This window comes from Bradyrhizobium yuanmingense (assembly GCF_025200905.1).
GTDB lineage: Bacteria > Pseudomonadota > Alphaproteobacteria > Rhizobiales > Xanthobacteraceae > Bradyrhizobium > Bradyrhizobium yuanmingense.
In genome coordinates this window covers 5,508,981-5,739,666 of the sequence record NZ_CP104173.1, presented here as the reverse complement: position 1 = coordinate 5,739,666, position 230,686 = coordinate 5,508,981, and the positions used below count along the sequence as shown (strand labels likewise).

The 230,686-nt window shown below is 58.1% G+C and carries 176 protein-coding genes, 1 tRNA gene and 20 pseudogenes (1 of these 197 running past the window's edge); 129 read left to right on the top strand and 68 right to left on the bottom strand.

Features of this window, described 5'->3' with window-relative positions; genetic code table 11:
* Positions 1-2: 2 nt before the first annotated feature.
* Positions 3-205, bottom strand: a pseudogene (locus N2605_RS26685) (transposase); the annotation flags it as partial.
* 597 nt (positions 206-802) lie between these two features.
* On the opposite strand from N2605_RS26685, the gene N2605_RS26680 reads away from it, so the two are divergent.
* From N2605_RS26680 to N2605_RS26670, 3 genes and pseudogenes are all read left to right on the top strand, one after another.
* Complete coding sequence (locus N2605_RS26680; RefSeq protein WP_260343730.1) at positions 803-1,867, top strand: ABC transporter substrate-binding protein; 1,065 nt, start codon at positions 803-805, stop codon at positions 1,865-1,867.
* Between the two features lie 227 nt (positions 1,868-2,094).
* Positions 2,095-2,871, top strand: a complete 777-nt coding sequence (locus tag N2605_RS26675) for an ABC transporter permease (RefSeq protein WP_260343729.1) — start codon at positions 2,095-2,097, stop codon at positions 2,869-2,871.
* 5 nt (positions 2,872-2,876) lie between these two features.
* A pseudogene (locus N2605_RS26670) lies at positions 2,877-3,502 on the top strand (ABC transporter permease).
* A gap of 1,243 nt (positions 3,503-4,745) precedes the next feature.
* On the opposite strand, the gene N2605_RS26665 reads toward N2605_RS26670, so the two are convergent.
* From N2605_RS26665 to N2605_RS26650, 4 genes are all read right to left on the bottom strand, one after another.
* A complete protein-coding gene (locus N2605_RS26665) occupies positions 4,746-5,321 on the bottom strand; it encodes an aspartate/glutamate racemase family protein (protein WP_311735331.1) in 576 nt (191 codons plus the stop codon).
* A 1,401-nt stretch (positions 5,322-6,722) separates the two neighbouring features.
* Positions 6,723-7,442: an SDR family oxidoreductase gene (locus N2605_RS26660; RefSeq protein ID WP_260343726.1), complete on the bottom strand. Its 720-nt coding sequence runs from the start codon at positions 7,440-7,442 to the stop codon at positions 6,723-6,725.
* Between the two features lie 639 nt (positions 7,443-8,081).
* Positions 8,082-9,728, bottom strand: a complete 1,647-nt coding sequence (locus N2605_RS26655; RefSeq protein ID WP_260343725.1) for an MFS transporter — start codon at positions 9,726-9,728, stop codon at positions 8,082-8,084.
* Between the two features lie 438 nt (positions 9,729-10,166).
* Positions 10,167-10,643 (bottom strand): Lrp/AsnC family transcriptional regulator, encoded by a 477-nt coding sequence (locus tag N2605_RS26650; protein WP_260343724.1) that lies wholly within the window; start codon positions 10,641-10,643, stop codon positions 10,167-10,169.
* A 188-nt stretch (positions 10,644-10,831) separates the two neighbouring features.
* Here N2605_RS26650 and N2605_RS26645 point away from each other — a divergent pair, with 188 nt between their 5' ends.
* The 9 genes from N2605_RS26645 (at position 10,832) to tnpC (N2605_RS26605) (ending at position 22,798) form a co-directional block, all read left to right on the top strand.
* Complete coding sequence (locus tag N2605_RS26645; RefSeq protein ID WP_425248867.1) at positions 10,832-12,310, top strand: NAD-dependent succinate-semialdehyde dehydrogenase; 1,479 nt, start codon at positions 10,832-10,834, stop codon at positions 12,308-12,310.
* Between the two features lie 10 nt (positions 12,311-12,320).
* On the top strand, positions 12,321-13,718 hold the full coding sequence (locus tag N2605_RS26640) for an aminotransferase (protein ID WP_260343722.1): 1,398 nt from the start codon (positions 12,321-12,323) through the stop codon (positions 13,716-13,718).
* A 450-nt stretch (positions 13,719-14,168) separates the two neighbouring features.
* The gene (locus tag N2605_RS26635; RefSeq protein WP_260343721.1) at positions 14,169-15,305 is read left to right on the top strand and encodes an ABC transporter substrate-binding protein; all 1,137 of its coding nucleotides are present in this window, start codon (positions 14,169-14,171) and stop codon (positions 15,303-15,305) included.
* A complete protein-coding gene (locus tag N2605_RS26630; RefSeq protein ID WP_260343719.1) occupies positions 15,290-17,044 on the top strand; it encodes an ABC transporter permease subunit in 1,755 nt (584 codons plus the stop codon). Before N2605_RS26635 ends, N2605_RS26630 begins: the two co-directional genes overlap by 16 nt.
* Before the next feature lie 62 nt (positions 17,045-17,106).
* Complete coding sequence (locus N2605_RS26625) at positions 17,107-18,198, top strand: ABC transporter ATP-binding protein (protein WP_260343717.1); 1,092 nt, start codon at positions 17,107-17,109, stop codon at positions 18,196-18,198.
* 162 nt (positions 18,199-18,360) lie between these two features.
* Complete coding sequence (locus N2605_RS26620; protein WP_260343716.1) at positions 18,361-19,908, top strand: acetolactate synthase large subunit; 1,548 nt, start codon at positions 18,361-18,363, stop codon at positions 19,906-19,908.
* A gap of 483 nt (positions 19,909-20,391) precedes the next feature.
* Positions 20,392-20,844 carry an IS66-like element accessory protein TnpA gene (tnpA, locus tag N2605_RS26615; protein ID WP_260343607.1) on the top strand — a complete coding sequence of 151 codons (453 nt, stop codon included), beginning with the start codon at positions 20,392-20,394 and terminating at the stop codon, positions 20,842-20,844.
* Complete coding sequence (gene tnpB, locus N2605_RS26610) at positions 20,841-21,197, top strand: IS66 family insertion sequence element accessory protein TnpB (protein ID WP_063980520.1); 357 nt, start codon at positions 20,841-20,843, stop codon at positions 21,195-21,197. Before tnpA (N2605_RS26615) ends, tnpB (N2605_RS26610) begins: the two co-directional genes overlap by 4 nt.
* A gap of 122 nt (positions 21,198-21,319) precedes the next feature.
* Positions 21,320-22,798 (top strand): IS66 family transposase, encoded by a 1,479-nt coding sequence (gene tnpC / locus N2605_RS26605; RefSeq protein WP_260347495.1) that lies wholly within the window; start codon positions 21,320-21,322, stop codon positions 22,796-22,798.
* Positions 22,799-23,235: 437 nt separating this feature from the next.
* Here tnpC (N2605_RS26605) and N2605_RS26600 read toward each other — a convergent pair whose 3' ends face one another.
* The 3 genes from N2605_RS26600 to N2605_RS26595 form a co-directional block, all read right to left on the bottom strand.
* Positions 23,236-24,675: an aldehyde dehydrogenase family protein gene (locus N2605_RS26600; protein ID WP_260343715.1), complete on the bottom strand. Its 1,440-nt coding sequence runs from the start codon at positions 24,673-24,675 to the stop codon at positions 23,236-23,238.
* A 268-nt stretch (positions 24,676-24,943) separates the two neighbouring features.
* Entirely contained in the window at positions 24,944-25,126 is a 183-nt protein-coding gene (locus N2605_RS36560; protein ID WP_425248817.1) for a hypothetical protein, read from the bottom strand.
* A complete protein-coding gene (locus N2605_RS26595; RefSeq protein ID WP_260343713.1) occupies positions 25,113-25,517 on the bottom strand; it encodes a M14 family metallopeptidase in 405 nt (134 codons plus the stop codon). Before N2605_RS26595 ends, N2605_RS36560 begins: the two co-directional genes overlap by 14 nt.
* Positions 25,518-26,298: 781 nt before the next feature.
* Here N2605_RS26595 and N2605_RS26590 point away from each other — a divergent pair.
* The 6 genes from N2605_RS26590 (at position 26,299) to N2605_RS26565 (ending at position 33,271) form a co-directional block, all read left to right on the top strand.
* Positions 26,299-27,495: an acyl-CoA dehydrogenase family protein gene (locus N2605_RS26590; protein WP_260343712.1), complete on the top strand. Its 1,197-nt coding sequence runs from the start codon at positions 26,299-26,301 to the stop codon at positions 27,493-27,495.
* Between the two features lie 87 nt (positions 27,496-27,582).
* The gene (locus N2605_RS26585) at positions 27,583-28,746 is read left to right on the top strand and encodes an acyl-CoA dehydrogenase family protein (protein ID WP_260343711.1); all 1,164 of its coding nucleotides are present in this window, start codon (positions 27,583-27,585) and stop codon (positions 28,744-28,746) included.
* Positions 28,747-28,807: 61 nt separating this feature from the next.
* A complete protein-coding gene (locus N2605_RS26580; RefSeq protein ID WP_260343710.1) occupies positions 28,808-31,009 on the top strand; it encodes an acetate--CoA ligase family protein in 2,202 nt (733 codons plus the stop codon).
* A gap of 218 nt (positions 31,010-31,227) precedes the next feature.
* Positions 31,228-32,085 carry a MaoC/PaaZ C-terminal domain-containing protein gene (locus N2605_RS26575; RefSeq protein WP_260343708.1) on the top strand — a complete coding sequence of 286 codons (858 nt, stop codon included), beginning with the start codon at positions 31,228-31,230 and terminating at the stop codon, positions 32,083-32,085.
* Between the two features lie 308 nt (positions 32,086-32,393).
* Positions 32,394-33,044, top strand: coding sequence for an SMP-30/gluconolactonase/LRE family protein (locus N2605_RS26570; protein ID WP_260343707.1), 651 nt, complete (start codon positions 32,394-32,396; stop codon positions 33,042-33,044).
* Positions 32,993-33,271: an SMP-30/gluconolactonase/LRE family protein gene (locus N2605_RS26565; RefSeq protein WP_311735330.1), complete on the top strand. Its 279-nt coding sequence runs from the start codon at positions 32,993-32,995 to the stop codon at positions 33,269-33,271. The genes N2605_RS26570 and N2605_RS26565 overlap by 52 nt, the downstream gene beginning before the upstream one ends.
* 518 nt (positions 33,272-33,789) lie before the next feature.
* Here N2605_RS26565 and N2605_RS26560 read toward each other — a convergent pair.
* The 4 genes and pseudogenes from N2605_RS26560 to tnpA (N2605_RS26545) form a co-directional block, all read right to left on the bottom strand.
* Positions 33,790-33,978, bottom strand: a pseudogene (locus tag N2605_RS26560) (transposase domain-containing protein); the annotation flags it as partial.
* Between the two features lie 15 nt (positions 33,979-33,993).
* Positions 33,994-35,472, bottom strand: coding sequence for an IS66 family transposase (gene tnpC, locus N2605_RS26555; RefSeq protein ID WP_260347495.1), 1,479 nt, complete (start codon positions 35,470-35,472; stop codon positions 33,994-33,996).
* Between the two features lie 122 nt (positions 35,473-35,594).
* Positions 35,595-35,950, bottom strand: a pseudogene (gene tnpB, locus N2605_RS26550) (IS66 family insertion sequence element accessory protein TnpB).
* Positions 35,947-36,399 (bottom strand): IS66-like element accessory protein TnpA, encoded by a 453-nt coding sequence (gene tnpA / locus N2605_RS26545; protein WP_260343607.1) that lies wholly within the window; start codon positions 36,397-36,399, stop codon positions 35,947-35,949. Before tnpA (N2605_RS26545) ends, tnpB (N2605_RS26550) begins: the two are co-directional and overlap by 4 nt.
* A 238-nt stretch (positions 36,400-36,637) precedes the next feature.
* Here tnpA (N2605_RS26545) and N2605_RS26540 point away from each other — a divergent pair, with 238 nt between their 5' ends.
* Positions 36,638-37,168, top strand: a complete 531-nt coding sequence (locus tag N2605_RS26540; RefSeq protein ID WP_260343705.1) for a hypothetical protein — start codon at positions 36,638-36,640, stop codon at positions 37,166-37,168.
* Positions 37,169-37,183: 15 nt separating this feature from the next.
* Here N2605_RS26540 and N2605_RS26535 read toward each other — a convergent pair whose 3' ends face one another.
* From N2605_RS26535 to N2605_RS26520, 4 genes and pseudogenes are all read right to left on the bottom strand, one after another.
* A complete protein-coding gene (locus N2605_RS26535) occupies positions 37,184-37,462 on the bottom strand; it encodes a hypothetical protein (protein ID WP_260343704.1) in 279 nt (92 codons plus the stop codon).
* Positions 37,463-37,892: 430 nt separating this feature from the next.
* A complete protein-coding gene (locus N2605_RS26530) occupies positions 37,893-39,026 on the bottom strand; it encodes an MmgE/PrpD family protein (protein ID WP_260343703.1) in 1,134 nt (377 codons plus the stop codon).
* A 311-nt stretch (positions 39,027-39,337) separates the two neighbouring features.
* Complete coding sequence (locus N2605_RS26525; RefSeq protein WP_260343702.1) at positions 39,338-40,477, bottom strand: ABC transporter substrate-binding protein; 1,140 nt, start codon at positions 40,475-40,477, stop codon at positions 39,338-39,340.
* A gap of 253 nt (positions 40,478-40,730) precedes the next feature.
* Positions 40,731-41,179: pseudogene (locus tag N2605_RS26520) on the bottom strand (transposase); the annotation flags it as partial.
* A gap of 331 nt (positions 41,180-41,510) precedes the next feature.
* Between N2605_RS26520 and N2605_RS26515 the strand changes: the two are divergent.
* The 12 genes from N2605_RS26515 (at position 41,511) to N2605_RS26460 (ending at position 52,373) form a co-directional block, all read left to right on the top strand.
* Entirely contained in the window at positions 41,511-42,416 is a 906-nt protein-coding gene (locus tag N2605_RS26515; protein ID WP_260343699.1) for an HpcH/HpaI aldolase/citrate lyase family protein, read from the top strand.
* Between the two features lie 94 nt (positions 42,417-42,510).
* Positions 42,511-43,674 carry a CaiB/BaiF CoA transferase family protein gene (locus tag N2605_RS26510; RefSeq protein ID WP_260343697.1) on the top strand — a complete coding sequence of 388 codons (1,164 nt, stop codon included), beginning with the start codon at positions 42,511-42,513 and terminating at the stop codon, positions 43,672-43,674.
* Positions 43,671-44,561 carry an MBL fold metallo-hydrolase gene (locus tag N2605_RS26505; protein ID WP_260343696.1) on the top strand — a complete coding sequence of 297 codons (891 nt, stop codon included), beginning with the start codon at positions 43,671-43,673 and terminating at the stop codon, positions 44,559-44,561. Before N2605_RS26510 ends, N2605_RS26505 begins: the two co-directional genes overlap by 4 nt.
* 152 nt (positions 44,562-44,713) lie before the next feature.
* Complete coding sequence (locus tag N2605_RS26500; RefSeq protein WP_260343695.1) at positions 44,714-45,457, top strand: SDR family NAD(P)-dependent oxidoreductase; 744 nt, start codon at positions 44,714-44,716, stop codon at positions 45,455-45,457.
* 43 nt (positions 45,458-45,500) lie between these two features.
* Positions 45,501-47,690 (top strand): alpha-ketoacid dehydrogenase subunit alpha/beta, encoded by a 2,190-nt coding sequence (locus N2605_RS26495; protein ID WP_260343694.1) that lies wholly within the window; start codon positions 45,501-45,503, stop codon positions 47,688-47,690.
* A gap of 20 nt (positions 47,691-47,710) precedes the next feature.
* Positions 47,711-48,829: a biotin/lipoyl-containing protein gene (locus tag N2605_RS26490; RefSeq protein WP_260343693.1), complete on the top strand. Its 1,119-nt coding sequence runs from the start codon at positions 47,711-47,713 to the stop codon at positions 48,827-48,829.
* 153 nt (positions 48,830-48,982) lie between these two features.
* On the top strand, positions 48,983-49,729 hold the full coding sequence (locus tag N2605_RS26485) for an SDR family NAD(P)-dependent oxidoreductase (RefSeq protein WP_260343692.1): 747 nt from the start codon (positions 48,983-48,985) through the stop codon (positions 49,727-49,729).
* A 41-nt stretch (positions 49,730-49,770) separates the two neighbouring features.
* Positions 49,771-50,244, top strand: coding sequence for an acyl-CoA thioesterase (locus tag N2605_RS26480; protein WP_260343691.1), 474 nt, complete (start codon positions 49,771-49,773; stop codon positions 50,242-50,244).
* 559 nt (positions 50,245-50,803) lie between these two features.
* The gene (gene tnpB / locus N2605_RS26475) at positions 50,804-51,022 is read left to right on the top strand and encodes an IS66 family insertion sequence element accessory protein TnpB (protein WP_260343690.1); all 219 of its coding nucleotides are present in this window, start codon (positions 50,804-50,806) and stop codon (positions 51,020-51,022) included.
* A 513-nt stretch (positions 51,023-51,535) separates the two neighbouring features.
* Complete coding sequence (locus tag N2605_RS26470) at positions 51,536-51,874, top strand: RNA-dependent RNA polymerase family protein (RefSeq protein WP_260343689.1); 339 nt, start codon at positions 51,536-51,538, stop codon at positions 51,872-51,874.
* A 57-nt stretch (positions 51,875-51,931) separates the two neighbouring features.
* On the top strand, positions 51,932-52,123 hold the full coding sequence (locus N2605_RS26465; protein WP_260343688.1) for a hypothetical protein: 192 nt from the start codon (positions 51,932-51,934) through the stop codon (positions 52,121-52,123).
* Positions 52,124-52,235: 112 nt separating this feature from the next.
* Positions 52,236-52,373, top strand: a complete 138-nt coding sequence (locus tag N2605_RS26460) for an SH2 domain-containing protein (protein WP_425248816.1) — start codon at positions 52,236-52,238, stop codon at positions 52,371-52,373.
* 277 nt (positions 52,374-52,650) lie between these two features.
* On the opposite strand, the gene N2605_RS26455 is transcribed toward N2605_RS26460, so the two are convergent.
* Together N2605_RS26455 and N2605_RS26450 are read right to left on the bottom strand one after the other, a co-directional pair.
* On the bottom strand, positions 52,651-53,619 hold the full coding sequence (locus N2605_RS26455; protein ID WP_260343687.1) for an IS481 family transposase: 969 nt from the start codon (positions 53,617-53,619) through the stop codon (positions 52,651-52,653).
* A gap of 85 nt (positions 53,620-53,704) precedes the next feature.
* Complete coding sequence (locus tag N2605_RS26450; protein WP_341850355.1) at positions 53,705-54,730, bottom strand: acyltransferase family protein; 1,026 nt, start codon at positions 54,728-54,730, stop codon at positions 53,705-53,707.
* On the opposite strand from N2605_RS26450, the gene N2605_RS26445 reads away from it, so the two are divergent.
* From N2605_RS26445 to N2605_RS26420, 5 genes and pseudogenes are all read left to right on the top strand, one after another.
* On the top strand, positions 54,646-55,104 hold the full coding sequence (locus N2605_RS26445; protein WP_311735328.1) for a transposase: 459 nt from the start codon (positions 54,646-54,648) through the stop codon (positions 55,102-55,104). The two genes, N2605_RS26450 and N2605_RS26445, sit on opposite strands and share 85 nt — an antisense overlap.
* A complete protein-coding gene (gene tnpB, locus N2605_RS26440; RefSeq protein WP_260343684.1) occupies positions 55,101-55,454 on the top strand; it encodes an IS66 family insertion sequence element accessory protein TnpB in 354 nt (117 codons plus the stop codon). The genes N2605_RS26445 and tnpB (N2605_RS26440) overlap by 4 nt, the downstream gene beginning before the upstream one ends.
* Positions 55,455-55,523: 69 nt before the next feature.
* Positions 55,524-57,112 (top strand): annotated as a pseudogene (gene tnpC / locus N2605_RS26435) (IS66 family transposase).
* Between the two features lie 2,414 nt (positions 57,113-59,526).
* Positions 59,527-60,507: an acetylxylan esterase gene (locus N2605_RS26425; protein ID WP_260343681.1), complete on the top strand. Its 981-nt coding sequence runs from the start codon at positions 59,527-59,529 to the stop codon at positions 60,505-60,507.
* 3,382 nt (positions 60,508-63,889) lie between these two features.
* Positions 63,890-64,992: pseudogene (locus tag N2605_RS26420) on the top strand (IS3 family transposase).
* Positions 64,993-65,275: 283 nt separating this feature from the next.
* Here N2605_RS26420 and N2605_RS26415 read toward each other — a convergent pair.
* Positions 65,276-65,932, bottom strand: coding sequence for a carboxymuconolactone decarboxylase family protein (locus tag N2605_RS26415; protein WP_260343680.1), 657 nt, complete (start codon positions 65,930-65,932; stop codon positions 65,276-65,278).
* Between the two features lie 373 nt (positions 65,933-66,305).
* Between N2605_RS26415 and N2605_RS26410 the strand changes: the two genes are divergently transcribed.
* The 3 genes and pseudogenes from N2605_RS26410 (at position 66,306) to N2605_RS26400 (ending at position 71,029) form a co-directional block, all read left to right on the top strand.
* A complete protein-coding gene (locus N2605_RS26410; RefSeq protein WP_260343678.1) occupies positions 66,306-67,196 on the top strand; it encodes a transketolase in 891 nt (296 codons plus the stop codon).
* A 163-nt stretch (positions 67,197-67,359) separates the two neighbouring features.
* On the top strand, positions 67,360-68,565 hold the full coding sequence (locus N2605_RS26405; protein WP_260343677.1) for a transketolase family protein: 1,206 nt from the start codon (positions 67,360-67,362) through the stop codon (positions 68,563-68,565).
* A gap of 1,128 nt (positions 68,566-69,693) precedes the next feature.
* Positions 69,694-71,029: pseudogene (locus N2605_RS26400) on the top strand (IS5 family transposase).
* Positions 71,030-71,368: 339 nt separating this feature from the next.
* Here the strand turns inward: N2605_RS26400 and N2605_RS26395 are convergent.
* The gene (locus N2605_RS26395) at positions 71,369-72,244 is read right to left on the bottom strand and encodes an HpcH/HpaI aldolase/citrate lyase family protein (RefSeq protein ID WP_260347497.1); all 876 of its coding nucleotides are present in this window, start codon (positions 72,242-72,244) and stop codon (positions 71,369-71,371) included.
* Positions 72,245-73,250: 1,006 nt separating this feature from the next.
* On the opposite strand from N2605_RS26395, the pseudogene N2605_RS26390 reads away from it, so the two are divergent.
* The 16 genes and pseudogenes from N2605_RS26390 to N2605_RS26315 all read left to right on the top strand — a co-directional run bounded on the left by N2605_RS26390 (position 73,251) and on the right by N2605_RS26315 (position 101,913).
* Positions 73,251-74,592: pseudogene (locus tag N2605_RS26390) on the top strand (IS5 family transposase).
* A 221-nt stretch (positions 74,593-74,813) separates the two neighbouring features.
* Entirely contained in the window at positions 74,814-76,001 is a 1,188-nt protein-coding gene (gene pimC, locus N2605_RS26385) for a pimeloyl-CoA dehydrogenase large subunit (protein WP_260343676.1), read from the top strand.
* Positions 76,002-76,053: 52 nt separating this feature from the next.
* Complete coding sequence (gene pimD, locus N2605_RS26380) at positions 76,054-77,196, top strand: pimeloyl-CoA dehydrogenase small subunit (RefSeq protein ID WP_260343675.1); 1,143 nt, start codon at positions 76,054-76,056, stop codon at positions 77,194-77,196.
* Between the two features lie 1,483 nt (positions 77,197-78,679).
* Positions 78,680-79,960: an MATE family efflux transporter gene (locus tag N2605_RS26375; protein ID WP_311735327.1), complete on the top strand. Its 1,281-nt coding sequence runs from the start codon at positions 78,680-78,682 to the stop codon at positions 79,958-79,960.
* A 306-nt stretch (positions 79,961-80,266) separates the two neighbouring features.
* Positions 80,267-81,400, top strand: coding sequence for a mandelate racemase/muconate lactonizing enzyme family protein (locus N2605_RS26370; RefSeq protein WP_260343673.1), 1,134 nt, complete (start codon positions 80,267-80,269; stop codon positions 81,398-81,400).
* A gap of 941 nt (positions 81,401-82,341) precedes the next feature.
* Complete coding sequence (locus N2605_RS26365) at positions 82,342-83,736, top strand: FAD-binding oxidoreductase (RefSeq protein ID WP_260343672.1); 1,395 nt, start codon at positions 82,342-82,344, stop codon at positions 83,734-83,736.
* A 530-nt stretch (positions 83,737-84,266) separates the two neighbouring features.
* Entirely contained in the window at positions 84,267-85,115 is an 849-nt protein-coding gene (locus N2605_RS26360; protein ID WP_260343671.1) for an acyl-CoA thioesterase, read from the top strand.
* Between the two features lie 752 nt (positions 85,116-85,867).
* Complete coding sequence (locus N2605_RS26355; protein WP_260343670.1) at positions 85,868-88,303, top strand: CaiB/BaiF CoA transferase family protein; 2,436 nt, start codon at positions 85,868-85,870, stop codon at positions 88,301-88,303.
* Positions 88,304-88,752: 449 nt separating this feature from the next.
* Positions 88,753-90,015 (top strand): diaminobutyrate--2-oxoglutarate transaminase, encoded by a 1,263-nt coding sequence (gene ectB, locus N2605_RS26350; RefSeq protein ID WP_260347496.1) that lies wholly within the window; start codon positions 88,753-88,755, stop codon positions 90,013-90,015.
* A gap of 31 nt (positions 90,016-90,046) precedes the next feature.
* Positions 90,047-90,937, top strand: a complete 891-nt coding sequence (locus tag N2605_RS26345; protein WP_260343669.1) for a crotonase/enoyl-CoA hydratase family protein — start codon at positions 90,047-90,049, stop codon at positions 90,935-90,937.
* Between the two features lie 413 nt (positions 90,938-91,350).
* Positions 91,351-92,043, top strand: coding sequence for a hypothetical protein (locus N2605_RS26340; protein ID WP_260343668.1), 693 nt, complete (start codon positions 91,351-91,353; stop codon positions 92,041-92,043).
* 335 nt (positions 92,044-92,378) lie between these two features.
* Positions 92,379-93,707, top strand: coding sequence for an aspartate aminotransferase family protein (locus N2605_RS26335; protein ID WP_260343667.1), 1,329 nt, complete (start codon positions 92,379-92,381; stop codon positions 93,705-93,707).
* Positions 93,708-94,404: 697 nt separating this feature from the next.
* On the top strand, positions 94,405-95,664 hold the full coding sequence (locus N2605_RS26330; protein WP_260343666.1) for an aminotransferase class I/II-fold pyridoxal phosphate-dependent enzyme: 1,260 nt from the start codon (positions 94,405-94,407) through the stop codon (positions 95,662-95,664).
* A 171-nt stretch (positions 95,665-95,835) separates the two neighbouring features.
* A complete protein-coding gene (locus N2605_RS26325) occupies positions 95,836-96,618 on the top strand; it encodes an SDR family NAD(P)-dependent oxidoreductase (protein WP_260343664.1) in 783 nt (260 codons plus the stop codon).
* 790 nt (positions 96,619-97,408) lie between these two features.
* Positions 97,409-99,880, top strand: coding sequence for a CaiB/BaiF CoA transferase family protein (locus N2605_RS26320; RefSeq protein ID WP_260343663.1), 2,472 nt, complete (start codon positions 97,409-97,411; stop codon positions 99,878-99,880).
* A 689-nt stretch (positions 99,881-100,569) separates the two neighbouring features.
* Positions 100,570-101,913, top strand: a complete 1,344-nt coding sequence (locus tag N2605_RS26315) for an LLM class flavin-dependent oxidoreductase (RefSeq protein WP_260343662.1) — start codon at positions 100,570-100,572, stop codon at positions 101,911-101,913.
* Positions 101,914-102,054: 141 nt separating this feature from the next.
* On the opposite strand, the gene N2605_RS26310 is transcribed toward N2605_RS26315, so the two are convergent.
* Entirely contained in the window at positions 102,055-102,363 is a 309-nt protein-coding gene (locus tag N2605_RS26310) for a helix-turn-helix transcriptional regulator (protein ID WP_311735326.1), read from the bottom strand.
* Between the two features lie 638 nt (positions 102,364-103,001).
* Here N2605_RS26310 and N2605_RS26305 point away from each other — a divergent pair.
* The 3 genes from N2605_RS26305 to N2605_RS26300 all read left to right on the top strand — a co-directional run bounded on the left by N2605_RS26305 (position 103,002) and on the right by N2605_RS26300 (position 104,220).
* The gene (locus N2605_RS26305; RefSeq protein WP_260343661.1) at positions 103,002-103,274 is read left to right on the top strand and encodes a DUF2285 domain-containing protein; all 273 of its coding nucleotides are present in this window, start codon (positions 103,002-103,004) and stop codon (positions 103,272-103,274) included.
* 165 nt (positions 103,275-103,439) lie between these two features.
* A complete protein-coding gene (locus N2605_RS36555; protein ID WP_425248815.1) occupies positions 103,440-103,634 on the top strand; it encodes a transcriptional regulator domain-containing protein in 195 nt (64 codons plus the stop codon).
* Between the two features lie 46 nt (positions 103,635-103,680).
* On the top strand, positions 103,681-104,220 hold the full coding sequence (locus N2605_RS26300; protein ID WP_260343660.1) for a DUF2285 domain-containing protein: 540 nt from the start codon (positions 103,681-103,683) through the stop codon (positions 104,218-104,220).
* Positions 104,221-104,438: 218 nt separating this feature from the next.
* On the opposite strand, the gene N2605_RS26295 is transcribed toward N2605_RS26300, so the two are convergent.
* The 6 genes from N2605_RS26295 to N2605_RS26270 all read right to left on the bottom strand — a co-directional run bounded on the left by N2605_RS26295 (position 104,439) and on the right by N2605_RS26270 (position 109,260).
* Positions 104,439-105,347 (bottom strand): LysR family transcriptional regulator, encoded by a 909-nt coding sequence (locus N2605_RS26295; protein WP_260343659.1) that lies wholly within the window; start codon positions 105,345-105,347, stop codon positions 104,439-104,441.
* A 159-nt stretch (positions 105,348-105,506) separates the two neighbouring features.
* Positions 105,507-105,788 (bottom strand): helix-turn-helix domain-containing protein, encoded by a 282-nt coding sequence (locus N2605_RS26290; RefSeq protein WP_260343658.1) that lies wholly within the window; start codon positions 105,786-105,788, stop codon positions 105,507-105,509.
* Positions 105,789-106,606: 818 nt separating this feature from the next.
* The gene (gene tnpC, locus N2605_RS26285) at positions 106,607-108,259 is read right to left on the bottom strand and encodes an IS66 family transposase (protein ID WP_260343657.1); all 1,653 of its coding nucleotides are present in this window, start codon (positions 108,257-108,259) and stop codon (positions 106,607-106,609) included.
* Between the two features lie 45 nt (positions 108,260-108,304).
* Entirely contained in the window at positions 108,305-108,652 is a 348-nt protein-coding gene (tnpB, locus tag N2605_RS26280; protein WP_260343656.1) for an IS66 family insertion sequence element accessory protein TnpB, read from the bottom strand.
* On the bottom strand, positions 108,649-109,047 hold the full coding sequence (tnpA, locus tag N2605_RS26275) for an IS66-like element accessory protein TnpA (protein ID WP_260343655.1): 399 nt from the start codon (positions 109,045-109,047) through the stop codon (positions 108,649-108,651). Before tnpA (N2605_RS26275) ends, tnpB (N2605_RS26280) begins: the two co-directional genes overlap by 4 nt.
* A gap of 63 nt (positions 109,048-109,110) precedes the next feature.
* A complete protein-coding gene (locus N2605_RS26270; RefSeq protein ID WP_260343654.1) occupies positions 109,111-109,260 on the bottom strand; it encodes a hypothetical protein in 150 nt (49 codons plus the stop codon).
* Positions 109,261-110,191: 931 nt separating this feature from the next.
* Here N2605_RS26270 and N2605_RS36400 point away from each other — a divergent pair.
* The 3 genes and pseudogenes from N2605_RS36400 to N2605_RS26260 all read left to right on the top strand — a co-directional run.
* Positions 110,192-110,638 carry a TlpA disulfide reductase family protein gene (locus tag N2605_RS36400; protein WP_311735325.1) on the top strand — a complete coding sequence of 149 codons (447 nt, stop codon included), beginning with the start codon at positions 110,192-110,194 and terminating at the stop codon, positions 110,636-110,638.
* On the top strand, positions 110,623-111,336 hold the full coding sequence (locus tag N2605_RS36395) for a hypothetical protein (RefSeq protein WP_311735324.1): 714 nt from the start codon (positions 110,623-110,625) through the stop codon (positions 111,334-111,336). Before N2605_RS36400 ends, N2605_RS36395 begins: the two co-directional genes overlap by 16 nt.
* A gap of 408 nt (positions 111,337-111,744) precedes the next feature.
* Positions 111,745-112,283, top strand: a pseudogene (locus N2605_RS26260) (ABC transporter ATP-binding protein); the annotation flags it as partial.
* Between the two features lie 492 nt (positions 112,284-112,775).
* Here N2605_RS26260 and N2605_RS26255 read toward each other — a convergent pair.
* Complete coding sequence (locus tag N2605_RS26255) at positions 112,776-113,003, bottom strand: hypothetical protein (protein WP_260343653.1); 228 nt, start codon at positions 113,001-113,003, stop codon at positions 112,776-112,778.
* Between the two features lie 1,637 nt (positions 113,004-114,640).
* Between N2605_RS26255 and N2605_RS26250 the strand changes: the two genes are divergently transcribed.
* From N2605_RS26250 to N2605_RS26230, 5 genes are all read left to right on the top strand, one after another.
* Positions 114,641-114,898: a multiubiquitin domain-containing protein gene (locus N2605_RS26250; RefSeq protein WP_260343652.1), complete on the top strand. Its 258-nt coding sequence runs from the start codon at positions 114,641-114,643 to the stop codon at positions 114,896-114,898.
* Positions 114,898-115,281: an E2/UBC family protein gene (locus N2605_RS26245; RefSeq protein ID WP_260343651.1), complete on the top strand. Its 384-nt coding sequence runs from the start codon at positions 114,898-114,900 to the stop codon at positions 115,279-115,281. Before N2605_RS26250 ends, N2605_RS26245 begins: the two co-directional genes overlap by 1 nt.
* A complete protein-coding gene (locus N2605_RS26240) occupies positions 115,278-116,618 on the top strand; it encodes a ThiF family adenylyltransferase (protein WP_260343650.1) in 1,341 nt (446 codons plus the stop codon). Before N2605_RS26245 ends, N2605_RS26240 begins: the two co-directional genes overlap by 4 nt.
* The gene (locus N2605_RS26235) at positions 116,611-117,516 is read left to right on the top strand and encodes a hypothetical protein (protein ID WP_260343649.1); all 906 of its coding nucleotides are present in this window, start codon (positions 116,611-116,613) and stop codon (positions 117,514-117,516) included. The genes N2605_RS26240 and N2605_RS26235 overlap by 8 nt, the downstream gene beginning before the upstream one ends.
* A gap of 565 nt (positions 117,517-118,081) precedes the next feature.
* Positions 118,082-118,606 (top strand): ubiquitination-like system serine protease family protein, encoded by a 525-nt coding sequence (locus N2605_RS26230; RefSeq protein WP_260343647.1) that lies wholly within the window; start codon positions 118,082-118,084, stop codon positions 118,604-118,606.
* 829 nt (positions 118,607-119,435) lie between these two features.
* Here N2605_RS26230 and N2605_RS26225 read toward each other — a convergent pair.
* Entirely contained in the window at positions 119,436-120,269 is an 834-nt protein-coding gene (locus tag N2605_RS26225; protein WP_260343645.1) for a Crp/Fnr family transcriptional regulator, read from the bottom strand.
* 376 nt (positions 120,270-120,645) lie between these two features.
* A pseudogene (locus N2605_RS26220) lies at positions 120,646-121,122 on the bottom strand (Lrp/AsnC family transcriptional regulator).
* Positions 121,123-122,674: 1,552 nt separating this feature from the next.
* Between N2605_RS26220 and N2605_RS26215 the strand changes: the two are divergent.
* The 5 genes from N2605_RS26215 to N2605_RS26195 all read left to right on the top strand — a co-directional run bounded on the left by N2605_RS26215 (position 122,675) and on the right by N2605_RS26195 (position 128,622).
* The gene (locus N2605_RS26215) at positions 122,675-123,595 is read left to right on the top strand and encodes an MbnB/TglH/ChrH family RiPP precursor modification enzyme (protein ID WP_260343643.1); all 921 of its coding nucleotides are present in this window, start codon (positions 122,675-122,677) and stop codon (positions 123,593-123,595) included.
* Positions 123,596-123,630: 35 nt separating this feature from the next.
* Entirely contained in the window at positions 123,631-124,560 is a 930-nt protein-coding gene (locus tag N2605_RS26210; RefSeq protein ID WP_260343642.1) for a hypothetical protein, read from the top strand.
* Positions 124,547-126,322 carry a class I SAM-dependent methyltransferase gene (locus N2605_RS26205; protein ID WP_260343641.1) on the top strand — a complete coding sequence of 592 codons (1,776 nt, stop codon included), beginning with the start codon at positions 124,547-124,549 and terminating at the stop codon, positions 126,320-126,322. The genes N2605_RS26210 and N2605_RS26205 overlap by 14 nt, the downstream gene beginning before the upstream one ends.
* A gap of 104 nt (positions 126,323-126,426) precedes the next feature.
* Positions 126,427-127,857: a radical SAM protein gene (locus N2605_RS26200; RefSeq protein ID WP_260343640.1), complete on the top strand. Its 1,431-nt coding sequence runs from the start codon at positions 126,427-126,429 to the stop codon at positions 127,855-127,857.
* 24 nt (positions 127,858-127,881) lie between these two features.
* Positions 127,882-128,622, top strand: a complete 741-nt coding sequence (locus N2605_RS26195) for a methyltransferase domain-containing protein (RefSeq protein WP_260343639.1) — start codon at positions 127,882-127,884, stop codon at positions 128,620-128,622.
* Between the two features lie 86 nt (positions 128,623-128,708).
* Here N2605_RS26195 and N2605_RS26190 read toward each other — a convergent pair whose 3' ends face one another.
* The 5 genes from N2605_RS26190 to N2605_RS26170 all read right to left on the bottom strand — a co-directional run bounded on the left by N2605_RS26190 (position 128,709) and on the right by N2605_RS26170 (position 134,198).
* Positions 128,709-128,981 (bottom strand): hypothetical protein, encoded by a 273-nt coding sequence (locus tag N2605_RS26190; RefSeq protein WP_260343638.1) that lies wholly within the window; start codon positions 128,979-128,981, stop codon positions 128,709-128,711.
* A gap of 537 nt (positions 128,982-129,518) precedes the next feature.
* Positions 129,519-130,082: a helix-turn-helix transcriptional regulator gene (locus N2605_RS26185; protein WP_260343636.1), complete on the bottom strand. Its 564-nt coding sequence runs from the start codon at positions 130,080-130,082 to the stop codon at positions 129,519-129,521.
* 1,338 nt (positions 130,083-131,420) lie between these two features.
* Positions 131,421-131,999 carry an anthranilate synthase component II gene (locus N2605_RS26180; protein WP_260343635.1) on the bottom strand — a complete coding sequence of 193 codons (579 nt, stop codon included), beginning with the start codon at positions 131,997-131,999 and terminating at the stop codon, positions 131,421-131,423.
* Positions 131,996-133,387: an aminodeoxychorismate synthase component I gene (pabB, locus tag N2605_RS26175; protein WP_260343634.1), complete on the bottom strand. Its 1,392-nt coding sequence runs from the start codon at positions 133,385-133,387 to the stop codon at positions 131,996-131,998. Before pabB ends, N2605_RS26180 begins: the two co-directional genes overlap by 4 nt.
* A 526-nt stretch (positions 133,388-133,913) precedes the next feature.
* Positions 133,914-134,198 carry a Dabb family protein gene (locus tag N2605_RS26170; RefSeq protein ID WP_260343633.1) on the bottom strand — a complete coding sequence of 95 codons (285 nt, stop codon included), beginning with the start codon at positions 134,196-134,198 and terminating at the stop codon, positions 133,914-133,916.
* Positions 134,199-134,562: 364 nt separating this feature from the next.
* Between N2605_RS26170 and bioB the strand changes: the two genes are divergently transcribed.
* The 20 genes and pseudogenes from bioB (at position 134,563) to N2605_RS26070 (ending at position 158,021) form a co-directional block, all read left to right on the top strand.
* A complete protein-coding gene (gene bioB / locus N2605_RS26165) occupies positions 134,563-135,561 on the top strand; it encodes a biotin synthase BioB (protein WP_260343632.1) in 999 nt (332 codons plus the stop codon).
* Positions 135,562-135,604: 43 nt separating this feature from the next.
* Positions 135,605-135,964: an aspartate 1-decarboxylase gene (gene panD / locus N2605_RS26160; protein WP_260343631.1), complete on the top strand. Its 360-nt coding sequence runs from the start codon at positions 135,605-135,607 to the stop codon at positions 135,962-135,964.
* Between the two features lie 66 nt (positions 135,965-136,030).
* Complete coding sequence (locus tag N2605_RS26155) at positions 136,031-137,185, top strand: 8-amino-7-oxononanoate synthase (protein WP_260343629.1); 1,155 nt, start codon at positions 136,031-136,033, stop codon at positions 137,183-137,185.
* Positions 137,182-137,814 carry a dethiobiotin synthase gene (gene bioD, locus N2605_RS26150; protein ID WP_260343628.1) on the top strand — a complete coding sequence of 211 codons (633 nt, stop codon included), beginning with the start codon at positions 137,182-137,184 and terminating at the stop codon, positions 137,812-137,814. The genes N2605_RS26155 and bioD overlap by 4 nt, the downstream gene beginning before the upstream one ends.
* Positions 137,811-139,074: pseudogene (locus N2605_RS26145) on the top strand (adenosylmethionine--8-amino-7-oxononanoate transaminase). Before bioD ends, N2605_RS26145 begins: the two are co-directional and overlap by 4 nt.
* Positions 139,075-140,627: 1,553 nt before the next feature.
* Positions 140,628-141,328: pseudogene (locus N2605_RS26140) on the top strand (3-methyl-2-oxobutanoate hydroxymethyltransferase).
* A 498-nt stretch (positions 141,329-141,826) separates the two neighbouring features.
* Positions 141,827-142,279 carry an IS66-like element accessory protein TnpA gene (gene tnpA, locus N2605_RS26135; protein WP_260343607.1) on the top strand — a complete coding sequence of 151 codons (453 nt, stop codon included), beginning with the start codon at positions 141,827-141,829 and terminating at the stop codon, positions 142,277-142,279.
* On the top strand, positions 142,276-142,632 hold the full coding sequence (gene tnpB / locus N2605_RS26130) for an IS66 family insertion sequence element accessory protein TnpB (protein WP_063980520.1): 357 nt from the start codon (positions 142,276-142,278) through the stop codon (positions 142,630-142,632). The genes tnpA (N2605_RS26135) and tnpB (N2605_RS26130) overlap by 4 nt, the downstream gene beginning before the upstream one ends.
* A 122-nt stretch (positions 142,633-142,754) precedes the next feature.
* Positions 142,755-144,233, top strand: a complete 1,479-nt coding sequence (gene tnpC, locus N2605_RS26125; RefSeq protein WP_260347495.1) for an IS66 family transposase — start codon at positions 142,755-142,757, stop codon at positions 144,231-144,233.
* A gap of 1,286 nt (positions 144,234-145,519) precedes the next feature.
* A complete protein-coding gene (locus N2605_RS36550) occupies positions 145,520-145,684 on the top strand; it encodes a DUF6894 family protein (RefSeq protein WP_420886333.1) in 165 nt (54 codons plus the stop codon).
* Positions 145,685-145,700: 16 nt separating this feature from the next.
* Positions 145,701-145,871: pseudogene (locus N2605_RS26115) on the top strand (ParB N-terminal domain-containing protein); the annotation flags it as partial.
* A 242-nt stretch (positions 145,872-146,113) separates the two neighbouring features.
* Positions 146,114-147,703 carry an amidophosphoribosyltransferase gene (locus N2605_RS26110; RefSeq protein WP_260343627.1) on the top strand — a complete coding sequence of 530 codons (1,590 nt, stop codon included), beginning with the start codon at positions 146,114-146,116 and terminating at the stop codon, positions 147,701-147,703.
* Positions 147,700-148,380, top strand: coding sequence for an HAD family hydrolase (locus N2605_RS26105; protein ID WP_057030414.1), 681 nt, complete (start codon positions 147,700-147,702; stop codon positions 148,378-148,380). The genes N2605_RS26110 and N2605_RS26105 overlap by 4 nt, the downstream gene beginning before the upstream one ends.
* 3 nt (positions 148,381-148,383) lie before the next feature.
* Positions 148,384-149,349 (top strand): NAD(P)-dependent oxidoreductase, encoded by a 966-nt coding sequence (locus N2605_RS26100; RefSeq protein WP_260343626.1) that lies wholly within the window; start codon positions 148,384-148,386, stop codon positions 149,347-149,349.
* A gap of 468 nt (positions 149,350-149,817) precedes the next feature.
* On the top strand, positions 149,818-150,543 hold the full coding sequence (locus N2605_RS26095; protein WP_260343625.1) for an FkbM family methyltransferase: 726 nt from the start codon (positions 149,818-149,820) through the stop codon (positions 150,541-150,543).
* 1,488 nt (positions 150,544-152,031) lie between these two features.
* A complete protein-coding gene (locus N2605_RS26090) occupies positions 152,032-152,484 on the top strand; it encodes a (2Fe-2S)-binding protein (RefSeq protein ID WP_260343624.1) in 453 nt (150 codons plus the stop codon).
* On the top strand, positions 152,484-154,808 hold the full coding sequence (locus tag N2605_RS26085; RefSeq protein ID WP_260343623.1) for a xanthine dehydrogenase family protein molybdopterin-binding subunit: 2,325 nt from the start codon (positions 152,484-152,486) through the stop codon (positions 154,806-154,808). The genes N2605_RS26090 and N2605_RS26085 overlap by 1 nt, the downstream gene beginning before the upstream one ends.
* 86 nt (positions 154,809-154,894) lie before the next feature.
* Entirely contained in the window at positions 154,895-156,682 is a 1,788-nt protein-coding gene (locus tag N2605_RS26080) for a PQQ-dependent dehydrogenase, methanol/ethanol family (RefSeq protein WP_311735323.1), read from the top strand.
* Positions 156,683-156,753: 71 nt separating this feature from the next.
* Positions 156,754-157,371: a c-type cytochrome gene (locus N2605_RS26075; protein ID WP_260343622.1), complete on the top strand. Its 618-nt coding sequence runs from the start codon at positions 156,754-156,756 to the stop codon at positions 157,369-157,371.
* Positions 157,368-158,021 (top strand): hypothetical protein, encoded by a 654-nt coding sequence (locus N2605_RS26070; protein WP_260343620.1) that lies wholly within the window; start codon positions 157,368-157,370, stop codon positions 158,019-158,021. The genes N2605_RS26075 and N2605_RS26070 overlap by 4 nt, the downstream gene beginning before the upstream one ends.
* Positions 158,022-158,383: 362 nt before the next feature.
* On the opposite strand, the gene N2605_RS26065 is transcribed toward N2605_RS26070, so the two are convergent.
* The 4 genes and pseudogenes from N2605_RS26065 to N2605_RS26050 form a co-directional block, all read right to left on the bottom strand.
* On the bottom strand, positions 158,384-159,391 hold the full coding sequence (locus tag N2605_RS26065) for a LacI family DNA-binding transcriptional regulator (protein WP_260343618.1): 1,008 nt from the start codon (positions 159,389-159,391) through the stop codon (positions 158,384-158,386).
* 81 nt (positions 159,392-159,472) lie between these two features.
* A pseudogene (locus N2605_RS26060) lies at positions 159,473-160,922 on the bottom strand (aldehyde dehydrogenase family protein).
* A 93-nt stretch (positions 160,923-161,015) separates the two neighbouring features.
* Complete coding sequence (locus tag N2605_RS26055) at positions 161,016-161,915, bottom strand: dihydrodipicolinate synthase family protein (RefSeq protein WP_260343616.1); 900 nt, start codon at positions 161,913-161,915, stop codon at positions 161,016-161,018.
* A gap of 225 nt (positions 161,916-162,140) precedes the next feature.
* Positions 162,141-163,283, bottom strand: a complete 1,143-nt coding sequence (locus N2605_RS26050; protein ID WP_260343615.1) for a LacI family DNA-binding transcriptional regulator — start codon at positions 163,281-163,283, stop codon at positions 162,141-162,143.
* Between the two features lie 202 nt (positions 163,284-163,485).
* Here N2605_RS26050 and N2605_RS26045 point away from each other — a divergent pair, with 202 nt between their 5' ends.
* The 11 genes and pseudogenes from N2605_RS26045 (at position 163,486) to N2605_RS36545 (ending at position 173,935) form a co-directional block, all read left to right on the top strand.
* The gene (locus N2605_RS26045) at positions 163,486-165,084 is read left to right on the top strand and encodes an acyl CoA:acetate/3-ketoacid CoA transferase (RefSeq protein ID WP_260343614.1); all 1,599 of its coding nucleotides are present in this window, start codon (positions 163,486-163,488) and stop codon (positions 165,082-165,084) included.
* 12 nt (positions 165,085-165,096) lie between these two features.
* A complete protein-coding gene (locus N2605_RS26040; protein ID WP_260343613.1) occupies positions 165,097-165,861 on the top strand; it encodes an enoyl-CoA hydratase/isomerase family protein in 765 nt (254 codons plus the stop codon).
* 50 nt (positions 165,862-165,911) lie between these two features.
* On the top strand, positions 165,912-166,697 hold the full coding sequence (locus tag N2605_RS26035) for an enoyl-CoA hydratase-related protein (protein ID WP_260343611.1): 786 nt from the start codon (positions 165,912-165,914) through the stop codon (positions 166,695-166,697).
* 120 nt (positions 166,698-166,817) lie between these two features.
* A complete protein-coding gene (locus tag N2605_RS26030) occupies positions 166,818-168,164 on the top strand; it encodes an MFS transporter (RefSeq protein WP_260343610.1) in 1,347 nt (448 codons plus the stop codon).
* A gap of 61 nt (positions 168,165-168,225) precedes the next feature.
* A complete protein-coding gene (locus N2605_RS26025; RefSeq protein WP_260343609.1) occupies positions 168,226-169,377 on the top strand; it encodes a glycoside hydrolase family 88 protein in 1,152 nt (383 codons plus the stop codon).
* A 194-nt stretch (positions 169,378-169,571) separates the two neighbouring features.
* Positions 169,572-169,754: a hypothetical protein gene (locus tag N2605_RS26020; protein ID WP_260343608.1), complete on the top strand. Its 183-nt coding sequence runs from the start codon at positions 169,572-169,574 to the stop codon at positions 169,752-169,754.
* Positions 169,755-170,429: 675 nt separating this feature from the next.
* Positions 170,430-170,921, top strand: coding sequence for an Lrp/AsnC family transcriptional regulator (locus tag N2605_RS26015; protein ID WP_260347493.1), 492 nt, complete (start codon positions 170,430-170,432; stop codon positions 170,919-170,921).
* Between the two features lie 606 nt (positions 170,922-171,527).
* Entirely contained in the window at positions 171,528-171,980 is a 453-nt protein-coding gene (gene tnpA / locus N2605_RS26010; RefSeq protein WP_260343607.1) for an IS66-like element accessory protein TnpA, read from the top strand.
* Positions 171,977-172,333 carry an IS66 family insertion sequence element accessory protein TnpB gene (gene tnpB / locus N2605_RS26005; RefSeq protein ID WP_063980520.1) on the top strand — a complete coding sequence of 119 codons (357 nt, stop codon included), beginning with the start codon at positions 171,977-171,979 and terminating at the stop codon, positions 172,331-172,333. The genes tnpA (N2605_RS26010) and tnpB (N2605_RS26005) overlap by 4 nt, the downstream gene beginning before the upstream one ends.
* Positions 172,334-172,455: 122 nt before the next feature.
* Positions 172,456-173,794 (top strand): annotated as a pseudogene (tnpC, locus tag N2605_RS26000) (IS66 family transposase); the annotation flags it as partial.
* Positions 173,786-173,935 carry a transposase domain-containing protein gene (locus tag N2605_RS36545; RefSeq protein ID WP_425248866.1) on the top strand — a complete coding sequence of 50 codons (150 nt, stop codon included), beginning with the start codon at positions 173,786-173,788 and terminating at the stop codon, positions 173,933-173,935. The pseudogene tnpC (N2605_RS26000) and the gene N2605_RS36545, both read left to right, overlap by 9 nt.
* A gap of 159 nt (positions 173,936-174,094) precedes the next feature.
* Here N2605_RS36545 and N2605_RS25995 read toward each other — a convergent pair whose 3' ends face one another.
* From N2605_RS25995 to N2605_RS25975, 5 genes are all read right to left on the bottom strand, one after another.
* Positions 174,095-174,571 (bottom strand): hypothetical protein, encoded by a 477-nt coding sequence (locus N2605_RS25995; RefSeq protein ID WP_260343605.1) that lies wholly within the window; start codon positions 174,569-174,571, stop codon positions 174,095-174,097.
* 986 nt (positions 174,572-175,557) lie between these two features.
* On the bottom strand, positions 175,558-176,148 hold the full coding sequence (locus tag N2605_RS25990; protein ID WP_260343604.1) for a mobile mystery protein B: 591 nt from the start codon (positions 176,146-176,148) through the stop codon (positions 175,558-175,560).
* Positions 176,145-176,597 carry a mobile mystery protein A gene (locus N2605_RS25985; protein ID WP_260343602.1) on the bottom strand — a complete coding sequence of 151 codons (453 nt, stop codon included), beginning with the start codon at positions 176,595-176,597 and terminating at the stop codon, positions 176,145-176,147. The genes N2605_RS25990 and N2605_RS25985 overlap by 4 nt, the downstream gene beginning before the upstream one ends.
* A complete protein-coding gene (locus N2605_RS25980) occupies positions 176,594-177,121 on the bottom strand; it encodes a hypothetical protein (RefSeq protein ID WP_260343600.1) in 528 nt (175 codons plus the stop codon). The genes N2605_RS25985 and N2605_RS25980 overlap by 4 nt, the downstream gene beginning before the upstream one ends.
* Positions 177,054-177,395 (bottom strand): hypothetical protein, encoded by a 342-nt coding sequence (locus tag N2605_RS25975; protein WP_260343599.1) that lies wholly within the window; start codon positions 177,393-177,395, stop codon positions 177,054-177,056. The genes N2605_RS25980 and N2605_RS25975 overlap by 68 nt, the downstream gene beginning before the upstream one ends.
* On the opposite strand from N2605_RS25975, the pseudogene N2605_RS36540 reads away from it, so the two are divergent.
* Together N2605_RS36540 and N2605_RS25970 are read left to right on the top strand one after the other, a co-directional pair.
* Positions 177,346-177,484, top strand: a pseudogene (locus tag N2605_RS36540) (MFS transporter); the annotation flags it as partial. The gene N2605_RS25975 and the pseudogene N2605_RS36540 overlap by 50 nt on opposite strands.
* 272 nt (positions 177,485-177,756) lie before the next feature.
* Complete coding sequence (locus N2605_RS25970; protein ID WP_260343598.1) at positions 177,757-178,866, top strand: Fic family protein; 1,110 nt, start codon at positions 177,757-177,759, stop codon at positions 178,864-178,866.
* Positions 178,867-179,168: 302 nt separating this feature from the next.
* Here N2605_RS25970 and N2605_RS25965 read toward each other — a convergent pair whose 3' ends face one another.
* Positions 179,169-179,423: a hypothetical protein gene (locus N2605_RS25965; RefSeq protein WP_260343597.1), complete on the bottom strand. Its 255-nt coding sequence runs from the start codon at positions 179,421-179,423 to the stop codon at positions 179,169-179,171.
* A 4-nt stretch (positions 179,424-179,427) separates the two neighbouring features.
* Positions 179,428-179,664 (bottom strand): hypothetical protein, encoded by a 237-nt coding sequence (locus N2605_RS25960; RefSeq protein ID WP_260343596.1) that lies wholly within the window; start codon positions 179,662-179,664, stop codon positions 179,428-179,430.
* 1,891 nt (positions 179,665-181,555) lie between these two features.
* Between N2605_RS25960 and N2605_RS25955 the strand changes: the two genes are divergently transcribed.
* The 6 genes from N2605_RS25955 (at position 181,556) to N2605_RS25930 (ending at position 189,189) form a co-directional block, all read left to right on the top strand.
* On the top strand, positions 181,556-182,836 hold the full coding sequence (locus N2605_RS25955; protein ID WP_260343595.1) for a hypothetical protein: 1,281 nt from the start codon (positions 181,556-181,558) through the stop codon (positions 182,834-182,836).
* Positions 182,837-182,869: 33 nt separating this feature from the next.
* Positions 182,870-184,309 (top strand): hypothetical protein, encoded by a 1,440-nt coding sequence (locus tag N2605_RS25950; protein ID WP_260343593.1) that lies wholly within the window; start codon positions 182,870-182,872, stop codon positions 184,307-184,309.
* Positions 184,310-184,312: 3 nt separating this feature from the next.
* Positions 184,313-185,677 (top strand): CHAT domain-containing protein, encoded by a 1,365-nt coding sequence (locus N2605_RS25945; protein WP_260343591.1) that lies wholly within the window; start codon positions 184,313-184,315, stop codon positions 185,675-185,677.
* Positions 185,674-187,086, top strand: coding sequence for a hypothetical protein (locus N2605_RS25940; RefSeq protein ID WP_260343590.1), 1,413 nt, complete (start codon positions 185,674-185,676; stop codon positions 187,084-187,086). The genes N2605_RS25945 and N2605_RS25940 overlap by 4 nt, the downstream gene beginning before the upstream one ends.
* A 310-nt stretch (positions 187,087-187,396) precedes the next feature.
* Positions 187,397-188,206, top strand: coding sequence for a S1/P1 nuclease (locus tag N2605_RS25935; RefSeq protein ID WP_260343589.1), 810 nt, complete (start codon positions 187,397-187,399; stop codon positions 188,204-188,206).
* 47 nt (positions 188,207-188,253) lie between these two features.
* Positions 188,254-189,189: a hypothetical protein gene (locus N2605_RS25930; protein ID WP_260343588.1), complete on the top strand. Its 936-nt coding sequence runs from the start codon at positions 188,254-188,256 to the stop codon at positions 189,187-189,189.
* Between the two features lie 55 nt (positions 189,190-189,244).
* On the opposite strand, the gene N2605_RS25925 is transcribed toward N2605_RS25930, so the two are convergent.
* From N2605_RS25925 to N2605_RS25915, 3 genes are read right to left on the bottom strand one after another with little or no spacing between them, the layout of a single operon-like run.
* Positions 189,245-190,975 carry a phospholipase D-like domain-containing protein gene (locus tag N2605_RS25925; RefSeq protein ID WP_260343587.1) on the bottom strand — a complete coding sequence of 577 codons (1,731 nt, stop codon included), beginning with the start codon at positions 190,973-190,975 and terminating at the stop codon, positions 189,245-189,247.
* A gap of 21 nt (positions 190,976-190,996) precedes the next feature.
* Entirely contained in the window at positions 190,997-191,602 is a 606-nt protein-coding gene (locus N2605_RS25920) for an HAD family acid phosphatase (protein WP_260343586.1), read from the bottom strand.
* Positions 191,603-192,643: an endonuclease/exonuclease/phosphatase family protein gene (locus N2605_RS25915; protein ID WP_260343585.1), complete on the bottom strand. Its 1,041-nt coding sequence runs from the start codon at positions 192,641-192,643 to the stop codon at positions 191,603-191,605.
* Positions 192,644-192,919: 276 nt separating this feature from the next.
* Between N2605_RS25915 and N2605_RS36535 the strand changes: the two genes are divergently transcribed.
* The gene (locus tag N2605_RS36535) at positions 192,920-193,294 is read left to right on the top strand and encodes a nucleoside 2-deoxyribosyltransferase (protein WP_425248814.1); all 375 of its coding nucleotides are present in this window, start codon (positions 192,920-192,922) and stop codon (positions 193,292-193,294) included.
* A 219-nt stretch (positions 193,295-193,513) separates the two neighbouring features.
* Here N2605_RS36535 and N2605_RS25910 read toward each other — a convergent pair whose 3' ends face one another.
* Positions 193,514-193,771 (bottom strand): hypothetical protein, encoded by a 258-nt coding sequence (locus N2605_RS25910; protein WP_260343584.1) that lies wholly within the window; start codon positions 193,769-193,771, stop codon positions 193,514-193,516.
* A gap of 306 nt (positions 193,772-194,077) precedes the next feature.
* Here N2605_RS25910 and istA point away from each other — a divergent pair.
* Positions 194,078-194,851: pseudogene (gene istA / locus N2605_RS25905) on the top strand (IS21 family transposase); the annotation flags it as partial.
* A 619-nt stretch (positions 194,852-195,470) separates the two neighbouring features.
* Here the strand turns inward: istA and N2605_RS25900 are convergent.
* Entirely contained in the window at positions 195,471-196,073 is a 603-nt protein-coding gene (locus tag N2605_RS25900; RefSeq protein WP_260343583.1) for a hypothetical protein, read from the bottom strand.
* Positions 196,074-196,200: 127 nt separating this feature from the next.
* On the bottom strand, positions 196,201-197,121 hold the full coding sequence (locus N2605_RS25895; protein ID WP_260343582.1) for a helix-turn-helix transcriptional regulator: 921 nt from the start codon (positions 197,119-197,121) through the stop codon (positions 196,201-196,203).
* A gap of 176 nt (positions 197,122-197,297) precedes the next feature.
* Here N2605_RS25895 and N2605_RS25890 point away from each other — a divergent pair, with 176 nt between their 5' ends.
* The 5 genes and pseudogenes from N2605_RS25890 to N2605_RS36390 all read left to right on the top strand — a co-directional run.
* Positions 197,298-197,990, top strand: coding sequence for a DUF2604 domain-containing protein (locus N2605_RS25890; RefSeq protein ID WP_260343581.1), 693 nt, complete (start codon positions 197,298-197,300; stop codon positions 197,988-197,990).
* Positions 197,990-198,580, top strand: a complete 591-nt coding sequence (locus N2605_RS25885; RefSeq protein WP_260343580.1) for a putative metal-binding protein — start codon at positions 197,990-197,992, stop codon at positions 198,578-198,580. Before N2605_RS25890 ends, N2605_RS25885 begins: the two co-directional genes overlap by 1 nt.
* A gap of 8 nt (positions 198,581-198,588) precedes the next feature.
* Positions 198,589-199,089, top strand: a complete 501-nt coding sequence (locus N2605_RS25880) for a Mov34/MPN/PAD-1 family protein (protein ID WP_260343579.1) — start codon at positions 198,589-198,591, stop codon at positions 199,087-199,089.
* Between the two features lie 2 nt (positions 199,090-199,091).
* Positions 199,092-200,636: an E2 ligase fold family C protein gene (locus N2605_RS25875; protein WP_260343578.1), complete on the top strand. Its 1,545-nt coding sequence runs from the start codon at positions 199,092-199,094 to the stop codon at positions 200,634-200,636.
* 529 nt (positions 200,637-201,165) lie between these two features.
* A pseudogene (locus N2605_RS36390) lies at positions 201,166-201,927 on the top strand (AAA domain-containing protein); the annotation flags it as partial.
* A gap of 309 nt (positions 201,928-202,236) precedes the next feature.
* On the opposite strand, the pseudogene N2605_RS25865 reads toward N2605_RS36390, so the two are convergent.
* The 5 genes and pseudogenes from N2605_RS25865 to N2605_RS25845 all read right to left on the bottom strand — a co-directional run.
* Positions 202,237-202,536 (bottom strand): annotated as a pseudogene (locus N2605_RS25865) (integrase core domain-containing protein); the annotation flags it as partial.
* 304 nt (positions 202,537-202,840) lie between these two features.
* Positions 202,841-203,620 (bottom strand): CBASS cGAMP synthase, encoded by a 780-nt coding sequence (locus N2605_RS25860; protein WP_260343577.1) that lies wholly within the window; start codon positions 203,618-203,620, stop codon positions 202,841-202,843.
* Position 203,621: 1 nt separating this feature from the next.
* On the bottom strand, positions 203,622-204,257 hold the full coding sequence (locus tag N2605_RS25855; protein WP_260347492.1) for a CBASS cGAMP-activated phospholipase: 636 nt from the start codon (positions 204,255-204,257) through the stop codon (positions 203,622-203,624).
* Positions 204,193-204,576 (bottom strand): patatin-like phospholipase family protein, encoded by a 384-nt coding sequence (locus N2605_RS25850; protein WP_260343576.1) that lies wholly within the window; start codon positions 204,574-204,576, stop codon positions 204,193-204,195. Before N2605_RS25850 ends, N2605_RS25855 begins: the two co-directional genes overlap by 65 nt.
* Before the next feature lie 79 nt (positions 204,577-204,655).
* Positions 204,656-205,393 (bottom strand): hypothetical protein, encoded by a 738-nt coding sequence (locus N2605_RS25845; RefSeq protein WP_260343575.1) that lies wholly within the window; start codon positions 205,391-205,393, stop codon positions 204,656-204,658.
* Positions 205,394-205,606: 213 nt separating this feature from the next.
* On the opposite strand from N2605_RS25845, the gene N2605_RS25840 reads away from it, so the two are divergent.
* Complete coding sequence (locus tag N2605_RS25840) at positions 205,607-206,041, top strand: antitoxin Xre/MbcA/ParS toxin-binding domain-containing protein (protein WP_260343573.1); 435 nt, start codon at positions 205,607-205,609, stop codon at positions 206,039-206,041.
* Positions 206,038-206,733 (top strand): RES family NAD+ phosphorylase, encoded by a 696-nt coding sequence (locus N2605_RS25835; RefSeq protein ID WP_260343571.1) that lies wholly within the window; start codon positions 206,038-206,040, stop codon positions 206,731-206,733. Before N2605_RS25840 ends, N2605_RS25835 begins: the two co-directional genes overlap by 4 nt.
* A 38-nt stretch (positions 206,734-206,771) precedes the next feature.
* On the opposite strand, the gene N2605_RS25830 is transcribed toward N2605_RS25835, so the two are convergent.
* Together N2605_RS25830 and N2605_RS25825 are read right to left on the bottom strand one after the other, a co-directional pair.
* The gene (locus tag N2605_RS25830) at positions 206,772-206,990 is read right to left on the bottom strand and encodes a hypothetical protein (RefSeq protein ID WP_260343569.1); all 219 of its coding nucleotides are present in this window, start codon (positions 206,988-206,990) and stop codon (positions 206,772-206,774) included.
* Positions 206,991-207,445: 455 nt separating this feature from the next.
* Positions 207,446-207,521 (bottom strand) — tRNA-Ile (locus N2605_RS25825).
* Positions 207,522-207,817: 296 nt separating this feature from the next.
* Between N2605_RS25825 and N2605_RS25820 the strand changes: the two genes are divergently transcribed.
* The 3 genes from N2605_RS25820 to N2605_RS25810 all read left to right on the top strand — a co-directional run bounded on the left by N2605_RS25820 (position 207,818) and on the right by N2605_RS25810 (position 211,674).
* Positions 207,818-209,017, top strand: coding sequence for an IS256 family transposase (locus tag N2605_RS25820; protein WP_260343346.1), 1,200 nt, complete (start codon positions 207,818-207,820; stop codon positions 209,015-209,017).
* 554 nt (positions 209,018-209,571) lie between these two features.
* Positions 209,572-209,790, top strand: coding sequence for a DUF3551 domain-containing protein (locus N2605_RS25815; RefSeq protein ID WP_425248813.1), 219 nt, complete (start codon positions 209,572-209,574; stop codon positions 209,788-209,790).
* 1,275 nt (positions 209,791-211,065) lie between these two features.
* Positions 211,066-211,674, top strand: coding sequence for a hypothetical protein (locus tag N2605_RS25810; RefSeq protein WP_260343568.1), 609 nt, complete (start codon positions 211,066-211,068; stop codon positions 211,672-211,674).
* Here the strand turns inward: N2605_RS25810 and N2605_RS25805 are convergent.
* Positions 211,649-212,848, bottom strand: coding sequence for an IS256 family transposase (locus tag N2605_RS25805; RefSeq protein WP_260343346.1), 1,200 nt, complete (start codon positions 212,846-212,848; stop codon positions 211,649-211,651). The genes N2605_RS25810 and N2605_RS25805 overlap by 26 nt on opposite strands.
* A gap of 158 nt (positions 212,849-213,006) precedes the next feature.
* Here N2605_RS25805 and N2605_RS25800 point away from each other — a divergent pair, with 158 nt between their 5' ends.
* The 5 genes from N2605_RS25800 (at position 213,007) to asnB (ending at position 219,833) form a co-directional block, all read left to right on the top strand.
* Complete coding sequence (locus N2605_RS25800; protein ID WP_260343567.1) at positions 213,007-214,044, top strand: hypothetical protein; 1,038 nt, start codon at positions 213,007-213,009, stop codon at positions 214,042-214,044.
* 430 nt (positions 214,045-214,474) lie between these two features.
* On the top strand, positions 214,475-215,632 hold the full coding sequence (locus N2605_RS25795; RefSeq protein WP_260347491.1) for an MFS transporter: 1,158 nt from the start codon (positions 214,475-214,477) through the stop codon (positions 215,630-215,632).
* A gap of 635 nt (positions 215,633-216,267) precedes the next feature.
* Complete coding sequence (locus N2605_RS25790; RefSeq protein WP_260343566.1) at positions 216,268-216,879, top strand: CDP-alcohol phosphatidyltransferase family protein; 612 nt, start codon at positions 216,268-216,270, stop codon at positions 216,877-216,879.
* 29 nt (positions 216,880-216,908) lie between these two features.
* Entirely contained in the window at positions 216,909-217,694 is a 786-nt protein-coding gene (locus tag N2605_RS25785; protein WP_260343565.1) for a formyl transferase, read from the top strand.
* A gap of 246 nt (positions 217,695-217,940) precedes the next feature.
* The gene (asnB, locus tag N2605_RS25780) at positions 217,941-219,833 is read left to right on the top strand and encodes an asparagine synthase (glutamine-hydrolyzing) (RefSeq protein ID WP_260343564.1); all 1,893 of its coding nucleotides are present in this window, start codon (positions 217,941-217,943) and stop codon (positions 219,831-219,833) included.
* A gap of 412 nt (positions 219,834-220,245) precedes the next feature.
* Here asnB and N2605_RS25775 read toward each other — a convergent pair whose 3' ends face one another.
* From N2605_RS25775 to N2605_RS25750, 6 genes are all read right to left on the bottom strand, one after another.
* Positions 220,246-220,977: a peptidase C39 family protein gene (locus N2605_RS25775; RefSeq protein WP_260343563.1), complete on the bottom strand. Its 732-nt coding sequence runs from the start codon at positions 220,975-220,977 to the stop codon at positions 220,246-220,248.
* 9 nt (positions 220,978-220,986) lie between these two features.
* Positions 220,987-221,766 (bottom strand): ABC transporter permease, encoded by a 780-nt coding sequence (locus N2605_RS25770; RefSeq protein WP_260343562.1) that lies wholly within the window; start codon positions 221,764-221,766, stop codon positions 220,987-220,989.
* Positions 221,767-221,892: 126 nt separating this feature from the next.
* The gene (locus N2605_RS25765; RefSeq protein ID WP_260343561.1) at positions 221,893-222,828 is read right to left on the bottom strand and encodes an ABC transporter permease; all 936 of its coding nucleotides are present in this window, start codon (positions 222,826-222,828) and stop codon (positions 221,893-221,895) included.
* 3 nt (positions 222,829-222,831) lie between these two features.
* A complete protein-coding gene (locus tag N2605_RS25760; protein ID WP_260343559.1) occupies positions 222,832-223,734 on the bottom strand; it encodes an ABC transporter ATP-binding protein in 903 nt (300 codons plus the stop codon).
* Positions 223,735-224,754, bottom strand: coding sequence for an ABC transporter ATP-binding protein (locus N2605_RS25755; RefSeq protein ID WP_260343558.1), 1,020 nt, complete (start codon positions 224,752-224,754; stop codon positions 223,735-223,737).
* Positions 224,755-224,808: 54 nt separating this feature from the next.
* On the bottom strand, positions 224,809-226,254 hold the full coding sequence (locus N2605_RS25750) for an ABC transporter substrate-binding protein (protein ID WP_260343557.1): 1,446 nt from the start codon (positions 226,252-226,254) through the stop codon (positions 224,809-224,811).
* Between the two features lie 359 nt (positions 226,255-226,613).
* Between N2605_RS25750 and N2605_RS25745 the strand changes: the two genes are divergently transcribed.
* Together N2605_RS25745 and phnF are read left to right on the top strand one after the other, a co-directional pair.
* Positions 226,614-228,113, top strand: a complete 1,500-nt coding sequence (locus N2605_RS25745) for an alkaline phosphatase family protein (RefSeq protein ID WP_260343556.1) — start codon at positions 226,614-226,616, stop codon at positions 228,111-228,113.
* Positions 228,114-228,129: 16 nt separating this feature from the next.
* Entirely contained in the window at positions 228,130-228,930 is an 801-nt protein-coding gene (gene phnF / locus N2605_RS25740; protein WP_260343555.1) for a phosphonate metabolism transcriptional regulator PhnF, read from the top strand.
* A 236-nt stretch (positions 228,931-229,166) separates the two neighbouring features.
* Here the strand turns inward: phnF and N2605_RS25735 are convergent, their stop codons facing one another.
* Both N2605_RS25735 and aepX read right to left on the bottom strand, forming a co-directional pair.
* The gene (locus N2605_RS25735; RefSeq protein ID WP_260347490.1) at positions 229,167-229,958 is read right to left on the bottom strand and encodes a phosphocholine cytidylyltransferase family protein; all 792 of its coding nucleotides are present in this window, start codon (positions 229,956-229,958) and stop codon (positions 229,167-229,169) included.
* A 314-nt stretch (positions 229,959-230,272) separates the two neighbouring features.
* Positions 230,273-230,686, bottom strand: partial view of a phosphoenolpyruvate mutase gene (aepX, locus tag N2605_RS25730; protein WP_260347489.1) — the 3' end only. It continues 444 nt past the right edge of the window; 414 of the gene's 858 nt are visible here — the last part of the coding sequence; the start codon falls outside the window, past its right edge — the gene reads right to left on this strand; it ends in the stop codon at positions 230,273-230,275.

The following is a 230,686-nucleotide window of genomic DNA, read 5'->3' as shown; positions in this document are numbered from 1 at the left end:
TAAACGATCGCCGGTCCCGCCATCAAGCGCGTCGGCAGCGGCGGTCGGGGATCATCGGTAAAACCTCGCCGAACCGTTCTTCCAGGAACCTCCAATCCACCGTCCGCCCCAGCGCTGCCAGCGGATGCTTCATGTCGATGATCTGATCAAGCCGAGAGCGGAAAAGATCCTGCTCTACCGATTCGCGCCGCTCCCGTGTCGGCATCCCGCCCTCTCCCAAAAGCAGTCCGAGGCGAGTGAATCACACATCCAGTTTGCAAGGAATCCCGCTCCGTTGGCCCGCCCTCCATCAAACCACATCGTGCGGAGGTCAGAGGCTTCAAATCGGACGAGCCGTCGTACGGGGTCGGTAGTGGGCATCGACCTCATGCTCCGAAAGGATGGTTCGTTTCCCAATATAAATCCCGCGTCTCTCGCAAGTTCGACGCAGAATTTCGACTGCGGGAGGGCCGAAAACAATGAAATTCGTCTCGCGTAGCCCGATAACATTTCGTTGATAGACAAACCTTCTGTCGCGCTCACGGCCGAAAGAGTCAGACACACGATAGGGACGAAATGAACCGTTTGGTCAACTGCAGAGGCATCCTGCCAGCATGTTCGAGCGGTCTCGATCGCGTGTTTGTAATTAAGCTGCCAAATGCGGAAGGCGTGGCGCGGATAGAGGCCGATACGGCGATCACGATCGGTTGGAAAGTAGAGGATTGTCGGGCTCTCGAGCCGTTGTGACAGGCGCCTCCGACCGTACGGGCAGAAGTTGAATCGCCACTTTTATCGTGGGCGGCATAGCCAGGAGAGTAAGACTATGAGAACACATTTAGTTGTCGCCGGCGCTTTCGCCGTGACAGGCTTGGCGGCGAGTGCGCTGACGCCGGTGCAGCCTGCTTTCGCGGGCGAACAGCTGACGATCGTCTCCTGGGGCGGAGCCTATCAGGCGGCCCTGCGAAAGGCCTACTTCGAGCCCTTTACAAAGGCGACCGGAACCAAGCTCACCGAAGACGAGTATAGCGGCGAGATCGCCAAGGTCCGTGCTATGGTCGAGTCCAAGACCGTGAGCTGGGACCTGATGGACGCCTCCGGGCGGGCTGCTTGGCTAATGTGCGAGCAGGGCCTCCTCGAGAGGATCGACTGGAAGAAGGTGGGCCTCGACCGGGCCAAGTTTGGCGACGATGGCAAAATGGATTGCGGGGTACCCATTCAAACCAATTCCACGATCGTTGCCTATGACAAAGACAAACTGCCGAACGGCCCGAAGACCATCACCGACCTCTTTGATACGATGAAATTCCCCGGCAAGCGCGGACTGGTGAAGAGCTTCTCCCCCAATCTCGAATGGGCGCTGATCGCCGACGGCGTGCCGACCAAGGATGTATATAAGGTCCTGAGCACGCCGGATGGGGTCGACCGCGCCTTCAAGAAGCTCGAGACGATCAAGAAAGACGTCATCTGGTGGACGGCTGGCGCCCAGGCGCCACAGCTACTGGCCGACGGCCAGGTCGTCATGACCGCGGCCTATCACGGTCGCATCACTGCTGCCGTCAAAGAGACCGGCAAGCACTACGAGATCGTGTGGGATTCTGCGCAGGCGGGCACGGGCAACTGGACTATTCCCAAGGGCAGTCCGCATCTGGACGTCGCCTACAAGTTCCTCGCCTTCGCCGGCTCACCTCAAGTCCAGGCGGATCTGACGCGCTACATCCCCTACGGTCCCGCCAACAAGGATGCGATGGCCCTTGTCGATCCAGCGGTCCTGCCCGACCTTCCAAATACGCCCGACCGTGAGAGCATTGCTCTGCAACCTGATTATCCTTTCCTCGTTGAACGGTCTGATGAACTGGGCCAGCGCTTTACCGCCTGGCTCGCAAAGTAAGAACAAGATAAGGGCGAGGAGGACTTCCGTCCTCCTCGCCACCTTAAACGAGCGATATGAGAGAGCGAAGAGTGAAGGAGTCGGTGGTGACGACGGCGGTCCAACTCGCCGGCAGTCCTGACAGCGTGCCGTTGCAGGTCAAGCTGCAACGGGTCGAGCGCCGGCACAAGCTGAGGGCCTTCACCCTCGCTGATCGAGATTAGTCCGCTCTGGGGTCAGCGCAACCTTTGGAGCCTGCTCGCGCGCGGCCACTCGGCCTCACGGCGTTCTACTTACTGCGTTCGCTCGATTACCAATATGGCTCTGACGGCCAGATCATCACTTCGCCGCCGGAGAACGCAATTTTTCGCGACGTTTTCCTGCGCACGCTTTGCATTAGCATAGGCGTAACTGTTGCGACCTTGCTGCTAGGTTTCCCGGTGGCATATCTCCTGGCGACATTGCCGGTCAGAACCAGCAATCTGCTGATGATCATGGTCGTGTTGCCGTTCTGGACCTCGGGGCTGGTCCGCACCACGGCTTGGGTCGTGCTGCTGCAGGATCACGGTCTAATCAACGAGATGTTGATGGCCCTCCACATTATATCGCAGCCCGCGGACCTCATCTTCAACCGGGTCGGCACGGTCGTCGCCATGACTTATGTCCAGCTGCCTTTCACGCTGCTGCCGATCTACAGCGTGATGAGGACGATTTCTCCAAACCATGTCCGCGCTGCGCGCTCGCTTGGCGCTGGCCCATTTTACGCGTTCTGGAAGGTCTATTTCCCCCAAACGCTGCCGGGGATAGCTGCGGGCTGCCTACTGACATTCATTCTGTGCCTGGGCTACTACCTCACCCCGGCGCTTGTCGGAGGGCCGGCCGACTCCTTCGTAGCCCACTACACGAACGAGGAGCTCAACTGGGGCATGGCCTCTCCCCTTGGCGCAATCCTGCTCACGGCGACTCTGCTGCTGTATTATGTCTACAGCAAGCTGGTTGGCGCTGATCAGCTTAAGATTGGATGAGGACGATGGCCCCTTTCGCTTATTCCTCTCCGATTGAGAAGGCTTGGCGCTATCTGCACCGGCTGATCTGTGGGGCGGTGCTGTTGTTTCTGATCGCGCCAATCATCGTGATCATCCCGCTGTCCTTCAATTCTGTCTCCTTCTTCACCTATCCAATGCCAGGGCTGTCGCTGCGCTGGTACCAGGAATTCTTCTTAACAGACCGTTGGCGGGGGGCTCTGCACAACTGGATCTTCGTCGCGGTTTTGGTCACGCTCCTGTCAACTGCCCTAGGCACATTAGCCGCGCTCGGGCTCAGTCGCGCAGGACGGTGATGAGCCTTTTGATCTCACCGATCATCATCCCGGCGGTTACTGATCCTGGCTCACACCACGCTGGCCACTCCGTTCGTGGTCATCGCCGTGACCGCCACCCTGACGGGTTTCCATCACTCGCTGATGCGCGCCGCCGCCGGAATCGGCTCCGCGCAGCGAACATTGCCCCTGGTCATGTTTTCCGGCATCGCGAGGAGATCAGTCCGACCATTATTGCCGCCGCGACCGTGCTGATTCTGTTCTCCACGGCATTGCTGACCACGGTCGAACTGCTGCGCCGGCGCTCGCAGCGGCTGCGCGGGATCCGCAGCACATGATGGCACCGTGGTACGCTGTGAGATCCTCACGCCCACTCGGCCTCTAAAAAAGGGCCCAACCCTCATGTTGGCGGCTGTAGGTTGAGAAGCGCTCCGCCAACAAAACCTAATCCAGAACCCGAGCAACGTCGGCTGAATTGAAGGACAGGATGAATTGTGCTCCCACCGGCAATTAATCGGGGTCTCATCACTGAAATTCAACGGTTTGGTTCGTATCTTCCACCGGCTAATTTCGCACCTTCATCGTGGAGACTTTTTGGCGCAGTGCTCTCCTACTGGTTTCGCTCAGCACGCCCTATTCGGACGCTAAGCATGCAGATCCTTGTCAGAGGCGAAAAGAGATCCCGGGCCATCGACTTGCGTTACGACACCGCTGCTGAACAGCTGACGAAGGAATAGCGATGCGGAAATCCTCCGCCCTGCGGCGTCAGATCCATCGATGATTGTCTCGATCGACTCGTCCTGGAGTGCCCGCCTGGGATCAATTCGCACCACTGTCAACGGCCAGACTCATTATCGTTTCCATTCCGGGCTTTGCTTCCAACGATCAACTCCGTTGCGAGTGGCGAGCCTTCGAAGCTGTATGAGCATACTCCAACGTCTCCGCCAATATGGGGTGAACCGGGTGCCGGTGGAATCGATCGGTTCATCTCATCCCTGGCCTGGCGTCCACCGATGTCACGATGTTCGCGGTAGCGGCCGCGGTGCTGGCGCTTCGAGCGCGGGGAGGCAGCGGAATGGGGAGCAAATCCGAGTTGCCCCTCGCGTGGGCGGTTGTGGAGGGGCTTACAACAACTCTGCCGCCATTGACGAGCGGCCCCTCCGGCACAAATTACAACTGAGCACGTGATCGAGCGACGACGCGAAGCGGGCTCACCGATGGACCCTTCGCACCAATCGCATATAGCCCCTCAATTCAGATGACCCAGCTACCGGTGTAACGGACGCGTGTTTATCTCCTCTGTTCGCGCCATAAGCATCACCAAAACGTTGCTTGCAGTACTGACACTATTCGACGAGCGTTGTCGACGGGCTTACAGAACAGACTTCCTAACCGTGCATGCAACCCGACGTCGTCACGCTGCGGGCTTGCCGAAACCTTCCCCGACAAAATCCCCGCGATGGATCGGTATGGCTATTCTCCACGATCTTGAGCGCTTACGGCCACTGCAGTGTCATTCGGTTCGAGATGACCTTTCTCGCTGGCCGGCCACGTCTTGCGGAAGGCCTGCAAGCGCAGCAGTCAGACGACAGATGCAAGTGTCAAGCGGCAGAGGGTCGTGATGTCGTAGATGGGCAGCTTCATCACACGACGCATGGTGGGTGCAACTAACGGAAAAGCCGTGCATTCGAACAGGATTGCAGCAATCGCTGGATGCTCATTTCGAAGCCGCGCGACACACGCGGCGACTTCGCGTTCAATCACGCTGACCTCAGTCTGTGGCGTCGGACGCTTCATTTCGTTTTGCCACATCTCGCCGCCTTCGATGCCGCCAATAACCACCCGCGACCTATCGGCAGGATCAACCCCTAACAGATCCTCGCCTAAATGCGTGGAGTCCGCTGTCAGCACCGCGATCTTCGCAGACCTTGGCAGCTGACGAAGAAGGCTTGGCAGCAGGAGTAGGCTGGAGGTCACAACCGGAACATTAACTGACGCGGCTACCGCGGCTTGGTGCCGAATAGAAAAACCGCAGTTCGCCGTGATGACAATGGCCCCACGCTCGACCAGTTTTCGGGCCGCCGAGATGTAAGCTGGCTCAAGTGCTGGATCGCCTCGAATGACGATCTCCGCCCAAGCTCCCGCGACGGTTTCCAAGGTGACTGGAAAATCGTAGGAAGTCGGGTTCAGAATAGAGTGAGTGCGGGGTGCCCGGGGAGGAGCGCCGGGCGACCCTTGTTCAAGATTAAGAATTCCAAGAGAGGGTGTCGCTGCCATCTCCCAACTATAGCACCGCTTTGCTGACATATCTTCCCGTTTTGAGAGAGTATCTTGCCGAAAAGCTGCATCACATTGTGGGGTTCTTCAGGTTTCTTACATTTGGGCTACTTGCCACGCCAACTTGCAGGAGGCGGTAAGAGCGTGCCCCATTCGGGTGGCGTCCCGCTTCGGGCCTCAGAGTCTTAAGCCGCTTTGTGGCCTTTGACTTCGTGCGGCGGGCACGCGCCACAACCTGAGTAAGGCGGTACTCACCGGGGCTGATACCCACGAGAAATATCGTGCTGCAGCCTGGGATTGGCCGACAGGCGTGCCCTATTGCAGACCGATGACGTGATTGCGGCATCATCTCGCCGGGGCGCACTGGGTGTTTGGCCAAGCCGGTCCGTTTCCGGCATCTCACGGCTGATGCTCGTTCGATCGCTCCTTGGTAATACGTTTTCGATTTTGCTGTGGACGGAATCGAGCGACCACACGGCGTGTTGGCGGGAGGCTACGAACTCATATTGCGGAGCTGAACTGGCGCCCCGCTTCCAAACACCGTCTTCGGACCAGAGGCAAAACCTCAAATTTTAGCAGTTGAGGGGAGCTGGCATCAAAATTGTCCTGCGCAGCCACTGTATATTGCGGACCATTGCGACGAAGCTAGGCACCTAAGCGCTGCTGAATGGTAGTTGACAAGCCCAAAATTGCCGACTGACGAGCATGTCCGCTAAGCGCCGTGAGAACGTGATCAGCTGAGTTCACGGATCGAAACTCGACGGTGCTTCAAGCCGGATCGTCTCTCTCAGTACTCGCGATGAAGGAAATGGACAGGAGTCAGGTGCGGCGAAGAGTCTCAATTCCGACGTGATCAGCAGGTGGTTCACCACGATGCCCTAAAGCAAAGCGAGCGGCCTAGCTGCTGGTGAGACTATCTTTAGGAAAAGCCAAGCGATCCGCCTGGACGCGTCGCCGTTCACGGACGAGCCCGCCGCCCTCCGGCAGAGAATGCGGTTGTGTCGTGCTTGTGCAGCTTGCCGAATGGCTCATAGTTCCCCGTCAATGCGCGTATGAGAAAGGCTTGTCGCCAATAGTATTCGCCGAGTTCCGCTGTCGAATTTCTCCATTTGTGGCTGATTTCGGCAGGAAGTCGACAGAACAATAGAGGCTTTGCCGTATATAGTGCCGTTCGCTCCGACTGGGTTCGAGCCAAAGAATGGGATAGCTCGCCGGGGAAGTCCCCGGGCGAGAAGCTTGAACATCTAGCTCTCGGCGATCGAAGTGTTTTGCGGATCGCCGTCACCAGTCGAGCGTCTCGCCGTTGTAGTCCAGGAACGCGCCGCTAGTGGCCGGCGTGAGCTCCGCAATTCGTCGTGTGAGACAGAGCGCACTGTGTTCGGCGGAGATCGAAGTGGGGGAGGCAGATGCGCGTTCCCCACCCATATCGGTACGCACCCACCCGGGGTAAAGTATTCCTACCAGAATTCCATCTTCGGCCCAGTCGCGTGCGAGGGCGCGCATGCCGTTGTTGAGGGCCGCCTTTGAGGCTCGGTAAGCATATCGGTCGCGGCTTGAGCCGTAATTTGTGCCGGTGGAAGCATAGTCGCTGCTTATCGCCACCAGCTTCTTCTCGGAAGAACGCAACAAGTTGTCGCGCATTGCCTGCGCGATTAGTATCGGCGCCAGCGCGTTGATGCGCATGGTCGTCATCCAACCTTCGACATCAATGCGCTCAGCCGACTGGGCCTTAGGCGTTCCGTTGATCCCCGCATTGTTGATCAGAATGTCGAGAGGCACATCGCCGACCGCCCGCTTGAGCGAGGCAATCGAGGCGTCGTCGGCCACGTCGAGCTGTGTGATCCGCACCTGCCTACCGAACGAGGCCACGAGTTCCTCAAGCGAATCGGCGGTGGACGGGTCGCGGCAGCACGCGATCACCTCGGCGCCGTCGGTGGCGTATTGACGCGCGAGAGCAAGGCCAATGCCTCGGTTAGCGCCAGTGATCAGAACTTTGGTCATGTGGAATACCTTTCTATGATCGCCGCACCCGGCGCCCGCACATTTATGAACGCCAAGACGTTTCAAACGGCGAACCGTTGCCATAAGCTAGTTTAGACTTGGTACTCCCGAAGGGCCGGTCGAAATCACCGGGGCTCGGCTTCTTTCGCCTGGCGGGTTGCGGCGCAGGCGGGCTCCAGCCTTGTATCGCGGCGATCGAGATCTCGGTCGGAGCTGCCCTGACGTCTTTCCCGATTGAGAAATCGTAGGTGGCCCGATTCAGCGGGAAGCCAGCCCTCGTCGAGGTGCACCTTGCGTGGCGACAGCCCGCGTTCGGGATTGGATCCAGGAGGGTGATGTTGCGGCAGCATGAGGAAACCATAGCCGCGAACGGAGGCAGAATCCGCTCGTGGTAAGCTCCTTTGTCGTTGAAAATGTGCAACCAATGGTAAAGCGCGCAGGTTTCATACGGTCCATTGTGCTGGCCAGTTCCTGTCGTGGCAGATCCGAACGAGCCCTTCAGTCGAGATCCTCTGAGTGCGCCCGATGAGGCGATGCGGGGGTAATACCCGCTTGGACGAAATGCGCCAAAACCGTCTCTGTCTTCCGGTGCGTACGCCGGCGTACCCCTGCGCTGACTGGGCCTTTCGAAATACCAGCCTAGAGCTCATTCGCAGCGTAGTCGGGCACCTCTTCTTTCCAGCGTACCGATCCGAATGGGCGTTCCAGCATCCGGCGGACACGCACAGGCTCAGGACCGATGTGGAAAGCCATCGCCTTGTCATCTAGCGCGCGCTCCAACTGGGTCCAGCGGTTGCGTTGGCGCAAATAATCCAGCCATGTCGGGCAATGATAGCGCTCGGTCCATAGTTCCGGGTCGGCGATGTCCCGCGCAATTGACCAGCCATAGGCGCCATTGCGTTGGCGGTAGAGCTGCACATCCTGCATGACCTCGTGGAATGCGCGCGCATTCTCGGAAGCCACCCTGTACTCGAGCTCAACCACCAGCGGGCCGCTGCGGTAGGTAAGCGGTAGCCGCACTTTAGGGTCGGCAAGCATCTCGGCGTCCTCTCCCCTCTCGGTGGTGGACGGCATCCGTAGCCAGCCCCCAAGCAGCGGCAAGAGCAGCATCAGTGCAGCTGACACAAGTAGCGCGATCTCGACCCCAACTAGGTCGGTTAGCCGTCCCCAGCCCCAGCTGCCGATCGCGAGTCCTCCTGAGAACGATGCTTGCCACGCCGCAAGCGACCGACCCGCAACCCACCGCGGCGCTGACAACTGGATACCGATATTGAACAGTGTCCAGATTACCGTCCACACGGCACCCGCCAGAACCAGAGCTGCCAGTGTCAATATCGGTTCGCGGCTGAGCCCGACCGCGGCGATCGCGCCGCTCATCGATATTGTGCAGGCCCGAACCGCCGCCTCGCTGCTCATCCGCGCGCGCAATTCACCAATGTTGAGCGCCCCTACGACGGCTCCCGCGCCGAAAGCACCGAGCATGATGCCGTATGTTTGCGCGCCTCCGTGCAACAGATCGCGGGCTACCAGCGGCATTAATGCCTGGATCCCGCTGCCAACTATAGCGGTTATCATCGAGCGCGCAATCACGACCCTGATAGATGGCGAATTGGCGATATAGCGCACGCCGGAAACAATAGCCCGGCTCAAGTGTTCTCGCGGAAGCCGCGAAAGCTTCGGCACACGCTTCCACACGGACAGCGAAACTATCAGCGGGAGGTAAAGAAATGCGTTGACGGCGAAGGCCAAGACTGCGCCTGCGGTCGCAACAATAAGGCCACCAACGGCTGGCCCAAAACTCCGAGCGATGTTGTAGCTAATGCCATTAAGAGCGATCGCAGCCGGCAAGCTCTCGGCCGGCACCTGCTCACCGACAGAAGATTGCCAAGCCGGTCCCATCAACGCCATGCCAGTGCCGACCACGAAGCAAAGCACTAACAATAAATTTGGTGTCGTGAAACCCAACCAGTCAATCGCAGTGAGGGCCGTAGCGCCGCAAAGCGCGATCGACAGTGCAACCAGCATTACGATTCGGCGGTCATGCATATCGGCAATGGCGCCGGCTGGCAAAGCGACCAACATGACCGGCAGCAACAAGGCTGTCTGCACCAGCGCCACCTTATCAGCGGAAGATGTCATCTCCGTCATCGCCCAGGCCGCACCGACGCCCTGGATAAGTATACCGAGGTTCGACAGCACGCTCGCCAGCCAAATCCGCCGGAACGAGGAATACTGAAGCGGCGCGGTGATGCCGTTGGAGGGCTGAGAATCGGAAGGCTTTGTCATCTAGGTTCGCGGACCATGCGCGGCAATCTGATCGCAACTCAGAAAATCACGAAACATTGAGCGCGAATTGGATGAGTAGCTCTGAGGCGCGCTCAAGTATCTAAATTCTATGTGCGGTCCCGGTTTCGGATTTGCTGCCGATCTATGATAATCTGTCGCGCTGTAATCGGACGTCTCCCCGGCTTGTCTAATAGCCCAACGTACTTACTAAGCAACGCAGCGCTGTCATCGTTGAGCTGAGAGGAAAAAGACCATCGCCTCTCTCGCAGAAGAGCGTGACATCCATTCACTGGCTTGGAGTATCGTGCCTTACCTTCTTGCGAGTTCTTACATCGCTAGGCTCTACTACAGAAATCGCGCCCCTTTCTGGCGTTATGCATGGACGGACGATGAAAAAGAGCGAAAAGCCTCGGAAGAACGGCCACAAAGATGCAAACATCAACCTTCATCGGGAGCCTCTACCGGAATCGCAAAGCCAGCCTTTACGCGGTCCATCACGACCATTGTTTTGAACCCCTTGATGTCAGGATTTTCATAGAAGAATCGCCGGGTGAATTGCTCGTAGTCTTCCATCGCCCGCGCGGTGATATAGAGGACGAAGTCAGCGTCTCCAGTGACGTAAAATCCGTTGACGACTTCAGCTGACGATCTGATCGCTTTCTTGAATCTATCGATGATGTCTGCGCGCTCACGCTCGAGACTTACCAATACGAGCATTTGAATGGGCCTTCCGACAGCCTTCGCTGAAACGATCGAGACATCGGCTTCGATGATGCCGTCGGAGCGAAGCCTCTTCAAACGCCGTTGGCATGCAGTCGCAGAAAGCCCGGCAAGCTCGCCTATGATCTCAGATGTCAGGCGATTGTTTTTTTGGACAATCTCCAGGATGCGGGCGTCTGTTCGGTCGTATTGCATTAGTCGGGGCTCCAGTTGAATTCCGCTGCAAAATGGCGAGGTCCTGCAGGAAACCGTCCAATCGATGGTGAAAAGCGACGCAAATCTCTCTGCGACATTAGTATCCTGATTGGCGGCAGAATTTCAACAAAATGAACGACAGGGGCTTCTAAATGATGTTTCAAGCTGCTCGACCCAAAAGTCCACCTCTGGTCGGGCTAGCTAAAGAGCATCTTGAGAGTTTGCGCCGTCGAGAGTTTCTGGCTGGAGCCGCTCTCGTTGATGGACGGTGGATTGAAGGCAACAAAAAAGATGCGGTCGTTGATCCGGCGACTGGCGAAGTCATCGCTCAAGTTGCCAATTGCGGTGCTGCGGATATGGATCTTGCGATCAACGCAGCCGAACGATCCTTCGCGCAATGGCGTGGGCTTCTGCCGGAGGGGCGAGGCGCAATCCTCAGGACTTGGGCATCTTTAATGCTGGCCCATTCGGAGGAACTCGCCATCCTCATTACAAGCGAGCAGGGCAAGCCACTCGCCGAGGCAAGGTACGAAATCGGCTATGGTGCGGGCTTTCTGCAGTGGTTTGCTGCAGAGGGAGAGCGCGCTTACGGCGAGACGATCCCAAGCCATAAGCCCGCAAGTTTGCTTCAGGTAAGAATGCAGCCCGTTGGTGTTGCGGCAGTAATTACGCCTTGGAATTTTCCGATCGCTATGATTACGCGCAAGGCCGGCGCCGCTATGGCCGCTGGCTGCCCGGTCATCGTGAAGCCTGCCCCCGAAACGCCGCTCTCGGCTCTTGCCTTGGCAAGGTTGGCTGAAGAGGCTGGCGTTCCGCGTGGCGTGTTTCAAGTTCTGATTGGTGATCCAGTCGAATTGTCGACGCCGCTGTTGCGGGATACCAGAGTGCGAGCCCTATCGTTTACGGGATCGACAGAAGTTGGTCGCCTGCTGCTTGAAGGGGCTGCGCGGACTGTAAAGAAGGTGTCGCTCGAGCTTGGAGGGCATGCTCCCTTTATCATCTTCGATGATGTCGATGTCGATAAGGCTGTCAAAGGCGCAATCGACGCAAAGTTTGCCACGTCGGGGCAGGACTGTCTGGCAGCTAATCGCATCTACGTGCAGAGAGGCATTTATAGCGCCTTCGTCGAGAAGTTTGCCGCGGCAATCACTCGGCTCAAGGTTGGCCACGGCCTTGAGGCTGGGATCGATGTCGGCCCGATGACGAAGTCGTCCGTGGCCGAAAAGTGCAGGGCGCAAATCCGTGATGCTGCGGCTAAGGGGGCGCGGGTCATTTCTGCGAGCCAAAATCAGGAGTTCGGGCCGAATTTCGTCCTTCCAACTCTGCTGAGCGATGTGACCGACGACATGCTCATTTCGAGCGAGGAGACGTTCGGCCCGGTCGCCGCGGTGCTTCCGTTCGACTCGGAGGAGGAGGTCCTGGCCAGAGCAAATTCCAGCGAGATGGGCTTGGCTGCCTACATCTATACCGACAGCTTGCGTCGTGCGCTGCGCCTTTCTGAGAACATCGAGTACGGAATGGTCGGCATCAACACCGCCTCGTTCACAGGACCGCCAATTCCTTTTGGAGGTTGGAAGCAGTCCGGTCTCGGTCGCGAAGGTTCGCGACATGGCATCCAAGAATACATGGAGTTGAAGTACGTCTGCTTCGGCGACCTTGTGGCTTAGGAGAAATGGTATGAACGATATCAAGACGATCGCGGAGAAAGATCGCGCGACTGTTCTACATCCCTTCACCCAGCTCAAGGATTTTGCCACCGGTAAAGCTGGTGATCCGACGATCGTCAAAGGAGGCAAGGGGATCCGCATCGAGGATGCGCAGGGACATAGCTACATCGATGGCTTTGCCGGCCTCTATTGCGTCAACATCGGCTACGGCCGGACCGAGGTCGCCGAGGCGATTGCGCGGCAGGCTTACAAGTTGGCCTACTATCATACATATGCCGCCCACACGACGGACGAGCTGGCCAATCTCTCCGATCGCCTCGTGCGAATGGCGCCGGGCAAAGCGAGCAAAGTGTTTTACGGTCTGTCTGGGTCAGACGCCAACGAAACTCAGGCGAAGCTTGTTTGGTACTACAACAATTTGCGCGGGCAGCCCAAAAAGAAAAAGATCATCTCGCGCGAGCGCGGATATCACGGCTGTTCTGTCGTTTCAGGTTCGATGACCGGTATGTCGTTCTACCATGATCACATGGACCTTCCCTTTCCAGGTATCTTGCACACCGGGGCTCCGCACCACTACTGGGGAGCGGAGCCAGGTGAACCGGAAGAGGCGTTCTCTCGTCGGCGTGCAGCCGAACTTGAAAAGATGATTTTGCGAGAAGGGCCGGAAACGATTGGGGCCTTTATTGCCGAGCCGGTGCTGGGTACGGGAGGCATCACACCGCCGCCCGATGGTTACTGGCGCGAAATTCAAGCCGTGCTGCGACGCTACGACATACTTTTGATCGCGGATGAAGTGATTTGTGGATTTGGCCGCACGGGCGCTGAGTTCGGCAGTACTCTTTACGGGATCGAGCCGGACCTCGTAACGGTGGCCAAAGGCCTAACGTCCGGTTATATGCCGCTCTCTGCAGCAATCGTTGGCGAGAGGGTCTATTCGGTCATGGAAGATGCCGCCGACCGTGTCGGCGCGTTCTCCCACGGATATACCTATTCCGGACATCCGATTGCGGCGGCGGCTGCGAATGCCGTTCTCGATATCGTGGAGAAGGAGCGCCTAAAGGACCGCGCGAGAATCGTTGGCGCGCATTTCTTAAAGCGCCTCAATGAGCGGTTTGCGCAGCTCGAGATCGTCGGTGAAGTGAGGGGCGTAGGCTTGCTCGGCGCAGTGGAGTTCGTTGCCGATCGCCAGACCAAACGGCGCTTTGAACCGCAGCTGAAGGTGGGCGCCCGAATCTCCAAGGCTGCGCGGGACAGGGGACTTATTGCCAGAGCAATGCCGCACGGAGACATTCTGGGGTTTGCTCCACCTCTCGTCGTTTCCGAACACGAAATCGATGAAATCGTTGAACTCGCCTATCGCGCCACGAAGCAAGTGATGGACGAGCTTGCGAAAGAATCTGCTATTTGAGCTCGGCTGTTCTTCTGTCGATCCGGGCCAGCTCCTCAATTCACTGATCGTCCCTTGCTTTGGCCGTTTCGATCGGCCCGAAGGGAAGGTCCGTGCTGGGCTCGCAGAACGTCCCGGAAGGTGGCGTCGTGACAATGGAGCTTGCCGGGCTTTCCATCGCGTTCGACCATCGCATCGAAGACACTGATATTGCTGCGATGCTATCGCCTTTTGGTAACGGCGAGCGCCAAAAATATGAACTTCGAGAGGCAGCGTGGCGGTGGTGTTGTGGGTGTCTCCGGAACACGGCGCCCCCCATAGCCGGCGGGAAGAACCGCGAGTGCACCCGGTGTACTTGCAGATTTTCTTCGCTGATCTAACCTCCTTTGCCGAGTTTGAGCGTCATGGTGCCGGTAGATGGTGAAAATGGTCCCGTTAAACCATGTAGTGCTGCGTCGAGGAGCCTGTGCCATGACCGAAAAGATCTGCCTTAGCCATCTACGGCGCGTTGTGGGCCGGCGATCGTTTGTTCGATCAACAGCGGCTTTACTGGGGGCGCCATTTGTCGCGAAGGCGTCCCGGGCCTGGGCGCAGGAAAAGCTTGCCGGCAGTGGGGAAGTTGTCGTCTTCAGCTACGGCGGTTCGTTCACGCAGGGGATGCGGAAGTACGTTTATGAGGCCTTCATGAAGGCGACAGGCATTGCTGTAGTCGATGTGACTGGAGACTTTGCTGAGCCCCAGGTGAGGGCAATGAACGAAGCTGGGCGCATGGATTGGGATCTGGCCTTCATCGATGCGCAGACTTATCCGGCTATGTCTGAAGCCGGGATGTTCGAGCCCATCGATTACAGCTTGTGGGACGCGGAATCGCTACTGGGCATTCCGGCGGGCAATCGTCTTAAGGATGCGGCTGTCGCTTACCGGGCGACAACAGTGCTCGCGTATGATGCTCGTGCTTTCCGAGATAAGGCGCCAAAAAGCTGGGCGGACTTCTGGGACGTGAAGATGTTTCCGGGGCCACGCGGGCTCGCCTCGAACGTCCGGCACAATGTGGCATTCGCGCTATCGGCTGATGGGCTGCCGGCAGCCGAGCGCTGGCCCGTGACCGACGACAAGCTCGATCGAGCTTTCAAGAAGCTCGATCAGATCAAGCCACATATTACGAAGTGGTGGAGCGCGGGGGGCGAGCCGGTTCAGTTGTTGCTGAACCGCGAACTGGAAATGGCGAGCTGTGGAGATAATCGCGCCTTGGCGGCGATCCGTCAGGGGGCGCCCATTCGTGTCGTTTGGGACGATGGCAATTTGGTTTATGTGTATTGGGCGCCGCTAAAGGGTGGTCCTAACACCACAAATGCGCAGAAGTTTCTTGCATTCGTAAACCGCGCCAAAAACGCCGCCAACTTCACACTCGGGACGCTGCTTCCTGGTCCCAATACGAATCAGTTGGAGTTCTTGCCATCTGACCTTCCTCCGCTGCTCAATATCAATAAGCAAATTGCATCAGTGGTGGTCGAACAGGATTCCGCTTGGCTCGCCAAGAAGCGATCCGACGGAAAGACGAATTTGGACTACCTTCAGGAGCGCTGGTTGTCATGGCGGGAACAATGAGTACTCTTGCAATCAAAGACCAGGCGCAAAATATGCGGCCGTGGCCCACACCCTGGGCCTGGCTGTTGCTGCCTGGCAGTATCTTCCTTGTGGTGCTTTTTGTCGTCCCGCTCACGGGACTTGTGTTGCTCGCGTTCGGGATGCCAAACTGGACTTTGGCGAATTTCACTCGCATCGGCGACACCCCTGTCTATCTGGCCGTGATGCGCAACACGCTCGAGATTAGCGTCACGGTCACTGCGCTCGCCTTCGTGCTGAGCTATCCCATCGCCTACGCTCTCACGACAGCCGGAACAGCGTTGCGTACCTTCCTGCTCATTGGAGTCGTGCTGCCTTATTTCACCAGTACTCTGGCGCGCACTTTTGCCTGGATTGTCCTTCTCGGGCGCAACGGCGTCATTAACCAGTATCTGCTTGAGCTCGGCTGGGCATCTCAACCAATCGCAATGCTCTATAACCGGTTTGGCGTTATTCTCGGCATGACCCACATCGTCATGCCCATGATGATCCTGCCGATGTACACGGTCATGTCGAGCATTGACCCGAAGCTGATGCGCGCTGCCAAGGCCAACGGAGCGAGCCCACTCGCGGCTTTCCTCACTGTGTTTCTGCCGCTGAGCCTCCCGGGCCTGATTGCAGGGGTGCTGCTCGTCTTCATTTACTGTCTTGGCTTCTACATTACACCTGCCTTGATGGGTGGGTTGTCGGACGTCATGATCACGATGGCGATCAGCTCCCAGATCCTGGAGCAGCTCAACTGGAATTTTGGCGCTGCGCTTTCAGTGGTCCTGCTGGTGGCCGTCCTGAGCATATTGTGGATTGGCTCGCGCTTCTTCCCCATTGCGCAGCTTCTGGGCTTCTCCGATGAAAAGCGCGGTTCGACCGTTGCCCGCCGTCAGATGGGTGCCAAAATGTTGATGCGGATCGGTTCCGCGGCAAACGCTCTTGACCGCTGGATTCCTTCGCTGGGAGGCCAAGGTATCGCGATCCTGGCATGCCTTCTGGCTGTACTTCTCCTGCTGCCAGTCGTGATCGTTGCATATCTGTCATTCAGCGCTTCGTCCTACTTTGTATTCCCGTTGCCAGGCTACTCGCTCCGCAACTACGAAGCCTTTCTTTTCGATACGCTGTGGGTGCGTGCGACCTTCACCAGCATCCGGATTGCGCTGATGGCAGTTGCCATGGCGACTACGTTCGGCGCCATGCTTGCTTTCGGTCTGTCGCGCGGCGCCATGCCTGGTCGCGGAGCAATGGTGGCTCTTCTGCTCTCGCCGATTATTATGCCGACGGTTATCGTGGCCGTCGCGACCTATTTCCTTCTGGCGCGGTTTGGACTGCAGGGCACCGAGTTCGGCCTGGCGCTGGGTCACGCGGTCCACGCCATTCCCTATGTGGTGGTGATTGTAGTTGCCAATTTGCGCGACCTTAACCCGAGCTACGAGCGGGCGGCACGCAGTCTTGGTGCCGGGTCTTGGGCGACCTTTCGCACCATCGTTGCTCCGCTCGTCATGCCGGCGCTCATCGTCGCCAGCTTCTTTGCCTTCCTGACCTCATTCGACGACGTCGTCTACGTACTATTCCTTGGTATCGGCAAGATTACGACCTTGCCGATGCGCATGTGGGAAGGAATCCGGCAGGACATCAGTCCCACTATTGCTGCCGTAGCAACGCTGCAGATGCTATTTGCGACAATCGTGATTGTGGTCGGGACCCTGCTCAGACGGACCAAGACCACCTGATGGCGCTGTCTGGGCGCAGGTCAATCGAAAACAAATTCGTACATTCACCCTAGGGAGCTGAAATGTTGATGAAAGCGACCGCGAGCGGCACTGATGTGAAAACCGGAGGCATCGCCCTGCGCAACCTGCAGAAGCGGTACGGTAGCGCGATCGCCGTCGACGATGTCAGTCTTTCCGTCTCACCCGGCGAGTTCATCTCGCTGCTGGGACCGAGCGGATCGGGCAAGACAACGACTCTGATGATGATCGCCGGTTTCGAGCTGCCGAACAGCGGTCAGGTCCTGCTGGATGAGAAGGACATCACACGCCTGCCGCCGCACCGTCGCCAGCTCGGGGTAATCTTCCAGAACTATGCCCTGTTCCCGCACATGACGGTCGCCGAAAACGTTGCTTATCCGCTGCGGATGCGACGTTTGCCCAAACTGGAGATTGAAACGCGGGTACGCCGTATCCTCGATCAGGTCCATCTCGGTCCCTTGACCTCGCGCTATCCGCACCAGATGTCCGGCGGTCAGCAGCAGCGCGTGGCGATCGCGCGTGCCCTGGTTTTCGATCCGCCCGTTCTTCTTCTTGATGAACCTCTGGGCGCGCTCGACAAGAAATTGCGTGAGCATCTGAGGAACGAGATCAAGACCCTCCACAAGGAGGTCGGCAAGACAATGATCTACGTGACCCACGACCAGGATGAGGCGCTCGCTATGTCGGATCGGGTTGCGGTGATGCATGAGGGGCGGATCCGGCAGGTCTCGACACCGATGGATATTTATCGCAGACCGGCCGACTTGTTCGTGGCGAGTTTCGTCGGCGAGGTCAATCTCATACCTGTCAAGCTTAAGTCTGGCGCCGTGCATGGTCCCGCGGGCGAAATCCTGCCGGCTCCCGCCTGGCAGGATGCCGATCGGGATGCGACGCTTTGCGTGCGGCCTGAACATATGCGTCTCGACGCGACCGCGTCTGGCTCCTGCGGTGGAATCAAGGGTCGCATCAGCGGCATGACCTTTGTTGGCGATGCGACCACCTTTGAATTCCGGAGCGAAGCGGGATTACACTTGTTATCGAAGGTGCTGAACGTATCGGCCAAGACAATGCCGGAGGTCGGCGACCCCTGCCTCGCATCGTGGGCTGCTCATGATGCAACAATTCTGACGGAATAACCTTCCCGATCCGGCTGCGTGCCTAGCTGCCGGATCAATCTACTGGCGCCCGTGCCGCCGCTTGGGGGCGGCCTAGCGGACTTTCACCGACTATCGTTTTTTCTTCGCTGCGCCCGATGCTTCGGGCCGGTGTGCGACCACTTTTGTGTGAGGAACCTATCCATGAACGGCGCTGAAAGCCTAGTTCGTACGCTGGTTGCTGGAGGAGTAGATACCTGCTTTGCAAATCCAGGCACATCCGAGATGCACTTTGTCGCTGCCCTCGACCGCGTCGATGGTATGCGCTGCGTGCTCGTGCTGTTTGAGGGAATTGCAACCGGCGCTGCGGATGGTTATGCGCGTATGGCCGACAAGCCGGCCGCCACTCTGTTACACCTCGGGCCCGGCTTGGCGAATGGTCTTGCCAATCTGCACAACGCCACCAAAGCGTCTACGCCGATCGTCAATATTGTCGGAGATCACGCAACCTACCACCGCAGCTACGATGCACCGCTCACGTCCGATATCGAGGGGGCAGCGGCACCGTTCTCTGGTTGGGTCCATACCTCGCCGGACGCGACGCGTGTTGCAGCTGACGGTGCCGCGGCTATCACGGCCGCCCGGACCGCGCCAGGTCGGGTGGCAACCCTCATTCTTCCTGCCGACACCGCATGGAACGAGGGTAGTGGACCCGTTGCTGTGGCCGAAGCACCAAAGCGAACGCGGGTTTCTCAGGATTGTATCGAGGACACCGCTAAAGCGCTTCGTTCCGGAGAGCCAACGATGATGCTGTTGGGAGGGCTGGGATTGCGAGAATGCGGTCTCGATCTGGCGGGGCGCATATGTGCCAAGACAGGCGCGAAGATCATGTCGCAAACCTTTCCCGGCCGCATCGAGCGCGGCGCTGGTCGGGTTGCCGTCGATCGCCTTCCATACCCGGTCAACCAAGCGCGCGCGAGCCTTGCCGGGCTTAAGCATATCGTCCTGGTGGGTAGCCGCATTCCAGTGGCCTTCTTTGCATATCCGGACAAACCAAGCTTGATGGCTTCTGAAGACACCGAGTTTTTGACGCTTGCGCGTTCAGAAGAAGACGTCTTGGACGCGCTTGAGAGACTTGCGAATGAATTGGATGCGCAATCATTTCCGAGCCAGGCGGCGAAGCTGGCACTGCCATCACTCGCTACCGGAACAATTACCGGCGCCAACATCTCGCAGTCACTGAGCGCGCTCATTCCGGAAAATGCGATCGTGGTGGATGAATCAATCTCGGCGAGCGCCAGTTTCTTCGCTGCAAGTTGGAATTCGCAGCCACACACCTATCTTCAGAACATGGGCGGTTCGATTGGCCTTGGTATGCCGATGGCAACCGGCGCTGCGATAGCCTGCCCAAATCGACCTGTGCTCAACCTTCAGGCAGATGGCAGCTCGATGTACGCGATTCAGTCACTATGGACACAGGTGCGCGAGGGCCTGAATATTACGACTGTTCTGTTCAACAACAAATCTTACGCTTGCCTCCGGGATGAACTGGCCAATGTCGGGGCACAAAATGTCGGCCGCAAAGCTCTGGACATGCTCGATTTGAGCCGGCCTGACATCGATTTTGCGGGACTTGCAAGAAGCATGGGTATGGCGGCGGCTCGGGTAACCACGATGGAAGAGTTTAATGTCGTAGTGGCCCGTGGACTTTCGACACCGGGGCCTTGCCTGATCGAGGTGCAGATCACTTGAGTCACTTGAGCCTCAGGCCGCGCAAGACCGCATGAGTTCTCTATCTTTCTGAGATTGATCGATTTGGGGGCCTCCTTCGAGGAAGAAGCACCGCGGTCGCTTAGGAGGCGTGCTGTGGGTTCTAGGAGAAGCTCGCTTGAAAAAGGCCGTGGTTCGATCGTCCCCCGAATACTCTGCAGTAGACCGCGCAAGTACTACAGAACTTTGCGCCTCTACCAAGACAATATTCACCTGAACGATGTTTATGGTCCTCGAGCACGACCAGTGAGCCGAAGCACTTCGTCACACCGTTGAACTGAACGGCAGGCCACCACCTCTGTGCTGCGTCTTCCCTCTCGGCATCAGGCGTTGCTACACCGGTGCAGCGAGAGCTTTTCATCTTCGCAACTTAAGTTTATTGTAAGCGCCGTTCCGCTCCCACCTTCTCACGGCACATGGGATAGGCGAGTTTCACGATCTCTTTGAAGGGATCGGCTTGTGTCTATGCTTGACCATACGCTTAATTCGGACGTGACGGCGCGCCGGCTGGAAGTGATCACGGAGACGGGACGCCGTCGTTGGTTCTCCAAGGACGACAAGGCCCGGATTGTCGAGGAGACGCTGGTCGCAGGCGCGGTCGTTTCCGAGATTGCCCGGCGACACGGGCTGACCCCACAACAAGTGTTCACCTGGCGCCGGCAAGCACGCCGGCAGCCGGCGCCGATGGCGGACGATCCGCAGTTTGTACCGGCGGTGGTAGACGCCATGGCACCAGTCGCGGTTGCTGGCCATGAGCGCAAGACAGCGCGACGTAAGGCCAAGCCGGATGTCGGGGCTCGCCGTTGCGATGCCGGGTGCATCGAGATCGAAGCCGAAGGCGTCACGATCCGGGTCGGCCGAGGCGCGGACGTGGCGATGATTGCGGCCATCCTCCATGCGCTGAAGGCAAGCCGGTGATCGGCCCGTCCGGAACTGTCCGGGTGATGGTGGCAACCAAGCCGGTCGACTTCCGCAAGGGAATGGAGGGCCTGGCTATGTTGGTGCGCGAGCACATGAAGGCCGATCCGTTCTCGGGTGCTGTTTATGTGTTCCGTGCCAAGCGGGCGGACCGGATCAAGCTGATTTTTTGGGATGGTACGGGTTTGTGCCTGTTCGCCAAGCGGCTCGAGGAAGGCGTCTTCCGCTGGCCGAAGATCGAGGACGGCGTGATGCGTTTGTCGGCGGCGGAATTGTCGGCGTTGCTCGAAGGGCTCGATTGGCGGCGTGTTCACGCGGCACGGGAGACGGTCGTCCCGACGCAAGCCGGATAATTGTGGGCCGCGCTGCGGCGAAGTGAATCAGGGGCATCGAGCACGTCGTCAGGCGGGCGCGAATATGCTCTGATTTGCCTGTGAGCGATAACCTTCCTGATGATCCCGAGACGCTGAAGGCGATGCTGCTGGCCGAGCGGCATGAGAGCGAGCGGCTGCGCCAGATCATCAAGGAATTGCAGCGTCATCGCTTTGGCCGCAAGGCAGAGTCGCTTCCCGAGGAGCAGATGCTGCTAGGCCTCGAGGACGTCGAACAGGTTGCGGCCTGTACAGAAGCCAGCCAAGACGAGACAGCTCCGGAAGGCCGGGCCGAACCGGCGCGCAAGCGCCGCAACAATCGCGGAGCACTGCCGGCGCACCTGCCGCGGATCGAGGTCGTCGTCGACATCGACGACAAGATCTGCCCCTGCTGCCAGGGCGAACTGCATCGGATCGGCGAGGACAGGAGCGAACGGCTGGACATGGTGCCGGCGCAGTTCCGCGTTGTCGTCACCCGGCGCCCCAAATACGCCTGTCGCGCCTGCGAGGACGGCGTCCTGCAGGCCGAGGCTCCGGCCCGGCTGATCGAGGGCGGACTGCCGACGGAGGCAACCGTCGCCCAGGTTCTGGTGTCCAAATATGCCGATCATCTGCCGCTTTACCGGCAGGCCCAGATCTATGCCCGCCAGGGCATCGCTCTCGATAGATCGACGCTGGCGGACTGGGTAGGGCATGCCGCCTTCCATCTGCGCCCGCTGCATGAGCGCCTTCTCACGGTGCTTCGCGCGAGATCCAAACTGTTCGCCGACGAGACGACGGTGCCGGTGCTCGATCCTGGTCGAGGGCGCACCAAGACCGGCCAGCTCTGGGCCTATGCCGCCGACGACAGGCCCTGGGGCGGCCTCGATCCGCCCGGCATCACCTATGTCTATGCACCCGACCGCAAGGCCGAGCGGCTGTTCAGCCATCTTGCCGGCTTCAAGGGCGTCCTGCAGGTCGATGGTTACAACGCCTATCCAAAGCTTGCCGAGCGTGGCGAGGTCGAGCTTGCCTTCTGCTGGGTGCACATGCGGCGCAACTTCTACGAACTCGCGACAGCCGGCCCGGCGCCGATCGCAAGCGAGGCGCTCAAGCACATTGCCGCATTCTATGCGATCGAGAAGGAGATCCGCGGCTGCAGCGCGGAGGAGCGCCGCCTCGTGCGGCAGCAGAAGAGCCGACCACTGGCCGATGCCTTCGAGGTATGGCTGCGCGCCAAACTGGCTCTCATCAGCCAGAAGACCAAGCTCGCCGACGCCATCCGCTACGCCCTCTCGCGCTGGCAGGGACTGACGCGCTTCATCAATGACGGCCGCATCGAACTCGACAACAATACCGTCGAACGATCAATCCGTGGCATCAAGCTCAGTCGCAAGAACGCGCTGTTTGCCGGATCCGACGGCGGTGCCGAACACTGGGCTGTCGTCGCGTCCCTGGTCGAGACTTGCAAGCTCAACGACGTCGATCCGCTCGCTTATCTCACCAACGTCCTGACCAGGATCGTCAAAGGGCATCCCAACCGCGACATCGACCAGCTATTGCCCTGGTCCTACCGCGCTCAAGCCCTCAAAGCCGTGGCCTGAGCACGACGCTTACAGTTTATTGGAGGGACCGCAAATCATAGTAGCGCTTTGAACGGGGTCGATCGCAGTGCCTCCTAACGGGAGAATCCCGGTGATGGAATCACGTCACCTGGACGCGGGCAATTTGGCCAAGCTGCATGATGTACACCCGAAGCCTGCTCGCTGGCGTATCATGCCGGCCGCGTCTGGCTTCCGCGCATCTGACTAATCGCGGCATCGGCGGGAGAGCTGAGCACAGCCAAGCAGCGCGAAACTCGCGTCGGGCGAGTTGCCGCGCACGACGCCAAATGCCAATTCGTGACAAACGAGCTTGCTTGGGGCTCTGGTGAGAGAACTCAGGACGAGCTCTCAGCGTGGCCGTCGAACGAAAACCGACGTGAGATTGCAAGCATTCGAGTGCTCAAGTCGAAGGCTTGCAATCCTGAACCTCGATGAGCTTAGGACCTATTCGGCTCAACAGACCCAGCAACGGACTTAACTTCCAGGTAATCTTCGAGGCCGAAGCGTCCCCACTCCCGACCGTTACCCGATTGTTTGTACCCGCCAAAGGGGGCGGAGCTGTCGAGTGATCCACCTTGTAAGTATATGGTGCCGGCTCGAATTAGGCGAGCAACGTTTCGCGCGCGTTCCGTTGAGCCTGAGAATACGTAACCGGCGAGGCCGTAGGGCGTATCGTTAGCAATACGGACGGCGTCGTCTTCGTCGGCGGCACCAATGATCGCTAGCACCGGCCCGAATATCTCCTCGCGTGCAATAGTCATTTCATTTGTGACATCCGCAAAGATGGTAGGGCGAACGTAGAAGCCTTTATTGGTGCCTTCAGGTAGCCCTGGTCCGCCTGTGATCAACGTGGCCCCTTCGTCAATACCTCGCTGGATCGAGGCCTGGATCTTCTCCCATTGGCCGCGGTGTACGACGGGACCCATATGAATGCCCGCGGCGCGCGGGTGTCCGACCCTGTACCCGTTCGCTATTGTTTTCGCGATGTTCGCGACTTCCGCCATTTTAGATTTCGGGACAATGAGCCGCGATGGTGCGTCACAAGATTGGCCGCAGTTTTGGAAAAGCGTCGCGATACATTTGCTGACCGCCTTTTCAAAATCGGCGTCCTCAAGAACGATGTACGGGGATTTGCCCCCGAGTTCCTGGCTAACGCGCTTGATTGTATAAGCGGCTCGTCTCGCAACGTCGATCCCCGCACGTGTCGATCCGGTAAACGAGATCATGTCGATGTCGGGATGCTCGCTCATGGCCGCGCCAACGTCAGGTCCCAAGCCGTTGATCAAGTTGAACACACCCTTTGGTACGCCAGCCTCGTGAAGGATTTCTGCAAAGATCAGTGCACAAGTAGGAGCGAACTCCGACGGCTTGAGAATCATTGTACAGCCTGCAGCGAGCGCCGGCGCGACTTTGCAAGCTATTTGGTTTATTGGCCAATTCCACGGCGTGACCATTCCCACCACGCCAATAGGCTCGCGAACCACGATTGTACTGTCGATCCGCTCCTCGAAAGAGTAATTCTTGAGCACATCAATCGTCGTGGCCAGATGAGCGATGGCAGAGCCAGCCTGCTTCTGTTCCGCCATTGCTAACGGGGCGCCTATCTCGTCCGAAATGGAATCCCCAATCTCCTCCGCACGAGTTTTATAGATCTCGAGAATGTTCTGGAGAATGCTCATGCGCTGCTCGCGCGTTGTCCGAGAAAAGCTGGCAAATGCGCGCCTTGCCGCGCTAACTGCCTTGTCGACGTCCGCTTTCGAGCCGAGCGCAATCTCGTACATTTCTTCCGCGCTCGCCGGAGCGACGATTGGCGTCGTTTTCATAATGGCGGGATCGACCCACGCGCCATCAATGTAAAATTGCATGCGATTGACCATGTTGTCCTCTCAAGGTTAGTTGGGTTGGCTGGCGCCGCCACACTGAATAGCTGTTGTTTTCTACGACGGGGCTGACTTCGCTTGGACGTTACGATTTCACAAAAGGGACGCCCACTTGCGATGGAGCGGGCCAGTTGGAGAAAACGTACATAGGCCCCTTTGAGGAGGCCGCCGACGCGCTGCGGCAGGTTCACGCAACTTTTCGGCCATGCGCAGGTCTCAGAACGCCAGGTGAGGTGGTTTGAACCAAGGCAGAGCTCGTAATGGGTCACGTTCTCATCCCTTCCATCATCTGCCGATGAACCTGACGACTACGATACAGCACCATCTCCTTCCAATCGTGCATATCCGGGTAATAATGCTGCTTCACGCGGCGGCGAACCTCACGCCCAAAGTCAGTGTGAATCTGAGTTTGGCCGAAGGCATAGAGCCAATGGTCAGCGCGCAACACTGGTCTGGCCGCCTCCGGAGGGTAGGTTCCGAATTCCAGGCAAACGTAGACATGGCGAGGGGTTGATGGCGTGGATCAACAGCATCGCTTCATCCGACTTCAGCCTGTCGTATCCACGCTCGGCCAGCCAGTCCAGCTGGGCTGCGGATCCACAATATCCTTCGGCGCCATGGGTAGCTGAGATGAGAACGCCAACTCTCGAGGCCCGGCGATTACCAAACCAGGCAACGTCGGTTGAGAGCTCTTCTCCTCCTGGTCCGCATGCGGGCGATGGATATATTCGTGCCTCACCGACGGCGGCATCCTTAACGTAGTCGCGAAACTTCTGACGAGCTTCGAAGTAACTCGATGAAAAATGCTTGTTCCCTGCATTGAGAATGAGATTGTTCATGAGCCATTCCCGTCGTTACTTTAGGAGAAAAGCTGTGATGCTCGGTGATCGATACCGGGTGGACTTAGGGGGCTCTGATGTGAATCCAAACCCGAATCCGCTTCGCCTTGATGAATGCGCAGCCTTACTCGATCCGATCGCAGTTTTTCGGCGTTTAGCCCGTTGATCTGAAGAATGAATGCGGGAGCGGCCCTTTCCTGGATCTCGGTCTGACCAGGAAGCCAACGGCTGCCGATCAAGGGTGTGAAGCCGCTGGTCGATGCCTCTGGTTGCCCGGCACCGCCTGAGCCTATTCGCAAGCACCGATGCGCGCGTGACTGGTTAAGTCGAGGCTGCGCCCTTTGCGCAATCCTGGACCAGAATCCATCAGTCGCAACGCGCGATTCAGGATCTCGGCGCTGAAGGTGGACGGGTGGGGCGGCGCCTCCTCTCCGGGAGTTCTCATGGGCTAGCGTTGAGGCTATGATGCTCTGCAGAAATCCGAGCGCCCCGTGTGGCTGCGCGGCTCCCCATGCTTGGCAGACCGCTACTTGGAAACTCGTTTCCAGCGGCACCTTCAGGCAGGCCAGTCGTGTTGGCCATCTGCGCCGAATGAACGGTGACCCGAACCCCGTCGCAGACCGCGACAACTCAGCTTTGCGGCGCATCAAAACTTCAAAATTCAGGTGTTCCGCGCAGCTTTTCAGCTCTTCCTGGTTTGATTTCGGATTTTAGCTTCAGTCGAGCGGGTATATTAGACATGGACGACCGGCGCCGACTGTCGCGCAACTAGGAAGCCACGATGGATCTAGACTTTACCCCCGACGAACTTGCCTTCCGCGACGAGGTCCGGGCATTCTGCCGCTCTGCAATCCCCGCAGACATCCGCGACAAACTGATTGCGGGCAGGCATCCCAGCAGGGACGACAAGGTGCGCTGGACGCGCATCCTGGCGCAGAAGGGGTGGGCCGTGCCGCACTGGCCGGTCGAGTACGGTGGCATGGGATGGACACCGGTCCAGCAGTACATCTTCGGCGAGGAAGTGAGCCAGACGCCGGCGCCGGAGCCGGCCGGTAGCGGCATCAACTTGGTTGGTCCAGTTATCTATAACTTCGGAAACGAGTCGCAGAAGAAGTATTTCCTGCCCCGCATTGTTAACGTCGATGACTGGTGGTGCGAGGGTTTCTCAGAACCTGGAGCTGGCTCCGATCTGGCTTCGCTCAAGACGCGGGCCGTCCGCGACGGCGACCACTATGTCGTCAATGGTCAAAAAACCTGGACCTCGTTGGCGCAATATTCCAACTGGATCTTTTGCCTGGTCAGGACTGATTTTGAGGCCAAGAAGCAGCGGGGCATCTCGTTTCTGCTGATCGACCTGAAGTCCCCCGGCGTGACAGTGCGCCCGATCCAGTTGTTCGACGGATATCCCGAAGTGTGCGAGGTGTTCTTCGACGACGTGCGGGTTCCTGTCGAAAATCGCGTCGGCGAGGAAAACCGCGGCTGGGATTACGCCAAGTTCGTCCTCGGCAATGGGCGCGTCACGATTGCTTGTGTTGGCCTTTCGAAGGAGCGCATCCGCCGCATTAAGGAGCTTGCTTCACGGACCCGCGTCAGTGGCGAGTGGTTGATCGACAGGGCCGATTTCCGCAAGAAGATTGCCGCGGTCGAAGTCCAGCTCAAGGCGCTCGAGATGACGCAGCTCCGCGCCGTTGCCAGCCAATCGAAACGCGAAAAGGGTACTCAGGATCCCGCGAGCTCAATCCTCAAGATCAAGGGGTCTGAGATTCAGCAGGCGACCGCCGAGCTTCTGATGGATGTGATCGGCCCATACGCGCTACCCTATCAATCCGAGGAGGAGCTTCAGCGAGAGACGTCGATCGGTCCCGAGTGGGCCGGACCAATTGCGCCCGCCTATTTCAATGGACGTAAGGTGCCGATCTATAGCGGCTCGGATGAGATCCAGAAGAACATCATCGCAAAGGTCGTCCTCGGCCTCTGACGCTTCAGCAAGGCCATAAGCCGCTGAATGCGTGGGTTCTAAAGGTTTGAGGGGCAAAGATGCGGCCCCGTTTCAGGAGGTTCTCTAGTGGATCTTGATCTTTCCGAGGAGCAGCGGCTCCTTAAGAATGGCGTCGAGCGATTGATGCGCGAGCATTATAGCTTTGAGGATCGCCGCAAGTACCGGGCAGAGAAGTCTGGGTTCAGTGAAGCGATGTGGGCGCGCTATGCTGAGCTGGGGCTTCTTGGGCTGCCTTTCTCGGAGGCTGATGGCGGCCTCGGCGCCGGAGCGGTCGAGACCATGATCGTCATGGAAGCTTTCGGTAAGGCGCTCGTCCTCGAGCCATATTTCGCAACGGTCGTACTCGCGGGCGGTATCCTGCGGCATGGTGCGAACGAAACCCAGAAGACGAATCTCGTCCCCGCGATTACCGAAGGTCGGATGAAACTCGCCTTTGCTTACGCTGAACCGCAATCCCGGTATGACCTTTTCGATGTGGAAACTCGGGCGAAGAGGGACGGCGAGGGTTGGGTGCTCAACGGCGCCAAGGGTCTCGTTCTCCACGGCGATGCCGCGGACAAGATCATCGTATCAGCGCGAACGACGGGGGGCGCGCGGGAAAAGGACGGGATTGGCCTTTTCCTGGTCGACGTTCAAGCTCCGGGCCTTATGCGGCGCGCATATCCCACGCAGGACGGGCTGAGTGCGGCCGAGATCACGCTTCAGAACGTTCGGATTACGGCCGCTGACGTTATCGGTGATCCGGCAGGCGCTTACCCGATTATCTCACGCGTTGCAGACGAAGCGGTTGCCGCCCTCTGCGCCGAGGCCGTCGGCTGCTTCGCTGAAATGCATGCCACAACCGTCAACTACTTGAAGACGCGCAAGCAGTTCGGCACGACAATCGGCTCCTTCCAGGTGCTTCAGCACCGGGCGGTCGATATGTTCGTTGAACTCGAGCAGTCTCGCTCCATGGCGCTCTACGCCACCATGATGGCAGGAGAAGGTGATGTGACGGAGCGTGAGCGCGCCATTTCGGCGGCAAAAGCGCAGATCGGTCAATCATCGAAGGCGCTCGGACGGCAGGCCATCCAGCTCCATGGTGGCATCGGTATGACCATGGAATACAGCATCGGCCACTATTTCAAGCATGTGACGATGATCGACACCTGGTTCGGCGATACCGACCACCACCTTCAGCGGCTCGCATCCCTCGGAGGCCTGTTCGGCGAGCAGCCGATTCGGCAGTAGGATCGGCACCTGGTCCAAACGAGACACAGCGTTACGCGAAGCAAAAACCGACGGGATAAACATGCAAGTTGATCGTGTGCTGCAACAGGGCCGCCTTCAGCAGGGAACGGCAAGGATCAGCCAGCTCTTCCAGCCGGGATCTGTCGCGATTGTCGGAGCTTCGCAGAAGGGGGGCTTTGCAACGGAAATCCTCACGAATATCAAGAAATGGGATTTCGCGGGAGAGGTCTTTGCAGTGAATCCGCGTTACATGCAGATCGCGGGCGCGCCATGCTATCCGAGCTTGAAAGCCATACCACATCCCGTTGGCCTCGCCATGATCGCCATTCCGAGCAAGGCCATTCCCGAGGTCCTTGAGGATTGCGAAGCCGCCGGCGTGCGAGCGATTCAGATTATCTCGAGCGGGTTCGCCGAGCAGGCTGGCGATGGGGCAAGTAAGCAACGCTGGCTCATGGACTGGGCCGCACGAACGGGCATCCCGGTGGTCGGTCCAAACTGCTTCGGCTTGATGAACGCGGCCAATCGGTTGATCGCGGTCCCGCTGGACTTTCACACCATGAAGGCAGGTGGAATTAGCTCCATCCTGCAAAGCGGTACTCTCGTTTATAGCCTCATCGTTCCATTGCTGGCACGCGGAATCGGCATCGGCCGTGCGGTCACAGTTGGCAATGAGGCATGTCTCGATGTCGCAGATTTCATAGACTATTTTGTCGATGACGAGGATACGCGCGTCATCACCTCTTACTGCGAGCAGATCAGGCGTCCCCTTGAATTCATCAAGGCCTGCGAGCGCGCGGCCGATAAGGGCAAGCCCATTGTGATGATCAAGATTGGCCGCTCTGAAAAGGCGCGCCAAGCGGCATTAGCTCATACAGGCTCGCTCGTAGGTTCAGACGTGGCGATCGATGCCGTCCTGAAGAGACTGGGTGTCATCCGGGTCGATACGGTGGATGACCTGATTGAGACCGCGGTTGCGTTGTCTTCGACCAAGCGACCGCGGGGGCGCCGCGTAGCGTTCGCATCTTTCTCCGGGACTGCCGCCAGCATTCTGTCTGACGTCGCGGCCTCTTACGGCATAGAATTCCCGCCACTGCCTGAACCTGCAAAAGCTCGGCTGGAAGCGGTCTTTCCCGAGTTCGGGAATGTTGGCAATCCGCTCGATCTCACTGCGCAGGGCGGTTATGACACGCAGATCATCGATGAGTCGCTGAGCACGCTTGCGACCTGTGGCGCGTACGACATGGTGATCTGGGGGCGGGGCTTTCCTTCGCGCCTCGATATGAGCTCGGCCCTTGGACAAGCTTTGAAGCAGGCTGCATCATCGGCACCAGAGGTCGTATTCCCGATATTGAGCCTTGCCGGCGGCCATTTCTACACCTCTCTCGATCCAAAGGATACGATGGTCGAGCCGAAGGGCGATTTCGATGGCATGCCGTTTTTGCAAGGGTTGGCTCCCGGGCTGAAGGCGCTCTCGGCTCTGATTGGCTATGCTGAATTTCAACGCGGCCGCAAACCTGGCGATCGTCTGTCAGCCCACCGGGGCCGGCGCAGTGCTAGCTATTCCGAGGCATTGCGCATCATGCGCGAGGCGAAAGACAGCGTTCTGACCGAGCGTGAGGGCAAGCGTCTGCTCGCGCTCTACGGAATTCCGGTCACGCGCGAAGCCCTGGCGACGCGGGCGGATGAGGCGGCGCGCATCGCACAGATGCTTAATTTCCCGGTCGTGATGAAGATCGAGTCGGCCGAGATCGTGCACAAGACGGACGTTGGCGGCGTCGTCTTGAATATTCCGTCAGCGGAAAAAGCAGCGGAGGCGTTTGAGAAAATCATAGCTTCGGTCCGGTCGCACAGTCCCGAAGCGAAGATCGCCGGGGTCGTCGTGCAAGAAATGGCTAAATCAGGGCCGGAAATCATGCTCGGCGCGACTTTTGATCCGCAATTCGGGCCGGTCGTCGCCTTCGGATTGGGCGGAATATGGGTTGAGGCACTCAGGGATGTGCAGGTGCTGCTGCCTCGCTTCGATGCGGCGGATGTGCAAGCTGCTATGGGACGGCTGCGCGGTGCGAGCGTTCTGCGCGGTGCGCGAGGGGGTGGAAAGACAGACTTGGACGGATTAGCCGATTGCATTGTGAAGTTCGGCACGCTCTGCACCGATCTTGCCGACGAGATCGACGAGATAGACATAAACCCCATCATCCTTTCTGCCAATGGCACCGGGCTAACGGCCGTGGACTGCCTGATAACCAAAAAGAAGATCAAATGAGTTTGATCGTCTGCCGACATCGCAGCTCTTGGTTCGACCGCGAGACGTTCGGCGAATATGGATACTGCTACCTGCTCAAGGGGAGAGACGGCGAATGATTTTTGACTACGAGAGAGATCTGAGCCAGGCAATGATCGTTGCTTGCTCCTCCTCTGCAACAACTTAAGCCGTCGAAATCGCTGTAGTCTCGCCAGGCCTGGCTGCGAGGGAAGATCACAATGGCAATCAACTATGAGCAGCTGATGGCCATGAAGAAACTTGGCCAAAAGTACAGCTATAACGATCGCGATGTGATGCTTTACGCTCTTGGAATCGGCATGGGAGCCGATCCCCTGGACGAAAAGGAGCTCGCTTTCGTGAACGAGGCGACGGTGACGGCGCGGCCATTGAAGGTCGTACCGACATTTGCCTCAGTCGCAGCCGGCTTTGCCGAACCCGGCGAGTTCAATCTGAACTCGATCGCGTTGGACGGCGAGCGCGATATCGCATTTCATAGTACACTTCCGTCTGCTGCGGATATCACGGCTGATTCTTACGTGGTTGCCATCTACGACAAAGGTAAGGACAAGGGGGCAGTCATCCGCTTCCAGACCGTGCTGAAGGCCAGCCAGGGCGAACCATTAGCGACTCTGGTGACATCGTACTTTGCGCGCGGGGACGGCGGCTTCGGCGGATCCTCCCATGGCCAGCTCCAGCCTCATCAAATGCCGAGCCGAACTCCCGACCGGGTCGTCGACATTCCAACCCGTCCTGATCAAGGGCTGATGTACAGGCTTTGCGGCGACCGTCACCCGCTGCATTCAGATCCGGAATCCGCTAAGCGATTTGGATTTCCGAAGCCAATCCTTCACGGCATGTGCACCTACGGAATCACCTGCCGCGGCATTCTGCAGACTTATGCCGACTATGATCCCAGTGCCTTCAGTCGCCACGCGGCGCGGTTTTCATCGCCCGTCTACCCGGGGGAGACCGTCATTCTGGAGATGTGGAAGGATGGCAAGGTGATCTCGTTCGAAGCGAGCGTAAAGGAGCGCGGCGTCACAGTTGTCAAGAATGGCATAACTGTGCTCGCGTGATACCGCCGCCGAAGCGCGTAATGACTCGGAGAAACCTGCAAACCTGCTGCTGATTCTGCAGATGCATGTGATTTGTATGCGGCCCGGGTGGAGGCGATTCGCAGCCGGCGGACGTCCAAGAATTCGCTCACAAACGTTTTATTGCCTGGATCCGAGTGCGGTACACGGGACCGGAACGTGATTGCACGGTGACGGCGCGGTCACTACGCAGGCCGCGCAGGGCGCTGTGTTACCAGTGCTCATTCCTCATGATAGTGCTGGAAGATGCAATCGGCACAGGCGCCCACTAATCAATAGGACCGAAAGCTATGGTTACGTTGATTGACATTGTGGAGACCACGAGACTTAAGAGAGTGGCCGGTGGCTTTGTGTTCACGGAGGGGCCACTCTGGCATCCGGATGGTTTCGTCTACTTCGTGGATTTGAGATCTAACGTGCTCTTCAAGATGGTGCTGGGTGAGAAGCCGATGAAAGTCCGCGACACGTTAGCAGGAAATGGCAGCACATTCGACCTACAGGGGCGACTGGTCAACTGCGAAGGCGGCCTGCGCCGTGTCTATCGCATCGAGGATGACGGCAGCGTCACCACGATAGCGGACAAGTTCCGGGGCGCACGCCTCAGCCGCCCAAATGACGTGATTTGCGCGCAAGACGGCTCACTTTACTTCACGGATCCGAACTATCGCATCCCCTTGCAGGAACGTGAGATTGGCCACGGCGCCGTCTATCGCATCGCCATCGATGGCTTCGTCAGCGAAGTGGCCAAGATCGAATATCCCAACGGCCTAGCGCTTTCGAAAGACGAACAGACGCTTTATGTTTCCAACACGCGATGGAGCCAGTATATAGCGGCGCTCGAGATATCGACAAAAACGGCAAGTTGCTCCGACGTCGTATATTTGCTGACATGTCTGCTGGCATGGCTCCTGATGAATCGACAGGTTGCCCTGACGGCATGAAGGTCGACGAGGCGGGCCGGGTCTTCTGCACCGGTGCTAGCGGCGTCTGGGTATTCGAACCGGACGGGACCTTGATCGGGATTATTGAGACGCCCGAGATTTGCGCCAACGTCGCTTTCGTCGGTGCCGACCTGAAGACGCTGATGTTGACCGCAAGTACGTCCGTTTACACTCTTCGCGTGAAAACGCCTGGTTTGCCGCACCCCTCATACAGGAATCTAAAATGAGTTCCCGAGGCGGCCTTTGCGCCGCAGCCTTCGCATGTTCGACGCGTCCCAACAAGTCCGCTTCGCACGAATTCCCGACCTGCCGTATCCGCGTCCCTTGACCACCTTCAATCCCGCGCTGAGTCCGGTAACGCAAAACAAGGGTTCGGCTTCGGACAGGGGAAAATCGGATCTCTTTCCACGTTTCTAATAGCTACGATGCGATGTCAGCGGAGCCGCGTCGGGTGTTCGGCTCTGTTAGCGATAGCTTGTGCCGTATGTGTGGTGGCCGCGCCGCAGGCAGCGACTCCCGCGGGACAGCGGCGGTCTCGAAAGGCCCCAATGCACGTGCAGCTTTCGCGGCAAGTTGGGCAGGGCTTGGAATAGGGTTTACGTGGCTCTCTTCCCAGTTCGACGAGGCGAAGTTCATCACCGGCGCTATCCTGCTTGCGCACGGGAGCCGTCGGTTCCTTTCGGGTTGGACGCCACCGCTCCAGGAAAGGTCAGCCGGACCCACGTGTGAGTCGTAAGCGTCGTGCTCAGGCCACGGCTTTGAGGGCTTGAGCGCGGTAGGACCAGGGCAATAGCTGGTCGATGTCGCGGTTGGGATGCCCTTTGACGATCCTGGTCAGGACGTTGGTGAGATAAGCGAGCGGATCGACGTCGTTGAGCTTGCAAGTCTCGACCAGGGACGCGACGACAGCCCAGTGTTCGGCACCGCCGTCGGATCGTAAGCGTCGTGCTCAGGCCACGGCTTTGAGGGCTTGAGCGCGGTAGGACCAGGGCAATAGCTGGTCGATGTCGCGGTTGGGATGCCCTTTGACGATCCTGGTCAGGACGTTGGTGAGATAAGCGAGCGGATCGACGTCGTTGAGCTTGCAAGTCTCGACCAGGGACGCGACGACAGCCCAGTGTTCGGCACCGCCGTCGGATCCGGCAAACAGCGCGTTCTTGCGACTGAGCTTGATGCCACGGATTGATCGTTCGACGGTATTGTTGTCGAGTTCGATGCGGCCGTCATTGATGAAGCGCGTCAGTCCCTGCCAGCGCGAGAGGGCGTAGCGGATGGCGTCGGCGAGCTTGGTCTTCTGGCTGATGAGAGCCAGTTTGGCGCGCAGCCATACCTCGAAGGCATCGGCCAGTGGTCGGCTCTTCTGCTGCCGCACGAGGCGGCGCTCCTCCGCGCTGCAGCCGCGGATCTCCTTCTCGATCGCATAGAATGCGGCAATGTGCTTGAGCGCCTCGCTTGCGATCGGCGCCGGGCCGGCTGTCGCGAGTTCGTAGAAGTTGCGCCGCATGTGCACCCAGCAGAAGGCAAGCTCGACCTCGCCACGCTCGGCAAGCTTTGGATAGGCGTTGTAACCATCGACCTGCAGGACGCCCTTGAAGCCGGCAAGATGGCTGAACAGCCGCTCGGCCTTGCGGTCGGGTGCATAGACATAGGTGATGCCGGGCGGATCGAGGCCGCCCCAGGGCCTGTCGTCGGCGGCATAGGCCCAGAGCTGGCCGGTCTTGGTGCGCCCTCGACCAGGATCGAGCACCGGCACCGTCGTCTCGTCGGCGAACAGTTTGGATCTCGCGCGAAGCACCGTGAGAAGGCGCTCATGCAGCGGGCGCAGATGGAAGGCGGCATGCCCTACCCAGTCCGCCAGCGTCGATCTATCGAGAGCGATGCCCTGGCGGGCATAGATCTGGGCCTGCCGGTAAAGCGGCAGATGATCGGCATATTTGGACACCAGAACCTGGGCGACGGTTGCCTCCGTCGGCAGTCCGCCCTCGATCAGCCGGGCCGGAGCCTCGGCCTGCAGGACGCCGTCCTCGCAGGCGCGACAGGCGTATTTGGGGCGCCGGGTGACGACAACGCGGAACTGCGCCGGCACCATGTCCAGCCGTTCGCTCCTGTCCTCGCCGATCCGATGCAGTTCGCCCTGGCAGCAGGGGCAGATCTTGTCGTCGATGTCGACGACGACCTCGATCCGCGGCAGGTGCGCCGGCAGTGCTCCGCGATTGTTGCGGCGCTTGCGCGCCGGTTCGGCCCGGCCTTCCGGAGCTGTCTCGTCTTGGCTGGCTTCTGTACAGGCCGCAACCTGTTCGACGTCCTCGAGGCCTAGCAGCATCTGCTCCTCGGGAAGCGACTCTGCCTTGCGGCCAAAGCGATGACGCTGCAATTCCTTGATGATCTGGCGCAGCCGCTCGCTCTCATGCCGCTCGGCCAGCAGCATCGCCTTCAGCGTCTCGGGATCATCAGGAAGGTTATCGCTCACAGGCAAATCAGAGCATATTCGCGCCCGCCTGACGACGTGCTCGATGCCCCTGATTCACTTCGCCGCAGCGCGGCCCACAATTATCCGGCTTGCGTCGGGACGACCGTCTCCCGTGCCGCGTGAACACGCCGCCAATCGAGCCCTTCGAGCAACGCCGACAATTCCGCCGCCGACAAACGCATCACGCCGTCCTCGATCTTCGGCCAGCGGAAGACGCCTTCCTCGAGCCGCTTGGCGAACAGGCACAAACCCGTACCATCCCAAAAATCAGCTTGATCCGGTCCGCCCGCTTGGCACGGAACACATAAACAGCACCCGAGAACGGATCGGCCTTCATGTGCTCGCGCACCAACATAGCCAGGCCCTCCATTCCCTTGCGGAAGTCGACCGGCTTGGTTGCCACCATCACCCGGACAGTTCCGGACGGGCCGATCACCGGCTTGCCTTCAGCGCATGGAGGATGGCCGCAATCATCGCCACGTCCGCGCCTCGGCCGACCCGGATCGTGACGCCTTCGGCTTCGATCTCGATGCACCCGGCATCGCAACGGCGAGCCCCGACATCCGGCTTGGCCTTACGTCGCGCTGTCTTGCGCTCATGGCCAGCAACCGCGACTGGTGCCATGGCGTCTACCACCGCCGGTACAAACTGCGGATCGTCCGCCATCGGCGCCGGCTGCCGGCGTGCTTGCCGGCGCCAGGTGAACACTTGTTGTGGGGTCAGCCCGTGTCGCCGGGCAATCTCGGAAACGACCGCGCCTGCGACCAGCGTCTCCTCGACAATCCGGGCCTTGTCGTCCTTGGAGAACCAACGACGGCGTCCCGTCTCCGTGATCACTTCCAGCCGGCGCGCCGTCACGTCCGAATTAAGCGTATGGTCAAGCATAGACACAAGCCGATCCCTTCAAAGAGATCGTGAAACTCGCCTATCCCATGTGCCGTGAGAAGGTGGGAGCGGAACGGCGCTTACTGTGAGTCTGACCGACGCCGAAGTATGCAAGACCATCGGATGACTGAGGCATTGAAAGGAGTGCCCGACCGCGATCCCGACTCCCTCGGCCGGCGAGCCCCTGGAGCGGCCGTCGGAGAGCCCCAAGGAGCCGGCGCTAGCGGCGCACCCCTCGATGCCTTTGCCGACGACGTTCGGCGTCTACGCCTTGAGCGAGGGCCAGCTCCATGAGCTGAAGCCGGTGCCCGGAAAGATTCCGGACCGGCGCGTCGCGATCTCGGCCGCCATCAACACGCCGAGCGCGACTACAGTACCGGACGGTGATGTCAAATTCATCGTGTTCAGGCCCGATGGGGGTGTCGAGGCCGGCGGGACCGAAGTTCGGGTGATCGCGAAAGTCTCCCGCGCCATGGGCGTCGATTCCACCGGGAAGGCGGCCATGGTCAGCGCCGGCGATTCCTGGGTCATCCGCAGCATGTCCTACCCCTACAAGGTCGGCCCGATCGACGACCAGTCGAGAATGCTGTTGCTGCAACCGGAGCAAGACGGCTTCACGCTCGCACCCGGCCGCTACATCGTCGTGGTGAAGGGGATGGGCTACGATTTCACGGTGGCGGGAACGATCACCGATCCCAACCAATGCGTCGAGCGCATCAATGCGACCAACGGCGCGTTCTACTCGCCCTGCCCGCCGCCGCGACGATAACGCAGCCTCCCCGTTTTACTTGGCCGGCTTGTTGTCCTTTGGCGCATCCGCCGGCATGTCGTCGACCTTGCCGTTGTTGGCGACGCATTTCTGGAAGTACTCGCGCTTCTCCTTGGCCGTTCCCTTGGTGCCTCCCGCCGCGGGGTTGCCGATCTGTCTCGGTGGAAAGGCCTTGGCCAACGCCGCATCGCACGCCCGCGCCACTTCGACGGTAACGGCCGAGGCCGTCGCCGGCACAGCCAGGATCAAAGCGCATGCCAGCCCAACCAATGTCTGCTTATTCTTGACCGGCACCTCGTCGCTCCTTCAGTCCGTGAATGTTTGCCGGAACGATGCTGTGCTGGGCGCATCGACTGGGACCCGCTTGCGCAAATTCTCGGTAAAGGTTCCGCAAGCGCTGTAGACAACCGCCTCACAGTGCCGGCTACGCGCTCAACAGGGCCGCCGATGATTGGAGGACCGAGCGTCGGCTCACTCGAGGAACGGAAATTAATGAGACTCTTTCTCGGACATGATTTTCCCCTCTTTAGAAGCCCGCGCTCGGTCGTTGAAAGTTCAAGGCGCACATGTCTACCTTGGATCTCAGATAATAGCCTGGCGGCGGAGCCGAATTTGACGCAATTGCTTCCAATGCACGACGGAAGCCGTGGATGCCATCAGGCCTTTTTTCGGTGGCGGGGTGTACATCTTACCTCCGGGCTCAAGCCGAGCGCCGTCGGACGCGCTATGCTCGGACGAGTTGCATGAGCGCACCAATATCCGGCGCCGAATCCAGTTTTGCTACGAGATCGAGCACGCTTCGCGTAGCGCCTTGAAGTCGCGGAGCCGCAAGCCTCTCGAACCTGCTCGTAAGGTCTACATCCCAGCTCGTGTCCGGTATGTCTGAAGATCGCAGGGTGTGCGTCTGGCCGTTCTTCAGAACGACTTCAACTGTAACGGTTTCACCACCCGCCTCAGCCGTCAGCAAGGTAGTCTTGTGTGCGATTTCCTCAACATCCGGATCCCCGAATGACTCTTTAAAGTATCGCGAGTCCGTGACGGGCTTACCAAGCAGCGCGGCAATGGACGTGAACCTCGCTGACAGTAGCGCCTGCACCATATTGTGATAAGGGGGGGCAGCCTGGATTCCGGGCGCATCATAGTCATTCCATCCGCGGGTCACGATCACGCGCTCGATCTCAGATGGCGGAAAACCGGCAGGCTGAAGCGCACGGATCACAAGCATCGTCTCTTGATTGGCTTTGCAACCGGAAAATGGCTTGGACCAGGCGGTATGGATCCCGAGCGCAGTCGTTTCAGCTGTCAGAGCACCGACTTCATAATCTCGGTCACGCGCAAAGGTACTGAAGAACCCGGCGGCGCCATCCAGTGTGCGCGGCGAGGTTTCACCACCAGCCCCAGCAAGAGCCGCCGCTGTGACCCCGGCGCGGGCGGCGAAGCCTGATTGGACGTCGACCTCCATGGTCCCATCCGAGAAGGCCCCGTAGAACCCGCCAGCCATGTTTGCAGCAAAGTTGAGTGCGTTCGCAAACTGGCTAGTATCGAGACCAGACAAAACCGACGCAGAGGCCGCGGCGCCGAAAACGCCGATGGCCGGGACGGCTCGAAACCCGTTCGAATGCAAAGCGGCAGCTGCGGCCATATCCATCCGCTGCGCCGCTTCGTAGCCGACAACGATCGCGCTCAATACCTCTTTACCCGAACGTCGGTACTGCTCGCCCAGCGCCAGCGATACGGGAACCACGAAGCTTCCGGGGTGACCTCCGCCTCCACAATCCACCTGGCTCGTGGTGTGGCTCGCAACGGCATTCACAAACGCTGCGTCTGCCGCGACGGCGGTTGCATTGCGACCGATCAAGGTACACGGACCGTCACTCGCACTTACTGAGCGAAAAGCGACCTCCGACGCCGGTAGGCCCAACCCATCGAGGTCACGCTCAGCATATCCAGGATGCGTTGCTTCGCAGCTTGTATGGCATCAGGAGCCAGCCCTGCTGTCGCGGCGCTCTGTAACACCTCCACAAAGGCGGTGGTCAGGTCCGACTTCCTAGTCAGCATAAGTTCCTCCTTCTTGAGTAAACGCTTGCGACGAGTGAGCTAGATGCGCGGAATGCAGCCGCGAGCCAAGCCACGTAGCGAGTGATTGACTGAAGTCGGTCGCGCGGGAGGTTATCGCGTCCGCCATGCCAGCCAACGCTCTTGTATGTGATCCGCGTTGGTCTTGCCATCCGAACGTTTCTCCAAGTACCAGGCAACGTCGAACCGGACTGTCTTCGCCGCATTGTCGGCGCTTATGCTGATCAGTGGCACGAGGTCGGCTGGCAGGTACTTCAGCTGATTTAGGTTCGGGCCGGGATAGCCGTTCCCTTGTGTAAAAGCGGCCGCCATTTCGGCCCGATTCACAAACGCGATAAATTTCAGTGCGTTTGTGCTGTTCGGTCCGCCCTTAAGAACTGTCCAGTAGTTTTCTCCTATAGTAGCGCCGTCCCATACCATGCGAAGGGGTGTTCCCTGCTTGATGGCCGCGAGGGCGCGGCCATCGGGGGCGCTCGTCAACGCGTATTCATGGTTGATGAGCAGCTGTATGGGCTCCCCTCCCGCCGCCCACCACTTGGTAATGTGTGGCTTGATCTCGTCGAGCTTCTTCAAAGCTCGATCGATCTGGTCATCAGTCAGCCGCGAGAGGTCTTTGTGCGTGACACCGTCGGCAATCAGCGCAAATACCATCGCTTGAAAACCTAGAGTGCCGTAGAGCCCCCTTGGGCCCGGAAATTCCTTGACATTCCAAAAGTCGACCCACCCCTTGGGGCCAGCCTTCGGGAAAGCGCGTTCATCATAAACCAGCAAAGCAGCGTTTTGGTACGCAGTGACAGCATGAGTAAGGCGAGCAGATTCCGGCACACCTTTTAACGCTTCGTCGTCCCACAGACTGTAGTCGATGGGCATGAACATGCCGGCCTGATTCAGCTCCGCGTAGCCTTGAGGCGTGACAAAAGCAGCGTCCCAGTCAACGCGCCCCGCTTCGTGCATTGCCTTTAGTTGAGGCTCGGCCAAGTCGGCTGTCACATCGAAAACCCTGATGCCCGTCGCCTTCGTAAAGGGGTCAAAGACATATTTGCGCAAATTTGCCGTGAACGAGCCGCCATAACTGTGAACGATCACTTCGCCGCTGCCGGCCAGCTTTTCCTGCCCGAAGGCTGCAGTGGCTTTTGCGACAAACGGTAGACCTAACAACGATGCCGACGATTTGAGGACCGAGCGTCGGCTTACGCGACGGCACGGTAGCTTTCGAAACACCTGCTCTGACATGATTTTCCCCCTTTTCGGATGCCCACGCTTGGTCGTCAACGGCTCAAAAGTGCGCATTTTCTAGAACCGAGGCGGAATCGTAGCTGGTCGGCTGAGTTGGATTTCACCAATTCTTGGCGTCGTATCGACGAAATCCCGCATCATTGCTTTGCAGCCGGGCGGTTTTAAGTACGACGCCAACTCGCAACAGGTAGCGTCCGTGAGCATGCCCGCGGTGTGACAGCGCGTTCGCCGGCGAGGGCCGGACAGGTCCGCTGGCGATTACCGGGAAGCTGAAGACGGGATCATCGTTCAACGGCGCGATGGTTTCTAACGTCATGTAGCGGGCGCGCTACGCGGCTCAGTCATCGTTCTGCTCAAGCAGGATCGCGCCGACGATGGGGACGATGGCATCCTCTTTGGGGACATGGCCATCACCTCCGTATGCCGGTTGATCGCGCCGTTGGGGCCGAGGAAGGCGGCGAGCTTGGGCAAGTTGGAACGGGCCGGTCAGCAACGCCGCACCCCTACGCTCGGCGGCCTGCGCATCGCCTTGCGCAAACGCGGTTGCGATAAAGGCAGAGACCACGCGCCGGCCGCTCTTGCGGCGTGCGCGCGCGTTGCGCATGAAGTGCATACGCGGCAACGCCGCCAACTGGCATAGAGCACTTAGGTGATAGCGGCCTTGATGCGCTCATGGGCATCAGAAACCACCAACTTGAGGAAGTCCTAAATAATCCCTGCGACGACCCGGTAGACATGCGCCGTTCCCATTTTTACGGGCAGGAACTCAGAATTTGCAGTGTGAATTGGGTCGCCAATTGGCCGTGCCAACGGATTGAGGCAGATAAGCCCGCCACAATGCTTCGCGACCGCATCATCGATCAACTCGCGCAAATCCTTCGAGAATGCCTTCTTCAGCGTCGAAATTCGGCTTCAAAGCACGACCAATTCCATCAAATCATTTGGAGGGCTCATTATAACAGACATGGAGTTGAGACTTTAAGGAAGCCAGATGCCTCAGACTTTTCGAGACGCCAGGTGCTATCGCTCGATGCTCTTCGTCCCCGGAGACAAACTCGACTGGATGTTGAAAGCACCCAAGTATGGCGCCGACGCGCTAATGTTTGATCTTGAAGACGCTGTCGAGGTCAGCCGAAAGCCTGCAGCTCGCAATGCCGTCGCGACTGCCATCAAAGAGCTCCGTCCCGGCTCCTTCGGCCGGTTCGTGAGGGTCAACGGATGGCGAACCGGGCAGGTGCTGGACGACCTGAATTCGGTCGTCATCGAGGGCCTCGATGGAGTGTCGCTGGCTAAAGTCGAAGACCCTGAGGATATTGCCGCGCTCGACCGGGTGTTGGGGGAGCTGGAGAGGTCGCGCGGCCTGCCGGTCGGGAGCATCGAGATCTGTGGTGCGGGTGCAGAAACGGCTGTGGCCATGTATAGGCTTTACGACCTCTGCATGGCGTCCCCGCGGATTAAACGAGCCGGCGCGGCCTGTGGTCCAACGCCGGGTGGAGATGCTGCCCTTTCTCTGGGCCTCAATGATGCGGCCGAGGAAGGGATTTACTTCGGCGCCTATTCCGTGCTGCAAGCGCGCGCTGCCGGTATCTTGCACATCGAAGGTTCTATGACCGGGCAGCTGGACGACCTTGATCTGGTGCGACGACTTGCCGAAAAATCAAAGCGTATGGGGGCGACTTGGGCAATGGCGATTCACCCAAGTCACATCCCAATTATCAACGAGGTCTTCTCGCCCTCGGAGGTCGAGATCAACGAGGCACGGGAGATCGTTTCGGCTTTCGCGGACGCGGTGGCTCGTGGGAAGGCGGCGGTTCGTTACAAGTCAAGACTAATTGATTATGCCAACATTCGGGCTGCGATGACTGTCCTAAAAAGGGCTCGGGTAGCGGGCGTGGATGTCGGAATCATCCCGAGTATCGAAATTCCCGCATACTGAACATGCACAGAGTGACTTCGCACCCAGCAGCGGTGCGAGTGCCTCTTCCGGTGATTCTTCTTAAGACAAATCAACCTAAATGCTAGAGGCAAATATGGCGGAATCTCTGGAAGGAGTCGTTGTACTAGATCTAACGCAATACCTGGCTGGGCCATACGGCTGCGCGCTGCTCGGCGATGTGGGGGCCGATATCATCAAGATAGAGCCTCCTAGTGGTGACATGACGCGGCAGTATCCGTCGAGCCTGGAAGAAGTCAGGTCGTTTCTGGGAGTGAACAGAAATAAGCGCTCTATCGTGCTCGACCTGAAGCGCGCGGAGGGGCGAGCTGCTTTCTATCGACTGGTTGAGAAGGCCGATGTCGTGGTGCACAACTTCCGGCCGTCCGTGGCTCCAAGGCTCGGGATCGACTACGAGACACTAAAAGGACATCGCGACGATCTTATCTACTGCTCATTGACAGGTTACGGTGAAAGCGGGCCTTTGAGGGATCATCCTGGCTATGATACGGTGCTCCAATGCTTCACTGGTTTGGCTGCGATGCAGGGGGGCGCTATTGGACAACCGCAGGTTATGAGCGGTTCCATTGTGGATTACTTTTCGGCTACTTTCGTCACTATGGGAATTATGTCGGCGCTCATTCATCGGCTGCGGACAGGAGAGGGACAGCATGTGAAGCCCTCTTTGTTGAGATCCTCTATTGCATTGCAGGCCGGACAATTCATATGGGCCAAAAGTGAACCCCGCAACGTCGATCGGTGGTGGCCTCCTAGTTACGGGGGGATTTATCCGACCAAGGAGGGGCACGTCTTTCTCCAAGCCACCACCACGACCTTTTGGAAAAATCTTTGTAAGCATCTTGGTTTTCCGCAATTGGCGAATGACCCCCGCTGTGACACCTACAATAAGCGTACCGCTCTCAAAGATGAAATCAAACCTCTGATAAGTGAAGCGCTGATGAAGCGCACTGCTCTTGAGTGGGAACAGCTGATGCTTGGCGAGGTACCCTGCATCGCAGTTCGCTCCATCGGGGACATGTTCGACCATCCTCAGCTCTTGGCAGAAGGGCTCGTCGTCGAGCACGAACACCCGCGGATCGGGAAATATCTGAGTATGGGCAAGGCCATCCAAATGGGGGTGGGAGACACGCCAACTACGCGCGCGCCGATGCTCGGGGAGCATACGGACGAAGTTCTGGCACGTTTCGGATTTCGGGACGACGAGATCAGCACGCTGCGGTCGAACGGTGCTATAGCATGAAGACCCAGTTGTTCGGGGATATCCGCGTCGATAGAATCAGCGAATTCGATTTCGTCATCGCGCCAGACTATCTGCTGGAGGGCGTGACGAAGGAGGAAGCTGCGGAACATGAGCACTGGCTCGGGCCTCGTAACATGGAGGCGGGCACTCTAAATCTGAGAATGAGCATGCATGCGTATCTCATACGCACCCGACACCATACGATTCTGTTCGATACGTGCTGCGGCAATGACAAGGAGCGTTCGTATGAATCGACATGGCATCGTTTGCAGAACCCCTTCCTTGAGCGCCTCGCGCGCGCAGGCGTACTACCCGAGCAGGTCGACTTTGTCATGTGCTCGCATCTCCACGCCGACCACATTGGGTGGAACACGCGGCTGCTCAACGGCGAGTGGGTCCCCACCTTCCCCAATGCCCGCTACCTGATCAGCAAAGGTGAGTTCGAATGGTGGCGCGACGCCATCGAGACGGGAACTGTTAAGCCCTACCGGAAGCTTGCGTTTACCGACAGCGTCTTGCCTGTGGTGGACCGCGGTTTGGCGGCGTTCGTGGAAGATGATTATGCCTTCGAGAACGAAATGCCAGATGAAGTGCGCTACATGCCCCTCCATGGCCACACGAGACACCACTGCGGCCTTTACCTTTGCTCGCAGTCCCACGATGCGATCTTCAGCGGCGACGCTATTCATCACCCGATCCAGCTCGCGCGGCCGGATTGGGTCAACGCCGGGTACGACAACCCAGCGGCAAGCCAAGTGATACGCGACCTGATTGCCCGCTGCATCGATACGCCCACGAAGCTGATGACGGCGCACTTCGCCGCGCCGACGGCCGGATCTGTTGTGAGCGGTCCAGGCCATCCCCGTTTTCGGTTTGATGATGACTGACTGAAATGGAAGAGGCCTAATCACTTGAAGCGCCTAACGCCTCTGTCCCCGGGCTCCGGTCAGCGGTTCACATCCTAGCTGACGCTTCCGAGACCAGCACGCGTTCTCGCAGCGTATGGCTCTGAATTTTACGACGATCTCTCGAGTGGATCATGTCATACGCTTTCTCAGGCAAAACAGCGCTAATAACCGGCGCGGGCGGCGGAATATCGGGTGCTTGTGCGGAGCTTTTTTACCGCTATGGCGCCAATCTGGTTCTTACGGATCGTGACTTCTTGGCCGTCGCGGCAACTGCTAAACGGCTTGACCCTGAAGGAAACCGGGTCGTCGCGCTGCCTCATGACGTCTCTTCTTCGCAGCAGGCGGAACTGGTCGTTGAGCTCGCTACGAAGACCTTCGGGTGTATCGACTTTCTAATCCCCGGTGCTGGGCTTTACCTGGAGCAGGCGCTCTCCGAGATGACGGACGCCGAGTGGTCTCAGCTCATTCGCGTCAACCTTGACGGCGTCTTCTACACTGTCCGCGAATCCAGACCCCTTTTGCGCGAGGGTGGCGCTATCGTAACCATCGCGTCGATGGCTGGCCACAAGGGTAGCCTCAAGCATAGTCATTATGCGGCCGCTAAAGGCGGCGTGTTAACCCTGACACGCACGCTGGCGATTGAACTGGCGCCGCACATCCGGGTGAATGCGGTCTCTCCCGGCCTCATCCAAACGCCGATGGTCTCGTCGCTTATCGCCGCGCACGGTCCCCAATTGATTGAACAAACACCGTTGAAGCGCTTCGGTTCGTCCATGGATGTTGTCCAAGCCGTGGCTTTTCTTTGCTCGGATGCCGCCAGCTTCATTACCGCCGAGACACTGCATGTGAATGGCGGGCTCTATATCGCCAGCTGAGGCACCAGCCCTCAGCCTGCTGCGTCAGTTTAGGGGACAGGAAATGCCGGAATATAAGGATCTCAAGCCACTGGCGCCTTGGCGAGAGATCAGGGCGTGCCGGGATGATTGGGCCGCACTAAAACCTGAACTTGGCACGACGATGCTGACGCAGATGCACTTGATCCGGGCCTTCGAAGAGAAGGTGCTGGAACTAGCGGCTCAAGGGCTCGTTCACGGTCCGGCACATTCCGCCATTGGACAGGAGGGCGGCGCTGTCGGTTCGGCAATCGCTATGCGGAAAGGTGACCAAGTCAATGGCTCGCATAGAGCTCACCACCAGTTTCTTGCTAAGGCACTTTGTTTCGTGGAGCAGGACGGTATCGATCCCCAAGCACCGTTCAGCGGGGAAGTTCGACATCTCGCCAAACGAACGCTCGCCGAAATCCTCGGGCTTGCCCAAGGCTTCTGCAAAGGTCGTGGCGGTTCGATGCATCTGCGTTGGTCAGAGGCAGGCAACCTTGGCACCAATGCCATCGTAGGTGGCGGCGTTCCAATTGCAGCTGGCGCGGCATGGGTCCATCGCCATCTGAACACTGGTAATGTGGTGTACACCTACTTCGGCGATGGCGCAGTCAATATCGGTTCAGTCCTTGAGACCATGAATATCGCGGCGGCTTGGAAGCTGCCGATTTGTTTCTTCATCGAGAACAACGGATACGCGGTCTCGACAACGGTAGCGGAATCAACCGCAGAAATCAGATTGTCTTCGCGCGGACTTGCATTTGGCATATCATCATTCAAGGTCGACGGCATGGACCCTCTCGGGGTCTATCTCGCTAGCGAAGGAGCCAACGCACATATGAGGGCAGGTCACGGCCCCACCATAATCGAAGCAGACGTCTACCGCTTCTTCCACCAGAATGGTGCATTGCCCGGGTCGGCCTTCGGTTACCGCACGAAGCAGGAGGAGGCGCAATGGCGCGCGCGTGATCCACTGGTGCAGACTGCACAGCATCTGCTCGAGCGTCAGATCGTCGGTGAAGATGCTATTGCGCGACTTCGCGAACAGGCGCTTGAGATGATGGACGCTATCGCATCCGAATTGATCGAGACATCTGAGGGAAAACGAAAAATCGTCTCGTCACTTTGGCCAGATGAGAGTTTCCGGGATTTCGGGGTGCGCGGTAAGCTTGAAGAGTTCGATGATATCCGCTTCGAGGAAGAGGAGACGTTTGGAGGTCAGCTGAAAGCTGGTGTTAAGTTCGTAGATACAATTGCTGATGTCATGGACCGAAGGATGGCGACAGATCCACGTATCGTAGTGATGGGAGAAGATATCCATCGGTTGAAAGGCGGGACGAATGGCGCAACGCGCGGCCTCGCACAAAAATATCCTGATCGATGCTTAGGTACACCGATTTGCGAGAATGCATTCACCGGTCTTGCCGGCGGCATGGCGGCGGATGGGCGTATCCGCCCAGTCATCGAGTTCATGTATCCAGACTTTATGTGGGTCGCCGCTGATCAGGTCTTCAACCAGATCGGCAAGGCGCGTCACATGTTTGGCGGCGAGAATGCGATGCCACTGGTGTTGAGAACCAAGGTGGCCATGGGCGCCGGCTATGGATCGCAGCACTCGATGGATCCGGCGGGCATCTTCGCCACTGCCCCAGGTTGGCGGATCGTGGCGCCGTCAACGCCGTTTGACTATGTCGGACTTATGAACTCTGCGCTCCTGTGCAATGACCCAGTTCTGGTTCTGGAACATGTCGACTTGTACAATTCTACGGGTTCTGCTCCTACAGACGACTTTGACTTCTACATTCCGTTTGGCAAAGCCAAGATCGTCCGAACCGGCAGTCGCATGACGATCCTCACCTATCTTTCGATGGTTCGCACGACCGTACAGCTCGCACATGATCATGGGATTGATGCGGAGGTCATAGATCTCCGCAGCCTCGATCGGGCTGGTGTAGATTGGCAAACCATCGAAGCGTCTGTGCGCAAGACCAACAATCTCTTGATCGTCGAGCAGGGAGCGTTGGGAACGTCTTATGGTGGATGGCTTGCAGATGAGGCACAGCGACGCCTGTTTAATTGGTTGGACCAGCCAATCCAGCGCGTACACGGGGCTGAGGCTTCGCCAAGCATTTCGAAAGTGCTTGAAGCGGCAGCTTGCGCACGGCCTGCCGATATTGTGACTGCTCTCAAGGAAATGCTCGTCGCCCAGGGGCTGCCGGCAGTCGCCTGAGTGAGACGCGGAAACTCGGTATGAATATCGTTATGCCTTCCCTTTCCGCTGGAATGGAGTCGGCCGTCATCGCGAGATGGCTCAAATCAGTCGGCGACGAGGTGAAGCGGGGCGAACCCATTGCCGAAGTAGAAACCGATAAGGCGATCGTCGAGCTGACTGCCGAGGTATCAGGACACCTGAAGGAAATCCTTGTCGAGCCAGGTAACAGCGCTAAGGTCCATCAGAGGATCGCTGTTTTGCACTCGCAGGACGCTACTGTGGCGACCAACATTTCAAGTTTCGTTCCCGCTGCGTTTGCGCCATCCTTAATTGCCCCATCCTGCGCTCGCTCATCACGGATTATCGCCTCACCGCTGGCGCGCCGCATCGCCGTCCAGAACGGGATCGATCTGTTTGGATTAACCGGAAGCGGTCCACGGGGGCGAATTGTGAAGCTTGATGTGCAAGCGGCGTGCGCCGCGCTTGGTTCGACGTCCAGCCGAACAGCACCGGAGCCGCTCTCGAACCGAACAGCGAACCATGCTGCTATCCCAAGCGCGGAAGCAGCGCGCTCACGAGGCGTGGCTGAACCTCAATTTCGCTACGAGACAGAAATCGAAGTCGACGCGCTGATGTCGCTACTCGATGAGATAAATGCAACACGTCCAGCGAATGGACAGATATCGTTTTCTGATCTTTTCGTTCGCGCGTCCGCTGTTGTTATGGCGCACTCCGGGGCTGCCCGCACCAGCGACATTGCCGTCGTTGATAGGACAGCCCAAGGGTTTCGCAGGATAATAATCGCCGACGCTGCAGACAAGACCGTGAGCGCACTCTCCTCCGAGATCCAGCGCGCGCGGGAAAACGTCGATGTAGGTGCGACTGGCGTAGGGGACGATCAGATCGACGTGTTTACAGTGTTTGTATACGATGCAGGTAGCGTATCTCTTTCGATCTTTGGGATTGGCCGGGCACTCATGCTGTCAGTAGGCGGTCGCAAGCGCTGCGCGGTCGCGAGAGGTGATGATCTGGTGCTTGCCAGCGTGGTCAGATGCGACCTGTCGCTCGATCAAACGACGAACGATCGTCTTAATGGAAGTGAATGGTTGGGTATGTTCCGCGAAACGATAGAAAATCCTTACAGGCTATTCGTTTGAAGGAAGGGCAGTCGCTCGATTGTCGATCGTCAAGAAAGCAAGCGGACCCCAGCTCGTTGTTCGCCGGCTCGGGCCGACCGAACGGCTTAGCGTCATGGAGTCTCGCATCGGTGGTGGAACGTGCCCGTGAGCCATGCAGGGGATGCGATATCGATGTATAATAAGGTTGCTGTTGTCACCGGCTCTGGTTCGGGTATTGGCTTGGCCATTGCCCAAAGACTGGCACTGGATGGCTACGTCATTGGCCTGTTCGACTTGGATCGAGAGGCGTTAGACCGCGCATCAGCTTGCGTCGCTACTCACTCGTCCATTTTCTGTGGATCGGTCGCAGAGGAGCGCGATGTCGAGGAAGCCATGAAGAGCATCGCTCAGAAACTTGGGCGCATCGACGTGCTCGTCAACAGCGCAGGCATTTCGTGCAATGCGCCGGCACTGGACCTCACTCTTGCTACGTGGAACCAAGCGATTGCAGTGAACCTCACCGGCACCTTTCTGTGCTCACGGGAGGCTGCAAAACACATGATCCCGCAAGGCGGTGGCAACATCATCAACATAGGCTCGATGTTTGGCAGCGTCGCGGGGCCAGTGCGGGCGGGATATTGCGTGACCAAGAGCGGAGTCGACATGCTTTCTCGAGTGTTGGCCCTGGAGTGGGCGGATCACAACATAAGGGTCAACACGATTGCGCCAGGCTATGTAAACACCGAACTCGTAAAAAACCTCGTCGCCGAGGGCAAGCTCGACGAAAGTGCACTGCGCAGGCGAACGCCGCTACGACGACTTGCAAACGCGACCGAAATCGCGGAGTTGGTCGCGTTCGTCGCGTCGGACCGCTCCTCCTTCATTACCGGGCAGACCATGACAATCGATGGTGGCTGGACGGCGAATGGCTACCTGTAGGTCACGAGATCTTCAACGGTTTCATTTCAGCAAGGATGTAAATGACGCTCTCTCTGGAAAGGCCATGTAACGAACTTTCCCCGACGGCCCGTCGCATCTTCGGCATCGAGGGCGACTGGAACTTCGGCGTGACGCAGGAGACGGCCTGGTCGGATGTCGACAGCAATTCCCACGTCAACAATCTGACCTTTTTGAAATGGTGCGAGGAAGTTCGAATACGATATTTCTATGATATTATGGGGCACTGGCCAGATAACACCAAGCAGACTCTGGTCGTGCGCTCGCTCTCTTTCAACTTTGAACGTGGCCTGAGGCTCGGCGATCGTGTATTCATCACCGCGCGAACATCGAGGATCGGGACGACAAGCTGTGTGCAAAACTACGCCGTTTGGCACGGCAATCTTATCGGGACGGGGGACGCAGTCTGTGTCTTCATAGATGCAACGGGGTCCAAGTCGCCGATCAGCCCTCATTTTAAGGCCTGCATCCGTAGGATCGACCGCAATGTAGAATGAAGCTGCATAAACAGGCGAGAAAATCCGCGCAGGCAGCTCTTGAAGAGGATGGTTGCAACATCGGCGAGCTGCGGCACGATCTTGCGGCCTGACTAATAAAATGAGGCGGCAAATACCCCACGCTCACCCCTGCGGCGGCGACCGCCTTCGTAGTTCCTAGACGCGGCCCGGGGATTTGATACCTTAAGTCTAGCTCTTAAGGTCACGTGGCGAATGCAGGTCAATGTGTTGGGCCGAGCGTCAGCGGCGATGGAGTTACGAGAAGGTTCGCCTTGTCGAAGAGACGTTGCAGGGCGTCGCGCGCCGGCATGCGTCGACAGGCACGCCAAGGGCGACTGGGCGGAGATTCCGTGCCAGCTCTCGTTCCCGTCGAGATCACACCGGTGGCGGCTCCGATCTCGAGCGACACGCCACAACTGCTGCCTTCACCGTCTGCGTAGCCTTAAGGGCGGGAATCATCGAGATCGAGATCGAGCTTGGCAGTGGCTGTTGTGTTCGCGTTGACCGAGACGCTCGACGGCGAGGTGCTGCAGCGGGTTCTTTCGCTCCGGCGACGACGATGATCCCGGTCCCGAGCGGCGTCAGGGTCTGCATCGCCACTGGCCACACCGACATGCGTTGCGGCATGCAAAGCCTGGCGCTTGCGGTTCAGGAAAGCTTGAAGCGCGATCCGCATGCCGGCGATCTCTATATCTTCCGGGGCTGCCACGGCGATCTGGTCAAGGTTCTCTGGCATGGTGTGCTGCAGAGCATGAAGGAGGTTAATAACCGAATTTGATGCGTACAGCTTTATGAGAGATGGAGGACGGCCCTCCTGCATCGGCGTTCCAGGCGCAGATGTAAAACCACGACACTGTGGCTTCGCTTAAAAGGCGCGGTCATCAGCAAGTGTTGCAAAAGTCCCGGGTTTACGGGGCAGGTAAGTATCCAGAAGGCGAGCGAAGGCGAATCTTCCGATGACGCGTCGAAAATTACTAAGGCGTCGCCAAAATTAGGGGCGCGTGCCATCCCTGAGATCAATCCGTGAGGCGCCTGGATTACTGCGCAGATGGCGACCGGCGTTTAGGGGACGCGATCTGGATACAGGCTCTTGTAGAGAACTGCAAGAACCAGTCGTTGTGATGCTAAGGAAGAAGTTCAAGCGGCGCACACCGCGAGACGAGAGTACCGAAGCACAGCACTGGGACGGATCGGCTCGTAGTAGTGGTGAAGGTGCTGTAATGGAACTGGAGCGAAGGGGCCGAAACAAGTGGGTTGCGCCCAGATGCAACTGTGATGAGCAGGAGGACATGTGAGTGTAACCGGACGTAAGCAGTACAACATCGACAAGCAGACAGTGGTTAAGGCCTACAAACTGGCCAAAGCCAATGCGGGCGCGGCCGGCGTCGATAAGGTGTCGCTTGAAGCTTTTGAGAGAGACTTGAGGGGCAACCCTTACAAGGTCTGGAATCGAATGTCTTCTGGCAGCCACTTTCCACCTGCCGTTCGGGCTGTCCCCAGTCCCAAGAAGAACGGCGGACAATGCATTCTAGGCGTGCCGACAGTAGCAGATCGCGTGGCGCAGACGGTCGTCAAGCTGCAGATTGACCAAGTATTCGAGGAAATCTTCCTTCCCGATTCCTACGGCTAGCGGCCCGGAAAATCCGCGCTGGACGCCGTCGGCGTCACCCGGCAACGGTGCTGGAAGATGGATTGGGTGCTGGAGTTCGACATCAAAGGCCTGTTCGACGATATCAGCCACGAGCTGCTCATGAAGGCCGTTAGGAAGCATGTGCAAGACGAATGGGCTCGGCTCTACATCGAACGCTGGCTAATAGCGCCGATGCAAGGCAAAGATGGAGCGATCACCGCTCGCGAGGGCACCCCCAAGGCGGCGTGATCAGTCCCGTCCTTGCCAATTATTCTACAAGGTCCCTCACGTCACCACCATCACCCAAGTCGCGAGGGACCTTGGCGAAGACGAAGATTGGCTACGCGACATCTCGATCGAGATGGAGATCGAGGACGGCGGCATCTGGGTCTATGGAGTCGGAGAAGACGGCGTCCAGGCGTTCACCGACTCCGGAATCGAAAACCTCATCGAGCTGATCAGGTTCTACAAAGAGAACCCAGGACTGCTCAAGCGCTAACCCTGCGTGCCGAATGGATACGCTCACTGGCTAGGTGGGGACAACGTCCAGCGGCCGGCGATCTCAAGCCCACCAAGGGGACGGCTCGGCCGGACCCTGATCAATTTTGCTGAGACTGACGCACAGACCACATCTTCCCTAGGCGCAGGGCACGAGGGCGAATCTGAAGCTGCACCGAACTTAATCAAGCCGAAACTGCTCTTTTTCCGTCAAAGACCTGGCTGCGCGAGCCTGCTAGCTGCGGCCTGCGCTACTCGGGAGTGCCGAAAAGCGCCAGCTAGATGTGGAGCCTCAACAGGTTGTTGCTGGTCAGGGCGAGTCTGCTTATCGGTGGCATCGAGCCAATACTGCCATGCGGGCGGTGCCAATTGTAGCTGTGAAGCCATCTTGGCAGTTCGTCGGCTCGCTCTTTTGAGGTGTTGTAGGCACGGGCATAAGCCCACTCGCGCAGGCTGGTCTGGATGAAGCGCTCAGCCTTGCCATTGGTCTTCGGCGTGTATGGTTTGGTGCGGATGTGTTTGACGCCGAGGCGCTTGCAGGCTCTTCGGAAGGTGAAGGATTTGTAGCAAGACCCGTTGTCGGTCATCACCCGCTGGACCGTGACGCCCAAGCTTGCGTAGTAAGCGATCGCGGTTTTGAGGAAGGCGACGGCGCAGCCCTGGCGTTCGCTCTTCATGACCTTGCTGAAGGCGATCCGGGAAGCATCGTCGACGCAGACGTGGACGTATTCCCAGCCAGGCCCTTCCCCGCGGGCACGCAAGCCACTCTGCCCCATTCGATCGCCGGTGATGCGATGACCTACACGATTGAACTTGCCGAGCTTTTTGATGTCGATGTGGATCAACTCGCCGGGATGTTCGCGCTCATAGCGCCGCACCGGCTCGGCCGGTTCCAGGTCGCGCAATCGGTTCAATCGCAGCCGCCGCAGGATACGGCTGACGGTCGCTGGCGAGATGCCGACTTCGGACGCGATCTGCTTGCCCGTGTGGCGCTGCCGGCGCAACACCTCGACTTCGGCGCATGTGGCAGCTGGGGTTTGGCTCGGCAATGAAAGGGGCCGTGAGGAGCGATCACGCAACCCATCGACACCCCCCGCGCGGAAACGTCTGACCCACCTGGCGACAGTCTTGGCTGAAACGTTGAATTGGAGCGCCGCTGCCGCCTTTGTTAACCCACCTTCGATCACGCTCCGCACCATGGCCTCTCGACCTTTCGGCGTCAGAGGCGCATTCTTATGGGTGTCCATTCGGTCCTCCGGGGATTGGCTAAAGCTTCGATAACTTCAGCTTCCTCGTTCCGGACCGGATGGACAACCTCCTGAAAGCTCACAGCTAGTGGTTACAGAAGACTTGCAAGGTCGGGTCCAACCCGGCCTCCGCAGGAACCGAGCTAGACCGAATCGTCCGCTCACCTTTGCAGATCCAAACTGCCGTGAACTCCTTCGCGCAGCCCGGAGCAGTATCACCGATCTCCTCCACCTTCACTTTGAATGTACAATAATCCCTGCCATTACATGCTGCGGCAAGCGCATGCGTGGCGTTTCCACGGACCGAGATGATACCGCAATTTCCGCCATAAGTGCCGGCGACAATTAAAATACCTTCCTGCGTAATGGGGTCTCCCGTTGCGGCCCCGGTCGCATACGTTAACGCCGCAACCATGAGCGCGACGAAGCCCGAAGTGCCCCAACGAATCAAGTGCCGACGCCGCATTGCCGATGCTGCTTGAAAGCTCCGACGAATGAGTTTTCGTGCGGGCACCTCAAAGATGAAATGCAGCAGGACAGCAACGCAAGCAGCTACCGTGAAAGCCAATGCGAGCGCACTGATATGGCCGAATAGTTCGCTATTCGATCTCCAACGCACCACCGGAAGACGTTGGTAGACAACCGAGTGTACAAGATAGAGCCCAAAGCTCGCTTCTCCCAGGAAGACAAGCCATCTTGCTGATAACAACCGTCCTGCAGTACTGACGGGCTGGGCAGCCGCAATAAGGATCAGCGCAGCCGGCGCCGACAGAGCGATATTGTTGCGTGCAATATCGAACAAACTCATTTGTAAACCGATTGGCGGTCTATGAGCAGCACTCCAAAACACAGAGAATATCACAGCAAGGCCGATTCCTGCGACTGAATCAAGAAAAACTCGAGATGGTTGGTAATCCTGAGCCAACCACAGTTCATGGAGCTTCGCCAAAGAGCAGCCGAGAAAAAACTCCCATACCCTGCAAAAAGGGGTAAGCGCTAAGCGGGAACCCTTGCTTCGGGACTGGGATGGCTGTGCGAAGAAGCCTCCGGTTAGGACGGAGGCTTCGGATGGGATTGGACAGCAAAAAGGACGTCTATTTGGACGGCTCATCAGCGGGGTCGGTGAGCCGGCTGGAGATTCTTGAAGGGCCGTCAGGACGTCGTGTGCGGTCGGAAGCTGAGAGAGCTCGGATCGCCGCGGAGAGTCTCGGCGTTCAGGTGTCCGAGGTAGCGCGCAAGCACGGAGTGACGCGCTGGCAGGTCTACGATTGGCGACGGCGGCTTCGACAGCGAGGTATGTTGCCGCCGTGCGAAGCGTCTCCACCAACGTTTGCGCCGCTGGTTGTGGAAGATGCGTTGGAGGAGCGTCAGGCTCCGGCGGTCAAGCTTGAGATTGCGATCGGCGATGTCGTGCTGCGGACTGACACAGCCATAGATGCTGACCAGCTATCCCGGGTGATCCGTGCCGTGCGAGCGTCACGATGATCGCGGCCGGTGCTGATCTGAAGATTTACGTTGCCACGCGGCCGATCGACTTCCGCTGTGGCCACGACGGGCTTGCGACGAAGGTACAGGAGATGCTTCGTCTCGATCCGTTCAGCGGCGCAGCCTTCGTGTTCCGATCGAAACGAGCGGACCGGATCAAGATTTTGGTCTGGGATCGAACGGGTCTGGTGTTGGTGCACAAACGCCTCGAAGGTTGCAAGTTCGTTTGGCCAACGATCGCGGACGGAGTGATGCGCAAGTCGCCGGCGATGTTCGCTGCCTTGTTCGAAGGGCTGGATTGGAGATTGGTCCGCCCGGAAGAAGCACGGCGCCCGCAGGTGGCGGGATAACTGCGGCAGAATGACTCGGCAGCTATTTTGATCGTGGCACGGGCGGCGGCGATGTGCTCGAAATAGCGCATGAGCATCGCGACACTGCGCGACGAAAACGAACGCCTAAAGGCGCTTCTGGTGCAAACGCAGGCGGTCTTGAGCGAGCATCAGGGGGCACTGGCGGCATCGGAGGAAGCGCGGCGTCGGCTGGAGGTCATTCTCGGCGAATTGCGACGCGACAAGTTCGGCTCGAAATCCGAGAAGCTACGACCAGATCAGTACCATTTGCCGCTCGAAGACGTGGAGATCGCGCAAGGCATTCTGGACGCGGCGCAGGAAAGAGCCGAGAAGGTCATCCAGGGTCGATCGCGCAGCGATCCGGATCGAGGCTCCCATCGCAATCGCGGCTGTCTGCCTGCCCATTTGCCGCGAGTGGAACGGATCATCGAGCCTGCGAGCACGCTCTGTCCGTGCGGTTGCGGCGCCATGACGAAGATCGGCGAGGACGTCAGCAAGCGACTCGACGTGATCCCGGCGCAATGGCGCGTGCTGGTCACACGCCGCGCGAAATACATCTGTCGCCGCTGCTCGGGCCCTTTCGCGCAGGCGCACGCACCGGAACACGTCGTGCCCGGCGGGCTGCCGACCGAAGCGGCTATCGCTCATGTGATCGTCTCCAAGTTTGGCGACCACACGCCGTTTTATCGTCAGGCCGAGATCTATGCGCGTCAAGGCATGCGGCTTGATCGGGCGACTCTGGGCAACTGGTCCGGCCGCGCCTGCTTCCATCTTCAGCCCATCGCGGACCACATGCGCCGCCACCTGGCCATGGCGGATCGCCTGTTCATGGACGAGACCACGGCACGGGTGCTTGATCCGGGGCGAGGTCAAACGAGGAAAGGCTACTTCCGGGCGATCGCGTCAGACGACCGTGGCCACAGCGGTCCAAGTTCACCGATCGTGTTGTTCCGATATGCCCCCGGTCGCAGCGGCGCCTTCGCGGAGCAGTTCCTCGACGGTTTTGGCGGACGCTACCTGCAATGCGACGCCTATGACGGATATGACCGGATGACCGAAGTCGTTCGACCGCAAGGGCCTTGGACGCTCGTGCATTGCTGGAGCCATTTGCGCCGGCGCTTTGTGAAATTGGCCCGCAACAGCAAGTCGCCGATCGCCGAGGCCGCCATTCGGCACATCGCCCAGCTTACGCCATCGAAGCCATGGTGCGCGGCGCATCGCCGGACATCCGGCTGGCCGCGCGCAAGGAGCACTCGCTGCCCATGGTCGCCGCGTTGAGGTCCTGGTTCGAGAAGCAGCTGTCGATGATCTCCAGCGGTTCGACGCTCGCCGAGGATATCCGCTATGCGCTCAATCATTGGCAGGGGCTGACCCGCTTCCTCGAAGACGGGCGTCTCGAGCTCGACACCAACCCGGTCGAGAACGCCATCCGGCCGATCTGCTTGACCAGGAAAAACGCGCTCTTCGCCGGACATGAAATCGGGGCGGAAAACTGGGCTTTGCTCGCCTCGATCGTCGCCACCTGCAAACTCAAGGACGTAAACCCTGCTGCCTACATCGCCGAAACACTCGAGGCGATCATCGACGGCCATCCCCACAGCAGGATCGAAGACCTCATGCCGTGGCGATTCCGCAAAGCGTCAAGCCCGCATCAATAGGGTGACGGCTAAGCGCTTACAAAAAGGGGCGAAGTACACAATCCAAAACACGAGGCTGTTTTTCACATTCGGCAGAGCCATCTCCGTCCCATAGGAGTGAATCGCAAAGAGATTGATACGGCTCTGAAGTATCAAAACCCCAACATCTATTCCCAATTCGACCGCTACTGCTCCAATCGCGAACAGAAGCGAACCGGGCACGGTTCTGATACGTGAAAGGAACGGGCAAACGATTGGAAAAGCAAGATCAAGAACCATTCGGTGCTGACCGACCAACTGACGATTCCTACGGACTCATACTGTTGGATGGGCGGGACGCCTGCCACGTTCGCGAAGAACCAACTTTGAACCATTCCAAGTTCAAATGGCACAATGTGCCACGAAAATACCACTCCGGGTGTTCCTAGAAGCCAGTGCCACACCATCGGCCCGGTTAGCAGCTCAACGAGGAAAAGAATGACAAATAGCGGATAGACTCGCGCTACGCGTGCCACTAGGAATTCCGGGATAGCGTTCCGCGGGCTGTTCGCAATCGCCCTACCGTAGTTGTACTGTATGACGAAACCGCTCAGAGTGAAAAAGACGGACATCCCTAGCGAGGCGAGTGCCCCGACACTGATATCGAATGTCAAGCAGTTGCCTCCCAAGAACCAGCTACCGCCATGAGCCAATGCTACGCTTGCCGCAGCGATAAATCGGACGCCAGTCAACGCAGGTATCTGTTTTGACATTCACGTTTCTTGCCAGTCTGGCAGTATGTCCAGCCTAATGCCGACAGGGGCGAAAGCAGCTCGCCTAGAATCGCTTCAAAGTATCCGCCATGCGAGAGCGGCCGAGGCAAACAGGGCGAGAATGCTTCGCGAGCTTGTCTTATCAGGTGGTGGTCCGCCTATTCTTTCATTCGGATGAGTGCGCTATCGAATGCGCGCCGCAGCTTATACCGACGCTTTTTGAAGATGAAACCGCTGCTTTCTGATAGGGGGGCGAACGGGCCGGCTGGGTTCGTGCTAACAGCTACTGCGCAGCACATGATGGGGCGACCTGCCCTGACGAAAGGCTAGACTGTAGATTGAGGGGCGATGCCCCCTCTCAGAAATCAGACCACGAGCAAACCGTTTGTCATTGTAGTTGGCGTCCATGGCGGACCAAATCTACGATCTAATCGATGCGGCACCAAAAACTCCCTGCGAGCCTTGCTCCATCCCGCTCAATCGCCGGAGCGTGGGGGGCTAAGGCACGACAGGATCAATTTTCCGCGGTCGATGCAGGCCGGTAGAGATCTTCGCCGTCACAAAGTGCCGAACCAACGTTATGAATTGGGTCAGGAACGATGCGCCGTAGTATACGCGTTTTACAACAGCCAGTATCCCCCCGAAGCGGTTTGTGTGATGGCGCCTATCACGATGCCAAGTCGATACAAATTGGACATTACCTGAATTGCCAAGAGACAAAACAATCCGAAGTGCGATTGAGAAGGAGGCATCAGCTTTGTATGTCGACGGCAGCGGTTGCATTTGAGTCAGCGAACCTAATTGGGTAAGCGCTGGAACCGCGGGAGGCGCTCGAATCCTATCAGATCGCAAGGGCTACGCGGGGCGGTGCGTCCGCTGCAGCTCCTCATTGAGGATAAAAAGATCGAAATCGGTTCGCTGATGCTGCAAGACAATGGCCTTGATCTGATGCAACAGCGTAAATCGATCCGTTCAGTTTTCGTGCAGAGAGCTCAAAAGCACGATTCACTGGTAACCGACTTATGACTATTGCACTCCGTCGGCGATCGACGCTGGCGTTAGACAGGGCGTCAGCCACTCTTTCGGCGGCACGCCTGTGAGCGGCTCAAGAACTCTAGCGCTGACGACACATTGCGTCGTCAACGAGAGCTCTCAGCTAAACGACGCAGGTCGTCACGACGATGGCTGCCGCGGCCATTACTGCGCTGTGGAAGATCGAAGTCTATATCGACCGGATTTCCGCAACGCTGGTGAAGCTGCGGCGGAAAAGGTCATTACCATCGGTGCAACGGTCTGCGATCTCCTAGTGAGATCTAACCGTCCCGTCCGGCAAATCCAAACTGGCCCGTGCGAGTCGCTATGCAACATCCAAGCACATGGCTGTTTAGCGCCTCCTGACCGAGGGGCGCGTCGAGATTGCGCTCAATACCGTCGAGCAAGCGGTCCGGCCACCACCGTCAGAAGGAAGGAGGCGGTGTTCGCGGGCGCCATGACAGTCGAGCTACATGACCACCGCCCTGCCGCAGGGAGTGAAGAGTGAATGACCGCGTGCCGAGCTCATGCAAATTCTTGAAGGCATCTCTCAGGACTTGCCGATCTCTCAGACCGCGGATCGGATAGCCTTGAGCTTCAGCCTGACCCGCTTTCGATTCAGGAACTCGATCACTGGAGGATACCTCACTCATGCCGCTCGTTGATATGCCGCTGGCGCAACTGCAACAGTATCAGGGCCGAACCCCACGGCCGGAAGACTTCGATGCCTTTTGGGATAGGTCACTGGCGGAAATGCGTTCGGTGGATCCAGAACCAGAACTTCTGCCAGCGCCTTTCAAGGTCGATTTCGCGGAATGCTTTGACCTGTTCTTCACTGGCGTACGGGGCGCGCGGATTCATGCGAAGCTTGTACGCCCTAAGAAATTTCCGAAGCGGGCTCCGGCCGTGGTCCGATTTCATGGCTATAGCTCAAATAGCGGCGACTGGATTGGACACTTGCCGCTTGCAGCGGCCGGCTTCGTGATCGCCGCACTCGATTGCCGAGGCCAGGGAGGACTGTCCGAGGACGTGGGCGGAGTGAAAGGCAACACCCTTCATGCGCACATCGTCCGCGGTTTGTATGAAGGCCCGGAAAAGCTGCTGTTTCGAGACATTTTCCTGGATGTGGTCCAACTTGCGGGAATCGTGATGGCCATGCCCGAGGTGGACGCCGAGCGGGTAGCCGCCGAGGGCGGCTCGCAGGGAGGAGGTCTTAGTTTGGCCTGCGCCGCGCTCGAGCCGCGGATATGCCGTGCGGCGGCGACATATCCGCTTCTTTGCGATTATCAACGTGCTTGGGAAATGGATGTCGCGAAGGACGCATACCAGAGGTCGGATTTTTGGAAGAAGGAGCTTCGGACGTTCTTTCGCCGGTTTGATCCAACTCATGAACACATTGCGAAGTGGTTCCGCCGCTTAGGGTATATTGACGTTCAGCACTTGGCGGCTCGCATTCAGGGCGAGGTGCTTATGGTCACCGGTCTGATGGACAGTATCAGCCCCCCGAGCTCACAGTTCGCAGCCTACAACAAGATCACCAGGAAGAAGAATATTTTGATTTATCCCGATCATGGTCATGAAATACTGCCACGGCGGCTCGACCATGTTTTCGAATTCCTCTGTAGTATCTAATTATTTACTTAAATCTTCGTTGTCATTGAATTCTAAATTCGAGCGGAGTCGCCACGCGCACGCGAACCGGAGATCTTTGAGTCATTGGTTATCTTTACATTAAAGGACGAACTAAAACGAAGTTGCGTCAAGTATCAAGCTGGCGGCGGCGCGATCGAGATCGAAAGCGAGTTTGCGGCAGGAATACGGATCAAGGGACAGTCGAAATGGCCCACGCTGAAAGGGGCCGTCCAGTTCATCGAAATCAGATTGATCAACCGCGTGACAACTATGCTGTCGCGGACGACGAGGGCCGGGAGCCGTATACCATCGATTAGTTGAGAATCGCCGAGTGCGCGGAATAATCGAACGTAAGGCAGCCCGTCGACTTTGCCAGCTTAAAAGCACGCCTCGAAAGAGTAGGCTATCGAGGTCCATGCTGTTTCTGTGGCGGACTCGGTCGCCTTTGGCGGGATTGATTGCCTGCTCTGCTGGCAGACCGACGATCCTCGGAGCCGCCATCATCCTACGGTCAGCCCGCCTGCCGGCATTGCTGTCGTGAGCAGGCTCGGCGGAGCGGCCTGAGCGCGGCGATGCCTCAGGATCAACCTAAGACATGGCTACCGGTTCTTCGCGTGGATGCTGCAGTATTGATGCCGGCGTATTTTCAAAAAGTTGAGAAAGGAAGCCGGGTCGGGCCCAAGTAGAGGCCGAACGCTAGCAAGAGCATGTCACACGATAGCTGTGGAATCGTCTGGCGAGCGGGCGATCGGGACGCTGCCGAGCGAGGCCAGTCCGGCACCCCTTGCAGGACTTTAGGGAGCGTGCGAAATATTAGGATCAGAGCCCAGAGCCCAAGTAAATTAGCGACGGTACTGGCGACCTCGTTTGTCGATGGTCGGGAAACCCACCGTCTGTGCGAGCGCATTCCGGCAGGCCAAGAGCAGGAAAGCGTGAGCGTTGAACGGAGCAAAGCGAGAGCCGAGCCACAGCGGTTGCCTACCGCTGATCAATCCGGAGCGGTGGCTTCACCGCCAGATCGGCGCCTCATCTAGGTAGCAACGACGATGACTAGCATTGCCGTGGCGATCAGGGCAAAGGCGTACAGCGGTCCGGCGAATTCAGGGATGCCAATGCTGAAGAGCGGCGTTATCACCGGACCCACCAAGGTGCCAAGGCTAGTTGCCCGAGCTAAGCTCGACATTCATCGCGTGCGCTGAGCGCGGCAGGTGCCGTCCGCGATATAGGATTGACTCGCCGGGGTTAAGGCCGCGCCGAAGAATCCAAAGATCGCACGATTGGCGCGGAAAGAATTCAAAGCCAATCGTGGCAGTTGCGAGGCCCGTCAGGCCCGCACTTACCAAGAGGGCACTGAATGTCTTGGAAGCCACAACAACGGCAAGGTACGATCATGAGCGGCTTACGTCGCTGCGGATCCGATTGACGAGCCCAGAAGGGTGAGGCCACAGCCCATAACAGGAAGGAGAGCGAGAAAATAACCGCCACCATCAAATCTGCGATGCGAATCGAGTGGCCGATCAAGGGAAGCACTGACTGCGGCCCGTTAGTGCCAATCGCGGTAGCCATTGAGAGCCAGAAGATGATGGCGAAGGCGCGTCGTGATAGCCTAGGTCCATCGGGCATCTGGCTTCTTTGTATTGAGCCGCAGAAAATCATCGCCGTCTGCTTGCGGAAGTATTCAATCCGACCGGCGCCCCCGTCCGTTAGGAAGGAAACGAAGACCAAAGAAGTGTATGAGCTCCGCAGTCGAGTTGTAGTCTCGATTGGCTGTTCTTGCAGATGTTCGGCACCTTGAATCACTGGTCTGCTGAAAATCTGCGAAACCAACTAAGGCTCCACGCGCCTCCGAAGATTGTATCTGACGGCGGTGAACCCACGGCAGCCCATGGCCTTGTCATGCCGCCTCCGTGTGGCATTCCTACATCACGGCCGAGCAAAGGTGAATTAGGGCTGTGCCCAATATCGGACGGCGCAACCTGTTGCGATCTTTACGAGCGCCGCATCTCAAGGGCCAGCCAGCCCGTCAGCTCTTGAGCGGAGCCAATTCAGCGAGTGCGGTGACAGGCAACCCAGTCTACCGACGCTTCTTCTGACTTTTCCAATGCGGCGTTCAGATCATCAACTCGGCGGATCGCGTAGCCCACTGGCGGCCGCTGGACTCCCTTTGGCCCCTCGATACCCAGGAGCATACCGCGCGAAACGATGCCCGGCTGCCGGTGGTTGACGCCAAACTTCGGCGCGCCGTCATCTGTGAGACATTAGCGCACATTGCACCACAATTGAGCTGGCCGCCGCAACGGACGTGGTCAAGTGCCCCCAGGTCGAACACTATACGGGCACGTGAATGGCGCCATCTTAGTAAGGAAAGACTGCGGCGCACCTCATCAGCGTTCCAAGATCCTTCCTGGAATGGCGTTGAATCGCCTGCGCCCCCTCCTGAGTCTAACCGAGGGTCGAGGTCGAAGAGTTTGCCTCGCGCACCTCGGCTATCGCATCAACAGAAGGTGCGAAGATTCGGAGAAGGTGCCTGCGTTGGCGAAATCGAAGGGCGAGTTGTTCAGCTGCGCCGAGATAGGTGCGCGACTACGACGTGATCGTCTGCTGCCAGCGATCCGGACGATTGTAAAAAGCGCTGTCCGATGGGCCGCGAGTGTGCCGCGCTCTATTCGTCGATCGGGAGGCCGTCGAATCGCGCCGGAGGAGCTGCGCGGAGACTGCTGGTGCAGGTGTTCTATTACGTCCGCTCGGAGAAGCTTCCGATGGAGCGCTGGGATAGGACCCGCTGTTTCGCCAGTGTAGGAGCCGCAACCGGCTGCTGGAACGCCACATCGACGCCAAGTTGCCGACGGCTGTACTGGCGCGGACCCGGTTGAGGCAGCTTCTATGGAGTGATCAGCTCTCTGACACGCTGATCGACACTTGGCTCCGCGAAGATTGTCAAGCGGAAGGAAGGCTACGACGCGGCGCCGGCGCAAGGCCGCGGCCGCAATGCCGATGCCGCCCTCCCGTGCCAGAACGCTCGAACGACACCCAAGCGAACGTCGTATCGTAAGGGTAGAAGCAAGGAGCCGAAAGCTGCTCCAGTGGCACCGGCGGGCGGAAAACTACAGGGTCTGCTGGTCGGCACCTGCCTGCCCCAGGCGGACCGGCATGCCGAGCGGGGGTCTGGCTGCCAATGATTGAGCCTCGTGCTGACCGGACGACGGCGACACGCTAGGCACCAACAAAGCCTACGATATGCGAGACCTCGCCGACGAGCTGCATTTGATGGTCCTGACGACGCATGCGGCACAGAACGCGAGTGACCTGAGGCCGGCAAACTGGACCATTTTTGGCTAGAGTTTTCGCTGCGTAAATCTCTCGGCTGGGAGGAGCGACGACGATGAAGGCCTCGAAGTTTTCGGACGCCCAGAAGGCGTTCATTCTCAAGCAGGGCAGCGACGGGGTCGCGGTGGCGGAGATCTGCCGCAAGGCCGGGATCAGCCAGGCGACCTACTTCGATTGGAAGAAGAAGTATGACGGTCTGCTGCCAACCGAGATGCGCCGGCTGAAGCAGCTCGAGGAGGAGAACGGCAAGCTAAAGAAGCTGGTAGCCGATCTGTCGCTCGACAAGGAGATGTTGCAGGACGTGATCCGCCGAAAGCTATGAAGCCTGGTCGGAAGCGCAAGCTCGTCGATGGAGGTTTGTGGTGAGTGGCAGGTCTCGATCCGCAAGGCTTGTGAGGCCCTCGAGTTCGATCGCTCGACCTACCACTACAAATCTCGTCGCTCCGGCCAGGCCGCCCTCGAAGCTCGGATCAAGGAGATCTGCCATGTTCGCGTTCGCTACGGCTATCGCCGCGTCCACGTCCTGCTCCGCCGCGAGGGATGGCGTCATGGCCAGAACAAGACCCGTCGCATCTATCGCGAATTGGGCCTGCAATTGCGCAATAAATCGCCGAAGCGGAGGGTCAAGGCCAAGCTGCGCGATGACCGCAGGCCAGCGACGCGCGCCAACGAGACCTGGGCGATGGACTTTGTTCATGACCAGCTGGCAAATGGTGGCAAGCTCCGGGTCCTCACGATTATCGATATTTTCTCCTGCTTCTCGCCCGCCCTGGAGCCGCGGCTCACTTTCCGCGGCACCGATGTTGTGGAGGTGCTGGAAAGGGTTTGCAACGAAGTGGGCTTCCCGGCGACGATCCGCGTCGACCAAGGCAGCGAGTTCGTGTCGCGTGACGTCGACCTCTGGGCCTACCAGCGCGGCGTCACTCTGGACTTCTCACGCCCAGGCAAACCGACCGACAACGCCTTTATCGAAGCGTTCAATGGCCGCTTCCGGGTCGAATGCCTCAATGCCCATTGGTTCCTGTCGCTTGCGGACGCCCGGGAAAGGTGGAGACTTGGCGCAGATACTACAACGAGGAGCGGCCCCATGGAGCCATCGGCAATCGGCCGCCGATTTTGCTGCAAAATCACGCCGGCCAAACCAGCCCGCCAACGTGATAAGAGCGCAAAACTCTAGTTCTGGGTGGTCCAAAGTTCGGTCTCGCTACAGAGCGGTCGCAGCTCTACCGATTGACGGGCGAACGACCAGCCCCAGGCGGATGGAGGAGGCATTCGGCTGGATCAAGAACGATCGCGGGGCAAGAGAGGGCCCGCTCACTCCGCGACCGCCCTAAGCCGCTTCAACTTGGCGCAGAGCGTCGATCCGCAGGCGATGCCGTCGTGCAACTTCAGGCCGGCATCTCGCCCGAGCCTCGAAATCATCCATACGCACACGATGTGGTTACTTTTGGCAAACCTCGAACGGGTCCTCCTGCCCTGATGGCACAGTCTCTTCCGCCATCGCCAGCATCATCGCGACCATCACGTAATTGCCCGCAACCGCGGTGAGATCGACGATCTGCTGATCGTTGAAGATCTTCTTCGCGCGGGCGTAAGTGGCATCTGACACCTTCCTGGCCGTAGTGAGCTCGGTGATGAAGTCGTAGGTGACCGATTCGTCCTCTGACATCTCCGAGGGGCGATCGCCGGCCTTCAGCTGAGCTATAACCTTGCTGGACAAGCCGGCCTTGGCGGCAAGCGGCGCGTGCGCGAACCATTCGACCTGCGAGCGCCACTGCCTGCCGATGACCAGGATGGCGAACTCGTTGAGCCTGATCGGCACAGAGGTCTGCCAGCGCAAGTAATAGAAGAGGTCGTACAGCCGCTGGCCGAGCACGGGGCTGCGGAGCATCGGATTGTAGGGGCCGCCGAGGCCGACGCTCGACACCTTCATGATCTGCTCGGCGAGCGGCTTCTGCTGCTCATCAAGCTGATCCATAGTAAGCCGTGGGAAGCGGGGCGCCTTGCAGGTGGTTGGTGCGGCGAACATCGTGGCGGCGAGCCAGCCGCTGGCCGCGGCGAACGTGAGCTGCGATAGCCAAATTGACACTGAATGCATGGTTCGGTCCTATCGAAAGAATCTTATTTGATGCCACGGGTCGCCACCAGCTCCGCCGTCGCGTCTCCGCCTGTCACGTCTCACAGGGAATATCGATGATGCATTTCTGCGCCACCATTACCCGCTCGGCGATCTGGTCGTTGTCTTGCAATCCATGCTGCATTCGAGATGAGAACCTCAGAAGTTTTCGAGCTCAGATCTGTTACCTGCATTCAATCCCTTAGAGCGAGGCGCTAGGTTGTTTACTAGGTGGACCTTGCTTGGTCGTAGTGGACCCTGCTTGGTCGTAGATCAAATACCAGAATCAGTAGTTGGCCAGCACGCCAAACCTGCGAATATTGGCCCCGCGTCACACCTGTGAGGCGTTGCGTGGATGGAGCAAACCGTGACCGCGGAAAAAGCAGAGAAACTCTCGTCAGTCACAACAATGCAGAGGGAGGATGAGTTGCTCTGCAACTCACTTCGCACTCGCACTCTAAGTACAATCCGGAATGCCAGAGGTGGGCATATTGGTTCCTCCCTTTCGCTAATCGAAATCCTTTACAGCCTTTTTTTTCGATTTCTGCGCGTCGATCCGCTAAAACCAGATGACCCTAACCGCGACCGCCTCGTTTTAAGTTCTTGCCAAGGTGCAGTGGCCCTCTTTGGAGTAATGGAGCATCGCGGGTTCTTGCCGCCATTTTCTCTGGAGCGATTTCTCGTGCGCGGTTCGGAACTCACAATGTTTCCGACAATCAGCATCCCCGGCGTTGAAATGACGGGCGGGTCTCTTGGACACGGGATCGCGTTCGGGATCGGAGCGGCATTGTACGCAAAATCGTTTGGGCAACCTTATCTAACGGTCGTAGTTGTTGGGGACGGAGAGATGAACGAAGGATCCGTCTGGGAAGCAGCCTTGGCTGGCCATCATCTCAAGTTGAGCAACCTGCTTGTTGTCGTTAATCGAAATCGATACCAGGTCGATGGTCCAACCGAAACAGTAATGGCGCTTGAGCCTCTGGCTGAGAAATGGAAATCGTTTGGCTGGCATGTGCAAGAAGTAGATGGCCACTCGATATCGGAAATCGTGCACGCGCTCAACCTTGCCCGATCGAGCGCTGAAACATCCACTTCTCCGCAAGTTCTGATAGCGCATACGATCAAGGGACGCGGTATCTCGTTTATGGAGAATTCAGCGGATTGGCATTACCGAGTTCCGTCCGAGACGGAGTACAGCGACGCTCTCAAAGAGCTGGAAACCTTCCGCTCCACTAGCGGCCTATAGCGGCTCAAGGCTTCAGAGATCAGGTTGGTGAATCTACAAGCATCGAATATCAGACACTGGGACTTCTTCCAGCATGGGTCCGAAGATGCATTACGAACCTGCATGGGTTCGCTTGCTAACCCTTTTCCAGCTAGTCAAGGCTACAACGAAGGACTAGTCGACCTTGCTCACCAACTCTGCAAATGCGGTACTGCGCAATGTTATCGGTCCAACGCGCTTAGAGACTTGCACGCTCCAGGAGGCTCGCACTGCGAAAGACGGTGCCGACATTATCGAAAGTCTTCTTGCCACAAAAAGTGTTAGGTCTTACCCGCGCTTAATCGCAGCCAATTGCATCGGTGCCTGCACCATGGAAAGCGGGATGGGTGATCAGTTACGTCGTATCAAGTTCAGTCAGGAGCAGAGCACCGTGTCGAGCCAATCTTTTGATCTTCGTTCCGCGTTCTCAGCTGCGCTCCTAAGAAAAGCGAAGGCGGGAAATGCCTTTACCCTCATTTCCGTCGACTCAAAGAAGTCATCGCAAGTGGAGCGAATTGAGGCGGATTATCCGGATTACTTTCTTGACCTCGGGATAATGGAGCAGTGTGCGGCTGGCGTGGCCGCCGGAATGGCCAGTTGCGGGCACAAAGTCCTCGTTGTGGGCATAGCATCATTCATCACGATGAGGGCCTACGAGCAGATTCGCACGCTCCTGTCACATGGAAATTACGACGTGAAAGTCGTAGGCCTGTGGTCTGGTCTCTACCACACGTTCCAGGGACATACCCATGTGCCTCACGAAGATATTTCGATCATGCGTACACTGGAAAATGTATCCATTTACTGCCCGAGTACTTACGTGGACATGCACAATATCGTTGATCGCTTATTTGTGGAGCGCGGATTTGCTTATGTTCGCGTGGAAAGTCCTTTTTTGTCGCCAACCATGAGAGAACATGGCGGCGAGAACGCAGATCTAGACCGGCTGCAGATACTAAGGCGAGGTAACCGCGTGACGATTGTGAGCACCGGTCGTAGTCTTTTCGCTGCTATAGCCGCGGCTGATTTGCTAAACGACACAGACATCAGCTGCAGCGTTCTAAATGCAATCCGCGTGTGGCCGTTTGACGAAACAACGCTTCTCACAGCGCTCAAAACGACGGATATACTCGTCACCGTCGAAGAGCACGGAAAGGTCGGTGGGTTAGCTAGCATCGTTTCGGAGATGCTGGTTCAGCACGGCGTGTATGGCATTAGACACTTGCCATTCTCAGGGTCCAGGAAATATCCGAGCAACCTTGCATACGAGGATGCCCTCGACAGCTTTGGACTGAGCGGCTCCAAAATATCGAATGCTGTTGTTCGAGTGATCACTGGAGCTGAACCGTGAGCCGGACCGTCTTGCTGGAAGGTGCGTCTTGAGGCCGGCAGAGGACAGTTCGTGAGAGTCGATTTCGATAAAGGGCAGAACAGGAGAAACAGGCCAGCGGCCGCCGCCGCGCGGGCAGATTATCCGAGAGCCGACGCTGTACTCAGCGGAAAGCAACGCCACGGGCGAGATGGCGAGCACCTCAACGCGCCGACGTCGGTGATCTCGACGCCCCTTGTCTGTATCGTCGTCGACCTCTGGCCGAGCCCTGGCGACCGGCACAACGCTACTGGCGATGTTATCAACTTGCGGCCACGGCGACATGACCACGGTTTCGAACATAAAGACGATGCCGCTCTCTTATGGGGCGATGCGAACGCGAGTGCATGAGTTTGCACTGTCGCTCCGCCTGAAAAGGACCTAGCTAATCGACTTTGGCAGCCGCGCTGCGATCAATCGCAAGGGCGAGGGTATCGAAGAACGCTGTGCCCTGCGATCAGCAAGCCGTTGTCGTCGAGGAGAGCGGGAGGTGCACCTACATCATTGCGTGGTTTGACTAGATGGCTGGCGAGGAACACCTTCACGCTATGGCGTATCATGGCGAAGCACCCGATCCCTCGCTGGTGCGCCTCATCGACATCAACGCCGGCGCGCGCGACAATCTCTGACCAACTGCGAACTCGGTCGCTAGATCCGCCACGACTGCCCAACTCGAGTGCCGCGCCCGCTTCCCTCGAAGACTGCACGACGCGGAACAGCTATGACTTGGAACTGACGAGAGTGGACCGCTAACGCTTGCACCTGACCGTGCGCTACGGTAGGCGGCCGGCGAGGGGCAACACGCGGGCTGCAGCGCAATGTGTACTCTTCCATGTGCAAAAAAGTAGCCCCGGGCACGGCTGCCCTGGCCCTTTCGACCCGCCGTAGACTGCAGACCAGTTGCGGGCATCCGCGGATGGGGCGAGAAGCTGAGGGCGACCTGCCGCACGGAATAAGTCGTCCGTGAAGAGCTCCCAAGCCGTTGACCGGGAATTTGGAAACGGGATTTTGCCGTGACCGGATTTGCCGGAAAGCAGGCCCTTCAAGCGGGATTCCTTGCAACTTGATTTGTGATTCACTCATCTCGGACTGCTTTGGCGAGGAGGCGAGATGCGACCACGGGAGCGGGGCGAGACGGGAGAGCAGGATCTTTTCCGCTTTCGGCTTGATCAGATCATCGACATGAAGCATCCGCTGGTAGCGCTGGGCCGCGCGGTGGATTGGAGCTTTTTGGAAGAGCGGTTCGGCGAGGTCTACACCGATGATCCCGGCCGGCCGCCGCTGCCGACGCGCTTGATGGCGGGACTGGCGATCCTCAAGCACACCTACGACCTCTCCGACGAGGCGCTGTGCGAGCGGTGGGTCGAGAACCCCTATTACCAATACTTCTGTGGCGAGGAGTTCTTCCAGCACCGGCTGGTGTTCGATCGTTCATCGCTGACGCGCTGGCGTAACCGCATGGGCGAGGAGCGGCTGGCTGCGCTGATCCAGGAGAGCCTGTCGGTTGCCACCAAGACCAAGGCGATTAAGCCGTCCGAGCTGTCGCGGGTGATAGTCGACACCACGGTTCAGCCCAAGAACGTGACGTTCCCTACCGATGCGAAGCTTCTGAACCGGGCGCGCGAGAAGCTGGTACGGCTGGCGCAGCGTCACGGGGTGGCTTTGCGCCAGTCCTATGCGCGGGTGGGCAAGTTCGCTCTGATCCAGCATCAGCGCTATGCCCACGCCAAGCAGTTCAAGCGCGCCAACCGGAAGCTCAAGACGCTACGGACCTATCTCGGCCGCGTCATCCGTGACATCAGCCGCAAGATCGATGGTGACGGCGGGCTCGAATCGGCGTTCGCAAAGCTGCTCGCGCTGGCGCGGCGCGTGCGCGAGCAGAAGCAGCATCAGCGCGGGCCGAAGGTCTATTCCCTGCACGCGCCGGAGGTCGAGTGCATCGGCAAAGGCAAGGCCCATCGGCCTTACGAGTTCGGCGTCAAAGTCTCCGTCGCCACCACGATCGGCCATGCCAAGGGCGGCTAGTTCGTCACCCATGTGAGGGCGCTGCCTGGCAACCCCTATGACGGTCATACGCTGGCCACCGTGATCCCGGACATGGAGGTGCTCGTCGGCAACACGATCGCGCGCATTCTCGCCGACAAGGGATACCGGGGCCACAATGCGCCATCCGATCACAAGTTCAGGATCTTCATCTCCGGCCAGAAGCGAGGCGTGACGCCCAAGATCAAGCGCGAATTGCGCCGCAGGGCCGCCGTCGAGCCCGTCATAGGCCATCTCAAGGCCGAGCATCGCATGGGTCGCAACTATCTCCCAAGGAGACGCAGCCAACACCGTTCTCGCCGCCGCCGGCTACAACTTCCGCCGCCTCATTCGTTGGCTCAGCCTATTGCTGCGCCAAATCCTCACTGCTCTCATTGCCGCCGTTCAACCCGTTCCAGCCTGAAGCCAGAGTTCTTCACAAACGACGAATAAGAGTGGCGGACGAATGACGTCCGGTGGCTGATTGCCGATACACCTCGTCAGGCGTTGAAGTCGGGCCACGAGCGTCAGCGATGCTTTAAGAGCGATGGAGCACTCTAGAGAGATCGCGCCAGCGGCCCATGGAAGGGGCTCATCTGCGGCGCGGAGTGGACTCGACCGGCGACGCAGCGGCGCGCCCGGGTGGTGCCTGTTGGGGGCAGGCGTGAAGTGGTCACGGTTTGCTTTATCGTCGCCCTAGCGACCGCTTCCTGCCGACGTGATCAAATCGCTGCTTCAACCCAGTCGGTCGTAGCCAAACCCCTCAAAGTGATGGCAGCTCGACCGTTGGAACGTTGCCAACATCAATTCCGACTTCCCGAGCCTTCTTAAGGATGTTCATTGCTGTCCGAACGCTCGCATAGTCCAGAAGCGCTGAGTTATGCCGAACTGCGCCCTGGCCGCGGGCAGTCGCTTCCGCCAGGACGGAAACGATCTCACGGGCCTCGTTAATCTCATCCTGCGATGGCGAGTAGACCTCATTGATGATGGGGATATGGCTGGGATGGATTGCTGACGCCCAAGAGGCTCCCATGCGCTTCGATCTTTCGCCAATTCGCCGCACTAAGTCGAGGTCGTCCAAGTTCGCTGTCATGGCGCCTTCGACGTGTATGATCCCAGCAGCACGAACTTGCACCACGGAGTGGGCTCCAAAACAAATCCCCTCATCGGCCAAGTCATTGAATTGCAGGCCCAGGGAGCGGGCCATGTCTCCACCTGGGGTAGGGCCACCAGCACCACCGGCCCGCTTGACTCGCTGAGAGGCCATACATAGTTCATAGTAGTTGTACCTACCTACTGCGGATTCCGGGTACGGAAAAATCTCGATCCGGCCGACCGGGAGCCCCCGCGACCGCTCCAAGTCCCCGAGCACAAGGTCCAGAGCCGCAATCTCTTCTGGATCTTCGGTTTTAGCTACCGCCACTCCATCAAGGCCCGCGATTACAACCGCATTAAGGTCGTCTAGCAGATAGCCTGTACGCCACCCATTCGCCCTCACGAAGCGCCCGAAGCGGCCGGCGGACAGTTCCTTGATAGCTGCCGCAACCGCCTTGCGAGCACCAGCTTTTTGACCAATCTCGACCGAATCTTCGAGATCAAACATCAGGGCATCCGCTCCATATCGGGGCGCCTTTAACATCCAGTCGAGTTTGTGCCCAGGGACGTAGAGCATCGAGCGATACCAACGAGCTTCTCGAATTGTCTGGGGCATCATTCTTCCTTATTCAGAACGTAATGTCTAACGCCGCATTAAGGTCGCCTCGTGCCGGTGCGGCCCTATCTTTCTGGCTTGACTGTTGTTTACATATCCGAATCGCCCGCGCACCTACCTTTCCTTGTGGGTCGACACTTGCGATCAGGGTCGGCGCAAGCAGCTGTCGTGAGGCTGCGGACGCCGCCGTGGGATACGAACGGTCACTGGGTCCAGAGTTTGTTTTGGCATGACACCAGCTACGTCGCGTCATGCTGATGAACCTATCATGTATTCGTACCTCTAGGCCGAGACTGCGGAGGAAACCCATGCCGCTTGTTGTTGTCGCGCGCGCGGCGGATGCGCGCTCTTGGCTATGCATAGTGACGGAATACATCGTTAGAGCGCAGCGACGACCTGTTGAATTTCAAGCTCACATGCCGAACTTAACCGTAGCGAGCTCGGGGGTGCGATGGAAGAGCGCTCGGTCCCGCTGTATCCTCGATTGGCTTCTTCAATCCCCTCTGAGCCGCTCCCAAGATTAGGGAGGGCGAATTTGTTCCGGATGCGATTTGAAGACGACTGCGTTCCTCGGCGCTTGTCCATCATCACGCAAGCATGGTCACTGCGGCGAGGAAACCCAAGCCTCGGGTATGCGCGTCCATTCAGTCGACCGATCGCTCCGGCCATCAGCTGCGGCGGCCTCGAACCGTTTCGGCCCATTTGAGACTGGCCTGAATCTTATAAAGGAAAGCTAGTGGGTCACTGCAAATTGAATAACTCAAGTAGTCGTCCGTGAAGAGTGGCTAAGCGATTGAGCTAGAATCGCATTTGTCGTTGTGGACTGTTTTGCGTTTGCAGGGGTTTGATGCTTCGGGCGTCGGCACCTTGAAATTTCATTTTCAGGATTCCGTCGAATCGCCAACCATGATTCCGTATCGCATGGAGGGGGACGATGCGGCCGAAGAAGCATAAGACGACGGGATCGAACGATCTGTTCCGGGCCAGGCTGGACCAGATCATCAACATAAAGCACGAGCTGGTTCAACTCGCCGGCAGGGTCGATTGGGACTGGATCGACGGCGAGATCGCGCCGCTCTACAGCGAGAGCGGTCGACCGGAGATTGCGACCCGCGTCATGATCGGGCTGCTGCTGCTCAAGCACATTTACGGCCTGTCCGATGAGGGGGTGCGCGAGCGCTGGGTCCACGACCCATATTTCCAGTACTTCACCGGCGAAGAGTTCATCATGCGTTCCCGCACGAGCGCTCGGACCTGAGCCACTGGCGCAAGCGGCTCGGCGACAAGCTGGAGCTGCTGTTGGCCGAGAGCCTGCGGGTGGCGCACCAGGCCGGCGCGTTACGCAGCCAGGATCTCAAACGGGTCACGGTCGATACCACCGTGCAGCCGAAGGCCATCACCTTCCCGACCAATGCCAAGCTGCTGCACGCGGCCATCAAGGGGCTCAACCGCCTGGCGGAGGAAGCACGGGGTCAAGCTGCGGCAGTGCTATCTTCGCATTGCCAAGACCGCGGCGATGATGGCGGGACGCTACGCCCACGCCAAGCAATTCAAGCGGCATCAGCCGCAGTTGCGCATCCTGCGCAGCCGGTTGGCCGGATCATCCGCGATATCCGCCGCAAGATCGAAGCCAGGCCATGCCCGAGAACGCCTTCGCCCTCCCGCTCAGCCGGGCCTCCCAGATCCGCTCGCAGCAGCAGCGCCAGCGCGGCTGGAAGCTGTATTCCTTCGATGCTCCGGAGGCCGAGTGCATCGGCAAGGGTAAAGCAGCCGCGCCTTACGAGTTCGGCGTCAGAGCCTCCATCGTCACCAACAACCGCCGGGCTCCGGGCGGCCTGTTCGTGCTGCATGCCAGTGCGCTACCCGATAACCCGTACGACGGTCACACCTTGCGGGACGTCATCGACCACACCGAGACACTCACCGGCTGCGCGATCGAGCGGGCCTATGTCGACAAGGGATACCGCGGCCATGACGCACAAAATCCCCGCCGGGTCTTCATCTCCGGCCAGAAGCGCGGCGTCTTCGGGGTCATCAAGCGCGAGCTGCGCCGCCGCTCCGCCGTCGAACCCATCATCGGACACCCAAAGGCCGATGGTCACCTCGGCCGCTGCTACCTCAAAGGCCGCGCCGGCGATGCGGCCAACGTCATCCTCTCGGCCGTCGGCCACAACTTCCGCCGCATCCTCGCCTGGCTCAGAGAACTCTTGTGCCTCATCCTGCTACAGCTATGGCGCACGTTCGGCCATCCCGTCCCGCTCAATTCGCCTTCTTAACGGACGACCAAGTAAAGGGCCGCTCAACTTTGGCCGGTTTGTACCGGTCATACCACGGTTGTCGGATTCAACACGGGCGCCGTTTGCGGCTTGAACTCTCTTCAAAGTGAATCAGGCGCTTAACCCGCTTAAACTCGGTGGCACAACCATTGCTACAAAGGCGGGCGACACTGCTGGGAAAACAGGGTGAGGCGAGCCGGAATTGCACACTGGAGAATCCGATGAATCTCGCATTCACAGTTGAAGAGCTGGAATTTCGCGAGGAGGTGCGGCAGTTCCTCCACGATAACGTACCTGCGAAGTTGAGGCGCAAGCTCGTCGAAGGCTGGAAGCTGTCCAAAGACGAGATGATCGCCTGGTGGCGCACTCTTAACAAGAGAGGCTGGAGCGTTAGCCACTGGCCGGAGGAATATGGAGGCACGGGGTGGACCTCGGTGCAGCACTACATCTTCAGGGAGGAGCTTCAGATGTATCCGGCCCTAGCGCCGCTCGCCTTCGGCGTTTACATGGTTGGCCCGGTTATTTACACCTTCGGCAACGAAGCGCAGAAGAAGTACTATTTGCCGCGCATCGCCAACGTCGATGACTGGTGGTGCCAAGGCTTTTCTGAGCCTGGCTCCGGTTCCGACCTCGCGTCACTGAAGATGAAAGCCGAGCGCAAAAGAGACAGCTACATCATAAACGGCCAGAAAACCTGGACAACGTTAGCCCAATATGCCGACATGGTTTTCTGTCTCTGCCGCACAGATCCAACTGCCAAGAAGCAGGCCGGAATCTCCTTCATACTAGTCGACATGAAGAGCAAGGGTATCACCGTGCGCCCGATCCAAACTATCGACGGCGACTACGAGGTAAACGAGGTGTTCTTCGAGGGCGTAGAGGTGCCTGTGGAAAATCTTGTCGGGGAGGAGAACAAGGGATGGGATTACGCTAAATTCCTGCTTGCCAATGAGCGCATCGGCATCGCCCGTGTCGGCGTCTCCAAGGAGCGGATCCGTCGGATCAGGGAAGTTGCCTTGGCATTCGAGTCCTGCGGCCAGTCTGTGCTCACGGACCCCGTCTTCAGTCAGAAACTTGCCGCCTGTGAGATAGAACTGAAGGCCCTGGAGCTGACGCAGCTGCGGGTCGTCGCGGATGAAGGCAAGCATGGCAAGGGCAAGCCCAATCCGGTGTCTTCCGTGCTCAAGATCAAAGGCTCTGAGCTTCAACAGGCCACGACCGAGCTCCTAATGGAGGTGATCGGGCCCTTCGTCGCGCCTTTCGATGGGCATCGCGATTCTTGGAATGAAGAGAGCGATTGGACCACACAGATCGCACCGAGCTACTTCAACAACCGGAAGGTTTCGATTTACGGCGGGTCGAACGAAATCCAGCGTAACATCATTAGCAAAACCGTACTGCGGCTGTAGCGCCTCTTGAGCGGAAAAGGGGTAACCCAGGTTTGTCGCGAAGGGACCAAAAATGGAGTTCGATCTATCTGATGAGCAGCGGATCCTGAAGGAAAGCGTGGGCCGCCTTTTGGCGGATGTCTATCGTTTCGAGCAGCGGCATAAATACATGAAGGAGAAGGGCGGCTGGAGCCGAGCGATCTGGAGCCGCCTTGCCCAGCAAGGCCTGCTCGGCTTACCGTTTCTCGAAGCAGACGGCGGCTTCGGTGCCGGTGCCGTTGAGACGCTGATTGTCATGGAGGCTCTAGGACGCGCGCTAGTGCTCGAGCCCTATCTGGCGACAGTTGTGATCGGCGGCGGCTTCCTGCGCCATGGCGGCTCAGCAGCGCAAAAGGCTGCGCATATCCCCTCGATTGTGGACGGCAGCAAAACGTTTGCGTTTGCCCAGCTCGAGAAAAGCTCACGCTACGATTTGAACGACGTTGCCACCTCTGCGAAGAAGATGGGCAACGGATGGATTATCGATGGCGAAAAGCGAATCGTCATTAACGGCGAGAATGCGGACGCGCTCATTGTGACGGCGCGCACCCGTGGCGCGCGACGTGACAAATGCGGTGTTGGGGTCTTCCTGGTGCCTGCCACCGCCAAAGAAGTCTCCAAAAGGAGCTATCAAACCCAAGACGGCCTCCATGCTACTGATGTTGTTCTAAGTGGTGTCGAGATCGCTGCGGAGGCCGCGATCGGGGATGTTGACAACGGCCTGCCGCTGATCGAACGAGTTGTCGACGAGGCCCGCGCTGCTCTCTGCGCGGAAGCTGTCGGCCTTATGGACGAGTCTCTGAACATGACCATCGAATACCTGAAGGCTCGGGAGCAGTTCGGTGTGGCGATCGGGACTTTTCAAAGCCTGCAGCACCGCGCCGCCGACATGTTCGTCGCGCTTGAACAAGCGCGCTCAATGTCGATGTTTGCCACCATGGCCAGCAATTTCGATGACCCGGCCGAGCGGGCAAAATCGATGGCAGCGGCAAAAGTGCAGATCGGAAGAAGCGGAAAATTCATCGGCCAGCAATCGATTCAGCTGCATGGCGGCATCGGTATGACGATGGACGCCAAGATCGGACACTATTTTAAGCGGCTGACTATGATCGAGCACACCTTTGGCGATGCCGATTACCACCTGCGGCGCGTCAGTGAGAGCGGCGGGCTATTCTGATCTGTGTAGTGGCGAGGCAATAGCGACCCAACGGCATCGTGCGCGATCTCGTCCCGGTGTCGCGAAGCAGGCCGACCTGAGCGCCGACAAAGAGAGCTTTGCGTTTATGTCACAGGAGCACGCGGTCGACGTTCGCAATAAATCGCGCGGCGGAAGCGAGCAATAGCAGCTGCTTCCTGCGAGGATCCATCAGTACGCTCATGAACTCTCCAGTCGGCGTCACTTCGCGAATCCTCAGCGATCAATAGGATGCGATAATGCTCTAGCCTACAGCCGTGTGTAGACGCAACGCTTGCACTCAGTTCGATATCGGCATCAGTCAACCACCTATACGCAAGCATCCCGGCTTGATCATTCCTGCGATCTCATTTCTGTGATCACCCGACCATAAAAGATCTTCCTCCCGGCAGCCCTAGTGCTTTAGTGATATCTCGGAACGGGGCTTTTCCGCACCCACCACTTCCATATCGCCCGGTGCTCGACAGTTCCCTTAATCATTGTTTTCATCGAAAACCACGGACTTGGTCGGACCCGCAAACTTGGCCAATGCGCGCGCCCGCACATTGAATTCCAACATCAACATCGAGCATATCTCCGGAGAAACAGTCCGGAAATGTTGGCGCGCAAAACTTCTTCCTCGTTCCCTCGTATCACGCAACGAAAGTTCTTCGCCGGCGAACTAGGAGCGTTCGCACGCACGCGAACCTCACGCGGCAGGTGCTCGGCGGCGCCGGTGTCGAGGAGCAGTCGACCGCGACTGCGATGATCGTTTCCGGCATGCCAGCCTCGTCCGCGGAGATATCGGTGCTGTCACCTCGCGTGAAGCGGCTCGCCAGCACGAATACCGAGCACTGACATCGTCCTCTCCAGACAAATGCCGGAAGCAGAGCCCTGCTTCCGACATTTCGTTTGCTCGCACTCGCCGATCAGTATCTCGCCGTCATCGGCCCGTCAGCAATGGTAGGATTTCCCGCATGCTGTCGAGCTCAAGACATAGCGCTGGCACAAATTAAGCTTAAAACCTAAGGCTTCGGAGTTGGTACGAACCTTGAAGAGTAGAATTTATCCAGCACATTGCTTGTCCAGGTAGTTGCAGCGATGAATCCCAAAGCGACCGCCCTTCATGATCCATATGACGCCGATGATGCATCCATCCATCTCACCAGTGGGCGAACACGCCAGACGACATCAGCTAAACATCAGGTCCAAATGAATATGACTTGCCGCTGGGACCAAGGCACTCCGGGACCCCGTATCCGCCGGCCATTGCGTTTTGAGGGCGGAACTAGATGCTCCGGACGCTTCGCCGTGACTAAAGCAAGGCAGCATGATTTCCACTGAAAACACAGCCGAAACTAAGCCATTATCGTGTTCGCGACACGGACGTCTGCGACGGGTAGCTGGTCATCACTTTGCAATTGAGGTCAGCAAAATTGCTAGACTTGCGTTGCCAATAGTTTTGACGCAGCTTGGGCAGGTCGCGATGATCACGACAGACCTTGTCTTTATCGGGCGCATCGGGACCGAGGGGGTCGCCGCGGCAGCGCTGGCTGGCAGGATTTATTTCGTTAGCCTCATCTTCGGCATGGGTCTGCTGACAGCGAGCGCATCCTTTGCGGCGCAGGCGTTTGGAGCAGACAAACTAGGTCTGGTACGACGCTCGCTCCGCATGGGGCTGTGGCTGGCGGTTTTGCTATCCCTCCCCATCATCTTATTTCAGCTAGGCGGCGAAAAAATATTGATAGCTCTTGGCCAGCCATCGGACACATCACGGCTCGCACAGCAATATCTGTCTGGAGCGGCCTGGGGCGCGACGCCAGTGCTGTCATTTCTGGCAATCCGTACTTTCATGAGCGCGGTCAACCGACCCGAGCCAATTTTGTGGATCACGCTCATAGCAATCCCTCTGAACGCGCTGTTAGTCTATCTCCTGATGTATGGGAAGCTAGGCCTACCGCAATTGGAGCTGTTCGGCGCAGGACTTGCTACGACACTAGTGAACTGTCTGACGTGTGTGGCTGGGTTGTGGTGCGCCAAAATGTGTCGACCATTCCGCGACTACCACGTACTTGCGCAGCTCTGGCGCTTCGATTGGCCGTTGATGCGACAGTTGTTTGTAATCGGGATCCCGATCTCGGGCGCCCTTCTGCTGGAGTGCGGAATTTGGTCTTCGGCGCTGCTCTTGATAGGCTCAATTAGCAACAAGGCTCTTGCTGCCGCTCAGGTCGCATTTCAAGTTGGTGCGAATCTGTTCATGATCTCTTCCGGCATAGGCATGGCTGCAACCGTGCGCGTTGCCCATGCAGTCGGCCGCAACGACCGGCCCGGCATCAAGCGGGCAGGTGCGGCGGCGATGCTCTTCGGAATTCTGATCGTGGCCATGTTGATAGTTGCGGTGATTGCTGCGCGTTTTGAGATCGCCGCGCTCTTCCTCAGTAAATCGGTCGACGACCTTGACGCGACGATCGGACTCGCTGCCCGCCTGATTGTGGTCGGCGCAAGCGCGTTTATGTCTGCCACAGTGTACACCATTGCTTCGGGCGGCTTGCGGGGACTGAAGGACACGCGAGTGCCGCTTCTATTTTCCGGGATTGCGTATTGGCCGATCGGTCTTTCCGTTAGTTACCTACTTGGTTTAAGGAGCAGCCTTGGCGCGATTGGTGTCTGGATTGGGTTATCAACTGGGGCGGCAATCTACGCGATGCTTCTCGTTGTGCGTTTCCAGCTGCTGGCGAGCAGGCTCGCTCACCATAGCCGACGCTGAGCCGAGTGAACGGATGAGTTTCGATTATCGCACTTCAGACACTTTGAGGTGTGGACAGACAGGATGGTGCTGGAGCTCAGTATTCCGGTCGAGACCTACAAGTCTATCGTTCGAAATCGCAGTCTTCTTATGGAAAGGAATCGTCGGAGGCGCAGCCTTTATTGCGCAAAACTACAGACTGTGAAAGGCCTGCGAGACTTTACAGTGCAGGCGTGCCTTTTTACCTTTTCTTGTCCGCGCGTCTGAGTAGCGGTCTCGGTGCATTCGATGTCGAAGGGGAGCTCCCTTTCAATAATAGGACAACCAATGAAGATCACTGGCATACGCACCCACATTCTCAAAGCCAAGCTGTCGAGGCCTTTTGGCTCCTCACGCGCTTGGTATAATACCCGCACCGCAATGCTGGTCGAGATTGAGACCGACCAGGGTATCGTGGGTTGGGGAGAATGCTACGGGCCGGCACGGATGACCGCAGCCGTGGTCGATAACGTCGCCTCATGGCTGATCGGCCAGGATCCGCTGTCTACCGAGTACCTGTGGCAGATGATCTACGCGGGCTTGCGCGATCATGGCCAAAAAGGTGTCGTTATTCAAGGCTTGAGCGGCATTGATATCGCGCTTTGGGATATCAAGGGCAAGCATTTCGGGGAGCCTGTGCAACAGCTACTCGGTGGCGCGCACCGTGCGGAGCTTGCTGCATACGCGACTGGCCTGCTCAGGCGAAAAGCGGAGGATCCGAAGCGCTATCTCGCTGAGGAGGCCGCGGGCTATGTCGCTGAAGGATTTTCAGCGGTGAAACTCAAGGTTGGCTTCGGTGTGGAGGAGGATGCCCTGGCTACGGCCGTTGTGCGGGAAGCAATTGGCCCATCTGTGAAGTTGATGGTAGATGCAAATCACGCCTACGATAGCGTGGCCGCGATCCGTCTGGGGCGCCTCATCGAAAAGTACGACATTGCTTGGTTCGAGGAGCCAGTGCCGCCAGAGGACATTGCGGGATACCGAGCCGTGAAGGCGGCACTCTCGATCCCGATCGCCGGTGGAGAATGCGAGTTCACCCGCTTTGGCTTTCGCGAGCTATTCGTATCGCACGCGCTCGATATTGCACAGCCGGATACTTGCGCCGCGGGCGGACTTTCCGAATGCAAGAAGATCGCCGACATGGCGGAAGCGTTCGGAATTCGCTTCAACCCACATGTCTGGGGTACCGGCATCGCGATAGCTGCGTCGCTGCATCTGCTCGCCGTTTCGCCTTCCCATACAACGCCGTCACTCAAACCGATCGCGCCGCTCCTGGAATTCGACCGGACCGAATATCCGATCCGACAGGCCATTCTCACCGAGCCGATAGAGCACACCCGGGGCATCGTCCGCGTACCCCAAGGGGCAGGGCTTGGCGTCGAAATCGACCGCAAGGCACTTGCGCGATTCGCGGTGCATTGATTACCGGACTTGGCCAGCCGGGACACGCGGTTGCGCAAAAACGAGTGTGCTTTGCCGCGTTCGAGTCAAAGGTGAGCCTTGCGGAAAGCGAGACGTCACCAAAACATATTCAAAGGAGTAACCGGCGAGCAAATGCGAGACTGTTAGAGCTTTCCCCTGCTCAAATCAATTCAAGGTAGAAAGGTTTTGCAAAGTGGCGGCGCTCGCACATCGCTGTCCGACAGGGCAACAGGATAGGCGCACCCACGTATTCTGTCCCGAGTTCCAGAAGGGCGTGAAGCAAGCTTGGTGCTCCATCGCATCGGACGAGAAGCGGCGACGTCGCTTCTCCCAAGGCTGTGGAGCAATGGAGGCCGGTATGGATTCCTGTCCCAGCAAACCCACGAGCGGACGCTTGAAAGGGATTTATCCGACCAGCTGCGATCGCTACTGACGTTCAAGATGGTCCGCCATCCGCCTGTCAGGTGATCTTGGTGTTGTGTGGATATCGGAGGAGCGCGCTGGATGCAGGTTGAGTCAATCCGCATGCTCGACAGCGCACCTCTTGATCCCTCGTTCGGACGCGCGGACCGGTGAGTCTTCGGAGGAGGGCATACCGACGTTTTGAGCTGATTGGCAACGCTCCTCTTGGTTGAACGTGGGTCAGTCAGATACAAAACCACTCGTGCCACCGCGTCTTGACGCGCTGTTTCGAAGGCATCAGACCGCGACGATGTATTTCCCACGAGCGTGGAAGTCGGGAAGAATGAAGCTTTGAACGCTGCATAGTGTGCAGGTCACGAGGCGCAAAAGCGAATCGTCTGACCACTCACCCGATACGACGCCGTGAATTGAGCCTCTAATGCGTTAGTTTTCGCGCCAGTTCACAACTACAGATGTTAGTAGTTCACCACAAGACCGATCCGAAGTATCGGTCCTCAGGAAACTTTGCGTAAGGTAACATGGCTCACGGCTTCATTGATCAACTGGGCAAGATGCTTGACAAGAGTTCGGTGCTGGCCGGCGCTGACATCGACGAGCGCTATCACCGCGATCTGGCCGGTAAAGCGGTGGCGAAGCCGCTAGCGGTCGTCCGTCCTCGGACCACGGAGCAAGTTTCGGACGTTCTTCGGCTCTGCCACCACGAAAAAGTACCGCTTACGACGCAGGGCGGTATGACAGGCTTGGTGCGTGGCGCAATGCCTAACGCTAATGAAATCGTCTTGTCGATGGAGCGCATGAATGCGGTCGAGGAGGTGGACGCGTCGGCAAGCGTCGCTATCGCACAAGCCGGCGCGCCGCTCGACAGGATCCAGGAGCGAGTAGAGCGAGAAGGCTACATTTTTCCTCTTGATCTCGGCGCGCGGGGGAGTTGCACCATCGGTGGAAACATTTCGACCAACGCTGGCGGCAACCGAGTAATTCGCTATGGCATGACGCGCGACTTGATACTCGGCCTCGAAGTTGTTACGGCCGACGGCACCGTCCTACATGGTTTGCGAAAGTACCTCAAGAACAACACAGGGATCGACCTGAAGCATCTTTTTATTGGCAGCGAAGGCGTTCTTGGTGTGGTAACGCGAGCAGTGCTGCGCATCGTTCCAGCACCGACCGAGCAGCAAGTGATGCTGTGCGCTATGGATTCCTTTGCGAAAGTCTCTGCATTGTTGGGCATGGCGCGTCAACGTCTCGGTGGAGAACTGACCGCCTTCGAGGCCATGTGGAATGAGTACTACCGCCTGACGGTCGAGCGCGTAAATGGCGTGGTTAGTCCGCTGCCAACCCATCATCCCTTCTATGTCCTGCTCGAAGCTTCCGGTAACAAGGCTGCCAGAATCCATGTCGATCTCGAAGAGCTGCTTGAGGCCGCGATAGGCAAAAGCATGATCATCGACGCGACGGTCTCAAATTCGAAAGCATCAGCAGCAGCGATGTGGCGTATCCGCGATTCCACGCTCGAACTTAGTCGATCCTTTCCCTATGGCTCACGTATCGGTTTCGACGTCAGTCTTCCGATCTGCCGCATGGATGAGTATGCGAAGATGGTTCGCACGCGCATCAAGGCGATCGACGTCCAGGCGTTCGCGATCGTTTTCGGTCACGCCGCTGATGGTAACTTACATTTAGAAGTACATCACGAACACACGCCTGATAGGCGGGAGGATTTCGAAAAGCTCGTCTATCAGATTACCGGAGAATTCGGGGGCATGATCTCGGCTGAACACGGTATCGGTGTCCTGAAGCGGCCATACCTGAAGATCAGCAGGACGCAGGAGGAAATCGAAACAATGCGTACGCTCAAGCGGGCGCTCGATCCGAATAACATTCTGAACCCCGGGCGGATCTTCACACTGTGACAGGGTGGTCCTATCTGGAGCTGCTGCGCAGCTTCATGGTTGTGTGATCGGTTCGATTTTTAATCTCCCCAGTGAATTGAAGAGCGATCGATTTGTCCGCAAGTATGCTCTTCGGCGAGAGGCACATGCCGGTTTTACGCTTGTCTCCCATGTGGCTATGCCCGCGCTTGCAATTGGTTAAACTTACAGAAATTGGCTGCCGAAACCTGTCCAGAAGGTCGCTGAATCTATGCATATCGAAGCCATAGACCGCCCACGCAACTTGAGAGATCAATGGGTTACTGATGCGTTCAGTCGGAGAAGAGCGGCTGGACAACAAATGGCAGCAGATCATGGCGGCCATACGAAGGTGGGGACGCTTGGGCCACGTTCCCACTACATGCAAGTTGACACGATGGCACGGAGCGATATCGCGATCGTGGACTTGCGGTCCGTGTCTTCGCTCGTCCCGGCAGCCGGATGTGAACGAGATCATCGATGGGCGCGCATCATGAATCGCTTGGAACGATCAGGAAAATATTGGTCCTTCAATGTCCATAACCCAAATTGAGCTTCCTGCTATTCTCGACCTCGAACAGCTCGATCCTAGTCTGTTCCGTGGCAGCGTTCTAAATACCAGCTCGCAACGGGTGTTCGGGGGGCAGCTGATCGGGCAGGCGATGATGGCGGCATGCCGCACGGTGAAAGACCGGCTACCGCATTCGCTGCACGGCCATTTTATTAAGGCCGGCGATCCCAAGGTGTCGATCATCTACCAGGTAGAAGCCCTGCTCAACGATGAGAGCTATTCGAGCCGGCGCGTCACCGCAATCCAATGCAGTGAGATGATATTCTCCGTTATGGCGTCGTTTCAAGCTGAAGAACAGGGCGCGTTCGACCATCAGGGTACCATGCCAGACGTGCCGTTCCCGGATGAAATCACATCTGAAAAGCTTGCCAATCAGCCTATGTTTGTAGAGACGCCTGAATTCATTCGCCGTCATTATGGGATTGAGTTACTCGCGGTTGAGACCGGGCGCTACTTCGGGCACAAGTTTGAAGATGGCCGTATCCACGCCTGGATCAAGACATCCGCGAAGCTGCCGGATGATCCGGTGTTGCATATATGCGCGCTGGCCTATGCCTCCGATTACTCGTTACTTGACTCAGTGACCGCGCGTTATGGCCGCAAGCCATTCGATAGGCGGATGATCCCTGCTAGCCTCGATCACGCTATGTGGTTTCATCGGGGGTTCCGCGCCGACGACTGGCTGCTCTACGCGCATGATTCTCCGAGTGCTGAGGGGGGGCGCGGCATTACCAGAGGATTGATCTTTAGGCCAGACGGCACGCTGGCGGCATCCGTGGCCCAAGAAGGGTCAGTTCGCGAGCGACCTTGAGCTGCATTAGCAGACACGCAATTAGTGTTCACCGACCCCGTCGTCAAACGGTTGCGCGAGGGACCGGTCTGGAGAGAACGGCGCTGTTTGAGAATGGTGCGCTTGCTCAAGTGTTGCCGCGCTCGTGGCGAAGGAGATATCGCGAAAGGCGATCCCCTCCCTCCTTTAGATTGGCCGGAAAAGTACCAGTCTGCCCGCCGAAGCTGTAGCGGATAGTGAAGGTTCACAAAGTGCCGAGGCCATGCACAGTTTACCCGCAGTGCGCGCGGAAAATCGCACGCTTCACAGCGCCCCGTGCGTAGAGAGAACCACGGTAGGCGGCAGGAACATGTATATGTGGTCGCGACTAAACGCGTGCGGCGAAGCGAAGCCTCTTTCAAATCAATGTAGTCGGATCACCGCGCGATCGTTGCGTCCTGAACCTTATCTGATTTGGTAGCTGTCCGAGCACTGAAGCCAGTGGTTTAGTCATTGCCGCGAACCATTGAGTATGCGTTGTAGCAAGAACATCGGGCCGGCGTGCGGCTTCTGCTCAGGGGGATTTACTGGGAGAAGGTAGGCGGAGATCTCTCCGCAAAGGACGCCGGTGATAGCTTACGAGCGGGAACGTCATTGATCTCACATGTATCAGTCGTCGTTCGTGTTCTGAGGGACCGCCAGTCCACCAGTGAACAACAGGCGGGGCCGCGATCTTGGTAAGCTGCGACCGGCCGCGTCCACAGCATCAGCATGACTTGGAAATAGAGTCCTCGATGGAAGTCTTATCGCATCTGAGGGTCGTGGAGATCGGTAGCTCGGCGGCGACCAGCTATTGCGCCCGGTTATTCGCCGATTTCGGCGCCGATGTTCAAAAGGTCGAACCGCCGGCGGGTGATCCACTTCGCCAAGACGCGCCTCTTACGCCTGGTGGGCAGAGCGCATGGTTTGCATTCTTGAATTTCAACAAGTCGAGCGTTGTCCTTGATCCTACGGACCCAGACGCGATCACATGGCTGTCGGAATTGATAGACGATTGTGACATTTTGATCGATGGACGCGATGTTGATGCCGCTGACTGCCCGGCCATTGATATTGGTACCATCCGGCAACGACGCTCCGGCTTAATCTATCTCGCGGCCAGCTGGTTCGGGGGGCAAGGGCCATATGCGAGATTTGCCGCAACTGATTCAACGGTGCGCGCACTCGCTGGTCTGGTAAAGCTGGTCGGACCGACCGAAGGCCCGCCTTCGCACGCACCGGATTTTCAGACGGGTATCGTTGCTGGTCTATGGGGCTTCATCGCGGCGGCGTCTTCGGCGGTTGCTCGAATGCAGGGCGGGGCGGGGAGGTCGTGGTCACTTAATATTTTCGAAGCCATGATCGCTCCGACCGAGTACCTGATGTTCGACGCGTTTGCGCGCGGCGACGTGATGCGTCGGATCGGGATTAATCGCTTTTGGCCAAACTTTCCGGTCGGCATCTATGAAACCAAAAAAGGTTGGCTCGGCGTTTCAGCGGTTACTCCAAAACAGTGGCGCAAATTCTGCGAATTGCTTGGTCTATCTGAGCTACGCGACCATCCAGATTTAGTGTCCAACGAAGGTCGTTTGCAAAACATGGATCATATCGACCGACACGTTATTCCGAGACTGAAAACGCGGACGGCCCAGGAATGGTTTGCGGAAGGACTGAAACGCAAACTTCCACTGGTCCCAGTGCCTCAATTGTCAGATTTGCTCCAGGATGCAGAAAAGATAGCGAGCGGTGCAATCGTGCGCGTTCGACTTGGGCAAGAAGAGGGGTGCACAGTCGGCTCGATGCAGCGGTTGACATTGACGCCACCACGTCCGGGAGGGCAGGTTCCAGGCGTAGGGGAACAGCAGCGTCGCCGTAGTGTGCGAACGGCCGAGCGGACTATTCCGCGATCCTTGGCGGGCTGCATCGATGGCTACCGGTTGCCTATGCAAGGGATCCGCGTGGTGGACTTCACGATGGGCTGGGCAGGGCCATTATGTACGCGCACACTGGCTGATCTTGGTGCGGATGTCATCAAGATCGAAGCGATCCAATATCCGGATTGGTGGCGCGGCGTTGACAGGCCCCCTGGCTACTTTGAAGATCGGATGTACGAAAGGGCGCCCTGCTTCTGCATTATGAACCGCAACAAGCGCGGCATGACGCTGGATCTGAAGCAGCCGGAAGGACTTGCCCTTGCCAAGCGGTTACTGGCAAAAGCTGATATCGCCGTCGGCAACTATTCAGTCGACGTGTTGCCGAAGCTGGGGCTTGGCTACGACGTGCTCAGGGCCCTCAACCCTCGGCTAGTCATGATGTCGATGTCAGCCTTCGGGTCTTACAGCGTCCATCGCGATTGTCGGGCGTACGGCTCAACCCTTGAGCAGGGCTCGGGGCTTCCGGGCGTGGTCGGAGACGCGGGTGGACTGCCCGTCATGAGCCACATCGCTTTCGGTGATCCCGTTGGCGGGTTGAATGGTTGCGCTGCAGTTTTGGTTGCGTTGATTCACGCGCGCAAGACCGGGAAAGGCCAATTCATTGATCTGGCGCAAGTCGAGTGCATGATGCCGTTCATTGCACCATGGATCACCGTGCACTCCATCGATGGCATGCCGCCGCCCAGATATGGAAATCGTCATCCACAGCACGTCCCACACGGCTGTTTCCGATGTGCGGGTGAGGACAAGTGGATCATGGTAGCGGCTACCGACGCGGACATGTGGCAGAGACTTGCCACCATTATTGGCAGGCCGGACTGGGCCAAGGACCCGTCTCTGAACTCACCCGAAGCCCGCCGCGCCATCGAGGATGATATCGAGAGAGGCATCGAAGCCTGGACGCTCGCCCGCGATGCGGATCAGGCCATGTGTGAGTTGCAAGCGGTAGGGGTTGCCGCCGGCGCTGCCCGCCTTCCAATTGATATACTCAAGGACCCGCATCTCAGCCCGCGCGCATTTCTGCAGGAAGTGAATCGCGCCTTCGTCGGGCTGCACCCGCAGCCGTCGATGCCAATTCGTGAGGGCGCGACACCGTATCCGATCCGTACGGCGGCGCCAACTCTCGGACAACACAACGTAGAAATCCTATCAGGACTTCTCGGGCTCTCCGATGCGGAGATCGAGCAATTGGCTAAGGATCACATCATTGGCACATCGATGCTTTCCGAGGCGGCCCCCCGTACTGAGGCGAATTGAAAGACCCGGCGGTGTTCACAAGTGACAGACACTGTTGCTGGAAGTACACGCATTCCGAAAACGATTTCGTACGCTGCTCTTGAGCGGTAGCTGTCGGAACAGGACCACCAGATTGAACCGTCCATGCCGGGCAAAGTTGGCCGGCAATTGCTGACATGACACCGTTTTGAAGAAGGTCCGCGAGCAGCAACTCTCGGCGAGGGAGCATGTCTGTCATCAGACCCTATCGCCTCCGACGTTTGAAGCATCTTCAAGCAAGTGGACTTATGACCCGGTAAGTCACGGCCACTACAAGTCCTGGTAGCTTCATCGTTGTCCTGTCTCAGGTAATGAGTTGAGAGAAATGCAGCGAGAAAGCGCAATCGCGCATAGTTAAGCGTGCTGTTCTTCTAACCGCTCGCTTGTCGGAGGAGCGACGCATGACCGGAGCGATAATCGAGTCACGCAACATGCAAACTCTAGAAGCGCTTGAATCCGGCGTGCGCATGTATTCACGTTCCTTTCCAGCCGTTTTCTGCCGGGCATGCGGCTCAATCATGCTGACGGAGGATGGCCGAAAGGTCATTGACTTCCTCTGCGGTGCCGGAACCCTTAACTACGGTCATAACAATCGTCGGTTCAAAGCTGCCATCGCCGACTATCTGGCCTCGGATGCCGTCGTCCACGCGCTAGACATGGCTACGCCAGCGAAGCTCGAGTTCATGGAGACCTTCAACTCCGTCATACTTCAGAGGCGGAATCTGCAATACCGCTTCCAATTCACAGGGCCAACCGGCGCAAATGCGATCGAGGCGGCAATAAAGCTCTCCCGCAAAGTCACAGGACGTCAAAACATAATCTCTTTCACCAACGGCTATCATGGCATGAGCTTGGGAGCGATCGCCGCGAGCGGTAATCGCTATTATCGCGCCGCCAGCGGCGTCTCCTTGTCGGGCGCAACTTTCATGCCCTACGATGGTTACCTTGGGCCAGACGCTGACGCGGCCGGCCATTTGCAAAAGCTGTTAGGAGACGAGAGCAGTGGCGTCGATTATCCTGCCGCCATTCTCCTCGAAACGGTTCAGGGTGAGGGGGGCATAAACGTAGCCCGCAAAGAGTGGCTGCAATCGATCCAAGCCATCGCAAAGAACGCAGGCGCGCTGCTCATTATTGACGACATCCAGATGGGCTGTGGCCGCACAGGCGAGTTTTTTAGCTTCGAGTTCGCCGACTTGGCGCCCGATATTGTTGTTTTGTCGAAATCGCTGAGTGGATTCGGTCTGCCCTTGTCCATGTTGTTGATCAAGGAGGAGTGTGACGCCTGGCAGCCGGGAGAGCACACCGGCACGTTTCGAGGAAACAATCTGGCGTTGGTATCCGCAACGGCAGCGCTAGACCTCTACTGGCGGGACGACATCTTCGCACAGGGTGTTCATCGAACGGGAGAAGTTATGCGCCATAGGCTTGAGTCTATAGCAGCCCAGTATGGAAACGGATTCTCCGTTCGTGGGCGCGGAATGGCCTTTGGGTTTGATTGCGGAGCGCCCGAGCTTGCCGCAACTACGGCACGGAGGGCATTTGAGAAAGGATTGATGGTCGAACGATGTGGACCTGTCGATCAGGTTATCAAGTTCCTGCCCGCACTCACGATCGACTCTGAAACACTCAATGATGGTCTTGAGATATTCGAGCATTCTTTGGACGAAGCGTTAAAACAAACGAGGCCTTCGTAAAACTGCGTGTTCAACAGGTGAAAGGATTGCTATGGCGTACGAGACGATCAAGTATGAGGTTTCCGAGCAAATCCTCACGATTACGTTGAACCGTCCCGAGAAGCTCAATGCGTGCAACTCCGTTATGGAGCGCGAAATTGTGGATGCCTTCGATCGCGCCGACGGAGACAATGACGTCCTTGCGATTATCGTGACCGGCGAAGGCCGTGCCTTCTGCGCGGGCGCTGACCTTTCACTAGGAGCCGACACGTTCGATCGTGACGTACGGCGCGGGCCGGTGAAGCGGTTGCCCAATGGAAAGGTTGACTACAGCGACCCCTCGGTCAGTGACGGCGGCGGAAAAATTGCGATGCGGATCTTCAGGTGTTTGAAGCCTGTAATCGCTGCTGTGAACGGGCCTGCCGTCGGTATGGGCCTCACCATGCAGCTTGCGATGGATATTCGGATCGCGTCCCACGCCGCACGCTTTGGCTTTGTGTTCTCCCAGCGTGGCTTGGTGTCAGAAGGTGCCTCTAGCTGGTTTTTGCCGCGCGTCGTCGGCATCGCGCAGGCACTCGAGTGGTCTTACACCGGGCGAATATTTACAGCGAACGAGGCGCTCGCCGGCCGGCTGATTAGCAAGATCGTGCGTGCCGATCGGCTATTGCCAACCGCGCGTGCTCTCGCCCACGAGATCGTGGATAAGACCTCGCCGGTATCGATCACGATGATCCGGCAGCTGATGTGGCGGATGTTGGGCGCCGATGATCCTATGGAAGCACATAAGATCGAAAGCCGCAGCATGTACGCGCGAGGTCGCTCCGCCGACGCCAAGGAAGGCGTTGTGGCGTTCCTGGAGAAGCGGCCGGCGGTGTTTAAAGATCGAGTACCGGCCGATCTGCCGGACTTCTTTCCCTGGTGGAAGGAGCGGGAATACGAATAAGTGATTGTATTTCGGCGTTCGGCCGGCGCCTCGCAGACTCAACAAAGTAGTCCAACAAGAAGAGCAGGACAGCGGTGGCCTTCCTTTGGCTGGCAGCTGAGAGCGCCGTAATTGATCGACGTTTAATTCAGCTGGCTCCCACAGCGCATCAACGGGAAAGCCGTTTTAGAGAAGGAAGTCTTGTAGCATCTGCGAGTCTAGCTCCCGACTGGAGTGTTCTCACATAGCAGGATTGATGCAATTGGAAAACCTGCAACTCATGTCCGTGGTCGCCTGATGTTGGTTGTACCGAGTCAATTCCCGTTCTCCCTTGTCCTCACCGGAGTTGGTAGTGGCCTGCTCCGCGGCCAACCTGTACCTTGTACATGCCGCTCCGACTGTGAGGCGACTGATCAGGACGGGATAAGTTGCAGATGAAGCGAGTAGTTAATCCTTTGAACGTTTCGCGCTTCCTTCGAAGATATGACGAGGCCGCCGCTCAGAAAGGGATCAAGCTTTCGATAGGATTCGATTTTCACAAGTACCTATCAATTACAAAGGTGCTTGCGACTAAAGTGCCGACATATCCGACGTTCCGCCCGGATCGCTCGCCCATTGAAAAAGGGGAGGGATATTGGATGATCGGCCTCGATAAAAACAATGAAGCCGTGCTTGTGCAGGCGGCACGCCTGTATGATCTGTCGCAAAGCAATTTTGCGGAGCATCTTGAATCCTTAAGGGTATTCTATGGCGATCCTGCGACACAGGCGCACCCTCAAGATCGTTGTAGTTGCACCGCACCAAGTGCGAGGAAGATCAACGGAAAAGTCGCGTACCACGGGGATTTCTGGTTGCGCAAAGATTTTCGAGGACAGGGCATGCCAGAGATCATGGCTGCAGTGCTGCGTGGTGTGTCGTTCTCGATGTGGGCTCCTGATTTCGTCGTTGGACTTCCAGAGCGCTGGTTACTCTCCAAGGGCGTTCTTGCGCAATACGGACATTTGCATTGGGAGGCAGGCGGATCGGTACTGCATCTGGTAGAGGAGAATATTGTAGCCGATGATCTCATTGCCTGGCTAACTGGTGACGAGTTGCAATTTCTTGTTAATCGCGACGAGAGAAGTTAGGTGGCGTTTTGCGCGTGAGTATCGGCAGCAATCCTAAACAAAGGGAATAAGTCGCGCTAGCAGTGTGCATATCAACGCTCCGGCTTATACCAGGCAGGCATATGAAAATGTCAGCGATTCGCCAGTCAAGGGAGAAGTGTCGGCGCCTGGCAGGACGGCCGACTAGTAAGCATATCTGGCCAAGGGCGGCAGGGGATAGAGCGGCTGGACTCGCGAATTGAATACCAGTGCTCTGAGGCACTCGCAATTTGCGGAGGCGAGAGGCTGCTGGATCAAGGTGAGCACTTGGTCTCAGTCGATTGATAGCGGGAAATAGCGTATCGGTGAGGTTCGATATGGTGGGATCCAAAGTTGGGCGAAAATCCAAAGATCATTTCGCTCGCGCGCGGCGGGTCTTCCCTGACGGTACGTCGCGAGTGACGGTCGAGCGGAATCCGGAGCCGCTATACATCGAACGCGGCATAGGTAGCTATCTGTTCGATGTCGACGATAACCGCTTTCTCGATCTCAATGGTAACTTTACGGCGCTAATCCACGGTCACGCGTTTGCGCCCGTGGTGGAAGCGCTGACGCGCCAAGTTCAGCGCGGTACTTGTTTCGCAAATCCGAACGAGAGCGAGATCGAGCTAGCCGAATTACTTTGTCACCGTATTCCTCGCGTCGAGCGGGTGCGCTTTGTCAACACCGGAACGGAGGCCGTGCTGTTCGCGATCAAAGCTGCGCGTGCCTTCACCGGTCGCTCAAAGGTCGCCAAGCTCGAGGGCGCGTATCATGGCGCTTACGATTGGGCTGAGGTGAGCGTCGCGGCAACCCCGGACAATTGGGGTGATGCCGCGGCGCCTAGGTCGACCGCGTTCTATCGCGGTATGCCCGCGAGCGTGCTGGATGAGGTCGTTGTACTTCGGTTTAATGACACGGAGAACGCCCGCCAATTACTGTCCTTTCATGGGCACAGCCTTGCTGCGGTCATTTTAGATCCGATGCCAAGCCGCGGTGGTCTTACTGCGCCCAAGCCCGAATTCATTGCCGCGGTACAGGATACGGCCCGCAAGAACGGTGTTCTGGTCATCGCGGATGAGGTTTTAAATCTCCGGCAGAGCTTCCGAGGTGCTTCCGCCTTGTACGGCCTTGTTCCGGACCTCATCACCATGGGGAAAATCATCGGTGGTGGTTTGCCAATTGGAGCAATAGGAGGGCGCGAAGAGGTAATGCGAGTATTCGACGCCTCAGCGGGGCGGCCTCTGCTTCCGCAAGGCGGAACATTTTCCGCCAATCCACTGTCCATAACAGCCGGTCTTGCCGCAATGAAGCATCTGGATCATGCGGCCTTCGCAAAGCTTGACGAGCTCGGGCATGTTGTTCGGGACGGGGTTGCCCGAGCCATCTCAAAGCGGAGGGCGCCGCTCTGCATCACTGGAGCCGCCTCTCTCTTTCGCATTCATCCGATGGCAGTGGCTCCGAGAGACAATCGCGAAGCCTATCTCTCGTCCGGCCGACTAAAACTCATGAAGCAGCTTGGCGACTTCTTTGTCGAAAACGGCGTTATGTTCCCGCATAGCACCGCAGCTTCAATGTCGACAGCCATGACCCAAGCTGACGCTGAGCTCGTGGTCGATGTATTTGGAGGCTTTCTCGACCGCCATCGAGAGTGCTGGACAGCATAGGGGAATACTCGTGACTCCAGCGAAAGAAAGGACGAGATGTCTGCCGCCTGGTGAGTGATGCCGCGGACAACGCCCATTGTGAGCACTTATGGATTGCTGAACGGTAGCAGTCACTCTTGAGCGCGAAGGACGGCAGTGAAGGACGGCTCTGAGAGCATGGCTATGTGTTTGCACATCGGAATGGCCTCGCGGCGAACCCTGTGGCCGCAAGCGGCTAAGATCTGTAGACGTGCGCTGGATGCTTGATGTTAGGGTATCTGAAAAGAAAGCTAGTGCATACGCACGTGACGGTCAGCGCCTTTCTGGCTGCCTCGATTCGTGTGCTCGCGATACGATAGTCTGTTCTCCAGTAGACTCTGCGGCCGGTCGGCGACACCGCAAAGCTGCATCTCACAAGACGTCCCCAGCCACTAGAAGAGCTAACTTGCAGGTGAGTCCCATTCGCCTCAAAAAGAAGAGGCCAACGACTTGCTAGCTCATCCTCAACGCAGCTGCTTATTCGCATTCGTGAACAGCAAGCCCCCTTTGATCTAGTAGCTGCCAACCCGACTTGCCGTCTGTAAGTTCGCTCCAGCTTATAAGGTCCGACAAGGCCTTTCTCCATTGCTTAGAGAGGTCCGTCGGGACGTCGCCACGCCGCGCACTGCATTAAGTTGGCAGCCTGGAGCGCACGCCTGCAGAATGATTGGAGAACGACATGAGACGGCAGATCGGGCCTCCTGAGGGTGCTCGTCCGAAACGACACTTTCGGAACACTGCGTATGTCATCAACAAGAGCAGGCCCTTTTTTGATGCAGCTCATACCGCCGGTCTCATGGCTGTTCACGGACGTTCTACGGCTGGACGCACGTTTGCTCTAGGCACAGGTCCACTTGATGATCGACGGCAGATCATTGATTTTGTGCGGTGTTCCTACCTTGGGCTGGACAATCATCCCGTGATTGTATCTGGAGCGATCGAGGCAATAGAGGCGCACCGATCGTTACACTGGTCTTGCGCGCGAACCCGACTCAATTTCGATTTCTTGGCGAAGCTCGAGGTCAATCTGTCGGACATGTTCCGCGCGCGTGTGATCGCCTTTTCGACCGTCATGCTCGCCAATTTGGGCGCCATGCCAATTCTCGCTTCTGGCGTTTTGACAGGAGGCGCGAAGCCGGTTGTCGCGTTTGATCGTCACGCGCATCTCTCGCTTGCCTATCACAAGCCCGTGGTCGCGGATGAAACGCGAGTGGAAACCATTGCGCACAATGATATAGAAGCTCTTGAATCGTTGTGCCGCAAGCATCCGGTAGTCGCCTATGTCTGCGATGGTGTTTATTCGATGGGTGGAAACGCGCCCATCAAGGAGCTGCGCGAGCTCCAGGAGCGTTATAACCTCTTTCTATATATCGACGATGCACACGGCATATCGCTGTTCGGAAGCCAAGGCGAAGGATTTGCGCGCACTCAGTTTCCGGAAGTTTTGGGTGATCGCACAATCATAGCGGCCTCGCTTGCCAAGGGATTTGGAGCATCCGGCGGCATGTTGATGTTGGGAACGGCCGAGCAAGAAGCTCTGTTTCGACGTTACTCTATTCCTTACGCATTCTCCGTGGCACCAAATTTGGCAGCAGTTGGTGCGGCGCTAGGCTCGTGTAAGATCCATCGCTCAGCAGAACTTGGCGAACGGCAGAGGCAGCTGGGGCAACGAATCAAGGTGTTTGATGGTCGGATCGCTACGATCGAGCAAGGCAGTTCACTTCCAATTCGAATGGTTTCTATAGGATCGGAAGCTAAGGCGGTTGCGGTGGCACGAGAGCTGCTCGACGCTGGCTTTTACACCTCGGTGATATTCTTTCCAACCGTGGCCCAAGGAAATGCAGGCGTTCGAGTGTGCGTTACGGCAGATCACGATGTTGGCGACATAGAACGGCTGTGTGACTGCATTTTGGACAGGGTCCCGGCGGCCGCGTCGTAATGACCGCCCCTTGCCTAAACGCCACAAAGCCGGGCAGCGGCAACAAGGTACATCTGGTGGGGTGCGCGGCGGACATGAGAGTCGTTCTGTTAGTGGACACTACGCGTCTTTCGGGCGCCATCTCCGCTAACGAGCGCAAAACAAAGACGCTCCTTCGGAGGTCCATGAAGCATGGCGACAATTAAGCTGAAAGCGGGTGATCCGGGCGTTGTACTCGTAACCGGAGGAGCGCGCGGGATCGGACTTGGCGTTGTACGGCGGTTCTTGGCGGATGGTTATCGAGTAGCCTTCGTGGCGACACAAGCCAAGCACGTGCAGCATGCGCTAGAGGGTTTCGGCTGTTCGGAAGATCGCATTTGTGCAGGAGTGGTCGACGTCACTCAGGAACCTGAAGTAACCCAGTTTGTTGACCAGATCCGCAAAAGGTGGGGCAAGATCACCGTTCTAGTTAACAATGCCGGCATCTCACCAAAACGCGTCGACCAGAATGCTCCTTGGCTCTCGCAGATGTCATCTCAAGAATGGGCAAGGGTCATCGATGTCAATCTAAGCAGCCCGTTCTTTCTCATACGGCTCTTGGCGCCATCAATGATTTCAAGCGGCTATGGACGCATCATCAACATTGGATCGCTGGCGGGCCGCGCCGTGCCGTTGATCGCGGGTCCGCATTATGCTTCATCGAAAGCGGGTTTGGTCGGGTTAACCCGCGCCGCCTCACGTGATCTCGCCCCATACGGTATCACGGTCAATTGTATCGCCCCAGGTCGGGTTCTCAGTGATCTAACTGGGCCAGCAGAGGCGGCGGTAAACCGTTCCGCCCTCGCCCGCATACCTGTCGGTCGTTTCGGAACGGCCGAGGAAGTCGCGTGCCTCGCTGCGTTTCTTGCCTCACCGGAAGCAAGCTTTATTACGGGTGCGACGATCGATATCACAGGTGGCGAGTTCGCCGCTTAGCCGATGAGCGTCTTTGTGACGTCATAGCGGACTTATGCTCCGAGTTGAGAGCGGATGGATCGCCTCGTCTAAGGTGAACGACTACAGTACTTCCCCTGCGCTGATGTGGTCAAATGGATGGCGCGCTGCTGTATCACATCATGCCAAGGCATAACTTGGAAGAAGATCGGCGTGGAACGCTCTGGGCGAAGCCCGCGAGGTGGGTGTCGTAAGTCCAGCGGTTTGCAATGTAGCGGACAGGAATGTTCGGGTAAAGAGGGGTGCTATGTTATCACTCGGCGCACGAGCGTCTCCTGAGCGTGTGGCCAAGCCAGCCGTGGAGGAAACTCATCGAGACATCTACCGACGGGTGCGCAATGTCTGATAGAGACGGGTGGTCCGATCCTATGCGGCGCCTGTCGAGGAGGCTCGTCTCTGTAGGACGGTGTCCCGGTCCTAAGGACGCTCTAATGACGCGGTAGGATCTCAAAGTGCATTCCGTAGCTCAGGATGAGTTCGCATATCCATCAGCTGTGAGTTGTCAGCAGTTCGAGATGGCGAACCGTTGGAAGCGATGCGCGGTGTTGCGTCGAAAGGATTGTGTTTGAGCAGTGCGATCCGGCATGGTCCTTGCTGGGAGGCTGAGCATCAGCGGAAGGCGAGCAGGTGGATCCGAACATATCCATGGTGACGGTCGTGTCCAAGCTGTCATAGCTTGAAAGCTTGGGGCTGTCGCGCGCTCGTGGGCGGCTTGGGGTTGACGCGCACTAAGTCATCGGGCGGATTCCGAAGCATAATCATGGCCTAGAAAATGAATCGCTCCAGAGAAGTGTTGTCGCAGGTGCGAGTGGTCGAAATTGGTAGCTCAGCTGCGACAAGCTATTGTGCGCGGCTGTTTGCCGACTTCGGCGCTGAGGTATGGAAGGTCGAGCCACCGTCTGGCGATCCACTTCGCTCCAGCGCTCCGCTGACCCCGGGCGGCCAGAGTGCGTGGTTTGCGTTCCTGAACTTCAACAAATCAAGTATTGTCATTAATCCTGTGGACCCAGAGGCGGTCAAGCGAATCACACTCTTGATTGAGGATTGCGACATTTTGGTCGATGGCGGCGATATCGATGGCGCGAGCTGTCCGCCCATCGATATCGCCGCAATCCGCCAACGGCAGCCAGCGTTAATCTACCTCGACGTGAGCTGGTTCGGTCAGGAGGGGCCCTATGCTGAATTCAGCGCGAGCGATTTGATCGTTCGCGCCCTTGCGGGCCTCATCAAGCTGGTTGGGCCGGCCGAGGGCCCACCCTTGCACGCGCCGGATTTCCAGGTCGGTATCTTGGCGGGGCTATGGGGCTTTATCGCCGCTGCCTCGGCAGTGATTGCGCGAATGCAGACTGGAGCAGGGCGGTCGTACACGGTCAGTTCTTTCGAAGCCTGTATCTCGCTCAGCGAGTACCAGTTATTCGAGGCATACCAGCGCGGCGATGTGATGCGTCGGATCGGCGTCAATCGCTTCTGGCCAAACTTTCCAGCCGGCATCTATGAAACAAAAATGGGGTGGCTCGGCGTCACGACAATAACCCCGGCACAATGGCGTGCGTTCTGCGACATGCTCGGCCTTCCTCAATTGCGTGACGATCCAGCCCTGGTGCTGGGTGCCGACCGTCTGAACCATGTGGAGGAGATCGAACGATTGGTCATTCCAAGGCTGAGGAAGTGGACCGCGCAGCAGTGGTTTGCCGAGGGGCTAAAGCGCAAGATCCCGATTGTACCGGTGCCAGACATAAGCGCTCTTCTCCAGGATCAAGAGAAGATTGAGCGTGGCGCAATCGTACCCATTCTGGTCGGCCAGGAAAGAGCGCTGACCGCTGGCTCGATGCAGCGGCTGACCTTGACACCACCTCGCCGCGGCGGAAAGGTTCCGTCCCCCGGTGAGCGGCAATCTTCATCTTCCACGAATACCAGACCGAAGCTCACCAACGGAGCGTCGACATTCCGCGGCTCCGGCAGCCCGGCCGAACAGCCTTTGTTCGGAACTCGCGTCATCGACTTTTCGATGGGCTGGGCTGGCCCATTGTGTACGCGAACCCTTGCCGACCTTGGTGCGGACGTGATCAAGATCGAGGCGATCCAGTACCCGGACTGGTGGCGCGGTGTTGATCGCCGGCCGGATTACGTAAATCGTCAGATGCACGAGAAGACGCTGCGCTTTTGCATGATGAATCGCAATAAACGCGGCATCACGCTCGATCTGACCAGACCCGACGGCCTTGCGCTCGCTGAGCGGCTGATAGAGAGCGCCGACGTTGTTGTCGACAACTATTCGGTTGATGTGCTGCCAAGGCTTGGGCTTGGCTACGAAGTGTTGAGAAGGCTCAACCCGCGCCTCGTGGTGATGTCAATGTCAGCCTTCGGAAAGAACAGCGTCTTTCGCGATTGCCGAGCATATGGCTCGACGCTGGAGCAGGCTTCCGGGTTGCCGAGCGTGGTAGGAACTGCCGGCGGGCCGCCGGTGATGAGCCATGTTGCGTTCGGGGATGCGATAGGCGGTTTGAACGGTTGCGCTGCACTTCTGGTTGCGCTGATCCACGCCCGCGAGACTGGGGAGGGGCAGTTTGTTGATCTCGCGCAGGTCGAATGCATGATGCCGCTTGCTGCTCCATGGATCATTATCCAATCACTTTGTGGTACGTCCAGAAGGTACGGCAACCGGCACCCTCAGTTTGTGCCGCACGGCTGCTTCCGCTGCGCCGGGGATGACAGCTGGATCGCGATAACTGCCACCGATGCCGGTATGTGGCAGAGACTTGCGAGCGTGATCGGCCGACCAGACTGGGCTGCTGACCCCTCACTCAAGCTTGCGGACCGCCGCCGTGCGATGGAGGAGACAATCGAGAGCGCCATCGAAGCCTGGACATGCACGCTTGATGCAGATCATGCGATGTTCTTGCTGCAGGCAGCGCGCATCGCAGCCGGCGTGGTCCGCCTGCCCGTTGACTTATTGAAAGATCCGCAACTAAGATCTCGTTCATTCTTTCAGCACGTTGAACGCGCTTTCATCGGTGGGCACCCGCAGCCGTCGATCCCAATTCGTGAAGGCGCACGGCCTTATTCGATCCGCCGAGCAGCCCCGACGCTGGGAGAGCATAACAGGGAAATTGTGGCCGGGCTTTTGGGGCTCTGCGACGCCGAAATTTCGAAACTCGAAGGGAAGGGCATCATCGGAACGCAAATGCTCTCCGATGTGGAGCTGAGACAAAGACGGCGCTCTGAAGAAGCTCCGACGACATAGCGTTGCGTTTACATGCGGCCTGTTTAAGGACCCCATAAACCCATGCGCACGCGGGGGATTGGCAGCTAAATGTGAGGCCGGAACGTGCGATAACTGCGCAGTTGCGCTTGGGTTTGATTCTTGTTCGCAAGTCGGTGCGCCAAACACTTAATTGGGGCGAGGCGCTGCCCGCTCGTTAAAGGAGTCTCACCTTACTTGAGGAACCGCCTCGGTTCGACGGCGGTCTCCTGACCGGATCATAAGGTAGCCTGCAAAGACGATAGGCCGCTATGCATCAGCTGCTGCGTCGATCAGGCGCTCTCCGTAAGGGCCGAGACAAATGAGGTCGAGTGCGGTGGAAGTCGGCCGCTATTTGCGAAAACTGCACAGGCCGAATGAACAGTGGCGCTCAAGTCAACTACTAGTGCTCGCTGTTGATGCGAATGTGTGGTCGTGGCACCTATACTTTCGACATCAGCGGCAACAGAGCGAACCGTCGGAAACGGGCTTTGTTCGCGAAGGCCTAGGGTGAAAGAAGAGCGCTTGTACAGCAGCAACCCTCAATCTGTACCGCCGCTGCCTTTCTTCCGCTGCTTTGTTCGCTTGTGCGGTTCTGAAAAACCGTGGTGCGGCGGTTAGACCTTGGAATGTGGTTTTCGGCCGATTGGCCAGTGACTCTAACATGAGACGCTTGAGAAGGGGAGTACGGCATGGCGCGAAATGGTGAGATGGCGCTCGGATTATACGTCTTGCAGGCGGGATATATCGAAGGAGCGTGGCGCGATCCGAGCGTGCCGGAGACTGGCGGGGTCGATATCGAGCATTATGCACGCCTTACGGCTCTTGCCGAAGGCGCGGCATTTCACTTCGTGTTTCTTCCGGACAGCCCAAGTGTCGTCGAGCGAGATCATGCAGACATAGCGCGTGCAGGCCGAAACGATACGTTTGAGCCGATCACGCTGTTGTCGGCTCTTTCATCGAAAGCAAAGAATATCGGCTTTGTTGCAACAGCGACCACGACGTATCACCAGCCTTATCATCTCGCACGTATGATCGCTTCGCTTGACCACCTCTCGCACGGACGTGCCGCTTGGAATATCGTGACCTCCGGAAATAAGTTCGAGGGTGCAAACTTTGGTGATGAGGAAATTCCAGAGCATGACGCGCGCTATGAGCGGGCCAGAGAGTTCGTAGGCGTCATGAAGGGGCTTTGGGACACATGGGAAGATGATGCCTTCGTTCGTGACAAGCAAAGCGGAATCTTCGCCGACACGGCCAAACTGCACTTCCTCAATCACCGCGGAACCTATTTCTCGGTCAGAGGCCCACTGAATATCGCGCGGCCCCCCCAAGGCTATCCTGTACTGGTTCAGGCTGGCTCATCCGAGGCCGGAGTCAAATTTGCTGCAGAATTTGCTGAAGTCGTCTTCACGGCACAGCCATTGCTTGAAAGCGGCAAGCGGTACTATACAGATCTAAAGGAGAAGGCTCGCGGGCTGGGGCGCGAAGACGATCAGGTGTTGGTCATGCCTGGCATTGTCCCGATTGTTGGAAGGACCAGGCAGGAGGCCTCCGATAAGCTTAAGAAACTGCAGTCCTATACAGATCCAGACGTCCTGACGGAGACGGCAGATCGGTGGCTGGGGTTCGTCACCGACCTGCGTGCCATCAATTTGGACTCGTTAGTTCCGGCCACTTTGCCCGAGACGAATTTCATTCAGAGCCGCCAGAAGGTGCTCCTCGAGGTAGCTGCACGCCAAGGAATGACCTGGAGACAGCTGATCCGCTTGATATCGGATTCGCGCGGACATCTCATGGCGGTAGGGACGCCTAATGAGATAGCCGACATCATGATCAATACCTTCGATCAATATGCGGCCGATGGATTCAACCTTATTCCCCCCATCGTTCCGAGCGGGCTCAAGGATTTCGTGGAGCTCGTCGTTCCCGAATTGCGCCGCCGCGGTAAGTTTAGGTCGAAAAGCAAAGGGCAGACTCTTAGAGAAAACCTCGGCCTCAAGCGGCCACACAATCAGTTTACGCGAGCAGCGTAAGCCATGCTTCTGGCTAGCTGGACGCAGATCGCGCTGGCGCTGTTTAAGAGGAACCGGCAGAGCTCGAGCCGGAGGTTCAGAATCGCCGCCACAGAGTCAAAGCGGGCACGCGAGGCCGCTCCGGCTCGTCTGTCCCCGTGGTTAGCTACAAAACGGCTCTCCGGAATAGTTACTTCCTATTTCGGCACTGGCGGTTCGGCTTGCGTCCCCTAGACATCGGCTTGGGGGCATCGCACCGTTAGCCGGCTCTGCGAACAATTCGGACAAGTGAATATCGAAAGTCGCGGCGATACGGTCCAAAAGATCAATGGTCGGGTTCTCTTTCTTCTGCTCAATGCGCCCCATATATGAGCGGTCGATCCTGGCATCATAGGCCAATTGCTCTTGCGGAATGCCGCGCTCTACGCGGATCCGGCGCACATTCCAGGCCACAAGCGCACGAGCGTTCATGCGCAAAGGCAGCCATTCTGACGGCTATGAAACCACTGGTTATAGCCACACTATTCCGGTAAGCTCACACTCACGCCGTTTGCTCTTCTGTCACGGTTGCTTCTAGGGAGCGGGCCACGGTGAGACGTGAGATGTCATGGAGTTTGTCATTTTCGAATGTCATCAACCCATCACAGGCGCGCTCACCGCGCGACAGCTCGCTTCTGGCGGGAGAGGAAATGAACGCGGCTTGTTTCGGGCGGCGCGATCAAATGGAGCGGGGTCAGCTAAAGCTCGAAAAGTGAACGAATTCATCCCGCTTGGCTGACTTTAAGCCGCGATCTTCACCAGGGCTCGGGGGGGGTACGAGGGGGGCCATTCCGATTCGGGAGAGTGAAGAGCAAGGACGGCCTAAGCTGTGTGGCAAATCTGCGCCCAGTGGCGGTATGGACTGCGAATAAAGATCCAGCGCTGACCAAAGAACACATGCCGAGAATGGAGCAACGAGGTCATTGTGAGCCGATATGCGGTCGCAGTTACGACGTTAGGGGAAAAATAGCTTGGGACCGCGACGATTCGAGCAATACCAAAATGGCCCCAAGTCCGTTATCGTTGCTCCGATTTCAATAGAGTTTTCAACTTGGTAGGAGCTTCAGGGAGTGCCGGCCGATCCGAAGATCGCAGATTTGGCGCCTAGCGCGCACGAGCTCACGTCATACGACAAAGAGCACGCTATCACCTATATGCGACTTCTCGATGCCGACGCTGACAAGGCAGATTGGCGCGAAATCGCGCGCATTGTGCTGGGACTTGACACGGCCCTTGAACCGGACCGCGCGCGACGCACCCTCGAAAGTCATTTGGCTCGGGCCAAGTGGCTAGCGAGCCACGGCTACCGCGATCTGCTCCGGGGTGGTTGGCCCAAGGAATGAACAGGGCGGGTAGCAGGATCGGCAGAATTCCTAGCAATCGCAAAAGATGATCGTGGCATCGATTAAGTGCATGCAAAACGGGCGCACGGTACGCATGCAGCCGTAAAGCGCCACAATCATCGGCTGCAGTTCGCCGCGTGTGAAGATCATGCGGGAAACGGAGAGATGCCGAATACTGATTGGAGATCTGAGGAGGCATACAGCGGCCTCAAGAGCGCAGAAGCGCCCGACCTGGCCTGGGAGTGGCTGCGCCGAGATCGCGACTACCAAGAGGATTATAGGCGGTTATCTCGCCGCGAACGTTCAAGCGCAGCGGCGGGCCAGTTCCGCCGGAAGTGGGGGCTCTCGTTTTCCAGCTGATCCGCAAGAGGCTTTCGACAAGCAAGCAGTCTTCTGGGCGCCCGAGGTGCTGTCGACCGTACTGCCCGTGCGGGCGGCCAACCGTACGGCGCCTAAGAGCTACCAGCTGGACGTCGCCAATCTGCCGGGCAGCGAGGTGCGTCGCGCGCCGGACGGATGGCATGCAATCGTGCCGCTCGGCGGCGCGAACCATCGCCTTTTGCTGAGCAAGCTTCCCGTGGGCGGGTCTGCTGTCATCCTCGATCTGCCGCTCGATGCGAATTTAGAGCTTCGCTTGCAGGCCGCAGGTCGATTTTATCTCGCGCTTGAGCATCGGCCGCTTGGCACGCCTCCTCTTGCTCTGCCGGCTTTGAAGCAGCGGCGGCTGATCCTGGCGCTGCGCGCACTGGATGGATGGCAGGAAGGAAATAGCTATCGCCAAATCGCGCAAGGCCTGTTTGGAAGCCATCGCATTGCTGAGCGGGGCTGGAAAACAGACGATTTGCGCAGCCGAACCATTCGACTTGTTAAACTGGGGCGGCGCCTCATGCGCCTTCGCTGCCGCGCATTCCTCCACAAGGGCAGACGCAGGAAGGACAGTTCATGAACTCTTGGGCGATCAATGGCACACCTCCGTTCTGGGCAGCCAATTCTTCTGGCATGGCACAATCGCGGATAGGATGAGACCTTTGCGTGCCAACTATCGCGCTGGCGTCTGGATAGCTGCCACAGACAGGCGCTATCTTCGTAAGGGTTTGACGACTCTGCTCGGAAGGTTTTCTCGAGTTGAGTGCTCTCGACTTGAATAAGGGAAGCTGCTAGGCGTCAGGCAGCCTGCGCAAGTGCAACCTTTTTGCAAAGACGAGCCACCCATCGGCAAAAAGAGCGAGCGATCTCGGGATGCTCGCTTCGATCCACAGCATAGGCGCGATATTGCATGCCGCTTGGCGCGCGTGAGCCGGGGATGACTTGCAAAGCGCCCCCTCGCACCAGATCACTGACGATGATTTCCGGTGCGACGAGGAGGCATTTTCCTGTCATGACCGCCGGCAGAGCGAGATAGTTGTGATCATAGCGCGCGCCCGCTCGTATGTCGTTTGAGGACAGGTTCACGGCCCTCAGCCATGTGGGCAGGATGTCGGGGCGTGATGTGATGTTCAGCATCGGGGTTGAGCGGACGATCGAGAGCTCTCTCCCCGCGACCAGATTTGGCGGCCCGACGCATACCAGCTCCTCATTGTAGATCTCCCAACTGTCGGCGGGTTCGATGACGGACAGGTCGCGTGTAATCAAAATATCAAAATCATCTGAAGATGTCGGCGGCGCGAGCGAGCTCACGACGTCCACGATGACGCCGCCCGCTTCAGAAGAGAACGCTTGCAGATTTGGAATCAGAATAGAGAAAGCAAAAGTCGGTAGTGATGTGCGAACGACAATCCGATTGGTGCCTACGGCCGCCCGCCGCCGCATTCTCTTGGCGGTGAAGCCGACTGTCTCGAGCGGTTCAGAGACTGCGTTAGCGAATAACCTTCCGAACTCGGTCAAATCACTGCGCCGCCCACGCCGCTCGATGAGATCCGCACCAAGATAGTCCCGCAGGACGGACAAATACCGGCTGACCGAGCTCTGCGTCGTTCCCAGGCTGGCGGCGGCGCGCGTGACGCTGCCTTCGCGTGCGACGGTCACAAAAGCGCGGATGGCATTTAAAGGAACTTCATCGTCTTGAGCCGCCATTGTCTGCTCCGGCGCCAGAATGAGCATCCATCACATTATTCGATGTCCAAAGCGGGATTGCCGCATATCAAGGGTCGGCTGCGCACAAAATCGGCGTGGGAGCATTAATACTTGATCACCGCACAAGATCGGCGTCAGCGGCTCGGTGCGTCAGGGCGGCTAGGTCCTTTTGCGGCGTGTCGGCTTCGGCTTACGACCTTTAGGTAAGGTCGCGGGTGGCGGCGCACCCTTGGATGGCCGAACAAACAGCTCGGAGACAGCAACGTCGAGCGTCTCGGCAAGGCGATCGAGAAGATCGATTGTCGGGTTCGCCTGTTGGCGCTCGAGACCGCTCATATAGGAGCGATCAACACCTGCATCATAGGCCAATTGCTCTTGCGGAATACCGCGCTGGACGCGGATCCGGCGCACATTGTAAGCCACAAGCGCACGAGCTCTCATGCGCGAAAGCAGCCATTTCGATGGTCATCAAACCACAGGCTATAACCTACATAAAAACGTCAACAAATTGGGGGGTCGATCGAATTATTCGATGAGTGTCATCGAATCGTTCCTCGACGCTACTGGGCGGCCCCCATAGGCGCTGGTATGTCGCTCCCCTATCAATTGCGGCGGCGCAGGTTTGCTGCGCTGACCGGAGCTCAGCCGTTCCGCTGGCTCGGCAGCCGTTCGATTCCGCTGCCCCACTTGCGCGAACGGCCCCGAGCCAAGGACAAAGATACTAGACTAGCTGAGAGGGAGCCGATGGCCCTCCATTCAACGAAATGGAGTGCAGCCCTCAAGAATGAGCCCGGCTCAAACCACCGAGATTGCAGCGACAGGGTTGCGGAAAGGCGCGCGAATTGCTCAGAGAACCCCGGAGGCCAGACGGTGCCTCGACAGCTGCATATTGCGCGATTGAGCTCCTTTGAGAAAAGATTCGACTCTGGACGAGATTGATGCCTCGACAAGAGTCAAAGGTCCTACGCCATGCAGAACGCACCAGCCGGTCATTGCATCGGCCTCCGAACCGCCGTTGCCCCAGCTGTCGAGGCTTGCAAACGTCGCGTTGAAAACGACCTGCTTCGGGCCGCAAAAAACATGGTCTGATCGATACTGGAATTGAGCCCTTGATTGCGACTGAAGTCCTGCTGGCAGGCCAGGGTAGCTGCCTGCTCCCTACGAGCGCGGTGCCTTTCGTCGTACGCCTACGAGGAAGGCCGCCAGATTGACGCGGGCGCGCGGGTGCGGCGAGCTATATGATGGCGTTGGGTGAAGGATCAGGCGGCTTGCTGATCGCCGGAGTTGCCGGCTTGGCGCAGAAGCTTCCATTCCCAGGGCAGCAGTTCGTGCAGCCGTGATGTAGGAAGATCGGCGACACGGGCGAGGACATCGGCTAGCCAGGCCTTTGGATCGACGTCATTGAGACGACACGTCGTGATCATGGTCAGCATGATGGCGGCACGGTCGGTCCCACGCTGGCTGCCGGCGAAGGTCCAATTGCGCCGTCCCAAGGCGATGCCTCTCAATGCGCGTTCAGCGCAATTGTTGGTCAAGCAGATCCTGCCGTCATGGAGGAAGCGAGCGAAGCCTTCCCAGCGCCTGAGCATGTAGTTGATGGGTTTCAGGACCTCGGACGAGCGCGAGAGGGTTTCGCGCTCGCGCAGCAGCCATGCGTGCATGTCTTCGAGAAGCTGCTTGCTCTGTTCCTGGCGCACGGCGCGCCGGTCCTCAGCGTCACAGCCGTTGATGGCACGCTCGATCTCGAACAACGCGTCCAGCCGTCTGACCGCCTCCAGCGCGATCGGGGAGACCGGCTTGCCCCTCTTACCTTCCCGGGCGTTCTTCTCGATGTCGGCCAGCTCGAAGAAGCCTCGCCGGGCATGGGCAAAGCAATACGCCGGCGTAATCGGCAGCACCTTCTTCTGCGGATCGAACAGCGGCTCGAAGCCGTTGTAGCAATCGGCTTGCAGGATACCGGTGAAGGCGGCCAGATGCTTCTGGGGATGCTCGCCTCGTCGGTCGCTCGAGGCGTAATAGACCGCCGCCGGCGGCGCGGGCCCGGCGAACGGCCGGTCATCCCGCACATAAGTCCAGATCCGCCCGGTCGTGCACTTGCCCTTCGCCAGGATCCGGATGGTAGTGTCATCGCCATGAAGGCGCTCGGCAGCGAGCACATGACGCTCGATCAAGTGGAAGAGCGGCATGACGGCAAAGGTCCCGTGGCCGATCTGGTCGGCCAGCGTCGATAGCGGCAAAACGATTCCCTCGGTGTTAAAGCGCACGCTCTGGCGGTTGAGCGGGATATGCATGCCGAACTTGTCGAACAGGATCGTCGCCAGCAGTTGCGGACCAATGAAGCCGCGCGGCGTAGCATGGAACGGCGCAGGCGGCTGGCTGATCTTCTCGCAATCGCGGCAGGTGAACTTCTCGCGTACCGTCTCGATGACCTTGAAGCGGCGCGGAATCTCCTCCAGCGTCTTGGTCACATCCTCGCCGACCTTCGCCAGCCGCGATCCACCGCAGCAGGCGCAGGTCGTTGGAGCTTCAACGACGACGCGCTCGTGTTCGATATCGTCCGGCCACGGCTTGCGCACCGGCCGCTTACGCATGAAGGGACGGACGTTCTGCACCTTCGCCGCCGCCGCCTGTGCGGCAAGCTCATCCTCGCTCGCCGAGGTGACGAGTTCCTCGAGCGCCAACTCCAGCTGCTCGAGCAGCCGTGCCGAGCGCTCGGATCGCTGCCCGTGCAGTTCGCGTTTGAGCTTCTCGATCCGCAGCTCGAGATGCGCGATCAGCGCCGCGTTGTCCGACAGCTCCGCCAGCGCGCTGGCAGCCATCGCCTCAGCTCGCAGTCGGGCCTCACGCTCGGCTTGCAGCGCTGCTAGGGCACTGACAAGATCCGACGGAAGGTCGTCCGGCTTCGATACCATGAAGCCATTGAATCAGATCAAGCCGCAGATTCAAACCAAAAACGGCTATCCGACACGCGTCGGACGATGAGTTTCTTGCGGATTGCGCCAATCGATTCCCGACAACAGGTAGCTCATCTGAGCCGACGAGATCGTTACAGCTTCGCCCTCAACCGATGGCCAGACGAATCTTCCTCTCTCAAGTCTTTTGGTGAACAGGCATGCTCCCTGGCCATCGTGCCAGATCACCTTCACAAGATTGCTGCGCCGACCACGGAAGACGAACAGGTGACCGCTGAGCGGGTCCTTGCGCAGCACCTCCTGCACTTGGAGCGCCAACGACGGAAAGCCTCGGCGCATATCCGTGTGGCCGGTCGCAAGCCACACTCGCGCGCCCGTCGGAACCGGGATCATCGGCGCACCAAAGCATCGACAACACGGCGCAGCGCGTCTCCATCCACGTCGCCATCGACCCGGATGCGGGGTCCGGTACCAAGATCAATCTCGATGATGCCCTGGCTCCTCCGTCGACGCGCCGCCGTCGTCAATGGCGCTTCGGCCACCTCCCGCGGCGGCACAGATAATCCAATCTCGACCGGCACGAACGGCGCTATACTCGCTTCAGCCTGCTTGCAAAGCTCCTTGCGCCACCTGAACAGCTGGCTGACATGAAGGCCTGCCGCACGAGCCACCTCGGAAACACTGGCGCCGGGCTCGAGCGATGCTGCCACCAGCCGTTCCTTCTCGTCCTGCGACCACCGGCGCCGCCGTTCGACCGATGTGATCACCTCCGCCCTCGAAATCGTCATAACGCTTCTCCTAGGATTACCCCTAGGACCTGCAGCGATCACGTTCGTCAAACAAGGGGGCCTTCAATGGAGAGATACCTTTCGTCGGCCGACGTGGATTGCGCAGATGCCGGCCTCGCAGGCAACAAGTGAGGTTTCGAAATCGGATTCGCCCTGACCGGGTGTGATCACGTCTGCGCCTTGTTCGCGTAGCTCGGCGGCTTGCGTCGTCATTGGCCTCGACTCCGGAGCGACGGACAAGGCCTCGATCCGTAATGAGAGACAATGGGAGCACCTGAAGTTTGATGCAGCATTGTTGACGGCTTCTACTCGTCGGCAAAGTCGCGATAACAGACACATTCGTGTTTGTTGAATGAAAAGATCGCAGGTTGCGATGCCTTGCGTCGTACCTGCGTCGATACGGGGAGCGGTCCCCGAAGTCCATAGGGGCGTCAGGGACCCCTGGTACACGCGGCTGGACAGGAAACTAATCGAAGTACCAGTTTCTGGTGCAGGAACCGCTTGCGTGATGGCAAGCACTGACAGTTTGAAAGCCTCCGCGATCCGCGGCACCGTCTGCAGTGCCCGACGAATGTTTCCATCGTCATCGACCAGGACACGTGTCCCCGGCCCACGGGCTTTGGCTCATTCGAGTCCGAGCTAAATCGTCGCTCGCCTAATCCTGTCTGCTACGGGACAGGGAATACCAAGCTTGCGTTCGGCGGCTCACAACATCAAGTCAGTTTTCTGACGGCGCGAACTGCGCAATTCTTGTTCAAAGTCCGACAGCGGCACAAAGCCCGGCGGATCAAACACTGCTCGCCGTGAAGTGCCGTTGAGCTATTCATGCGCATTTGAGTACTTAATGCGCGCAGGCGATGCTGGCACTGACGTTGCAACTAAGGTGCAGCAGTGCTGAAAGTGCTGAGCGCACCAAACACAAGGCCAGCGATGCTCACCTTCCTTGAACTGATGTGGCCCGCTTGTGAGAGGAAGAGCTTGTTGCTTGTGAGTTTGTGTGTCGTCGCGCTTAGCGCGGCGACACCGGCAATCGCTGCGCAGCCCGTCTACACCAAGGCACCACCCCTCGCGGGTCGGGGGCGCGATCAGAGATCAGCTAGCGCAAAACGTCGCGCAACCTCTGACAATAATTTTGGAGAGTAACATGGCCCTGGGCTTAGAATCTCCAGCTCCTGCGATCAAGGTGGAGAAGTGGGTGCGTGGTGAGCCCCTCACGAGCTTTCAGCCCGGGAAAGTGTACATCGTCGAATTCTGGGCGACTTGGTGCGCACCGTGTTTGTCGGCGCTGTCCGATCTGGTATCGCCGCAAGAGAAATACAGAGATAGCGGAATTGAGGTCCTCGGAATAGCAGCTCGTGAACGCGCTCAAACAGCGCAAGAGGCCGGAAGCAAGTTGGACGCATGGTTGACCGAAAACTTGCCGAACCTCAACTATCGGGTCGGGTTCGACTACACACGCGAAATGGACAAGCTTTGGATGGCTTCCAGCTTTTCTGTCGGGATTCCCACCTCGTTCGTGATCGACCGGGATGGCCGCATCGCTTTATCGGTTCCCCAACCCAACTCGATCACGTTTTGCCGAAGATTCTGAACGGCAGCTGGCGCATCAGCAATGAAGCGAAAGCCGCCGATGCAGAGCGGATCGCCAAGGGCGAACGCACAATGCCGATCCTCGCCAAACTGACGCCGGCGATGGAGGCGCAGGATTGGGCGAAGGCGCTTTCGGTGGTCGAAGAAGCCGTCGCTGTTCTGCCGGATGACGTGAACTTTCGCGTGCTCCGTGCAGATCTGTTGCTTCATAAAATGCGCGACTTGGAGGTCGGCCTGCCGGTGATGCGCCAGTTGGTTCGTGACGCGATCAACAAAAAATCCGCGCTGTTGATGGCCGGCGCGATGCGGCAACTCTTTGATCCGGCAAATGACAACTCTCATTTGCCCCAGGCCGAGCGCTTTGCGATGGGCAAGGAGTTATCCGAACACATTCTGGCAATAAATCCGCCGCAACGCGGCGAGGCCCTTAAGTTCCTGTCCTATCCGGCGGTCGCTCAGTACTATTACGAGAGCGGCAACAAGGGTCGCGCCATCGAGTTGATCGAGGTGACGCTGAAGTCGCTGGACGGCCCCGCACCTATCCCGGACAAACTGAAACAGCAGGTTATGTCGGTATTGGTCCAAACGCTGGCCAACTACAAGGGTCAGAAGGCTTGCTATGGGTCTCTTTGTGCGATTCCGCAAGCCGGAGGCCGGCAAAGTACCAAAGCGCAAGCGTCGCCGGAGGAGAAAAGATGAAAAGAGAGTGAGGCCGATCCCGCCTGCCTTGCTCACAAGCTCGGATCGCACAGGGCTGGCCGATGTCTCAGATCGATGCTCTCAGCCATCGAGCCCTTCGGGGCCCCGCCGCGGTCGGAGTGCGGGCTCCGCAGGCCGCATCGGGCAAGCGATTCGGCATTTTGAGGGCAGACCCGACGTTGAGGAATTTCGCGCCGCTGCGCCAATCCCGGGACAAGGAGCTCGCAAGCGTGAGGCGCTTCAGCTAAGCGCCTAGGCGAAGAGTGGTTGAAATGGGTAGAAGATTTCGGCCGCAGCCCCCAGACTGCGGGCATTTATCGCATCGCTCGGACGGCGGGCCAAGCATTGTGCACATCGGATCTGGACCGAACGGTTTTTACACCGTGTGCGCCACAAACCCCTAGCGCCATGGCCAGTCAAGATGACAAACGACCCGCCGCAATCGGCTTGGTTCTCCCGTTTGCGTTCGAGCACTGGCTCAAGCAGCCAGTCCGTGCCACTATTGTCCTCGTCGGCTTCTTAGGGGCGACGGTCGCCGACCTGTTCATGCCGGTCTATTCTGGCCGCCTTGACCTCGGTCCCCACCGACCAAGCGGCGCGACATGCGGCACTGATTGCGTTCGTTGGCACCCTCGCGCTTGGTCTGCTCTCGATCATATTGCGGTTCACGGGCCTGCAGGCGATCGTGCCGTTCACGCTGAAGACCATGTCAAATGTGGCCCGTTGAGGCTTCATGCGCGTGCAGCGCTTCTCAACCGACTGGCACGCAAACTCGTTCGCCGGCTCGACCGTGCGGAAGATCACCCGCAGTGATCTATGGCGCCATGATGACGGCATTCACGATCGGCTACATCGCGCCGGCGGCGCGCGTCTCCAACGCCTGGGACAGCAAAGTCAGCGGCACGCTAGCGGACGCGCTCCCCTGCAATATTGTGGTGAAATCCTTCGTGTCACTGTTGATTTTTGGGCCCGACGATGCGGTCGACGCTTAAGGTCTTGGGAGCGCATTGATACTTGGTCACCGCACAAGATGGGCGCGGGGATTTTGATCGAATTATCCATCGAGTGTCACTGAATCGTCTCCCCCGACTCTAATAGGGCGGGCCGCACAAGCGTTGGTATGTCGGCCATCTTTCAAAGCGGCAGCGCAGGTTTCGCGCGCGCCGACTGGAGCTCAGCCGTTCAGCTGGCTCAGCAGTGGCTCATGCTCAGCTGTGGAACGATGTAACACGCATCGAGCGGAAGCAATGATCGGCGGATGATTGTCGTCCGACACAGGCTCCCAAGAAAGCCTCTGGGCTGCCTAGTTGAAGGCTTGAAGTGGGCTCGCTGAAGAAATCGGCTGGCCGCGGTTGAACCTGCGACGATGAACGAGTGCCCCGGCTTCGAGTGGTCAGCAGGTGCAGAAGAACGATCACATTGTTATGTTCTGCAGTTCACTAGCTGGGAATATCAAGCTCGATCTCACGCGTCGCTTCGATGATGCTCTCTGGATGGTGTCCGTTCTTGAAGAGAGCGTATTTCAGAGCTTCAGCGCGGTTGATAAAAAGCCCGCCGAACGCGCCCTGTTGTTCAAGGGCAACCCAGTTGCCGGCCCGATTTTTACCGACGAACACAATCGGCGGAGCGCAGTCACTTGAATGGGAGGCGAGGACCTGAATCATCATGTCCTTTCGGTGCAATGACAGCTCACATTCATGTGGAACAATCCATTTCGGAGGTGCTCCGGCTAGGGATCGCAAAGCGATTGTTGAGCTTTGGTGCTACTTACATCGCGGCATCCGAGAACCAGCATCTATGACTTTAAAGTGTGGCTATTGGCCATCAGTCCGCTGTGGCCTTCGCTGGTTGGCAAGTATTCATCACCTGGAAGGAATAGCTCAAACGGGAAGGGAGTTCTCCTATCAGATCTGAGAAGAGAAGAGAGATTCCGCGACGATGCGCTGTCCGAGCGCGCCAGCGGCGAAAAGTACCGTGTGTGGAGGCCAGGCGATGCGGTGGATACTTGGCAGGGCTTCAATACGTCCTCACCACCCCGGCTGTTTGCAGGTCTTCATTCGGAAGCGAGGATTTTCACCTTCCGCGCATAGTTGATTACGGCCGGCAACGCTGTCGCAAGATACGCGGTCGCGCAAGCGTCCGTCCTTCGGATTCCGACAGCTGCTGGTATGCAAGGTAAGTGACGGTACGCTCGTTCCCTGACCCACTGCCGTCACTCGCGTGCTTCGCGGGATTCCGCCGTCCCGCATCCTCATCGGCGAAAACGGGGTGGCAGAACGATGATCTTGTCACGCTCCGCTTTCCGCAACGGCGCGGCTTGCTAAGTTGGTCGATCGACACGTAAATCTCGCATCACATCAAGCGTTCTGTGAAGCCGGAATTCTGCTCAATTAAGCCGGTGCACCGCGTTGAATCTGCGGCCGTGAGCGCCAGCCGGAAAGAAGCTTACCCGTCTTTCGGAGGTAAGCATCGGGCTGGCCGGCCATCGAGGCTGCGTCCCGTTCACGGTCTCTGACAATCGAAATCACCGGCGCCGGCTGCAGACGACGGGTGGTCCGGCGCGGCGCTCGCGAAAGGTCAGCTTCGCAACCAATGAGATGGTCAAAATGGAGTGTCGGTCCAGAGCAGGAGCTGGCAGTCTGTTTTTAACGCATGGAGAACAATCACGCTCTCAATCCGCTGATCCGGGCTCGCGCTTTCCTTGTCCAATCGGAAGAATGCCAAACACTCTTGCTATGTGCGCGCGCCACACCCCGATCTCTGCGGTAGTCGAAAAGTGGCCTCTCCGGAGGTGCGCAACGTCAGTCCTATGTCTACCGAAGACGTTGGACCTTGGATGCGTTGCCGCTTCGCCACTTGGGCTGCAACCGAGGCCGCCTCTCCCGACGCGGGTGCGCCGGGTCATTCGAATGAGCCCAGGAACCCGGACAGATGCATGCACTATGGGGAAGTGAACGTTCTAGCCGCAGCGCGTTTTGGAGGTAGGCCCAGTTTCTTCGGCTTTAGGTGCAAGCCACTTGGGCAGCGTGACCTTGGATTGTCGGGAAACCCATCGCGGCGTCCGAATCGCGCCCGCCATGAGAACTGACGCCGCCCGACGCCGCAAGAGCGCGGATCCTGAGCCCTTCAGCCTCTCTCGTGCGCCGTTCGGCGTCGATCAGTCGCATTTCGAAGGAAATCACCGATCCTGTTCGTATAACAACGGCCTGACACGAGGGCCGGGAGGTCGCATCGTGTGATTTGCGGGAACTCGCCTATTCGGCCGGGAAGCCGCGCCTGGGTGCGAGACAATAGAGGCGAACAGATGGGTGACAAGCAGAACGGACACCAAGAGACGTACTTCTTCTTTGTCGGCGGCAAGAAGTACGAGACCGACCAGCCGGCACTGACTGGGCTGCAAATTAAGGCGCGCGTTGCCGACTGGGACTCCTCTCATGATCTCGTTCTCGAAGGGCACGGAAACGATCCCGATCGCATTATCGCAGATGACGAACGGGTCTTGTTGGACAAGGACAAGGGTCCGCTTCGCTTCTCGTCGGCCCCGAAGGCGAACTTCGGCTGATGGGCGGCGCCGCTGAAGTCCAGATCGAGGATCTGCGCCGGCGCTGGCCGGATGCGCGTACGCAAGGACTGCCGAGCGGCGCAATTCTGGTGACGATCGGTTCGATCTCGCTGCCGCCCGGCTGGAGCAGGGCTGTGACTTCGATCCGTTTTCTGGTTCCGACCGGCTACCCCTTTGCCGCACCCGACTGCTTCTGGGCGGACAACGATCTGATGCTCGAGGGTGGACGCATGCCGTGCAATGCCGGCAACAACAACACTATCCCGGAAACCGCGGAACCGGGACTCTGGTTCTCATGGCATGTCCAAGCATGGAATCCCAACCGAGACACTCTCTCAAGCTGGATGAACACCATCGCCGATCGCCTGAGGCGACTGCAATGAGTGGACTCCGTTTCGCCTGGCCGGCGTATCGCAGGGCCTCGGCCGACCTGCTGGCCTCAGCGCCACTCGAGAGCTGCGGGGTAGCCTATTCGGTGCACGATCCGCACACCAACACATGGTTGGTGGACGATGTAGAGAGCGTCGCTAATTCGGCTTACGAGCATCGCGATGAGGTGTCGGCAACGCTTCGACCTGCATTCATCGTCGAAGTCGCCAACCGAGCCCGCGCGCTGGGACGAAGCGTCGTGCTGGTGCATACCCATCCGTTCGAACAGAGCCATCCGCGATTCTCCGCAGTCGACGATGCGGGCGAGGTCGCATTGGCTGGCTACCTGCGTCGCCGTGCGCCTAAAGGCGAACACCTGGCGCTCGTATTGAGTGAGGCGGGCTGCCGAGCCCGGCGGATCGGCACGGCCCAGGAGGTGCCGGTCTGGCAGATCGGCGAGCGACTGGTCCTCCTGTCGTCTGACAAATCCACCGAAGGCAGCGATGTGCGATATGATCGGCAGGTGCGCGCCTTCGGTGCCGATGGTCAGCGGGTAATCTCATCCCTGAAGGTGGGTGTCGTCGGGGTCGGTGGTACGGGGTCAGTGCTGCTCCAACAGCTTACTCGTCTTGGCGTTCGCGATTTCGTGCTGATCGATCCTGACGTGGTCGAAACCACGAACCTCAACCGTTTGGCCGGAGCCGGTCCCAGTGACGTGGGCACGAGCAAGATCGCTGTCGCGGAAAGGGAGATACTCGCGTGCTCGTCGACCTCGCGGGTGCGGGGACTAAGAGCCGATGTAGTCGATGCGAACATCGCGGCGGAGCTTGTCGGCCTCGACTTCGTTTTCCTCTGCACTGACTCCCATGCGAGCAGGGCAGTGGTCTGCCACGTCGCCTACCAATATCTGGTACCCACAATCGATATGGGCACGAGCATTACCGTCCGGGAGGGTGCAGTCACCCACATCAGCGGGCGTGTGCAGATGTTGGCTCCTGAGTTGCCGTGTCTGACATGTACAGGCGCGCTAGACGGAAATCAGATCCGACGCGAGATGATGAGCCCGGAACGCCGCGCGTCCGATCCCTATCTGGTGGGGGACTACGAGCCTCAACCGGCCGTCATGTCAATCAACACGACGATGGCGTCGCTGGCGGCCACCATGTTCATGGCTGCCGTGACCTCGATGCCAGGCCAGGCTCGTTTCCAGCTTTACGAGGGCGTCAAAGGCGCGGTGCGACCGACGCAGGCGAGAAGAGTCGAGGATTGCCTCGTCTGTTCGCGTCGCGGCGCTCTCGCCAAAGGGCCCTCGTGGTCTCTTCCGGTACGGCCGAGGGCGAACAATGGCTAAGGCGCGACCCGAAGTGCTGTGGTTCGGTACGCCACCGCCGCCCGAAACCAAGCGGGAGTTCGTGCAACGGAACCTGCACCTGCTGTGCTGCGCCTCGGCGGATGGCGTGGATACGTCAAAAGCCTGCGCCGCCGTGTTTCAGTTCGGCTCCGACATGCCGGAAGACGTAGTGAGGGCCGCCGACGCCCATGTGAGAACCCTAATCGACAGCGGTTTGCGCGTCGATCTTATTGCGGACGACGACGAGACCATGGGGCGCGTGCAGGCGTCGGCGAAATCAGTCCTGAATGTCGCCGGGGTCGCGGTCCGCACAGATATGCCGGCGCATTCCTTAGCGGAGACGATCGCAAGGCACGACGCCGGTCAGAGGCCGCGCGCAGACCTCAAGATCGAAGTCGCGGGCGACCGCGAACCCTTGCGCGAGGCCGACAAGATACTCTTTAAACGTGCATTCGCGCACTGCAGTCGGATCGTGCTGGAGGAACTCACGGGAGGGCTGTCGCAAGCTCGCGTCTTCGCCGTTCAGATGACTGTTCATACGTCCAATGCTGGAGCATGGCCGCAGCCTGATTTCGCCAAATTGGATCGACGCGACAAGATCGACCAAGAATACCGGAACTACCGCGAATACGCCGATAAATATATTCCTTTCGGCCTGAGACCGAATATTCACGATCCGGTATTCGGCGCGGAACGCGGTCTGTTGGTCGGAAGTTTCGTCGACCGATCCGAATCTCTATGGAATCTGGCGCAACGAAATCTGGCGGCTCGGGCAGTGACGTCGCTGATCGAAGAGACTCTTGGCGGCTGGCGTGATCAAGCATACGGCAAGGATCCGGAGGAGGGCTCAGTCGTCCAAGCGATGATCGACGCCGAGATACTGCGTCTTGCAAGCTGAAGTCGCGCTATGTTGAAGATGCGTCCCGCTTTGGTATCACGGCGAAACCGGAGATCATCCTTGATCAGTTAGGCAAACTGCACCAGCGTTATCGCAGTGCGCCGGCGCATGGCGATCTCCATGGGGAAAACGTGCGCGTGCGCAACGACCATGCGATTGTGATTGACCTTGCATCCGTTGTCCGCTCCGCTCCCCTGACGGCGGATCTGGCGGCCTTGGAGACCTGGCTTGCCTTTCAAATGCCAACGGAGTGCGACCCTTGGGTATATGAAGATGCCATTTGGGCGACTGAGATTGATCGTCTTTACGCTCCGACATCGTTCTTGCATCCCCCCGGGCCCTGTGATCCGACCAGCAAGTTCTGCTGGATGTCCAAGGTGGTGCGACAGCTCAGGCGGATGGGAATCGCAATACAATCGTGTTCCACTGAATATCAAGCTGCGGTCGCCGTTCAACTCCTCAGGCGCTGTCAATGGGATGACGGTCCTGCTGCCGACCGCTTCAGGCGTACGAAAGGATACGCCATCGCAGCCCAATTGGCGCGCGAGCTGGCGGCGAGGGAGACATGAGCATGATTGTGAGGAAGGTGAACCTGCTCGGTTTTGCGGAATACCGCGACGAGGGAGAAAAGATGCTTGTCGCCCCCGGCGATGCGGTGGTCATCCAGCGAGGCACGCTGCGCTCGGTCCTCATGCGCTGTCCGGATGGATGCGGTGAAACGCTCGTCGTCAATCTTGATCCACGGGTGGGAAAGTCTTGGAGACTGGATATGCGCGCCGACAAGCCAACCGTCTATCCGTCGGTTTGGCGAGACGGAGGATGCGGTAGTCATTTTATCATCTGGCGTGGCCAGCTCCTGTGGTGTGACCACTTTGAAGAAGGTAACGTCGAGCCGAACTTCGACCTCATCGCGCTCGGGCGGCGCGTTCTGACTTCGCTGCGAAGACGCGAACTGCGTAGCGCTGAGGAGATCGCTGCTGACCTCGACGAGATTACATGGGAAGTCTCTAGAGCAGGACAGATGCTCGTGCGCCGCAAATTGGCTATTTGTGGATCTGGTAGACAGAAGGATTGGTTCGCGCTGGCGTAGCTAGAGCCAGAATTCCGAGCCTGAGATTACTTGCCGGGCCTACCCTGACTGCCTGCCCTCTTCGAAGGGGACGTCATGCATGCGCCGCGCACCCCATTAACGAAGCGGGCTGGGGCGGTGCTGACGGCGTAGAAATATGATCAATATACAAGATGGGACAGCCCTCGGGCGGTCGGCAGCGGCCGAACTCGTTGGGGCTAAGGCAGCAGGATCTCGCTCTGTTCCCCAACGTTAGCGTGCGTTTATAGCAAATATTGATAGCTAGGAGATCAGCCGGTTGGTAGTTAGACTGCTCACGTGCTCGGCAGATCTCCTCAAGTCAACATGGCGCCGACTGTCCCATTCGCTTCATCATCCCCGGACGATGATAGCAGCACCTTCGATCCCGATGGCCTGGCCTCGATGAGAACCTGAGAAAATGCTCCGGCCGCGCTCGCCGGCAGCCTCCGCGTCCGCTGCGAGGACAAGTGGTTCGTTGTTGATTAAACCCGCTGGCGGTTCTAGGCTTTACAAGCATACCGAGTTCACGAAGTGCGGATGTCGCGCCCAGTAGCTTTCCGGCTTCGCTGCGCTCATCCAGCGATTCTGCTCGAGCAGAACGCGGGATCGGTTGTCCAGCGTGCCCGCTAACCGCGGATCGCATCGACCGTCAACTTTGCGACAACCGCAGGCTGACCAGCCCAGGTAACGCCGATGATCGGTTACCCACCACCAGCTACACGCCGCAAGGGATCGATTGATTCGTGACGGTGTGCTCTTTCTCGGGGCGAATTGCCTCAACTTCGCGTCGCAAGAACCCAGAGGACGCAGAAACGCCAGTCGCGAGTTGCTAGCGCGCCTGTTCTTCGCCGAGAGTGCGGACTGATGAGGACGCATAGGCAGCTGAGACGAGCTTGTAGCAACAGCATGCTTTCTCTTCGAGCGATTTGTGTTCATCGATCTGCAAGACGCCCCGCATCTTGCGAATCAGCCCTTGCTCCTCAAAGCGGATCAAGGTTTCGGTCACACCCGCGCGGCGCAGCCCCAGCACCGAGGAAAGGTAATCGTGGGTGACCGGCAGCACGCGGGCATCAACAGCTTCACTAGCAAGGCAAAGCCAGCTCGCGAGGCGCTGTTCACGATGGTGCCGAACCCCGCACAATCCTGTCTGGACGCACTGAAATGTTAGCGCTTGCACGTACTCAAAAAGATGGTCTCTGATGTCCGGATGCACCTTCATGATCCGACGAAGATCCTCGACGCGAGTTCTGTACGCGCTTCCGGGGAAGACGACGACAGATTGGTTGCTCGAAAGATGTGCTCCCCACAAGAAAGACGTGCCGACGACGCCCCGATAGCCTATGACTGCCGCTTCGAGCATACTGCCCGCGGCAACAACTCTGAGCGAGACGAGGCCGCTCTCTACAAAGTAGACGTGCTCGACCGGCCTTTTTGGCTCTTGCAGAACCATCCGTTCTTTCAAGGCGACCGGCTTGAGGCACTCCCCTATTGCCGCAAGCTGTTGGATAGGAAGACGGGCCAGGATTGCGTTCTTCACAAAGGGCCGTTTCGCAGGACGCACCGGAAGAGAACGCGGAGGCTCCGGTGGTGTGCCAGGCTGCAGCTTGAGACCTCTATCTTGAGAGCAGTCGATCACTTCGAAAGAGGGCACGCGATCGGTCATGGTCCCTCTCCTGATAGAGGCTTTTGCTAGCCTGCGCCTGACCGCAACGAGAACGTGATTAACCGACTATAGCAAACATCTTCATTTGATTGATGCAACGAGTAACTCATCGGCGCCCAAATCCCGCGTTCAGGGGCCTGTCTTCGACGAATTTCGACCAAGCGAATGGACGCGTTCGCCGGGTCGGACGCAAACCGCCCCATTCTTGCTTTTGCACCTTGTCGCTAGCGACACGATAATTGCGCCCACGACATTGCGACACCGGCCACTACGTGCGTCTTTTGTTGCTGTGCTGATTGAGATCCCAAAGAAGCCACCGGAGAGTAATCAGGTCAACAGTAGAAGGCGGCCGCGACGATCGCCCGCATCAGTACAATCAATCCTCTGAGGAAAACTCAACCGGAACAGCAAATCCAACCTTTACGCGATCCAATATGACCATGCTTTTGAAGCCCTTGATGTCGCGATTCTCGCAGAAGAAGCGCCGGGTGAACTGCTCGTATTCCTCCATGGACGGCGCGGTAATGTACAGGTCGAAGTTGGCATCGCCCGTGACGTAAAAGCCGTGGACGATGTCGATTGATGATTTGATGGCTTTTTTAAACCTATCGATGATATCGGCGCTTTCTCGCTCGAAGGTCACCAGTGCAAGCACTTGAATGGTCGTCCGACCGCCCTCGGCGACAAAACCGAAACGTCGGCCTGGATGATGCCCTCCGAGAGGAGCCTCTTCAACCGTCGTTGGCAGGCGGTAGGAGAGATCCCCGCCATCTCGCCAATCACATCTGAAGTCAGACGGTTATTTTTTTTGCACGATCTCGAGAATGCGGGCGTCTATCCGGTCGTACTTCATAACCACCCCCCCTGAGACGAATTTCACCGCGAGATGATCACTCCGCGTAGGAAATCCTCGACTGAAAAATACGAGGAAATCTTCCGTGACAAAGGCCCAACGTGATGGGTATTGATGAAAGTAAGGAGGAGGGGCCTTGCCAAGCATTCTGCGGCGCGGCAGGGAGCGAAGCCGCAAAGCCGGGCCCTTCCGATAAGATCGGGGCCTTCGTTTTCGACAAAGATGTGAACCAAAGCGAAGCTGAAATGCAACCGAATCGCGCCGCGTGATAGATTCGTGAGGAAACCGCATCAGCTACTCGCCCGCTGACGAGCAGGCGCCAGAGGCGTTGTTTTGCCTCTGAGAGACCAACCTCTGGCTTGACTTCGTCCTCCAGCTCGATAACAGCCGCAAGAGCTTCCGCTAGCGGCGTTCCTGTTAGCCGTTGATGCAAGCTCGCTAGGTGGAGATTGCCCCTGGTCAGCTGTTCTCCTCTAGTGTTTCCATTTTGCAAAGATCGAAGGGTCCTGGCGTCCATCGCCGCGAGAAGATGCCCGACGCAGCTGTTGATGTGCTGTCCGACGATGAGGACTTCCAGTGCGTCGTCGAGGTGCCGAACTCGCGCGCTTACGCAGCGATATGCCGGATGCCTCGGGGCAGTACAGCGCCTTGCCGACGTGCCGGGGTCCACCATCACCCACGTGTAAGCGCACCCCGCGGCCAGACTGGAAAAGGATCGAAGATCTTGATCTCTTGCGGCGTTGCCGATAGCCGCCGCCGGGGCTGCGACCGTCCTTCCAATGTTCGTTGAGGCAAACGAAGCAACTTTCCTCCTCGGGGGACGCGCGACCAAACCGCCCGCCACCCAGTGCGTCGCGTAGCCGAGCACGTACGGTACGCCGAATTTTGCAATAGTGCACCAGCGCTAGTTGGACCTCTGTCGATGCCGAAGCATCGATCACCACGTCGGCTTCGCGCAAGGTCGAACACAGGCGCGAGCACATGGACAGAATCATGCGCGAGCGCTGCGGGCGTCGGTGGCGCTCGCCCTGACGCGCGGGCATGAACTTAGCTTTGTGACGAGATCATTCAACTTTATCTGATCACCCTAGGCGAAAGCTCATATGCAGCGCTCGAGCCCTGGAAAAAATCATCTGCTCCTATCTCAAATGGGACTGGCTGCCACGTCGGGATCAGGTAGTTCTACCGGTGATTGAGTGCGACCCGCGAGAAGTGGTTTTCGACAATTGATTCCACGCAAGGAGAAATCCAATGGACGTCAAAAAGCTCTCGGTGAAAGAAGCGGCGGCGGCAGCCGCTAAATGTGCCGCGACGGCCGCGCAATGCGCCGCTACGGCTGCCAAATGTGCGGCGACTGCGGCGCATGCCCAGGCAAAGGCAGCGACGGCCCGATGCGCGGCCACCGCAGCGCGGTGCGCTGCAACGGCAGCGAGATGCGCCGCAACCGCGGCGAAGTGCGCAGCGGATCATCCCTAACTGACGGATCCTAATCCGGCGTGGCCTTGGCGCGTCGCCTTTTGCGCCGCCGCCAAGGCTATTGGAGGTCTCGGAAATGAGCGTTCCGTGCTTGGGCGTTGGGCTTCAGTTTAACCCGGAGTTAATTGGGTGGTTTCCGTTTCTGAGCCAGCCCCTTGACGCGCTGGAAGTACTCTTCGACTCGGTCATGAGCCCTCTTGATGGGCCTGGTCTCGTATCTCCCCGCGCCATCGATCTCATGCGCGACATTATGGATAAATATCCGCTCCTCGGACATTCGAACTACGGCGGTGACTTTGGCTTCGACGATCTGATGAGCACAGCGGCGGTACGACGACACGTTCCGCTGTCTCAGAAATTCAATGTTGCTTCGGTCGCGAACCACTGTTTCTACGGCGATGCTTCCTGGTCCGACGTTTGGAGCAGTCCGTTACAATTCTCGCGGGCTGAATCTGTTCGTGTGGCGGCGAGGGCGCGCGCGCTTCAAGATCTTTACGGCGTTCCGCTCGCGCACGAAAACGCTGCGTATTACCGCGTGTGCCCCGGTAGCGATTTGCCCGAAGAGGAATTCCTCGCGCGAATGCTTGAATTATCAGGCACGTACCTGCACCTGGACTTGCACAATCTCTACGCGAACGAGCAGAACCACCGCGCGAGGGGGTATTCCATCCGTCGGTTTCTGAGCACCATCCCGCTCGACCGCATCATCACTATTCATATGGCGGGAGGGCGGTGGATCAAGGGGCAATATCACGATCTTCACGATACCCAGGTTGCAGAAGCAGTTTGGGACCTGCTCGATGATGTTCTGTCGCGTGCGCGGCCTGGCGCCGTCATCCTCGAATATGAGACCCAATCTCTCTACTGCGATGGAGAAATGGCGGATACCGGGCGTACCGCCGATCTAATCCTCTCGGACCTCGAACGGGGACGTAAGGCGTGGGATCGCGCCTACGGGCGGGCGAGCAGACGTACGACGCGCAGCGAGGCTGCCTAGTGGACGCGCGGCTGGTCTGGGATACGTGGCGGCGCGTGCTGAGAGACGATCGGCTCGCGAATTGGGTCGTGAATCCCAACTCGAGCACCGAAGATGCCCATGGCTGCACGGCGGATGAGCTTGCAATCCTGGTGGACTATGCGGGAACTCCCGCGCCGACCGAATCCAACATTGGCATGTATCGTCGCGGATTGGTCAGGAATGCTCTGGGTGCGCTAGACCTTGTCCCACTTACGCGCCGTCTCCTGCACGGGAGTGGGCTCGATGTTGAAGCGGTTGCTTCGGAATTTGTGCAGTCAGGCGGTTACGCGGACAATGGGCCTTACTTCTGGCGGACGGCAGCATATTTTGTCGCATTTTTGGCCGCTCGTGCGGAGTTCGTCTCCCGCCCGCACCAGGATGTGCTTGCGATCGACGCGGCGGGCGTTGCGCTTGCGCGCCGGCTCGGCGAAGCCGCTCCCCTGATATGGCCCAATACTGCGGCGGAGGCGTTCGCGGCAGAGAGCCCGAGCAGGAATTTGCAGTCAATCCGCTTCGTCGCCCATCCAGCGGCGACGATGATCTCGTCATCCTATGATTTCACCCCATGGATTGAGAATCCGTTTGACTTCGACCCCGGCCAGGACCTCGAAGCCTCTCCACGACATTGGCTGATCTATGTTCCGGCCGCCGAATCCGTCCATGAATATGCGGAGCTTTCGCAGCGAGCTGCCTGCCTGTTTGATGTTCTTCGTGTCCCAAAGAGCTTGGTGGAATTGTCGACGGCCCTGAACGATGTCCCCCAGGCCGATGTGCTCGCGTTAATCCATTCTCTGGCGGGGCTCGGTGTCATCGTAAGCGGGGCGGACGCTCAACCGACCCCGTCGAGAAGTGCAATTGCCTCTCGAAAAGAAACGCATGCCGCAGATGAGCTCCCTCTTGCTTCGCACCTGATCTGCGGCGGCGCGCCCCATGAAGCTGCTTGAGCACCTTAAGGCCTCCAGACGGGACAGCCTTTCCAAGAAGCTGCCGGATGATGCATTTGTCGTGCTCGACCCGGCTGTCGAGGTTTTGGATGCCGAGATTGCCGAACATCGATTGCTCAGTCACGGTTATCTCGAAACCGGCATGGTCGTGCCACCTGGCGACGGCCTGGTGGATTTTGTCACCACGCTCAGCAACGGGCCTATTAATGTGGCCGTTCTGCGCGCTCAATTCGACGATCAGTCCATAATTGACGAGATGCTGGCTTCGCTGCGCCAGCACGGCTTTATGCACATTACCTCGCAAACGAAGCCGTCGACTGAGGAGCTTGAGCATCTGCGACGCATTGCGGAATGTGCACGCACCCCAACCTTGCGCCGCTCCATCGTAATCGACCTCGATAGTGAGATTTCGCTTGAGCAGATCTCCAGGCGCCTGAAGGAGGAAACACATCCGCCGGAGTTGCTGCTGCGTTGCGCGCAGCTGGCGGATCATAAGTTGATTTTGGGTGAAATGGCGCGCCTTCGCCAGAAAGGCATTGTTCGAATGCATCAGACGGTGGTGCAAACGCAATGCCTGTCGAGCGACAGTGAACTCCGGCGTTCCCTTATTCGTCTCGGTGCCGCGGTCTACCTGGACGGAATTTCTTGGCCGGCGCCGAACCATCCGATTGCCGGGCTTGAGGAGATGGTTCGCGATTGCGTCGCCGTCCATCTGCTCATGACTCCCGACCTGTCGATCGTGGACGAGGCTGAGCGGAGGCACATTCTGACCTGGGCGACCTCGGCCTTCATCTCAGGTCTGTGCTTACGGCTTGATCCGGACGCTCTCTGGCCCGCCGGCGATGCCGCCGAAGATGATTTTGATGCCATTTTCAAAGCGGTCCGCGCAATCGAGAACGCGCTCGGTGACGTCCTGATCGTCAATTTGCCGAGCGATGAAATTTTGCTGGGCAATGCGGCGTCTTCTGCGTCTCCCGGCCGGGTGTCGGATTTTGCAAAGCGTTTTCGAGCCGCGTACTTGCGATGGCGTCTGCCTTTGTTGAAGGCATGTGAGAACGATAATAGCTGGAGCCAGGTACCTGAAGTCGAAGACAAACTGGTCCGTGCGCAAGAGGATCTGCTTCCGAATCGCCCGGAACTGCTGCTGCTCAAGCCCGGGAGCATCGTGGTCGACGTCTGCGGCGGGCTCGGACGCGTTGCGCGACGCTTGTCGCCGGCTGTTGGGGAAGACGGACTTGTAATTTCCGTCGAGATGTTTCGCTGCCTGAGCGATCGGGCGCGCCGGTTCGCCTGTGAACGAAACTTCACAAATCTCGATTTTCGCCCTGGTCTCGCGCAGCGTCTCGCTCTGCCCGATGCGTCAGTTGATGCGGCCGTCAATGAATGGACCGGGGGCATTTGGGAACTCGGTCTCGGAGCCAGTATGGTCAAAGAAATGGCGAGGGTGGTACGGCCCGGAGGTCGCATCGCGGTCACCCATCGGCTCGTGCAGCTTCATCTCGCTTCGCTCCGGCAGCCATGGGTCCAGTACGACGAAATCTATGCGTGGATTCGCGAAGCCTTCGTGCATCCGGATCTGACGATCATCGTGGAACGCATCTGGGGTCAAATCGTCCCCTCGCTCATAGGCGAGCATGCAACCCTTTGGCGTAAGCAATATATGCCGCGCCTGATAAATCCATACGACGTAATCTACAGATACGACGACAGTCCAGATACGCGGGCCGATGTTTATCTTACCGTCATCGCGCAACGGCGATGATCTATCAACTAGGTAGCGCGATAACGTGAGGTGCGACCATGAGATCGAGAGAATCCGCTCTTGAGCAAGCATGTTCGTCGCTGCGACGGCTCGGAATTCCGGCGATGTTGCCGGCACTTCATGCCGCCGGAATCGGCATTAGTCGGGCGGTCCTGGGCGGATCGCACTCGGTGGCGATCTACCCGCCCATCAACTCCTTGACACCGCTCGATTCAAGAAGAGTGATCGATACGATCGAGTGGGGCGAAGAAGCCAGTCTCTATGTTCATATAGCGTTCTGTGAAACCCGCTGCACCTTCTGTCACTACACAGTCGATCACTACGCCGGCCGGGCAAAGCACTCTATCGAGGACGACGCTAAAGTTGCTCGTTATCTGACAGCGCTAAAACGTGAACTCGCGTTTTGGGGCGCGCGGCTCGCTCGAAGCGGCACCGTGGTGTCATCGGTCTATATCGGCGGAGGCACGCCGCTCGTTCTCGATGAGTCAGCGTTGCGAGAGTTGATACGTGCCATTCGAAGCGAATATGATCTGCGGTCGGGCGCGGAGTTTTGCATTGAAGGCAGCCCCCTCACGATCACCGCGCCTGAGGGCGAACACAAGCTGCAGTCTCTTAAAGCTCAAGGCGTTACGCGCCTGAGCTTTGGAGTACAGTCGTTCGATGATGAAGTCCTCAAATATGCGGCCCGCGGCTACCAGCGCGAAACTCCGATTCGTGCATGCGCAATTGCAAACAGGATCTTCGAAAACTGGAATCTCGACCTGATCCAGGGGCTCTATAAGGGGTCGACGTCTGAAGTATGGGGCAATCTTGAAGCCATTGCCGAGATCCGCCCGCCACACCTCACCTGGTATCACGGGCGATTCGGGGACCGTCCTCAAGGGCACTGGTATAGGACGGAAACAAAGCGAGCGGAGTTCGAGGACGAGTTCACGACGCTTCTTGGCCGGATGCTTATTTGGCAGGAAATGGCCGCGCTAGGCTATGACCAGACAGACGGCAACCGCTTTGTGCGATCGCATGAATTTACCGATCCATTCAAGAGGATCCGAACGACGGCGGCGAGCGATCTTCTTGGGCTGGGGGCGGGAGCCTACTCCCATGGCGGCGTCAAAGTGGCGAAGGCAAATTGTCTCGGGCACGTGTTTCGCAATGACCCGAATATCCCGACATATGTGGATGCCGTCTTGACAGGCAACATTCCGATCGCGACCGGACGCGCCGTCGACGAAGAGGAATTGCTGGCCGCCTCTTATGCGACAGGACTGCGTATCGGACGCATCGAGAACGAGAGCCTGCGGTCGCTCCGCTCCGCTCATCCCCAGCTTTCGAGGTATTATGACGCTCTTGTCGACCAGCTGAACAATGCCGGCGCATTAGAGGCTTATCTCGACGATAGGGGCCAAGCCGGGCTGAGACTTTCCGCACTCGGTAAACTCTTTGAAGACGAGGCCTTGTCCCTCTTTTTCAGCCCCGCGGTCAAAAGCGAATTGGCCAGAAGAACGACAAGCGAACGTAAACTGCAGCTCGCATAGCCGGAAAGAGCGGGAGAGGTGGTCATGGACAGCTTGGAGCAGTCTGCTGCAAGAGAGAGGGGCCCTACCGGAGATGGCATCCGGGCCGAACGTGCCGGCTGGAGCTTCGGCGGCGACACACCTCAATATTTTGATCGCCACGTCGCAAGGTCCGTTCCCAACTATGAAGCCGGCCATAGCCTGATTGAACAGGTGAGTGATTTTTTCGTGAAGAAGGACTCAGTCGCGTATGAAATCGGTACTTCAACCGGAACGCTCCTGCGGCAACTAGCGAAACGCCATCCACACGGCACGCGCTGGATCGGGATCGATAACGAACGAGCCATGATCGAATACGCGCGTAGCGCTCCGGGCAAAGCGCCGAACGTCGAGTACCTGCTCGCAAACGCATGCGAGGTAGACTACGAAGCCAGCGATTTTATCGTCTCCTATTATACGGTACAGTTCGTCCCGCCACGACACCGCCAGAACTTGATAGACTTGATCTATAAGTCACTCAATTGGGGCGGAGCATTCCTGTTTTTCGAGAAAGTCAGGGCGCCAGATGCGCGGTTTCAGGATATTATGAGCGCGATCTATATCGATTATAAGCTGGAGAACGGCTACTCCCCCGAAGAAGTTCTGGGAAAAGCAAGCAGCTTGAAAGGCGTTCTTGAGCCGTTTTCGACCAAGGGCAATCTCGATATGTTGCATCGTGCGGGGTTTATGGACGCCATGACCATATACAAGCATGTCTGTTTCGAGGGATTTCTGGCCATCAAATAGGACTGTGTAGCCTATAGTTTACCTTGGGCAGCTGTTTGGTAAGATTATCCCTGATCCGTTGATCAGGGTGCTGACCTCGCCAACCCTCAACCATCGAGACCGCTTTCCGGACCTTCCCACCATTCCTTCATGGTCGCAGCAGCCAACGTGACCTCCGGCGGTTGCCGTCGGTCAGCCCCGGGCTCGGCCCGTCCATGGCGGCTGAGGCATCGCCGAGTTAGGGCGATGCGGGTCGCCCATGCGCCCATCGCAATACGACGAGCTATGAGGGCCGGACGCATGATGACGCTCAGGATCACCCGCTCGCGCGCCTGGTTGTCCTTGGCGCTGTTCTGCGCGTCCTCGGGCATCAATCTCATCGGCTAATCCTTGGGGTCAATGCCTGTCCTGGAAGCTAGGGTCCCGAGTCACAAGTTCGCAATCGTAGATTCGCGGTAGATTCGTATCGCTGTGCCAAGGTGGACGCCAGCAGCGACGATGTCTCCCATGGCTGCCCGGCAACTTGCTCCCCTGATACTGAGCGATGACGAGCGCGCCGAACTGAAGTCTGACGATGGGGTGGAAGAACGGCACAGACACTGGCTCTGAGAGCCTGGATCGTGCTGAGATGCTTGACGCCGAGCTCGGCATTCAGCGTGCCCCGGCCCTGCCGAGCGCTTGCAGCCCTGTCAGGTTGATTTCCTTGTTGAACATCCAGCGCACGTCGTATTTGCGGAAGGCCGTGGCCTTTACCATCGCTCGGATTCGAAGGCATTGGTGCAGCACCGATTTCGGCCTGGGGAGCATCGAGAGAATTTGTCAGAAACGAGGAAGTTGACTGCAGCCACTGCGTTGCCACGACCTGCGCTGGGGCCAGAACGAACATCTCGATCGCGCGAGCGGACCTCGATTGAAAGTTACCGCAGGCGGGACAACAGAGATACCAACTCGGCTTGCCGTCTCGTCCCGGTCCGTAGAAAAACGGCTTTGAGATGATTACGCGCTGTCCCTGGAGAAATTTTCATCTCAAGGGAAATTTCCTTAAGCGTCTTTCCTTCGACCAGCAGCGATCCGAGCCGTGCCTGAGAAGGCGTCAGTCCGAAGATCTCCATCACAGAGTTCTGCGACACCTGGAGGGTTTCGTTGAGATCAGTGAGGAGAAGAAGGGCACCCACAGCCGGAAATACGTCCTCGTCCTCCAATCCTTGCACAAAGGCATCAACGACGACCGGACGGCCTTGGCGTCTGGTGACGACAGTTTGCAAGGTGGTACGACCCGCTTTACTCGATGCGAGACGAATCTCGTTGACCAGCCGATCCAATCTCATTCGTGATTGAAGGTCCGCCGCGAACAGACGCTTTCCCTTGATCGAAAGATCACCATCAAAAAGACTATAGGCGTCTTCGTTGACATCCAGAACCGTGCCGTGACGATCGACTACAATCGCCGGCCATTTCAGCAATCCAAGCGCACCAATCATCCTGCGCTGTTCCCACGAGTGATGCGCATTTCGCTCGGGCAAAATAAAACTCTCTTTGGAACGGCGCCCGTTTCCTTTTCAGTCTTGAGCATTGATTATATGATCGTGCTTGCCGTCACGAAACAAAGCCAACAAACCCACGGATCAGCCGGCAACTTATAGCTGCGTGCTTCTACGTCGACAGTCCCATTTGGGATATGTCCCCTTAATCCTAGTCAGTTTCAGACTGCGTCGTCTGCAGCCGGACTTTCGGTCTGGGTCTGCTTGGTGCGTTTTCTTGTTCGATCCGCGCGCTTGTTGGGCGACATTTGAGTGCGTTCGATCCAGAAGCGAAAGCTCAACATGTCACACGAAGAACAGCAAACAGCTTGCAATTTCGTGTCTGCATACATCACGCAAGAGTCCCCCGTTTCGGGCCGAATTTTATCTCATCCCCTGGTTGTGCGGGAGTTCTGTTTGATTCTATGTCGTGTTTCTAATTCGGAAAGTCGATAACGACAGGAAATCCGGCGGAGATTAGAGCATTGAGAGCAAAGGCATTTTTCGATGGATGGGCGATCAAGACCGGGCAACAGCACGCGGCTGAACCGGTTGCGGTGCGTACGAATAGCGGCAAACTTTCTCACTGATCATCGAAGGACTCCATAAGCAAGAAACCGCGAAGGCAGCTCGGAGCCGCCGATTGTGTCTATGGCGCACCAGTTCGGTGCGTTACGTACTATCAAATCCAGCTGGCATCTCGACTGACATTGGCAACTCCCACGTCGTCAGCGAATAGCCCTAGAGCCAGGGGGCGGCACCTATCGGTTGATCGAAGAAAACAGCCTATCGGCGCGCACGCTTGCAGATGATGGGAGCTCGGTTGCCACCTCAGGCCAGCTACCGCCATGCGAAAATTCGCGAAACGCGCATCACCCGAACGCGAGCGAGGGAAGCCTCGCGAACATCGGGCAGACGGAGCGCGGCACTTGCGAGCCCGTTCCATAGCGTCAAGGGGCGGTTGCGCCATTCAAATGGTGCGATCAGGACGGTGACCTCGCCACAGCGCCCCAGTCTTCTAACGTCGAGGCCCATTGTGCGTCGCCGAATCACGCTGCGCGAGTCGATCTAGACATACCGCAACATCAGCGAAACCATCCGAAAGATGCGCCTCAGGCTCGATGCCCGATATCGCGAGTTCTATGCCACAGAGATGGACATCCGCGGCCGCAGCGCCGATGAGCCTCGTCTCGTTCGTTTTTCAGGCCGTTCTCCCGACCAAACGCTCAAGCTTGGCTGCTTCGGGATTTTTCGGATGTTCAGCTGGCTGCTCATGTCTGTTTGGCGTACATCCTCGTTTCAACAAGTGGCTGCGAGCCGCAAGAAATTGTTGAGCAGCAGATACCCGTATTCGGTGAGTATCGATTCCGGATGAAACTGCACGCCATAAGTTGGTTGATAGCGATGTGCGAGAGCCATGATCTCGCCTTCCTCGGACCGCGCTGTCACCATGAGGTGCGGTGCGGAGGCCGAGTCGAGCTTGATCACAAGCGAATGATAACGACCGACCGAAAGTGGGGAGGGCAGTCCCTCGAATAACGGCCCCCCTTCATGCATTATGCGAGAGGATCGCCCGTGCACGGGGCGTAGCGCTCGCGTCACTCGTCCGCCGAAAACGCTTCCAATACATTGATGGCCGAGGCAAATCCCAAGAATCGGGATGCGCCCGGAAAGTTCGCGGATAACGGCCACAGATACTCCGGCCTCGCTTGGAGTGCAGGGACCAGGAGAGATAACGATCGCGCGGGGATTAAGGTTGATCACGTCAGCGACGCTGATCGCATCGTTCCTGACAACTTCGGTTGATTCGCCTAGCCGCTGAAAATACCGGCCGATGTTGAAGACGAAAGAATCGTAGTTATCGATAATGAGGATCAAAGCGCACCAGGTACTTCAGCACCAAAAGCTTCAAAGAGTCGCTGGGCCTTCGCGAGCGTCTCAGCGTACTCGGCTTGCGGATCCGACATCGCTGTTATCCCGCCTCCTGCATGAAACATGGCTTGATCGCCATCAATAGTTACCGTGCGAATCGCGATGTTGGTATCCATATGCCCGTTGAAACCGATGAAGCCGATTGCCCCACAATAGATCTGTCGAGCCACTCGCTCCACTTCCGTGATGATCTCCATCGATCGCACCTTTGGGGCCCCCGTGATCGAGCCGCCTGGAAAGCAAGCTCGCAGCAGCGTGACGGCGTCTTGGCCCTCTGAAAGTGCACCCGTGACGATCGAGACGAGGTGGTGCACCGACGCGTGGGATTCGAGGTTGCATAGCCCTGGAACTTCGATCGATTGCAGAGTGCAGACCCGCGACAGATCGCTGCGCAGAAGATCGACAATCATGCAGTTTTCGGCGCGGTCCTTTTCGGACGCAACCAGGGTCTGTGAGCGGCGCTGGTCCTCCGCCGGATCATTGCAACGTGCTATCGTGCCCTTGATGGGGCGTGTTTCGACGCTTCGTGCATCGAGCTTCAGGAAACGTTCCGGTGAACTTGAGGCAATGGTGATCTCGCCATAGCGCAACAGGGCCGCAAACGGCGCCGGATTGAGTAACCGAAGCCGACAGTAGAAGCTAATCGGGTCGAATGAGGTCGGCATCCTCGCAGTGAAACGCTGCGCGATGTTCGCTTGAAAGACGTCTCCTGCTAAAATGAGGCCGATGACGCGCTGTATAGCCGCGATATAGCCGTCAAGGCTGAAGTTGGACTGCCATGCCCCTGTTGTGCTGGGGAGTTCCCTTAGAGGTGGCATCGCGGTGTCAAGTAAGGCGGCGAACTGATCGGCGCGTCGATGTGCGTGTTCAAGTCGAGGCGCACGCTCCTGAGCCGACCATCCGGTCGAAACGATCCAGCACTTGTGATCCCGATGGTCGAAGCTGATGACCACGTCATAAAAGTGAAGGACACATTCGGGCAAAGCGCGACCGGCAATCGCAGGTGCCGGCAATCGCTCAAGCGTCCTGTTTAGGTCGTAGCCCAAATAGCCGGCTGCACCTCCCTGAAAGGGAGGGAGATCTGCTCGGTTCTGTTGCGGGTATCTAACGAGCAGGCTCCGGAGAGCTTCCCACGGATCGCCCGCAAGAGCGACGCCATTCCAACTCGCTTGTCCATTGTTGACCATGTAGCTACTGAATGGATCACAGGTCACATATGAGTAGCGCCCCAATTCGTGCCTGGCGGCGCTATCCAGAAAAGTGAGGTTTGGTTGATTTCCGAGACGCCGCATAGCAACGGCAGGTTCGATCCATCGAAGTTCGCGGACATGCATTTGACGTCAGTCGCTCTGCTCTTTGAGAGGTGTTCCGTTCCGAACCGGCAGGGCTTTTTGCCGGTTGCTGTATAGACAGGTGGTTTTCTACGGAGCCCCCCGTAACTGAAGGAAAGCGCGATCAATCTGGCTTTCGAGCTCGATTGCGTTCACTGGACGTCCTTGGAAGCGAAATTCGCGCCGAATTCCCCCGGTGAAGCTGCCTTGACTTTCTCGGGCAACCCCGAGCTCTCGCCATCACGGATGGCCTGTGCCTTGCGACTCACGGGGGCGGTCGGTCTCGCTCTCGGCGAGGCACAGACCAGTTGTTTGTGAGCCCAAAGAACGCAAAGGAGGAAAATCACCCGAGGCGAACTCGCAATGCATATATTTGGAGGTTTTTGTCGTTTCATCGCAGAACTTGAGCAACGAACTGGCCGAATTTGGAACTTGCCCCTTGCTGGACGACCGAAAGCCACTGCTTGAGCGCCGTCTCGGACGCCCCGCGTGTGCATTGGCTCGGCCGTCTTTCAGAAGTCCGTATCCATTAGACACGATAGTCCGCCGCGAACCGTAGCTCCCGAAGTGGTCGCACACGCCTGATTGATTCCTGGTATAAATGATGCCCCTTGTAAGCTGCGAGTTCAGCGTCGCTGTCGAACTCACCATAAACGACGACATCGATATCGCTCCCAAGTTGGTCGCTCTTGCGATTGCGGGCAATCTCCAGCCGACGTGGGTGTGGAATCGTCTTAAGGATCGACAGGCCCTCGATTATTTGATCGATCTGAGCTTTGTCCTTAGCGGTGAACAATACGATGTGACGAATCATGGATGGTCGACGTTCCCATGGACTGTAGTTGGGTTAACTAGCTCGAAATGTGAGCCCGCTGCAATGGCTGCCCCGCACGCAGCCGGTTGTTGCTGGTCGAGGCGGGCGGAGGGGAACGGCTGCAACATGGTTTCGCTCGGGCGCTTAGCCAAGCAAAGGCTCTAACTCTACACAGGCGAGGGTCGGAATCGTATCTTGTATGGTTGTTCTCGCAGAAATTTTGCATTCTAGGGCATATTCCGCAGCCTTTGAGCGAGTGCACACCTTTATACCTTTCCCTGAAAAATGCGTGGGCAGGCATCAAGTCGGCCTGAATTACAGCAGGTCGCCTACCACCTGACATTTATTGGACAGGAATGAATGCATGAATCCTGCTGCAGATGCCACGCGCTACAATCTTGGTGACAGTGGGCTGCTCCGCTTTGATTGGAAGGTCGGCGAGGCTGTATCTTTGTATGGCCAGCCGTTTGCAGACCTGGTTTTCCAGGCGCAGAGCGTTCATCGGCAGAACTTCAATCCAAACCACGTCGAGACGGCGAGCCTACTCAGTATCAAGACAGGGGGCTGTCCGGAGGATTGCGGCTATTGCTCCCAGAGTGCGCACTTTGACACGGGTGTGCCATCAACCCGTCTGATGGACGGCCACGATGTGGTAGTCGCAGCCAAGCGCGCCAAAGAGGCCGGCGCGACCCGCTTCTGCATGGCTGCGGCTTGGCGTAGTCCAAAAGAGCGCGATCTTGATCGGGTGTGCGATATGGTCAGCGCTGTCAAAGGTCTTGGTATGGAGAGCTGCGTCACGCTCGGCATGCTGACTGCGACCCAGGCTGTCAAGCTCTCTGAAGCTGGGCTCGACTTCTACAACCACAACGTCGATACCTCTCCTGAATTCTACGGCAGCATCATCAGTACCCGTACGCTGGAGGATCGCATCGATACGTTGGCGCACGTTCGTGAGGCCGGGATCAAGGTCTGCTGTGGAGGCATCATTGGGATGGGTGAGCGCGTCGAGGATCGCCTCGGCATGCTTGTGCTGCTCGCAAATCTGCCCAGCCATCCGGAAAGCGTGCCGATCAACCTATGGAACGAGGTCAAGGGCGTGCCGGTCAATGAAAAAGCCGAGCGCCCGGATCCCATCGCGGTGGCGCGCCTGGTCGCGACTGCGCGGATCATGATGCCCAAGAGTGTGGTGCGGCTGTCGGCTGGACGGCAGTATATGACAGACGAGCTGCAAGCCTTGTGCTTTTTGGCTGGTGCGAACTCAATTTTCATCGGTGATTCCCTGCTGACGACCCAAAACCCACAGCTGCATCGCGACGCGCACTTGTTGGCTCGGCTCGGCATCACGTCTGAGCTGACTGAGTGAAAACATCACAACGGACCGGAGCGTCGGCCGCAGCGAGCGTGAAATGAACATCACCCTCATGAAGGGCAAGATCCATCGCGCTTCCGTAACCGAAGCGGATCTGCACTACGAAGGCTCAATCTCGATCGATCGGGCGTTGCTGGATGCGGCGGGGTTCCTGATTTACGAGCGCGTCGAAATCTACAACATGGATACCGGAGCGCGCTTTGCAACCTATGTCATCGAAGCACCGCGAGGGTCCGGTATCATTGGTTTGAATGGTGCTGCGGCACGACTCGCGATGCCTGGAGACAAAATTACTGTGATTGCATATGCGTCCTTCGATGAGGCCGAAGCAAGGACATTCCAACCGCGCGTCGTGCTCGCAGACCGCAATAATAGCATCCTCACCCACAACACCTAAGTGGTGTGTTCAAGCTCGTCTTCGACGGGTATCGCGAGAACGCCGGCAGATGCCCTGGAGTGCGCAATGAGCCCGACGCGGATGAATAAACTTGGCCCCTACGTCAAGGCCTTGCGCACCCTAAAAGATGACAACCGCCTGCGCGGTCTCAATTCGCGTGCCGGAATTGATTTTTCATCCAACGATTATCTGGCGCTCGCGAATGCACCGCGTATGAAAAACGCCGTCTCGGCGGCGATCGAACGTGGCACCCCGCTTGGTTCCGGCGGTTCGCGGCTTCTGCGCGGCAATTGCGAGGAGCATGAATGCCTGGAGGCGGAAGCCGCTCGGTTCTTCGGCACAGAGACAGCGCTGTTCTTCGCTAGCGGCTACGGCGCAAATTTTGCGGTTCTGACGACGCTCCCGCAGCGCGGAGATCTGCTCGTCGTTGATTCTCTCGTTCATGCCAGTATTCATGAAGGCGCGCGAGCTGGCCGCGCCGAGTTTCGCATAGCGGGCCACAACGATCCAGAAGCCATGGAAAGTGCGATCCGCGACTGGCGCCGGCATGGAGGAATGGGACGTATCTGGGTCGTCGCGGAAAGCCTTTACAGTATGGACGGCGATTTCGCTCCCCTCCATGAATTGGTCGTGCTTGCAGATCGCTACGACGCCTTCCTCGTCGTCGACGAGGCTCATGCTACGGGCGTTTACGGCGCGCAGGGGCGAGGGCTCACCAGCCCTTACGATGGCCGCGAAAATCTCCTGGTTGTCCATACCTGCGGCAAGGCGCTGGGAGTGGCGGGGGCGCTTGTCACTGCTTCCGGTGTGCTACGCGACTTTATGATCAATCATTGTCGTCCGTTCATCTTTGCTACCGCGCCATCACCCTTGATTGCCGTTGCCGTCCGCGAGGCACTGTTCATCCTGCAGCATGAACCCGAGCACCAGCGGCGCCTCGCAAGCCTGGTTGCATTCACGCATCGACAGATGGAAGCCCGCGGCGTGCGATGCCATTCCACCTCGCAGATCCTCCCATACATCGTAGGTGACAATGCTCCTACGATGCGGCTCGCCTCTGCGATGCAGGATCGCGGCTTCGATATTCGGGGAATTCGGCCACCAACAGTACCGGAGGGAACGGCGCGCTTGCGAATCTCACTGACGCTAAATGTCGATGAGGATGATGTGGCTTCCATGGTCGATGCGCTGGCTGAGGAGACGATGGAGAGGGCGCGATGAGCTTGCGGATCGTGGTGACTGGTACAGATACCGGGATTGGAAAGACCGTTTTCGCCGCCGGTCTATCTGATCTTCTCGGCGCGAATTATTGGAAGCCGATACAGGCCGGCCTCGAAGGAGAGACCGACACGGAGACCGTCACAAGGTTGGGGCGCCTCCCACCCGATCGAATTGTGCCGGAGCTCTACCGGCTTCGAACGCCCGCATCGCCCCACCAGTCTGCCGAAATCGACGGAGTTCGCATCGATGCGGCTTCGATAAATCTGCCAGACACGGGAGGACGGCCTCTCGTCATAGAGGGCGCTGGCGGGCTGATGGTTCCGCTTGCTGGCGATACACTCTATATCGACGTGTTCGAGAGGTGGCAGCTTCCGGTCGTGCTTTGTGCCGGCACAGAACTCGGTACTATCAATCACTCGCTGCTATCGATCGAGGCGCTTCGAAAGCGGCAGATTAGCATTCTGGGGATCGCGTTCATCGGTGAACGCAATCCGGAAACTCAGACGGCCATTCGGGAGATTGGCCGCGTGCGCTGGCTGGGGCGACTACCCCGGATTTCTCCCCTCACGCCAGAGGCGCTTCAAAGTGCCTTCAAATCCTCGTTTCGTGCGGACGATTTCAGTTCATGATGCCAACTCAGTCTCCAATTTGGCATCCATTTACGCAGCACGCGCTTCAGGGCGAGACGACAAAGATCTTGCGCGGTGAGGGGGCTTTCCTTTACTCCGCCGACGGTCGACGCATCATGGACGCAATCTCATCCTGGTGGGTCGTGACCCACGGGCATTGCCACCCGCAAATTGTCAGTGCCATCCAGGACCAGGCGAGCAAGCTAAATCAGATTATCTTTGCGGGGTATACGCACGAGCCAGCCGAGGAGCTTGCGGCGCAACTGTTGCAACTCACGCCGGCCAGTCTTGACTATGTCTTCTTCTCAGATAGCGGTTCGACAAGCGTCGAAGTAGCGCTGAAGATGGCGCTCGGCTATTGGAACAACATCGGCAAGCAGCGGACTCGCATTGTCGTGATGCAACACTCCTATCATGGCGATACGGTGGGCGCGATGTCGGTCGGAGCCCGTGGCCCGTTCAATGCGCCCTATGAGGCTCTTTTATTTGACGTCACACCAATTTCCGTTCCCAGAAACAGGTCGCGAGTGGGAGACGCTCAATGCGCTATATTCGGTATGTGAAGAGCAGATCCCGGCGGCCTTGATCGTGGAGCCCCTGATCTTAGGGGCCGGCGGAATGCTGATGTACCCAGCCTGGGTACTAAGGGAGATGAAGCGGATCTGCCAAGAATGGGAGGTTCTCTTCATTGCCGATGAGGTCATGACGGGCTGGGGCCGAACGGGTACGCTCTTTGCCTGCGAGCAGGCCGATGTCACTCCAAATATCGCCTGCTATTCGAAAGGGCTCACTGGCGGATCGCTTCCGCTCGCAGTGACACTCTGTCGTGCTGATATTTTCGAGGCGCATTATTCGAAAGATCGCAATTTGACGTTCTTCCATTCGAGTTCATATACGGCGAACCCGCTCGCCTGCGCCGCCGCAAAGGCCAATCTGGATCTTTGGAAGAACTCGGATGCGCGCACGCGCGTGTCGGCCCTCGCGTCCATGCAAGAGCGCGCAATTGAGTCGTTCAATGCTGATCCGCGCTTTGCAAACGTTCGTCGGACCGGCACCATCACTGCGCTTGATCTGAAAACAAATGACCCCGGCTATCTCGCCGGCATCGGTCCGAAACTTCAGGCCTTCTTCAAGGACCGAAATCTTCTACTGCGTCCGCTCGGGAATACGATCTACGTGATGCCACCTTATTGCGTTACAGCCGCAGATATTGATCAGATTTATGCCGCGATCAGCGAAGCTGCCGATCTGTTCGCTTGATGCACGGTGAGCAAGAACTGGGAAAGATCCGGAATGATCTCTTGCGGTGAGGACGCTCAAGGAGAGCCGAAATTTTGCAGGATTTGGGCGGGAAAATGCCGTTCATTGCATTATTCAAGATCAAAATAAGAGTTATCGGTAGGGAAGTTTGGCGCAAGTGCCTGACGTCGCGCCAAAGAAGGCACGGATCGGGTCATTCTGCTGCGCCGGCTGCTTTTTGCATACCCGAGAATCGGAATGGGTGACGCCGCACGTGATGTGCGGGCGCTGTGACGTGGAACTGGAGGCTGTGACGTGGAAGTGGAGAATGCATGTGACTGATCTAGGTGGCGCCCGATAGGAGGCAAACATGCGCAATGACTCTCAGTCTTTCCATGGAGGAAGGTGCTGCGCTATTTGTGGCGGGAAGTTTGGGCTGATCCGCTACTACTGCTGGCGAACGGCACTTTGCTCCAAAAGGTGCGTCGACCGCTTCAAAACGCGGCGGGAAGCTGACCAAAAATGGGTTGCGCTGGTTGCGCACAGCTTGATAGCTGCCACGAAGTGACCTCCGGCCGACAGTGCCTTAGCCGAGCGGTGTTTGGCGCGATCGCCCGACAAGTCATCGAGTCGAGCGAGGCGCTTTCAGGAGTGGTGTGGAAAATAAGTGACACGAACCTCGGCTAAGACTTAATGCTTACAGACTGAACAAGCGCGCTACGGCTAAGCTGACATCCGGTCGACTTTGCGCGACCGCCTCAATGATGCGCTCACATCCTACTATTTCATTTGGCTTTCTCTCGCATGGCTCTGATGGGTCTGTCTGCAGAGCGGGACACTTCCTACCGAACGACAGGGACGGGTTTGATGCTGGGAGAAGCAGCTTCCGACTCATTCTTCGGGATTTGCCGCAGACAGGCTGCGAGATTGAGCGGCTATTATGGTATTGGCCACGAACGGCTTGCGAAGTCTAGCCGGCCGCGCACGCTCGCCGGCACTCGCATCGATCAGCCTTGCCGAGGTGGGCGGGCAAGGAGGCCAGAGGAACTACTGCTGACGCGGCAGAATCGTTTTGTCGAAGTTGGTCTGGCCGCATTGCGCAGTCTGTTGGATGGCGATCATCGATCGCCTTGCTCGCGTGCATTCGACACTCGGGAAAGGCATGGCGGCCTCCGGTGAGCTCCATGCGGACAGGATAGATCGCGGGTAGAGCTATGGCTTGAGCGGGAATGTCATGACCGATCGATTTTCAGTTTACAAAGTCTCGCTTGAACGTTGCCGTCGAAGGTGGTCGTGGTCCATCTCCGCGACGAATGGCTCGTTGGTCGTGGCGGGAACGCAAAGCAGCCGAGCCGCGGCGCGCTATGAGGCCAACAAAGCTCTCTTCCTGTTGTTACAAAGTGCGCCGTATCGACGGCGGCGCCCGTGTGGTTCGAGCAAGTGAAACTGTATCGTCGCGCTTGGAACGTGCTTTGATCGATGCTTCCGCGTCGGGAGGCGAAGCCGCGTCCTCTTCTAAACGAAACTCTTTCCGTGCTCGTTCCAGCGCATCAGTGTCGTAGGAGTTTCTGCGCATGAACAGCCAGACTTCAGAGTCGCCTTTGCAAGTCGTCACCATTCCAGTCCTGCAGCAATGGAAAACGGGGGGATGTCCCACCGCGATGAGGACAGCTTACGATGCTGTCACGGCGCGCATCGCCGACACAGCGGCCGACATCATTCTCGTCGGTGATAGTGTCGGCAATGTCTGCCTGGGCGTCGACGATACGCTTCCCTCGGCATGGCAATGATGAATCATCACCTTGAAGCAACCTCGCGCACAAGGCCTCGTGCCTTGGTTGTGGCCGACATGCCGCTTCTCCGCTTTCATCTCAGTCTCGATGAGACGATACGCAACGCCAATGATTTCCTGCAGCGGGTGCCAGCGCCGTGAAACTCGAGGGCGGCGCCAAGCGTTTTGGGATCGTGCGCGCTTTGGTGGATTGTGAAATCCCGATGATGGGGCATCTTGGTCCTACCCCTCAGAGCGTCAATGTCATGGGGGCAAGGTGCAGGGAAGGACAAGAGCTAAGCGTTACGTCTGCCCGATGATGCTCCCTGTCTCCAGGATGTCGGCTGCTTCGTTTTGGTGCCGGCCGACCTCCGCGGAGCGCGCAATCGATGGTACGCTGGGCGGTCGTTGGGCACATTCCCTGGGACTCAGGAATGCTGGCGGCTTCCCAAGGAACTCCGCGAGATCATTGTGAACTGGAAGGCTCAAACACGCACTGAGTGAAGAGGATATGCAAACAATAGAACAGAGTAGGATTGCGATAATGCAACATCACAGACCCGCCAATCCCGGCGATTAGCTCCTAGAGCCCACTCAGAAGAAGCCGTGATGCGGAAATGGACTGTAACCGGCGCGCGAGCGTGGAACTTGAGCGTCGGCATCTCGTTTATTGCATCAAATCAGTGCCAAGAGCCACTAGTGTGCAGCATTACGCTCCGGTCTTGGCAAGTCGGATAGTGTGTCTGGAAGCGGCACGGGGGAAGGATATGGTTCGCCATTTCTACCGGCTCCGAATGCGCACATTCGCAGCTGCATTGCGGCAGCACAGCAAGCGCGAAATGCTGCAAAAAGTCCGGTTTCAATACAGTCTCATGCAGCTTGGCAATGAATTGAAGTCCCCCGACAAAACGCTGTATCGTAAGCGCCGTTCCGCTCCCACCTTCTCACGGCACATGGGATAGGCGAGTTTCACGATCTCTTTGAAGGGATCGGCTTGTGTCTATGCTTGACCATACGCTTAATTCGGACGTGACGGCGCGCCGGCTGGAAGTGATCACGGAGACGGGACGCCGTCGTTGGTTCTCCAAGGACGACAAGGCCCGGATTGTCGAGGAGACGCTGGTCGCAGGCGCGGTCGTTTCCGAGATTGCCCGGCGACACGGGCTGACCCCACAACAAGTGTTCACCTGGCGCCGGCAAGCACGCCGGCAGCCGGCGCCGATGGCGGACGATCCGCAGTTTGTACCGGCGGTGGTAGACGCCATGGCACCAGTCGCGGTTGCTGGCCATGAGCGCAAGACAGCGCGACGTAAGGCCAAGCCGGATGTCGGGGCTCGCCGTTGCGATGCCGGGTGCATCGAGATCGAAGCCGAAGGCGTCACGATCCGGGTCGGCCGAGGCGCGGACGTGGCGATGATTGCGGCCATCCTCCATGCGCTGAAGGCAAGCCGGTGATCGGCCCGTCCGGAACTGTCCGGGTGATGGTGGCAACCAAGCCGGTCGACTTCCGCAAGGGAATGGAGGGCCTGGCTATGTTGGTGCGCGAGCACATGAAGGCCGATCCGTTCTCGGGTGCTGTTTATGTGTTCCGTGCCAAGCGGGCGGACCGGATCAAGCTGATTTTTTGGGATGGTACGGGTTTGTGCCTGTTCGCCAAGCGGCTCGAGGAAGGCGTCTTCCGCTGGCCGAAGATCGAGGACGGCGTGATGCGTTTGTCGGCGGCGGAATTGTCGGCGTTGCTCGAAGGGCTCGATTGGCGGCGTGTTCACGCGGCACGGGAGACGGTCGTCCCGACGCAAGCCGGATAATTGTGGGCCGCGCTGCGGCGAAGTGAATCAGGGGCATCGAGCACGTCGTCAGGCGGGCGCGAATATGCTCTGATTTGCCTGTGAGCGATAACCTTCCTGATGATCCCGAGACGCTGAAGGCGATGCTGCTGGCCGAGCGGCATGAGAGCGAGCGGCTGCGCCAGATCATCAAGGAATTGCAGCGTCATCGCTTTGGCCGCAAGGCAGAGTCGCTTCCCGAGGAGCAGATGCTGCTAGGCCTCGAGGACGTCGAACAGGTTGCGGCCTGTACAGAAGCCAGCCAAGACGAGACAGCTCCGGAAGGCCGGGCCGAACCGGCGCGCAAGCGCCGCAACAATCGCGGAGCACTGCCGGCGCACCTGCCGCGGATCGAGGTCGTCGTCGACATCGACGACAAGATCTGCCCCTGCTGCCAGGGCGAACTGCATCGGATCGGCGAGGACAGGAGCGAACGGCTGGACATGGTGCCGGCGCAGTTCCGCGTTGTCGTCACCCGGCGCCCCAAATACGCCTGTCGCGCCTGCGAGGACGGCGTCCTGCAGGCCGAGGCTCCGGCCCGGCTGATCGAGGGCGGACTGCCGACGGAGGCAACCGTCGCCCAGGTTCTGGTGTCCAAATATGCCGATCATCTGCCGCTTTACCGGCAGGCCCAGATCTATGCCCGCCAGGGCATCGCTCTCGATAGATCGACGCTGGCGGACTGGGTAGGGCATGCCGCCTTCCATCTGCGCCCGCTGCATGAGCGCCTTCTCACGGTGCTTCGCGCGAGATCCAAACTGTTCGCCGACGAGACGACGGTGCCGGTGCTCGATCCTGGTCGAGGGCGCACCAAGACCGGCCAGCTCTGGGCCTATGCCGCCGACGACAGGCCCTGGGGCGGCCTCGATCCGCCCGGCATCACCTATGTCTATGCACCCGACCGCAAGGCCGAGCGGCTGTTCAGCCATCTTGCCGGCTTCAAGGGCGTCCTGCAGGTCGATGGTTACAACGCCTATCCAAAGCTTGCCGAGCGTGGCGAGGTCGAGCTTGCCTTCTGCTGGGTGCACATGCGGCGCAACTTCTACGAACTCGCGACAGCCGGCCCGGCGCCGATCGCAAGCGAGGCGCTCAAGCACATTGCCGCATTCTATGCGATCGAGAAGGAGATCCGCGGCTGCAGCGCGGAGGAGCGCCGCCTCGTGCGGCAGCAGAAGAGCCGACCACTGGCCGATGCCTTCGAGGTATGGCTGCGCGCCAAACTGGCTCTCATCAGCCAGAAGACCAAGCTCGCCGACGCCATCCGCTACGCCCTCTCGCGCTGGCAGGGACTGACGCGCTTCATCAATGACGGCCGCATCGAACTCGACAACAATACCGTCGAACGATCAATCCGTGGCATCAAGCTCAGTCGCAAGAACGCGCTGTTTGCCGGATCCGACGGCGGTGCCGAACACTGGGCTGTCGTCGCGTCCCTGGTCGAGACTTGCAAGCTCAACGACGTCGATCCGCTCGCTTATCTCACCAACGTCCTGACCAGGATCGTCAAAGGGCATCCCAACCGCGACATCGACCAGCTATTGCCCTGGTCCTACCGCGCTCAAGCCCTCAAAGCCGTGGCCTGAGCACGACGCTTACGCTGTATCGCGGCCGGACATCCATTAGAGCTTGAAGGGGGCGCGATCGAAGTCGTTCCTCACAGCCTCGCTCCCCAACCCACGGAGCCCGAAGGCATCGCCATCTACTCCGAAGCGGATCACCTGACCTTCACCAGATCTCCAGCCCTGCGCTGGAGCGGCCATTCGCCTGGTCGACAACGCGCGCAGGCGCGTGAGGCGCTAGTCTGCACGCGATCGCCTCGTTGATGTGGATGTGTGCGTTCGCCACGAGCGCCAGGGGCGCCTGGCTGCCCTGGCAGCTTCGCAGAGGTTGCAGCACGATCGTGGGCTCCAACGTAGGGCCACAACTTAGGTCGAAAAAGTGTGCGATTGACGTGAGCGATCTGCTTTCGTCGGATTGCGAAAAAAGGCCGTGCGAAAATTCCGCACGGCCAAGTCAGGGAGGAAACGCCCCAAAGGGCGGCTGAAGAGAGCATCAAGTGAGTGCCCACACTCACCGGGAGCTCCAAGCTTGCGCCTACGGTCAAGTCGCGCAAGCCGGATGTTGAAATATCCGTTTCTTGTGCTGATTGAGGTCGAATTTAGCGCATGCGTCGCATGTTTTATGCGAATTGGACCGTTTAGATGCAGCTATTCCATGAGACGCTCAATTCAAAATGATCACGTCATGCCACGCTCTGTGTTTGTCAAATTGACGCAACAGCAATTAGGTCGTGCACCGGCACGGGGCGCGCGTCGTTTAGGGGCGCGGCGTGCGCGATGGCCGTCTCGCTAGGTCTGCAAGACTACAATTCAAGAGTGAAGCATCGGAATTGGCCCAGCATGCGGTGGGCACCGCGGAAGGGTAGGCGGAAGCACAGGGAGCTGGGAGCTGACGCAGACGATCGATCAAAGCAAACCGATTGGTTTTTCGAAACTCGATCAATTCATCTAGAAATCGCGCTGCGCTATCATCGCTCTTGAAGTTGGGGGATTCTCTGCTGTTGGACGCCACTACCACAGCACTTCTGCGGGAGATCCTCGAAACGGGTCTGTGTAAACGTGCCTGGGAGTGATGGTGGCGTGCGGGCACCTGTCGCCTCGAAGCTTCTGGAAGCCGCCAGCAAAGGTGAGAGGACGCGCGAGCGTCTCGAGCAGATTGGCCTTGATGCGCTTCGACACGCGCCGAGCATGTGGCGGTAAGCGACTAGAATGATGCCGTACGTCAGGTGAACGTTCCGAATCTAAGAGTTGAGGGTTGGCACCTTGATGGCGGTAGATCTTCTGGAGCCGCAAGAGCTGTTTGAGTAACCATGAAAAGATTCTATTCTGATATTCGCGACGGCGGCCAATTCATGCGCGACGATGAAGGTGTGGAGCGACATATCAAGGGTGCGTGCCAAGAGGCGACCACTGCGCTCCGAGATAGCCCGCGAATAGGCTGGAAGCAGGCCGCATCGTCCCATCATGGCACTTGAAGTTCGCGATGACGGCCGGCGCGTGAAGGCCGGCATCTCCATTGAGGAAATGGCTGAGGATATCGCTCGGCGTACCCTGATCCAAACTCTCAATGTGCGGCGGGTCCTCGACGTGAAAGGTGCCGAGACGGGCATGTTCGAGATCCCAGCCGGTGGACGGCGCTACCGTGCGCTTGAGTTACTCGTGAACGCGTTAGGTTTCCGACAACCTGTCCGGGATTGAACTAGACCAAATCCTCCTTTCCAAACGAACCGCCTAAATCTTTCGATTTCAGTGTCTTGAAGCGCAAGCCAAGGGATTTATGCCTGGTACGGCGCTTGCTTAAAGAAAGACGGGCCGGAGTCCTCGCATCCCATCCTCGCGGTTTGAATGCGTTCACCTGCTGCGGACCGGGAGCGTCGGAAATTTGGGCGAGGGGAGCTAAGAGCGTGTCCGGTGTTGCTGCAGCGTTTCTATGCTCTTCGAGCGAGCCACCGGCGACAGTTTATGATCAACTGCAGTACATGCTTCCGAAACTTGCGCTTCGTGGGCAGGCGGGAGTCAGTGTTGCAGCTTTCATGCATAAGGAGGGTATTCGATATGCAAAAACGGTCGACCTTTCACGCGGATCAGTTCAGATTGAAGACGTTGAACAGAATCTGAAGTTTAGGCCCCATGTTGCAATCGCACAGATTCATAGCCGAGGCGGCACCGGCGACGTTCGGCCGATTTGCTCTACTGAGAGCGCTAGCCGCAATTTCGCGATCTCTTTAGATGGAGCTGTGATCAATTCCAGTGAGCTTAGGGGAGAGTTGCTGGCTCAGGGTTATAGGTTGGGCGGCAGCACAGATGCGGAACTGTTGCTCAATTGGCTTGAGGTGTCTTGCGAAAGAGATTATTGGCGAAACAATCTGCCCGTCAGTTATGAAAAACTCTTTCGCGACATTGATGATCGAATCGACGGCGCTATTAGCGCGCTTCTCCTAGACAGAGAAGGAAATCTGGTTGCATACCGTAATCGATTTGGTTTGCGTCCATTGGCATTTATGCAAACACATGACGGCTTCCTGCTGTTTGCTTCAGAAAATTGTGCCTTTGTCGGTCTTGAAGGTAAGGAGCAGCAGCTCTTACCGGGTCACATCAAGTATGTAGATGGGAAAGTGGGCGACTGCGTTGATCATCCCCTGGGAACTGGGCCCTACAAGGCCAAACTCTGCGCCTACGAAACTCTCTACTTGGGAAATCCGAACACATCTCTCGAAGGTCAATCACATCGAGAAACTCGTTACAACATCGGAGCCGCTCTCGGTGGCCTGGTTGCGCGGCGGCTGCAAGGAACACCGGACTCCACGCCGACAATCGTGTCCTCCATGCCTCATACTGGGGGGCCGTACGCAGATGGGCTATTTGCATCCCTCGCCGAACACGGCGTGTTAGCCCGGCGTCGGGAAGTAGTCGCCACACAGTTTCTCCAGCGAACTCTCATCGGGACACCCAGCGAGCGAAAACCCCGCATTGCTCAGAAGTACCTGGTGCAGCAAACCAGCCTTGAGGAAAGCACGATAGTAATTGTCGACGAGGCTCTTATTCGTGGCGATACCAGTCAGGCTGTTACGAATATGTTGCTTGCCGCCGGGGCAAAAGCCGTACATTGGGCGATCGGTTCGCCGCCTATAGTGGCGCCGAATTACTACGGTATGGGTATCGACACACTAGAAGAGTTGGCATTCTGGCGGATATGGAAGCGATTGCCGCCCGAACAGCGCAAGCAAAGCCTTCGCTTTCGCAAGATGGAGCCGCAAGTTCTCAAGACCATCGAATGTAATATTGCGGCATTCATCAATGCAGCTACGATAACGTACCTGCCGTTTCAGCTTCTAGAAGCGATGCTACCCTGCGGGCACGACGGCTTCGATCTGTCACCGTTTACATTCGAGATGCCAACCCCTGCGGGGCAGAAGCGTGCGGATAGGAACCTGCACGAATTAACAGCTGATCTCTCATCTTCGGAATCAATCCCTGCTTGGGGTAGGTCATGAAACCCGTTCTCGTCTTTGATTGGAATGGAACTCTGCTCGATGATGCTTACGCAGTGCTCCAAACGACCAATGCCATACTAGATCGCTTTGGTCATGCAACGATCGACATGAAAACGTTTCGGCAACATTGCGACGTTCCGCTATGTCTTCTTTATCGCAGTCTCGGGATGTCGCAAGAAGAGATCGAGACAGTTGATCGCGACGGGAGTGCAATCTTTCACGATGCCTATGAACCACTCGCAGGTAAAGCCGATCTGCGCGAAGGAGCGCGCAGAGTGTTGGAGTTGGCGCGCCAAGAAGGGGCATCGTCCATCATCGTGAGCAACCATATAGTCGACCCTCTGCGTTTCCAATTAAAGCGACTTGGAGTCGATGATTGCATCAACGATGTGCTCGCCTTTGAAAGCCGCACCACTCAATACAAATCCATGAGCAAAGAAGAGCGGCTTCGTCTACACATGCAGAAAAACAACTTAAAGCCGGCGTCAACCTTTATCATCGGCGATATGCCGGTCGAAACGCATATCGCACGCAAGCTCGGACTCATAAGCATATCCATTACGGGCGGATTCGTTTCGGCGTCGCGCTTGCGTGCGGCGCGTCCTGACTACACGATTAACAACCATCATGAGCTGCTGCCAATCTTGCAAAGGCGCGGCTTTTTTCGGAATGCATAAAGCATGATTGGCAAGGAATCACCACACAACGTCGCTCCTAAGACAGCGAGGCAGAGAATAGGCCTTATCGGAGCTGGACGCATGGGAACCGGAATTGGCATAAGCCTGTTGCGTCAGGACATCGACCTGCATATCAAAGTCAACAAAAGTCGCGTCGGTGCGGATCGCTTGACTGGCGCAGGTGCCCACGAACATCGTTCGATTGCTGAGTTGGCCCGGCATGTAAGTGCCGTCGTGTTATCGCTGCCTTCCAGCCGCGAGGTTGAGGCAGTATGCCTTGGGCAAGATGGGCTGTTCGTCCATATGCCCCCAGGAGGTTTGATAATTGACTGCTCCACGTCTTATCCTGCTTCGACGGTCGCACTGGCTGAGCAGGCTCAAAAACGCGGCCTGAGCTTTATCGATGCTCCAGTAACGCGGAGCCCTGAACAAGCAGAGCTCGGCCTTCTCAATGCAATCGTCGGATCGAGTGAAAAGCGTTTCCCTGCGGCTGAGGCCATTCTTGCCGCATTTTGCGAGACCGTTCTTCACGTCGGGGATGTCGGACAAGGTCACAAGCTCAAGCTTGTTTACAACAGCATGACTATGGGGCTAGCTGCGGTAGCCGCGGAGGTCTGCCAATTTGCATCCGGTGTTGACGTCGATCTCGTAACGCTCCGCTCTCTGGTTAGTCGGGGTTCCACTAACAGCGGAATTTTTCAAGCCTTCGTGGCCTTCTTGTTGAACGAGAAACCTGATGTTCTGGCAATCTCAATCGCGAATTCTGCAAAGGATATTGAGTGCGCTGTGCGTCTCGCTGGCGAGAGCTCAGTGCCAGTGCCCGTCTTGGCTGCCGCTGCGCACAAATTTAATGTCTCAGTTGCCGCAGGGGAGGGTGAGCTCACATTACCTCATCTGTCCCGCCTCAGGATGATTTCCGAAGTTGGCCTTGGAGCGCCGGCTCAAACAACGAGCCCGGTCGGTGGCTAATCTTCTCGCGGTCGAGGTAAGAGACCTGTTCCGCGTATCGAACGCCTAGTCACTGGCGCGGTACTGCGTCACATCCTCGCCGAGCTTGCGAAGGCGGCTGCCGCGGCAGCACTGGCGCAGTAGGTGACCGCTCGCTCGAATAGACCCAAGATCGAGGGCGAGACAGCTGTTTCGGCTTAGAATCTGGTTGATATCGGTTGCCTCAAAATTAGTGACACCCGCCAGGCATGAGCTGTGGCTCAGCTTTAAGTCGGCCCATGAAAGTGGCCAGTGACGTGGCTAAATAAGTAATAGGAGTGGATGAGGTCGCGGCACGGTTCTATGGACGGCTGTTCAGCTACAAAAGCCTTTTTTGATAGAGGCAGGCGGCTCCGTCAAGAATTGTCAACTACCAGCATCGTCAGTTGCCCCCGGGATGACCACCATGCGAGAGCTATCTTTAACGGCTTACATGTGGAGGGCAAGTTCATGTTTTCCGAGCTTGAGAACGAGTGCATAAACCGGGAAGTCGAAAGGCTCAATCTTCCCAACTCTCGGATCAAGCACTTCGCGCCAGTTAGCTACGCACAAGCCGGAGAAGACGTTATTTTAGAAGGAATGTTGGCTGCAAGACTCTCCAAGAGCCAAAGATCTTGGGAGAGCGTGTTCTATGTCGAGATCGGCGCTAATCACCCCATCTCCACCTCGAATACCTATCTTATGTATCAAAGAGGAGCGCAAGGTGTTCTAGTCGAACCCAATCCTGAATTGGGAGCGCTGATCCGGACCGTGCGTCCGAGAGACGTTCTCGTGCCGTGCGTTGTCCTGCCAACTTCACGCGCGTCTGCCACCCTCTTCATCGGAAACGCTCATGAGTTGTCTTCTTTGAATGAAGCGCATATCAAGAGCTTCGGAGACTTCGACGGCCTAGGAGGTGTGCGAGAGCATATCGAGGTGAGAGCTATAGCCATCAACGAGCTATTGACGCCGTATGCAAACAAGATCGATTTCTTGTCAATCGATTGCGAAGGTTTAGATTACGATCTCGTCAAGGCCATTGACCACGAGCGCATTAAGCCTGCCATAATCCAGTGCGAGCCAAGTGAGCATTTTCTCGGTGGCAACACGGCTCGCATCATAGATCTGATGGAGAGCAGAGCGTACCGTCTTGCTGCCGTCACCGATCTAAACGTCATCTTCGAGAGATTGAACTGATGCAGCCACTAAAGGTAGCCCGGTGCTAGTTCTCTTGCGAATCTCGCTGATTGATGCAGGCGCTCCTCGGCCATTTACCGGCCAGCATGATGAGCCGCACAGCTCGAGGAGTGGGAGGGATGAACCGGCGTACCGGAGCATTCCAGGCAACGACAGAGTGCACGAACTCTTCGTCGCGAACGGCAACTGTCGGAAACAGGTTGCGCCAGTCGCACCTCCCGAGCTAGGAGGCCACTCGAGCCCGCGTCAACCAGGACTACCTCCCAAGCGTCAAATTGTGCGAGGCACCGAGCATGGAGTACCTCCCTCTTGCCGATAAGCAGACACCAAAGTTCCGGCGGCGGCCGTGCTTTAAAGCAAACGTTTTCGTGCCTCGGTGTGTCCCAATGAACGGCATTGCGGGCAGTTACCGCGAATGGTTTTTGGGAAGGGCGACAACACGTTCGCTATAGACCTTTCAGCTATCGGCTGACCTTGGACGTGGTTCTGTTGCGACAGCGATGTCAATGACCGCATTGACCGAGGTCGGAGATCAGATGGCCCCTTTCTCGCTTTACACCGAGATGAGTGTCGACGTCGGAGGAGGTGGTGCTTGTATTGAGGAAGGGTAGGCGAGAGATTGCCGTCCGAGAGGGAGGTTTGGATCCCCGACCGCCGCTCTCACCGGGGAGGGGGACTTGAGGCGAGCGGCCAATGCTTCCGTATCACCCACGAAGCGCAAGGCGGCATCGCAGAGATCTGATCTTGGATGGTCCGTCGCGTGCCGCTGTTATGCTCTCGAACCGCTTACTTCCAAGCGTGTGTTCGACATTCACATGCGACGGCGACTGAGCGCCGAGAGCTTTTAGCAAACGGCATGGAGCTGCTCTCCGGGCATTGCCTCACCAAAAGTGCTACCGCACGACTTCCCTGTCGTGTCTGGGCGAAGCTCCCAAATCAGTTCGATGGCAGCTACGGCAGGGAAGACGAGCATGCGAAAAAAGTGAGATCCAGATAAAGCCCGCGACGAGGCCTCAAGCGCTGGTCCGCGTATTTTGCATCTTTGCGGCCTCAGTGGCCCGCAGACGCTTGCCTCTCATCTCCCGATCTGTGTTTAGAAGCCGATCGACTGTTGCGGTGCGGGAATTCGCCTCGCAATGTCGATCGTCAATCCATCAAATGCCAGGCTCCGGTATTTGATGGATTTTGATCAGCAAAACGCGGGACTCTCCAGCAAAAGCTTCGGTAACAATTAGAAACAACAAGTCAAATCTTCGTCCATCGGACATCGATTGACGGCATGCGGGGGGACCATAGCGTGACATTCACGTGCCGTGCTGATGGATGCCCAAACGGCGTGCCTCTCTCCCTGTTCAACTCAATGACTGCTGTAGATCGCAACGAGACTGAGCGTCTTGGAGCTTGGGAGATGTTGTACGTCTCGCCGGACACAATCGTCCATCATCTGGCTTGCAAACCACAAGGCCTGAGATCTGGAGGAGGTCGGAGATGCGCATTGAACTTACAATAAACAAGAAGTCTTACACCGTCGATGTCTCGCCAGAGACCCCATTGCTATGGGTACTTCGCGATGTGATTGGGCTAACAGGAACCAAATTCGGTTGTGGAATTGCCCAATGCGGTGCTTGCACGGTGCATGTGGGCAGCGATGCGGTTCGCTCGTGCATAACAGCCGTAAGTGAGGTGGCCAAACCAATTACCACGATCGAAGGGTTGGATGTAGACGGCAATCATCCCGTCCAGCGCGCATGGCGCGAAGAACGCGTTCCGCAGTGCGGCTATTGTCAAGCTGGACAGATCATGCAGGCTGCGGCGCTCCTTGTCGAGATCAAGAATCCCTCAGATCAGCAGATCAGTGATGCGATGGCCGGAAATATTTGTCGCTGCGGCTGCTATCAACGGATCCAGTCTGCAGTTCGCAGGGCGTCAAGGGGGGTCTAATGATGAACGTTCATGCACCGTCGACTTCGTCCAACCCCAGCGTGAGACTTGAGAACGTTAGCCGGCGTCAATTCCTTCGCTCGACGGTAGCTGTTACGGCGTTTGCTGTAGCTGCCGAGATTTCCGGTCTGAGACCGGGCTTAGCGTACGAAACCGGTGGCGCGCAGATGCCGCACGGGACAGTCAACGATCCACACGTGTTCGTATCGATTGACTCCTCAGGTATCGTTTCAATTACGGCCCATCGTTCCGAGATGGGTACGGGAATTCGCACCTCACTTCCGATGGTGGTGGCAGACGAACTGGAGGCCAATTGGTCGAAAGTTCGCATAGTCCAGGCGCTCGCCGATGAGCCGCGTTACGGCAATCAAAATACCGATGGTTCACGCAGCATGCGTCATTTCTTACAACCGATGCGGCAAGTGGGCGCGGCGATGCGGCAGATGCTGGAGCAAGCGGCGGCTAAACAATGGGCGGTGCCCTTGTCAGAAGTTCAAGCTTCGAACCACGAGGTGGTGCATCGGCCGACGGGCCGCAGGCTAGCCTACGGTGAGCTCGCGAAGGCTGCGATGGACTTGCCGACCCCGCAGCTGGAATCCCTGAAGTTCAAGCCCGACAATGCTTTTCGGTATATTGGGCACGGCAACGTTCCGATCCACGATTTGTTCGATATCACCGTCGGCAAGGCGCAGTACGGCTACGATGTACGATTGCCTGGCATGAATTACGCGGTGATCGCTCGTCCTCCTGTCGTCGGGGGCAGGATAAAATCCTTCGACGCTACGGAAGCCCTCAAAATTCCTGGGGTCGTAAAGGTATTGGAACTCAAGGTTAGGTGGGCGCCGCCTGCCGCATTCTCGCCGCTTGGAGGGATCGCAGTGGTGGCGACGAATACTTGGGCTGCCATAAAGGGTCGAGAAGCGTTGAAGCTCGACTGGGAAGACGGTGAAAACGGCGGTTACGATTCCGCCGCTTATCGACAGCAGATGGTTGAAGCCGCGAACAAACCGGGTCGCGTGGAGCGGACACAGGGAGATTTCGACAAGGCGTTCGCTGGCGCAATTAAGGTTGTATCGGCCGAATATTATGTACCGCACCTCGCTCAAGCATCGATGGAGCCGCTCGTTGCGACCGCGACCATTCGGAATGGCGAGTGCGAGGTTTGGGCCCCATTGCAGGATCCGTTCGGCGCGCGCGAAGCATTCGCCAAGGTACTCGAGTTGCCGATCGACAATGTCAAGGTGAACGTCACTCTTCTGGGCGGCGGCTTTGGAAGAAAGTGTCAATCCGACTTCGCGCAGGAAGCCGTACTACTCTCGAAGGCACTGGATGGCGCGCCTGTCAAGCTCGCCTGGACGCGAGAGGATGACCTTCGTCATGGCTTCTATCATACGGTCACCTATTCGCGGTTAGACGCCGGCCTCGACTCGTCGGGAAAGGTAATTGCATGGCGGCATCGCTCCGTCGCGCCGACCCTGTTTGCGAATTTCAAGCCCGATCCGAAACGCGAGCAAGCTATTGAACTGAGCTTGGGGCTTGCAGATGCTGCCTTGGACATTCCCAATGTGCGCGTCGAGACTGGCGAAGCGGCGGCGCTGACACGAATTGGGTGGTTCCGATCGGTCAACAATATACCTCATGCGTTTGCGGTACAATCCTTCATCGGAGAGATTGCCGAGGCCTTGGGGAAGGATGCCAAGGACGTCCTGCTCGAGATCATCGGGCCGCCACGAAAGCTTGAGCTTGAGAAACTCGGGCTGACGGATCCGCTTTGGAATTACGGCGATCCATATTCAACCTACCCAGTCGATACCGGGCGACTTTCGAACGTGGTCAATTTGGCGGCTTCGCGTGCGAACTGGGGAAGATCCCTCCCCAAGGGAAGCGGCCTCGGAATTGCAGCACACCGGAGCTTCCTCTCGTACGTGGCGACAGTCGTCGAGGTGGGCGTTGATAGCCACGGAAAGCTGGCCGTCCCGCGCGTGGAGACCGCGATCGACTGCGGCTTTGCCGTCAACCCTGAGCGGATTCGGTCTCAGATTGAGGGTGCGGCGGTCATGGGGCTCAGCAATTTCATCGGGGAGATTTCGTTCAAGAACGGCAAAGCCGAGCAGGGTAACTTTGATAATTACCCAGTGGCCCGCATCGACAATGCGCCGATAAATGTGCGTGTTCACATCGTTTCGAATGGTTCAGACGTCCCTGCGGGCGGTGTCGGAGAGCCAGGAGTACCGCCTTTTCTGCCGGCGCTCTGCAACGCGATCTTCGCCGCGACAGGCAAACGCATTCGTTCGCTTCCAGCGGGCGATCAGATCCGCGTGTAGACGACCAGACGTCGACTGGATCGCGCTGAGCCGCGATTGAGCTCGACCAGGAACAACAAAACAATCAGCCCCAGAGGAGTGAAAGGATGTCCAAGGTAAGCAGGACAAGAGTTGGAGCTTGGGAGACTGTCAACACGATCGTCGGGATTGGTTTGATGGCGGCCGCTCTCGGGAGTGCGGCGGCTGCTTCCGATGAAACAACGGAAGAGCGGCTTCTCAATGCAACGCAGGAAACGAGCAACTGGCTGCATCACCACCGCGACCACACGGCACAGCGTTATTCGCCGCTCAGCCAGATCAATCGCAACACGGTCAAGGGGCTGCACGTGGCCTGGACAATGGCGCTGGGCGGTATCGAGGGTGGCGGGATTTGGAGCCATGGCGGTTTGGAGGGGACTCCGATTGTCGAGAATGGATTCATGTATGTCACAGATGGGTGGGGATCTCTCTACAAAATCGATCTCCACGGCGGCAACGGAACACTCGTCTGGAAAATGGATCCAAAGACCGATCACGACTGGGCCGGCGCCATTGCTTGTTGCGGAGTTAATAATCGAGGCGCTGCGCTATGGGGCAATTTTGTAATTTCACATACCCTCGATGGACGACTGATTGCCACGAATAAGGAGGATGGCAAAGTCGCTTGGGAGCGCAAGGTAGCCGATCCAGACAAGGGCGAAGTGATCACCGGTGCACCGTTGATCGTCAAGAACATGGCTATTACCGGCGTGGCGGGTGCCGAGTACGGCATCCGCGGCTGGATTGCTGCGACTGACTTGAAGTCCGAAAAGGAAGTTTGGCGAACCTATACGATTCCAGGCAAGGGGGAACCAGGTAACGAGACTTGGAAGGATGATCACGAGTCATGGAAAACTGGTGGTGGATCCACCTGGGTGACCGGATCGTATGATCCCCAAGCCAACTTGCTCTACTGGGGGGTCGGAAATCCTGGCCCCGACTTTGATGCTGAATATCGTCAGGGCGACAACCTATACACTGATAGTACCCTCGCGCTCGATCCGGACACCGGAAAGATCAGATGGCATTTTCAGCATACACCGAATGATCCCTTCGACTATGACAGTGTTGCGGAAAGAGTTCTCGTCGACCTCCAGATCAAGGGAAAGCCGCGCAAGGTGGTTCTTGAAGCCGATCGCAACGGCTTCGGTTACGCGCTCGATCGCACCGACGGCTCTTTCCTTTGGGCAACGCCGTTCGTGAAGAAGGTGACATGGACCAAGGGCATCAACCCCGAAACGGGAAAACCGATTGAGTATGATCCAAGCAAAGCGGTCCAAACCTATGATCCTCAGGCCACGCTGAACCGGAAGAACACCCATGTCACCATTTGTCCAGGACATAACGGTGGCAAAAACTGGCCGCCTACTGCGTACAATCCCGACTTGAAGAGCTGGTATATCCCGGTCATCGAGGGCTGTGACGAGTTGGATAACAAAGAGACAAAACCTGGCGATTGGAAGGCTCGTGAATTCTTCACAGGGGGCGGTCCAGTCGTGAAGATGCCGATAACAGGAAGCGTAACCGCCATTGACGTTAGCACTGGCAAGGTCACGGGCAAGTATGAGACCAAGTATCCGATGCTGGGCGGGCTGCTTGCAACGCCCGACTTGGTGTTCGCTGGTCATCCATCCGGAGAACTCTACGCCCTCGATGCCAAGACATTGGACAAGGTGTGGGAATTCAATACAGGTGGCGGCGTCAACGCTCCTCCCATGACCTTCTCCGTCGACGGAAAGCAATATATTGCGATCCTCGTGGGACTGGGCGGCGCCTGGGACAAGTGGAATCTCGATTCCACGAAGGGCCTGGAAAAGGTCTCCCCGGGCTCCATGCTGTACGTTTTTGGGTTGTGATCCGCTGTGAGGCGAAGTGGGGCGGCACTGTGCTCGCCCCATTTTCCTAGATTGGTCCGAGAGGAAAAAGAATGGAATTGAAGGTCGTGCGCTGGACCCAGTGGGTAGACCGCGCGCTACGCGTTGGCTTGATCAGCTTATTCGTGGGTGGTGGCTTGGCTCTTCTCGCGACAGAAGACTCTGCTTGGGGCGAAGGTGGTGTGCCCGTACCGGGGCAGGTCATTAACGGCGCGCACCGCGCCCGGGATGAAGGGCAACGCATCTACGAAAAGGCAAATTGCGTAGGCTGCCACAAATGGCATGGCGATGGGGGCGGCGGCTATGGAGGCGCAGCGCTTTCGTTGCGAGGTACGCAGCTCAGTCGCGATCAAATCGTCGAGGTCGTCCATTGCGGGCGCCCGGGAACGGGAATGCCGCACTTTGGTCGCCACGCCTACAAGGAATACGGATGCTATTCGGGGATCACGGCTCAGGATTTGGGCAAGGACCTGCCTCCGGATGCAGCTACATTTCTCCGGCCGGAAGAAATCGAGAAGGTCGTTGATTATGTTCTGGAGCACATCAAAGGGAAGGGACCGACCAGCTATCAAGACTGCATTGACTTCTTCGGAGACAGCTCGAGAGCCTGCGAAGTGTACAAGAACAGATCGACTGGTTCGCAAACAACCGGAAAGGAAGCGAAGCAATGAAACATCGACAATTGGCCTGGGCTTTGTCGCTATTGCTTCTCTTGCTCGCTTGGGAAAATGCGAACGCACGCGATACGATCGACTTACGCGACCTGAGTCTGGGCATGTCAGTCGCCAATATTCCGCCCAAGGAGTACATTAACCTCGCTTGCGCCGCGAAGGAGGATGTCAAGCTGTCGTCTTGGAACCACTTTCGGGCATGCCCGGCCGATGAAACGGGTTTGCACAGTATCTCTTTTCGTTTCAACAACGAAGTAAATCCGCTGGCGGCTGTGAACGACAAGTATGAAGGTACGAAGCTCGGCGGCCATCCTGTGTTGCTGAGGGGTCTCGTAGACAGCAGCGGCGCGTTGCGAGGTATTCGGATCGACACGGATCCGAGCGCACGTCTCTTTTGGCGTAAGAAGGCCTATCTCTTGGCTCTTTCTGTGAGAGCTCGGTACGGCGAGGCGGGTTGGATCTGCCGAGAGCTGGAGTCTCGTGAGGATGAAAGTCCGGTGGCCGGTCTACTTATCAAGGAACGTTGCGAGAAGCGCTCAGAGCGGCGGCACTTGATCCTAGACCGGGAACTCTATCGGCGCGCGGACCAGCCTGTTTCGGACTTTGTCAATGCGACGCACCTCATCATTGAACAGACGACCGACCACTGACTGGCATTGCCGACGATCGAGCAATTTGATCTGGCGCCCTGCGGTGCCGCCTTCTGGCAAGGGTGTTTCGTTGTGCAATGTCGAGCTGGATTAGTATTTCGCCCGCGGGGGCAACGAGCTGGCCGATAGCGGCGACGCGCGTCTGCCAGACGCGCTGGAGCGTATCGTTCCCGATCGCAACGAATCCGCTGGCAGACCGGGCTCGTCTGCTTACCTCCCTGACTTAAGCCGCTCTTGGAAAGGTCCAGCAGCGGCTTCTTTTTTAAACCTCCAGGGCCATGGTGGGCGCGCCGTCAGCTTGCTGCTCGCCTGGCGGTACGGCCATTTGCGAGGATTGGTCCCGTTGCATCTGCCAGAATATACTAGAGATTCTGCGCTGTAATGGTGAGAAACTGGACCGGCGCACTGCTCACATCGACATCGATTAGTCCCAGACGGTGAAGCACTGTATCCAACGAGCGCCGTGCCTGCGTTTCAGGCGCGCCGTCGATGCAGATGTCCATCAATCCTGAGCGAAGACACTTTGCCGTGCTCTGAGTAAGCGCGTGCCCGATCCACAATATCTTGGCAGGATGTGCGTTCAAAGCCGCCGCAATCCCCTCCCTGCCGGCCCCCACGCTATAAAGTCCGATAACGCGATCCCCGCTGCGTAGCGCTTCAGAGAGCCTCTCTGCCGACAGCAGATTGTCGTCATGGCCAAAAATGACGGCGCAAAAATTACGATGGCCATCGGCGTGCTGCATCAGATAGTCCGAGAAGCCCCTTATGCGCTCCCGATGCGCCCGGTAGGCTCCGCTGTGGCACATGGCGAGGACAGTGCCACGAATTCCACGGAGCATGCGCGACATATAATACGCGGCCGTTCTCCCCGCCGCGTAGTTGTCAATGCCGATATAGGGCACGTCCTCGTCGGCGCTTCCCGTCAGCAACTGTACGACTTCCACACCCGACATGCGGGCTTGGCGAATGCTCTCGGTAATTTCAGGATGGTCTGGAGCTAGAACAATTAGGCCGGCGCGCCGAACAGGTGGCTTCGCAATATGCTGGGCGACGCCCGTGATGTCGTCCTCGCTAACGAAGGTCCGGTGCACTAAAATGGCCGGATCCAGAGAGGCAGATATCCGCTGGAAAGTAGCGTTGAGGTCAGCATAAAAAACCTCGGCTTCCGGTTGAACGAGGAGAACCTCAATCCGAATGATGCCGCTATGGGGCCTCAATCGCCGATCGCCATATTTTAGCTTTTTTGCGGCCCTGATGACTCTTTCGGCAAGTTCGGTCCTAACTCCACCGCGGTCATTGAGAACCCGCTCCACGGTTGCGGTTCCGACATTCGCCTCACGCGCGATGTCTCTGATGGTCGAACCACTCAAAGGCGTGCTCCTTCGGTGTGACTTTGATCAACAAGGCCCGAGCGACTGTGGCTACTTACACCCTCGATTTAGCCTGTACATTTAAGGAACATTGCCGTCGAAAGTGTAGGACGTCTTCACCGTCGTATAAAACTCTTGTGCGTAGCGGCCCTGCTCGCGCGAACCATAGCTGGAGCCTTTGCGGCCCCCGAACGGCACGTGGTAGTCCACCCCGGCCGTCGGCAAGATTTACCATCACCATGCCGGCCTCTGCATTGCGCTTGAAGTGGTTGGCGTATTTTAGGCTGCTGGTGCAGATCCCCGAAGACAGGCCGAACGGGGTGTCGTTGGCCAGTTCAAGCGCCTCGTCGTAGTCTTTCGCCCGGATCACGGTAGCAACTGGCCCGAAAATCTCCTCGCGCGCGACACGCATCTCATTGCTCACGTGCGTGAGCAGTGCGGGCGCGAGATAGAATCCGGGCAACTCCCGCTTCAGGAGCTCGCCCCCGGCAACCAGCTTTGCGCCTTCCGCCTGTCCTATGCTGATATGCTTCAGGTCCTGGTCGAGTTGGCTCTGGTCGACGACCGGGCCGATATGCGTCCCGACTTGCAAAGCATCATAAATGACAAGCCCCTGCATCCGCTCCTGCATGGCGGCTACAAATCGATCGTGAATGCCATCTGTCACAATCAGCCGCGACGAGGCCGTGCAGCGCTGACCGGTGGAGAAGAAGGCGCTGTTCACGGCGAACTCCATTGCCAGCGTCAAATCGGCATCATCAAGGACCACCATGGGGTTTTTGCCCCCCATCTCGAGTTGAAGCTTCTTCATCGGTTCAGTGGTGATGCAGGCCTGGGCGATCTTGCGCCCCGTCGGCACTGAGCCTGTAAAGGAAATGGCAGAAACATTCGAGCTGTTCAGCATCGCCTCACCAACCACCGAGCCCCGGCCCATCACGAGGTTGAATACACCTGCCGGCACTCCGGAGCGGACGATGATCTCGGCGAGCGCATGAGCCGAACCCGGGACGAGCTCGGCAGGCTTGAACACAACGGTGTTGCGATAAGCAAGCGCTGGCGCAATCTTCCAGGCTGGGATTGCAATGGGGAAGTTCCAGGGAGTGATGAGCCCGATGACGCCGACCGCCTCGCGGGTGATCTCCACACCGACTGACGGCCGTACGGACGGCAGCGTCTCGTCTGTCATGCGGAGGCACTCGCGAGCGAAGAATTGAAAGATGTGCCCGGCACGCGCGACCTCGCCAATCCCTTCTGCCAAGGTCTTGCCCTCCTCGCGGGAGAGCAGGCGGCCGAGCTCGCCCTTGCGAGCGTGGATCTCGTCGCCAATCGCCTTTAGAATGTCATGCCGCGTCTGGATGCTGGAACGCGACCAGGTCGGAAATGCGTGGTGAGCCGCCGCAATCGCGCGCTCGGTCTCTGCAATCGAGGCGCGGGCATACTCGCCCACGACATCGTTGGTATTGGACGGGTTGATATTTGGGCAGGCCTCCGCAGCCGGAAGCCATTCGCCAGCAATGTAGTTGGTTGTCATCGATAAGCTCTGAATTTGATTGAATGTTGGAGGTGCATGAGCTTTCGGCCTCGCACGTCAGCTCGCCGAGTAAACCACTTCAGGCAGAACCATTCAGTGGCCCCAGCGGAGGGCCAACGGGTTGACCTCGCGCGCCAGCTCGATTAGGCCGGCTTTCGTGTGGGGATGAATTTGCTCCATCGGATGCCGCACCGCGTCAGATCTGATGACGTTGCCCTCTCTCATCACGGTCTTGGCTGCACGCAAGGGCAGCACCTTTGCATAGGCAGCGGCCGCTTCCGTGCTGCGACCCGCCATATGATGATCGAAAACGGGCCGCAACAAATCCGGACATAGCGCGCTCGACATCGTCCCCGTCGCCCCAGCTCGCAGATCTGCCATCATAGTGATGGCTTCCTCTCCATCAAACGGACCGTCTATGGCAGCATTGCCCGCCTCGATCAGATTGCGCAGCTTCGCTGCGGCAAACGGGACTTCGATCTTGAAATAGCTAACAAGCGGCACCTCCTGTGCGAGCCGAACGAGAAAGGGTACCGACAGCGTGACGCCGCTGAGCGGGGTGTCCTGCACCATGATCGGAATTCCCGCCGCATCGGCGACACGAGCGAAATGCTCGATCATATGATCTTCATCCGCCTTGAGACCCGCACCGTGATAAGGCGGCATCAACATCAGGAGGCTTGCGCCTCGCTCGGCGGCATGGCGTGCGCGTTCCACTGCAATCCGAGTGCTGAAATGGCTGCAAGTCACCATGACCGACTTGCGGCCTGCGACATGTGACAGGCAGAGGTCAACCAGCAATCCGCGCTCCTCGTCTGATAACAGGAACTGCTCGGAATAATTGGCAAGGATGCAAATTCCGTCGACTTTCTGATCGATCATGCAATCCAAAACGCGCCGTTGTCCCTCGAGATCGAGATCTCCAGAGTCCGTGAATGGCGTTGGCGCGACGGGAAACAGACCACGATAGGGCCGGATTTTCTGGACTTGCATGAGCTAGGATCTCTTTGCGAGGGATGAGGAGCTTAGGAAGTGCAACGGTGTTGGCATCGATCGGGATCGCGAATCTCGCTCGCCTCGCCGCCAAGCACCTTGCCGCGAACATGGATCGTTAGCTCACGAAGCCCGCTAACGGCGGTGGTTCGACCTGTGAGGTCGTCTGACACTGGGATTGCCAGGAGAGTTGAGCGTGACAAGACAATGCGAACGGGCGGCGTGTTATTGGCGATCCTTCGCGGGCGCAGTGGAGTCTCGAACGATCAAGCGCGTTTCGAGCTCGACCCTTGCATGTATGTCCAGCGAATGTTGATCAGCCAAAAAATAGTTGGCAGCCTGTTCGCCCATCAGACGAGCCGGGACATCAACTGTCGTAAGACCCGGAGTGAGATACTCGGCGATATCGAGATTATCGAAGCCGATCATCGATATGTCTTGAGGCACGTTTAATCCAGCATCCTTGCATCCGCGCATTGCTCCGACAGCAAGAACGTCGCTCCCACAGAATATCGCTGTGACATTTCTATTTTGGTTTAGAATGAGTTTGGCAGCCGCTCGGCCCCGGCTGAACTCGTAGGGAGATTCCACAACGACAACACTGGAGCGGCCTATTCCGCGACGCTCAGCCATGGCCAGGAAGCCCTCGAGGCGACCGGACGCACGGTCGTTGTCACGCGTTACTCCAGCGATGACCCCGAGGTGCCTATGGCCGAGGTCTGCAAGGTAGTTTGCTGCCAAAGCCCCGCCGCTGCGGTTGTCAAAACCCATGCTGGGGATCGAATCGTCCTCGGAGAGGGCGTAAGTGATAGCAAATCTTACTTTGTGCTCACGCAGCAGCTTGAGCGTTTCCTTCCGATGGCAAGAACCCACGAGAACAATACCGTCGACGCCCTTTTCGATAAGGTTGCGCACGACGCGTGTTTCCCGGTCCAGATCGTAACCTGTTGCAGAGTAGACCAGCGAAGCGCCGGCCGGTGCTAGCCGGCTCTCCAGACCTTCAAGCATTCGCGTGAAGATCGCGGCATCCAGCGTCGGAACTATCAAGCCAATCAGTCGAGAACGCGAAGACCGCAGCGCGCGTGCTGATCCGTTGGGAACGTAGCCGAGTTCATCAACTAGCCGAAGAATGCGCTCTCTCAAGTCGATTGCAACGGTTTCGGGCCGATTCAATACGCGGGAGACCGTGGCGATAGAACATCCGGCCCGTTTCGCTATCTCCACCACAGTGGGTGATTGCCTGCCTCGGTCAATTCGGGCCGTTCTTTCTAACGCCATGAGCCTGCTTCTTTCCCGCCAGCCAGCCTCGAAAGGCCACCCATCAGACAAGTTGGTGAAATCGTTATCATACTTCAGACGCTGGCGCAATCGATCGAATCGGCCGAAACGCCCTGGAAAGCCGTGGGAATCGGCGCAGTCTTGGCCGCTTTATCTTTTCCCTTGTCCCGAGCTTGAGGATGATGTAAACCTTTTCAGACCGGGCGTCCTCAGTCGAAGCTGCGCGTGGTGCTGGGGCCGCAAGGCGGGTCCCGCAGCGCTCAGAACTATCGAACCGGCCAGTGGAGAAGGCATGCACGTGAAAAAGAATAAGCGAACCGGCGAAGTGCCGATCATTACGGATCGGCAAGCCGTTGCACTGATCTCCGATGGCGATTGCGTCTATTTCGGCGGCTCGGCCGGAGTTGCGATCCCTGAGCTAGTCATCGACGCGCTTCGTGACGTTCATTCCGAGCAAGGGTCTCCCAAGAACTTGATGCTGGTGGGGACGGTAGCCATCGGCGATTGGGCGACGACAGGATTCAACAAGCTGGCAGCCCCAGGCCTGGTGCGTCGAGTGGTAGCCAGCGGCTTGAACAATTGTCCGGCGCTAGGACGCCGTGCGCTGGATAATGAAATTGAAGCCTACACCCTCCCTCAGGGAGTCTTGGCACAGCTCACCCGCGAAAACGCAGCGGGGCGGCCCGGGGTGATCACGAAAGTAGGCCTTAGAACTTTCGCCGACCCCCGCATCGGCGGCTGCAGGCAGAGCGAGTGCAGCAAAGAGGATATGGTTGCCGTTGTCGATATCGAGGGAGAAGAGCATCTCCTCTACAAGACCTTCCCCATCCAGGTCGCGATTCTGCGAGGCAGTATCGCGGACGTGAAGGGAAACATCTCGCTCGAAGACGAGGCATATGTCGGCGAAAGCATGTCGATTGCCGCTGCCACACGCCGCTCCGGCGGAATAGTCATTGTCCAGGTGAAGCGGGTCGCAGCATCCAATACATTAAACCAGCGAGAAGTGAGAATACCGGGGGTTTTGGTCGATTACCTCGTCGTCGATCCCAATCAGCGACAGACCTATGCGACGGAGTATAGCCCTGCCTATGCCGGAAAAATGCGCGTGCCGGACGGGAAGATCGCGTCGCTGCCGTTCGATGTGAGAAAGGTGATCGCGCGACGAGCGGCCCTTGAGTTGACCCCAGGAGCTACCGTCAACATTGGCTATGGTATCTCCAACGGAATTGCGGTTGTGGCCGCGGAAGAGGGGATATACCGCTCAGTCACATTGACAGCTGAGCAGGGGGTCATCGGTGGCATTCCCGCCCCCGGACAGGACGCCGGCGCCGGAACGAACTACGACATGATTGCGCCGCAGCCGGATCAGTTCGACTTTTACGACGGTGGCGGGTTGGACATCGCATTCTTGTCTTCTGCTGAAGTCGATCGACACGGCAACGTCAATGTGAGCCGCTTCGGCGACAAGATCATAGGGCCAGGTGGCTTCATCAACATCAGTCAGGGCGCTCGAAAAGTCGTTTTCTCCGGCACTCTCACTGCAGCGGGATTGGATGCAGCCCCGGACAACGGCACTCTCGTCATCGCTAACGAGGGGGCGGTCAAGAAGTGGGTGAAGGACGTCTACCAAATCACCTTCAGTGGCGCTTTTGCAAAGGAGCGAGGGCAAGAGGTCGTCTTCATCACCGAGCGTGCCGTGTTCAAGCTCACGCCGAACGGCGTCATGCTGACCGAAGTCGCACCTGGCATATCCGTCGAAAAGCACGTGCTGCCGAACATCGAATTCGACGTGCTCGTCTCGCCCGACCTGAAGCTGATGGACGCGAGCATATTCAAGAATGAGCCAATGAATTTGGCCGTGCAGTTTCATGACAACGCGGGACGGGCGTAAGGAGCGGCTGACGTGAAGTTCGTCTCGATAGAATGCGAAGACAAAGTCCAGATCCTGGCGATGAATAGGCCAGAGCGACGCAACGCTCTCGGCGAAGAGATGCTAAAGGATCTGCTTGAGTCAGTAGACAAGGCTTCCGGCGACACCGCCGTGAACGTCATCCTGATCGCTGGAAACGGTCCAGGTTTCTCGGCTGGCGCAGACCTGAAGGATTTTTCGGCTGGCAATATCGACGACACTTTTGACGTGAATCGCCGGCTGGGTGCATTTGTGCGCTCTCTTGCTCTAGTCAGAAAACCGGTCGTCTGCGCGGTGGATGGGTTTGCCTTGGGCGGCGGCCTTATGTTGGCGGCCTCGTGCGATGTTGTTGTAACGGCTCGGGAAGCGCGCTGGCATTTGCCGGAAGTGTCTTTAGGCTGGCTGCCGGGCTTCGGGTTGGACACTTTGGCAGCACGCGTCGGCCCGTTTGCGGCTCGGTCCTTGAGCTGGAGTCCGACTGCGATCGACGGATTAGAGGCACACCGGTTGGGCTTGGCCGACATTTTGTCGTCTCCGACTGAGACTGCTCGCGAGGCGGCGCTCCGCTATGCCAAGGGACTGGCGGCAATGCCGCCCCACGCCGTGCTCACCACGAAACAGTTTTTCTCCACCTCAGTAACCGCGAGGGCAGAAGTCATGGATGACTTGGCAAACCGCTACTTTGTTCAGGACATTCTGCATGAGACAGCGCAAGCTAATCTGCAACGCTTCCTTCCGAAGAAAGCAGCCGGGGCCTAGCCTGTGCTTACATAAAAGGTTCTTCACGGTGTTTGATTTCAAGGAATGACATGGATCAAGCCGTCTCTCCTCTGATCGTCGTCGAGCGATCTTACCCAGACGTACTCCTGCTGCGGCTCAATCGCCCAAAGCAAAGGAATGCACTGAGTGCGGCCCTCTTAGGCCAGCTTGCGGATGCGCTTCGTGCGGCTCGCTCGGATGAGGCGGTGCGATGCGTAGTTTTAACTGGCGATGAGAGCGGCTTTTCCGCTGGAGCCGACATCAAGGAGATGCAGCAGCACGGTTTTGACGCGCTGAGCGATCCTGCACGGCAGCATGCATGGGATTCCATCGCCGCCTTCCCCAAGCCGCTCATTGCAGCGGTTCGAGGCGTCTGCCTCGGCGGCGGCCTTGAGCTCGCGATGCTAGCTGACATCCTGCTGGTCGCGGAAGACAGCGTGCTTGCGCAGCCGGAAATCACGATCGGGATCATGCCTGGAGACGGCGCTACCCAGCGGTTGACGCGGAGCATTGGCAAATCCCTCGCTATGCAGATGGTGCTGACAGGTGAGCCAATTAGCGCGGAAAGAGCAGTGGCTGCTGGGCTCGCGTCCGAAGTGCTGCCGCCGCTTGAGTTAGTCGAACGGGCGCTCGCGATAGCACGCGTCATCTCGAAACGCGCGCCGATTGCTGCTCAATTGGCGAAGGAGTCGATTCAGGCAGCTTACGAAACCCCGCTGTCGGCTGGCTTGGCGATTGAGCGACGCTCCATCCGGTACGCATTCACCACCGATGACCAAAAGGAGGGCATGGCTGCCTTCGTCGAAAAGCGGCAGCCAATATTCTCCGGACGTTGAGCGAAGAGACTCAAATCGTCTCGTGATCTCGCAAAGTCGTACTCGATGCGATAACCGAACCGGCGCTTCTGTCGCGAGATAATGTAAACGTTTTCATCACAACAAAACCGAGGAAACAAAATGACCACTATCGTTGAACCGATCGCTTCAGCCAATCCGCAAAGCCCTGCTCGGGAAGTGCCGCACCAAAAACAAGTAGCCACCAAGAGCATGACCATTGCTTTGGGCGGTGGTGTAGCCCTGGAGTGGTACGACTGGACCGTCTACGGAATGATGGCTGCTTTCCTGTCGCCCCTTTTCTTTCCGTCCAGCGATCCGACAACGTCGCTGCTTGCCGCACTCGCCGTCTATGGCGCAGGTTTCTTCGCGCGACCGGTTGGAGCTGCGATACTCGGTCCAATCGCCGATCGCATCAGCCACAAGCGGGTGATGATGATCTCGGTCACCGCAATGGCCTTGTGCTCGCTGCTCATTTCCGTCTTGCCGGGTTATAACGAGCTCGGAGTTGCAGCGGCTGTCATATTGCTGGTCGTCCGGCTTATCCAAGGATTAGCTACCGGCGCTGAGGCCGGAGTCGCAAATGCCATTGCGATTGAACTTGCTCCGCCAGGCCAGGAGGGGCGGTACCTTGGCCTGATCAGCGGCACGTTCATCCAGCTCGGTGTTTTCGGATCCAGTTTGGTCGCCTTTCTCGTGAGCGCCTCCGTGACGCCGGAGATAATGCACGATTGGGCTTGGCGGCTACCTTTTGCCGTCGGCGGAGTGCTCGGTCTGCTGATCATCTATCTGCGCAGCAAACTGCCAGAAACCTTGATCAAAAACGTCATCCATCGGGACGAATTGTCGCGTACTCAGGAGACCACTGGTGGCGTCTGGAAGACCCTCTGGAGCGTCCGCCTTTCGCTGCTCGCAGTCATCCTGGTCGTCGGAGCGGTGCAGATCGCGAACTACGCGTGGAATGCTGGCTTGCCCAATCTGGCGAACGGCGTCTTCAAGGAGAATAGCACCTGGGTGTACGGGATCACGACGCTGATGGGCGTGATCTGGATCGTTACGGCGCCATTTGTGGGGGCCTTCGCGGACAAGGTTCGGGCTTCGCGCGCGTTCACGCTGCTACGGCTCTTGCTCGTGGCGTGCTTCTTCCTCACGTTGCTCTATTCCGAGAAGAGCATTTCCACATTCTTCTTTGTCATGGTGTTTGGCGGCGCGGTGGTCGGCTTCAACATGGCACTGTACAACTTCATCGCAACCACATTGATGCCACGCGCGGTGCGCACGACGGGCATCGCTGTGGGGTATGCCCTTGGAGTATCACTCTTTGGCGGTACCTCACCCTATTTGCTGGTCTGGTTGCAGCACGCGAATATGGCTTGGATGTTCCCGGTTTATGGATCTGTGGTCGCGGTGTTGAGCGTCATCGTCTATCACGCAGCAAAAAGGCGGGGGCTGGTCTACATCGGCGACTGAATTCAACCCTTCTAGCTTTATCAGGGCTCAGTCTGGAGCCGACGTTCTCCCAGGAGAAAATATGTCGAGAAGCAATTACCTGTCCGCACGCGACCGCATGCTGGTGCGCATCGCGCAAACGAGGGACATTGCCGAAACAGGCCTGCCGCACTGGGCTCGCACGACTGATGGAAAATGGACGTTCACGCCCGATGGTGATTGGACCGGTGGTGCCTTCGTCGGCCAGCTTTGGCTTGCGCATCTGGCCGATCCACAGCGCTTCCCAATTTCTGACGCGCGTGCCGCACTGAGCAGAATGCTGCCTCGGGCCCAGCTCCGGACCGCATTCAAAGGGTTTGGCTTCTACCACGGTGCGGCGCTTGGAAGCATCCTCTTCACCGATCAAATAGCACGCGATGCCGCGCTTAGTGCAGCCAGGTCGCTGGAGCAGATGTTCGATCCCAAACTGGGCTTGATCCCGCTCGGCCAGGATGCCGAGGAAGCCAACGCTGTTGGTACTGCTGAAAGCAGCATCGACTCCCTTCAAGCCACGGGTCTGCTTTATTGGGCGTCGGACCAGTTGGGGGAACAGCGCATGGAAGAGATCTCCAATGCTCACATGCGGAGAGTATTGGACATCCATGTGCGATCCGATAATTCGGTGATCCAATCATCCACACTCGACCCGCAAACCGGTAAGGTGCTCAGGAGGCACACGCATAAGGGATACAGCGATATAAGCACTTGGGGACGTGCGCAGGCGTGGGCGATTCTTTACACCGCTCATGCGGCAATGGTTCGTCCAAAGGAGCCGCTGTGGCGCGAGTATGCGGTGCGCGTGCTGGACTGGTGGATCGACCACGTGCCCACGGATCTGGTCGCGTATTGGGACTTTGACGATCCAGCAATTCCAAATACGAGCCGGGATACCGCCGCCACCGCTATCGCCGCGGCAGCATCCTTGAGACTTGCGTCCGCACTGGGCGCCACTGCGGGGGCCAAGTACCGAGACTTCGCGGAGCGGACAGTCGCCAAACTGGTCTCGGCATATTTGACGCCCATCGTCCCTTCCGACGAGCGGCCACCTGGAATGCTCACGGGGGGATGTTTCACCCGAAAAGCGTTGGCGCGGGACATCGACACCGCGCACGATGCAGAACTGATATTTGGCAGTTACTTCCTATTTGAAGCTCTTGCGATCCTCACTGGTCTCGTGACCATGGGGCGGATCTGATCCTGTGTTTGCACCTGTGGTAATGACGTTCCGTTCGGTGGTTCGCCTCTGCAAAACGTCTGCGATTCCGAGGGGAGCGCCTAACATCACATTATGCGATCGGACTCTATTAGAAATTCGAGCAGCGGATTTGATTGCACGCGCCAGCGGCGAAGAAATGGAGGCTGTCGAGCCTATGCGACAAGAGGCGAGGAATGCGCAACAGCTTCGATGGTTCTCACCACGGTTCAGCAAAGAGCTGCGCGATGTGCGGCGGAAAGTTCGCGCTGATCCGTATTGGTGGCGGACGGCCCTTTGCTCCACGAAATGCGTTCGACCGCTTCAAAGCGCGCCGAGAGGCGTACCAGAAGTGGGCTTCGCGCGTTGCAGACGGCTAACACAAGTGACGTGTGAGCTTGATAGTGCTCTACGACGGTGAGACGGCCAACGTACTGTAATTCACTGTCCCTCGCTCCGACGAGTTTCCCTTTGCGGGGGTGCTCTGGCTCGTCGTCCTACTTCACCGACGTCGGCAGATATTCAACGTTCTGACTCGTGCGTTGAGTTCTTTGCAGAGACCTAAGCGTAGTCCTTCGGCGACGTTGGACTGTTTTCGCACAGACAAGGCGGCGTTGCCCGCTCTCTCCCCTGTCGTGCAATCGAGGGTGCGTAAATGCGCTGCCTTTGTCTCGGAGCGGTTCTTGGCCCGACAGCGGCACTGCTGTGGACCGCTAGGACGATCTTCCAGCCTTCCACCTCTGTTGATCAGCAGGCCATTTCCAGCGCGCAGAGACCCGTCATTCGTGTTCGCGCCAAGCTTGATGACGATCACCGGACTCCGCGATCGCCATCCCTAGGAACTAGTTCGAGCTGGCAGAGAAGTACGGCCCGAATAGTCACGAGAAGATTGGAGCGTGGTGGATGAAGAGCACAGGGCCCTCCGGCAGTCTAGTTTGCCCGCTTGACACGGCTGCGCGGAAAAAGTTCTCCATTTTTTCATGTCCTTGGAACGATTTCTTGCGCCGGGCGCATGGAATCGGGCGGTGAAATTCACCTCAAGGCGGGAGTGGATTATGCGATACGATCGGGTAGACGCGCGTATCCTCGAGATCGTGCAAAAGAACAACCGCCTAACGTCCGAGGCAATCGGTGAACTGGTGGGGCTTTCGGCCACGGCATGCCAACGAAGACTAAAGAGGCTCCGTTCGGAAGGCATCATCGAGGCCGAGGTCTCAATCGTTTCGCCGAAGGCAGTTGGAAGACCAATCCAAATGCTTGTGTTGGTTACACTGGAGCGGGAGCGTTCGGATATAATTGATAGGCTTAAGAAGGCCATAAAATCGTCAGCTGAAGTCGTCAACGGCTTCTACGTTACTGGCGATGCTGACTTTATCTTATACGTTACCGCACGCAGCATGGAGGATTATGAGGAGTTCACTAGACGCTTCTTCTATAAGAACCCGGACATCAAAGGCTTCAAGACGATGGTCGTACTGGATCGGGTAAAAGCTGGCTTTGCTGTTCCAGTTGAGACGCCTCCCTGCACTAGACTAAGCAATCGGTGACGGGTGTCTCCATCCGGCAATTCCGCTGGTGACCTTGCCCCACCGGCTTAGTCCAGCTTGAAGTTCGCTCTGGCTCAGACTAGGACCAGAGCATATGAAGCATAGTCGCCTTTCGGACGGCAGATCATCGGAATCTTGAAAGAGCATGAGGCCGGCGTTTCGGTCGCCGATCTGTGCGCGTCAGCGACGCCAGCATGGACGTTCGCCACCGTAGCCATGGCCCGGCGGCGGAACGCGATGAGCGCGACGTCGGTCAAGCCGCATCGTTTTTCTCCTATCTTAGCATTTACAGCAGCTGACGGTCTCTGGCCCTGCAAAGCTGTTAGAGAAGCGCTTGAGGAAGTTGCCGCTCCGGAGATCGCCCGGGGCATGGCGATTTTCGGTTTACAACCGGAGAGGTGCTCATTGGAGAGGGGCGGGGGCCAGCAGGAGCGGCGCGCTTGCTGCGAGCTATCGTGCCTGGTCGGTTCAGACCGCCTTTGAATACCCCGTTGTTTCTCGTTTCGTGGAAGACGTTGCAAAGTAAGCGCCGTTCCGCTCCCACCTTCTCACGGCACATGGGATAGGCGAGTTTCACGATCTCTTTGAAGGGATCGGCTTGTGTCTATGCTTGACCATACGCTTAATTCGGACGTGACGGCGCGCCGGCTGGAAGTGATCACGGAGACGGGACGCCGTCGTTGGTTCTCCAAGGACGACAAGGCCCGGATTGTCGAGGAGACGCTGGTCGCAGGCGCGGTCGTTTCCGAGATTGCCCGGCGACACGGGCTGACCCCACAACAAGTGTTCACCTGGCGCCGGCAAGCACGCCGGCAGCCGGCGCCGATGGCGGACGATCCGCAGTTTGTACCGGCGGTGGTAGACGCCATGGCACCAGTCGCGGTTGCTGGCCATGAGCGCAAGACAGCGCGACGTAAGGCCAAGCCGGATGTCGGGGCTCGCCGTTGCGATGCCGGGTGCATCGAGATCGAAGCCGAAGGCGTCACGATCCGGGTCGGCCGAGGCGCGGACGTGGCGATGATTGCGGCCATCCTCCATGCGCTGAAGGCAAGCCGGTGATCGGCCCGTCCGGAACTGTCCGGGTGATGGTGGCAACCAAGCCGGTCGACTTCCGCAAGGGAATGGAGGGCCTGGCTATGTTGGTGCGCGAGCACATGAAGGCCGATCCGTTCTCGGGTGCTGTTTATGTGTTCCGTGCCAAGCGGGCGGACCGGATCAAGCTGATTTTTTGGGATGGTACGGGTTTGTGCCTGTTCGCCAAGCGGCTCGAGGAAGGCGTCTTCCGCTGGCCGAAGATCGAGGACGGCGTGATGCGTTTGTCGGCGGCGGAATTGTCGGCGTTGCTCGAAGGGCTCGATTGGCGGCGTGTTCACGCGGCACGGGAGACGGTCGTCCCGACGCAAGCCGGATAATTGTGGGCCGCGCTGCGGCGAAGTGAATCAGGGGCATCGAGCACGTCGTCAGGCGGGCGCGAATATGCTCTGATTTGCCTGTGAGCGATAACCTTCCTGATGATCCCGAGACGCTGAAGGCGATGCTGCTGGCCGAGCGGCATGAGAGCGAGCGGCTGCGCCAGATCATCAAGGAATTGCAGCGTCATCGCTTTGGCCGCAAGGCAGAGTCGCTTCCCGAGGAGCAGATGCTGCTAGGCCTCGAGGACGTCGAACAGGTTGCGGCCTGTACAGAAGCCAGCCAAGACGAGACAGCTCCGGAAGGCCGGGCCGAACCGGCGCGCAAGCGCCGCAACAATCGCGGAGCACTGCCGGCGCACCTGCCGCGGATCGAGGTCGTCGTCGACATCGACGACAAGATCTGCCCCTGCTGCCAGGGCGAACTGCATCGGATCGGCGAGGACAGGAGCGAACGGCTGGACATGGTGCCGGCGCAGTTCCGCGTTGTCGTCACCCGGCGCCCCAAATACGCCTGTCGCGCCTGCGAGGACGGCGTCCTGCAGGCCGAGGCTCCGGCCCGGCTGATCGAGGGCGGACTGCCGACGGAGGCAACCGTCGCCCAGGTTCTGGTGTCCAAATATGCCGATCATCTGCCGCTTTACCGGCAGGCCCAGATCTATGCCCGCCAGGGCATCGCTCTCGATAGATCGACGCTGGCGGACTGGGTAGGGCATGCCGCCTTCCATCTGCGCCCGCTGCATGAGCGCCTTCTCACGGTGCTTCGCGCGAGATCCAAACTGTTCGCCGACGAGACGACGGTGCCGGTGCTCGATCCTGGTCGAGGGCGCACCAAGACCGGCCAGCTCTGGGCCTATCGCCGCCGACGACAGGCCCTGGGGCGGCCTCGATCCGCCCGGCATCACCTATGTCTATGCACCCGACCGCAAGGCCGAGCGGCTGTTCAGCCATCTTGCCGGCTTCAAGGGCGTCCTGCAGGTCGATGGTTACAACGCCTATCCAAAGCTTGCCGAGCGTGGCGAGGTCGAGCTTGCCTTCTGCTGGGTGCACATGCGGCGCAACTTCTACGAACTCGCGACAGCCGGCCCGGCGCCGATCGCAAGCGAGGCGCTCAAGCACATTGCCGCATTCTATGCGATCGAGAAGGAGATCCGCGGCTGCAGCGCGGAGGAGCGCCGCCTCGTGCGGCAGCAGAAGAGCCGACCACTGGCCGATGCCTTCGAGGTATGGCTGCGCGCCAAACTGGCTCTCATCAGCCAGAAGACCAAGCTCGCCGACGCCATCCGCTACGCCCTCTCGCGCTGGCAGGGACTGACGCGCTTCATCAATGACGGCCGCATCGAACTCGACAACAATACCGTCGAACGATCAATCCGTGGCATCAAGCTCAGTCGCAAGAACGCGCTGTTTGCCGGATCCGACGGCGGTGCCGAACACTGGGCTGTCGTCGCGTCCCTGGTCGAGACTTGCAAGCTCAACGACGTCGATCCGCTCGCTTATCTCACCAACGTCCTGACCAGGATCGTCAAAGGGCATCCCAACCGCGACATCGACCAGCTATTGCCCTGGTCCTACCGCGCTCAAGCCCTCAAAGCCGTGGCCTGAGCACGACGCTTACGTTGCAAAGTCTTACGACCGCGATGCTGAACGAAGATACCCAGGCCGATGTGAGACGGCGGTTATGAGGCTGAACCGCTCGATCGGTTGTCGCTGCTCGTGCCGAGACAACAGGAATAATTTTGGAATGCTCTCAGTGCCACCGCGCTACTTAACGAAATCGATGCTCCGGCATTTCCAATCATCGAGCGGAAATTCAAACGATAAGAAATCCTCATCGGGCACGAAAGCCGCTCCGTTCGCCATCTCAATTCGATTCAGCAAGAGCGTGCGCCATCCTTTGGTGATAGACATCCACCATTCACGGCGCATACATGTGTGCTCGGCGTATAAGGCCGTTTGAAGCGCGAGCGTTGTGAGTTCCCTGTAGGGTTGCAAGCAAAATGATTTTGCAAATCGCTGGCTTGGTTTTTGTCCCTTCAGCCACGTGAATACGACGGCTGGCGCTTTGTCGACCGTCAGAATATGCATTCCGATATACGCTGCTTCTTCAGAAAGATTCTGGAGCTTCGTTCCGGTGACGTCGTAAAGCGGACGAAAGGCACCAACAGACAGCAGAACAGGTGTTGCATGAAATCGAATGATCGCCGCCCGGATTTCATCATACGTGGACAGGTTGACCATGTTCTCGGTGCGTTTGAACTGTTCTTCGGCTGCGATCGCGGCGAGTGAATGGATCCGAAACGCTTCGTAAAATGGTTCGCGTCGTGGATCACTGCTTAGGTACTTTCTTGCCTCGTTCGCGGCTGCGTCTTCCGCGTTTCCTCGAATATAAACCTTCTGCTGCCATCGCTCTATAATGCAGCAGGGTAAGTTGTTCGCGTGTGAAGGTGAGTGCCACGTCCTCCAATGGCGCAAACAGATTCTTGTCATGACGTGCGCAGAAGCATTGTAGCGTCGAGAAGTTGCCTATGCCATCATCTTCCGCCTGAAAGCCTGATCTTTTCATCTGCGCGATGGGTGAAAGGCGAGTAGGAACGGCGTGGACGTGGCCTTGCTCAGCAATTTGTAAGAGCTGCGAGCATGGAATCGTGTGCGCGTGAACGATTCTTCCGTCGCAGCCGTCCCCGCCAAAGCGCTTGGACAGACACTCTTTGCTATTAAGGGTGCTTTGATAGCGCTTGATGAAACTCCATTGTGTGGGTCATGCTCCGGCCGCGCAGGTAATCGCAATATGCGTATTATACCCGGCATTGCACTTGCTGCGAGGGAAGTCACAGCCGCGGGAAGTGCAGCGCGAACCGTCCTCTTGAACGAAAGTTCGACCTATCTGGTGCGGCGGTTGCGCTGCAGGAAACGAGAACGAAGTAAGCCATTGATCATGTTGGTGGGCCTTGTTGGATAAATATCGAACTCTCTGTACGGTCCCGTCTCCGGAAATTCGCGAATTGTTCGAATGTGTTAGGCGCGGAGAAACGGCGGCATTGAGGCTTGGCTAGCAAGTTTTGACCAGGACGGCAGCGGCCGCATTTAGGGAATTTCGCACTACCAAGTTTCTACCAAACCTCGACAAATACAGGCGAAATCTGCATTCTGGCACAAATCCGGCTACGAGCTCTCCGTTGCGATGCAGGACTTGCCGAGGCTTTGCCAGAGTGATGATTGACAGATCATGATCGTGCGAAAGCGACGAGTGGCCCGAAATCATGGTTGTCGGCAGCCTGAAGCGCTGCAATGTAGGCCATGCGCGCGGTGCGGGCTGTCTGCAAGTCGGCGCCGCCCCATGTAAAGCACCGGCCGCCAAGCTGCACGATCAACACGTCAGCAGCCAATCGCGACCAGCGGCCGTTGCCGTTTGGAAACGGATGTACGGATACGAGGCGGTGATGGAAGCGAACCGCAAGTTCGTCCGGTGGATAGGTGTTGTTCTCGACCCAATACCTTGCGTCGTCGAGCACTTGATGCAGCGAAATTTCGATTAGATGTGGCGCGACGCCTAGATTGCGCTCCGTCGTTCGAAATTTTCCAGCCCAGCGCCAGACGCGTTCGAACATGCGCCGATGCAAACTCTTGAGAAAGCTTTCCCGCGTCGGAACCTTGCGGCGCCCAAACGCCCAGCGGTTTGCCGTCGCGATGTTCTGCTGCTCCAGTTCGTTCAACTCGCTACGTAAAGTAATGTGCGTTGGGATAAGATCTTCGCGCTCCTGAGGCGTCAGCGGTGTCGCGTGATCGTCGGCGGCATGCAGATCAGTCTCAGTCATTCGTCATCCCACAGGCGCGCGGGCCGCTTCAACAAATCCTCGATCGCTTGCTCCCGAAGTGCGCGGGCAGCCTGATTGTCGTCCACCGCCTGGTCCTCAAGCCGCATCGTCTGCTCGATAGCTCGTGATTGCCGCTCGGCGACCTCGGCAGCTCGCTTGGTTACAACTTCTGCGAGGGGGCGCTTGGGTACAAGCACATAGACCAGCCTGCAGCCGAGTGCCTCGGCCGCGCGCTGAAGCGTATTGAGGGTTACACTGCCGCCTTGCTCGGATCTTTCAAGTTCCACAATGCGTGGCTGCGAAACCCCCAACCTCTTGGCATATTGGGCGGTGGTCATGCCGAGTGCGTCGCGGATCGCGCGAATCCAGCCCTTCGGAGGGCGTTGGGAGTGCGAGAGCGCTCGGAGCGTGGCAAAGCGGCTGTCGAGATGGCGGATGGCGTCTTTCATGCGATAAGATTTAGCAGATCATGAACTGAGCAATCTATAGGATATTCCTTATCAAAACATCGTTTAATGATAAGCGTCGCCTTATAGGCCGGCAGTAATAACGTATACCTTATTGAAACAACATGGCCTTCCTGCCCCTCCGGGAGCTTAGCAACCCACCGCCCATCGCAGATGTTCTTGAAACGTTCTAGAGCGCTATCCTCACGAACCACATCATGAAGAAGGCCGCCACGAAGAAGAAAGCCCCTGTTCAGCTCACTGCCGGAGCCGGCTTCCGCAATGAGAACTGCATCGCTGCGCGCTTTCTTCTCGATCTTTTGGCGAAGACCAACACGCTTGGCGCCGATTTCGGCCAGACTGCGAGTCGGTCGAGCTACGGTCGGCGAAGGTTGAGAGGTAGTTTTGATCGCTTGAAATGGCAGGGACGAGACCTGGGCTGGCGATCCGGCAGCGGAGTCAACTTGATGCCAGATCCCGCGCTCGCGGCAGGCGAAGAATGCAATCCCACGCCCCATTTCGGGCAATTGGTCGTTCAGCGCGCCCGATCGCCTGGATGTCGGACTCAGCCGCGGCGCGGAGAGCGCGGTCAGCAGTTTGAGGAATCGTATGGATCAGCGCCGCGAAAGCCGAGTGCCAGGCGCGGCCGACGCGCCGCTCTGGGGGCAGCTGCAGGTACAGGCTGATCAGGGGAGCGCGGCCAGTGTCGAGCCGCGCAAGACCGCGGAAATGCTCGGGCGAGAGCAGGCGGTCGCGCGGATCGATCACCGGCATCACTTTGATCGCGGATTTCGCGAGCACGGTCGGCTGGCCCTGAGTTCGCTGGGCCTCGAGACCATCGGCTGGTGGAAACCTGCTTCGCGTGGGCGGCGGCGCACATCGCTGAGGGGAAGGCGGGAACCCGATGTTAATGGAACTTAATGGGTTGAGCGCCTCGCAAAAGGCTAAATAAGCTCCCTCGCGATCGCGGCATGCTGTGGCTTTTTGCAAGAACCCAAAATATAAAATAGGAAAACTGCCTCTTATTTCGGGTTCCATGAAAAGTAGCAATCTCGGCCACACAATCCGTGAGACCCTGAAGCGGCTTCCGCCGCCCTACGACTCTCATTACGGGATCGTGCCGCCGGCACCCCCGGAGGACGGCGTGTTCGTCGGAGGTGCGATGAAAGCCTTGGAAGCCGCTCAAGCGGCCTTCGGCAAGGTCGACGCCATCGCCGCCCAGATGAAGGACCCCTACTTCGTCAGCCGGGTCCTTACCAGACGTGAGGCAGTCAGTTCCTCGTCGATCGAAGGCACCCAGAGCACTCTCGACGAACTGCTTTCCGTCGAAGAGACGGGCGACGACGGCTCCCGGGACGAAGCGCGCCAAGTCCGCAACTACGCCGTTGCCTTGGACGAATTCATTCCGAGAGCCGCTAAGGATGGCTACGGCGTCTTCACGATGGATCTGATCAAGGACGTCCATCGCGCCGTGATGAAGGACGACCCCGACTATCAAGATGTTCCCGGCGACCTCCGAACGCGCGTCGTGTGGATAGGCGGAAACAAAGACATCGCATATTCCAGTCTGAATCCTCCGCCTCCCGCCGACGTCGCCAACTGCCTCGCCCAAACGGTGGACTACCTGCGGAACGAGGGCATGCAGCAGATGACGCAAGGGTTCATCACGCGCATGGCCATAGCACACACCCACTTCGAGGCGGTGCACCCCTTCCGCGACGGCAACGGTCGTGTCGGCCGCCTTCTGCTTCCGCTCATGATGGCGGCGGAGAGGCACGTGCCTCTGTACCTTTCGCCTTACATCGAAAGCAAAAAGGGGGCGTACTACGCTTCGCTCAAGGACGCTCAACAACGGCTTGACTGGGAGCCGATCATCACCTTCATGGCCGACGCCGTCACCGGCACCGTCGAAGAACTCATCCGGACCCGGACCGCACTGTCGGAATTGTCAGAGCGCTGGAGGGAGCGCCGAAAATTCCGAAAGGGATCCGCGGCCATCCGCGCCCTGGACGAACTTCACAACTATCCGGTTGTGACGGCGAAGCGCCTCGGACAACTGCTCAATGTCTCGCCCCCGCAAGTAAATCAGGCCATCGCGCAGTTGCAGGAAGCCGGCATTCTGCAGGAGAGGACTGGATACGCGCGAAACCGGATCTACGCCGCTCGCGAAGCTCTCGCCATCATCAACCGCCCGTTCGGCGAAGAGCCCATGTTTGTCGAAGTCGTTGCGGACGATAGCCGAACGAGCGGCTGGGCTCGTCCGCCATCGTGACGAACAGGCGCGGATGCAACAACATCAGGTCACGGCCCCAAACTATTTGGATATCCTCGGGCAAGCCAACGAAGGTGTCGCTCTCGCGATCGTAGCGGCGGACTGTGCGCAATTCAGGAAGCGGGGGATCCACGACGCGGACGAGGTGGAGGCCCGGATTGCGAAGCAGCTCTGCGACCAGCCGGCCCTCGGCATGAGCGGAGCACCGGGGCATGACGAGCTTGGCACGGTAATACTTCTCGCCTTCGGCGCCGCAGACCTCGCACGTGGAGCTGCTTCGCGCCTCCGCGAGCGCCACTGCCTCATCGATCCTCGCCTTGGCCGCTTCCCGACACCTCGCCCGCCCAGTCGAACCGGAGGATGCCGAACTTAAGGGTGCGAATGAACCGGAATGTCTCGCCCGCCTGCAACGCATTCTCGATCCTGACGCACAGCCGCTCGACCACGTCGCGCCAGCCCTCGGGAATGTCGGGAATGCCGGAACTCGGCTCGCCGTGCGCGGTCTCGAAGAGGCGCGGGCGCCGCCGGATCAGGTCATGGGCCCAATTAGGTACCATGCCGCTACTCCTCGGTGTCCGAGGAGGCGGGGTCGACGTCGACGAAAGCGTCGTTCTGGCGGTCGTAGCGGCGGCAAGTGACGGAACGCCTGCCGTCGACGAAACGATGAACCAGGTGGACGTTTTCCAGGCCGGACCGGTGCGCCATCGGCGGCCGGCCTTCCGAATGCGCCTCGCAGCGCGTCGTCAGCCACGAGCCGCCGCGGAGGCGGCCCTCCTGTCCGCAGACATCGCAGGTCACGGCGCTGCGGGCTTCCGCCAGAGCGCTGGCCTCCTCGATCTGGGCGTCCGCCTCCGGAGACAGCTTGCCGTCCCAATAGACCCGCAGCGTCCTTTTCCTTGATCTGGGTGAACTTGAAGGCGCCGCCGTCGGCCTACGACGGCCTGAATCCGGACGCAGAGGCGGTCGAGCAGGTCGCGCCAGCTGGCATCGCACTCAGGCCATCCCTGAGCCGCGCCGAGGACTTATATAAGAAGCGATCTCGTTCTTATATAAGAAGAAATTGCCATCCGCTGGCGCTTGGCGGCCGCCGCATGATGGTTGCGAATCTCCTCGCGCAGCGGACGGATGGATGGTCGGGAAACGGAAGGCGGTTGTGAAATGCAGGCCAAGTTGGCCAATGATCGAACGACAAACCATTATTTTACGGTGCTTCCGATTCCGAGGTCGTCATCGAAGTGTCCATGAAGGCCGACCTAACAGCGTACGAAAGCGCGCGGTAACTTGCCCCACCTGCCGGCGCAGAACGGCGTTCTCTCATACCCATGGCTCCGGCGAGCGTCGGACGCAAAAAGGGCCTCAGATGAGTTTCATGGTGAGCGAGCCCGCTTCATGTTTGAGGCCGAGGAGGCGGTAGGTGCATTAGTCGTTTTGTTGGCGAAGCTAATTAGTGTTCAGGCCTATCGCAGGTACGAAACCTCAAGGCCGTGGGGGAGATTGTCAGCTCGCTCGGTAGCAGTCGTGAGCCCAAAATATCGTTCTCTTGCGCCCTTTGAGACGGCATTTTGTGCCCATGGTCGGATGGGAGCGAGTCGGTAAAGCCGAAATCCCGCATGCTCAGTTAGGCTGGTCCCCTTTGTGCCACATCTCTAGATTGTGGCTTAGCTTTCTATCATCCTGGGTTAATTGCGACATTTCGATTTCGGAGATTGACCAAATGATCATCTTGACAGCACCAGACCGCGCGCAGGTACCGATCGAAGGTACTGAAGTCGTCCGTATCCGAGACGTGTTTCCCGGCGGATCCACCGAAGGAGCCGTGCGATGCCAAATCGACCTGTGGCATTCGTCGTCGAAACGACGCCGGACGTTGTCGCTCGTGTGAAGGTCGAGAACCCGAACATCGGCCAGCTCACGCTTCCAAGCTGCCCCATTTGGTTTGATGCCAAGAGGGCGAGTGGACCCCGCAGATTGATCAGCGGGCAGTATCCGGCAAATGCTATGTCATCCCTTTTGCTCTCCGGCAAACTCCAGTTTGTGGCGGACACGCACGATCAAGTGCGAGCTGCTATCCAGGCCGCCGGCGGTACCCCACTTCCAGTGCCAGCCGAGGGATGGGTACCGCCATTTCAGACTTCGTTGCTAGAATAACCGGTTCGTCTGCGGGGCCAGCCGCCTGGAGTAGGTGGAAGCCTCTATTCTGGAGTCTGCCGGGGCCCTAGCAGCGGCACCCACGGGACTAAGGGCCCGGAATTTCGGATCACTTTCGTAAGTTTTCCTGCGCGATCAGTGGCGAGCGGCGGCCATCTGAATTGGTAAGTAATGGTGCCACGGCGTTTGTGGCGACACCGACGACACGGACGGCGTCACCTGGATTCCAGACATGTACCAACGAGCCGAATTCGTTTGATGTCCGAAATGCGGCGCAGCAACCAAAGCTAGGGCTTAAAAAAAGCGAGAACAGTGTGACGCAGTTCACAATCGATTCTTGCACACACCCTATTATTCAATTCGGTGAAGGCTCGTTAGCGGCTAGAAATCGGCGAATGCTGCCCGATGGTGTGGGCGATTCGCATGCGGGCAATTTGGAGCCACAGTTGGAGAGGTAGTGCCAAGCGGTTTGTCTGATTAAGCGGGGAAGAAAATGGCTACTGTCCGTCCTCCCGGTCCATATCCATTGCCTGGAATAGCGATGGAAAGCTGGCTCATACGGTTTGACAAGGATGGCGCATGCACTTCTCCGAAGACGCGCGATGCGCTATTGACGAGAATTGCCGATACACAACAGCCAATCATTTTTTTCTCGCACGGGTGGAATAACGACTTCGCCGACGCAGTCGATCTATATCGACGATTCCTGAGCGATTTCGAGCAGGTCATAGCGGCTCATCCGATCGATCGCGGACCTGCTATTTTCGTCGGCGTGACCTGGCCAAGTATCTGGCTGCCGTCCGAGCCTGGACCACAGATGGCGGCCACTACCGATCTGCAGATGTTGACAAATGAAGCGGTATTGCAGGAAGTCGCTGGCCTGCTTCCATCGACAGCCGATCGCGCGCGCCTATATGAGTTGCTGGAGGTCAACAAGATCGACCGGATGGAGGGGCGAGAACTGGCGCGCCTACTCAAACCCATCATCATCCCTGGCCAGCCCGAAGGCGTCAAGGAAGCCCAGGTCAACGAGGACAACATCCTCTCTGCAATCAAGGACATTCAGCTCGCAAGCGAAGGAGAAGCGTCGATTGACGACGACATCGACGCGATCGGGACTATCGAAGGAAGCGGGCGCGGCAGGATAAGGGCCGCCGGAATTCTCGAATATCTTGATCCCCGCAACGCGATACGGATGGCGTCGCTTTACCTGATGAAGGATCGCGCCGGCAAGGTCGGCGCAAACGGCGTCGCCACTCTGCTGAGAGAAATGCTCACTCGTTGTCCGGCGCCGATTCATGCAGTCGGGCATTCGTTCGGATGCAAAGTCATGCTATCAGCCCTCGCGACCGGTTCAAGACCGACCCGCAGGACGAAGTCGCTACTTCTCCTGCAGCCCGCCATTTCCTACCTCAGCTTTGCGACCCACGTACCCGGACGCGACGCCCCGGGTGGATATCGAGACGCCTTCGATCTCGTCGAAACTCCAATCTTTTCCACCTACAGCGCAGCGGACATCCCTCTACACGCCATCTATCATCTTGCCTTGCTGAGGCAGAAGGATCTTGGCGAAGTGCAAATTGCTGCAGAACCGACAACGGCAGGCTCGCCGCCGAGCGTTTACGCGGCCCTGGGCGGCTATGGCCCCCGGGATTCCACCGAGCAGTTGGTAGATCCCATTCCCCTGCCGGGTGAACATGTGGATTACCCGAATGCGCGCATTGTCGGCTTCGACGGCTCGGCAGGCAATCGGATCGATGCCCATGGCGGCATCGCAAATCCTTCCACCGCCTGGTTACTGCGTGAGCAGATGTCGCGTTGAAACGACGAACGGCCTTAGTCGACGAGAGCGATCATGTCCGGACAGTCATCACCTCCACCGTTGATCATATTGCAGGTCACGCTGACCTTCTGGGAAGCCAGCCCTCAGATTGAATTGCTATTGATCCGCGGCGTTGGAAAGCCGGGGTCGACTGAGAGCTGGCAAATTCCTGCTCGAGAGCTGGGCGTCCCTGGTAGCATCGAAACCGACGCGGCGCTGGATTTGAATTTGTGGCCGCAGATCACCGGCGGTATCAAAAACAGCCTGAAAGGCGATGCCAAGGATCTGCCTCTCTGGCTTCGTTTCGCCAAGCCCCACGGCTATGTATCCGTACTCCCGTGGGAGAGGGTGCTGACCGAAACCTTGGAACGTCCGGTGCTGCGCTTTCCCGATCTTCTCGAACGCCCATGCGAAGACCGTGATGTTCTCGAACTTGCGATTTGGTTCGACCCTGATCGAAGCGCGTCTCTGACCAACGTTCAAACGCTCCTCAACCAGATCGTAGAGGCGATCTTATCCACTTCCCCGCGAGCCCAAAGCAGGGTGCACTTGTTCACCGCCAGCTTTTGGCATCGCTTGTTGGAAAGGAATGGCTATGACAAACGGTTGAAAATCCATGACCCCGTGTCTGCGCCCACCAGCGCGGCAGTATTCTCGCAGGGGTCCATCGAGCCACCGTTCCAATCGCTCTGGTGGGTCTGGATGAAGGCAGCACTTGGCATGCGAAGCCTCGATGCGATCTTCTTCGTCTGCAATTCCGGCATGACTGAATTCGGGCCCGCCCTCAGGATGTCTAATTCGATCGCGCCGAACGAGAAATATGAGTCCTACTCATATATCGATGCGATGGATCTCGCCGCAATCGTAACGCGAGCCGGCGCTTGGGCGGCATTGTTTTCAAATCCGCCTTCGGGCGCCGCCAGACCTACGTTGGCCTTGGCCGCTGACGCACTCGCGCACACCCGTCCCACCGCGGTGCTCTATCAACCGCTCGGCAGCTCCCAGCAAATTGCATCCTTGCGAGGCGCCTGTTCGTTCCTGTTCGCACCTAACTCTGCGCCAGCGCCTTCTATGGTCGATGGTTTTCTATATTGCCCGCCCAACTATGTCGATGCGTACGAGAGCCTCCGTATATCCTCGCCGCTTCCAGCCTTGAACGCCAATGCATCCATTTTCCACTCCGCCTCAATTGCGGATCGGACATCGCCCCTCGTGTCATCCGATACTCACGGCATCCCGGACTATGAGATGAAGCAGGCGCCGAGTTGGGCAACGTCGCTGCAGCGCCAATGTGAATTTTCGGCACTTGAACGCTTGCGTCGCAACGCGTCGGACGTCTTGCTTTCGTCCTCGGATAGCGCGCGAACCCAGGTTACTCCCGATGAAAGCGTCGAACCGATCGCAGGTTCGGACGACACTCTTGAGCAAATTCACAAGGTAGTAGGCAACTATTTCCGCAAGCTCGGTGGCTGACATATGCGCGACACCATCGTTTCGATTATCGGAGGCGGCAACAACGACATGATTGTCTGTCTCGAGAGTCAGAGCAATCATCCCTATGCGCTTGAGTTTAGATCGCTCGACCTCGATGCCGCAGCAATGCCGCCGCTCGATACGGAGACAAATGTCACCGCTTACGGCGCCGCGGTTCACAAAGCCTTGTCGGACCACCCGGCGATTCGAGCGGAGCTGACCGATATGTTTGGGCAGCAGGTTCCTCAAAGGGCGGCCTTGAGATTTCTCATGAAGGCACCGGATGCGGAACGGTTCCGCTGGGAAGCGATCCATGGCGGTACAGAGCCACGCTTCCTTGCCATGAGCGAATTGTGCACCGTTAGTAGGCTGGCCCCGGCCAGGATCGGTTCGACGCTGAAGGCGTTCACCCGCCCGTTGCGCATGTTTGCCTTCCTGTCCGCCGCCGGGATCAAGGCCGACCGAGAAATGAAAACGATCTGCCATCAGATTGTCGAAAGCAAACAGAACGGCCTCGAGATCGAGTGCACCGTCTTTGTAGCCGAGCAGGCGCTGCTCGACGAGTATCGACACAAGACGGCAGTAGGGCCGCTGCACAACACCGGCATCACCATCGAGCAGATGCCATCCACGGCCACCCAAGTAGCGAACCTTCTGAGGGACGCTCCGGTACAGTTTGTGCATTTCTTCTGTCACGGCATCGACCGGCTCGGCATTCAGGGATTGTCGATCGCCACGACAAGCGATCACGAAGCGAATGAGGCAAACGGCAATGCCGAGTCCTCGTCGATTTTCCTCTCCGTCACAGCTTTGAGTGAGGCCCTCGCACTGAATTCCTCTGTTTGGGTTACGGTGTTTAACAGTTGTTCGGGCGCCGAGGTACTTCATCAGCTGTTCTCGATGGCGCTCACCGTGGCCAGGAAGGGTTGTCCCTATACCGTCGGCATGGCCGAGCCGATTGATACAGCCGCCGCCACGACGTTTACCCAAGCGTTTTACGGCGAGCTGTTTCGGATCGTTGGGTCGAAACTCACTCCTGGACCGGCGGCCGGTCCGGTGATGTTCGATTTCGCCCCAGCTGTGATTCCGGCTCGTCGAATCATTCACGATCACTGCTGCGCTATGCCCGGAAGTTTTGGGCGATGGTTGTTGCCGGTCCTCTATGAGGCATCTCACAAGCCATTCCTAGCGTTGCAACTTCCGGCCGACGTCGCCAGTAGGGTGCTCGCCATTGCGAGAACTCTGCGGCGGATGGAGGAGAACACGCCTGAGGAAGTGCGCGATCAGATCGCGGCCTTGCTCGACAATCCGCCCTCGGTGCCGCCGCACTTCAGGCCGAACCGCTTCGGCGAATTCGCCACACCATGACCGACGAAATCAACCGTCCCGAGGACGTACAGATTAACGCGTGGACCGGCGAGAGGACGGCGGGCGATGCTTTGCCATCGCGAACGCCTTGGGCTCAGTCGCAAAGGCTGGCACCTGTGCTGTCAGCAGCGCAACTGGCAGCACCGCAAGAGATTGATGAACGCAACTGGAGTGACCCGCGAATAGGCTGGGGCGTTGTTTTGCTGGACAATGATGATTTATCGAACTCGGACAGGTCGACCGCAGTAGATGGACCGCCCGCCATCAGACGACTGATCGAGAAGCGTTCGAACGCACCGGTATTGCGATGGCGCAGTAGTTTGGGGCAAGGCTTTTTGCGTCGCTATTACCCGGACGGCAACTTCCACGACTTGTCGACCCTCGCTCCTAAGGTTGGAACCAGTAAGGGCTGTATTCCGCGATATTTGCTGCTATATGGCTCGCCCACTCAACTTCCCTGGGCGCTTCAATATGCGCTGCAGATGTCGCTCTTCGTCGGGCGCCTGGACTTGGTCGACGCTGCGCTCGATCACTATGTCGATGCGCTGATCAACGACTGGCAGGGTCAATTTTCAGATCCGAAGGCCCCCGTCGTCTGGAGCGTCGATCTCGGAAAGAACGACATTACATGGTTGATGGCCCGTGCGGTCGGCGGAAAACTGTGGGAGAAGATTGACGGCAACAGCGATCTGGTTCGCCGGCGAAGGATTGCGGACACGTCGGCCACTGGATCGAATTTGGTTGCCTCACTTACGGAATTGTCGCCAGCACTCTTGATCACGACCAGTCACGGCATGACTGGCCCACTCGACGACGACGTTCGCCTGAAATCGTGGATCGGTGCCCCTGTCGATATCGACCACAAGGTAGTCGACAGCACGCAATTGCAGACGTGGCAGCCGTCTGGTGCGATCTGGTACTCGCACGCGTGCTGTTCGGCGGGATCGGATGCGGTCTCACGGTACAAAGGGCTTTTGCCTGAAGCAGGGACAATAAGTACGGTTCTGAACAGGATTGCAACCGTCGCAGGTGCCGCGATCGCGCCGGTGCCGCGTGCATTGCTTGGCGCGGAAAAGCCGCTGCGCGCATTTGTCGGGCATGTCGAGCCCACATTCGACTGGAGCCTGCGGGATCCGGCCAACAAGCAGGTGCTCACGCATATCCTTTGCTCAGCGCTGTACGATAGACTTTACCTGCGTTACGAGCGCAATCCGATCGGTTGGGCGCTGCAGAAGGTCTATCGCGAGGCCGGATCGTTTTATGCGGCTTGGCAAGATGCGATAGCTGGAATAAACGCCGGCGAGCCAAGTATGCGCGATTTCGCATTGTACCGCCAGTTAGTGGCGATGGACAGGCAGACGTTAGTTATCATAGGTGATCCGACCGTGAGCCTACCAGGAATCGCCTAAGATCTGTGACAGATTGCTTGGGAATAGCGGTTGATGTGATGCCCGACCCGTTGCGACGGGCCCGCCAATGGGCGGCGTTGCGAAACAGCGAATGACAGCAGTGAACTTGAGAGTTTCCGGATCATTTATCTCCATCACCAACAGGGTTGCAACGGATTCCGATATTTCCCCGGGCCGTCGGCCCACTTCAAGGACGATTTCTGATCTCGTGAAGAGCTCCATGATCGCGCTGCGAATTGACGCATTCGTCGTGGAGGAGAGCGCTATCTGTGATTGAGTAAACGCCTTCACATGTAAGGGAGTTGAAACAATGCGCCGATTGTTTATTGCGCTGTTGATTGTGATCCTCTCGCCAACTCTCGCTGCCGCCTGGGGCGACACCGGACACAAGGTCGTCTGCGAGATTGCATTTCGGATTGCTCTGCCGGAGGTGCGTGCAGAGATACGACGTTTGATGAAAGGCGAGGAGCAATTTGATTTCTTCCGCGAGGTATGCATCTTTCCGGATCACCCCCGCACGCGTGACACCGAGCACTATGTCAACCTTGCGAGAACCGCGAAGGGAATAGACGCTGCGCCGTGTCCGCTCGCGCCAAAATGCGTGCTTTCGGCGATCGAAAGCGACATGGCAGTCCTTTCGTCTTCGGCCACCGATGCGCGCAAGCTGACGGCGCTGAAATACCTAGGACATTGGGTGGGCGACCTCCACCAGCCGCTTCACGTCTCGTTCGGAGACGACCGAGGCGGTAACAGTGTATCGACCAATGGGGCATGTTCGCCCAACCTGCATTCAGCATGGGACACATGCCTCGTCCTGAAGACGGTCGGTGAGGATCCTATTGCCGCTGCGTCCGATATCGCCAAGTCGATCACACCCGCGCTACAGGAGCTTTGGACGCAAGCCTCCGATCCTCGCGATTGGGCGAACGAGTCGTTTGCAATTTCGCGCGCAGCTGCAACCCAATACTGCGTCCGACACGGTGACTCGTGCGACCAACCCACAGACGACATTGTCATCGACGCCGCTTATATCGAAGCGAACCGCGAGGTCGTTCGCACTCAACTGGCGAAGGCTGGCGTTCGGCTTGCCCACCTTTTGAACAAGGTCCTTCAGCCATGAGCCGGGTCGATGCGAAAGCGCGAGCTTTTCCATGCCCACAAGGTGTCGTGAGCGACCAGTTGATCGCCTGGATCTCCGCGGTTGTCCTGGTCTGTTTGTCGGCGTCGGCACAGGCAAACGGCGTCACCATAGATTCGCGCGAATACAAGCTTCTGCTCAGACCCGAGAACTTCGCTGGCGATCCCGGCGCACGTGCAGCTGAATTCTGTGACGGAAGGCTTAAGCCCATCATTGCCGCGCATCTCGACCGGCGCGAGAACGGCGAGAGTCGCGCAAAGAAGTCCTTTGCGCTCCATCATCAGCGCCGTGTTTCCTTTAAGGACACGGCGGACTGCATTCTAAGTACCACTGGCTTCTCTTATCGGGAGCGCACTTTGATGGCTACCGATGCAGGCGCAACCGGGAATGTCGAGACAACACTCAAGTTCCGGAGCCCGGACATATTCCTCTCTGCCGCTTCTCGGTTTGAAGGCTCGGAGGGGGCAAAATCGAAGTTCGAGGAGGACATTTCGATCGCACAGGGCGCTGTAAGCCGAAGCGGGTATTCATACTCGATTTCGAGGAAGCAACCGGCCGGGTCGCTGGCTACGTCGCTTCAAAGTGCGCTTGAGGCCTTTCCTGGCTCACTTCAGTGGCTTGAGAGCCTTCCCGCGACACAGCCGCGGCCTGAAGCGCTCCTCGGAACTGGAACTGTTTTTGCCGAGCTGGTCTACAGCAAAGCGCGGGTCGACCTTGGAAGTGATACGGACGGAGAGTTCGATCTCACCTTCTGGTATCCGTCCGATGCTGCAAACCGGGACCGGCCGACGGTGGTAGAGATTTCGTTCGGCTATGAGACGGATAGTGGCGAGGTGGACGGGAAGGTCGCGCTCAGGGCGTCGAAGCTTTTTGCTGCGATGCGGAATGAGCTTTCCGCCTTGATCGCGCCGGGCACTCAGAGCAAGACCTCACGCGCTCTACCTACCAACTGTCGCGAGAACTAGTTGGAGACGCGAGGCGGATGAAACACCCCGCAATCGACTCTTGACCAAGCGCCTCTTACGGCTCACGCGTCATGGCGCGGCGGCTCCGATATTTTGCCGTTCCTGGCTTGTAGTCGTCCTTCGCCCATCGAGCATCCGGCTGAAGCTTGTAGGTAGTGATCCTGCCTTCAGCCTGCATCCGCTCCCAGATGGCCCGCGCTCTATAGTGTTCGTACAAGCGGAGGAATTCGGCCATATAGGTTCGCGCGATCGATTGGCTGCCCCGGATCTCGAGGATGTTTTCGTCGTTGTTGTAGAGCGAAGAGTTCGACATGTTGGCCGAACCGCTGAAAACGACTGGCGCTGACGTTTCTCCGTCGACGACAATGAACTTATGGTGGATCAGGACCGGCGGGTAGCCGGGATACTTCTCGCCTGGGAACAGTTCGCGCTCAATCCAGAAGCCTTCTGGCGGCTCGCCGTACCATGACTTGTCGAAGACGTCCCTTTGGTCTCGAGAGCGATGATAGAGCTCGACATTAGCCCTCACATCGGCACGACTTTCGTCACCGTCGTCCTTGGGTTCAGAGATGTTGTTCACGAGTCCGAACATCATCTTGCCGTTGTCGCCGGCTGCAAAGCAGGCGTCCCGCAAGAGGTCGTCCGTCGGCGTGAAGAGACAAAATAACACGGATGAGCGCGACGAGTGAATGGCTCGTACGATCGTGTCTATTGAAATGCGGGCGGGATCTTTCTCCGGCGAGAAGAAGGCACGTATGCCCGCGGACCCCACGGTTTCCATCGGGGTCCAGTCGGCTCCTGCGCCGAGTTTGCCCATGGTAGGATTGTCCTTCAGCCGATCCACACGCGCCTGGTAGTGAGCAGCGAGCGGCTCGGATGCAAAGGTATGGACGACGTTTGCTTGGCTCGTAAGTCCACCCGTCGTGAAATTGGCAGATCCACATAGGAGCGCGGTCGGACCATTGGCACCATGAGCGATGAGTATCTTGTTGTGCATGATCTTGCCGCTGGTCCGATCATGCAGTGTGACCTTGTTATTGGGTGTCAGCCAATCCTTAATGGGTTGATTCGGATAGACCCTCTCGCCGGTCGTTTCGTCCTTTACCCATTTCCAGTCGATGACCAATGTAGTCGTCTGTTGGCGACCATCCACGGCGGGCGCCACCCAGATCTCATCGCTAAAATGATATACGGCGCCTTCGATCGCCTTCGCTTCGGATAGGAAAGCGCCGACTGCTTCGCCAAGACCATTCGAGAGCCAAGTGCGGAGCACCACAATGTCTGCTTCGGACAAAGTTCCTCCGCTCGCCTTGCCCAGCTGTTCGACTTTCTTCGCAAAGGCCTGCGAGCTGACAACCGCCCGATTGAAGTAGGTGCCGATCCCGTCCACTTCGTGCAGGGGCAATTGCACATCGATCGTGGCGGCGTCGGCTTCGACCAATTCGAATTGATCTGGCTTGCCGACGACCGGAGCGATCACGTAAGTGAACGTGGATCCCGTCTGATCTTCGTCGATTCTGGCGTCCCACCACATGAATTTCTGAATCGGGGCCTGGTTAGTCGGTAGGTCGTGCTCATCCGGTGCCGGACCGTCGAATCCGACGCGATTGGGAAGCCAATTCCATTGCTTGCCGTCGATCGTGACGGGTGCATCTCCGGAGCGAAATGGCGGGGTGCGCCGGATAGCGAAGCCCAAGAAGTCCTTCCGGTCACCCCCGTCTGGCCAATCCATGGCGAGCAGCACGAGGGTAGGCGACAGATAGCTACGAACGATCACTTTGCCCATTCGATTGAACTCCTTCGTGGATTATGGAGCGTTGCCTTGCCACGAACCGTAGAGTGGATTGGGTATCAGGAAGTAATCTTTGCCGAATACGAGGGTTGGTGTGCCATTCGAGCGCGCGTCGGCCTGCGTAGTTTTCGGCAGGTCAAGGACATTGTCGCCGATCCCGAGGACGAACTGGTGGGGTCTGTTCCAGGATGCACGCGCTGATCCATCCAGATCCTTCGACCAGCACCCCACGGCATTGCCTTCACTGATCAGGCGGCGCCTGCGGTCCTTATCATTCTTGTACCCGTATCGCTGCCACTCGTCGGGATTGCCGGTCTGTGTGTCGAGCACCCGCCGACCTAGGATGCAAACCCGTCTTCGATCATCGCGCATGCCAAGTCGCACGAGGTTGCCTCGGGCGGCTTCCTCGAGGGCGGCGTCGCCATTGGTGATGACGGCGATCTTGCCTCCGCTGTCTAACACGTGATTGATGAAGTCGATCGCCCCCGGTACCTCCTTTGCCGCACCGCGAGTTTCCCACGCCGCCCACCGTTCGGCCACGTAGCCAAGCCCGAGATATTCATTCTCAAGCTGGTCCAATGAGTTATCAAAGATCGCCTCATCGGCGTCGAGCGAGACCACCTAGTTGGATGCGTCGCTTGTCGCAGCGCGAATGGCGTCCACGTGCCGCATCGCCTGATCGTAGATAAAGCGCGTAATGAGGGGAAACTCGGCAGATCGCCGATACCATTTAAGGCCTGGGCTGATCATGCCCTTTTCAGGCGCGAGATCGGCGAGATCCGGAATGTTCAGTTCGATCGTGATTGGACAGCGGTCGGATGCGGGAGTGGTGCCGGCACCATAAACCAACTCCTGAAAGCTATCGGGCTTAAGAAGCGGCAAGCTGCCGGGATTCAGGGCGATGTAATCGATAAATTGGTTGAAGGACGGCTGACAACGAGCGACCGTATCGCGTTTGACGGTAAGCGTGAGATCCATCAACGGATCGCCCGGCGCGTCAATCGCGGTCCAGAATTGCTCCTCGGCCTGGAGCCGACGGTTGAAGTCGCCTAGCAGAACGAATGGAAGCGCATTCCTTGCACGCCCCTCTACCCACTTCTTGAGAATTTTCTGCTGTTCGAACAATACTTCGCAATCGTCCCCGGCTCCAGGCGCATCCATGGGGCACCACGACTTCACGTGGACCGACAGAAGGCGCAGGGGCGCACCGGCTTCCAGCGTTATGTCGACGCCGTATCGATGGCGATTGGCGTTCCCCACATCGAGCGCCGTCAAGTCAGGATTGCGCGAATACTTGATTGCCTTCTTGATCACGAAGCCTGCACGTTGCGTAATGATGGTCTTATCCGTTATTCCCGAGCAGGGACGCGGCGTCTCCTGATCGGGGTTTCGCGCAACCTCGAAAGACCATAGCTCGGGATCAAACACGCGTGCCAGCGCCCCTTCGTTCTCCATCTCCTGTACGGCAATTATGTCCGCGTTGAGCAGATCGGCTTGGCGCTTGAGCGCAAGATAGTCCGCCGCCTTGCGGGGGCGGCAACCCTCTCCATCGCTGTGCGCGAGGTGTTCCATATTCCACGATGCCAGCCTCAATGCATGCGCATGGCTCCCGGCAGTGATGCAAAGGGCAAGCGCAACCAAAATCAGTCTGACGGCTGCCATCGCGATCCCCACGTTTGAAGGTGACAAGAGTGATGCCTGTTGCGAACGTTAGAGAGCGGACATGTTGACGTGATGAAGGGCCTGTGGGCAGGTGCTTCTCCGCCTCGGCCAATATCAAATGAACGATCAAAGCCCATCGGAAATTTCCCATAGGGAAGGGGCGAGCGGATTGAAAAAAAGAAGCGTACAATCAATAGTAGAGGCTGCGCCCTGAGGCAAGAGGCGCCGTGTCGCATGCGATGTGCCGGTCCAAGGAGGGAGTGTATTCCATGAGCAATGAACCACCGAAAGTCTATCTCGCAGGTCCTGATGTCTTCCGCCCTGACGCCGTCCCATACGGTGCCGCTCTCCGGGCCATTTGCGGGAAAGTGTGGGCTGGAAGGACTGTATCCCCCCGACAATTCGGTCTCCGCTGGTCCACTTGCGGAAATGGCAGCGGAGATCTTCAAGGGCAACGGCGAGATGAGCGATAGGGCTCAGGCCATTGTCGCAAACATCTCTCCGTTCCGGGGGCCAAACATGGACCCCGGCACCCCGTGGGAAATCGGGTACGGCGCCTCGCGCTGCCTGCCTTTCTTCGCTTGGTCAAGCAGTACCCTGACGCTATTCCAGCGGCAAACGTCAGCTCAACTATCGATCCTGACGGCATGACGATGGAGAACTTCGGCGGCATGGAGAATCTGATGATCACGCAGTGGTCCGTTCGATCAGCACGAGTGCGGAAGACGCTATCGAGGCTTGCGCGAGGTACCTGCTCGCGTGACGATATCGGCTTGCTACCGCAGCCTGATCCAAAACTCGTAGCCCGGCGCACCACACGGCCTGCGCTCACAACCTGTGACCGAGCCGGTGATTCTAGCCCTTCCGGCGTTACGATAAGTTGCTACGCCGGAAGAATGTCGCTCCAACGCCGTCGAGTTCTGAGGCTGGTCGAATTCCGAGTTCGGTGAGCTCGCGCAGCAGTACGGGCATGTGCTTTCCTTGGCTCCTGGCCGCGGTGAATAGAGACACGTACTCCTCCTTGAACCTAGCGATCACCTCGTGGGGAATGACCGTCTGCGGGTTTCTCTTGATCGGGTGTCGCTGGACAATCGTCTTGAACGCACCGGCCTTCACCAGTCCGGCCATGACTTTGCTGTTGACCCGCAATACTCGGATTGCGTGGCCGGGACGAGGCCTGAGAGCTCGGCAGCCTGATCAGGGGACGAGCTTCCTCCAGGTTGACGAGCAGGGAAAGGACGCCGTCGATACCTGCCTTTCGGCCGACCCAAGAAAGGCGATCTTCCAGCACCAGTCGGACGAAATCAGCCGTGGAGCCTGTCATTCGGCCTGCAATATTGATACCCCCTAAGCCGGGGGATCGGCGTCCAAAATTGACCCCCTACAGATTGATCTGTTGCGCTGCCTGCTTTGGAACGAAGCAGGTGGTGGGGGATGCTGATCGTGGAGACGATTGCCCGGATCCGGCGCGAGCACTTCATCAAGGGCAAGACGATCAAGGAGATCGCCCGTGACCTTAAGGTGTCGCGGAACACGGTTCGGAAGGTGCTGAGGTCGGGAGAGACCTCCTTCGAGTACGAGCGGCAGGTGCAGCCGCGGCCAAAGCTCGGACGATGGGCAGTAGAGCTTGACGGGTTGCTGGCGGCTAACGCGGCTAAATCGGCTCGTGAACAGCTGACCTTGATCCGGATCTTCGAGGAGCTGCGCGGGCGGGGCTACGACGGCGGTTACGATGCGGTGAGGCGTTACGCCAGGCGGTGGAGCAAAGAACGCGGGCAATCGACCGCTTATGTCCCGCTGAGTTTTGCCCCAGGCGAAGCTTATCAGTTCGACTGGAGCCACGAGGTCGTCCTGCTGAGCGGCACCACGGTGATGGCGAAGGCTGCCCATGTCCGGCTCTGTCACAGCCGCACGCTGTTTGTGCGGGCCTATCCGCGGGAAACGCAGGAGATGGTGTTCGACGCCCACGACCGGGCGTTCGCCCTGTTCAAAGGCACCTGCAGCCGCGGCATCTATGACAACATGAAGACCGCCGTAGAGACGATCTTCATCGGTAAAGGCCGTCTCTACAATCGCCGCTTCCTGCAGATGTGCAGCCACTATCTGGTCGATCCGATCGCCTGTACGCCAGCATCGGGCTGGGAGAAGGGGCAGGTCGAGAACCAGGTCGGGCTGGTCCGGGAACGCTTCTTCACGCCGCGGCTGCGCTAGCCCGGCCAGCTCCGACGAGACGAGCGCTACTAGCAAACCCCGCCGCGCAAAGGCGTCAAAATTGGACGCCGGTGAGGGGTAAAATTTTGCAAGCCGATTGACAGTGGAGCCGTTCGTACGCTTTGCGGCCATTGAGACATCGCAGATCCCGGGACCAACGTCCGCGACTAATTCAGCCTTCCGGAAGAGGTTCGCCAGGAATTCATCGAGCTCCAGCTTGAAGTAGACTTCGTTCATCTCTCCCACGCCGACTACGTGTCGGCGGATGAGGCCGGCCTGAAAGAGGATCTGGGCCATCGGCCGGGGAGCGTTGATGTACTTCTCCACCTGCTTCATGGTCAGCGAGTTGGCTTGTCGCTTGAACAGGCGGTCCGCCACTTCGGCGTCGAACAGGAGATCCTTGTCCGCGAGCGCGGGATCGGAGATCAGGCCTTCTGCCTCGATGAGCTTCCGCAATCTCTTTGGGTGCATGTCGAATGCGATCGACGCAGTCCGGATAGGGTGCCCGGGGAGCAATCTCTCAGGGCACGGAAAAACCGAGGAGCATCTCCTTCCCTATGTGTGACCCCGGCTGAGGCAGCTAGCGACGGGCGGCTCCCTCACTGCATACGAAAGTTCAGCTGTAACCGGCTTGGCTACTCTCTTCTTGTCGAAGCGTCTGGAGCGCGACCTTGTTGGAAGTTTCTTTGAAACGACGAGCGAAAGCGGCTCGGCCGGCCTGCTTGTGGAAGGAATCCGCTTTCGTTTCCTCTATGAGGAACAGTCGCAGGAGATGGCGCAGGGTTGCATCGTCGCGTCGGCCGTGGCGGTTGGACAATAGTTCGCGAGCCGCCTCCGATTTGGCGTGGGCCGCGAGTAGCCTGGGCGCGAATATGGGATCGCGAAGTTCCGCGCTACGCGCGATCAGGATTGTTCTGACGCACCACAGAATTCTCTTCGCTTGCAATGAGGAGTTAAGTCCCTCGCCAAATCTCGCCAGGAACCATCCGAATTCGCTCGCTTTAGCTATTTCCGACTGATAGTCGGACTTGAAGCGAAAGGACTTCTTGAGCTTCAACAGATATCCTTGCGGATCGAATATCGCCTTCGCCTCGTAAACGAGGTGACAAGCAAAAAGATCGCCTTCCTTGGCGTCGAGCTTCAGCCGAAGCCACGGATACAGAAATATGGATGCGTGCCCCACCGAAATATGGCGTGTCTCGTCCTCGAGATTGATCATCAGCAGATCGGTGTCCGATCTCTCTTCATGATCCGATCTCGCGACGCTTCCGAACAGTAGGGTCGCAACTACCGACATGACCGACTGTCTGCTTGTTTCGAAGCTTGCAGACGATTTAGGAGTCGGATCAATTGACCGATCCCGATGCCTGAGCGCGCGCAAGCGCCTCGATCGCCATCTGGCGCGCTGCAGCACGTGCCTGCATGACTTCGTCTCGGTTTTGCAGGACGACCTGTTGCTTTTCGGGGTTGAGAACGCCCAGTTCGACGTCCAAATTGTATTCGCTCATGAGATAGAAGCTTAGACTTAGTCGGCAAGGACGTATCAGACGCCCGCCCGACATGGCGTGCTCTGCGGCGACGGCGACTTGACGCTCCGGCGACAGGCCTGGGTTTGGAACGATTACGAGATTGATCTTATGGATCCACTCGAAATCCCATGCAGGGTCGACAGGAGATACGCGTTGATTGCCGACGGCGCTGATGCGGCTCAAGTTGTAGTCCCGAAAGTCGTTGTGTTCGCGCGACCAGGATCGTGCATACCAACGGCCGGAGCTGTGGGCGAGCGCATGGGGAGCGATGGTCCGTGACTGCTGTTCGGAACCGGTCAAGGACGAATAGGCGATGGATATTTCAAGCCGATTGCGGACCGCATCAAGGATGCGGAGTAAGATCGCCGGATCGGTAGGTGGGCGCCCCAGAGTCACGACCTCGACCGTCGGGAGAGAATCGAACCATGTGTCCTCTTGCCGTAGCCATCCGTTCTGTATGGCGACGATTTGCAACAGATATCGCTCGACCGTTTCGCCGATGAACGCGGGCTTGAAGTCGCCGGTCCGCTTGTAGGCCTTCTCTGCGCGGTCGTACGCCAAGTTCATCGGGGCGATTTTCTCGTATTGGGCAATGTCGGCCGAGGCTTGTTGGGCGGAAATTCCGAAGGTCTCGACCATGTCGATGCGATTGAACCGGCTCGCCCAAAACAAACGAAAGTCGATGAATTCGAGCCGTCGTCGAACGCCCCACCGCAGTTTTTCGCCTGCTTCATCCATTTGGAATACCTCGCGAAAGTCGACGCTTGGTAGGATTATTACTCAAGTTACTTGACGCGATGCCGACTCCTGCCCATATATTATGGACAGAGCCTCGTGTGCGCAAAGCCTCGGGCCTTGGTTAACGCGATTGCCCAAGGGCAAGGTTTGGGCGGGACAACTTGAGAGGCACATCAATGAGCGACTTGAAGGAAAAGTTTGCGTTCGAAGTCGAGGGCGTCGAATATCTAAGCGAAAACAAAGAGATGAGCGGCCGTGAAGTTCGCTCGTATTCCGGGCACAACCCGGCGGCCGACTGGTGTCTGATCCAGATCAACGACGGCTACACGAGTTCGGTCGGTCTTGAGGCGTCGGTGAAGCTCGGCGGCGGAGCCAAGCCGAACTTCCGCACCATGAAGAGTGACCGGGTCTTCGAGTTCACAGTGGAGGATCTCGGCTGGGAGTGGGGCTTCCCGACCATCGCCGAGGCGGACGTGCGTGCCTATGGCAAGATCCCGGACGACCATGAAATCGTGGTCGAGGTGATCGGTCAGGAAGAGATCGTCGTGCCGCGTGGCGGAACGATCGATTTGGCAGGACCGAAGATCGAACGCATCTATACCCGCGAGAGCCATCTGCCAAACAAGTTGCACGTCATCTTCGTGATCAACGGCGAGCCTACTCCCGTTGAGGGTAAGCCGGCCGAACAGTTGGTCAAGCTGCTCGAGAAGGCGCTCAAGGAGAGCGAAAACACCGGCCAGCCCGTCGATGCTTGGCAGGTGACTGACGAGCCCGGCAACGTGCTGGACGTGTCGAAGACGCTTGCCGAACTCGACATCAAGAACGGGGCGACCCTGCTGGCGAGCCTCAAAGCTGGAGCGGCAGGCTAATGCAGACCGTCGACAGCGAGGTCAGCCGGCGCAAATTCGAGCGCGAGGTCGGTCATCTCCGCGAGATCGAGCCCACGCTGATCTCGCGCGGCTGGTGGGTCATGTCGGCCGAATTTCCGTACGTGAAAATCGCCTTCGCGACTGTCGGGATGCGCCCCCGGGTCATCCCGTTCGCGGTCAAGGCGAATTTCACCGACTATGATGTCCGGCCTTTGGCGATTACCTTCGTCGACCCTTTCGAGGATCGGGAACTGGCTGCGTCGGAGATGATGACGCATCTTCCGCGGCTGTTGCCGGTTGATCCCGCCATCCCGACAGAGGTCGCGGCGCAAATGCCGCCCCAGAGGATTAACCTGTACCAGCACTATCCGCACATGCCGACGGTGCCCGGCTTCCTTTGCCTGCCTGGCACGCGCGCTTACCACGAGCATCCCGCGCATTCGGGCGATCCATGGGAGCTTCATCGGAACACCGGCGAGGGGCGCCTTTTCGCCTTGCTGGAGACGGTGTGGCGCTACGGCACGGCGCCTATTCAGCAGTTTCAGTTTGCGGTCAATGTCGTGCTCGGCCAGTCAGAGATTCCGGCATGAAGGTTTCCTTGACGGAGGTCGTCTCGGTGACGCTGCCGCGTTCCATGGTGACGCGTACCCACGCGCATCTTGCCGCGACAGGCATGCGTGGCCTCGAGGGCATGGCGCTCTGGGCAGGCGTGCAGGAAGGCCAGGTCTTTAACGTCCGCGAAGTCATCATTCCCGAACAACAGGGCGTTCGCAGCGATCACGGTCTCGCCGTCATGGTGCCGGGTCCCGAGCTGCAGCGCATTAACCTGCACCTTTATAAATCAAAGTTGCGGTTGTTGGCGCAGATCCACAGCCATCCGACGCATGCCTTCCACAGCGAGATGGACGACGAATACGCGATCGCGACGGCGCTCGGCGCGTTCTCGCTGGTCGTACCGGACTTCGCGCGCGATCCCTTCTCCATTGCGCGCTGCGCGACGTACCGGCTAACGCCGCGTCCTTGGTGGAAGCCCGGTACACGTCCCGAATGGAGGTCGGTCGATGCTGCCGCCACCATCTTCAACATCGTGGAGAGCTGACGATGGGCCTTGCTCCTTTCTTCGATCGGGCGCGCCAGAGCGTTGCGCAAGTGCTGCGCGACGTTGATCCCGACGCCTTCGAGCGCCGATTGGCCGAGACGGTGGTGACGCTTGCCTTCGATTTGCAAGCGGCTTCGACCGCAGAAGGCCTGGCATCGCTGGATATGGCGGCGCGGCTCATTGCCCGGCTCTATCCACGTGTTCGCGTGCGGGTCCTTGACGGCGACGACGTGCTGGCGGACGAGCTGATCGCGTTGATGCGAAACATCAATCCGAACCTGGAGATCGTGACCGAAATCGGTGCCGAGCTCCAGGTGGCGGTGGTCGCCGGTGGAACGAAACTCGATAGCGATGCGACCATATACATGGGGTCCGACCGCTGGATCGCCCGCGTTTCGACCATTGCTCCTGTCCGCTCGGGCGGAGGTCCGAACCCTTTCGGGGCCGGTGCGGCGGCCTGTATCGCCATAGCGAACGTTTTCCGAGCGGTCTTCGCTTCATGGATGGCCAAGCCGGGGCTGGATGTCGACGTTACGTTCTCTCTTCTAAATTTCGAGATGGGAGAGCTCGCCGCCAACGTCGACATTCGCGCCGGTCTTGATTTCGGTCTGGTCCAACTCGCCGGGGTCGGTGCGATCGGAAACGCTTTCGTTTGGGCCATGTCGCGTTTGCGCGGCGTGAAGGGCGAGATCGATCTTATCGACCACGAAACGGTCGACCTGACCAATCTACAGCGTTACCTGCTCACCGCAATAACGGACGTCGACGCCTCCAAGGTTACGCTGGCGGCTTTGGCCTTGAAAGACAGCGGCATCGAAGCGCGAAGCTTCGCGATGACCTGGGCCGGATACGTGGAACAAACCGGCCACTATCGTTTCGACCGGGTGGCAGTGGCGCTAGACACCGTACGGGACCGTATCCAGGTCCAAAGCTCGTTGCCGCGGCGCGTGTACAACGCCTGGACTCAAGCCGGCGACCTCGGAATCTCGCGACATGAGTTCGACGGCAACGAGGCATGTCTGGCGTGTCTATATCTGCCGACCGGCAAGCGTCGGAACGAGGACGAGATCGTAGCCGAGGAATTGGGGTTGCGGACGCAAGAACAAGTTCTTCGCGTGCGCGCCCTGCTCCACCTTGGCACCCCAGTCGGAGAACAGTTCGTGCGGGAGATCGCCGCCAATCTCGGCACAAACGCGCAGGCGCTCTTGCCGTTTGTCGACCTACCGCTTCGTGCGTTTCGTCAAAAAGCCATCTGCGGCAACGCTATCTTGCGGGCGGCCGACGGTGCAGGGCCCGAACTCGAAGTGCCCATGGCATTTCAATCTGCGTTGGCGGGTGTGATGCTTGCGGCCGAGATCGTCGCGTCCACACCTAATGTTCGGGCTGCGCCGCCTTCAACGCGTTCGGTGGTCGATCTGACGCGTGCGCTACCCGGCCGCATCACGTTTCCTACGTTGAAGCGAGCGCCGGGACTGGTTCGGTGCATCTGCCAGGACCCAGACTACGTCAGCGTCTACCGTGCGAAGTATGGTGCAAAAGCTGTCTGACGCACGATCACAGACGAAGAATGGAAAAAGCGGTTCTCCGACCAGCGGGCAGTGGAGATCTGCATAACATCCGGAGATAGTACGTGACGGCACAGCTCCAAGGCTCTTTCCGCGGAGATCGAACTTACCAGGGGGCTTTAGTGCATCATTCCCCTTCCGAACGACCAATTAGTCGTCCTCTGGAGCTCAATCGTCCTGAATGCCGCCGTCAGGGTCCCCTATGCAGTGCAGTCTGGTTAAAGAACTATTCTCGTAAGCATTGAGAATTTGCGTTGACTCACCATCTGGTAGTTAAGTCAAAAATTCTATTTTCGAGAGGCCGTTTTGGCGGATTTTTTTGAGGTTGATTTTCTCGACGTTGAAGCGAAGAGCAGCGGCGACGCCATTTGCGTCCGGTACGAACTAGGTGGAACGACCTACATCCACCTCGTCGACGGGGGTTATCAGATGACCGGGCAGTCGGTCGTCGACCACATCAACAAGTACTACGGCAAGCCGGTCTTCATAGATCACGTCGTCTGTACGCACAATGACGGCGACCACGCCGGGGGGCTGCAGACAGTGCGACAGCTTTGCTGTCGGGGCGCTCTGGATGTTGCGGCCTTGGGAATACGCCGCGGAATTGTTGCCTCGCTTTACGACCTACTCAGACGTCAGTCGGCTGAGGGGGGTTCTCGCCGACTCGCTGATGCGGATTGGCGAGTACGTGGCCGACCATGGAATAGTCGGGGAGGGCAATTATCGCGCCGCCCGCGACCTGTTGATGGCGGCGGCTCCGCGACTGATGGGGCAGCAATTCAAGGTGGACGGCGAGACGACCATGGAGGCCGCGATCCGGACAGCGCTCAACCTCGACAGCAGCGTCTTTCCGGTGCAAGGCCCCCCGGGGGCGGGAAAGACATATACCGGCGCTCGTATGATCTGTGCCCTCGCCAACGAGGGTAAGAAAGTCGGGATCACGGCGAACAGCCATAAGGTCGTCCGCAACCTTCTGGACAAGGTCGTTTCCACCGCCCGCCAGCAGGGCCTTCCGATCGAATGCATCCAGAAGCCGTCCGAAAGGGAGGACGATGTCCCGGGACTGCGCTTCACGACGGACAACGCTGCGTTTTTCGATGCGCTGAATTCCGACTGCATGGTCGGAGGTGCGACCGCCTGGTTCTGGGCCCGACCCGACGCAACGGGAATCGTCGACGTTCTGTTCATCGACGAAGCTGCTCAGATGTCGCTCGCGAACGTTCTCGCCGTCTCGCAGACCGCGCGGAGCATCGTTCTATTGGGCGATCCACGGCAACTCGAACAGCCGATCAAAGGGAGCCATCCCGACGGAGTTGACGTCTCCTCTCTGGACCACATCGTCGGTCCCCACGCCACCGTGCCACCCGACCGAGGGCTCTTTCTCCCCGAGACCTGGCGCCTGCATCCGCAAATCTGCTCGTTCAATTCCGACATGTTCTACGACGGCCGTCTGCATCCTCATCCCGGCCTGGAAAATCAGGAGATCAGGTCGAGTGGTAGAATTTGCGGCGCCGGTCTCCGCTATCTACCCGTGGCGCATGACGGCACTCAGAGTTCGTCGCGGGAGGAAGCCGACGCGATCCGCGACCTGGTTTTTGAAATTTTCCAGCGACGCGAACAGCGTCTCGTTCAGCAATTCATCCGCCGGCCGTTGAAGCTTTCGATGAAGCCAATTCTGCATGGGTTTGCCGGGAGCGATATAGTGCCAGGCGACGCGGCTCCGATCGGCCCAAGTCAGGATCGCGTTGCTGGTGAGTTCGGTGCCGTTGTCGCTGACCACCATCTTCGGCTTGCCGCGCTGCATCACCAGCTGATCCAGCTCTCGCGCTACCCGGATGCCGGAGAGCGAAGTGTCCGCCACCAGCGCCAGGCACTCGCGGGTATGGGCCCGGTTCCATCCACTCCAGCGAACGTTCTAGAGCCGACGGTTGCCGTCACATTGACAACGGGATTAAAGGTCAGGGTGGCAAGCGCTCGGTTTTGAGTTGCCTTGAGAACGGCTTCCTCTTCATCGTCTTCTTCTGGAATGGGAAAGAATTGATCGAAAGCCTCGGACCACACGTCGGCAGCGGCTGTCTTTGTGGTGGCCGCGAGGCCTCGTTCGGCTATCGAGAGGAATCCCTCAAGCTTGTTTAGCAGCGAAGAAGAATCCTCTTGGGACAGGCGATTGAGGTTCTCTTGCTTATTTACTGGATTTTTGACGATGAACGATCGTTGCAGGCGGCCGACCACGACCCGCAGCGTTGCGTCAGAAAATCGTCCTCCCCACTCAGTTCATCCTTGTCTAGCTCTTCGAATGCATCGCCAACGAGCACGGTCAATAGTATCGACGACGGGCGCGAACCTTCTCCGAACCGCAGCGCAGCCCACATTTTGAAGTAGCGCACGAGCCGGCGGCACCGTGGTCGATCAGTTTGCGGTATGGCGTCCTTCCACCATCCATAGATTGCCTTGGGATCGCTATTCTCCCATTCGTTTTCGGCTGTAGCCAAAGCGCGCGCATCGCGATTGCTATCGAGATGGTAGGAAGGGACATCGATGTGAAAGCTATTGTCGAAATGCACCCGACTGCATTGAGCCTTAGGAGGATCTTCGACCTCGGATGCATCGTTGCCATCGTCATCGCAACAGCTCACCAAGCTCTCCTGAACGAAAGTCTTTAGATCGAGCGGGCTATGCTTGCCGTCGTCCGGCTCGCCGGCCCACTGGAAATATATGCCAACGTCAATATCGAATTCTTCTTCGGGGCTCGCTGGACGGATTTGAGTGCCGAATTTGTAAGACCCCTGCAGCCACCATGCGATCGCGCAGTCGGACCGCTTGGCGAGGTCATCTCTCAAGTAGATCGCAAGGTCATTCCAGCGCTCCTGTTGCGTGTTGTATTGCTCGTCGGAAGGGCGCACTCGCCAGTCGGGGGAAATCTCTGGCTCATCAGTGTTATAGAATAGGCTTGCAGCAATTCCCACGTCACGATGCCTTCCGATTGTAGAACTGTGCTGGCGGCGCCGTGTGCTTCAGGAACGAACGGAGGGGGCCTTTGCCGAGGTTGTCGCGAATCGAGGATTCCGAAAGTGCCCAAAGATCCCTAATGGCTCCCTCACTTGCTGCGTCCAGCGCAAGCTGTCGCTCCTGTTCAGGAGATTGTTGATGGTCAATCCGCAGATATCGAGCTTCGAGGCGGTGCCCCATCATGTATTCGGTGTTTAATTGTTGGGCTGAGATCATCACTCGCGGAAGGCGCTGGTTATCCATCCAGCCCATCCAGCCCAGATCAGTCTCACCGGAGTTAGAGAATGAGAATCGGGAGGTGGTCGTGCCGATGCTCAGGATCCAAACATCCTCAGGGTCCTGATCGAGGAAATGCTCGGTTTCGTGAAGGGCCAGATGATCAGGAGAATTTGCGTAGAGCCCGCCATCTGCGAAAAGCTCTCCGCCAATCTTGTGGAGGGGAAAGAATGTCGGCGCCGCCGACGTGGCAAGCGCGACGTCGACCACCGGCACCTTCCAGTCTCTCTGAAAATTCGGATGGTGGTCAGTCTTAAAAACCTGCGGCGAGCCTTTGGTGAGATTGACAGCTCGGCACCATAACGCGGTGTTGGAGATCCCCGAGCTTGGTCGTCTCTCCCACCAGGTCGATGATCGTCGACCGAAGGGTGTCGGCGCGATATTTTGCGCGTAGAGCGTTCGAGGCGAGGGCGACCTTTTTAGCGAGCGCACTTTGCGGCGGCGGTTTCCTAGAAAATATCTTTGGCCCATCACTCGCGATCGCATTTCTGATCTCGGCCGCTTCAACTTCGGCTGCAAGACCAAGCGCGATAATTCCGCCCACGGAGGTGCCGGCGATGAGGTCGAAGCAGGATGCGATTGGACGCTTGATCTCGTTCTCAATTTCAGTGAGGACGCAGGCAGTATAGAGGCCCATGAAGCCTCCGCCAGACAGTGAGAGGATCTGAAAAGTCAAAATAGGATCCGTAGTGTTGAAGCGACGAGCTCGAAGACGCTTAGGCCCCGGCTGGTCCCTGGGCCACGTCGATGACGTGTCGTTCGGTACCTACACTGATAACGATGGTGTAGGTTTTAGGACCGCCGCCTTGGTCAGTAGGTGGCGCAAGGTGGAGCTGCCCGCCATACCACTCGCCAGGCATCAAGGTGTTGTCCTTAATTACGGCTTGCTCCAGGGCTGCCATATTACGCTGGCCCGTCTCGACAGTAGCCGCGATCATTGCCTCGTTTTGAATGGCCGCGTTGTTCTGCGCGATCGCGGCCGCGGCTGGGCTATAGAACGTTCCAGTGCGTCCGCTGGAGGTCGTGTAGCTACCATGTCCAGCGTTCGCGGCGCTGTAAGCGTTCGCTCCCGCGGCAATACCGGTGAGGAGAGCCGCGGCGACTTGCCGATTTCGCTCCTCCTGCACTAGCATCTCGTAGGTAACCACCTTCATTTCGAAGTCGGAGCCCGCGGCGTGCTGGACGGCCTCGACCTGTCCAACGCGGAAGTCGACCGTCTGCTTGCCTAGATTGTTGATGCCGACGACGAAGACCGGCCGACCGTTCGCTTGCATTTGCCTGGACGCGGGGCGCACTAGGACGAGCGAGCTCTTTTGCCGAGATACGAGGGCGGGTTGCCCGTCCCGCATGAGCGCTTGCTGTTGCGGATTTGACGCTTTGAAAGAAACCGTCTCGCCAGTCGACACGCAGCCGCCCAGCACGGCGCAGAGCGCCACAACACCCAAACTACGCATGGAGGATCCCCGACCCGAAAAACGCATCCAAGCGCAACCGTCGCGTGAGAGCAATGGGCCAATCACTTTTTGAAGCCCGGCGAAGCGCCACCGGAGCCACTGCCGGCGGAGGTAGTATGGCACCCCTTTACGGAACATTTACTGAACTTCGGGATTGTAATTACTGCCAATTGGCAGCATGCTAATTTGCGACTCGCGAGGAGCGTACTCATCATGATGCCCGCGTCAGCCCAATCCAAGCCGTCCGCCAAGGCGATCCCCGACCTCAGCAGGGAAGAGATACGGGCTGAGCTGTCTCCCTCAGCGATCGATGCATTCATCACGCTGAGCGACATCTGGCGGCTCACCACTAAGCAGGCTGTGGCGCTGCTCGGTGAAGGCTCAGAGCGTACTTGGTTCCGAATCAAAGCGCGAGAGTGGGACGGCGTGCTTTCTCAAGATTCGCTGACCCGGGTGAGTGCATTAATAGGCATCTACAAGGGACTGCATCTCCTTTTCTCCGAAAGATTGGCAGACGAGTGGGTCCGTCGCCCTAACACCGAGGCTATTTTTGCGGGCAGCGCGCCGATCGACGTCATGATCGCCGAAGGTATTCCAGCGATGATCCGAACGCGCGGCTATATTGATGCTCTGAGGGGCGGCCTTTGAACTGCAAGCTCTCGCGCGTCACGGCCGCGCGAACAGTCCGTCTGATTTCCAATGCCAATCACAAGCCGCCTGTACTTGAGCGGCTCGCCAGCAGCTTCGGTGCTCGATCTCACCTGGAGGCGCTTGAAAGCGTCACCAGTGGCAGGCAGGAGGCGCAGCAAAAAGGCATTCCCGGCGTCGCCCCTGAAGCAATGGCCAAAGGCTACGGGTATCAATATGTCAATGCCGCGTTCGCTTACGCTCGGCCTAATGGCAGTCGCTTCAATCCAGCGGAGTGGGGAGCGTGGTATTGCGCTTTGGAGCCGGAGACCTCATTGCAGGAGGTGGCGTATCATCTAACTCGGGCGATTGAAGCGTGCGGCGCTGACTACGACAACGAGACACGTTATATCGAGTTGAGAGCGGATCTCGACGCCGAATTTGTCGATGTGCGAGGCCTCGATCCTCGTCCTGACTATCTCCACGAAGATACTGGGACAGCCTACCCGGCGGGACAAAAGTTTGCGAGTGACGCCAGAACAAACGGTCTGAACGGCATCGTTTACCCTTCTGTCCGCCATGTGGGAGGCACATGCGTTGCGGTCTTTTGGCCAGCGCTCATTCAGAATTTTCAGCAGGGTGAGACGTGGGTACTAAAGTGGGAAGGGCAGCCCGTTCCCACGATTGCGAAAATTTCTGACGTCCGCAGATGATCACTCAGCTTGGGATGTCGGAAGTTGATTGGATTTCGTCACACTTCCTTGTGCGCATCGATGAAGCCTCGGATCTGCATCATCAATTGAGTCGCATTCTCCCTATCACCCATTAGGCTCGCATGGCTCAAAAGAACTCCACGTTGAAGCTCTGACAGCGAGTCCCAGTGCACGATCAGGGCGCCGCCCAAGCGTCGCAAGATGTGCTCTTCAGAAGGATCGCAATCAATTCGGCGGGCACGAATGCTAGTTTCCACTGCGGCATCTCCATCTCGATAGTTCAGTTAGGCAATGTGGGCGAATTCGGCGCGACAAACATACTATTAGCAGAGTCCAACAATATTCACTGTATGCTTCGCGTACCGCTCGTAGCTTCGCCTAAAGTAGGAGTGCGGGCAAGTTTCTGAGCGTTTCGCGCGTGTTCGGATATTTCTCAGCGGCACTCGGAACGCGCGGATCTATGCGGCGCTGCCGCTCAGTATTCTACGGTTTGAACATGGCTGATCGGCACCTGCGAGCTCGATCCATAAGTCAGCGGCAGCGAACCCAATTTGATGCTTCGCCAAAACGCGCTCGCCTGCCGAATTGCCTGTCTGACGCGTTGATGCGCGAACCTATCCACGAACAAAAAAATGGACGTATCTGGTGCGGTTGTTTCTGGTGCGCCGGCCGCGCCGCACGCAACAAGAACGAAGTAAGCTGTTGATCATGCTGGTGGGCCCGGCAGGACTCGAACCTGCAACCAGACCGTTATGAGCGGCCGGCTCTGACCATTGAGCTACAGGCCCCGCTGCGGGCAACCGCTCAAGCGAGCCCGGAATGGTGCGCGCTCGTTTACAGGTTGGCAGGCATTCTGGCAATGCCAACTGAAGGAAGGGCTAATCGAGACACGCCTTGGTCATTTTTGCTCGATGTAACAGGCTGACTGGGTCGTGTCCCAGCTGGTGGTGTAGCTGGAGCGAAGCCGCTCGCGAAGCGCGCCCTCATATAGCGCCGTAGCGAGCGAGCGGCTTTGCGGGTGGTCACCGATGATTCGTCGGTAAGGTTTGGATTGCGACAGCCAACCTGATTCGAGGAACCACCGATGACCGACGACATGATGAACCTGCGCGCGCTCGTGGAGAAGACCCCTGATGCCGATCTGTTGCGCGAGATGATCGGCTTTGCCGCCCATCGGCTGATGGAGCTGGAGGTCGAAGGCCTGACCGGGGCCGCCTATGGCGAGAAGAGCCAGGAGCGGCAGGTCCAGCGCAATGGCTATCGCGATCGGAGCTGGGAGACGCGGGCCGGCACGGTCGAACTGCGCATTCCCAAGCTGCGCAAGGGCTCCTACTTCCCGGGCTTCCTGGAGCCGCGGCGAATGGCCGAGAAGGCGCTCACCGCGGTGGTGCAAGAGGCCTATGTCCAGGGCGTCTCCACCCGCTCGGTCGACGACCTGGTGCAGGCGATGGGCATGAGCGGCATCTCCAAGAGCCAGGTGTCGCGGCTGTGCGGTGAGATCGACGACAAGGTGAAGGCCTTCCTCGCCCGTCCGATCGAGGGCGATTGGCCGTATTTGTGGATCGACGCCACCTACGTGAAGGTGCGCCAGAACGGGCGCATCGTCTCGGTCGCGGTGATCATCGCAGTCGGGGTCAACAGCGACGGCCGGCGCGAGGTGCTCGGCATGGATATCGGCCCCTCCGAGGCCGAGACGTTCTGGACCGCGTTCCTGCGCAAGCTCGCCCGCCGCGGCCTGCGCGGCGTCAAGCTCGTGGTCTCCGACGCCCATGAGGGGATCAAGGCGACCGTGGCCAAGGTGCTCAACGCCAGCTGGCAGCGCTGCCGTGTCCACTTCATGCGCAACGCGCTGGCGCATGCCGGCAAGAGCGGGCGGCGTGTCGTCTCGGCCTTCATCGCCACCGCGTTTGCCCAGGACGATGCCGAGACCGCACGAGCGCAGTGGCGAAAGGTCGCCGACCAACTCCGCCCTAAGCTGCCAAAGCTCGCCGCCTTCCTCGACGAGGCCGAGACCGACGTGCTCGCCTACATGAGCTTCCCGGCCGCGCACCGCGCCAAGCTGCACTCAACCAATCCGCTCGAAAGGGTCAATGGCGAGATCAAGCGCCGAACCGAAGTGGTCGGCATCTTTCCCAATGAAGACGCCATCGTCCGCCTCGTCGGGGCGATCCTGCTCGAGCAGAACGACGAGTGGGCCGTCCAGCGCGGCCGCTACATGACACTGGAAACCATCGCCCCGTTGGGCGATGATCCCGCCGTCAGCTTCCCGGCAATCGCCAGCTGACCGATCCGGCCCATGCCGGCGAACGTGGTGACCCGCACTCAGCTACACCACCCCACGGGACACGATCGGCTGACTGACTGCGTGCGCTTCTCGGCTCGCTCCAGCGGGTGTTATTAAAGCTCCGAGGGGACGGTAGTCCTTTCGTACCGTGGGCGCGCAAGACCGTTCATGAGGTGGTGCCCACAGAGCTCGCCGACCAAGGAACGCATCGAAGACAGGGCCACGTACATTTAGCTGCTCTACGAGTTTTCTCCGATCGGATGGGCTCAGTCGCGCGGAAGCTGCGTTCCGCCACGCAAAGTCGCAGGAAGGCTGCTCTGAGATCCGGTCAATTCTAGAAAAATGGTGACCGCTAGGGTGCCACACCGTTCCGGCTGCCGTCTGTTGCCTGCGCCTTGCTTGCACCAGCGTCCTGCTCAAGTTTCATCGCGACGGCAGGGACGGGCACGCGGTAGACCCAGTGGACTGGCTATCTGCGATTGACTAGAAGGGAAGAGATCTCATGCGTTACCTTCTCGTTATCGGACTACTAGCAGTTCCCATCCTCATCGGCGTTGGATCGCGTTCGACCGCTGCTTCGCGGGTTCACGTGTACCCCACCGGATAGCCAAGACGTTTACTGCCTGCAGGGCCGTACTTGGGGCTATCCAGGTAACTGCCAGTTCTCAACCTATAGCCAGTGTATGGCTACTGCATCCGGTACCTACGCTTACTGCGGTATCAATCCGATCTACGCCTTCTTAGCGACAACGAAAGCAATTGCGCTGATGTGAATGAGAATTGCTGGATCACGGCGGCGCTGGACGCAAGCGCGGACTGTCGCGGCTCGAGGGGCCGTTCGGCCGATCTCACCTGGCTCTGCGACGATTTCGCCGCGGCCGTTCGTTGGATTGCGACTGGTCCCAGATGACGTTGCATGTTGGACCGTGGTCCGTTCATGCGAGTTCGATCATTCCAATCATTTAGATGCTGGGTGCGATAAAGAATATTCCATACCCAATCGGCTAAGCTGCAGTAGTCAAGTGAAGGCTCGGCTACGCTGTCGCCCCCGGACGTCCGCAGCAAATGAGCGGGCTTCTTCGCAGTCGAGGAAATGATTTGCTTGCACCCGCACAGCAACAAGCGACGCGCTCGCTGGGAGTAGAAGGAAGCTAACTATGTCCGAATAGCAAAGTAGTTTGTGTTTGGTGCGCATCGTCAAACAATCTCCGAGAGGGGATCATGAGTCGAAATCAGCCGCGCGAATAATGCGCAGCAACATTCTCGAAAGAGTGAGGCATTTGACCATGCGCGAGGTTGTAGGTCAGCTGCGTTAGTGTCCTTCTAGAGTGACCTCTTGATTTGCAAGCGCGTTCTGGTGAGATCGCTCACTTACGATTGCTAAACCCGCAAGTCGAAAGGCGGTCGCGCGGATCGAGCGCGCGTTCAGAGACGCACAAGTAGCCATCGTCACGGAACCGTCAAATGTGATTGCTCGGGATTGGATCGTTAAGGCGCTGGTGAACCTGCCGCCCGAGCTGCTCCACGAAGGCGCAGAGTAAGCCGAACATCGGAATGGGACAAGCTCGCTAACGGTAAGAAAACTGATACGACGCTTTGTTAGGTTTGTTGGGTTCGCCACACTCGTATTTTGATTGTGTCGTAGAGTCGAACGGATTGGGGAGAAATAAAGTGGCAGCCCGGCGCATCACCGAAGTGGCACGAGTTTTGATGCTCTTGCTTGCGGCGCGGTAGGAGTTGCCGAGTAGAGATCATGCTTCGGGTTGCTGTCATGGGTGGCGCGGAGGAGGGAAAGCCGCATGACGGACGTCCGTCAGGTCGCATGCTATTAGATGCGGAGCATAGATAGAACCTCCGGCGCTACGCGCGAGCCTTTTGCGACCTCTGCGTGAAGATTTCGAAGACTGATCCCAGCGTCCTTCGCAACGGCAAGAGTGGTGGTAGAGCAGACTCCAGTTTTTGTATGCGCTCGAGCTTCCCTTCTTTGCTTGATGTCAGCAGTGCGATCGGCGCCGGCTCTGACGGGAAAATCTTAGAGAGGTACTTCAATGACCTTAGATGATCGCGATCGTGCGCCGCATGACAGCTCCGCTGCAGGTCAAGTGTTCCGCGATCTTGGCGTTGAGCCGATCATTAATTGCACCGGCGTGCGCACCTCCTACGGCGGATGCAATCCAACGCGCTCTGTGCTCGCCGCAATGGAAGCCTCGGGTCAAGGCTTTGTCGTTCTGAACGAACTGGCGGAAGCGGTTGGACGGAAATTGGCTGCGCTCACCGGTGCCGAATGGGGGCTCGTGACCGCTGGAAGTGCAGCAGCAGTAAGTCAGGCGGTTGCTGCTTGCGTAGCTGGTAACGATCCAGAAAAGATGCTGAAGCTCCCGTTAACAGGCGAGAAAATGGTGGTTGTCGCTGCTGATCAGCGAATGGCTTACGAGCATGCAATTCGAGCAGTCGGTTGTATGGTGCTTCCTATCGCCCTTGCCGCAGACCTGGATCACCTTCAAACCGAGAAGATCGCAGCAATATGTGTTGTTGCCTCCGATATTCCAAAGTCGGTCTTGCCCGATCGTGTCCCGTGGGGTGGTGTAGCTGAGTGCGGGTCACCACGTTCGCCGGCATGGGCCGGATCGGTCAGCTGGCGATTGCCGGGAAGCTGACGGCGGGATCATCGCCCAACGGGGCGATGGTTTCCAGTGTCATGTAGCGGCCGCGCTGGACGGCCCACTCGTCGTTCTGCTCGAGCAGGATCGCCCCGACGAGGCGGACGATGGCGTCTTCATTGGGAAAGATGCCGACCACTTCGGTTCGGCGCTTGATCTCGCCATTGACCCTTTCGAGCGGATTGGTTGAGTGCAGCTTGGCGCGGTGCGCGGCCGGGAAGCTCATGTAGGCGAGCACGTCGGTCTCGGCCTCGTCGAGGAAGGCGGCGAGCTTTGGCAGCTTAGGGCGGAGTTGGTCGGCGACCTTTCGCCACTGCGCTCGTGCGGTCTCGGCATCGTCCTGGGCAAACGCGGTGGCGATGAAGGCCGAGACGACACGCCGCCCGCTCTTGCCGGCATGCGCCAGCGCGTTGCGCATGAAGTGGACACGGCAGCGCTGCCAGCTGGCGTTGAGCACCTTGGCCACGGTCGCCTTGATCCCCTCATGGGCGTCGGAGACCACGAGCTTGACGCCGCGCAGGCCGCGGCGGGCGAGCTTGCGCAGGAACGCGGTCCAGAACGTCTCGGCCTCGGAGGGGCCGATATCCATGCCGAGCACCTCGCGCCGGCCGTCGCTGTTGACCCCGACTGCGATGATCACCGCGACCGAGACGATGCGCCCGTTCTGGCGCACCTTCACGTAGGTGGCGTCGATCCACAAATACGGCCAATCGCCCTCGATCGGACGGGCGAGGAAGGCCTTCACCTTGTCGTCGATCTCACCGCACAGCCGCGACACCTGGCTCTTGGAGATGCCGCTCATGCCCATCGCCTGCACCAGGTCGTCGACCGAGCGGGTGGAGACGCCCTGGACATAGGCCTCTTGCACCACCGCGGTGAGCGCCTTCTCGGCCATTCGCCGCGGCTCCAGGAAGCCCGGGAAGTAGGAGCCCTTGCGCAGCTTGGGAATGCGCAGTTCGACCGTGCCGGCCCGCGTCTCCCAGCTCCGATCGCGATAGCCATTGCGCTGGACCTGCCGCTCCTGGCTCTTCTCGCCATAGGCGGCCCCGGTCAGGCCTTCGACCTCCAGCTCCATCAGCCGATGGGCGGCAAAGCCGATCATCTCGCGCAACAGATCGGCATCAGGGGTCTTCTCCACGAGCGCGCGCAGGTTCATCATGTCGTCGGTCATCGGTGGTTCCTCGAATCAGGTTGGCTGTCGCAATCCAAACCTTACCGACGAATCATCGGTGACCACCCGCAAAGCCGCTCGCTCGCTACGGCGCTATATGAGGGCGCGCTTCGCGAGCGGCTTCGCTCCAGCTACACCACCAGCTGGGACACGACCTCTTGCCCTTTGACCAAATTGCCCTGCGCTCCAAACAACTCGGAATTCCCCTGATTGTAGACGGGGCCGGAGCAGCGCCAAATTTTCCCAACGTTTGGCTTCAAAGTGGAGCCGATCTACTGATCCATTCAGGCGGCAAGTATATCAGCGGACCGCAATCCACTGGCTTCTTACTAGGCTCGGAAAGATTATGCCGAGCTGCGTACCTGAATGGGCCTCCTGGCCAATCGTTTGGCCGGTCAATGAAGGTCGGAAAAGACGAGATCATTGGCGCTTACGTCGCGTTGGAGCATTGGGTGAAGGGAGGGGCTGATCGTGCGATGGAAAGATGGCGCGAGTGCATTTCGATAATGAAGCGCGAGTTTTTGAGCGTTCCTGGCCTCTCTGTCGAAGAGATAGAACCAGACGCCGCATTCTGTAATCCACGATTAGCAGTTTCTTGGGAGGTTAAAACGTTCTCGGCGAATGCCGACCTGATCGTCAAAAAGCTGGCCAGCGCTCGCCCACGCATTGTGTTGCACGACTGTTGGCAACGCCCGCAACGGATTGTCGTCGATCCGACCAATCTGACCAAAGTCGAAGCCGAGATCGTCGGCCGTTCGATCGTTCATGCCATTACAGAACCGCCTTTAGCGCCAGCGGCACCACAAGAGGGCGCTTTCGAGGAGCTGGCGGGAACATGGCAGGTCTATATCGACTTTCTTCACGGCAGCGCTGTCCATGCGTTCATGCTGCGACAGGACCGCCAAAATGTTGCGGGCACGCACGTCGGCGCCGAGGTTTCGGGCAAGTGCCGGGGCAACATAATTGGATCTAAATTGAAGCTGTTCTCACAATTGCCGGGCGATCCGTTGGGCTTGGACTATGAGTTCGAAGGGACCCTTCGCGATGGCAGCCTGACGGGCGTTGTTCACTTGGGTGCATCCGCAGCCAAGTACAGCGGCGTTACCTTTAGGCGACAATTCGGACAAGCGAGTTGGCGCGCTAAGCGTACCCGAACAAATCAGGCCGGTGGTGTAAAATGTGCAAGTCGTCCCTAGCGGCCGGTGCTTTAAAGGTAAGTCCTAGCAAGCAGCGGATGCTGATGACGGATCATCTGGGACGACAAGCCAGCCCAGTCCATGCTCGCATGGTTTCATTGGCGCTGGCCAAGCTGATTGCGTCTTTGACTGCCAGGAATGCGGTGCAGGCTGGACCGTTTGATGGTGTGGTTGGTCAAGACCAAGGTTGCATAGAAGTCTGCCGGCGAGGTGCGTGGTCAAGGCGTCACAACGCGCCCGAACGGCGGTCGATAGTCGGCCGGCCCCGCCGTTCGCATCATCGCATGTCTGAAACAAAACTGATCGGGCGCAATCGGGGGGCGTACAGAGGCTATTTTACGCAGGTGATCCGCATTAGGTAGGCACTCGGCATATGCGCCCGGAACCGAGAAGATCACGACCCGTCCGGAAGGATGATAGGTTGATCGTTGTGGCACTGGGCAGTGCAGGAATCATCAGCTACGGCACGCTTTATTATTGCGTGGCGGCCATTGCCAAAGAGGCTTGCCGCGACCTCGCGGTCACAGAGGAGTGGATACTCGGTTGTTTCTCCTTAGCTTTGCTTGCCAGTGCGCTGATATCGCTAGTTGCCGGTCGCCTCATGGACCGATACGGCGCAGGCAAGACAATGAGAGTCGCCTCATTCGTTGGAGGCGCGAGCCTGGGAGTTGCAGCAATTTCTTGGAATGCGGTCGTCTTTGCAATCGCCCTATTCGGTATGCAACTTGCGTCGGCCTTTCTCTTCTATGAGGCTGCTTTCGTGTTTTTGGTACAGCGAGATGCGGTTCATGCAAGACGGCAAATGGCGCTCCTGACATTGATCGTCGGTTTCTCGTCAACGTTGTTTTGGCCGTTGACCTCGTTATTGCTCACCTTGATATCCTGGAGACAAGTCTGTTGGATCTACGGAGGCTGCAATGTTCTCCTCGCCCTCCCATTAGTCCAAGTGGCTCTTGGCCGGTCCTTCGTAAGCCTTGGAGATCAGAGCAAAGTCCGTGGCCCGCAACGCCAGTCCTCTTCCAAGCTGCTTGATCTCGTCCTCATAACGGCCGGCTTTTCGCTAACGACCTTTGTTTTCTCAGCACTTCTCGGCCGGATGATTCCAATCCTTTCGTCTATCGGTTTAGACATGCAGGGGGCCGCCCTGGTTTCCACGCTCTTCGGCCCGTCCCAGGTCGCAGTACGGTTATTTGCAGCCTCGTTTACCGAGAGGACATCCCCCATTCAACTCACCATACTCTCATGCGTTATGCTCTCGGCCGCGACATTCGTCACCGTACTGGCGCCTCACTCTCTCGTGGGAATTGCAATCTTTGTTGCCTTCGCTGGGTTTAGCTCTGGTCTCAACAGCATCTGTCGCGGAAGCGTGCCACTCTCAGTCTTCGGGCCGAACGGGTATGGAACACGGGTCGGGTTGATCACGACTTTCCGATTGTCTACGGCGTCGTTCGCGCCATTCTTCTTCAGTGTCATCCAAAACAACTATGGTATAGCCTTCGCATTGACATCACTAACCATCTGCGCAATAGGAAGCACGCTTTCATTCGCACTGGTGAGCGCTCGATCGAACCGAAAGCCAAGCCGTTGAATGAGTGTGTTCCCGCCTCAGATCGAGGGGCAAGCCCGACTTGACGGGTAGTGAACAATTGTCTGCGGCATCTTCGATGGAGAATCGCCAACGCTTGGCAGTTTAGCTCATCACGCCGTCTTCGGCCCGTGTCCAGCAGAGCTGGCTGTACTGTGCAGGGTTCGGATTCGCAATTAACTGCGCGAGGCGACTGGAGCGACGAACGTTGGCGCACCTAGGGGCTCGTGGCCGCGCTCGAAGATCAGACCGCCGGCTGAGGAGCGGCACGTCGAGGCCTCCTCGTATGTTAAATTTGGCCGGTGTGATTGACACCACCATTCGCCGGGGCGTTCGGCAGCATTTCGCGTCTTTGCCCGGGACGATTCAGCAAGTGCCCTTCGTGGTGGGCCCCTTTGCAGCGGTTGAATTTCAGGCTGTATAGGAGAGGGGCCAAGTTAACCGATGCTCGGATTCGTCTCGTCTCAGCCTCGCCTGACGGGAAGAGCGGCCGTCTTAGCTCGAGGAACCATTAAGCGCGCCTACTAGAACTGGTAGTTTGCGGACAACTCGGACCTATTCCAATTTAAGTTGCAGTTGCGGTTGGCAAGGCCCGCGATTCCGATCGTCCCTTGCAAAGACAACAACATCGAGGTCTGATGATCGCATACCTATCTGACCGCGCAAACGCCGTTACCGCCGTGGGTATCCTTTGTTCTGGAGCAGCGATCGCGTTAGCAACGAGAGGACACCAGGAGGCAGGAATAGCGCTTGGACTCTGGGCGATCATCGCTGATGACGTGGATGGCGAAATTGCCAGGCGCACCAAGAATCGTACAGCCGCCACCAAAGCCATTGGTAAAGCTCTCGATGCGTTCTCAGATCTCATTTTTGGATCAATCATCCCGGCAATTGTCATCGCATCCTTCATCTCGTCTCCAGCATCTGCGGTGTTCACAGCGTTCCTCATATTGATCGGAGCTCTTCGCCTTGCATATTTTGACTATTTCGGGCTGGACGATCGCGGTTACTCGACCGGTCTACCACTCTCTTACGCTTTGCCAGTGCTCGCGGCGATCTTGCTAGTAGACCACATTATCGCGCCGCTTGAGCTAAGCATCGTTCTTCCTGCCGTCTTTGTACCGCTATCGTTGCTCCACATCGCCCCGTTCAAGATCAAAGCCTCAGGGACTGTTGTGCATGTGCTCACCATCGGCGTGACGGCCAGTGCGTCCGCCGGGCTATTAATTACGAGTAGAGCGGGCCAATAGTCTTGCTTACAACGTCATAAAGGCGAAAAATGTCGAGTTTAACCAACGGCGTGGTATTTGCCGGAACTAGGGGACTTGCGACCCGCTGTCTTCTGTTTGTCATCGAGTCCTGCGGCAAGGACCACATCGCGGGCATTCTCGGTGCGTCCCGGCACGAGAAAACATGGTGGCGGGATGAGACCCGCGAGGAGCTTTGGGAAGTCGCAGAGCGCTTCGGAATACCGTTTTACGAGTCGATAGACGATGTTCCTGCTGTCGGAAAGTTCCTCGTAAGCGTCATGTGGAACAAGATTTTTCCGCCCCATATCCTCACACGTTTTGAAGGAGGAGGCATTAATCTTCATCCGGGCCCACTTCCTCAATATCGCGGCAGTTTTGCGCGGACGCATGCCATACTCAATGGCGAGAAGAGCTTCGGGGTGACTGTCCACTTCTTGTCGGAGCGAGTGGACAGGGGCGATATTATCGGCGAGTTGCACTTCCCCGTGTTGCCCTCAGAGACAGCTCTTTCTTTGGATACCAGAGCGCAACTTTATGGTTACGCGCTCTTCTGCCAGGTGTGGCTGCGTTTGTTGGACGGATCGTTTACCCGGCGCTGCCAAGACGAGTTGATCGCTCAAGACAAGCGCAAGGCTTGCTTCTATCCCATACGCATGATGACCGCACTTTTGGATTCGTCGGACGTTCCACGCAGCGCCGAAGAACTCGATCGCCTCTACCGTGCTCTATATCTTCCGCCACGTATTGAGCCTCCGAAGTGGCTCGTCGAACGAGTTCTGACCAACGAGGTTCGGACGCTCACTAGGGGTGCTTAGCCTTTTAGGGATAAGATTTCACTTGGTGCGCATCGCGGCATGTAATCCAAAAATATTTGCGGCCGCGCTGCTTTGCGAGAAGGTCCGCGGAGACCCAGAGAGTTGCCTGCGAATTGCCCGCTCATTGAGTGAGGGTTGTCTTAGCTGTGGACGTTGTTTTTGTAGCATCCAGTCTATCGAGCGGTGCTCGGCGAGCCGGCGCCCCGACCGCATGGGAGGCGGCTTAGCACGCGGAGGAGGCTAGCTGTGTGTGGGATTTGCGGATTCATCGGACGGATTGCTGATAAGTCAGTTGCCGAGCGGAACCTGGCGCGTTGCGCTCAGACGCTAGCCCATCGGGGGCCTGACGCGAGTGGCAGTTGCGTGACGCCTTCCTTTGCCTTTGCGCATCGGAGGCTGGCCATCATCGATCCGGATCCTCGGTCAAATCAACCGTTCCTCGATGAGGAGCTCGGCCTAGCAATCACGTATAACGGCGAGATCTACAATTACCGTGACTTAAGACGGGACTTGCTTCGGCGCGGATACCAGTTTCGCACAGAGTCGGATACGGAGGTACTTTGCAAGGCGTTTGCTTGTTGGGGGATTGATAGCGTCAAACGTCTGCGGGGAATGTTTGCTTTCGCAATCCACGATCAAAAGACGGGGACAGCGTTCCTCGTCAGAGATCGGCTCGGAATTAAACCGCTATATTACGCTTGCGCGGATAATGGCGTTGTCTTTGCCTCACAGCCGTCAGCCATCCTGCAGTGGCCGAGGGTCCGCTCGAAACTCGATTCCGTTGGATTATCAAGCTTCCTCTCCTACCGCGCCGTGTTCGGCGAGAGGACCCTTTTTGCAGATATTCGAAAGCTGCAACCCGGCACCTGGCTGAAGATCACGGCTCAATCGCACGAGCATACGCGTTGGTGGGATCCCGCCCGCCCGGATGATAGTGGTGATTTCAGTTCTCTCGAAACCTTGATCGGCAGCGCCGTGTCGGAACATTTGCTGCCCCACACGCCAGTCGCGGCGCTGCTTTCCGGAGGACTCGACTCCAGTATCTTGGCTTTCGAGCTTTCAAGGCACTCGTCACAAAAGCCGACATGCTTCACTGGAGTCGTATGCGACGATTTGTACGATGAAAGCCCTTATGCTGTCGAGGTCGCGAAATCCCTCAAGCTCGCCCACGTCTTGGTCCGGCTACCTGGGGCAACGAGCCTGGATGTGGTTAAACGCCTTACCGCATTACGTGGGCATCCAATCGGCATGCACAACGAAGCTGCGATGTATTTGCTTGCGCTGGCAGTCGGCCAATCTCACAAGGTCCTCCTTACCGGTGAAGGCGCCGACGAGATATTCCTTGGATACAGCCGAATCTTCAGATTGTCCTTCGATGTTCGTCGGCAGGCGCTGCTGACCGTTTTGCCTGACGTCATTGGTCGCCCGGCGCGACGTCATATCGGCCTTCCCAAGTTCAAGGCGAGCGAATTCGAGCTCTTTCTTGCGCGGTACACTTACTTTCCCCAAGTCGAGAAGCTGGAGCTGGGGACATCGGCATGGAGAAAGGACATTGTTCACGATGCGGAGCTGATCGATTGGATGAACAGCGCCTACCATTCAGGCGGCGCCACTCCGGCCGAGCGCGTAAGGCAGTTCTTTGTGCGGCATCATCTGCCGGCGCTGTTGGAAATGGTCGATAACACCACTATGGCGGCGGGTGTGGAGTCTCGCGTGCCTTTCACAGACCATCGAATCGTTGCAATGGCTCTGCGCATGCCGTTCTCAGAACATCTGCGTTGGAGGCACCCCTTCGCCCGGTTTCAGGCGGCCTTTGCGCCGATTGAGAAATTTAGCGAGACGCTCGACGTTTCCAAGGCCGCGCTGCGCATCCTTTACAGTAATAGCCTACCCGCAAGTGTGATCACGAGAAAGAAGCTCGGATTTCCGTTGCCCCTGGGTAAGTGGGCGACAGACCAGAGCTCGGCGCCGTTTCGGGACTTAATCTTCAAAGACTCTCCAGCGATCGCTGATTATCTCGATGTTGACGCTCTCCGGCGGTGGTATGAACGCCGCTCTCAAGCGACAAACGATACATTCGGAAAACAACTCTGGCTGATCTGCAATCTAGAAATCTTCCTCCGTGAACTCTCTCCATAGATTTTCTGCGGATCAAATGCTGTGCGGGAGTCAATCCGATCAGCGGCGAAGCCTCGAGCCGATCGGTATTGCGCGGGAGAATGCCAGGGCCGATCGAAAATGTGTATGCGCGATCGTGCTATCCAGTGCGCACGATCTGAGGGCGGCTTGGACTGCGCTGGACTACGCGAGCGCATTAGGACGCCAGTAAAGGATTTTGACCATGATAGCGCCCTGACGTGTTCGCGCGCCCACCGAAAACGCTCGCTTGAAGAACGCGCGGTAAGAATGCAGGGCAGGCCCCCTTATGGCTGGTTATGCTGGTGCCGAACTCAGTGCATACCGGCGCTGCCGACCGAAGACCGCTCGACAGCACGCTTCGAGACGCACCGATCGTGGCTATAGGGTGGGCATTTACCGGCTGCCAAATGCATCAGCGTTCGGGATCAGAAATGCTCGGCGTGTCAGGCCGAGGTTGATGGCTGGCACGAATCCTGGGAAGCGGAAGCGTGACATTCGCCATTTTGGGAAAGCCCGCAAGAATGACCGCCTTTTCCCGGCTGGGACCGAACTCGGTCATACTAGCAAAGCTTAGGTGGTCGACGCGCGTGGCAGCATCTGTCTCGGCGGGATCTTTGAGAGGATCATTGAAAAATACGTAATCGGCGTCGGTCCCGGTCACTACCACCCAATGTGTGATCGTTTTAGCTTCGAACTCAATGCTGACCATTACGATGGGATACCACCGTGCCGCCATCCATTTCGAGAGGTCATCGAGGCTGTAGGTGCCAAGATGGACAGGGATGCCTCGCTGGTCTGCTTCGGCGAGATCTCGCTCCTGGAGAATCCGCATCACCTCCACCTCGCTGCCTTGTGAAGCGCGAGACTTAAGAAAAAGCTCATCATGGCTCACGACAACAAGCGCTGCGAAGCCGCGGCGTTTGAGGGCCAATGCCAGGCCAACCGGTCCGCAGCCGCCGTGAATGGTCGTTGCCTCTCGCCAGATCTCGAGCTCAGCTGTCTCATTCGGCTGATATCGCTCGTCTAGCGCGGACATGACCATCATCAGGGAAGATGGTCCACAAGTGAACTTCCTCTTTTGCCGATACAGAGGAACGTTCCTGACCATTTGATTTAGTGAGCTTTCGACATCCGGGCGCGACATGACGTCTCCTCAGATCGACGTGAAGGAAGCTGAGCGAGGTCTCATCTGGCGCAGCGCCTCGCTAATTGTCATGAGTGCGATCGCTGTCGCAGCGATGACGAGCCCCGGCGCGAGCGCGATCCACCATGCGGTCATCAAATAGTCTCTGCCGAATCCCACCATATTGCCCAAGCTCGACATTGGCGGTTGTATCCCCAGTCCCAGAAAGCTCAGCGTGCTTTCCAGGAGAACCGTCTCGGTGAGCCCAAGGGTCATGCCGACCACGATGGTCGGTGCACAGGCTGGGAGAATATGCCTTGCGTAGATATGGACCCGCGAGGCGTTGTAGGTCCGCGCGGCCGTTACATGGAGCCGATTGCGGGCCGTCAAAGCAAGCCCCCTCGCGATCCGGGCGTGGCGCTCCCAACCGTGCAAGCCCACAAGGCACACAAAGAGTGCCAGCGAATTGCCAAATATCGTTATGACAAGCAGTGCGGTCATCATGAACGGCACAGCAGCCTGCATATCGACCAGTGCCATGACTCCCTCGTCGACTAGTCCGCCAAGCTCGGCAGCGAGGAAGCCCAGCGAAACGCCAAGTAGGGTGCTAATGAAGGTCCCGCCCACCGCAACGAGCATGCTGATCTGGATCGAATATATCAAGCGCGCCAGCACGTCGCGGCCGAGCTCGTCGGTGCCCAACAAATGTTCCAGCGTGCCGCCGAGGAATAGTGGAGGCGAAAGCCGAGCATCCAAGGAGATCTGTGCTGGATGATAGGGCGAGATCAGCTGGGCCAGTGCGGCAATCAACAGACATCCGACGATCCATATTAAGGCACCATAGAGTCCTGCCTTGGGTGGCCTACGCGGAGCGCGTCGGGCTTTCGAAGAAGGAAAGATGTTCCAAGTCCATTCACGCGCCCAGGCGGTACTCATCTATGTCTCCGAGGAGTTCGACCGCGGATCGAGCCAGGTGTAACCGAGATCGACGGCCAGGTTGGTCATGATCATCGCAGTGCCAGCAAGCAGGACAATTGCCTGCACCACTGGAATATCTCTGTTGCCGACGGACGTGACAAAGAGATTTCCGATACCCGGCCATGAGAAGACCGTCTCGACGACCGTCGAGCCAGTTACGGCTCCGCCGATGAGCAGGCCAACTACGGTCAGGATCGGCACCGCCGCATTGGGCAGGACGTGGTGGATCAATATCCGCGAGAACGGAATGCCGCGCGCAAACGCAGCCAACACATACCGGCTATCCAGCGATTCACGAACGGCCACGCGAGTGTAGCGGGCAATGACGGCGGAGCTTGCGGCCGCCATAGTTACTGCCGGCAGAGCCAAGCTGCGCCAGCTGTCAGCGCCGCCGGTCGGCAACCAATTAAGCTGAATCGAGAACACCAGCATCAAGACGATTGCCAGGAAGAAGCTGGGAACGCACAGTCCCACGACGGTTCCGATCGTGCACACACGGCCTATGAAGGTCGATGGAAACACCGCGCCAGCTATTCCTGCCGCAATGCCCGTGACCGCCGCCAAGGTAAGAGCAGAGCAGGTAAGTATCAGCGTCAACGGAAGGTGGCTGAGGACGACACCGAGTGCATCCTGTCGAAACACGTAAGAGACGCCTAAGCTGCCACGGACGATGTTATGGAGATAGGCCAGATATTGTGCCAAGATCGGGCGGTCGAGCCCCAATTCGCCTGAATATGCGGCGCGCATATCCGGGGTCGCGTCTGGCCCAAGTAAGACGGTTGCCGGATCGCCTGCGCAGCGCATAAGGATGAATACGCTCGTCACCATCAGAACGAGCGTGACCAATGCGCGAGCAATTTTGCTCGCAAATACCTTTTGGGCGTTTCCCCTCATCGGCTATCGCCTCTCCGCCGGCAAGTGCCGACGCTCTGCAGGATGCGAACAGGGCGTTGAGGGGCTCGCCGTCTCACGGCCGAGCTCAGAATAGGGCACCGCGCTGAGTAGTGACTTCATGTAATCCGTCTTTGGCTCAAGCAGCACCTCATCGCGTGAACCGCTCTCAACAATGCTTCCGCGCTTCAGGACGGTGATCTCTGAGCAGAGATAGCCGACGGATCTGATGTCATGACTGATGAATAAGAGGGACAGGTCCCGACTCTCGCGCAGATCCGACAGAAGGTTCAAGATCTGAGCTTGAACGGTCATGTCAAGCGCGGAGACGGGCTCGTCACAAATCAGAACCTCGGGATCGAGAATAAGCGCCCTCGCTATATTGACGCGCTGCGCCTGTCCGCCGCTTATCTGATGCGGTAACTTGCCAAGGATGTCGCCCGATAGGCCGACGGCGGAAATTGCTGCAGCAAGCCGAGCCTCACAATCGGAAGACTTCATTTTGAAGTTCACAAGCAGGGGCGCGACAATCTGTTTGCCGATCGGGGAGGCTGGGTTCAGTGCGTCGACAGGGTTCTGAAAGACAGGTTGGACACGGAGGCGGAACGCAGCCATTCGATTCGGTCTCAGCAGCTCGCCCTCAAAAAAGATCTGGCCCGCTTGTGGCGCCGTCAGCCCAAGCAGAAGCTTCGCAATTGTGCTTTTGCCACTGCCGGACTCCCCGATCAGCCCATGGGCTTTCCCACGATGGATGGTCATGTCGATCTTGTTCAGCCTCGAGCCGCCAAGGACCTCCCCAGCGGAGCGGCGAACAGCCGGGTAGCAAAAATCGACATTGCGCAGCTCGAGAATGGGTTCGGAGGACGCGCGCGCTGTACGAACGCGAGGAGGCTCGATTGGCGATGTCATTCATGCCTCCAAGTTGTGGCATGCCACCGCTTGTTGTGGAATGCCCTGCAAGGCGGGCCTTGTGTGCCGGCAGATGTCTAGCGTTCCGGAGCACCGAGATGCGAAATTGCAGCCGGCCTGGCGCTGAGTTGGTTCAGGGAGGTTGCCTGCAGGGCTGTGCAGACGCCGCGGATGGCCCGATAATGGTGGGACGGCGGAGAATAGCGCGCGCGTATAGGGGTGCAGGGGAGTTCGAGCGACGAGATCGGCACTCCCGACTTCGACCAACTGGCCGGCGTAGAGAACGCCGATGCGATCCGACCGCTGCAGGGCAATTCCCAGATCATGGGTCACAAAGAGGATTGCCATGTCTGAGCGGAGCCGTTCGAGCAAATCAAGGATCTGCCTTTGCGTGGTGACGTCGAGCGCCGAGGTCGGCTCGTCTGCGATCAGAAGCTTCGGCTTCATCGCGAGCGCCATAGCAATCATGACGCGCTGATTCATTCCGCCAGACATCTCGTGCGGATATTTTCTCATTGTCGCTTTTGGATCATCAATCCCCACATCGCAAAGTAAATCTACAGCTCTTTCGCTCGCCTCTCGCTTGCTCAAGCCGCCGATCATCTGGATGGTCTCGCGAAGCTGGAATCCAATGTTCCGGACGGGGTTGAGATATAGACTTGGCTGTTGGTAGATCATGGCACGCCGGCGCCGATCGACATGGCTAAGAGGCCTGCCTTCGATCTGAATATCGCCGAAACATCTCAGTTCGGAGCTTGCTACGCCCATGATGGTCGAACACAGAACGCTCTTTCCGCTGCCGCTTTCGCCAACAAGCGCGAAAAACTCACCTTTCCGCAGCTCGAACTGAACGGCGTCCAGGAGGCGCGTCTCGGGTCGGTCCGCAAGAACGACGGTCAATCCGGTAATGCTGAGAAGCGGCGGGCCGCCAGCTGTGATGGCCGGGCGCCCGGCATTGCCATGCTCAAAGATTTGGACATAAGGCGCTTCAAGCGCATGCGAAGTGGTTTGGTCCATCATTCCACCTTCCGAGCAGACAGAAGTCTTCTGAGTCTAGCCCCAAGGCGTTCTCAGCTAGGCGCTGATTGCGCCTGGCCGAAAATCCATCAGACCGGTTTGCGTCGGTGTCCACTTGATGTTGGCGCGCTTTCCGAAGAACTCGCCAAGCGAATGCAGCACCGTTCCTGGTGGATCAATCTCGTCGAATATGTCGAGCATCTCTTGATACGCGGCTCGCCTTTCGACGGCATCCTGCGCGGTCAGCAAGGTCTTCTCCAGCACGTTGAATCTGTCGTTCCGCCAATATCCACCCCTCTGAAAATTGCTTTGGGACCCCCAGCGCGAGACGAACGATGCGGTGGGGTCGGGGTAGTATGTCCCATCAGACGAGTTGTTCACACCGCGGCCCACGCGGTCTTCGACTTGGGACCAATTCTCTTTCATTTGGATGTCGACGTTCAGGCCGACAGCCCTCCACATTGCAGCGATGGCTTGAGTTTCGATCAGCTCGGCCGTGTAATAATTGCCGACCGTTTTGAAGGGAATTGCTGCCCCATTATAACCGGCTTCGGCAAGGAGCCGCTTCGCCTCTTCTGGATTGTACCGCGGGATTGGCCGGTCAGGATTGTAGAGAGCGCCGTAAGCAGGGTGTTGATGGGAAGGCGGCACACTTATGCGTTTGCGCCAAATACTGTTGGCAATGGTTTGCCTGTCGATCGCCAGATTCATGGCGCGCCTGATGCGCGGATCCCGCAGCACCTCATTGGTGGTCGAATCATAGACCAGCGTGCGGAAGGACATCGTGTCGCCTCCAACCACGTCCAAACGCTTGTCCGCGGCGAGGATATCGAACTGATCCGGCGCTACGGTTGTGATGATATCGAAGTCGCCAGCGCGAAGGCCCGAGACGCGTGCCGCCGGCTCCCGCACCATTCGAAACTCGATCCCCTTCAGCGGCGGCCTTCCACCCCAGTACCCCTCGTGCGCCTCGAGGCGGATGTAACGGTTTTCGACGGCCTCAACGACCCGGTATGGCCCCGCCGCTATGGGAGCCCTAGCCCATTGATCGAATGTTGCCGCCTTCAGAAAGGCCGCCTTTGAGACGATGCCAGCCCCATATGAGGTCAGGCGTTTGACAAAAACAGGGTCGGGCACCTTGGTGCTAAACTCGACAGTATGTCGACCGGTTGCCCGCACCGCGCTCATCGACGGGAAGCTGATCTGGCCAACGCCAAAACCCGGACTGTCCTTTGCCAGCATACGCTCCGCACCGAAGGTGAATGCGACGTCCTCTGCGGTTAATTCTTCACCATCGTGGAATCGAACCTCTTTCCGGAGAGACACGCGATACGTGGTGCTGTCGAGAGCCTCGATGCTTTCGGCCAACATCGGCCGAAGCTGCCCGCCCCGTTGATAGTCGATTGCGAAGAGCTTGTCGTAGATACTCTCGAGCACCCGGAAGCTCACGAGCGCCGTAGCACGGGGATGGAGCGGATCGAGCTCGGTCCGCAGGTCCTGCATTGCAATCCGCAGTGAGGTACGGCCAGCGTCTTGGGCAAAGACAGAGGTCGATGGAAGCAAGCAGAGCCCACCGGCCAATCTGAGAACCTCGCGTCGGCTACAGGTATTCATCACAGATCCTTTAGTTGGATATACTTATCGAGAATGCCGAGCTTCTGGACCATGCAGCTTCGCGTACTCGCGCTCGGGCCGGCCGGACTCGCACAATGTTTTCTGAGGGGCGGTTCGCGTATGGCGAGATATATAATTCACACCATGTGACACCATCATGACAAGCCTAGGTGCCTAGGTAGCTCTGGACAGGGGGGCCACCACCCTCGTAGGTTGAGACTCGGGAATCGGAGCTGGAAGGCGCCCGAATGAAATTTGTAATTGTCGTGCTGGACGGCCTCCGCCCTGACCAGCTACACCAGGCAGTCACGCCGAATCTCGTCGAGCTGTCCAAAATCGGGCTTCGACTTGCCCGCCATACCTCATCCTTTCCCAGTGAGACGCGGGTTTCGTCGGCCGCGCTGGCCACTGGCGGACATAGCTCGGCGCATGGAATCATCGGCAACCGCTTTTTGGCAAACGGTCGGTCGATCGACGGATCTTCGCTCTCGGCGCTCCTGACGCTCGGCGGCGAACGCGGCGGCGTCCTCACCGCCACGACGATCGGCGAAGTTTTGGCGGCTCATGGAAGGGCGATGCTGTCGATTGGATCTCAGTCGCAAGGCTCGTTTGGACTTTCGAGCTGGGGGAGTTGGCAGACAGGTGCGCCGGCGTTCTGGGTTCATGACCCATCAAAGTTCAGTGGCAATGGGATCGTTCGCCGGATTGCGCCGTCGTTTCCGATGCTCCCTCCCGACGAGCAGCCGGCGCGTGCTACCATTGAGCGTGTCGTCGATCTATTCTTTTCGTTTCTGAAGAAAGAAGCACCTCCGGAGGTCAGCCTCCTATGGCTTTCGGAGCCGGACATTACATATCACATGTTCGGACTTCGGCATCCTACGGCCCGTGAGGTCCTCCATGAGGTCGATCGGCAATTCGGGCGCATTTTCGCTTGGTGGAGCGAGAAAGGAGAGCGGGAAGGAGTACAGCTTATTGCTGCATCCGATCATGGGCACGCCATCATCGGAGAAAAGGTCTCCGTATTGAAACACTTGCAGCGGTCGGGATTCAAGGTCGGATACGAGCTCACGCCCGAGATAGACGCCGCAATCACCGCTCAACGGGTTGTCAACATTTGGGCCCGGGACAGAGAGGGTGATCTTCTGACAGAGATGTATCAGTGCCTGTCCGAGGAGCCATGGTTTGGCGTGGCTTTCTCACGTAAGGCTTCCGATGGCGCTCCGCTCGTCGCCAACACCCTCCCGCTTTCTGCTGTCATGGCCGAACACCAACGAAGCGCGGATCTGTCGTTTGTTCTCGCCGATTGCCGCGCGGCCAATCGGAGCGCTTCGCCGGACGCCGTGTACTACGACGGGACCTATCCGATCGGTGTTGGCATGCACGGAGGGCTTTCGGCGCAGGAGCTGTCTTCATTATGCATCCTTGCTGGCAATACCTTTAGAAGCGGAGTTGTTGCTGCCCCAACCAGTATCGTTGATCTGGTACCGACGATTCTTTCCAGCTTGGGACTGCCGCTACCGTCGACCGTGCACGGCCGTATCATCGAAGAAGCTTTGCAAGATCGCGAGGACTCAGGTCAGTATGATGTCGAAGATGCGAGCGTCTCAATTGCCTCTTCAACGCGCCGGGCAACTGTCTTCCGGGAGCTTTACCGACAACGTCTTTATCTGAGAGGAGCGGCCGTAACCCCGCTGGTGGAACCCAAGAATGCTAAACCTGACGCTAATCCGATCCAGTCGAAAGCCTGAGGGGACCATTTGACCTATGTATCAAGGAAAGCGCTGGGAGTTTGTTCGGTCGAACATCGAAGAAGCTATTGCCTCGAGCCGATTTCGGCCAGGCGAGAAACTTCCGAACGACGTGGAGCTTGCTCTCGAATATGGTGTCAACCGGCACACCGTAAGATACGCCATTCGGGCACTTGAGCAGGAAGGATTGCTTCGTGTCGAGCAGGGGAGAGGCACCTTCGTTGTCGAACACCCAACACCCTATCTTCTCTCCGCTCAAACTCGGCTGACCGATAATCTGATCTCGCAAGGCAGATTGGCACGTCGCAAGATCTTGTCTGCTGCAACCATACCGGCAGACGAGCGGCTCGCCGGCTACCTCGACCTGCGGGCCCGTGACGACGTGCTGCGCATCGACACGCTGAGTTATCAGGACGACATCCCAATCGTCATTGCGCATAGCTACTTTCCGGCGAAACGCACCCCTGGACTGCTGGACAAATTCTCTGGCGCCAACTCGATCTCGACAGCTCTCAGGCGCATCGGAATTGACGACTACTCGCAGCAATGGGTGACGATAAGTGCGCGTCTGCCCTCCGCCCAGGAGGCGCGCCTGCTTGAAATGTCCACTTCGGCGCCGGTCTTCGTCAAAGAGAGCCTTGATTGCTCCGGCCGTATTCCGATCAAATTTGGCGAGAATGTACTTTGCGCACCAAGAATTAGCTTCAGATTCGACTTCAAAGAGATAAGTTCCGCGGAGCAGTCGCTTGCAGGAAAGCCTCGATCCGGAAAAGCGCGCACGAGCAAATCGAAGTCACCTGCCTCCTTCAAGCTCTAGGTACCGCCCATCTAGGCGGTCAAAGCGGCCGCCGTCCAAACAACTGTTTCGCTGCGGCTTCGCTTGAGATGTGTGTTTCACACTGCATGCCGCGACAAACCGTTTTGCTGAGGCAATAGCCGGCCGCGTTGGTTGCGGCCGCCGGGTCTTGCGCCTTGTTACGCGGCCGGCATCAGAGGCAGCCGCGAATGTCCCCAAGAGGCGCGGCGGCAAACTTTCCGTGACCTTCGTCCCCTTCACCCCTGTGCGGTTGGACCAAAGGTATCGGCTTCTGCAAAGATACGCTCAGCGATACGCAGATCTTCCGCGTCATCGATCTCGTACCATCTGAGATCATCGCATCTCACCGCAGCAAGCTGCAGCCCTCGTGTTTCCACGAGATAGGAAAGAAGCTCCTCGGTGTAGGCCTGGGTAGCTCCGGCCCGCACCATATCGTCTAGGGCGGGAATGACCTCTGTCCGCAGAGTAGACGCGGACAGTCGCAATAGGTTCATCGTCTTGTAAAGAGAGGGACCATCCGCGATGAGATTTCTCGCCGTTTGTTTCAAACGAAATTCTGAAATCAAGCCAAGAGCGGACAACAGGACCGCTGATCCCTGCATCAGCTCATGAAAAGGAGCGACAGCAGCCGCGTTGGGCGCTTCGCTGATGCCCAGCTGCCGCAATACCCGTTCCTCGAAGAAGACGTCGCCCTCAAGAAGGTAGTGGTCCCCGGAAAGGAGGGCGTCACGCGCCAGCCAGAGCGAATAGGCGCTGCCGGTACGGTCGTAAACAGGGGATTCGATGAATTTGATCGCAACATCACCGAGGCGGCTGCCGCAGGCTTCTCGGATCGCCTCTTTGCGATACCCGACAACAATCGTCGCCTGTTCCACGCCAACACGCCCGAGGTTATGTAGCGCGTTGTGCAGAATGGGAGTGCCATGAATACGGACTAGGGGTTTGGGGGTTAGATCCGTTATTGGCCGCAGACGAGAGCCCATTCCAGCGGCAAGAATGAGCGCATGCTTGGGAGCATTCACAGGCATTTCATTCGCTTCTTCATCCCGAGTGTTACTCCGCAGGCATCGTGAACGCCTCTGTTCCGTCTTCTCGCGGACGCGTTGGACCACCTCGGATCGAATACGATTGGGCATGAATTGTCCTCGACGTATACAATTGGATTAGCCGCTGTGAGGGTTTCCTTGAGCCGCAGGGACAGACGTTTGGCAATGTTTAGCGCGTATTCAGGAGTTTACGTCGCAGCCCCTGGGTGACACTGAAGCGGGCCGATGAGAGGTGAGGGGCTCTTCGGCAGGTTTTGATTAAGGAGGCTTTAGGTGACAAACCCTGCTGCCATGGGCTAGCGGGGCTGCAGATATTGCTTTTCGGCCAGGGCGAGTTCGTCATACCTCAGCAGCTCGAATATCTCACTGAGTGGCGCGATATGAGATTCGATGCTCTCAACGCTCTCTTGAGCTGCGATACTATCGCAGACGCGCCGCATTGCAGCTGCCGCAGCTCGCATGGAGTGATTGGCCCAGACGACCGTGGCGATGCGGGCATCGCGATAGACTGAGACCGGCGTTCGATAATATGTCGTCGGAACGATTACGACAGGGAGCCGGTCCCGCCACTCGGCGACGAACGAAAGTATCTCGCCCGCGGTACTCTTTCGTGAGTGAATCAAGATTGCATCGGCCCCCGCGTCGGCATAAGCGTGTGCACGCAAGATAGCTTCGTCCAATCCGTGCCCGGCGATCAGCGCTTCGATCCT

What these genes read in the sequence shown, in the direction of transcription:
- N2605_RS26680 (WP_260343730.1), top strand. Translation starts at nt 803, where the DNA reads ATGAGAACACATTTAGTTGTCGCCGGCGCTTTCGCCGTGACAGGCTTG.
- N2605_RS26660 (WP_260343726.1), bottom strand. Translation starts at nt 7,442, where the DNA reads ATGACCAAAGTTCTGATCACTGGCGCTAACCGAGGCATTGGCCTTGCT.
- N2605_RS26655 (WP_260343725.1), bottom strand. Translation starts at nt 9,728, where the DNA reads ATGACAAAGCCTTCCGATTCTCAGCCCTCCAACGGCATCACCGCGCCG.
- N2605_RS26650 (WP_260343724.1), bottom strand. Translation starts at nt 10,643, where the DNA reads ATGCAATACGACCGAACAGACGCCCGCATCCTGGAGATTGTCCAAAAA.
- N2605_RS26640 (WP_260343722.1), top strand. Translation starts at nt 12,321, where the DNA reads ATGAACGATATCAAGACGATCGCGGAGAAAGATCGCGCGACTGTTCTA.
- N2605_RS26635 (WP_260343721.1), top strand. Translation starts at nt 14,169, where the DNA reads ATGACCGAAAAGATCTGCCTTAGCCATCTACGGCGCGTTGTGGGCCGG.
- N2605_RS26630 (WP_260343719.1), top strand. Translation starts at nt 15,290, where the DNA reads ATGGCGGGAACAATGAGTACTCTTGCAATCAAAGACCAGGCGCAAAAT.
- N2605_RS26625 (WP_260343717.1), top strand. Translation starts at nt 17,107, where the DNA reads ATGTTGATGAAAGCGACCGCGAGCGGCACTGATGTGAAAACCGGAGGC.
- N2605_RS26620 (WP_260343716.1), top strand. Translation starts at nt 18,361, where the DNA reads ATGAACGGCGCTGAAAGCCTAGTTCGTACGCTGGTTGCTGGAGGAGTA.
- tnpA (WP_260343607.1), top strand. Translation starts at nt 20,392, where the DNA reads ATGCTTGACCATACGCTTAATTCGGACGTGACGGCGCGCCGGCTGGAA.
- tnpC (WP_260347495.1), top strand. Translation starts at nt 21,320, where the DNA reads ATGCTGCTGGCCGAGCGGCATGAGAGCGAGCGGCTGCGCCAGATCATC.
- N2605_RS26600 (WP_260343715.1), bottom strand. Translation starts at nt 24,675, where the DNA reads ATGGTCAATCGCATGCAATTTTACATTGATGGCGCGTGGGTCGATCCC.
- N2605_RS26595 (WP_260343713.1), bottom strand. Translation starts at nt 25,517, where the DNA reads ATGAACAATCTCATTCTCAATGCAGGGAACAAGCATTTTTCATCGAGT.
- N2605_RS26590 (WP_260343712.1), top strand. Translation starts at nt 26,299, where the DNA reads ATGGATCTAGACTTTACCCCCGACGAACTTGCCTTCCGCGACGAGGTC.
- N2605_RS26580 (WP_260343710.1), top strand. Translation starts at nt 28,808, where the DNA reads ATGCAAGTTGATCGTGTGCTGCAACAGGGCCGCCTTCAGCAGGGAACG.
- N2605_RS26575 (WP_260343708.1), top strand. Translation starts at nt 31,228, where the DNA reads ATGGCAATCAACTATGAGCAGCTGATGGCCATGAAGAAACTTGGCCAA.
- N2605_RS26570 (WP_260343707.1), top strand. Translation starts at nt 32,394, where the DNA reads ATGGTTACGTTGATTGACATTGTGGAGACCACGAGACTTAAGAGAGTG.
- N2605_RS26565 (WP_311735330.1), top strand. Translation starts at nt 32,993, where the DNA reads ATGTCTGCTGGCATGGCTCCTGATGAATCGACAGGTTGCCCTGACGGC.
- tnpC (WP_260347495.1), bottom strand. Translation starts at nt 35,472, where the DNA reads ATGCTGCTGGCCGAGCGGCATGAGAGCGAGCGGCTGCGCCAGATCATC.
- tnpA (WP_260343607.1), bottom strand. Translation starts at nt 36,399, where the DNA reads ATGCTTGACCATACGCTTAATTCGGACGTGACGGCGCGCCGGCTGGAA.
- N2605_RS26540 (WP_260343705.1), top strand. Translation starts at nt 36,638, where the DNA reads ATGCCTTTGCCGACGACGTTCGGCGTCTACGCCTTGAGCGAGGGCCAG.
- N2605_RS26525 (WP_260343702.1), bottom strand. Translation starts at nt 40,477, where the DNA reads ATGTCAGAGCAGGTGTTTCGAAAGCTACCGTGCCGTCGCGTAAGCCGA.
- N2605_RS26515 (WP_260343699.1), top strand. Translation starts at nt 41,511, where the DNA reads ATGCTCTTCGTCCCCGGAGACAAACTCGACTGGATGTTGAAAGCACCC.
- N2605_RS26510 (WP_260343697.1), top strand. Translation starts at nt 42,511, where the DNA reads ATGGCGGAATCTCTGGAAGGAGTCGTTGTACTAGATCTAACGCAATAC.
- N2605_RS26505 (WP_260343696.1), top strand. Translation starts at nt 43,671, where the DNA reads ATGAAGACCCAGTTGTTCGGGGATATCCGCGTCGATAGAATCAGCGAA.
- N2605_RS26500 (WP_260343695.1), top strand. Translation starts at nt 44,714, where the DNA reads ATGTCATACGCTTTCTCAGGCAAAACAGCGCTAATAACCGGCGCGGGC.
- N2605_RS26495 (WP_260343694.1), top strand. Translation starts at nt 45,501, where the DNA reads ATGCCGGAATATAAGGATCTCAAGCCACTGGCGCCTTGGCGAGAGATC.
- N2605_RS26490 (WP_260343693.1), top strand. Translation starts at nt 47,711, where the DNA reads ATGAATATCGTTATGCCTTCCCTTTCCGCTGGAATGGAGTCGGCCGTC.
- N2605_RS26485 (WP_260343692.1), top strand. Translation starts at nt 48,983, where the DNA reads ATGTATAATAAGGTTGCTGTTGTCACCGGCTCTGGTTCGGGTATTGGC.
- N2605_RS26480 (WP_260343691.1), top strand. Translation starts at nt 49,771, where the DNA reads ATGACGCTCTCTCTGGAAAGGCCATGTAACGAACTTTCCCCGACGGCC.
- tnpB (WP_260343690.1), top strand. Translation starts at nt 50,804, where the DNA reads ATGATCCCGGTCCCGAGCGGCGTCAGGGTCTGCATCGCCACTGGCCAC.
- N2605_RS26465 (WP_260343688.1), top strand. Translation starts at nt 51,932, where the DNA reads ATGGATTGGGTGCTGGAGTTCGACATCAAAGGCCTGTTCGACGATATC.
- N2605_RS26460 (WP_425248816.1), top strand. Translation starts at nt 52,236, where the DNA reads ATGGAGATCGAGGACGGCGGCATCTGGGTCTATGGAGTCGGAGAAGAC.
- N2605_RS26455 (WP_260343687.1), bottom strand. Translation starts at nt 53,619, where the DNA reads ATGGACACCCATAAGAATGCGCCTCTGACGCCGAAAGGTCGAGAGGCC.
- N2605_RS26445 (WP_311735328.1), top strand. Translation starts at nt 54,646, where the DNA reads ATGGCTGTGCGAAGAAGCCTCCGGTTAGGACGGAGGCTTCGGATGGGA.
- N2605_RS26450 (WP_341850355.1), bottom strand. Translation starts at nt 54,730, where the DNA reads ATGAGCCGTCCAAATAGACGTCCTTTTTGCTGTCCAATCCCATCCGAA.
- tnpB (WP_260343684.1), top strand. Translation starts at nt 55,101, where the DNA reads ATGATCGCGGCCGGTGCTGATCTGAAGATTTACGTTGCCACGCGGCCG.
- N2605_RS26425 (WP_260343681.1), top strand. Translation starts at nt 59,527, where the DNA reads ATGCCGCTCGTTGATATGCCGCTGGCGCAACTGCAACAGTATCAGGGC.
- N2605_RS26415 (WP_260343680.1), bottom strand. Translation starts at nt 65,932, where the DNA reads ATGCATTCAGTGTCAATTTGGCTATCGCAGCTCACGTTCGCCGCGGCC.
- N2605_RS26410 (WP_260343678.1), top strand. Translation starts at nt 66,306, where the DNA reads ATGGAGCAAACCGTGACCGCGGAAAAAGCAGAGAAACTCTCGTCAGTC.
- N2605_RS26395 (WP_260347497.1), bottom strand. Translation starts at nt 72,244, where the DNA reads ATGTTAAAGGCGCCCCGATATGGAGCGGATGCCCTGATGTTTGATCTC.
- pimC (WP_260343676.1), top strand. Translation starts at nt 74,814, where the DNA reads ATGAATCTCGCATTCACAGTTGAAGAGCTGGAATTTCGCGAGGAGGTG.
- pimD (WP_260343675.1), top strand. Translation starts at nt 76,054, where the DNA reads ATGGAGTTCGATCTATCTGATGAGCAGCGGATCCTGAAGGAAAGCGTG.
- N2605_RS26375 (WP_311735327.1), top strand. Translation starts at nt 78,680, where the DNA reads ATGATCACGACAGACCTTGTCTTTATCGGGCGCATCGGGACCGAGGGG.
- N2605_RS26370 (WP_260343673.1), top strand. Translation starts at nt 80,267, where the DNA reads ATGAAGATCACTGGCATACGCACCCACATTCTCAAAGCCAAGCTGTCG.
- N2605_RS26365 (WP_260343672.1), top strand. Translation starts at nt 82,342, where the DNA reads ATGGCTCACGGCTTCATTGATCAACTGGGCAAGATGCTTGACAAGAGT.
- N2605_RS26360 (WP_260343671.1), top strand. Translation starts at nt 84,267, where the DNA reads ATGTCCATAACCCAAATTGAGCTTCCTGCTATTCTCGACCTCGAACAG.
- N2605_RS26355 (WP_260343670.1), top strand. Translation starts at nt 85,868, where the DNA reads ATGGAAGTCTTATCGCATCTGAGGGTCGTGGAGATCGGTAGCTCGGCG.
- ectB (WP_260347496.1), top strand. Translation starts at nt 88,753, where the DNA reads ATGCAAACTCTAGAAGCGCTTGAATCCGGCGTGCGCATGTATTCACGT.
- N2605_RS26345 (WP_260343669.1), top strand. Translation starts at nt 90,047, where the DNA reads ATGGCGTACGAGACGATCAAGTATGAGGTTTCCGAGCAAATCCTCACG.
- N2605_RS26340 (WP_260343668.1), top strand. Translation starts at nt 91,351, where the DNA reads ATGAAGCGAGTAGTTAATCCTTTGAACGTTTCGCGCTTCCTTCGAAGA.
- N2605_RS26335 (WP_260343667.1), top strand. Translation starts at nt 92,379, where the DNA reads ATGGTGGGATCCAAAGTTGGGCGAAAATCCAAAGATCATTTCGCTCGC.
- N2605_RS26330 (WP_260343666.1), top strand. Translation starts at nt 94,405, where the DNA reads ATGAGACGGCAGATCGGGCCTCCTGAGGGTGCTCGTCCGAAACGACAC.
- N2605_RS26325 (WP_260343664.1), top strand. Translation starts at nt 95,836, where the DNA reads ATGGCGACAATTAAGCTGAAAGCGGGTGATCCGGGCGTTGTACTCGTA.
- N2605_RS26320 (WP_260343663.1), top strand. Translation starts at nt 97,409, where the DNA reads ATGAATCGCTCCAGAGAAGTGTTGTCGCAGGTGCGAGTGGTCGAAATT.
- N2605_RS26315 (WP_260343662.1), top strand. Translation starts at nt 100,570, where the DNA reads ATGGCGCGAAATGGTGAGATGGCGCTCGGATTATACGTCTTGCAGGCG.
- N2605_RS26310 (WP_311735326.1), bottom strand. Translation starts at nt 102,363, where the DNA reads ATGAACGCTCGTGCGCTTGTGGCCTGGAATGTGCGCCGGATCCGCGTA.
- N2605_RS36555 (WP_425248815.1), top strand. Translation starts at nt 103,440, where the DNA reads ATGCCGAATACTGATTGGAGATCTGAGGAGGCATACAGCGGCCTCAAG.
- N2605_RS26295 (WP_260343659.1), bottom strand. Translation starts at nt 105,347, where the DNA reads ATGGCGGCTCAAGACGATGAAGTTCCTTTAAATGCCATCCGCGCTTTT.
- N2605_RS26290 (WP_260343658.1), bottom strand. Translation starts at nt 105,788, where the DNA reads ATGAGAGCTCGTGCGCTTGTGGCTTACAATGTGCGCCGGATCCGCGTC.
- tnpC (WP_260343657.1), bottom strand. Translation starts at nt 108,259, where the DNA reads ATGGTATCGAAGCCGGACGACCTTCCGTCGGATCTTGTCAGTGCCCTA.
- tnpB (WP_260343656.1), bottom strand. Translation starts at nt 108,652, where the DNA reads ATGATCCCGGTTCCGACGGGCGCGCGAGTGTGGCTTGCGACCGGCCAC.
- tnpA (WP_260343655.1), bottom strand. Translation starts at nt 109,047, where the DNA reads ATGACGATTTCGAGGGCGGAGGTGATCACATCGGTCGAACGGCGGCGC.
- N2605_RS26270 (WP_260343654.1), bottom strand. Translation starts at nt 109,260, where the DNA reads ATGACGACGCAAGCCGCCGAGCTACGCGAACAAGGCGCAGACGTGATC.
- N2605_RS36400 (WP_311735325.1), top strand. Translation starts at nt 110,192, where the DNA reads ATGGCCCTGGGCTTAGAATCTCCAGCTCCTGCGATCAAGGTGGAGAAG.
- N2605_RS26255 (WP_260343653.1), bottom strand. Translation starts at nt 113,003, where the DNA reads ATGATGATTCAGGTCCTCGCCTCCCATTCAAGTGACTGCGCTCCGCCG.
- N2605_RS26250 (WP_260343652.1), top strand. Translation starts at nt 114,641, where the DNA reads ATGGGTGACAAGCAGAACGGACACCAAGAGACGTACTTCTTCTTTGTC.
- N2605_RS26245 (WP_260343651.1), top strand. Translation starts at nt 114,898, where the DNA reads ATGGGCGGCGCCGCTGAAGTCCAGATCGAGGATCTGCGCCGGCGCTGG.
- N2605_RS26240 (WP_260343650.1), top strand. Translation starts at nt 115,278, where the DNA reads ATGAGTGGACTCCGTTTCGCCTGGCCGGCGTATCGCAGGGCCTCGGCC.
- N2605_RS26235 (WP_260343649.1), top strand. Translation starts at nt 116,611, where the DNA reads ATGGCTAAGGCGCGACCCGAAGTGCTGTGGTTCGGTACGCCACCGCCG.
- N2605_RS26230 (WP_260343647.1), top strand. Translation starts at nt 118,082, where the DNA reads ATGAGCATGATTGTGAGGAAGGTGAACCTGCTCGGTTTTGCGGAATAC.
- N2605_RS26225 (WP_260343645.1), bottom strand. Translation starts at nt 120,269, where the DNA reads ATGACCGATCGCGTGCCCTCTTTCGAAGTGATCGACTGCTCTCAAGAT.
- N2605_RS26215 (WP_260343643.1), top strand. Translation starts at nt 122,675, where the DNA reads ATGAGCGTTCCGTGCTTGGGCGTTGGGCTTCAGTTTAACCCGGAGTTA.
- N2605_RS26205 (WP_260343641.1), top strand. Translation starts at nt 124,547, where the DNA reads ATGAAGCTGCTTGAGCACCTTAAGGCCTCCAGACGGGACAGCCTTTCC.
- N2605_RS26200 (WP_260343640.1), top strand. Translation starts at nt 126,427, where the DNA reads ATGTTGCCGGCACTTCATGCCGCCGGAATCGGCATTAGTCGGGCGGTC.
- N2605_RS26195 (WP_260343639.1), top strand. Translation starts at nt 127,882, where the DNA reads ATGGACAGCTTGGAGCAGTCTGCTGCAAGAGAGAGGGGCCCTACCGGA.
- N2605_RS26190 (WP_260343638.1), bottom strand. Translation starts at nt 128,981, where the DNA reads ATGAGATTGATGCCCGAGGACGCGCAGAACAGCGCCAAGGACAACCAG.
- N2605_RS26185 (WP_260343636.1), bottom strand. Translation starts at nt 130,082, where the DNA reads ATGATTGGTGCGCTTGGATTGCTGAAATGGCCGGCGATTGTAGTCGAT.
- pabB (WP_260343634.1), bottom strand. Translation starts at nt 133,387, where the DNA reads ATGCATGTCCGCGAACTTCGATGGATCGAACCTGCCGTTGCTATGCGG.
- N2605_RS26170 (WP_260343633.1), bottom strand. Translation starts at nt 134,198, where the DNA reads ATGATTCGTCACATCGTATTGTTCACCGCTAAGGACAAAGCTCAGATC.
- bioB (WP_260343632.1), top strand. Translation starts at nt 134,563, where the DNA reads ATGAATCCTGCTGCAGATGCCACGCGCTACAATCTTGGTGACAGTGGG.
- panD (WP_260343631.1), top strand. Translation starts at nt 135,605, where the DNA reads ATGAACATCACCCTCATGAAGGGCAAGATCCATCGCGCTTCCGTAACC.
- N2605_RS26155 (WP_260343629.1), top strand. Translation starts at nt 136,031, where the DNA reads ATGAGCCCGACGCGGATGAATAAACTTGGCCCCTACGTCAAGGCCTTG.
- bioD (WP_260343628.1), top strand. Translation starts at nt 137,182, where the DNA reads ATGAGCTTGCGGATCGTGGTGACTGGTACAGATACCGGGATTGGAAAG.
- tnpA (WP_260343607.1), top strand. Translation starts at nt 141,827, where the DNA reads ATGCTTGACCATACGCTTAATTCGGACGTGACGGCGCGCCGGCTGGAA.
- tnpC (WP_260347495.1), top strand. Translation starts at nt 142,755, where the DNA reads ATGCTGCTGGCCGAGCGGCATGAGAGCGAGCGGCTGCGCCAGATCATC.
- N2605_RS36550 (WP_420886333.1), top strand. Translation starts at nt 145,520, where the DNA reads ATGAAAAGATTCTATTCTGATATTCGCGACGGCGGCCAATTCATGCGC.
- N2605_RS26105 (WP_057030414.1), top strand. Translation starts at nt 147,700, where the DNA reads ATGAAACCCGTTCTCGTCTTTGATTGGAATGGAACTCTGCTCGATGAT.
- N2605_RS26100 (WP_260343626.1), top strand. Translation starts at nt 148,384, where the DNA reads ATGATTGGCAAGGAATCACCACACAACGTCGCTCCTAAGACAGCGAGG.
- N2605_RS26095 (WP_260343625.1), top strand. Translation starts at nt 149,818, where the DNA reads ATGTTTTCCGAGCTTGAGAACGAGTGCATAAACCGGGAAGTCGAAAGG.
- N2605_RS26090 (WP_260343624.1), top strand. Translation starts at nt 152,032, where the DNA reads ATGCGCATTGAACTTACAATAAACAAGAAGTCTTACACCGTCGATGTC.
- N2605_RS26085 (WP_260343623.1), top strand. Translation starts at nt 152,484, where the DNA reads ATGATGAACGTTCATGCACCGTCGACTTCGTCCAACCCCAGCGTGAGA.
- N2605_RS26080 (WP_311735323.1), top strand. Translation starts at nt 154,895, where the DNA reads ATGTCCAAGGTAAGCAGGACAAGAGTTGGAGCTTGGGAGACTGTCAAC.
- N2605_RS26075 (WP_260343622.1), top strand. Translation starts at nt 156,754, where the DNA reads ATGGAATTGAAGGTCGTGCGCTGGACCCAGTGGGTAGACCGCGCGCTA.
- N2605_RS26070 (WP_260343620.1), top strand. Translation starts at nt 157,368, where the DNA reads ATGAAACATCGACAATTGGCCTGGGCTTTGTCGCTATTGCTTCTCTTG.
- N2605_RS26055 (WP_260343616.1), bottom strand. Translation starts at nt 161,915, where the DNA reads ATGCAAGTCCAGAAAATCCGGCCCTATCGTGGTCTGTTTCCCGTCGCG.
- N2605_RS26045 (WP_260343614.1), top strand. Translation starts at nt 163,486, where the DNA reads ATGCACGTGAAAAAGAATAAGCGAACCGGCGAAGTGCCGATCATTACG.
- N2605_RS26035 (WP_260343611.1), top strand. Translation starts at nt 165,912, where the DNA reads ATGGATCAAGCCGTCTCTCCTCTGATCGTCGTCGAGCGATCTTACCCA.
- N2605_RS26030 (WP_260343610.1), top strand. Translation starts at nt 166,818, where the DNA reads ATGACCACTATCGTTGAACCGATCGCTTCAGCCAATCCGCAAAGCCCT.
- N2605_RS26025 (WP_260343609.1), top strand. Translation starts at nt 168,226, where the DNA reads ATGTCGAGAAGCAATTACCTGTCCGCACGCGACCGCATGCTGGTGCGC.
- N2605_RS26020 (WP_260343608.1), top strand. Translation starts at nt 169,572, where the DNA reads ATGCGCAACAGCTTCGATGGTTCTCACCACGGTTCAGCAAAGAGCTGC.
- N2605_RS26015 (WP_260347493.1), top strand. Translation starts at nt 170,430, where the DNA reads ATGCGATACGATCGGGTAGACGCGCGTATCCTCGAGATCGTGCAAAAG.
- tnpA (WP_260343607.1), top strand. Translation starts at nt 171,528, where the DNA reads ATGCTTGACCATACGCTTAATTCGGACGTGACGGCGCGCCGGCTGGAA.
- N2605_RS25995 (WP_260343605.1), bottom strand. Translation starts at nt 174,571, where the DNA reads ATGGTCAACCTGTCCACGTATGATGAAATCCGGGCGGCGATCATTCGA.
- N2605_RS25990 (WP_260343604.1), bottom strand. Translation starts at nt 176,148, where the DNA reads ATGACTGAGACTGATCTGCATGCCGCCGACGATCACGCGACACCGCTG.
- N2605_RS25985 (WP_260343602.1), bottom strand. Translation starts at nt 176,597, where the DNA reads ATGAAAGACGCCATCCGCCATCTCGACAGCCGCTTTGCCACGCTCCGA.
- N2605_RS25970 (WP_260343598.1), top strand. Translation starts at nt 177,757, where the DNA reads ATGAAAGCCTTGGAAGCCGCTCAAGCGGCCTTCGGCAAGGTCGACGCC.
- N2605_RS25965 (WP_260343597.1), bottom strand. Translation starts at nt 179,423, where the DNA reads ATGGTACCTAATTGGGCCCATGACCTGATCCGGCGGCGCCCGCGCCTC.
- N2605_RS25955 (WP_260343595.1), top strand. Translation starts at nt 181,556, where the DNA reads ATGGAAAGCTGGCTCATACGGTTTGACAAGGATGGCGCATGCACTTCT.
- N2605_RS25950 (WP_260343593.1), top strand. Translation starts at nt 182,870, where the DNA reads ATGTCCGGACAGTCATCACCTCCACCGTTGATCATATTGCAGGTCACG.
- N2605_RS25945 (WP_260343591.1), top strand. Translation starts at nt 184,313, where the DNA reads ATGCGCGACACCATCGTTTCGATTATCGGAGGCGGCAACAACGACATG.
- N2605_RS25940 (WP_260343590.1), top strand. Translation starts at nt 185,674, where the DNA reads ATGACCGACGAAATCAACCGTCCCGAGGACGTACAGATTAACGCGTGG.
- N2605_RS25935 (WP_260343589.1), top strand. Translation starts at nt 187,397, where the DNA reads ATGCGCCGATTGTTTATTGCGCTGTTGATTGTGATCCTCTCGCCAACT.
- N2605_RS25925 (WP_260343587.1), bottom strand. Translation starts at nt 190,975, where the DNA reads ATGGGCAAAGTGATCGTTCGTAGCTATCTGTCGCCTACCCTCGTGCTG.
- N2605_RS25915 (WP_260343585.1), bottom strand. Translation starts at nt 192,643, where the DNA reads ATGGCAGCCGTCAGACTGATTTTGGTTGCGCTTGCCCTTTGCATCACT.
- N2605_RS36535 (WP_425248814.1), top strand. Translation starts at nt 192,920, where the DNA reads ATGAACCACCGAAAGTCTATCTCGCAGGTCCTGATGTCTTCCGCCCTG.
- N2605_RS25910 (WP_260343584.1), bottom strand. Translation starts at nt 193,771, where the DNA reads ATGGCCGGACTGGTGAAGGCCGGTGCGTTCAAGACGATTGTCCAGCGA.
- N2605_RS25900 (WP_260343583.1), bottom strand. Translation starts at nt 196,073, where the DNA reads ATGATCAATCTCGAGGACGAGACACGCCATATTTCGGTGGGGCACGCA.
- N2605_RS25895 (WP_260343582.1), bottom strand. Translation starts at nt 197,121, where the DNA reads ATGGATGAAGCAGGCGAAAAACTGCGGTGGGGCGTTCGACGACGGCTC.
- N2605_RS25890 (WP_260343581.1), top strand. Translation starts at nt 197,298, where the DNA reads ATGAGCGACTTGAAGGAAAAGTTTGCGTTCGAAGTCGAGGGCGTCGAA.
- N2605_RS25885 (WP_260343580.1), top strand. Translation starts at nt 197,990, where the DNA reads ATGCAGACCGTCGACAGCGAGGTCAGCCGGCGCAAATTCGAGCGCGAG.
- N2605_RS25875 (WP_260343578.1), top strand. Translation starts at nt 199,092, where the DNA reads ATGGGCCTTGCTCCTTTCTTCGATCGGGCGCGCCAGAGCGTTGCGCAA.
- N2605_RS25850 (WP_260343576.1), bottom strand. Translation starts at nt 204,576, where the DNA reads ATGGGCCTCTATACTGCCTGCGTCCTCACTGAAATTGAGAACGAGATC.
- N2605_RS25845 (WP_260343575.1), bottom strand. Translation starts at nt 205,393, where the DNA reads ATGCGTAGTTTGGGTGTTGTGGCGCTCTGCGCCGTGCTGGGCGGCTGC.
- N2605_RS25840 (WP_260343573.1), top strand. Translation starts at nt 205,607, where the DNA reads ATGATGCCCGCGTCAGCCCAATCCAAGCCGTCCGCCAAGGCGATCCCC.
- N2605_RS25820 (WP_260343346.1), top strand. Translation starts at nt 207,818, where the DNA reads ATGACCGACGACATGATGAACCTGCGCGCGCTCGTGGAGAAGACCCCT.
- N2605_RS25810 (WP_260343568.1), top strand. Translation starts at nt 211,066, where the DNA reads ATGACCTTAGATGATCGCGATCGTGCGCCGCATGACAGCTCCGCTGCA.
- N2605_RS25805 (WP_260343346.1), bottom strand. Translation starts at nt 212,848, where the DNA reads ATGACCGACGACATGATGAACCTGCGCGCGCTCGTGGAGAAGACCCCT.
- N2605_RS25790 (WP_260343566.1), top strand. Translation starts at nt 216,268, where the DNA reads ATGATCGCATACCTATCTGACCGCGCAAACGCCGTTACCGCCGTGGGT.
- N2605_RS25785 (WP_260343565.1), top strand. Translation starts at nt 216,909, where the DNA reads ATGTCGAGTTTAACCAACGGCGTGGTATTTGCCGGAACTAGGGGACTT.
- N2605_RS25775 (WP_260343563.1), bottom strand. Translation starts at nt 220,977, where the DNA reads ATGTCGCGCCCGGATGTCGAAAGCTCACTAAATCAAATGGTCAGGAAC.
- N2605_RS25765 (WP_260343561.1), bottom strand. Translation starts at nt 222,828, where the DNA reads ATGAGGGGAAACGCCCAAAAGGTATTTGCGAGCAAAATTGCTCGCGCA.
- N2605_RS25760 (WP_260343559.1), bottom strand. Translation starts at nt 223,734, where the DNA reads ATGACATCGCCAATCGAGCCTCCTCGCGTTCGTACAGCGCGCGCGTCC.
- N2605_RS25755 (WP_260343558.1), bottom strand. Translation starts at nt 224,754, where the DNA reads ATGATGGACCAAACCACTTCGCATGCGCTTGAAGCGCCTTATGTCCAA.
- N2605_RS25750 (WP_260343557.1), bottom strand. Translation starts at nt 226,254, where the DNA reads ATGCAGGACCTGCGGACCGAGCTCGATCCGCTCCATCCCCGTGCTACG.
- N2605_RS25745 (WP_260343556.1), top strand. Translation starts at nt 226,614, where the DNA reads ATGAAATTTGTAATTGTCGTGCTGGACGGCCTCCGCCCTGACCAGCTA.
- phnF (WP_260343555.1), top strand. Translation starts at nt 228,130, where the DNA reads ATGTATCAAGGAAAGCGCTGGGAGTTTGTTCGGTCGAACATCGAAGAA.
- N2605_RS25735 (WP_260347490.1), bottom strand. Translation starts at nt 229,958, where the DNA reads ATGCCTGTGAATGCTCCCAAGCATGCGCTCATTCTTGCCGCTGGAATG.